This window comes from Ruegeria sp. B1 (assembly GCF_056535885.1).
Genome location: NZ_JBQFJA010000001.1, coordinates 1 through 227998 on the forward strand (window position 1 = coordinate 1; position 227998 = coordinate 227998).

The following is a 227998-nucleotide window of genomic DNA, read 5'->3' on the forward strand; positions in this document are numbered from 1 at the left end:
CCCAGCCTGCCTGGGCGCGGCAAGTCATGGAAACGGCCTCACCCGCTTGATGAAAGCTCTGCGGCATGAGGCGCCGGAATTCGATATCGCCGCCGGTCGGGATGAGGCCGCAGACAATGCCCGCGCCATTGCGGGTTTTGCGGATGTTAAAAGCACATTGGAAAAATCGTTGTTCTGCGGGGTCTCGGCGACGGCGTTAAGGCGCACGAAGCCTTGGGAGGGAAACAGTTGGCAATCTGACAACGCTGGACGCCAAGACACAGATCGGTGCGTTGGAGGCAGGACAGATCGGGCTGGCAGTGAAATCCGATCACCTCAATCCCGGATATCTGTATGACAGCAACTCGGCCACTCCGCTTCCGGAGTGGGCGTCTTCGCACCCGGTGGCTCACCGGCAAGTGGTGTCTCCGTCCCATGAACGCGACGATGTGCGCCTGTCGAACGCCTTGTCACGCATGGCCGAGATCGATCCTGGACTGCATCTGGAACAGGATGAACTCAGCGGGCACGCAGTGCTTGGCTCGCAAGGTCCGCAGCATATGCGGCGCGTGACGGCGAAACTGGCCGAGGATTTTGGGATCGAAATCGAGGCCGAACCTGTTGAAACCGCGTATCGCGAGACCATCAAGTCAACCATCGAACACCGGCACAGGCACCGCAAGCAATCCGGCGGCGCCGGGCAATTTGCGGATGTGGTGATTTCGATAGGGCCAATGCCGCGCGGTGCGGGATTTCAGTTCGAGGAAGTCGTTAAAGGCGGTGCGGTACCCAGAAACTACATTCCATCGGTCGAACACGGCGCCAAAGACGCGCTGATACAGGGGCCCGAAGGGTTTCCTGTCGTCGATGTCAAAGTCACGCTGAGCGATGGCAAACACCACAATGTCGACAGCTCGGACTATGCGTTCCGGACCGCAGGCAAAAACGCCGTGCGCGAGGCGCTCCCGCAGGCCAAACCGGTTGTCCTGCAACCCATCCTGAACGCAGAAATCCACCTGCCTTCAGCTTTTGTGGGCGATCTCGTACCAACGATCAGTTCTCTGCAGGGTCAGGTGCTGGGCTTTGAAGGCAATCCAAACGCATCAGGATGGGAGATATTCAACGCCCTGCTGCCGGCGGTCGCCGAGGACGAGCTGCACCGCACCCTTGCAAGCGCAACGCGCGGCACCGGTTGGGTTAAGCTGAACTTTGATCACTACGAAGAGCTTCGCGGGCCAGTGCCCAAATCGGCTGCACGGGAAACCGCCAACGCCTGAAGTGTTTTAGAGGCAGGCTGCCTTTAGCCCGCCGCAGCGATCAGTTCGCGGGTGTACTCCGTCTGCGCGTTTTCGAACAGATCCTCGGCAGCGCCCATCTCGATCACGTCGCCATTTCGCATGACGATCACTTTGTGCGACATGGCCCGCACAACCTTCAGGTCATGGCTGATGAACAGATAGGCCAGCCCGTATTTTCGTTGAAGATCCCGCAGCAGGTCCACAATCTGCACCTGCACGGTCATGTCCAGCGCGCTTGTTGGTTCGTCCAGCACCAGCAGTTTTGGACGCAAAACCATCGCCCGCGCAATGGCGATGCGCTGACGCTGGCCGCCCGAGAACTCGTGCGGGTACCGATCCATTGACACAGGATCAAGGCCGACCTCGGTCATCACCTCGGCCACCAGATCTCGCGGAGCGCGATGCGGATCGACCTTATGGATTGCCAGGCCTTCGGCGATGATCTGCTGGCAGGTCATGCGCGGGCTGAGGCTACCGAACGGATCCTGAAAAACGATCTGCATATCCTTGCGCAGCCGCCGTAACTCGCGTGTCGACCAGCTTCGGACATCCTGATCACGGTATGTGATTTCACCTTCGGACGCGATCAGCCGCATGATCGCCAAGGCCAGCGTCGTCTTCCCCGAACCGCTTTCACCGACAATGCCCAGCGTCTCCCCCGCGCGCACGCTCAGGGTCGCGTCGTTGACCGCTTTCACATAGCCAACGGTGCGTTTCAACAGCCCGCGTTGAATCGGAAACCAGACCTTCAGGTGTTCAGTTTTGGCAACTTCCTCCGCATCGCCCGCCACCGGATCGGGCGCGCCAGATGGCTCTGCCGCAAGTAATTTGCGCGTATATGGATGTTGCGGGTTGTCGAAAATTTCAAGCGTCGGGCCCGTCTCGACGATCTCGCCATCTTTCATCACACAAACCCGGTCTGCGATCCGCCGCACAATGCCCAGGTCATGGGTGATGAACAGCATCCCCATGTTCTCGGATCGCTGCAATTCTGCAAGCAACTCAAGAATCTGAGCCTGAATGGTCACGTCCAAAGCGGTTGTGGGCTCATCCGCAATCAGGATATCCGGCTTGTTGGCCAAGGCCATGGCAATCATCACACGCTGCCGCTGACCGCCGGACAGCTGATGTGGATAACTGTCCAACCGGTCCTGGGGGTCGCGGATACCGACCTTGACTAACAGTTCGATAATCCTGTCGCGTGCGGTATCACCTGTCACATTCTGGTGCAGCGCCAGAGATTCCGCCATCTGCTTCTGAATCGTGTGCAGAGGGTTCAGCGAGGTCATCGGCTCCTGAAAGATAAAGCTGATGTCGTTACCGCGCACGTCCATCAGATGCTGCTCAGAGGCCCCGATCATCTCTTGCCCGTCGTATTTTGCCGACCCTTCCACAATCGCACTCTCACCCAGCAAAGACACGGTCGACAGGGCTGTGACGGACTTGCCCGACCCGGACTCTCCAACCAACGCAACCGTTTCACCGCGATCAACGCTAAAGGACAAACCTTTCACAGCCGCAGAGACCTGTCCGTCCTGTCGGAAGGAAACCTTGAGGTTCTTTACATCCAACAGGCTCATGAAAAGGTCTTTCTCGGGTCAAAGGCATCACGGACGCCTTCAAAAATGAAGACCAGCAGCGACAGCATAATGGCGAAAGTAAAGAAGGCGGTGAACGCCAGCCACGGCGCCTGCAGGTTCTGTTTGGCCTGAAGGGTCAGCTCTCCCAGAGAGGGGCCGAAGACGGCAGGCCGAACCCAAGAAAATCCAGCGAGGCAAGCCCGCCGATTGTTCCGGTTACGATGAACGGCATGAAGGTCAGTGTGGCGACCATCGCGTTGGGCAGCATGTGGCGGAACATGATGGTCATGTTGCCGACGCCCAGCGCCCTTGCAGCGCGCACATATTCCAGATTTCGAGCCCTCAGAAACTCCGCGCGTACAACGCCGACCAGACCGGTCCAACTGAACAGGATCATCAAGGCCACCAGCAGCCAGAAACTTCGGCCAAGTATGGCGAACATGATGATAATCACATACAGCGATGGCGTCGCCGACCAGATTTCGATGATCCGCTGAAATATCAGGTCCAACCATCCGCCAAAGAACCCCTGAATGGCGCCTGCAAAAATCCCGACTAGGCTGGCCGCGCCGGTGACGATCAAGGTGAACAAAATGGACAAACGGAACCCATAGATCACCCGCGCCAGGACATCCCGTTTGGTGTCATCGGTACCGAGAAGGTTCTGCCCGTTTGGTGGCAGGGGCGCTGCGCCGGGGCGGTCGACGCTGGTGTTATATGAATAGGGGATCAACGGCCATATGGCCCAACCGCGTTCGAAACCCTCGGCCTGAAACGTTCCGGCATCGATCTGCTCAATAATGCCTTCGGGATCGTCAAAACATTGTTCAAGCCCACCGCTGTCGATCAGGCATTGAACTTCGGGATCGCGGTAGATCGCTTCGGTCTGAAAATCGCCGCCAAACTCGGTTTCGGCGTAGAAGTTGAAGATCGGCGTGTAGAAATCGCCGCGATACTTCACCAGGATCGGTTTGTCATTGGCGATGAACTCGGCAAACAATGACAGGCCAAAAAGCACGGAGAAAATGATCAGCGCCCAGAAGGCCCGACCATTACGCCGGAAGTTGCGCCAGCGGCGCTGATTAAGGGGGACAGTGCCATTACCCCTCCCGCTTTTCAAAGTCGATACGCGGGTCGACCAGAACGTACATCAGGTCGCTGATGATGCCGACAACAAGCCCCATCAGACCAAAGATGAACAGCGTACCGAAAATGACCGGGTAGTCTCGCGCCACGGCTGCTTCGAAACCCAGACGCCCCAGACCGTCCAACGAAAAGATGGTTTCGATGATGATCGAGCCACCAAAGAACACGCCTATGAAGACAGCAGGAAAACCCGCGATTACGATCAGCATCGCGTTACGGAAGATGTGACCATACAAAACCTTCCGCTCACTCAGCCCTTTTGCACGCGCCGTCATGACGTATTGCTTTTTGATCTCATCGAGAAAGGAGTTCTTTGTCAGCAGGGTCAGCGTCGCAAAGGCCGAGATTGTCAGCGCTATGATCGGCAAGGCAATGTGCCAGAAATAGTCGACAATCTTGCCAAACAGGCTGAGACTTTCCCAATTGTCTGAGGTCAGACCGCGCAGGGGGAAAATCTGCCAGTACGAACCGCCGGCAAACAGCACAAGCAAAAGGATGGCGAAGAGAAAACCGGGGATCGCATAGGCCACGATAATGGCTCCGCTGGTCCACGTGTCGAACTGAGAGCCGTCCTTGACGGCTTTGCGGATACCCAGCGGGATCGAGACAAGATAGGCAATTAGAGTCGACCAGAGACCCAGTGAGATCGAAACCGGCATTTTTTCCAGCACCAGATCAATCACACTGATCGAGCGAAAGTAGCTCTCGCCGAAGTCCAAAGTCAGATAGTTGCCCATCATCGTCAAAAACCGCTCCAGCGGCGGTTTATCGAACCCGAACTCTTTTTCAAGTTCTTCTATGAACTCCTTGGGCAGACCACGCGCGCCGATATACTCACTGTCCGAGCCAAAGGTTTCTTCGGTCTGCGCCCCTTCGCCACCGGCAAAGCCGGCAAAAACATCCCCTTCGCCTTGCATCTGGGCCAGGATTTGCTCGATCGGGCCGCCTGGAACAAATTGAACCAGAGTGAAGTTCACGACCATGATGCCGATCAGCGTCGGGATCACCAGCAACAGCCGGCGGAGAATGTATGCGCCCAAAACCGGTTACCTCACCGCGCCTGCGGCCTTCAATTCCTGGAATTTCTCCTCGTTGAACCACCAGAAGTCAAACTGACCGACAGCAAGTGGTGGCAGCACTTCGGGATGCTCGAACATGTCGTAATACGCAACCCATGTATCTGCGACATACCCTGTGGGGACCTGAATGCGCAGGTATCGCAATACGCGATCCAGCGACTTCAACGCAGCAATTTCTTCCTCACGGGACTTGGTTTCCAAGGCCGCATCAATGATTGCATCGACCAAAGGTTCCTGAAGGGATTGAGGATTGTAAGACGACACCACCGCCGTTTCTGATCCGTAGGCCTGCTTCAGGCCAGTACCCGCTTCCAGGAAAGGCTGGTTGCGGAAAAAGATCATGTCGAAATCTTTGTCGTAGTAGCGCTGAATCCACTGTGCGCTATCAGTTTTTTCGACTGTGACCGATATGCCAAAGCTTTCCAGGTTCGACGCATATGTCGTCACGATTGCCTCGGCAGTGTCCGAAGAGGACGCGTTGAGCATGATTGTGATTGCCATCGGGTTGCCTTCGGCATCTCTCAGCTTACCGTCGCCGGAGACCGTCCAACCCGCGTCGGAAAACAGTTGCAATGCTGTCCGTTTATTTCGGCGGTCGACTGTTCGGCTTGCGCTGGAGCTATGAGCGCGCACTGCCTCTTGAGTAAAGATCTCTTCGGGAACGATATCACCGAGCGATTCTAGGAACGCTATCTCTTGATCGGTGGGCACCCCATCCGCTGCAACTTCCGAGTTTTCGGCAAACGAATGGCGTTGCTCAGTCAACCCGAACTGGAGCGATTCAGAGGTCCATTCGAAGTTAAACGCCAGTCCGAGTGCTTCCCGGACTTTGATGTCGTCGAATGGCGCGCGCTGCATGTTGAAAATGAAACCCGAAGGCGACGGCGGCGTCATCACGGGAATGCTCTCACGCTTCACATAGCCCTTTTGAACCGCAGGAAAATCGTATCCGGTTGCCCATTTCTTGGTGCTGCCTTCGGCGCGGAAGGTGTATATGCCGGCCTTGAAGGCTTCGAACTCGGCTGCATCGTCTGCAAAGTACTCGACCCGTACGGTTTCAAAATTGTGCCGACCCACGTTGATCGGCAAATGCCAACCCCAGTAGTCGGGATTGCGACGGTAAAGGATATATCGGTTCAACTCAAAATCATCGACCACATACGGGCCGCTGCCCATGGGCGTCACGAGGCTTTGCTTGTCCAACCGCTCTCCGGTTTCTTCATACCAGGCCTTTGAAAAGACAGGCGTACCACCGACTTGAGAAATGAGGGACCGGCGCGAGATCCCATCCACAAAATTGTATTTGATCGTGTGATCGTCGATGATTTCATAACCTTCAATGCGCTGCTTGACCGCCCGCGCATAACTGCGGATGCCCTGTTCCAGGAACAGATCATGGGTAAAGGCGGCATCATGGGCTGTCAGCGGCGTTCCATCGGCAAACCGCGCCTCTGGACGCATATAAAAGATGCACCATTCCTTGGTGTCGGGGTACTCGACGGACTCGGCAAGTAGCCCGTAGGATTCGGTGATCGAGTCGGCAGGCGAGGCTGACCCGAACGGGCTGCCGCCAAACATGCTTTCCGCTATCAGCCCGGAATAAAGACCCGCCTTACCCTGCCAGTTAAAGCGGTTCATGCCATCAAACGTTCCCCGGGTGGAGACGGAAATCTCTCCGCCAATGGGGGCATTTGGGTTCACATAATCGAAATGTGGAAAATCAGGCGGGTAGCTGAGATCTCCGAAATAGGAGTATCCGTGCGCCTTGATTGTGCCACTTCCTTCAACACCAGCGGCAAAGGCGCCTTGCAAGCTCGGCGTCACCGCAGCCAGAGCGCCGCCACCCAAAAGCTGAAGGGCAGTGCGCCGCTTTAGCACCGTCTGCGCTGGCCAAATGCGTTTATTCGTCATACCCGCCTCTCCTGCATAGTCCCGACCGTCTTCATGCGGCTAAACCTAGCTAAAGGTCCAGCACTGACTGTTTCAAGTTTAGAATGCATAAACGCTTTGTGAAGTTTTTCCGGAACAAAAAAGCCGCTGCCTGTCGGCAGCGGCCTGGAATCACCTAGAATTGACCGGATATCAGTTCCCGATGGTTTGCAGATACGCAATCAGATCGGCGCGTTCTTCGGGTTTTCTCAAGCCCGCAAAGCTCATGGATGTGCCCGAAATATACGCGCTTGGGCGTTCAAGGAAGGCGTCTAGGGCCTCAGGTGTCCAGTTTCCGCCATGCGCCTGCATGGCTGCCGAATAACCGGTGAATCCTTTGGCCGTTGCAACGGGCCGGTCAACGATACCATACAGGTACGGACCGGTGCCATTGGCGCCATCTTCCAGTTTGTGGCAAGCCGTACACTTACGGTACACGCGGGCGCCCTTCTCGGGATCGGCAGCCGCCAACATGTCCTCGAACACAATTTCTTCGCCGTCCGCGCTTTCACCCGCGCTTTCGGTTTCGATGATATACGCAAGTTCGCCGTCACCATGGCCACCGGCATAATAAAGAATGTCGGCCCCCCATTTGGCCAACAGCAGCACCAGAAACGTGCCGAACAGGCCTGCTGCGGCCTTGGTAACTGTCATCGTGTCGAACATTGATCGCGAGTCCATTTCAGCTGTCTGCGCAGGTGTCTAAGGCTTCCCCTGACGAGAGGCAAGGTATAGACACCGCGACGAAACGCCCAATTCACGAACTTGTTGCATGGAATCGACCAAATGACCAACCGCATTGCCTTTCAGGGGGAACCCGGCGCCTACAGTCACGAAGCCTGCCGTAATGCGCGCCCGGATATGGAGGCTTTGCCCTGCCGGACCTTTGAGGATGTGATCGAATCGGTCCGCGCGGGCGATGCCGATCTTGCCATGTTGCCGGTTGAAAACACCACATACGGGCGTGTTGCCGACATCCATCGGCTGCTGCCCCATAGCGGCTTGCAGATTATCGACGAGGCCTTTGTGCGGGTTCACATCAACCTGCTTGGTGTCAAAGGGGCAAAGCTTGAGGACATTGCCGAAGCGCATTCACATCTGGTTCTCCTGCCGCAATGCGCAGAGTTTTTGAAAAAGCACGACATTCGCGGCCGTGTCAGCCCGGACAATGCCCGTGCGGCGCGCGAAGTGGCCGAAGTGGGGGATATTCACTCCGCTGCGCTGGCCAGCGCGCTTGCTGCCGAAATCTACGATCTCGACGTTCTCGCCCACCATATCGAAGACCACGACGACAATACGACGCGCTTTCTTTTGATGTCGCGAGAGGCTGACACGTCGCGGCGTGGAGATTATGGGATGATCACAAGTTTCGTATTTCAGGTCCGCAACATTCCCGCCGCGCTGTATAAGGCGATGGGGGGATTTGCGACCAATGGGATCAACATGACCAAGCTGGAAAGCTATATGGTCGACGGGTCGTTCACCGCAACCCAGTTCTACGCTGACATCGTTGGCCACCCCAAAGACCGCAACGTCAAGCTGGCGATGGACGAATTGGAGCACTTTACAACAAATGTGGAGATATTGGGCGTTTACCCGGCCGCACACCCGCGGGGGTAGGCAAATCTACCTATTGGAGCCCGATGCAAATTCGGACTGACGCAAAGCGCCACTCCAGGCATCCAGTATACGCCCGACATTTTCCTCCACTCCGGCCTCGGAGTGGATTTCGAGGTCGTAGAGTCTGCCCTTATGGATTTCAAAATAGTCCTTTTGCGCGCTGCCCGCTTGACGATCTCCGCGTTCTTGCTCGCGGGCGTTCAGAACCGGAAGGGAGCAATGCACAGCCACAAACAGAACGTCATGAGGCTCAAACAAGCTCTTCAGCGTGTCCGCCCATCCGGCTGTATCGAGGATATGTTCGAGAATCAGATTGTTACCGGCATTGGCATAGGCGGCCAGCGACTGGTAAAAACCATCAAACACGGTTGACCTCGACGCCGACCAGTCAAATTCTCCGCTGCGAAAGCGATCCATTGGGAGCGTACCCGCATCCCTAAGGTGGTCTATGGACACATGCCAGAACGGCATAGGCAATCGCCGCTGCAAAGCTTTGGCGATTGTCGATTTGCCGCTGCTTGATGCGCCATGAAGAAAGATGATCTGAGACACAGCTGAGCCTTACCGCACCAATCTAACACCGACGCTGAAAAGGTTCAGGACGGTAGTTGAAAAACCTTTGACACCGCATGTTTTTGCGTCCGGTATTCGCGGAAACCCATTGCCTCATAATATGCCAGCCCTTCACTGTTTTTCGCGCCAATTGTCGCATCAATGCTGGTGAGACCAAACTTACGCGCAGCCTCAAATGTCTTGGCAAACAACCCTCGTCCGATGCCACGGCGGGCAGCTGACGGTCGGATGTGCGTGCCTATGATGCCCCAGCCGACAGCCACATCATAAGGGTTGTCCGCCACAGCATGTTTGAGCGACTGAAAGCCCAGGATGCGCCCGATTTCGTCCGCAGCGACCGTACATCGAATACCATCAGGGTGGTCTATGTAGTGACCCAGAACAAATTCAGAAGTGCATGGTTTTGTTCGCTTTCCAGCCTCAACAAGGTCTTGCAAAACACTTGCGATCCCTTCGGCATCCGTTTCTTGCGCGCTTCGAAAGCTCACATCCTTCAATTGCCCATGCCTTTTCCCAAAACGGATTTCACGATCCATGCAAATGTCGCTGCTCCAGCTCTCTGGCAAAATCATCCAAACGCGTCTGAAACTGCCTGCGAAACCTCGATTGGCCCAGCTTCAGCGACTGCAACAACAGACGCGCAGGTAACGATTTGGCAGCCAGTGACATTTCGACACTCAGCCGGGTTTTGCGCTGAGACAATGCGAGAAAGTCAACCGTTGTAACCCCTGTCATTCCCTTGCTCGTCGATTCGAACCGCATTTGCCCAGGTCGTTCGTAATCCGTCATCACGATAGTCATCTGCCGAGGTTTACCGCGCAGCTTGAACTCGGTTTGCCACTCAGCTCCCGCAGCAACCGGCACTCCAAGGGTCATGCGCCGCACGTCAATTCCGCGCCGCATTGCCATTCGTTCGAATCTTTCAAAATCAGCAACCATGTCAAAGACCGACTGAATCGGAGCTTCGATGTCTTCCCGGGCTAGAAACTGCATATCTGCCTTTGCTGCATGTGCTTTTGCCTAGTGTTTCCTTAGTCCAGCGTATCTGCAAGCCAGTTCTGCAACAGGAAATGTGCGATCGCCCCTTTGCGGGCTGGCAGCAGTTTGGGATGTTCCCCGGCAAACGCCTGCATCACATCGGTCTTACTAACCCACATCGCCTCTTCAATCTCGACGGGGTCGATGTGGATATCCCGCGAAAGCGCTTCACCTGCGCATCCAATCATGAGCGAAGCGGGAAACAGCCAGGGCTGGCTCGAGAGATAAGAGACCGCACCAACCGGAACGCCCGCCTCCTCCATGACTTCGCGTCGGACGGCGGCCTCAAGGGTTTCGCCGGGCTCAACAAAGCCGGCCAACAAAGAGAACATCTTCTCGGGCCATCCCGGGACCGCCCCATCAGAACTAAATCTCCATGCGTGATCAGCATGATAACGACCGGATCGGTTCGAGGAAAATGCAGTGCGCCGCAAGAGGGGCACCGGCGCTGCCACCCGGCTTGCGAAGGCACGCTGGCCGCGCCACACCGCGCGCAAAAACGATGTGTCTCATGCCAGCCTATCACCGCCTTTGCAGTCGCCACCAGTTCTGCATCCCGCGCAATTCAGCAAACACAAACCCGTCAGGTAGATCTGGGTGATGCTGAACCGTCCTGTCGACAAACTCACCCAGACCGGAAAGATCCTGACCCTCGGCAGTCCATTTGGACATATCAATCGCAAAAACCGGAGCCTGATCATCAAGGCAACCCAGGAAAATTGGGCTTTCGACAAAAAGCTCTGCGCGTTCGATGACGAACGTATCGGACATCGGAATCAACCCAACTTGGTCCAGCGCCTCACCACACACCAAGGGTTTTCCGCGCCAAACCAAAAGACACTGTGCCGCCGGATCATCAGTGGCTTGGGACAGTTTATCCGCGTCGATACGAAAATGCGCCGCCCGGTCCAGACCCGCGCCGCCGAAAGTCACCGATTCCGCGTTTTTCATTAATTGTCCTTTAGATCTTGCTCACACGGCTGCCATGGTTGAAGCTGTCTTGCAATGGTGTTTTCTTGATTTCGAGTATGACAGGTGCCGCCGAAAGGTCGCATGGTCGCCCCGGAAATTTCACGTATTGTGCTTTTTAATCAAATTGTTCGAACAACAGCATCCTAAAGTAGAAGATTGAAATTGGACCACAAACCGTCAAGGCCGGTTCAAACGCAGCCGCCCAGTGCGCATGTCCGTATTCTGGCGACAACCGATCTGCATATGAACCTGAGCAGCTTCGACTATTATGCCGACAGACCGGACCCGACCATTGGCTTCACACGAACGGCAAGCCTGATCCGAGAGGCCCAGCGGCAGGCGCAGGACGCCCTCGTTTTGCTGTTCGACAACGGCGATTCCCTTCAGGGCACGCCGTTTGGAGATTGGGCTGTTCAGAATGGTGGCCCACACCCGATGATGCAGGCTTTCAAGTCATTGGGCTATGACGCAATCGGTCTTGGGAACCATGATTTTGGCTTTGGGTTGGAAGCCATCAATCACATGCTCAGCCAATCCTCCTGCCCGGTTGTGTGTAGCAACCTGCGATGTGTCTCCCAAACTCCGGAATGGCAAGACCGCATAATTCTCGACCGTGCAGTGTGCCAAGACGGCACCCACCGAGCGATCCGTATCGGCGTCTTTTCCGTTCTGCCCCCACAAACCGCCCGTTGGGAAAGTCACCTTTTACACGGAGAGGTCGTTGTCGATGACATTTTGACAACGGCACAACACACCGTTGGCAAGCTATTGGCCGATGGCTGCGATGTCATTGTGGCGCTGGCGCATTCCGGCCTCGGCCAAAGCCGACCGCATCCAGGACTGGAAAATGCGGTTGTGCCTCTTGCCGAGATCAACGGGATCGATGCGATCATTGCCGGTCACACACATCTGGCCTTTCCCAACAAGGTCAAAGACGACTGCGAGCATGTCGACCACACGGCTGGGCGAATTCACAACAAACCTGTTGTCTTACCCGGATCTGCCGGATCCCATCTGGGCGTCATTGATTTGCGCGTCGAACCCAAGCCGGGCGGCGGGTGGCGCGTCAGCACCCACCAAACTGATCTGCGACCGATCTTTCCAGCAGAAAGCAGCCGTCCCATAGCGGAAGACCCCGACATGCTGCGTCTTTTTGCATCAGGACATGCGGGCACCAGGACGATGGCAGCCGAGCCGGTTGCCTGGTTTCCGCGCAGCCTGCACAGCTATTTCAGTTTCTGTGCGCCAGATCGCGGGCTGGCATTGGTGGCATCCGCGCAGGCTGCGGCCGTGCGGTCATATCTGCCCGAAACGGCCTGGGCTCACCTGCCGCTGTTATCGGCGGTGTCACCTTGCAAAACGGGCGGGCGCGGGGGCCCCCGGCACTATACGGATGTCCCGGCCGGCGAGATTTGCCAACGCCATGTCGCGGATTTGCACGTCTTCCCGAACGAGTTGAGGGCGGTTCTGATCACCGGGGCACAGTTACACGATTGGCTGGAAATGTCGGCAAGTGTCTTTAACCAATTGGTGCCCGGTTCAGAAACCGATCTGATGGACACCCGCCGGGCCGGGTACAATTTCGACATCATTTTTGGACTCACCTACCAGATTGATCCGTCCCGGCCAGCTTGCTTCGACGCGGCTGGAAATCTGACGGACGCGACCCATGGAAGGGTGCAAAACCTGACATGCCAGGGACGACCCTTTCAACCAGATCACAGGTTTGTCGTGGCCCTGAACAACTACCGCGCCAGCGGTGGCGGGCAGTTTCCCTTTGTCAAAAAAGCCCAACGGATCGAGTTGCCCCCGTTGGACATCAAAAGCGTCGTGCGGGATTATCTGACCGAGCAGTTACCACACGATCCGATAAACTCCATGCCCTACCCGTTTTCACTGACGCCGCAATCCGGGACCCACGCGATCCTCAAAACGGGACCCGGAGCGCTCCGGCATCTTTCGGACATAGAGGTGTATGATCCACAGGTACTGAAACATGATTCCGAGGGGTTTGCGCAGATCCGCCTGACCCTTTGACGGGTTGTGTTTTCCACTGGTGTTGCCTATATCGGCACCTGAGAGGTTGGCGCGGGCGAGCGCCTCGCCAACCTGGTCAGGTCCGGAAGGAAGCAGCCACAACGAGCCCCGCTTGGGTCGATGTCCAACCTCTCACTTAAGGTGCCAATTGGCGCAGTGGAATCACTAGCCGCAGGAGGGCTTTTATGATTGTAGCAAATTCCCTTCGGGCACAGCGGTTCTGAATTTCAAAACCCCTGACTGCCTGAACACATCACCGACAGATGCGCGCGTGGCCATCTGAAGGTTTGTTGTACCTGAACACAGGCAGAACAATGTCCTTTACCTTATCGGACCTGGGATGGTCCTCACACTTTGCCGCGCAGCACGCGGCTAATCCATCATGCAATCCATTTCGTGTCTCGGCGGTTCACCGGGATCGTCTGATCGGTCTTGACCCCGCCGGCGAAATACCTCTGCTGACCCCGCATTGTCCGACAGGCGATTTCGCGGTTGGAGACTGGGTGCTCGCAGACGAAAACAACTGCGTTCAGCATCTGTTGCAGCGGCGCAGCGTGCTGAAACGGCGTGCGGCGGGAACCGGTGCAACATCACAGCTGATCGCCGCCAATGTGGACGTGCTGTTTATCGTCAGTTCCTGCAACGCCGATTTCAACCTGCCCCGGTTAGAGCGTTACCTTGCTCTGGCGCATCAGGCTGGATGCTATCCGGTTGTTGTTCTGACCAAGGCCGATGCCTGTGCCGACCCCCACGATTTCGAAGCGCGCGCGCAATCGCTTGCCCCGTTTCTAACTGTGCTAACGCTCAATGCGCTGGATCGGACCGCCATTCATCAGGTTTTGTCCTGGTGCCCTGCCAGTCAGACCGCAGCGCTGGTTGGATCGTCCGGGGTAGGCAAGACGACCCTGGCAAATGGGATGACCGGGTTGAGCGAGGCCACCGCCAGCATTCGCGAAGACGATGCACATGGCCGACACACTACAACTGTCCGCGCGCTGCGCCTGATGCGCAACGGCGGGTGGCTGATCGACACACCGGGAATGCGCGCCTTGCGGTTGCTGAACGCGCAGGAGGGCGTTGACGAAGTGTTCTCGGACATTCTGGAACTGGCGGATTCCTGCCGGTTCTCGGATTGCCAGCACATCTCAGAGCCCGATTGCGCGGTTCAAGCGGCCATCGAAACAGGCGCGCTTGATTCGGCAAGGTTGGAACGGTGGCGAAAACTGCGGCGCGAGGATCAACGCAATTCGGAAACCGTGGCGCAATCGCGCGCCCGCAACAAAGCCTTTGGCAAGATGGTGCGCTCCGTGATGCAGGACAAAAATGCCCGCAAACGCTACTGACCAAAGGGGCGCCGATTTTTGGCGCCCCTGACTTCAGGCGATCAGCCGGGGCCAGATGTTTGCACTGCGGCGGGCAAACGCCCCGATGTGGCCAATTTTTGACAACCCAAAGTCCTTTGGAACCAACAGGTGTCGCTCACCCTCTGGGCCGTACAGATCGGCCAGACGCCAAACCGCTTCTGGCGGGACCATTTCGTCGTCCTCAAACGTGAACAGATCAACGGGTACACCTGACCCCGACCAATGGGCGTCCGGCAATTCGACACCAATATCTGGCACATAGTTCTCCGGGGCCGTGCACCACTTGCGCCACTCCCAATACACCGAAGCGGGCAGGTCGGACCCAAACCCGAGCGCTTTCCCGGGCAAGTATCCAAATGCACGCACAAACAGTGGCGCATGGCCGTGCCAGAAAAGCCAGGCCAAAGCCCGATACGGCCAGGGATGGTCGGCCAATGTCACAAGGCCCGAGCACACGCAGATCATCCGATCGATCTGATCGATATCCGGCTGCAACGGCCCCAGCATCGCACCTATTGAGTGGCCAATGGTCCACTGTTTTGCGTCAGGAAACCGGTTCCGCATCTCGGTCCGAGCGGCAGGCATGTCGACCAGAGCCCACTCCGCCATTGTGACGCGAGAGTCTCTCAGGTGACCGCTACGGGAATGACCGAAATCTCGATAATCGTAGGTCAGGCAAGCCATCCCTTGTTCTGCGGCCAGCCAATGGGCGAAATGTCGATAATAATCGCGCGGCACACCTGTCGCGCTGTTCAGAACCACGACCGTATCCGGCTCGGCCAATGGTCGGTAGAACCGCGCCGACAGCATTGCCGGCCCAGACGGGAATTGAAATTCTTCGGTCAGTACCGCCTGCTGCGTATCCAACATGGTGCCCTCGGACTCAATCTGAACCAAGCAGTTCACTTTGATGGGCGTAAGTCAACACTGATCCGAGTTGACCAAACGTCCACTTAAGGTCAGCTCCGGCCTTCAAATCGCAGGGCGTCAGATACCAAAGATCAACTTGACTTTGGTCGCCGGTACCCGCTAGCGATTGTGTGATGGTTCTCGCGCCCCACAAGGGCTCGGGATGAAAAGGGAACACGGTGCGGTCCTGCCCGGTGATGACCGGAACGGACCAAGGCCGCGACTGCCCCCGCAACTGTAAGCGGTGAGCAACGCCGAAATACCACTGGCCGAAAGGCTGGGAAGGTCGGCAGAGCGATGATCCGCAAGTCAGGAGACCTGCCATCGAAACTGAAACCGAAACTCGGGCGGGGTGTCCGGGCAGGTCTCGACGGCGTAGATTGCCGTCCCGCCTGGTCCATGCCCTGTCCGCCGCGCGGAGGGCGCAGGATGATCTGGAAGACGGAAACACATGAATTCACCGCAACGGTGTGTCAGCGGACGGGCAAACCCTGCCCTGCGCTTGCGCGCATGGCGCGGGTAATGGCACAGGCCATGGCCCAAGCTGCCAATGTCACCACCGAGGCGTTTGAGATCGAAGGCGACAGCACATTGACCCATTGTCCTGAGGGCTGCATGGCTCGGTTTCGGGCGCAACAGGATCAGATACGGGTCTACTGTGGCGCTGATCCCGAAACCGGGATGAACCTGTTGGATAACTATGCCGATATGATCTTTGGTCTGGAGTTCAGCGCGATGGCGTCCGGCACCATCTGCAAACCACCTTGTGCTCTGCTGGAAGCAACGGTTTTGACGCCCCCAGCCGCGGCGCAAGAACCGCAGCACGTTCCTGCGTGACCTAGTGATCCACCGTTGCTCGGGCCGGTTCAGCGGCCCAGTTCCTCTGCGCCTCTGTCTCGACGGCGCAGGGGCGTAAAGCCCGCAAACGCGCCAGAGCCTGACCCGGCTGTTCACCGCATTCGACCATTAACCGCAAGACGACCATCCCGGACCTGCCGCACCCGCCCTTGCAATGGACCATCACACGCCCACCGCCCGACAAGGCGTGCCGAATCGCACTGCTAACCGAGGGCCATTGATTGATGACGGTTGCGGGCGGTGAATTGAAATCATCCACCGGCAGATGCACCCAGCGACTGGCACGACTCTGAATGTCTTGGCCGAAAGCCTGCGCGCCGTATTGCACCATCTCGGCAGCGGTCGTCATCGAAAGCACAATACCGGGTTTCCAGTCGGAAATCACATCCAGATCACCCGGATAATCCCCACCTCGCCCCGGCAGCGAGGTCAGAGCGAGTGTGCCACCACCCACCTGCAAAGCGTAGATCACCATTTGAGACATGGATCGCGACCTCCCGATACTCCCTAGAACCAAACTGTCGTGTGAAATGCACCTGTCTAATCTACCCGCGGCGTGACACTTTCCAAACCGAAAATCCTGTCATCGCGCTGTGGACGCGGGCGGCGGCGGGCCTTACGCTGCATCGAAGTTCCGAATCCACCAGAGCAGACATGACCGACACTTCCAGCCCCGCCTATCAGGTTCTCGCCCGCAAATACCGCCCAGAGACCTTTGCGGATCTGGTTGGACAGGATGCCATGGTGCGCACGCTTAAGAATGCGTTCGAAGCGGATCGGATCGCACAGGCCTTTGTCATGACCGGGATCCGCGGCACCGGAAAACCACCACCGCACGGATCATCGCAAAGGGCATGAACTGCATTGGCGAGGACGGCAACGGCGGGCCGACAACTGAACCCTGCGGGAAATGCGAGCACTGTGTCGCCATCATGGAAGGACGTCACGTCGATGTTCTGGAAATGGACGCGGCCAGTCGCACCGGCGTCAACGACATTCGCGAAATCATCGACAGCGTCCGATACCGCGCGGCTAGCGCACGCTACAAGATTTACATCATCGACGAGGTTCACATGCTCTCGACCAGCGCCTTCAACGCGCTGCTCAAAACGCTGGAAGAACCCCCGGAACATGTAAAGTTCATCTTTGCAACCACTGAAATCCGCAAGGTTCCGGTCACGGTTCTGTCACGCTGTCAGCGCTTCGATCTGCGCCGGATCGAACCGGAAGACATGATTGGCCTGTTACGCAAGATTGCCGAAAGCGAGAACGCTCTGATCGCCGATGACGCTTTGGCACTGATTACCCGCGCCGCAGAAGGGTCAGCGCGGGATGCAACCTCACTGTTGGACCAGGCTATCTCGCATGGTGCCGGCGAAACAACGGTCGATCAGGTGCGCGCCATGCTGGGTTTGGCAGATCGCGGTAGGGTTCTGGACCTGATGGACATGATCCTGCGCGGCGATGCAGCAGGCGCGTTGACTGAGCTGAGCGGACAATATGCCGAGGGTGCGGATCCGCTGGCCGTTCTGCGCGATCTAGCCGAAATCACGCACTGGGTCTCGGTCGTCAAAATCACACCCGATGCAGCCGAAGATCCAACTGTCGCCCCAGATGAGCGCACACGCGGGCTGCAGATGGCCGAAGCCCTGCCGATGCGTGTGCTGACCCGGATGTGGCAAATGTTGCTGAAGGCTCTGGAAGAAGTGTCCGCCGCGCCAAATGCGATGATGGCTGCGGAAATGTCGATCATCCGCCTGACGCATGTGGCGGACCTGCCCAGCCCGGAAGAACTGGTGAAACGGCTGCAAGATGCCCCGCCACCGCCGAATGGAAGTCCTGGCGGCGGCGTGACACCCCAACGGACCGGTGTGCCGAGCGTTCAGACGAGCGCGACCACATCCCAGACGTACGCCCCCACGCCACAAGGTTCCGGTGGCGCGCCCGTAGCAGCATTGGCCCAAGATGTTCAGGCCGCGTTGGCCCGGTATCCGACTTTCGAACATGTGGTCGAACTGATCCGGGCACATCGGGATGTCAAACTGCTGGTCGAAGTGGAAAACGGCATCCGTCTGATCTCTTACCAACCGGGCCGGATCGAGTTCACACCGGCGGATCAGGCTCCGACAGACCTTGCTGCGCGACTGGGTTCGGCGTTGCAGCGCTGGACGGGCAACCGATGGGCGGTGTCCATCGTGTCAGACGGCGACGCGCCCACGATAAGCGAATTGCGAGACAAGGCAGAACTGACCTTGAAGGCCGAGGCCGAACAACACCCTTTGGTTCAGGCCGTTTTGGCTCAGTTCCCAAAGGCAAAGATCACCCGGATCGAAACCCCCGAACAACGTGCGGCCCAGGTCGAAACCGAGGCGTTGCCCGAAGTCGAAGACGAATGGGACCCGTTCGAAGAGGATTAGTCTGCCCCGCCTCTGAATGCTGGACAGTTCTTGGGCGCACAAACAAAAAAATTCTCGCCACAGACCATAGCGACCGATGGGAATGCCCACGGCCCTTGTGCAGCGCAGGCACCGCCCGTATCTAAGCAGCAAATTGATACACAGGAGAAAACAGATGCTCAAAGGACTCGGCGGTCTGGGCGACATGGCCAAGATGATGAAATCCGCTCAGGACCTTCAGACCAAGATGACCGAGATGCAGGACGAGCTGAACAACATCGTTGTTGTCGGCGAATCCGGTGCCGGGCTGGTCAAAGCCACGGCCACGGCAAAAGGAGAGTTGAAAGGTCTGGATATCGACCCGTCGATCTTCAACGGCGACGACAAGGAAGTGGTCGAAGACCTGATCCTGGCGGCCATCAAAGATGCCCAGTCCAAGGCGTCGGAACGCTCGCAGGAAGAAATGGGCAAGCTGACCGAAAGCATGGGATTGCCGAAAGACATCAAGCTGCCGTTCTGATACACCGTCCTGACGGATCAATGGTCGGGCCACCTTGCGTGGCCGCTCTGCAGGAACACGCGGTGAGTTCGAACAGCGATATCGACAATCTGATCGACCTTATGGCCAAACTGCCGGGTCTCGGGCCGCGCTCGGCGCGGCGCGCCGTGCTGCATCTGATCCGCAAACGCGCTCTGCTGCTGACGCCGCTCTCGGACGCGATGCAACAGGTGGCCATCACCGCCCGCGAGTGTCTGAACTGCGGCAATGTGGGCACGACCGACATCTGCGACATCTGCAATGACGAGGCTCGCGCCACCGGAGAGCTCTGCGTGGTCGAAGACGTCTCTGACCTCTGGGCGATGGAACGCGCGGGCGTGTTCAAAGGCCGCTATCACGTTCTGGGCGGCACCTTGTCCGCACTCGATGGGGTGGGTCCAGAAGAGCTGCGCATTCCCCGGCTCAAGGATCGGATAACCGCAGAAGGCATAACAGAAGTCATTCTTGCCCTGAATGCCACTGTCGATGGTCAGACTACAGCGCATTACATCGCGGACCAATTGGACGGTCAAGTGCGCCTGACCTCACTGGCCCAGGGCGTGCCGATTGGTGGCGAGCTGGACTATCTGGATGATGGCACAATCACGGCAGCGCTGCGCGCGCGGAAAGAACTTTAGCGAAACATAACAGGTGGACACCGGGTGTTGACCCCGAAAAACCATGTATTCGAGTGGGAAAACATGATGCGCGTTATTGCATTAATGTTAATCGTGGCGCTAGCTGCGGCACTTTCTGCCTGCACCACTAAACCGACACCCGGCCCGTCAGACATAGAGGACCTTGCCGCTGAAATTCAGGGGCTTGGGCCGGATGTGGATCCAGAGGAGGCATCGCGCGCGGCGCATATCGCCTATACCTATTCGCAACAACTCGCGCAGGAATACCGGGTCACGGACCCGCCGCTGATTCACAATGCCAAGGTGATGCATGGCTTTCGGGAACGCGGGCTCTGCAACGATTGGGCGCAGGATATCCAGAAGCGTTTGAACCAGGAGAATTTTCGGACGCTGACACTGCACTGGGCCACGTCACCGCCCACGGATTTCAGGATCATCCACCATTCCGCCGTTATCAGCAGACGCGGCGACACTATGTATGATGGCATTATTCTTGATCCTTGGCGCTACGGCGGGGTGCTGTTCTGGTCAAAAACCAAAGCGGATGAGCGCTACAACTGGCGACCCCGGATGGAAGTCCGAGAAGAACTGATAAACGCCAGCCGCGCCCGCCAAGCCAGCTAAGAAGTGTTGAGATCAAACATAATCGCACCCAATGGAACAAATAGGGCTTGGTCGTTTAGTCCATGATTGCTTTTGAATGGCCTTCCGTTAAGACCAATCTGGAATGGAAACTGAAGATCAGATCGGTCGCCAATTCAAAGAGGTCCGCAAGATCAGATCGTTTGTGGTGCCCTGAATCGACCTTTCAAAGTCGCTTGACCTGTAGGCTTAAGAGAACTGGTGCCTTTGATGGCGCGCCGAACTAGGTTAGAGACAAGCAAACTCAAGTATTTGTTTTGGGAGCTTAATTATGACCCGCCTTCTCGCCTTCATCTTCGCAGCCGTCACTGCAACCTCCGCTCTGTCGCAGGAGCTGATCGACAAGGGCTTTGTTGAAGGTTGGAACATCATGATGGACCCTGCGCTTGGAAACGGGTGCCTGATCCAGACGGTGTATCAGGATCTGTCGGTCGTTCGGTTGGGCTATGACGCGCTGGACAATCGGGGGTACTTCGCCGTTTACAACAAGGCCTGGGGCGACATTAAACAAGGTGAAAGCTATCCGATCCGGTTCGAACTGGACGGTAAGAGCTATGACGCTACTGCCATCGGGTTCAATGAACGCGACGTTCCGGGGGCCACCGTGTTTTTCACCGACCGGAGTTTCGTCAACGCGATTGCGCAGAACAAGACGCTGACTGTCTACAACCCGGCGGGTGAGGTGGTGATGGCGATTGATCTGAAAGGCACCGCCAAGGCGCTGGAATATGCCCGCGAGTGCCAGAACCGTGAGCTTTAACGAATCGGATCGAACAGAGCGTCTTTGGCGCTGCAATCCTTTATGGCATCACGACCGCAAGGAACTGGTTCTAGGTCATGGGAGAGGCACAGGCGGACTTCTTCAATATAGCCCTGCCTACACGTCACGGTGATCATATCCCGCTCCAGCACCGGGTTTTCCTTCAGAAAGGCCTCCTCAACAACCGATGCAGGCAGTTGCACCGACGCATCCAGCATGCGAAAGACTTTGGGTCGCTGAACGGCCTCATACGCCCGGCGTGACAGCGCGAGATAGTCGGGCGCGCTCAGTCCCGTGCAGGTGCCGTGCTTTTTCCACTGGTGCCAGGCCAGGCCGGAACTGCCTTGAATATCTTCCATTTCGCGGGTCATGCGCCGAGTCGGTGGTGCCTCGGACGTGGGACAGTAGGCCGGCCAGCCTTGATGGTATTGTGGCCAAAGCCCGTGTAGCACCCATCCATGGTCATACCGTGCATCGCATTGGTCCGATCCCCGGGCATCCCCTTCGCGCGCGCACCAGTTTGGCGACCAGCTGAGCGACAGAACATAATAGTCGAATTCACCGGCCTTCTCACCATCGGCCAGTGCTGCCATTGCGCTCAACACCCACAAAACAACCCAGCGCATTCGCCTCTTCCCTTCTTGCCTTTGCGCGACTATATACGGCCCAAGTTCCCCGACAACGGAAACCTGCCCCAAGATAAAGGGGCCGCCGAATTCCGGCGACGGGACACATGTATTCGAAGGAGACGGGCTGATGGCAAAACCCCTGATGGCCAAAGCGACAGCCGTATGGCTGGTGGACAACACCACGATCAGCTTCAAGCAGATCGCGGATTTCGTAGGCATGCACGAGTTGGAGGTGCAGGGCATCGCGGATGGTGACGTTGCCGCTGGCGTTAAAGGGTTCGACCCAATCGCCAACAACCAACTGACGCAAGAAGAGATCGACACGGCGCAGGATAACCCGCTGCACAAGCTGTCGCTGAAGTTCAATCCGGCGGCAACCGGCGAAGAGAAACGCCGCGGCCCGCGATACACGCCCTTGTCCAAACGACAGGATCGACCGAACTCGATTCTCTGGCTGGTGAAATTCCACCCTGAACTCAGCGACGGGCAGATCGCAAAACTGGTTGGCACGACCAAGCCCACCATCCAGTCAATCCGCGAACGGACCCATTGGAACATCTCGAACATGCAGCCGATCGATCCGGTTGCGCTGGGCCTATGCAAGCAGTCCGAGCTGGACATGATCGTGCAAAAGGCCGCCGCGAAGAAAGCCGCCGAGGGCGGCGTGATGAGCGACGACGAGCGCCGCAAGCTGGTATCGACCGAGCAATCGCTCGAAATGGATGCGGCGCCAAAGATTCCGACCGCCATCGAAGGTCTGGAAACATTTTCACTGTCGGATGAACCGGCGGACGAGAAAGAAGACGAGCCGATGGTGGATGCCGACAGCTTTTTCAACCTGCCCAAGGGCGGCGGTGAAGACGATGGCGAGGATGACCCACGCCCCTAAAGTAATGGTGACCCTGACCTGACCGGGTCGGGTCCTTTCTACGGGACACCCATGCTGAACTTTCTGTCCGCCATTTTTGGCCCCCACCTTGCCGTTTCGATCTACGCCTTCCTGAAAACATGGGGGCTGGGTTTGGCGGGCGGCGCGTTCATGATCGTGATCGTGACCAGCCTGTTCTTGCTGGGCGACGATGGCGAACACGAACATCATTCGTTCATGACCGTGCCGGTCTTGTCTGCGACGGCCATCAACGGAGATCTCAAAAACGGGGTGATCGCATCTGTTCGCTTGCCGGATGGAACCGCCACATCGATCACGTCGACCGAAGCTCCGATTTCACAGACGGTCGGCACCAGTGCCTGTGTTGAAAAGCGGGTGTATGTCGAAAGTGGCGAACCGCGCTACCGGTTCAAACTGCCAAGGTTCTGCGACACCGGTTGAGGTCCAGATTGCTTAGAAAAACCGTCCGACGATGCCACCGGACGGTTTGGTTTTAGATCATCTGGAACAGGATGCCAGTGATGATCGCGCCACCGACGCCAAGCGTCAGGTAGGTTGCAAAGACGCGCGGTTTGACCAAGGACCAGACCGCGGCCATTGCCGGGATTGAGCTGACGGCCCCTGCCACCATGAACGACATGGCAGCCCCCGCGCTCATGCCTTGCTCCATCAGACCGGCCAGCAGGGGCGGTGCAACGTAGGAATTCAGGTATGCGGGCATCCCGACGAGCGCGGCGACAACTATCGGTACGACACCTTCACCCCCGACCGCGCCTGCAATCAGGTCTGCGGGAACGTAGCTGACAAGCAGCGCTTCCAGCACATAGGCCAGGGCCAGCCACTTCAGCAAGAACAGGCCATTTTGCACAAACTCTGCCCGGAAACGCACACGACGCTCAGGTTCCTGCCAGAATTTCCAAACCGGCTTGTCCTCTTGTTTTGGTTCACAGCCGCAGCACCCTGCAGGCTTATACTCGCGCAAAGGTTGGGCAAAGGCTCCCTGCCGCATCAGAAACCGAACGGCGAACCCGCCGAACAGTCCCAACGCAACGGCGGAAATGGCTTTACCAACAGCAAACGGCCAACCCAAGGCCCCAGCCGTAATGAGCAGCGTTGGCGGATCAATCAAGGGCGAACTGAGCCAAAAAGCCATGACGGCAGACAGCGGCGCGCCCAAGGCCAGCAACCCGGCAATAAACGGTATGACCTCGCATGAACAAAACGGGGCCAAACCTCCAAACAACGCGGCCAGCAGAATCATCCGTGTTTCGCGGCCCTCAAACGCCCGGGCCACCATCACCTCGGCACCCGTGGCTTTGAGATAGGACAGCAGGAGAACGGCAAACAGTATGTACTGACCGGTATGGGCCAGCGCCTTGGCCGCAAAAGTGACGACTTCGATCCAGTTGCCGGGGTCCAGAACCGCAACAGCGGCGAGGATCGCTACGATCAAAGCCCACGGTGTTTTGATCACGTCAAGCGCGCCTTTGCTTAAGGGTCTGGGATTTTGTGTCAGCTCAGCCATCGTTCGCAGCCTTTGTAACCTCGTCCGCGCAGCATTCACTCAGAATGAACTGGGCGAGGTTTTCAAGTTCGTCGTAGCAGGCGCGGTTGATCGTGCTGCGCCCGATTTTCTCTTGCTCGACCACACCCCCTGCCGCCAAAAACCGCAGGTGATGAGCCAGTGTTGACGGGGCAATCCCTGTCCGGCTTTGGATCTCGCCAACCGTCAATCCTGCCTCACCAGCACGAACAAGCGTTTTCAGAACTTTCAACCGGGCTTCCGACCCCATAGCTGAAAACCCGGCAGCCGCTGTTTCCCACATCTCTTTAACTCCATTAAACTAGATTTATAGTTATTTAATCCATGTAATCCATTTGGTCAACTCCGGTCCGCATGATTTTTCAGCAGTTTCGTAAGTCCAGATTGCCCATCTTATAAGTCCAACCTATAAGACCCTATGGGAATATCGGTCGACACATTCTTTCTTGAACTGAACGGGCAAGGCACGCTGCAGGCGCGGATCCAACAGATGATCGCCGAGGGCATCCTGTCGGGCCGGTTTCACGTCGGAGAAAAACTGCCCTCTTCGCGCAAACTGGCCGCCCATCTTGGGGTCAGCCGGATCACTGTCACGTTGGCCTACACTGAATTGCTGGCCAACGACTATCTGACCGCAAAGGCCGATCCGGGTATTATGTTTCACAAAACGCGCCGGTCCCTCCGAAGTATTCACCGATGCAACGCGGCACAGAAACAGTGGACTGGGACAAAGCGCTGGCGCGGCGTTTTCTGGATTCGGATGTATTGCCAAAACCCAGCGACTGGCGCGAATACAGGTATCCCTTCATTTACGGACAGGCAGACCGGACTCTATTTGACCACGCCAACTGGCGGCTATGTGCGGTTCGTGCATTGGGGCACAAGGATTTCGACTCGCTGACAGGCGACTACGTGGATCAGGATGACCCGTTGCTGGTAGAGTTCATCGCCCGGCACACCCTGCCCCGCCGTGGCATCGCAGCGCGCCCCGAAGAGATCTTGATCACGCTCGGGGCACAAAACGCGCTTTGGCTGGCCTCGCGTATCTTGCTGACCCACAATCGCACAGCTGTCATCGAAAACCCCTGTTACTATGCGCTGCGGAGTCTTCTAAACCACTGGGATTGCAAGGTAACGCCCTTGAGCGTGGACCGGGATGGATTGCCGCCTGATGCGCTGCGTGACGACACGGACGTCATCTTTACCACACCCAGTCACCAAAGTCCGACAACTGCAACCATGCCGGTCAATCGCCGCAAACAATTGCTCGACCGCGCGCGCGCACTGGACGCCATGGTGGTCGAAGACGACTATGAGTTTGAAATGGCCTTTCTGGGTGCGCCATCGCCCGCGCTCAAATCCATGGATCGTGACGGCCGGGTGATCTATGTGGGCAGTTTCTCGAAATCTCTGTTCCCGGGATTGCGTCTGGGGTACATGGTTGGGTCCGAACCTTTCATACGCGAAGCCCGGGCGTTGCGTTCCCTCGTGCTGCGCCATCCTCCTGGCCATATCCAACGCACGGCGGCGTATTTCCTGTCTCTGGGCCACTACGATGCCCAAATCCGGCGAATGTCCCAAGCCTTAAGAGAACGTCGCGATGCGATGGACGCAGCCATAGATGAAAACGGACTGACTGTGGCCGGGCGCGGTGTGATGGGCGGTTCGTCTTTGTGGATGTCCGCGCCTGAACATGTCGACGCGACTTTACTTGCGCAAAAGCTGCAAAACCAAAGTGTCCATATCGAGCCGGGTGCATCGTTCTTTTCGGGGCCCCATCGGCCCCAGAATTTCTACCGCCTTGGCTACTCGTCCATATCGACCGATCGCATTGCACCCGGCATAAAGCTGATTGCGGATGCTATTCGCGCCGGGTAGCCGGTATCTGGACATAATCCGCATTTCGTTTTGGACCTAACGCGGACCTGCCCCATCGGCGAAAACCATAGTCAAAGGCTGGACTGCCCGTCTGGCTGCAACCCCAATTGCGCGGAGTACACAAAGATGGAGATGACGACCGAAGAGGCCTTTGTAAAGGTATTGCAGAAGCACGGCATTGAGCATGCGTTTGGGATCATCGGGTCTGCGATGATGCCGATTTCGGATTTGTTTCCGACCGCTGGGATCATGTTCTGGGACTGCGCACATGAGGGCAGCGCGGGCATGATGGCGGATGGCTACACGCGTGCCACCGGCAAGATGTCGATGATGATTGCGCAGAACGGCCCCGGCATCACCAACTTCGTGACCGCCGTGAAAACCGCCTACTGGAACCACACGCCGCTGCTGCTGGTCACACCGCAGGCGGCAAACAAAACCATCGGTCAGGGCGGCTTTCAGGAAGTCGAGCAGATGAAGCTGTTCGAGGATATGGTCGCCTATCAGGAAGAGGTCCGCGATCCGACCCGCGTCGCCGAGGTTCTGACCCGCGTGATCGCCCAGGCCAAACGCCTGTCGGGCCCGGCGCAGCTAAACATCCCGCGCGATTTCTGGACCCAGGTCGTCGACATCGAGATCCCCGATCCGATTGAGTTCGAGCGCAGCCCGGGCGGTGAGAATTCGGTGGCCAAAGCCGCCGAGATCCTGTCGACGGCCAAGACCCCCGTCATCCTGAACGGTGCCGGCGTCGTGCTGTCCGAGGGCGGCATCGACGCCTCGATCGCGCTGGCCGAGCGCCTGGATGCGCCGGTCTGCGTGGGCTATCAGCACAATGACGCCTTCCCCGGCAACCACCCGCTGTTTGCCGGCCCGCTGGGCTATAACGGCTCGAAGGCCGGGATGGAGCTGATCAAGGAAGCCGATGTGGTGCTGGCGCTCGGCACCCGGCTGAACCCGTTCTCGACCCTGCCCGGCTATGGCATGAGCTACTGGCCAGAGGATGCCACCATCATCCAGGTCGACATCAACCCCGACCGGATCGGCCTGACCAAAAGGTCACCGTGGGTATTGTCGGCGATGCGGCCAAGGTGGCAAACGGCATCCTGCGCCAGCTGTCCGACGATGCGGGCAATGCCGGACGCGACGCGCGCAAGGCCAATATCGCGCAGAAGAAATCCGCCTGGGCGCAGGAGTTGACCTCGCTGACGCATGAGCAAGACGATCCCGGCACCACCTGGAACCAGCGCGCCCGCGACGCCAAACCGGACTGGATGAGCCCGCGCATGGCGTGGCGCGCGATCCAGCAGGCACTGCCGCGCGAGGCAATCATCTCGTCCGATATCGGCAACAACTGCGCCATCGGGAACGCCTATCCTGACTTTGACGAGGGCCGTAAGTATCTGGCCCCCGGCCTGTTCGGCCCCTGCGGCTATGGCCTGCCGGCCATCGTCGGCGCCAAGATCGGCCAGCCGGACGTGCCGGTTGTCGGCTTTGCCGGCGACGGTGCCTTTGGCATCGCGGTCAACGAACTGACCGCCATCGGCCGTTCGGAATGGCCCGCTATCACCCAGATCGTCTTCCGCAACTACCAGTGGGGCGCGGAAAAGCGTAACTCGACCCTGTGGTTCGACGACAACTTCGTGGGTACCGAGTTGGACACCCAGGTCTCGTATGCAGGGATCGCCCAAGCCTGCGGCCTCAAAGGTGTCGTGGCCCGCACCCAGGACGAGCTGACCGCCGCCCTGAACCAGGCCATCGCGGACCAGAAAAACGGTATCACAACCCTGATCGAAGCCATGATCAACCAGGAACTCGGGGAACCCTTCCGCCGCGACGCCATGAAAAAACCAGTCAAAGTTGCTGGGATCGCAGCGGCCGACATGGCAGCGCAGTAAAACTGAAAATTGCTGCGGGCGTGACGAAACGTCAGGCCCGCACTTATCGTAAATGTCAAACAGGAACGTTATTGGTTACATGCCGTGCTTTATCCCAAAAACGACATGAGCTGACCTATGTTCCCTTTTCTCTCACAAACATCTCCAACCGTTTCCGGACGACTGCTCCGACAAGCGCAAAATCTGCGGACACCGCGTGTGGCGCTGGTCAACGCCAGTTCGGCGACCGCCTTGGCAGGTATTCAGGAAGCGGCCAAAGCGGATCTGGCCGAGCCTGTTTTGATCGGCAATCCGGCAAAAATCACCCAAGCCGCCGAATCCATCGAATTTGATCTGACAGGTATTCAGGTCATCGACGCCCCGCACGACGCCGCAGCGCCCGAAGCGGCACGCCTGGCGCGCGACGGCCACGTCGATGCCATTATGAAGGGGCAGATTCATTCCTCCACCTTTCTGAAGGGCTTGCTGCCGACTGCCGCCGGACTTCGCGCGCCCGGCGTGCGGTGTGCGCATGTGTTCCATATGACGGCGCCGGGATCTGATCGTCCGATCCTGTTGACGGACGCCGCGTTAAACGTCGATCCGAGTGTCGAGACACGCCAAGCCAGCCTCGCCCACGCAGTTCATATGGCGCATCTATTAGAGATCGAGCGTCCCAAGGCCGCTATCCTGGCACCCAGCGAAGATCCAACACCCACTATCCAAAACACCATGGAAGCTGCGGAAATCGCGGCATGGGCCAAAACCGGTCTGCCCAGTGCAGATGTGGCCGGTCCGCTCGCCATGGACCTCATCCTGTCGCGTCAGGCCGCCGATATCAAAGGGGTTGAAACACCTGTGGCCGGAGACGCAGACATTATTCTGACGCCCAACATCACAACCGGAAACGCGGTGGTCAAACTGATGGTGCTGGGGATGGGCTGTTGCGCGGGTGGTCTGATCATGGGCACAAAAGTGCCTCTGCTGCTGACATCACGGTCTCAGGGGTCAGCCGCGCGGCTGGCCTCGGCGGCATTGGGCGCGATTGTTGCGAATGGGGGGTCGGCATGATCCTCGTTCTGAATGCAGGATCGTCGTCGATCAAAATCAAGCTTTTCACGCTTGATCTGGCCCCAATCCTGTCCGGCTCGGTCAGCGAAATCGGTGGCGACGCGCAGATCAAACTGGGTGCCGAAAAATCGCAGATCACCGCAGAAAATCACGGCGCCGCGCTAGATGCCCTGTTGGCGGGACTGGTCCGACAAGGATACAACCTGTCGGACCTGTCCGCTGCCGGCCATCGGATCGTGCATGGCGGCGCCGACCTGACGGCGCCCAGCGCATTGACCCCGGACATCCTGCGACGGATTGAGGATTGCGTGACGCTTGCGCCTTTGCACAATCCACACAACCTGTCAGCCATCCGCGTTCTGGCGGACCGTTTGCCGGATCTGCCTCAGTTCGGCTCGTTCGACACCGCGTTTCATGCCGACAATTCCGCTGTATCTGTCGCCTATGCCATTCCGATCGAAGAACGCAATAAAGGGCTTCGCCGCTACGGGTTTCACGGGCTCAGCTATGCGTCCATGGTCGAGTATCTGGGCGATGACCTGCCCGAGCGGTTGCTAGGCCTGCATCTTGGGAACGGATCCAGCCTCTGCGCTATTCGAAACGGGAAGAGTGTTGCCAGCAGCATGGGGTATTCCCCTCTGGACGGGTTAACAATGGGGACCCGCAGCGGGGCGATTGACGGGATGGTCGTGTTGCGGCTGGCGCGTGAGCACGGGCTGGACGATGCAAACCATTTACTGAACTTTTCCAGCGGTCTGACCGGATTGGCTGGAACCAACAATATGGCCGATCTGCTGCAGCGGGATGATGAAGACGCCCGATTTGCTGTCGATCACTTTTGCTACTGGGCGGCGCGTCACGCAGGCAGCGCAATCGTGGCCCTAGGCGGTCTGGACGCCGTCGCCTTTACCGGGGGTATCGGTGAAAACGCCCCTCAAATCCGCGACAGAATAATGGATTATCTGTCCTTTCTGAGACCAGTTTCCGTGCACATCGTACCGGCTGATGAAGAGGCCCAGATTGCCCGGGATGTACTGCACCTGTTAAATGGGAGGACGGTTCTAAAGTATAGAGCCTAGGGGAGGGATTACGTGAACCAGCAGCCGCAAGTTGACTTATCACCCAAAGTGTCTGACGAGATTCGTCGCACAACGTGCTACATGTGCGCCTGCCGATGCGGCATCAACGTGCACATGAAGGACGGCAAGGTTGCCTATATCGAAGGCAACCGCGATCACCCGGTGAACCAGGGCGTTTTGTGCGCCAAGGGCTCGGCCGGGATCATGCAGGTCAACGCACCGTCGCGGCTGCGTAAACCCCTGCGCCGGGTCGGCCCGCGCGGGTCGGGCGAGTTTCGCGAGATCGAGTGGGAAGAAGCGATCAGTACGGCTGTTGGCTGGCTGAACGAGTTGCACGAAACGGCTCCGCAAAAGCTGGCCTTCTTTACGGGGCGCGATCAGAGCCAGAGTTTCACTTCGTTCTGGGCTCAGAATTTCGGCACGCCAAACTATGCAGCCCATGGTGGGTTTTGCTCGGTCAACATGGCGGCTGGCGGCATCTACACGATGGGCGGTGCATTCTGGGAATTCGGGCAACCCGATTGGGACCATACCAAGCTGTTCATGCTGTTCGGCGTGGCCGAGGATCATGACAGCAACCCGATCAAGATGGGCATTGGCAAGATCAAGGCACGTGGCGCCCGGGTGATTGGGGTGAATCCGATCCGTACAGGCTATAATGCCGTGGCAGATGATTGGGTCGGGATCACACCTGGCACAGACGGGCTGTTCATCCTGTCGCTAATCCACGTGCTAATGAAGGCCGGCAAGATCGACCTTGATTACCTGAGCCGCTACACCAATGCACCTGTTCTGGTAAACGCCGCCGAAGGTCCGGAAAACGGCCTGTTCCTGCGCGACGCAGACGGCAAGCCACTGGTGATCGACCGCGTGACGGGCGAACCCACCGCCTTTGACAAACCCGGCGTGCGCCCGGATCTGGCTGCGACTTACGAGAAGGACGGTGTCACCCACCGCCCGGTCTTTCACCTGATAGCTGAAAAGTATCTTGATGACGCGCACGCGCCCGAGGCCGTGGCAGATCGTTGTGGTATTCCCGCAGAACGCATCCGCGCCATCGCCGCTGAAATCGCTCGCGTCGCTTTTGACGAAGCGTTCGAGATAGATCAGGAATGGACAGATTTCCGGGGTGAAACACACGCAAAGATGATCGGCCGCCCGGTCAGCTTCCACGCGATGCGCGGTATCTCGGCCCATGCCAACGGGTTTCAGACCTGCCGCGCCTTGCACACACTGCAGATCCTGCTGGGAACGGTTGAGGTTCCGGGCGGCTTTCGGTTCAAACCCCCCTATCCCAAACCGGTCGAAGCGCACCCGACCCCACATGGCGACCGGCGTCCCGGACGCCCCTGGAAGGTCCGCACTTGGGCTTCCCACGCGGACCCGAGGATCTCTTGCTCGACGATTGCGGTACGCCGCAGCGGATCGACAAGGCGTTTACCTGGGAAAACCCGATGTCGGCCCACGGGCTGATGCACATGGTGATCTCGAACGCGGCTGCGGGTGACCCCTACAAGATCGACACGCTGTTCATGTACATGGCGAACATGTCGTGGAATTCGACCATGAACACCAAGGGTGTCATGGAGATGCTGACCGCCCGCAACGAAGACGGCAAATACGTCATCCCGCATATCATCTATTCGGACGCCTACTCGTCCGAGATGGTTGCTTATGCCGACCTGATCCTGCCCGACACGACCTATCTGGAACGCCACGATTGCATCTCGCTGCTCGACCGCCCGATTTGCGAGGCCGATGCCGCCGCCGACGCAATTCGTTGGCCCGTGATCGAGCCCGACCGCGATGTGCGCGGCTTTCAATCGGTGCTGATCGAACTGGCCAACCGCATGAGTCTGCCGGGCTTCACCAACGAGGACGGCAGCCCAAAGTGGAAGAATTACGCCGACTATATCGTAAATCATCAGCGCAAACCGGGTATTGGCCCTCTGGCCGGTTTCAGGGGCGAAAACGGCGACAAGGAAGGGCGCGGCGAAGTCAACCCAGACCAGTTGAATCGCTACATCGAAAACGGCGGGTTCTACGTCGCGCACATTCCGGAAGGCGCGAATTACTACAAACCCTGGAATGCCGCCTATCAGGACTGGGCGGTTGGCATGGGCATCTATGACAGTCCGCAACCTTATCTGTTCCAACTCTATTCGGAACCTATGCGGAAATTCCAACTAGCCGCCGAAGGCTATGGCGACCGTCAACCACCCGACCATCTGCGTCAGCGGATCAAGGAAACCATGGACCCGCTGCCGATCTGGTACGAAACCGATCAGCAAGGCAATGAGGGCTTCGCCATCACCGCACTGACCCAGCGCCCGATGGCCATGTATCACAGTTGGGGCACGCAGAACGCATGGCTGCGGCAATTGCATGGTCGCAATCCGCTCTATGTCCCGACAAAGCTGATGCGCGAACACGGGCTGAAGGATGGTGACTGGGCCAAAGTCAGCTCTCCGCACGGAGAAATTACCGTACCGGTCATGGAAATGGCAGCGCTGAACGACAACACCGTTTGGACATGGAACGCCATTGGAAAGCGCAAAGGCGCATGGGCTTTGCAGGATGACGCCCCCGAGGCCACCAAAGGCTTTTTGCTGAACCATCTGATTCATGAGTTGTTGCCGCCGAAAGGTGACGGGATGCGATGGGCCAACTCTGATCCCGTGACGGGTCAGGCCGCTTGGTTCGACCTGAAGGTCAGAATCGAAAAGACCGAGGCGCCGAGTGACGCGGAAAGCCAGCCAGAATTTGGCCCGATTAAATCGCCGGTTGGAACCGGCCCCAAAGATCTGGCGTGGAAGGTAGGTAAATGACCCAACTCCCCCAATCGACCGACCGCAAGCTGGGACTGGTCATCGATCTCGACACCTGTGTCGGCTGCCATGCCTGTGTGATCTCGTGCAAAGGCTGGAACACGGAAAACTATGGCGCGCCGCTGTCGGATCAGGATGCTTACGGTGCCGACCCGTCTGGCACGTTCCTAAACCGCGTGCACTCTTATGAAATTCAGCCTGAACAAGGTCAGGCTCAATTGGTTCATTTCCCCAAATCCTGCCTGCATTGCGAGGATGCGCCCTGCGTTACCGTCTGCCCCACCGGGGCAAGCTACAAGCGGGTTGAAGACGGCATCGTTCTGGTCAACGAAAGCGATTGTATTGGCTGCGGTCTCTGCGCCTGGGCGTGCCCCTATGGCGCGCGAGAGATGGACATGGCCGAAGGCGTAATGAAAAAGTGCACGCTGTGCGTTGACCGCATCTACAACGAAAACCTGCCCGAAGTAGATCGCGTCCCCGCTTGCGTGCGCACCTGTCCTGCCGGCGCGCGCCACTTCGGTGATCTGGGTGATCCAGACAGCGATGTCAGCAAGCTGGTGGCCGAGCGCGAAGGCATGGACCTAATGCCTGAGATGGGGACTAAGCCGGTCAACAAATACCTGCCGCCCCGGCCAAGGGACACGGTTGAGGACCAGATCGACATCCTCGCGCCGCTGTTGACCCCGGTTGCCGACGAAGCCAAGGGTTTTGTTGGATGGCTCGATAAGGCTCTCGACAAACTGCCCGGAGGCGCGACCTGATGCATCCAGCCCCTTCAGTCATCATATTCACCACGTTTTCCGGATTGGGTTTTGGCCTGCTGTTCTTTCTCGGCCTCGGTCAGCCCGCAGTCACCGGGGTGGTTGCCTTTGTATTCTATGCCATTGCCTACGCGCTGGCAGTCGGTGGCCTTCTGGCATCGACCTTTCATCTGGGTCATCCGGAACGTGCCTGGAAGGCTTTCAGCCAGTGGAAATCGAGCTGGCTCAGCCGAGAAGGTATCTGCGCCGTCGCCGCCCTCGTCATCATGGGTCTGTATGCACTTGGCGCGGTCTTCCTGAACAGCCATTGGGCGCTTTTGGGCTGGGTTGGTGCGTTGCTCTGCCTGGCCACCGTATTCACAACCTCGATGATCTACACACAGCTCAAGACCGTGCCGCGCTGGAACATGGGCCTGACGCCGCTTGTCTTTCTATCTTTCAGCCTGGCAGGGGGTGCCCTTCTAGCAGGTGCTGAAAACCTTGCCCCCTGGCTGTTGTTGATCGCTGGGGTGGCGCAATTGGCCTATTGGGCCAAGGGCGACCGGGCGTTGGAGAATTCCGGAACAAATATGGCAACCGCCACCGGATTGGGGGATCGCGGAGCGGTGCGCGCATTCGAACCGCCGCACACCGGAACAAACTACCTGCTTCGTGAGTTCGTACATGTGGTTGGGCGAAAGCACGCACAGAAACTGCGTGTCATCTCATTCGTCCTGGCGTTTGCCCTACCCCTTGTGCTGATCCTGACACCTGTCGAGGGTTTCGTGGTCAAACATGTCTTTGCGTTGCTTGCCGTATTGTCACATCTGGCGGGCGTTCTGGTCTCACGCTGGCTGTTTTTTGCGCAGGCCGAACATGTCGTGGGCCTGTATTACGGAAAACGCTGACGCCTCAAAAATCCGAGTTTTCTCCGGAGTTCTTTTTGGCACCGTGTCACAAACACGGTGGTTCGTGCGTCCTGTTTCTGTACAAATCAAAAACAGGAGTACGCAATGTCCCCTCGGATCAATCACTTTTCCGTCGCCCCCGCGTTGATGCAGCCCATGCTGGATATGGAAGACCTCCTTATGGCGTCAGGGCTGGAGCACAGCCTGATCGAGCTCGTGAAGCTGCGGGTGTCTCAGATCAACGGATGCGCCTACTGCATTCACATGCACACCCACGACGCCCGTGCGAGTGGTGAAACCGAAGACCGGTTACATCTTTTGAACGCGTGGCGTGAATCATCGCTTTACTCGGAACGCGAACAGGCGGCTCTGGCCTGGGCAGAGGATCTCACTCGGATCGAAACCAGCCGCGCTCCCGACGCCACTTATACAAAAGTCGCAGCGCAGTTTTCCGAAGAGGATCAGGTGGCGCTGACACTTGTCGTCACGACCATCAACGCGTGGAACCGTCTGGCCATCGGATTCGACGTGCCGCACCCGGTTTCCAACACGGCATCGGCCGCGTGACCCGGCCCGGATCAAAGCCCGGCGATACCGCCTTCGTCGATATGCAACCGCGTCTTTTTGCGGTTGCATATCGCATGCTCGGATCGGTCAACGATGCCGAAGACATCGTACAGGATGCCTATCTACGCTGGCGACGGGTCGACCCTGCCATCGTACGCGATGAAACCGGGTTTCTGATCCGCGTCGTGACGCGCTTGTGCCTGGATCATTTGCGCGCGGCACGCACCGTTCGAGAAACCTATCCCGGCGAGTGGCTGCCCGAGCCACTTGTCACCGAAGACGCAACCGAGCGACTGGATCGTGACGTCTCGGTGGCTCTTTTGATGGCATTGGAAAGGTTGTCGCCGCTGGAACGCGCCGCATTCCTGTTGCACGATATCTTCGATCAAACCTATGACGACCTGGCAAAAGCCCTGAATCGAAGCCCAACCACGTGCAGACAGCTTGTCAGCCGGGCGCGCAAGCATGTCGAACAGGCCAAGCCGCGTTCGAATGTCGACCCAGCGCTCAGCGATGATCTTGCAAGGGCGTTTTTCCAAGCAGCCAAAAGCGGCGACACCCAAGGCCTTACTGATTTATTGGCACAAGACGTCCGCCTGCATTCCGATGGCGGTGGCAAAGTTTTGGCCACCCTGAATCCGATTTACGGACGGGACAAGGTCATCCGATTCTTCGCCGGATTGGCGCGAAAGGCAGGATCCGAACATGCTGCATCCTGGGCGGTGTGCAGTTTGAACGGACAGCCCGCCATCATCAACCGAGAGCCTGACGGGATCGTGCAAGCCACATCGCTCGGGGTCGAAGACGGCCGGATTGCTACAATCTACGTGGTTCGAAATCCCGACAAGACCCGCCATCTGGAGCATCTTCTGGCTTAGCGGGCCCACGAAATGCAATGGGCCCGAAGGTCTTGGTTCACACCAGCCCGGCGTGGGCCATGGCCGCATCTATGGCCGACTTGGTGCTGTCTTCCAGTGCGGTCAGGGGCGAGCGCACCTCTTCGTCGCATTTGCCCAGCTTGCTGAGGGCGTATTTCGCGCCCACGAGGCCAGGTTCGATAAAGAGCGTCTCATGCAGCGGCATCAGGCGGTCCTGATACTGCAGCGCCGTCTTGTAGTCCCCAGCCAGCGTCGCCTGCTGGAATTCAGCACAGAGCTTTGGGGCGACATTGGCCGTGACCGAGATACACCCAACCCCACCATGCGCGTTAAAGCCAAGCGCCGTGGCATCTTCGCCAGACAACTGGCAAAAGTTCGAACCGCACGCGGCGCGTTGTTGGCTAACGCGCGCCAGATCACCAGTGGCGTCCTTGACACCGACAATGCGCGGCAGTTTGGACAATCCGGCCATCGTCGCAGGCGTCATGTCGATGATCGAACGGCCCGGAATGTTGTAGATGATGATCGGAATTTCGGCACACTCATGCAGGGTTGTGAAATGCTGGGTCAGCCCGCGCTGCGTCGGTTTGTTGTAATAGGGCGTCACGACCAGAGCCGCACTGGCACCAACCTTCTGGGCAAACTGGACAAAGCGCACAGCTTCAACCGTGTTGTTCGAGCCTGCCCCTGCAATGACCGGCACACGACCGGCTGCGGCCTTCACGACCTGTTCCACTACAGTTTCATGCTCTTCGTGGCTCAGGGTCGGGCTTTCGCCCGTTGTCCCCACCGGGACCAGACCGGTTGAGCCTTCCTGTATCTGCCATTCTACCAGATGTTTGAGCGTGTCCAGGTCCAACTCGCCGTTGCGGAACGGGGTGACGAGAGCTGGCATCGAGCCTGTGAACATGGAGCGCTCCTTAAGGTGCAGTATGCTGTTTTTTGCGCACCAGTCCGTCACGATATTGGGTTTGTGAGTTGATCCCGGCGGCGCAAGGTTTATCCTCACAGGCTCTATCCTTGGTTGGTCAGGAATTGCAAGGGATGACACGCGTTCTAGCCTTAATGATGACACTGATTCTGTGCGCAGCGTTTCAGCCGCAAGCTGTAAAAGCGGATGCTGCGGCGGATTTGCGTTCTGGTCTGAACGAGATGCGCAAAGGTGATTGGAACGAGGCGTTGCGGGTCTCGGGCGCACGCGGATCCGTGTCGCGCGACATTATTGTCTGGCACTGGCTGCGCGAAGGTTTCGGAAGCTCGGGCGATGTTCTGGTGTTTCTGGAACGCCGTCCGGATTGGCCCGGACTGGCCTGGCTGCGCCGCAAAAGCGAGCCGTCTTTCACTGGCGCTGATCCCGATCGCGCATTGAAATTTTTTGGTGAATTGCCGCCGCAAACGGCCGAAGGGGCGCTGAACTATGCCGTTGCGTTGATGTCCAAAGGCCAACAGGGCGAAGCGCAGGCGGACATCGTCACCGCATGGCGCACGATGCCGATGGGCTCGGGGCTGCAAAAAGACTATCTGGAAAACTTCGGAAACCTGCTCAAGCCGCATCATGCCGCCCGGCTGGACCGGATGCTATGGGACGGTCATCTGATCAGTGCGGGTCGCATGTTGCCTTTGGTCAGCACTGATGAACGAAAGCTTGCCGAGGCGCGCATTGCTTTGCAAAAGCGCGAACCCGGCGTGGATGGCAAGGTTGCCGCTGTGCCAAAATCTCAGGCCGATGCACCGGGGCTGGCCTTCGACCGTTTCGTCTGGCGCGACAGGAAAGAACTGGACGACAGTGCGATCGATCTGATGCTGGCGCGGTCAACCGGACCGGATGCGTTGGGCGAGCCCGACAAATGGGCCGAAGGACGGCGCAGGTTGGCGCGGCTCGAAATGCGCAATGGTAGCGCGTCTCGCGCCTACGACATTGCAGCGAACCATCATATGACGCCTGAAATGGGGTATGGCTATGCTGATCTGGAATGGCTGGCCGGGTTTTTGGCGTTGCGCAGGTTGGATGATCCGGCAACCGCCGCACGGCATTTCAAAAACTTCTCCGCCGCCGTTCGATCGCCCATCTCGCAAGGCCGCGGAGGCTATTGGCTGGGCCGCGCCTACGCTGCGCAGGGCGAAGCAGAAAAAGCCTACGAAGCCTATGCCAAGGGGGCCGACCACCAAACCTCTTTCTACGGTTTGCTGGCAGCCGAGCAAATCGGGCGACCCTTTGACACCGAATTGGCCAATCCCCGTCGAGCGCCGCATTGGAAACAGGCTGCGTTTGCCAATTCCAGCGTGTTAGAAGCCGGTCTGCTGTTGTTGAAAGCGGACGAAGACAATCTGGCGGAACGATTTTTAACGCACCTGGTGGAAGGCCTTGACCCGGTGCAGGCCAACCAACTGGGCGATCTGGCAATTGAGCTGAAAGAACCGCATCTTGCCGTGATGATCGCCAAACGTGCTGCAACCAAGGGAACCGTTTTACCGGCAGCTTACTACCCGGTGCATCCCGTGGCCGATATGGGCCTGCCAATGGCCAAGGAAATGACGCTGGCCATCGCACGCCGCGAAAGCGAGTTTGACCCAGTGGTGATCAGCGGCGCAGGCGCGCGAGGGCTAATGCAGGTCATGCCCGCAACGGCCAAGCTGGTCGCGCAGGAATTGGGGATTCTCAGCCGCCATCAGACAGGGCGGCTGACGACCGATTGGCAATACAACGCGAAACTCGGGGCCAGCTATCTCTCGGGACTGGCGGCAGATTTCAACGGCAACATTGTTATGATGGCCGCAGGATACAACGCGGGACCAAGACGCCCGATTTCGTGGATGGAGCGGTACGGAGACCCGCGCGCAGGAGAAGTCGATGTGGTGGACTGGATCGAGACCATCCCATTCAGCGAAACGCGCAATTACGTGATGCGGGTCGCTGAGAGCCTGCCTGTATATCGCTCCCGTCTGGGACAGCCGGCGTTGCCGGTTCCGTTCTCGCAGGAACTGACCGGGTCAACTCTGGCTGCGTTCGCGCCATAAGGTGAACAATCCGGCCGCGACAACCAGAGCGGCCCCCAGCACGACTTCTGGCCGCAGGGATTCGCCAAAGATCGAGATGCCCAGAATGGCGCTCCAAACGAGGTGAAAATAGGCAAACGGCTGCACGGCACTGGCCTCGGCCATTTCATAGCATTTGATCAGTAACCAGTGGCCCAAAACGCCAAACACAGAAAGAACCGCCATCCAACCCCAGTCGCGGCTGGCCATCGGCTCCCAAAACCACATCCCGACCAGGGTCATCGCAACAGCACCGGCGATCCCCGTCCAGAAAAAACTTGTGGCCGCACTATCGCGGCGCGCGGCATATCGGGTCAGCAATCCATAAAGCGCGAACATCAGCGCCGATATCAGGGGAACGATGGCCCATGGGTTAAAGACGCCCACACCCGGCTGGAGAATGATCAGGACACCAATGCACCCGACGCCAATTGCGGACCATCGCCGCCAGCCGACTCTTTCCCTCAGAACCGGCCCACTGAGCGCGGCCACCAGTAGCGGGTAGCAGATAAAAACGGCCATCGTGTCTATCAGCCCAAGGATCGTAAACGCAAAGACCGCGACACAGATTTCAGCGGCCAAAAGTACGCCACGAAAAATCTGCAGGCCCGGTTGGCTGGTTTGGGCAGCGGCCTTCACACCCCCGGGTGCCCGCGCAGCCAGAGCGATGACAAAGGCAGCGAAGAACCAGTACCGGATCATCACAACCATGTAGGTGTTGTAGGTCGCCGCCAGATGCCGCGAGATGCCATCCTGCAATGCAAAAACAACCGTTGCAGCGATCATCAGCGCAATGCCGGCGCGTATATTGTTCTGCTGCGTCATGTCCTGATCGCCTTGGTCATGTGACGCTTGCGCCCGTAACCAGCCACTCGGCTGACTGTAAAACCGGCTTGCTCCAAACCCCGCCTTACAAACCCCGCAGCTGTATAAGTGGCGGCCGATCCACCGGGCACTGTGTGATCTGCCACCTGTAGCATCAGTTCAACGCCCCAAAGCTCAGGGTTCTTGGCCGGTGAAAAGCCGTCAAGGAACCAGGCATCGACCGCGCCACTCCAGCTTGGAAGTGTCTGGCGCGCGTCCCCCTCGATAACGTTCAAATCTAGGGTTTCAAGAGTGCAACGGCCCCTGGTCCAGTGTGTCAGAAACCGGTCTCTCCACGGCGCGAGTTGGGGAAAAGCGGCCAGCGCCCGGTCCATGTCGCCGTGAGACATTGGAAAAGCCTCAAAGCTGGTAAAACGCAGCGGTCCAGACTGGCCGGACTTTTCCCATTCGGACCAGACGGTCAGCATATTCAGCCCGGTACCGAACCCAAGTTCAGCGATATGAAATCCCGGAGCAAACCGCTTGGGAAGATCGTTACCGGCCAGAAAAACGTGCCGGGTTTCGTCCAACCCATTCTGCAGCGAATAATACGGATCATCGAAGCGGTCTGAGACCGGTATCTCATCATCCGTCCACGTCAAACGGGCATGCTGGTCTGCCATCGGGGAATCCTGTAGCTAAGCGGCGCGACACTGAACAAGGATAAGGGGATTGGCAATGGTCGATGTGACGGTGCGCGGTGCGGGGATTTTTGGCCTGTCCATTGCGTGGGCCTGTGCGCGGCGCGGCGCAAAGGTTGCTGTCGTCGATCCCAATGGTCCCGGTAAAGGCTCCAGCGGGGGTCTTGTTGGCGCGTTGGCGCCACATGTGCCAGAAAACTGGAATGCAAAGAAAGCGTTCCAGTTCGAGAGCCTGATCATGGCCGAGCCATTCTGGGCTCAGGTCGAGGCGACCGGTGGTGTCTCTTCAGGGTATGGACGGCTGGGCCGCATTCAGCCGGTCCCGGATCAACACAGTCTAGACATGGCACGGCAGCGTCAAATCTCGGCGCAGGAGCTGTGGCAGGGTCGGGCCGACTGGCGCGTGATCCAAGAGGCCGAGGCAGGCGCATGGCATCCGCCCAGCCCGACGGGGTATCTGATCCACGATACCTTGACCGCTCGGATGCATCCACGTCGTGCCTGTCAAGCGCTGGTCGCGGCTCTGTCCGTGATGGGCGTTGATGTCGTCGCAGACGCGCCGGAGACAGGCCGCGTCGTTCATGCTACCGGTCTTGCCGGGTTGGATGAACTGAACAGGGCTTTGGGCAAGACCGTTGGCAACGGCGTCAAAGGACAGGCGGCCTTGCTGCGTTTTGACGCGGGCGACGTCCCGCAACTCTTCACCGATGCAATCCATATCGTGCCTCACGCCGATGGAACCTTGGCCATCGGGTCGACATCTGAGCGGGACTACGACGATCCAGCCAGTACCGACAGCGCTCTGGATGACGTTATCGACAAAGCGATGCGCGCCGTGCCGGTGCTGCACGGCGCCGAGGTGATTGAACGCTGGGCCGGTGTTCGTCCGCGCAGCAAAAGCCGCGCACCGATGTTGGGTGCGCACCCGCTGCATCCGGATCAGTTTATCGCCAATGGTGGCTTCAAGATCGGGTTTGGCATGGCACCGAAAGTGGCCGATGTCATGGCCGATCTTGTTCTGGAAGACCGCGACATGATTCCGGAAGAGTTCAAGCCCGAGGCGTCCTTGTGACAGGCACCGACACGACCCCTATCCGGTTAGCACCGGATAGCCCTGTAATCCCCGGGGTCCTGACGCTGATCCGCGATAGCTTTGCCTTTATGGAGGGTCGGATCAATCCGCCCTCGTCCATGCATCGTTTGTCCACGTCGGACGTGCGCCAACAGGCTCGGCAAGGTGAAATCTGGGTCATTGGAGACCGGCCTGATGCCGTGGTGTTTCTGACGCCGAAACCCGGCTGCATGTATCTGAGCAAACTCGCTGTGGACAAAGACCGCCGCGGGCTGGGGCTGGCCAGACGCTTAGTGGACCTGGCCGAAATGCGGGCCGCAGCCATGGGTCTGCAGGTTCTGGAACTGCAGACGCGGGTCGAGCTTGTAGAAAACCACTCGGCTTTTGGCCGTATGGGTTTTCGAAAATCCGGTGAGACCGCGCATCCCGGCTATGATCGGACAACCTCGATCACGATGCAGAAACACCTAGGCTAGGTTGGCGCGTGGGTCCACATCCTGCGCGGCAAACCCATGTCGAGGCTCAGAGTTCCGCCGACCTTTGGATATTTATCCCGCTCCAACGCGTCAGGTGCGTGTGGGGCCCAGAAGTACAGCTGGTGAAAAAAAGGCGGCAAAGGCGCCCCACGGGTGATCGTCGGGCGATGACCGAGGGCCACCTGAAACGCGATGGCCAGTGCGGGATCCATAGTGTCGGCCTGTGTTTCGTGCGTCATGCCAACAGCTTAGGTCTAGAAACCGGCCTCAGCCCGAAGTTTTTGCATCAATGTCTGCAGAGACTTCTCGTACCGTTCGTTGATCAGCTTGCCGTGCTCGTCAAACTCGTCAGAGCTGCTTGCAATATGAATCTCCGGCCCTTGCAGAATGCGCGGCTGAAACGGCACCATGCAGGATCTCAGGATCATCTGAGCGCGTTCGCCACCGGCGCGGCCGGCGGCAGCGGACATGACCGCAAGGGGTTTGTCCGCCCACGGATTGCCCTTGGTCCGGCTGACCCAGTCCAGCGCGTTTTTCAGAACGCCTGACGGGCCCTTGTTGTACTCCGGAGTCGAGATGATCACCGCATCGGCCTGTGCGATCTGGTCCGCCAGTGTGTGAACAGCGGCGGGGATGCCTTCGCCCTCTTCAACGTCACCATCATACAGGGGTATGTTCAGATCCGCCTCGACAAAGCTGGCGGGGCCAAACAGCCGAGCCGCCTCGCGCACGAGTTTGCGGTTGGTGGCATTTTGGCGCAAAGACCCGGACAGGCCAAGAAGGGTCGGTTCGGACATCAGGGGAAACTCCGTTTTTCAGTCTCCCAATAACTAGACCGACATCTTCCCAATCCAAACCCTGTTTATCGTACAGACATTGCGCGAGATTGGGACCGTCTTTCGACGGTTCCAATATGGTAAGTCTGTTGGGATCAGGCGTTGCCGCTTGGCACGACTACGATTTCAACGCGGCGATTCTGGGCCTTGCCCTCGGGTGTCAGGTTCGTTGCCACCGGATTGTTTTCACCCTGACCGATCGTGGTGATGCGGTTAAAGCTCACACCATTTGCCTGAAGGATGTCGGCCACCGCATTGGCGCGGCGCTCCGAGAGGCCCAGATTGTAGCCCGCATCGCCATCACTGTCGGTGTGCCCGATAATCTGAACGTTTGAATTGGGATAATTGACGAGGTTCTGGCCGACTTTGACCAGATCGGCCCGCAACGCCGGGCGGACGGTCGCGCTGTCGGTATCAAAAGTGATGTCATTCGGCACCGTGACAATCAGGCGGTCGCCCGCATTCACGATAGTAATCCCGTCATTGGCCAGTTGCTGCCGCAGTTCGGCCGCCTGCCGGTCCAGCTGGTTGCCGATGAGACCGCCGCCTGCCGCGCCAATGGCGCCCCCTGCCAGTGCGCCCAGAAGCGGGTCAGAATCGTTGGCGACCGCGCCAACCCCCGCCCCGATCAGACCACCCAGCAGTGCGCCCTGTTTGGCGTTCTGGTTGGGATCGTTCTGAACGCTCAGCGTGCCGGGGTCCGTACAGGCCGCCAGCGTCACGACCGAACACAGTCCAGCCGCCAGAATAAACTTTGAAATCGTCATGATGTTACCTTCTGCTCTAGGACCTGTTGTGCAGGTATGCCTCTTGTGGCCTAGTATATCACGGCTCGCATAGGTGGGCTCAAGCAACAAAACGGTGAAATCGGCAAATACCTGCCATTCAGGCGGCACCTGCAGACTGGGGCGTCCCGTTTTGCTCTTGCCAAAGGTCCCGCAGTGCCTCGCCCTGGCCGCGAAAGTCTTCGTCGGTTGGTTCGCTGGCCCAGATTCTGTCCGTGCGGAAGTGGCGGAAGCCGTTGCGCAATTCACACCACCCGGCCAGCATCGTGCATTCGATATGGTATGTCAGTGCGACCGGCCGCACGATCCGTTCGGTGCGCTGATCATTCGAATCTACATAGGTGATCCGGATCTTCTGCTCTGCGCGGATTGCCTGCCTGAAATGTGCAACCGGGACGCATCCTTTCGCCGGATCGTCCGGCGGCGAACCCCAAGGCGCGACCTGCAACCAATCGGCTGGGCAATGGAGCGCGTCAATTTTTTGGCAAATGCGTTTCGCAGCGCGCTGCAGGTGACTGTCCCCGGTCCGCGCCAGCATCGACAGCCCGACCCACAAAGCCTCGACCTCTTCGGCATCGAAATTCAGCGGCGGAAGGTCATAGCCGCGTCGCATCAGATATCCGACACCCGCCTCTCCTTCGATCGGTGTCCGTTGCGCCTGTAGTTCAGCGATGTCCCGATACACGGTCCGCACAGACACCTCGAGCTTTTCCGCCAACGCCTCGGCCGTCACCGGGGCGCCTGAAGCCCGCAGAATCTGGATGATTTCAAACAATCGGGTCGAACGGCGCATGTCAGTCTCCTGTCGATCTGCTGACACCCTAGCACACCCCACTGACAGGGTGGTGTCAGGAGTGATGCGCAAGACTTGGCCAAACCTGGAGAAAGGAGCGCACAATGCCAAGCCGCGACAACCACGTCCTGATGACACTAAAACTGGATCGCTGGTCGCAAGACCACACCCTGCGTGCGTTCGAGATCGAACGCGAGATCATGACCGCCCGACAATGCAGTCAGTTCAAACCCAGAAAACGGGCACGGTGGTTTTCACTGGGCAATCTAAAAGCGCTGTGGAGCAGCACCGCCTGACGTCAGAACGACGGGGCCGCCCGGAATGTCATAGAAATCCCGCCTTCGGGGTGTTTCAGCCGAAGTTCTTCGGAATGCAACATCAGGCGGGAGAAGTCCCGGGCCGCACCCTCGGCATAAAACGGATCACCCAGAATAGGGTGACCGAGCGCTTGCATATGGACCCGCAATTGATGTGAGCGGCCTGTTTTCGGGAAGAGCCGCATTCGGGTCGTATCCCCTTCGCGCTTCACCACACGCCAGTCTGTCGTGGCGGGCTTGCCAGTGTCGTGGCACACGATCTGACGCGGACGATTAGGCCAGTCAACAATCAGTGGCAGATCGACAGTTCCGGATTTCGGCTCAACCCGCCCCCAGACGCGCGCCACATAGGTTTTGCGCGTCTGGCGCTTTTCAAACTGCAGGCCGAGATGGCGCTGCGCATGTGGTGTCTGGGCAAACACCATGATGCCGGACGTATCACGATCCAGCCGATGCACCAGTAAAGCCTGCGGAAACGCCAACTGAACGCGCGCCAACAGACAGTCGGCTAAATGAGACCCCTTCCCCGGAACCGACAGCAATCCCGGCGGCTTGTTCACCACGATCAGTTGCGAGTCTTCATGCAGCACGTCCAGTGGCGTTTGGGGGGATCATAGGTCTCGCTCATAGCCGCCTGCCTATCGCAGCCCACAACCTCCCGCAACGTCGTCCTTGCGTGCAGTACCGCCTTCGGAGACGCTCGCATTAAACCGGAGGAGTGGACATGCACCCGACAATCGAGAGACTGAAAGACGTGGTCGCCAAAGGCGACGATACGCTGATTGCGGACCTTCTGGCCGAAGATGTGCAGTTCATGCCGCCCACCTATTACGCCACCTGGACCGGACGTGCGCCCGTGGCTGCGGTGCTGGGTCATGTCGGGCAGGTCTTTTCGGACTTCTGCTATCGTCGGTTCATGGGCGACGGCAAGGACTGGGCGCTGGAATTTCAATGCAAAGTTGGGGATCTGGACGCTGTTGGTGTCGATCTGATCACCCTGAATGACGAGGGTCTGATTCAAACCTTCGAAGTGGCTATGCGACCTTGTAAGACTGTCGGCGCACTGCGCGAGGCCATGATGGCCAGGGTGATGAAGGACGCCCGGTTCCTGGAATTCCAAAACGCGCTGAGTTGATTATGCCGCGCCCGATAGCGACCGATCAGATTTTGCGGGTGCCGTTGTTGCCGGTTCTAGCGGTGCAAGGGTTGTCCGTCCGCCGCAAGGCACAACTGTTGCCGGAGCCAACCGGTCCGAGACAAGGGCGCGACGGGCGGGGGCCACGCTTACGTCTTCTGATCACGGGTGACAGTTCCGCAGCCGGGGTGGGCGCGGGAACACAGGCGCAGGCTTTGTCAGGGCATTTAGTTAGCCGATTGGCGAGACACTACTCGGTCGAATGGCGATTGGAGGCGACGACAGGACATACCACGCAGGATACCATCGACAGGTTGAAGGACCTCGAGGGTCCATTCGATGCGGTTGTCACCGCGCTTGGCGTGAACGATGTGACCCGCGCCGTTACGCGAAAGGCATTTGCCGAGCGGCAAGCACAGTTGCTGGATCTTCTCACAAATGGGCTTGGCGCTCGGACGGTCGTTGCAACCGCCGTACCGCAGATGAACCGCTTTCCGGCCCTGCCGCAACCGTTGGCGTGGGTTCTGGGTCGTCAGGCCGCCCGGTTGGATGACGGGCTACAGCAGGTTGTCGCCGCTTATTCTCAGGCCCGGCATTTGACACTGGACTTACCGGATGACCCGGCGCTTGCCGCGCCTGACGGGTATCATCCCAGCCCAAGAACTTATGCGCTGTGGGCCGACGAAGCGGCCGGTATTCTGCTTCAGGCCTGAGCCCGCGCCTGCCGGATCATAGGGATCGAATACACCACCAGGGCGGCCCAGATCAGCGGGAACGCAATCATACGACCACGATCCACTTGCTCTCCGAAAACCGCTATCGCCGTGATGAAGATCATGGTCGGCGCAATATACTGTAGAATGCCCATCGTAGACAATCGCACCAGCTTTGCGCCGTTGGCGTACACAAGCAACGGAACGGCCGTCACGATGCCTGCTCCGGCCAACAACATTGTGTCGGTCGCCACCGCCCCGAAATGCCCGGTCCCCTTAGTGCCCAACCAGGTCACATGGGCGAGTGCGGGGATCAACAGGATCAGAACCTCAAGCAGGAACCCTTGATTTGGACCAATGGGAAGTGAGCGCTTGAAGAAGGCATAAAACCCCCAGCTCACCATCAGCCCCAAAGCCGCCCAGGGCAGCCTGCCCGCCTCGAGTACCAGCACCAGAACACCCAAGGCCGCCAGCCCAACCGCCACCAACTGAGTCCGGTTCAACGGCTCGCGCAAAAGGATCGCGCCCAGCGCTATGCTGAACAGCGGATTGATATAGTACCCAAGCGCCGCATCCAGAGCATGCCCTGACGTAATGGCCCAGACGTAGATGCCCCAGTTCACGGAGATTAGCGCGGCGGTCAGAGCCGCCATACCCAACATCTTGGGATTCCTGATCGCCGCTTTGATATCGCGGGTGCGCCCCAGTGCGACCAACAGCAGGCCAGCCACAGGAACCGACCAAATGATGCGATGAGACACAACCTCGACCGGCCCCATGTGCTCCATCGCTTTCATGTAAAGCGGCAGGAAGCCCCACAGCACATACGCCGTGACTGCCAACGCAAGACCTTTTGGCGTATCGGCATCTTGGGCTGGCGAAGGGGTGTCTGCCACGGCGGCTCTCCGGTTGATACCGGATTCCTTTACGGCAGATCAGGGCCTGTTGGGAACTGGGAAAACCGTGAAGTCGGGTATCAAGAATTGTGATGGGTCACTGGTTCAATGTCGCAAAATCGAGGCTGGGCGCTTATTGGCCCAGCCCCGATCACTATCCGTCAAACCTTTACGCGCTCGGATTTCGGATCATACATCGGCTTCAAAGACGCCTCGGCTTTGACTTTGACGCCACACACGTCGATCTCATATGTCGATCCAAGCACATCCGCAGCTTTTTCCCCTTCGCACGGAACATAGCCCATGCCGATCGCGGCACCCAAAGTGTGCCCGTAGTTGCCTGAACTGAGATAGCCTACATACGCGCCATCTCGGACAATCGGCTCATTGTGGAACAGCAGCGGCTCGGCGTCTGTCAGCTTGAACTGAACCAATCTGTTCTTTGGCCCCGACCCCTTGCGCTCAATCACAGCCTCACGCCCAATGAAATCGCACCCCTTGTCCGCTTTCACCGCAAAGCCAAGCCCTGCGTCAACAACGTGGTCTTCGCAGGTAATATCATGACCAAAATGGCGGAACCCTTTTTCAATGCGGCAACTGTCCATCATATGCATACCGCAGAGCTTCAGACCCATGTCCTGCCCAGCTTCATGCAGTGTTTCAAACACGTGACCGGCCATATCCGACGAGACATAGATTTCCCAACCGAGCTCACCAACGTAAGTCACGCGATGCGCCCGCGCGAGACCCATGCCAATCTCGATCTCTTGCGCCGTACCAAAGGGGTTTGATGCATTCGAGAAATCCGCTGGCGACACCTTTTCCAGTAGGACCCGCGCGTTCGGTCCCATGACTGCCAATACACCCTCACCTGCCGTCACGTCGGTGATCACCACGTTAAAGCCACCAGAGTTGCGCATCATCCATGTCTGATCTGCCAGTCGAGTGGCGGCAGGGGTGACAACCAGGTAAGAGGTCTGGTTCAGGCGCGTGACTGTGACGTCAGCCTCGATCCCGCCCGCGCTGTTGAGGAATTGCGTATAGACGATCTTGCCGTTGGGCACCGAGTAATCGCCACCGCCGATATAGTTCATGAATTTCTCGGCATCAGGACCTTCGACGCGGATCTTGCCGAACGAGGACATGTCATACATGCCGACATTCTCACGCACGGCACGGTGTTCTGCGGCTGAATTCTCAAACCAGTTCTGGCGTTTCCAGCTATACTGATACTCGCGTTCCTGACCCTCATTGGCAAACCAGTTGGCGCGTTCCCAACCAGCCAATTCGCCAAAAACAGCACCCTGCTCCTTCAGGTGATGGTGGAACGGTGTCCGGCGCACACCGCGCGCAGTAGCCTTCTGACGATACGGGTAGTGGTCGGCGTAAAGCAGGCCCAATGTCTCTTTCGAGCGTTCGAACAGGTATTGTTTGTTGCCCTGAAACGGCTGCATACGGCTGATGTCCACATCTCCGAGATCGAACGGTTTCTCGCCACTGTCCATCCATTCAGCCAGCGCCATGCCCGCACCGCCGGCGGACTGGATTCCGATCGAGTTGAACCCGGCAGCCACCCAGACGTTGTCCATCTCAGGTGCGAGTCCGAGATGATAGGCATCGTCCGGCGTAAAGCTCTCGGGACCGTTGAAGAAAGTGTGAATCCCCGCCTCCGCCAGCATCGGCATACGTTCACAGGCGGCTTCGAGGATCGGCTCAAAATGGTCGAAATCCTCGGGCAGTTGGTCGAACTCAAAGCTGTCGGGGATGCCGTCCATGGCCCAGGGTTTGGCGTTTGGCTCAAACGCGCCCAGCATCATCTTGCCTGCATCTTCCTTGTAGTAGGCGCATTCATCCGGCACGCGCAAAACCGGCAGAGGGGTCAGACCTTCGATGGGTTCCGAGACGATGTAGAAATGCTCACACGCATGCAGCGGTACATTCACGCCTGCCATACGGCCAACCTCGTGCCCCCACATGCCCGCGCAGTTCACCACCATGTCACATTCGATATGACCCGAGGCGCTGCCGTCATCGGAAACCCAGTCGACGCCGGTGACCTTGCGGCCCTGTTTGACGATATCTGTGACCTTCACCCGTTCCTTAACGATGCCGCCCCGCTGCCGCGCGCCCTTGGCAAGCGCCAGCGCGATGTTTGCCGGATCGCCCTGCCCGTCCAGCGGCAGGTAAACAGCGCCTGTGACACCATCGAGATTTAGATGCGGATACATCTCTTGCACCCGTTCGTTCGAGATCTCTTCGACCTCGACGCCAAAGGCGCGCGCCATGGCGGCCTGGCGGTAAATCTCTTCCTTACGCTCTTCGGTCAGCGCCACAGTGATCGACCCGACCCGCTTGAACCCGGTCGCGACGCCGGTTTCTGCCTCCAACGCGCCGTAAAGCTCTTGGCTATACTTCGCCAGTTTGGTCATGTTCGCGGTTGCCCGCAGCTGTGCGATCAGACCCGCTGCATGCCAGGTCGTTCCGCTGGTCAGTTGCTTGCGTTCCAGCAGAACAACATCCTTCCAGCCCTTTTTGGTCAGGTGATAGGCAACCGAACATCCGATCACACCGCCGCCGATAATGACCACACGGGCCTTGGTGGGAAGATCAACCATCCTGATGTCTCCGCTTTGTCAGGTTTTCCCCTACCTGACACGAAAGATCGACAGGAAACCCACCAAAAGCGTCAGCGTGTCGGCAAAAATCACCTTTGCGACATCTGCCTTCTTTCCCGCCGCATGACAAAGGGCGTGACGCCAAAAACGCTTTTGTAGACCGAGGAAAACCCGTTGGGAAAACCGCAAGCCAGTCCGATTTCCCGTACGCTCATCGTGGTGTTGAGCAGCAGGTTATTGGCTTTGGCCAGTCGCATCTCGCGATAAAACCCGTTCGGGGTCGTCCCAAAGAAGGATTTGAACTTACGCTCCAGCGAGCGGTTCGACAGGTGCAGTTCGTTGACGATCTCTTGAATCGGCAACGGGTCTTCGATATGTGCCTGCATCAGCTTGAGACACTGATCCAACTTAGCGTCGCCCGTAGCGCTTGTCTTGGCGCCGGAAAACGGCTGCATGGACGAGAAGTCCCGAATATTCTCGTGCAGCATGATGTCGGCGACCGTCATCTTGGCGGGTCCGGAAACATGCCGCCCGATCACGGCCAGGGAAACATCAGTTGTCGCGCCCATCCCGGCGCAGGTCACGACGCCGCCCTGTTCGGTTGCGATTGACAGCTTGGCCTCAAACCGCGCACCGCGCTCTCTCAGAAAGGATGCATTTTCCCAATGGGTTGCCAGGTTGTCGGTGCCTTGTTCATCGATGTAGCGACTGGCGGCTTCTGCTAGCAAAAAGACCTGTGCGCCACGATAGGTGTAATCCGAGACGATCCGTCCCAACGAAAGGTCCGGGTGATCGGGATCCGAATTGCCGATAACAAACAGATAGTCAGCCTTGGGATGCGGAAGGATGCGTTCGGTCGTCACGGTCGCCGCGCTGCTGCTGGGTACCGGGCCACCGCGCAAAGAACGATACGCATAGGTGAACGGAGGTCGTGAGCAAACCCTGTTGGCCAAACGCAATACATCCACCAATGACGCGAGCTCCAACAACACAAACCCTGGCGCGACCAGAACGTCAAAGTGCCAGGTTTCTTTGTCTAGCTGGGCTTTGTCAGGGTGCGTCTTGACCGTCATGCGAACTCCTCAGACGATCCGGTGACCGGCCGCTCGAATGCGCTTCGCAAGGGTTTCAATGTGATCGGGGCCGATCTCGCAACAGCCGCCGACAATTGTCGCGCCCTGATCGATCCAGTGCATGACATGCGCGGCATAGGCGTCCGGTCCGAGATCGTGACGCCGGTCCAGACTGTCGACCGTCGGTGCGTCTTCCAAAAAGCCGTCGGAAATATGTGTAAATCCGTTGGCATAGGCACCATAAGGCAGGCCCATTCCGGCAAGAATTTCAAGAGCTGCCGGAATCGCTTCGGGTCGGGAACAGTTGATCAGCACAGCCTGAGGTGCATATTGCGCGACAAGCGGACCAATGTCGCCGAGCGCTTCGCCGGACCGCAAACGGGAACCATCGCCGCCCATGACTGTCAGAGCCAGCCAAACCGGTTTTCCGGAGTTAGTAGTGCCGCGCAATGCGCCATCGGCTTCCAGCACCGACGAGACTGTTTCGATCAGGAAGAGGTCCACCCGGTCGCGCATCAGTTCGGCCAGTTCCGTGAACTTGGCACCAGCCTCCTCAGGATCGGGGTTCAAGTCGGGTCGATAAGAGGCCAGCAGAGGGCCAAGAGCCCCGGCAATGCGGGCCGAAGGGTCGCGCCGCGCCGCCTCAGCCTGCGACACTGCTGTTGCAATAAGCATTTCCAGTTGGTCTTCCAGACCCTCGCGCACCAGACGCGAGCGGTGGATCGCATAGGTGTTTGTCGTCGCGATAGTGGCACCCCGGCGGAAGTATTCAGCATGAACCGCGCCCACCAGATCGGGATGATCGATCATGACCCGGGTCGACCACAAGGGTGTCGGATTGTCACCGCTGCGCTTGACCAGCTCTTGTCCGACCGAGCCATCCAAAAGAGTGATATCTGCCATAATTTGTCTTTCTCAGGGGATCAGAACCAGCTTGCCCGGCAAGGATTTGGATTGGAAATCCTCCTGTGCCCGGGCTATCTCTTGCAACGGATAGATTCGTGATATCAATGGCTTGATCCGTCCGCCGTTCATCAACCCAACGAGACGGCCGAAGATGTCCGGTGATTGGTAGGTACATCCGTGAATCGTGATGTCGCGCAGATATATGTCACGCAAATCCGCTTCGACAATCGGGCCTGCGATTGCACCTGACACAGCGTAATGCCCGCCGGGTCTCAGCGCCTCGATAAGGGTGGGCCAAGCCGGGCCACCGACCACATCAATCACAACGTCAAACCTGTCGGCTGGCAAGATGGCATCGCGGTCGAAGGTTTCCGCTGCGCCCTGGGCTTTGACCACTTCGGCTTTGGAGGGTGAGGTCACACCCCAGACAGACGCGCCCCGAAGGGTCGCCAGTTGCACCGCAGCCAGACCGACGCCACCGGACGCCCCGGTGATCAGAACCTTGTGACCTGCCGTTACGCCAGCGCGGGTCAGCAGGTTTTCGGCGGTGCCAAACGCACAGGGGATGGCGGCAACTTCAACGTCGGACAAAGGCGAAGACGAAACATCATAAAGATCATCCGCCTCGACCAGACAAAACTCCGCAAAGGCCCCATCAATTTCCGATCCCAACGCAATGAAGCCATGTGGATGCCCTGGTCGCGGGCGCGGCAGATTGATCGGGCAGGTCACGCGCTGTCCTGGTTCGAAATTGGTTCGAGGTCCTACGAGTTCGACAATACCGCACAGATCGCCGCCCTGAATGCGCGGGAAATGCAGCGCACCACCCCAGCCACCGGCCTCGACGACCTGGTCGACAGCGTTTGTGGCACCGGTCACGTCTGACGAATACCAGCCGACGCGCGTGTTGATATCGGTGTTGTTCACGCCGGCAGCCGCAACCCGCACCAGAACCTGCCCCGGGCCGGGGGCGGGAACAGGAATGTCCTTGCGCCACTCCAGCACTTCCGGACCACCGTGACCGGTAAGGTAGACGCCGGACATGGTATTTGGCGCAACCACTTATCAGGCCCTACCGTCGGGATAAGGCGGAACCGGGCCCATCGGAACAATGTCGTAGCGGGCGTTCAACTCTGCCATTTTGGTCTGGTCCGCAAAATCGGCGTCACCCATAGTTGCCAACTCGGCGAGAAAGCCATCGAAGCCTGATGGCTGAAAGATCATAAGCATCTTCGCCGGGGCACCACCCGCCACGCGACACGCATGCGGAATGCCCGCCGGTACGTGCATCGTCGTGCCCGGCGAACAACGATGCCAATCCCCATCGACATAGAAATCCACCTCGCCTTCCAGAAAATAGAACGTCTCGGCGTGGCTGTCATGACGATGGAGGCCAAGCGCGAAGCTGGCCTTCAGATTGTCTTCCATAAGCGTATACGCCCCGTCTGTGTCCTGACCTGACACCTTTACAAAGGTGTGGTCATTCTCCCAGCCATAGTTGGGACCCTCTCCGGGCCCCAGCTTTGCGTATCGTTTGCTCATGGCTGTCTCCGCGAGAGTTTAAGCGCGCAACCGCTCGTTCTCGGGATCCCAGAGCGGTTGGTCCTGCTCTACCACAGCGCGGCATTTTTGGCCGTAGATTTCGACCTCAAGTTCGGTACCGGGATTGGCAAGCTCGGCCTTGATCATGCCCAGCGCGATGGATTTGCCGACGCGATAGCCCCACGCGCCCGAGGTCGTCTCGCCCACGATCTGATCCCCCTGCCAGATGCAGGACATGTAAGGCGCGTCACAGGCACCGGCCTCGACAGTCAGCGTGACAAAGGATTTCTTCACGCCTTGCTGCTTTTCGTTCAGGATCGCAGCCTTGCCGGGGAAGTCCTGCGGCTTGTCCAGTTTGACAAAGCGTTCCAGACCGCCTTCCAGCAGCGAGTAATCGGTGCTCAGATCGCCTTTCCATGCGCGGTATCCCTTTTCGATACGCAGAGAGTTCAGGGCGTACATCCCAAATGGCTTGGCACCGGCGTCGATAATCGCGTCGTAGATCGCAGGCATGTGTTCGTTTAGGGCGTGCACCTCCCAACCCAGCTCTCCCGCAAAGGAGACGCGGATCAGATATGCGGGCTGACCCGCAACAGTCGCGGATTGGTGGGTCAACCATCCCGACGTCAGATCCGCATCGGTCATGGTGGACAGGATCTCACGCGATTTCGGACCAGTGACGATCAGCGTGTCGCGCGTGGTGGTCACATCTTCGATCGACACACTGGCAGGCATCGCGGTCATGAGGATATCCCGATCATGCCATTGCGCGGTTGCCGCCGTGATCATCATAAACTCATCCTCACCCAAACGGATGCAGGACATTTCAGTCAGAATTCGACCGCGGCTATCCGAGATATAGATCAGGTTCATCCGGCCGACCTTTGGCAACCCGCCAGTGGCTAAACCACGCAGCGCTTCGGCGGCGCCCTCTCCCCTGAGCATGAAACGTGAGAAGCCCGGCAAATCCAGCACGCCACAATGATCTCGCACCGCTTCGCATTCTTCTCGGATGCGCTGCTCCCATGGGCCGGAGCGGCCCCAGGTGTGGGTCGCCTCGAGCGACGCGTCATCGCCTGGCTGCGCGAACCAGTTGGCGCGCTCCCATCCGTTATAAGCACCCATCACGCCGCCCAGCGCTTTGACCTTGTCATGTACCGGAGACAGCTTCTTGTCGCGTGCGGCAGGCCATTCGTGATGCGGGAAGTGCATGGCGTATTCGTTGCCGTAGACCTCCATGCCTTTCTGGTTGCAGTAATCCTGATCGGTGTAATCGGTGTAACGGCGCGGATCGACCGCCCACATGTCCCATTCGGTCGCGCCATCGACGATCCATTCCGCCAGAACCTTTCCGGCGCCCCCGCCCTGCGCGATGCCAAAGGTGAATGTGTGCGCCTCAAACGCGTTTCTCACACCCGGCATCGGACCGATCAGCGGCAGTCCGTCCGGCGCGTAAGGGATCGGGCCGTTAATCACGCGGCCAACGCCCGAGCTTGCCATCAGCGGCACACGCTCCATAGCGTCGGTCATGATATCTTCGATCCGGTCCAGATCGTCGTTCCAAAGCTGAAAGCTGAAATCTTCGGGCATCGGGTCATCCTCGGTCATCCAGTGGCCCTTGCAGTTGGGCTCGTAGGGTCCAAGGTTGAAGCCGTTCTTTTCCTGACGCAGGTAGTACGAGATATCCACGTCGCGCAGCAGAGGCAGCTTGCCGCCATTTTCCTTTGACCATGCTTCGATTTCGGGAATCTCATCTGTCAACAGGTACTGGTGGCTCATAACCATGGCGGGAACCGTTCGACCACCGAAGGGCTTGAACCACTCACCGACTCGCTGTGCGTAGTAGCCAGCCGCATTGACCACGTGGTCGCAGGCGATATCACCCTTGTCAGTGTGAACAGCCCATGTGCCATCATCATGCTGGGTCACACCGGTCGCGGGGGTGAAGCGGAGAATCTTCTGGCCCATATCCCGCGCGCCCTTGGCCAAAGCTTGCGTCAGCTGCGCCGGATCAATGTCACCGTCACTAGGGTCATACAGCACGCCTTCCAGATCGTGCGTTTCAAGGAATGGATACTTTTCCTTGGCCTGTTCGGGCGTCCACATCTCCATCTCGATGCCCTGATAGCGGCCCATCGCCATGGCGCGTTCGAACTCCTGTACCCGCTCTTTCGAATGCGCCAGTCGGATCGAGCCGGACTGGTGATAGTTCATCGGGTAATCGACCTCTTCACCCAGACGCGCATACAGCTCGGTCGAATAGCGCTGCATGTTCATGATCGCCCACGATGTTGAAAAGGTCGGTACGTTGCCCGCAGCATGCCACGTCGAGCCTGCGGTCAGTTCATTCTTTTCCAGCAGAACACAGTCGGTCCAGCCCTTCTTGGCCAGATGATACAGCGAGGAGGCCCCCACCACACCGCCGCCGATAATGACCACGCGGGCTTTTGTCGGAAAGTCGCTCATATTTCTTGATCCCTGTTACTGTGCCTCTTGAGGCAGGTCGTCCGTGATGTCGTAGTAGTCGCCCTTGTCGGCCACAAAGATGTGCCGGGAAAGCCGTAGCCCGGTGGGTTCGCTGAGCGCCCCCATAGAAATCGAAATGGTGTCCTCGTCATTATACTGCCAAAACAGAAAGGCGCCGCAGTCGCGGCAGAACCCGCGTCGCGCAATGTCAGAGGCCCGGAACCAGGTTAGGGTTTCGTCAGCATCGATGTTCAGATTGTCCTGATGGGTCGACGTCGAGGCCCAGACATGGCCGGATTGCTTGCGGCACTGACCGCAATGGCACGCTGAGGGCGGCGACAACGTACCCTCAATTGTGAACGTAACTGCGCCGCACAGGCAGGACCCGGTTTGCATCGCACTACCCCCTTGTTGCCGGCGCGGTACTGGTACCCAGCAACACGCCATACACGACGAAACAGGTGGCCATCACGCGGCGCACCCAGATGTTGAAAACCGCCCCAAGTGCAGCCTTGCCCATCAGCGCCCCAAGCAGGGTGAACCCCGTATAGCTCAGCGTTGTGATGATCAGGGCGGTGGGCATAATGACAAACATCTGCTGCCATATCGGAACATCCGGCTGCACAAATTGCGAAAAGGCTGCCAGATATCCCGCCACGCTCTTGGGATTGATGGTCGCAATGGCCAGCGCATGCAGATACACATGTTGCGCCGGGCGTTCCGTTGAAGGGGCAGGTTTTGTGGCGTTCATCCAGCCGCGAACACCAAGCCAAATCAGAAACCCCGCACCGATCAGTTTCGCGACAAAAAACCCGGAAGGTGAAGCCGCTATCAAAGCGGTTACGCCCAGCGCAGACAGGATCAGAAAAGTACTGGCCTGTGTCAGAATTGCCAGAACGCCCAACATGGCCTTGGGGAACGTCAAGCTCATCCCGTTGGATATGCAATTGACCGCATTCGGGCCGGGCGTAGTGACAAACACCACCCAGAACAGCGCGAATATGGTCCAGGCTTCCAGGCTCATCAGTACACCGGCGGGGCAATGACCCAGACGGCCACGGCAGGCTCATCATATGGGTTGGCCCAGTGATAGGTTTCGTGCTTGATCCGAAAGCTGTCCCCCGGGCCGACCGAAAAGCGACGCGACCCGATCGTCAGATCCAGCTGTCCTGAGACCAGATATCCGACTTCTTGCGTGGGTCGATCTGCTGGGGTTTGCATCCGGGAATTGGGTTCAAAGGTCGAATGAACGACTTCGAAATCATCCGTCAGGTCCGGCGACAGCAGCTCTTCGATCAACCCTTCCTCGCGCGAGCCCATGGGGCGCCGCGATCCCGCTCGCACAACGTAACCTTGTTCTTCGACCGGCGCGGCGGAATGGGCAAACAACATCGACATTGGCACACCCAGACACTCGGCAATCAAACGCAGATCCGAGATCGAAGGTTCTGACAGGTCACGCTCCACCTGACTGAGCCAGCCGACAGAGCGGTCCAAACGTGCCGCGATCTCGGTCAGAGTCAGTCCACGCGCCTTGCGCAAGGCACGAATATCGGCACCGAGTGTCGCACGTTGGGGGGCTTGGCTGTTCAATTGCCACTCCGATATCTCGTGAAATTTCTTCCCTGATTTTCATCTTGATGCGAATCGGTGAAAAATCCAAGCAGTTTTTCATTTGCGGTCTGGTGACGGCTTAGGTAAGTCGCACGCATGTGGATTGCGGTCACCTACCTATGGACAATCAATGGATTAACCTTACTGGTTTTCGGGTGGGACAAACTGCGGGCTCGGCGCCGAAAACGACGCGTGCCCGAGCGCAAGCTGTTATGGCTTGCCGCGTTGGGGGGCAGCCCGTGTGCCCTGCTGGGTCGATGGATTTTTCGCCACAAAAGCCGTAAGCGCGGTTTCACTGCAATTCTTTTCGGCTTGTTGGGCGTGCAGGCGCTTGCATTTTACTTTCTGGTATCAACCAAGGCCCTGGAAACAATATGAAAATCGGTCTTCGCTTCCACCGTCGATACTGAACACCGGAATGACAAGCTCAGCGTTGCAAGCCCCAAGGTTCGGCGTGTCGATTAGGTTTGGATACCTTTTGAACGCCGTTATCCTCTTGCAAAGACCTGCGTCAGGATTGCATCCAGATTCCGGGCGTCATCTTCGTCAAACGCATCAGGCTGGTCGCTGTCGATGTCGAACACTGCCATGACGTCGCCGGCAGTATTACGCACTGGCAACACCAGCTCTGACCTTGTGGATGTGGCGCAGGCGATATGACCCGGGAAGGCATCAACGTCTGCCACCAACTGAACTTCACCCGTGCGCGCCGCCGCACCACACACGCCGCGCTCGAACGGGATCACAAGACAGCCATGCCCACCCTGATAAGGACCGATTTTCAACAGGCCCGGTTCGGTCACCCGGTAGAACCCGGTCCAGTCGAAACGGGCGTCCGCATGATGCACTTCGCAGGCCACAGTCGCCATGAGGGCGACGAGATCGGTTTCCCCTTCGGTCAGGGCCGATATGGTTTTGGCAAGCGTATCGTAATCAAGGCTCATGACGGTGCTATTGGCGGCAAGTTTTAACAAAACCTGACCCTTGTTATCGCCAAGGGTCCAAGCTGTTTCGGAGTATTGGAAAATGGGTGAACCGTCAAACGCGTTCGATTGCGATGGCTGTGCCCTCTCCGCCTCCGATACAAATGGCGGCCACGCCGCGTTTGAGATCTCGTTTTTCCAGCGCATTCAGCAGCGTCACCATGATCCGCGCACCGGATGCGCCAATCGGGTGCCCAAGGGCACAGGCACCGCCGTTCACGTTCACTTTGTCACGCGGCAAACCCATCTCGTGCATGAAGGCCATGGGAACGACGGCAAAGGCTTCGTTGACCTCCCACAAATCGACATCGTCCTTGGACCATCCGATTTTGGACAGCAGTTTTTGCGCCGCCGGAACCGGGGCTGTTGTGAAAAGACCAGGTGCCTGTGCGTGGCTGGCATGCCCCAGAATGCGGGCGCGGACGGTCAACCCCTGCGTTTCGGCCGCATCTGCAGACGCAAGCACCAGCGCGGCGGCGCCGTCTGAAATGGAGGATGAATTGGCCGCCGTCACGGTCCCGTCCTTGCGAAACGCAGGTTTCAGTGTGGGGATCTTTTCGGGCCGAGCAGATTTTGGCTGCTCATCCGTTTCCTGTGTGATCTCACCTTTTCGGGTTCGCACAGTGACGGGCGTGATTTCACCGTCAAAGGCGCCATTGTCCTGAGCCGCCAGCGCGTTAGAGAGCGATTGCAGCGCATATTCATCCTGCGCCTCGCGTGTGAACTGGTATGCTTCGGCACAGTCTTCGGCAAATGTACCCATCAAGCGACCCTTGTCATAAGCGTCTTCCAACCCGTCCAGAAACATGTGATCGACGACCTGACCATGGCCAATACGGGCCCCGCCGCGCATCTTGGGCAACAGGTATGGCGCGTTTGTCATGCTCTCCATTCCGCCAGCAACCATTGTATCGGCATGCCCCAATGCGATCTGGTCATAGGCCATCATAGCCGCTTTCATCCCCGACCCGCACATCTTGTTGAGCGTTGTCGCAGGTACCGACTCGTCCAGCCCTGCCGCAAACCCGGACTGGCGGGCGGGCGCCTGGCCCTGCCCCGCAGGAAGGACACAACCCATCAGAACCTCATCAACCGTCTGCGCGCCGGCTTGGGCCAGCGCCGCCTTGATTGCGTGCCCGCCAAGGTCCGCAGCAGCAACACCGTCGAACATTCCCTGAAATCCACCCATAGGCGTGCGCGCGGCCCCTACAATCACGACGTCTTTCATCCGGGTTGTCCTCCTGTTTCCCGCCTTCTGAATACCGAATGGTAAGAATTGCCGTCTAGCGTATTTCTACGACGTATCATCAAATTCGGAGGACGGTCGAACATGGCACTCACCAGCACAACGACCGACACAACTCAGGTCATCACGGTTCATGCGAAACGCATCGACGCCGCAATGGCCATTGAGTTCAAGGAAGATATGCGCACTGAAACTGAAGGCGGCGCGAGTCGTGTTGTACTTGATCTGTCCAATGTAGAGTTCATCGATTCCAGCGGGCTAGGCGCAATTGTCGCGTCGATGAAACAACTGGGCGAAGACCGACGGCTGGACCTCGCCGGTCTGCAGCCGGTGGTCGAAAAAGTCTTTCGGTTGACCCGTATGGACACGGTTTTCAAGCTTTTCGCCAGTCTTGACGACGCTTTGTCAGTCGCTATGGAATGACCCTTCAGCAGGAGTGGACCGGCGTGAAGCCTCTTTCTGACGAACCCTGCCTGGAGCTGAGCTTCCCCGCGATTGAGACCGAAGCCAGTGTCGGAATCGCCGAGCTTAGCAGCGGCCTAGAGAAGCGGGGGCTTCCCCCGCACAAAGCAGATGACGTGAAGATTGCCCTGGCCGAGGCAATCAATAACGTCGTGGAACACGCCTACGCCGGAATTGCGCCCGCCAAAGTCCGCGTCACCTGCCGACTGGATCAGGACAGACTGGACATCTTGATTTCGGACACGGGCAATCCCTTGCCAGGACTTCACCCACCTGATGGGACACCCGCGCCGCTTGGGACGTCTGTTCAGGAGCTGCCCGAGGGCGGGTTTGGCTGGTTTCTGATCCACCAGCTGACCAACGATATCCGCTATGAGTACAGTCGCGGTTGCAACCGGCTGTCGCTGCGGTTTGACTTTGCAAGACAGGATTGATTGGGCATGAATGGCCACAATAAGGCCTTTTTCGAACCATTGTAGCGCCTCAAACAGGCGACATAACATATCCCGTAGCTCAGATAGCTTCCCTCGGCGCCATGTGTCACAGCCCCCACCCAGTGAACGGCGCCGAGGAACTTCTCCCTTGAAATGGCTGGACAATCCTGGATTGCGTAATACCTTCGCCCCGTTAAGCGGGAGGGTTTGCGGAATGCGCGATTTGCAACAACCGGGTCGGTCCGAAGTACTGGCGACAGAGGGGATGTGCGCAACCTCGCACCCGCTTGCGGCAAAGGTGGCAATCGACATTCTGACACAGGGCGGCAACGCGATGGATGCCGCGATTGCTGGGGCGGTTGTGCTTGGCATTTGCGAACCGCAGATGACCGGCTTGGGCGGGGATTGCTTTGTTCTCTACAACCGGGCCGGCGAAAACATCATTCGCGGGCTCAATGGCTCTGGCCGCGCCGCGGCGGCGACGCGGGCTGAAGAGTTGCGGATCAACGGCTTGTCGACTGTGCCCTTAAACACGCCGGACGCAATCACGATACCCGGCGCGGTCGACGCGTTTTGTCACCTCGCAGAAACCGAAGGGCGCTTGGGTTTGGACGTGATCTTGCAACCCGCAATTCAATACGCTGATCGCGGTGTTCCGGTTGCGGAACGCGTCGCCTTTGACTGGCAAACCGGAGAAACCGTGCTTCAGGGCGCGGCGCGAGAGCATTATCTGATCGAGGGGCAGATCCCTCAGGTTGGACAGATTTTTCGCGCGCCAGGTCAGGCCGAGGTGTTGCGCCGGATTGCCCGCGACGGGCGTGACGCCTTCTATTCGGGCGACATCGCCCACGACATGATCGCAACGCTGTCATTGATGGGGGGCGTTCACACCGCTGAGGATTTTGAAGCCACGAGATGCACCGTGTCAGAGCCTATAAGTGGTGACTATAACGGAACCGAACTGGTGGAGCATCCGCCCAATGGGCAAGGCGCCACCGCGATTCTGCTGCTCAACATTCTCAAGCATTTCGATCTGTCAAAGATGGATCCATTCGGGGCCGAACGGGTGCATATCGAGGCCGAGGCTACGAAACTGGCCTATGATGCCCGCAACCGTTTTATTGCCGATCCGGATCACACAGCCCGGGCCGAGCGTTTCTTGGACCCTGAAACTGCGGCTAGGCTTGCCGCGTTGATCGACCCCAAACGTGCAATGCCGGCAGCCGCACCCCTAACCGAAGCCGTTCATAAGGACACCGTGTATATCACCGTTGTGGATCGTGATCGCATGGCCGTTTCGCTGATCTATTCGATCTTTCATAGCTTCGGGTCGGGGATCGCGTCCGAGAAGTACGGTATTCTGCTGCAAAACCGAGGGGCTGGGTTCTCTCTGGAGCCCGGCCATCCTAATGAACTGAGCGGTGGCAAACGCCCGATGCACACAATCATTCCCGGACTGCTGCGACAGAACGGCCGCGTCGAGATGCCCTTTGGCGTGATGGGCGGTGCCTATCAGCCCACCGGGCACGCGCGCTTCTTGTCCAACCTCACGGATTTTGGACTTGGGCTGCAGGCCAGTATAGACGCGCCGCGTGCATTTGCCGACGGCCCTGCCCTCAAACTGGAACAGGGGTATTCTACCGAGATTTCGAAATAGTTATCTGAAATGGGGCACAATATCCACATTTCAGAAACACCTATCGGCGGCGCCCAAGCCATCCGAATCCGCAGTGATGGTGTTTTGCAAGGGGCCAGTGACCCTCGCAAAGATGGATGTGCACTGGGGTATTGAGAACGCGGGTCCGTGCCGAGTTTCGGATCGGTCAGTTCAGATGAAAGTGCAGCGGGTAGACCCCATCCTCGAACGGTCCGAACATGTTGGGAATATCGGGATGTTCAACCGGTTCGCCGGATTGGTCAGCAATCAGATTTTGTTCTGAAACATAAGCCACATAGAAGGACTGATCATTTTCGGCCAGCAAATGATAAAACGGCTGATCCTTGATCGGGCGGCTGTCCTCGGGGATTGCCTCGTACCATTCTTCGGTGTTGGAAAACTCGGGGTCAACGTCAAAAATCACCCCTCGAAAGGGATGTTTTTTGTGGCGAACCACCTGACCCAGGCGGTACTTAGCTTGTGTCTTCAGCATCTCTTCTGCCCCCACCGCACTTACTAGCGTGTTCCGGGCCGGAATGCCAATCATTGATCTGAAATTTAAGGAAACAGTCTGTGAACCTCTTACTGACAGTGTTCGAAATCGTTGCGCCGGTTTTCCTGTTGGGCGGCGTCGGATTTGCGTGGGTCCGGCTGGGTTTCGAGTACCGTCTGCAATTTGTAACCCGCTTTGCCATGACCCTTGCGGTGCCCAGCCTGATCTTTGTGGCGCTGATGCAAACGGATATTCCGGGCGGCGATCTTTCGCGATTTACCGTGGCGGCGATCTTGGCAAACCTCGCCCTTGCAAGCGTGTTCTGGCTGGTCGTTCGCGTGCTGAACCTGGACCAACGCACGTACCTGTCTCCGCTGATTTTTGGCAATACTGGTAACTTGGGATTGCCGCTGTGCATCTTTGCCTTCGGCCAGGTCGGGCTTGGCTATGCTGTGATCTTCTTTTCGATTTCCGCTCTGTTTTCATTTACTTACGGTATCTACCTTGTTGCAGGGAAAGGGTCGTTCGGAAAGGTGCTGCGCGAGCCGATGGTTTGGGCCACGCTTCTGGGCGCGTTGTTTTTGTGGCGCGGATGGGAAACACCGCTGTTTCTGACAAATACGCTGGGCTTGCTGGGTCAAATGGCCGTGCCGATGATGCTGATTACGCTGGGTGTCGCCATTGCCAGATTGGCCCCGCAGAGGTTGGGTCAGGCCGCATGGCTTGCGGTCCTGAAGTTGGGTGTTTGCTTTGCCCTCGGCTGGACGGTGGCCCTGTCCTTCGGTCTTGAGACGGTGGCCTTTGGCGTTCTGGTTTTACAGATGTGCACGCCCGTCGCGGTCACGTCCTATTTGCTTGCCGAGCGGTTTAACGCCGATTCCGACGCGGTGGCCGGTATGGTCATGGTTTCCACACTGTTGTCGGTGGGTGCCTTGCCAGTTGTGCTGGCTATGGTTTTGTAACGAAAGTGATTTCCTCTGCCTGCAATCTGCGCTAGAATGCAGAAAAAAGGCACGAGGCACATGAGCAGAATTCTTTTCGTACTCCTTGGGGTGCTGCTTTTGGCATCCTGTGGTGGTGGGTCCCAGCGCCCGCCCAGCAAACTCAATGACGCGTGCAGCATTGCGCGCGAACGTCCAGACTTTATCAAAGCGTTCAAGAGCACCGAGCGAAAATGGGGCGTCCCGGTTCACGTTCAGATGGCAACAATCTATCAGGAAAGCCGGTATCGTCACGACGCGCGCACACCGCATAGGTATGTTCTGGGCGTCATTCCGATGGGCCGTCAAAGCAGCGCCTATGGCTTTAGCCAAGCGCTGGACGGGACCTGGGAAGAATACCAGAAAGAAACCGGGAAACGCCGCGCCAAACGGGACCGTATCCGTGACGCGTCGGATTTCATCGGCTGGTACATGAACAAGACGTACGAGCGGAACGGCATCCACCCGACCGACACGCGCAATCAGTATCTCGCGTATCACGAGGGGCACACAGGGTTTGCCCGCGGCAGCTACAACAGCAAATCCTGGTTGGTGAACGTAGCCAATGACGTGGATTCCCGCGCTCAGATGTATCAGGCCCAATTGGCCAGCTGCAGATACTAACGCATCCGACAGCGGGTCAGCGATTGCCTGATCCGCTGCGGGTTCTGCTGGAAAACAGGTCCTGATCGACAGGGCCACCTTCGGTCAGCTGTCCCAGCAAGACTGTTGTCTGGGTCCCCGCACTGTCGTGAATCACCCATTTTCGGAGTTCAACCGGATCGCCAGTGAACATCAGTTCGATGCGACCGGAGTCGGGATTTTTGGGATCCTGCGCTGTCACAACCGTGGCAGTTCCGTCAAAGTCGTGCCCGACGACCATATTGGCCTGACTCAGGTTCACATTGCGCGCCAGTACCAGCGACAGAGGCGTGCGGTTCAGCGGGTACTGCTCGGGCGGTTGATTTGACTTCGGATCAAAGATCTTGACGCTGCCAGAACGCGCCACAACCACTGCGCTGTTGGGTGGGTCGTATTCGAACCGCATCTTTCCGGGTCGCTCCAACCACAGCTTTCCCGTGCTGAGCGACCCGTTATCATTGACCTGCGTGAACGTGGTTTGAACCGTTTTCAACCCGTTCAGATAGTTGGAGATTTGTGACAGCGGCAGTTTATCTGCCGCCCACACAGCAGGCGCGGAGAGTGTCAACGCGAGGGCTAAGGCAATCTGTTTCATGCCCCACAGATATGCGCTCAGCCCGTGTTATTAAATATCCTATTGCTCGGGGACCAGGATTTCCCGCTTTCCGACGTGATTTGCCGTCGAAACAACGCCTTCCTCCTCCATTTGCTCAACAAGCCGCGCAGCTTTGTTGTAGCCAATGGCGAGTTTTCGCTGAATGTATGAGGTCGAGCACTTGCGATCCTTGATCACAATTGCGACCGCCTGATCATAGAGCGCATCCTCACCATTCGTGTTGCCACCAACACCCAGGCCCAAGACAGCATCGATATTGTCGGCTTTGTCTTCGGCCGGGCCATCCAACACAGTGCTTACATAATCCGGCGGTCCGAACTGTTTCAGGTGGTTAACGATTTCTTCGACCTCTTCGTCCGAAACAAATGGACCGTGGCAACGGGTGATCTTTGCGCCACCTGCCATGTAAAGCATGTCGCCCTGCCCCAGCAGTTGCTCGGCCCCCATTTCACCCAGAATGGTCCGGCTATCGACTTTCGACGTCACCTGGAACGAGATCCGGGTCGGGAAGTTTGCCTTGATCGTTCCGGTGATCACGTCGACCGAGGGGCGTTGGGTCGCCATTATCAGGTGAATGCCCGAGGCGCGCGCCATCTGCGCCAGACGCTGGATGCAGGCCTCGATCTCTTTACCCGCGACCATCATCAGGTCGGCCATCTCGTCGACGATCACGACGATATAGGGCATCGCTTCGGGTGCGAATTCCTCGGTCTCGAACATCGGTTCGCCGGTTTCGTCGTCAAACCCGGTCTGGACCGTGCGACTGAACAGTTCTCCCTTGGATAGGGCATCTTTTACGCGGCCATTGTAGCCTGCGATGTTGCGGACGCCCATTTTGGACATCTTGCGATAACGATCCTCCATCTCACCCACGACCCATTTCAGGGCGACAACCGCCTTTTTTGGATCGGTCACAACGGGCGACAGTAGGTGCGGAATGCCGTCATAGACGGACAGCTCCAGCATCTTGGGGTCGATCATGATCAGGCGGCATTCATCCGGCGTCAGCTTATAGAGCAACGACAGAATCATTGTGTTGATCGCTACCGATTTACCGGAACCGGTGGTCCCGGCGATCAGCAGGTGAGGCATTTTTGCCAGATTTGCCACAACGGACTCGCCACCAATATCCTTGCCCAGCGCAAGAGGTAACGCATGGTTGCCGTCTCCGAAATCACGGCTGGCGAGGATTTCGCGCAATACCACCATCTCGCGGTTTTCATTCGGCAGTTCGATACCGATGACAGAGCGGCCGGGCAGGGTCGAGACGCGCGCAGACAAGGCCGACATTGAGCGGGCAATGTCATCAGCCAGACCGATCACGCGGCTGGCTTTCAAACCTGGAGCGGGCTCCAGTTCGTACATGGTGACGACAGGACCGGGGCGAACGCTAACGATTTCGCCCTTCACACCATAGTCGTCCAACACGTTTTCCAGCATCCGCGCGTTTTCCTCCAGGGCTTCATCGCTCAGATGATGGCGCTGGATTTTGGACGGGTTGGACAGCAGGCCAAGCGGCGGAAGTTCGAAATCGGCGTGTTTTTCCTCAAAAGACAAAGTGGGTTGCGCCTCGGCCTGCGCGCGGCGCGACGGGGGTGGGGCACGCCGGACAGGCTGCGCGACAACGGGTTTGCGCGGTTCGGCCACAGGAATCTTCATCGCGGGACGTGATTGGGCACCATCCACCAGCACAGCCTCATCGTCGAAATCCGGTTGCGGCAGATAATCCTGCGCCGGATCGAATCCGTCGTCTGTCTGCGGAGCAAACTCATCTTCCACAGGTTCCTGCCAATCCGGGAGACCGGATGCCGTAAGGGGTGGTTCGGGCGGCAAACCGGTCGAGGTAACCGGAGGTTCTGGTGGCAGACCACCCGCCTGGTGCGTATTGAGGATCAACGGATCCGGCCCGCGTCCCCGTCCCTTGGTCAATGGCAGGTTCGGGTCCGGTTCAGCTGTCATCTCACCCGTTGCCACTTTGCGGCTGCGCACGGCGGCGGAAATTTTCGACCGAATGCGGTCTTCGCCGGGCATCTCATCATACCCGGTGACAGGTTCCGGATCGATCAGCTCGGGTTCCGGCATTGGGTCTGGGCGCCGGATCAAGGCCGGCATTCGGGCTAGTAACCCTGTTTTGGTCGCAGGCGCCGGAGCTTGTAACTCTGCGTCTTCAAAAACCGGATCTCCAAAGACGATTTCGTCCTCGAATTCGGCTTCGGCAGCTTCAGCCCGCGCCGCCCTGCGGTCATCCCAGTGTGCGCGCCGGTCGCGGGCCGCCTTTGCCGTCGCAGATGCACCGCGGCCCATCAGGTTCATCAGAGCATCGTAGGACACGACAAGACCCAGCAGGAACGCGCGGGTTCCGCGCACAACATCCGTTTTGGTGAACCCTGTTACAAAGACACCCATAGACAGCATTCCAACCGCCATGGCGAGTGACATCAGCTTGACCATGAAATGCGATGAGATTGGCAGCAGCGTCAGCAACGCACCCATGACCGTATCGCCAAACAAACCACCCAGCCCATAGCTGTGCGTGGCACGCCATTCCGCGCCGGGCACCAGGGTTGCGGCATAAACGGATACAACTGCAATCCAGATCGGGGCAAAGATCAGCCGCGCCACAGCGCGCTCTTCGCCATAATGCCCGGCAAAACGCACACCCCACGCGATCAGGACCAACGCGATGCCCCAACTGCCCCAGCCGACGATCATGAACAAAGGCGCTGCGATTGAGGCGCCAGTCCGCCCCATCCAGTTCTGCACCGGCGCATCTGTGGACACCATCCAGTTCGGATCATCCGGCGTGTAAGACCAGATCATTGCCGCAGCCGCGAACCCCAACAGGATCAGGGCGATCCCGATCAATTCCTTGCTGCGCCGTTCAATGGCGGCCTGCGTCGTGCTGTCCAACAATGGATCGCGATTGCGCGCGTTCAATGATGCCATTTTGCCCTCGTACCTCACGAATAGAGGCAGTCGCGAAGCAATTTCAGCCCGCGCTGCATCTCTGTTTTTGGGGCCACCATGGCGGCCCTGATAAATGCCTCACCCGGGTTGCTGCCCGGATCACCTTGAGAAAGAAATGCGCCTGGCAGAACCCGGACGCCGGTTTGCTGCCAAAGCTTCAGTGCCGCGTCTTCGCCATTTTCGACGGGCAGCCACAGGAAAAACCCGGCCTCAGGCGGCATGTAGCCCTGTACGCCAGCAAAGACCTCATCTGCGATGCTATATTTTTCCTGATATAGCGCGCGGTTTTCGACAACGTGATCCTCGTCCGACCAGACTTTGGCCGCCGCCGCTTGTAACGGGGCCGACAAGGGTGCGCCTGCGTAGCTGCGCAATAGTGTAACCCGCTTGATCGTCTCGGGCCCGCCCGCAATCAAACCGGATCGCAGACCGGCCAGGTTCGACCGTTTCGACAATGAGTTGAACAGGGTCACACGCTCGGGATCTGCGCCCAGTTCCTGTGCGACCGTCAGAACGCCCACGGGCACGGTGTCGCGGTAGATCTCAGAGTAACACTCGTCGGCAAAGATGCGAAAATCGTACTTCTCTGCCAGTTTTATCAGTTCAACCCAATAGGCGTGTGAGGCAACGGCGCCCTGCGGATTAGCCGGGGAACAAATGTAAGCAATGGCTGTCCGGTTCAGGATGTCGTCGGGCAAGCTGGCATAGTCAGGCAGATGACCTGTTGCCGCCGTTGCAGGCACGAATATTGGTTCCGCCCCAACCGAGAGCGAGGCAACCATGTAGACCTGATAGAACGGGTTCGGGCACAGGATAGCTGGTTGCTGGCCATTCTTTTGTTCCGGACACAGCGCCATAGCCGCGTTGTACAGCCCCTCGCGCGTTCCGTTCAGGGCCATCACGTTGGTTTCCAGGTCCATCGCCACGCCATAGCGGCGTTTGATCCAGCCCGTGATCGCCGCGCGCAGATCCGGCGACCCTTCATTCGGCGGATAGGACTGAAACCCCGCGGCATTCTCCAGAATTACGTCGGTCACCCAGTCCGGAAAATCGTGCTTAGGTTCGCCGATCGTCATGTGAATGACATCACCGCCCGGTTGATGATGATCCAACAGGGCGCGAAGACGCGGGAATGCATATGCCGGTAGGTTCGAAAACCGCTCGGGGAAATTCATAACTACTGCCTCAATGTCGGGATCATTCACGCCCCGATTTTTTGGCAGATTACAGGCCGATCCGGGCTTCGTCCAGACAAAGAGGTGCCGAATCAGGGGATTGTGGCATTCAGGCCAATGCCGATTCCACCGCCGATCCCAGCCGCAACAGGGCTTCTTCGGACCCCGGATAACCCAGCATCATCAACCCGCAACTGGGCGTTCCGGTCGGCAAAGTCAGCGCCGCCAGACCCATCAGATTGCCGATGCGGGTATTGCGCAGAGCCAGAAGGTTTTCGGTCACGTAGTATTCGTGATCGGTCATCAACCGGTCCAGACTTGGAGGCAGAATCGGAGCCGTTGGAGCAAGTACCGCATCAAAACCGGCCGTTGCCGCATCCCAGGCGCTGCGGCAGGCCTTGAGCTTTGACCATGCAGCCACGTAATCCGGACCGGAAAAGACCTTTCCGGCCCGAAAGCGCTCCAGTATCTCAGGATACATAGCCTCGGGGTTTGCTTCGATCACATCCCGCCACAGGCCATAAGCCTCGGTCGTATACAGCACCCCCGACAAAGCCATTGCTTCGTTCAGTTCCGGAACCTCCAGCGGCGCAATTTCGGCCCCCGCGTCTTTTAAGCGCTGCAAGGCTGATTCATACGCCGCGCGCGGTACGTCGCGCAGATCGTCCTTGGCAATGTTCTGAAGATCGGCAAACCGGCGACCCTTTAAAGTTGCGCCGCGCAAATCTGCGGGCGCACTGCCTTCCAAAACCGCCAGCATCTGCGCTGCGTCTTCGACGGATCGTGCAAGCGGCCCGACCGTATCGAATCGCAAGCACAAGGGCACAGCGCCTTCCAGACTGATCCGGCCAGCGGTTGTTTTTAGTCCGACAAGGTTGTTCCAGGCCGCCGGAATACGCACGGACCCGCCCGTGTCGGATCCGATTCCACAAGCGGCAAGACCCCACGCAACCGATGCTGCGGCACCGGACGAAGACCCGCCGGGAACCGCCTCTTCATCCTCAATACAGGGCGGTGTGTTGGTGACCGGGTTCAGACCCAGGCCGGAAAAGGCCAGCTCGCTCATATGCGTCTTACCTAGGCAGACCGTGCCCATCGCCGTTGCATTCCGCACAACCACCCCGTCTGTTTCCGGAATGCGTCCCTGCAAAAGCGCCGATCCGGCCTCGGTTCCGATGCCGGCCGTGTCGAATAGATCTTTCCAACTGATCGGAACGCCATCCAAAAGAGAGCGGCGCAACCCCAACCGAGCCCTTTCTTTGGCGGCTTTGGCCTCAGCCCGCGCGCGGTCATGGGTGACACGGGCATATATGCGATCCCGATGGGGGTGTTCGTCGATGGCCGTCAGATAGGTTTCAGCCAGTTCAACCGGATCGATCTGTCCCATGCCGATGCCACGGCCCAAATCACACGCCGTCATGGTCAACCAATCCTGCATCCTGCCCCCTCCAAATTATGGCTTACGGGACGGTAGCGACAGGACTGCGCATGGACAATCCCGAAAGGGCGCGCATAGTGCGGGGTATGACAAAGGCATCGGATATCCTGATCGTTGGCGGCGGCCTGAACGGCCCGGCCCTGGCATTGGCACTGGCGCAAACGGGGCATACGGTGACCGTAATCGACGCCCTGGCGGAAAAAGTCCGCAAAAATACCGCCTTTGATGGGCGCGCTTATGCGCTGGCCCTAGCCTCCAAACGCCTTTTGGACGCGACAGGCGTTTGGGAACGAGTCGCCGATCACGCACAGCCAATGCGGGAGATTAAGGTGACCGATGGGCATGCTGGTGCTGGCCCGTCGCCGTTTTTCATGCATTTCGATCATGCGGAGATCGAAGAAGGCCCCATGGGCTATATGGTCGAAGATCGCCATCTGCGCCGCGCGTTTCTGGACGCAATGAACGCAGAAAAACGCATCACAGAAATCAGCGGTAAAAGCGTTGTGGCCCAGGAAACAGGCGCAACGGGCATTACACTGACGTTGGATGACGGGTCTACCGTCGCCGGACAGTTGCTCGTCGGCTGTGACGGGCGCCGCAGCGGCACTGCCGAACGGGCGGGCATCAAACGCACCGGGTGGGACTATGGTCAGACGGCTCTGGTCTGCGCTATCGAACATGACCTGCCGCATCACGGTGTCGCTCATCAATTCTTTATGCCCCCCGGTCCTTTGGCCATCCTGCCGTTGACCGGAAACCGCAGCTCGATTGTCTGGAGCGAGCGCACGGAGACCGCAGTGCGTATCAACGCCATGTCCGAGGCCGAGTACCTTCAGGTTCTGCGCCCGCGGTTTGGCGACTTTTTAGGCGATATCCGATTGCAGGGCGACCGGTTCACCTATCCACTGAACCTGACGATTGCCAATTCCTTTGTCGCGGATCGCCTGGCACTGGTTGGCGATGCGGCGCACGGCATGCATCCTATTGCCGGGCAAGGATTGAACGCCGGGCTGCGGGATGTCGGCGCATTGGCCGAAGTTCTGACGCTGGCCGGGCGGCGCGGCGAAGACATCGGGTCCCCGCTGGTTCTGGAGCGTTACCAGGAATGGCGCCGGTTCGACACAGCCTCTCTGGCGATGGCGACCGACCTGTTCAACAAGCTGTTTTCGAACGACAATCCGCTTCTCAGGGTAGGCCGCGATATTGGCATGGGGATTGTCGATTCATTGCCAGGACTGCGCCGTGGTTTTGTCCGCGAAGCGGCGGGGCTGACTGGGGACCTGCCAAAGCTGCTGCAAGGCCGCACAATTTAATCCAACTGGCGCGCCTCATCGACCAGTATCACCGGAATCCCGTTTCGGATCGGAAAGGCCAAGCCTGCGGCTTTTGAAACCAACTCCTGCTTTTCTGCGTCGTAGTGCAGGGTCGTATGTGTTTGCGGGCAGATCAGAGCCTCAAGCATGTGGCGGTCAAACGCGTGTTCGGTTTCGCTCATTGCAATGTTTCCTCGTTTGACCCGCCGCGCAGGGCAAATTCTATCAATGTCACCAGTGTTTCACGGCGGGTGCGCAAGCACGGTGCCTCAAGTAGGGCCTGTTTATCCTCTGGCTCAAAATCCAGCAGCATCGAGAGCGAGTTGACCAGTAATTCGTCATCCGCGTCCTTCAAAGAATCCCAGTCGGTCAAGAGCTGCTGGGACGAAAAGAACCGCTCCAACAGCTTCAGAAACTTTGCTCGGCTGAAGTCGTCATCTTTTTCAGCTTTCCCGAGATCGCGATCAAATCCGTCCCATGATACGTCGCAGCGGCGATACGGTGTAAAAGCATCGACCTCTGTAGTGATCCGGAACCGGGAAATACCTGTCAGCGTAATGAGATAGCGCCCATCCTCGGTTTCAGAAAACTGCGTGATATGCCCTGCACACCCAATCCGATGCAACCTGTCGTCATTGCTCAGAGACGGATTGGGTTGCACCATGCCAATCAGACGTTCTTTAGTCTTCAAAGCATCATCCAGCATCTGGAGATAGCGCGGCTCGAAGATATGCAGCGGCAAGCGTGATCGGGGCAGCAACAGCGCCCCGGGCAATGGAAACACGGATACGATATCCGGCAGGTCGGCGGGATGCATCATGTATCCGAGTGTAGCTCTGAACCCGAATTAGGCAAATATCATGGAACTGAGCTTGCGACGCCCGTTCAGCACAATCGGATTATTTGGTTTGAGGGCGTCAAAAACCGTAAAAAGCTGCGTTTTTGCCGCCCCTTCGTTCCACTCGCGATCCCGGCGAAACAGCTCAAGAAGCTGTGTCACGGCTTCTTCCACATTGCCATTGGCATGCAAGGCCTGCGCCAGGTCGAACCGGGCCTGATGATTGTCCGGCTCGGCCTCTACCGTTGCTGTCAGTTCGGCCACAGGGCCCGCATCGGCGGCCTGTTTGGCCAGTTCCAATTGCGCATGCGCCGCCTCAAGTTCGGGCGCATTAGAAATCTCGGCCGGTGCGCCGTTCAGAATTGCTTCGGCCTGTTCCAGATCACCTGACGCTATATGGGCGCGAACCAGTCCGCCATAGGCAGCAGCGTGATTGGGGTCTTCGCCCAAGATGGCGGCAAAGGTTTGGGCGGCATCAACAGCCGCGCCTTCGGCCAGCATGTCCTCTGCGGCCTGTACCGCATCCTCCAGTTGTCCGCCCGGGCTTTCGCCACCCGCCGCCTCGATCACGCGGTCAACAAAGGCTTTGATCTCCGACCCCGGCACAGCGCCCTGAAACCCATCCACCGGCTGCCCCTTGAAAAACGCATAGACGGTCGGAATCGACTGTATGCGCAGTTGCGCCGCGATTGCCTGGGCCTCGTCCACGTTGATCTTGACCATCTTCACCGCCCCTTTGGCGGCGGTCACCGCCTCTTCCAGCAGCGGCCCAAGCGTCTTGCACGGGCCACACCACGGCGCCCAGAAATCAACGATAACGGGAATGTCCTGCGACGTTTCGACGACATCGGCCATGAATGTGGCCTCGGTCCCGTCCTTGATCAGATCGGTGGCGGCAGGGCCATTGGCGGCGTTCAGAAGGTCCATGGTGTTCACTCTTTGGTTCGATCTTGCGCCCTATATGCAACCACATGGTGCGGAAACCAAGGGTTGTCTTGGACGTTTCGCACGGGTCAAAGGTCGAAGGTCGCAAAAACCGGTGCATGATCGCTTGGCTTCTCCCAGCCGCGTGCATCGCGGAGCACACGGCTGGAATGCCCCGCGTTGGAGATATCGGGCGTGGCCCATACGTGGTCCAAACGACGGCCCTTGTCTGCCGCATCCCAGTCCCGCGCCCGGTAGGACCACCAAGTATATAGCTGCCCGTCGGGGATATCCTGTCGGGTTACGTCGACCCAGCCACCCGCATCTTGCGTTTCGGCCAATTGCTCGACCTCGATGGGTGTATGTGAAACGACCTTGAGCAACTGTTTGTGCGACCAGACATCGTCTTCGCGCGGTGCAATGTTGAGATCTCCAACGAGAATGGAGTTCTGAGGTTTTTCCGCGTGAAACCAGTCGCGCATATCGGTCAGATAATCCAGCTTTTGGCCAAATTTCTCGTTCACATCGCGGTCCGGCACATCGCCACCCGCAGGAACATAGAAATTGTGGATCGTCACCCCGTTTTCGAGTTGCCCCGCTATGTGACGCGCATGTCCCAAATTGGCGAAATCCTTGTCGCCGACTTCTTTCATTGGAAGGCGCGACAGGATGGCGACGCCGTTATACCCTTTTTGTCCGCGCGCGATCATGTGTGAATAGCCGAGGGCCGAAAATCCCTCCATTGGGATCTTTTCGACAGGGGATTTACACTCCTGCAAACACAGGACATCCGGAGCCTCTTCCTGCAGCAATTTCAGAACGATAGGCTCGCGCAACCGGACTGAGTTGATGTTCCATGTGGCTAGGGTGAAGGGCATAGGAGATTCCTCTGTCGCAATTGGGCGGAGGTTAGCGTGGTGGGGAGTGTTGTGCCACGGGGAAAAATTACCTGGTAGTATGAATTGAACACTAATAGCTGCAGACAACTACTTTGTTCTGTGTAGGAAACACCCGTACTACTTAATTATACATGGCAGACCTGAAACCACTCGAATACGAAACGGCACTCGAATTTGTCGAGCGTGCGAATACCTTGGAAGCACCAGATGGCGCGATAGATATCGCGTTGAAAGAGCATTTCAACATAGCCGATCGTGATGTGAAGCAACTGAAGTTAAAGTCTTCGGTTTTTTGGCAAGAATTCTTCTACAATCACGTTTTGGAACTTCATCAACGTGGTGGTAGCCGATATGCAGCTATCAAATTCATTCACAAAAAGAATGGTGTTGCAGGCCAGAAAGAGCTTTCCGAACAACAAATTGAAGAATTAGTGGATTTAGTAGGCGAATGGAAACGTTGAAGCTCGGCAAAACTGCCAATGAAAAAAAGCCGGGCCCAAAGGCCCGGCAGTCCAACAGGGAGGTGCATGTCATTACCCGGACATGCACGGGTTGGGATTAACCTAAAGATGACTGCAGAGTATCACTTTGATCCAAGTCAATCTACAGGCGATCAAGATACCAGTCGATATCCACCGGATTCTGTGACCAAAAGGCGCGCATTGGAGGGATCCGGTTCGATTTTCTGGCGCAGTCGATAGATATGCGTCTCCAGCGTATGCGTGGTCACACCGGCATTGTAACCCCAAACCTCGTGCAACAGGACATCCCGTGCAACAACACCATCTGTCGACCGGTACAGGAACTTGAGAATATTGGTTTCTTTCTCAGTCAGCCGAATTTTTCGGTCGTCTTCGGTGATCAGCATCTTCATAGCTGGCTTGAAGGTGTAGGGGCCAAGCACAAATACCGCGTCTTCGGATTGCTCGTGCTGGCGCAGCTGTGCGCGGATACGTGCCAACAGAACCGGGAATTTGAAGGGTTTGGACACGTAATCGTTGGCACCGGCATCGAGACCCAGGATGGTATCGGCATCACTATCATGACCGGTCAACATCAGGATCGGGCTTTTCACACCCTGTTTGCGCATCAGGCGGCACAACTCGCGGCCATCGGTGTCGGGCAGGCCTACATCCAGAATCACCAGATCATAAATTGCTTCGCGGGCCCGCTCCATCGCGGATTGACCATCGGATGCTTCGAACACGTCAAAGTCTTCGGTCATCACGAGCTGCTCGCTGAGCGCTTCGCGCAGATCTTCGTCGTCGTCCACCAGCAGGATTTTCTTGAGCTGAGCCATTTCCCGGTCCTCCAAAGCCTTTTCCATCACTTGCGCGTGGAATAAGCAATCAACAAGCTTTGCTGCAACGGTCTCACGCCCTCGTGTCCGACGCAGCGGAAATGTTTCACATTTCCCGCCGAAAGCGCTAGGAGAAGGTCCGGACGTTATAGGAACGCGAATGAGTATCATCCCTGATATCACCGAGTTGCTCGCACGGGCCCGCGCAGACCTTCGCATGGGCGTGCCGGTGGTTTTGACGGATGACAGCGGACAGTCTGTGCTGGCGGTGTCGGCTGAAACACTCAGCGCGCAACGTCTGGCCGATCTGAGAGCGTTCGGCGACACCCCTGTTGTTGCCATCACCGGGCGGCGGGCGGAGACGCTTAAAGCACGCGCTTATGACGGCGATCTGGCCCGCGTCCTGATTCCTGCGGATGTGGATATCGGCTGGATCCAAGCCGTTGCGGATCCGTCAGATGATCTGAACGCGCCGATGAAAGGCCCGTTGATGACGGAGCGGAAGGGCAATGCCGGCTTGCATCGGATTGCCATCGCGCTGGCCAAGTCCGCGCGTCTTTTGCCGGCTGTTGTCGTTGTGCCCCTCGAGAGAGGCCGGGACTTCGCAGCAACCCACAGTCTGACATGTATCGACCACGCCCGCGCCGCACCACACCTCGCAAACCGCAGCCCCCTACATTCGGTTGTCGCTGCACGCCTTCCAATGGAAGTGTCCGAAGCCGGACGATTGCATGTCTTCCGCCCCGAAGACGGCGGAGAGGAGCATTATGCGGTCGAAATCGGTCGGCCGGACCGGAGCAAGCCCGTTTTGGCCCGGCTGCATTCAGCCTGTTTCACCGGCGATTTGATGGGCAGTCTGAAATGTGATTGCGGCCCGCAACTACGTGGTGCGCTGGCGCAAATGGGAGCCGAAGGTGCCGGAGTTCTTCTGTATATGAACCAGGAGGGACGCGGCATCGGCCTCGCCAACAAGATGCGCGCCTATTTCCTGCAGGATCAGGGCTTCGATACCGTCGAAGCCAACCACCGGCTGGGGTTCGAGGACGATGAGAGGGACTTCAGATTGGGTTCGGACATCCTGAAATCACTGGGTTTTAGCTCTGTCCGTCTGCTGACCAATAACCCGGCCAAAATCGCCATGATGGAACGCACAGGCATCGCAGTAACCGAGCGGGTGCCCCTGAAGGTCGGCGAAACCGCTCATAACCGCGAGTACCTGGCAACCAAAGCCGCAAAATCAGGTCACTTGTTGTGAGCCCGGACGATCTGGTGCTGACCCCAAACGGGGTTCGGTTTCAGGGTCGAATTTTTCCATGTTCCATCGGCAAAGGCGGTCTCAGCAATTCCAAGTATGAAGGCGATGGAGCAACGCCGACCGGGCTGCATCACATCGTTGGCATGTTGTATCGGCGCGATCGGATCAAGGCGCCCGCCTCTTGGGCGGTCCCTATCGGGCCGCAAGACCTCTGGTCGGATGACGTGTGTGACACGATGTACAATCATCTCGTTGCGGCACCTCACGATTTCAGTCACGAAAGACTGCACCGCGCAGATCCCTTGTATGACCTGGTGCTGATCAGCGACTGGAACTGGCCAAATGCGGTGCCGGGCAAGGGGTCTGCGATTTTCTTACACCAATGGCGCAGGCCGGGTTATCCAACCGAGGGGTGCCTTGCGTTTCGTCGGGATCATCTGCATTGGATTGCGAGACACTTGGCTCCGGGCACGCGTCTTATCATCCCTGCGGTTTGACCCTTTCACCAAAGATTGCCGATCCGACGCGGACATGAGTCGCCCCCAGCGCGATCGCCTGCTCAAAGTCACTGCTCATCCCCATCGACAAGCCGTCTAGCCCGTTTCGCGCAGCAATCTTTGCCAGTAATGCAAAATGCAAGGATGGTTCTTCTTCGATGGGCGGGATGCACATCAATCCGTGGATAGGTAGGTCCAGACTCTTGCACTCGGCAATGAAACCATCCGCATCTGCGGGCAGAACACCGGCTTTTTGATCCTCTTCCCCCGTATTCACCTGAATGAAAAGCTCAGGGCAGGATCCAATTTCCTGTGCCAACCGGGCCAGTGTCCTGGCGAGTTTGGGGCGGTCGACCGAATGGATTGCGTCGCACAACTCCATGGCTTGTCGCGCTTTGTTTGTTTGTAACGGACCAATCAGGTGTAGGTCTATATCATCGAACTGCGCGTTGAAGGCAGGCCATTTACCGGCGGCCTCCTGAACCCGGTTTTCACCAAAGCAGCGGTGACCCTGTTCGAGAACGGCCTGAATACGTTCGTTCGGTTGGACCTTGGACACAGCAATTAGTGTGACTGATCCTGCGGAACAGCCGGCTTTGGCCTCTGCCTTGGCAATGCGGGCGGTGATGTCTTGCAGCGACATGAAAGTCCTCGATCTGACCGTACCGCAGACAAACACCATGTCGGCGCAAAAGAAAAGGGCGGGTCCAAAGACCCGCCCTAATACTGTGGAGATCAGATCAACTTAGAAGTTGAACTGGGCACCGAAGTCAGCACGGATCTGACCATCGGCGTCACCGTCTTTGATCTCACCGATACCACCGCGCAGCGATGCACCGCCGCCCAGGTCGTAGATGGCGCCGACACCGATGTTGCGGGTATCACCGTCGCCCGAACCGTCACCATAGACGAACTGCAGTGTGGTCGCGGCGCCCAGGTTGTAGGCGGCCGACAGACCGTAGGCAGTACCGTTTTCTGCATCATCGGACACGTCGTCGTCCGCGACGAACAGAGTACCCGAGAAATCACCGAATTCTGCACCCAGGGTCAGAACGGTCAGCGTCTCTTTCTCTGCACCGCCAACGCCGTCAGTTTGACCATAGGCCAGTGCTGCGGTGATGTTGTTGAAGGTGTAGGTTGCGCTGATGTCCCAACGGTCGGCATCAGAAGTGGTCGAGCCAGCAACTGCTGTATCAGCAAATGTACGCTGGTCGTACGATGCACCGAATGCAAAATCATTTATTGCATACTGGAAGAACACGGCGTTTGAACCAGTACCAGTGGAATCATAGCTCAAGAAGCTATAGTCAACACCGGAATACTGACCCAAGAAGCTTTCCAGACCCGGCTCGTTACCGTAGTAGTTCGCCAAGTTGTCAAACGAACCCGCAACGTTGCCCGCGTCAACACGCAGACCGCCGAAAATGACCGAGAAGAGTGCACCGTTCAGGCCAGCCTCACCTTGTTCACCGTTGCCGGCGTCTTCATCAGCCTGAATACGAACACGGCCTTCGAAGCGCACACCACCATCGGTTTCAACGATGCCGTCGATGTTCAAACGGAAGCGCGAAACCAGAATGGTGTCGTCTGTATCAACATCAGCGACCGAAGTACCACCAGTGGTACTTACGGTGCCTGTACGGTCTTCCAGGTAGCCCAGACCGAACCGGCCGTAACCGCTGAATTTTACTTCAGCTGCTGCAACGCCTGCGGTCGCTACCAGCGCCGTCGTTGCGAAGAGAACTTTTTTCATCTTGTTTCCCTCGGTTTCAAAAGAGTTATCTACTCGACATATGCCTCGGCACATGTCTCAGCACGGACATCGTTTCGCTCTTTTTGCCCCCATTGCGCAAGCTTGGCATAATTTACTTGGCCTCATTGGCCTCAAATTGGTGCAAGGATGCCACAGTCATTTAGCGGCCCCTGACCATATGGAACGCTGACATTTGAGAAGAATAGGGTTGTTGCGCAGTTGGACCTTGTCTAGGAGTATCAATCAAACAACGCACAAACAGCGAAATAGGACCAACTGACAATGCGTTTGCCGACGATTTTGGGTTTGATCACGCTAACAGCCGCTCTCTCGGCATGCGGTCGACCGCCGCCAGGTGATGCAAGCGTTCTTACGGCTGATGGCAGTTCGACTGAAGAGCGCGAGTTGAACGATCCGAACCGATCAACCATCTGGGACGTTTTCGGACCCAACAACTCGGAACAGGTAACCCAGGTCAATCGCTACCTTTGGTCTGCGTCGCTGGACATCCTGAATTTCCTGCCGGTGCAGGAGGTCGATCCATTTACGGGTGTGATTGTAACGGGTTATGGCACGCCACCCGGAGGTGGACGGTCTTATCGCGCTACCGTGCACATCAGCGATCCTGCTCTGGCGGCTCGATCCCTCTCGGTTTCCCTGCAAACTAGCGGGGGCGCCCCTGTCAGCGCGGCAACGACCCGCGCGGTGGAAGATGCCATCCTGTCTCGTGCCCGCCAATTGCGCATTGCGGACAACAAGTTCTAGCAACCCGATGAAATTCGCACTAAGACCACGCCGGGTTCATACCCGGCGTTTTCATTCACGAAGGACCGCATGATGTCGCGTTACTCGGCCGCTGAGATCGAAGCGAAATGGCAAAAGGCCTGGGACAAGGCCAGGATCTTCACCGCTGAGCGCAAGGCGGGCAAGCCAAAATACTATGTGCTTGAGATGTTTCCCTATCCGTCCGGCCGAATCCATATTGGACACACACGCAACTACACCATGGGCGACGTTGTAGCGCGCCACAAAATCGCGTGTGGTTTCAATGTCCTGCATCCGATGGGGTTTGACGCTTTCGGTATGCCTGCCGAAAACGCCGCGATGGCGATTGGTGGCCATCCCAAGGACTGGACCTACGCCAATATCGACGAGATGATCGCCCAGATGAAGCCAATGGGCTTTGCCATTGACTGGTCTCGTATGTTCGCCACCTGCGACCCGGAGTATTACGGCCAGCAACAGGCGCTGTTTTTGGATATGCTCGAAGCCGGTCTGGTGTACCGCAAGAACGCCGTGGTGAATTGGGATCCGGTCGACATGACCGTTCTGGCCAATGAACAGGTGGAAAATGGACGTGGCTGGCGCTCGGGCGCGTTGGTTGAACGGCGAGAGCTGACACAGTGGTTCTTCAAAATCTCGGACTATTCTGAGGAGTTATTGGAAGCTCTGGATACGCTGGACAATTGGCCGGCCAAAGTGCGCCTGATGCAGGAAAACTGGATCGGCAAGTCGCGCGGCTTGCAATTTGCGTTCGACCGCACGGACGGCGGCGCGCCGATCACAGTTTATACAACCCGCCCCGATACGCTGTTGGGCGCGTCTTTTGTGGGTATTTCGCCGGATCATCCGATTGCAAAGCAGCTTGAGGCTGAAAATTCGGAAGTCGCTGAATTTGTTGCAGAATGCCGAAAGGGCGGCACGACCGAGGAGGCCGTCGAGACCGCTGAAAAACTGGGTTACAACACCGGCATTAAGGTAAAGCACCCGCTTGACCCGAACTGGGAGTTGCCGGTCTGGATCGCCAACTTCATTTTGATGGATTACGGCACTGGCGCGATTTTCGCTTGCCCGGCTCATGATCAGCGGGATCTCGATTTCTGCCGGAAATACGACTTGCCCGTGATCGACACGTTCTTTGCACTCGACGACAACACCCCGGTCGACAAAGTTGCCTTTGTCCCGCCAAAGACTGAAAAAGTCCGCTGGGTGACCCATTTTGCCGGACTCACCGAAGCCACCGGCGATGACGCGATCAACGCAACCATCGACTTTGCCGAAAAGGCGGGCTGGGGCGAAGGTGTCACAAAATACCGACTGCGCGACTGGGGTCTCAGCCGTCAGCGCTATTGGGGGTGCCCGATTCCCGTGGTGCACTGCGAGAAATGCGGCACGGTGCCTGAAAAGAAAGAAAACCTGCCGATCGAGTTGCCCTACGATGATGGCAACGGCAAACCCATCGATTTCTCGATCCCCGGCAACCCGCTGGACCGCCATCCGAACTGGCGGGACACCCCCTGCCCGGCCTGCGGCGCACCGGCCAAGCGCGAAACCGACACGATGGATACGTTTGTCGATTCGTCCTGGTACTATGCCCGTTTCACCGCCCCGCGCGCCGAAACGCCGACCGATCTGGCCGAGGCCGAATACTGGATGAATGTCGACCAGTATATCGGCGGTATCGAGCATGCGATTCTGCACCTGCTCTATTCCCGCTTCTTCGCGCGTGCGATGCACATCACCGGACATCTACCAAAAAAGGCCATCGAACCCTTTGACGCGCTGTTCACACAGGGCATGGTGACACATGCCATCTATGAGTTCGTTCAGGGCTTAGATGCCCCCGGAGTTCAAGGTTCTGGTCCCGCAGCAGACGCCGAACTTTCTGAAGTTATGAAAGCCAATCCGACCCGAGCCAAGTACCTTTATCCAGAAGAAGTTATTGAATTTACTGATCCGGTGGGCGAAAAACGCGCTGTTCGACGCACAGTAGCTAGAGAACAAGGGATTAATGAATCTGACTCAGCTGCTTTGAATGATCTTTGGCTTAGAGAAGACGCCGATGGGCGGATGGTGAAAATCATACCGTCTGCAAAGATGTCCAAGTCCAAAAATAACGTGGTCGACCCGATCAATATCATCTCGGCCTTTGGTGCGGATACTGCCCGGTGGTTCGTTCTGTCCGATTCGCCGCCTGAGCGCGACGTCGAATGGACAGCCGCCGGCGCGGAGGCTGCGTTCAAACATCTCAGCCGTGTACATCGAATCGCGTCGGAAATCGCCGATTCAGATGAACCCGCCAATGCGGAAGACGAAATCCTGCTGCGCGAAATGCACAAGGCGATTCACGATGTTTCGGGCGGTATCGAATCGTTTGGGTTCAACGCGTCTATTGCCAAGCTGTATGCCTTTACCAACACGCTTGCGAAATCCAAGGCTGGCGCGGCCGCCAAGCGTCAGGCGGTTATGACGCTGGCACAGCTCATGTCTCCCATGACCCCGCACCTGTCCGAAGAGGTGTGGCAGATGCTCGGCGGCGAGGGGCTGGTGGCAACAGCCGCGTGGCCGGTCGCGGATGAAGCCATGCTGGTCGATGATACCGTAACTTTGCCGATCCAGATCAATGGTAAACGCCGTGCGGAAATCAGCGTGCCAAAGGACATGGACAAGCTCGAGGTTGAAAAAGTCGCGCTGAGCACCGAAGCTGTGCAAAAGGCGTTGGACGGGTCCGCGCCGAAGAAAGTGATCGTGGTGCCGGGTCGGATCGTCAATGTCGTCGTTTGATCGCAGAAGCTTGCTGTTTCTCCCGCTGGCGCTGGCCGCCTGCGGATTTCAGCCGGTGTATGCGCCGGGCGGGGCGGGTTCGGAACTTTACGGAAAAGTCGCTGTCTCTGCGCCCAATACGGTTGAAAGCTATTTGCTGGTTCAAAACCTGGAACAGGAACTTGGCCGCAGCGCCAGTTCAGGCAGCGACTACAGCCTCGACGTAACTGTCTCGACGGTGACGCAGGCCGCAGCGATCACCACCACCAATGAAACCAACCGGTTTTCGATCGACGGCCAGGCAGATTATGCGCTTAGATCCAACGCGACGGGCGAGGTTTTGGCGTCTGGCACAGTCACCGACTTTGTGGGCTATTCAGCTGCGGGATCAACCGTATCCACCTTGGCCGACGAACGGGATGCGAAAGAACGGCTTATGGTGATTCTGTCCGGGCAGATCATGAACCGCCTTTATGCAACCCCGGACCTGTCCGCATGAAACTGAGCCCGCGTGAGGCTGACGGGTATTTTTCCAAACCGGACCCAGACAAAACCGGGCTTCTGATCTATGGCGCAGACGCAATGCGGGTCGCGCTCAAGCGTCAGCAAGTGTTGACCGCTTTGCTCGGGCCCAATGCCGAAGAGGAAATGCGCCTGACCCGAATGCCCGGCGGCGATCTGCGCGGCGATCCTGCCCTGTTGCTGGACGCGATCAAGGCCGTTGGTTTTTTCCCGGGGCTCGCGCCGTATTTGTCGAAGACACCACCGACGCCGCCGCACCTGCGATTGCTGCAGCATTGGATGACTGGGCACCCGGCGATGCGCAGATCATCGTAACCGCCGGTCCGTTGAAACCCAGTTCGAAAATCCGCAAAGCGTTCGAGGCACACCCGTCAGCTTTTGCGGTCGGCATCTACGACGACCCACCTTCTCGGGCCGAGGTGGAACGCGTTCTCGCCGAGGCGGGATTACGGTCAATTCCACGAGAAGCCATGTCGGCAATAAGCGATCTGGCTGTTGACCTCAGCCCCGGCGACTTTGCACAAACCGTTGAAAAATTGTCTCTTTATAAGCGCGGCGACAGCTCTGAGTTGACAGTTGAGGATATTGAGGCTTGTGCGCCACGATCCACAGAAGCTGCATTGGATGATGTGCTGAACGTCGTGGCCGAGGGTCGAGCAGGCGAGATTGGCCCTCTGATCCGGCGCCTGCAGGCGCAGGGGACCAACGGCGTCGCGCTGTGTATCGGAGCGACCCGTCACTTTCGGACGCTTTATGCCTGTGCCGCCGACCCGGGCGGCACGGCGCAGGGGGTCGGAAAACTGCGCCCGCCGGTCTATGGAAAACGCCGCGACCGTATTCTCCGACAGGCCCAAGGTTGGGGCACGCCCAAACTCCAGACGGCGCTGACCGTTCTGACCGATACCGATCTGTCGCTGCGGTCCGCCGGTCAAACCGCCCCAGCCATGGCCTTGGTCGAACGGGCCATGATCCGTCTGGCCATGCTGGCGCGGTCCCGTTGAGCAATACTGACCAAGCGTTTCGCTTGACCCACTGCAAAATGGCTTCAAATTCAGGGCCATCTCAAATGGCAGGAGCCTCGCATGTACAAGGTCTACGGACGCATCCCAAGCCGCGCATCCCGCGTGATCTGGCTGTTGGAAGAAATTGGTCAGCCCTATGAACACATCGACGCGGGGCCGCGTGATCCACAGGTCGTGGCCTTGAACCTGTCTGGCAAGATCCCTGTTCTGATGGACGGCGATGCGGTGATCAGCGACAGCTCGGCGATCATGACTTACCTTGCCGACAAGCACGGGGCGTTGACCTATGCGGCCGGAAGTCCTGAAAGGGCGGAGCAGGATTCGGTCTTTCACGCCATCCTGGACGAATTGGATGCCACCTTGTGGGTTTCGGCACGCCACACGTTCATCCTGCCAGAAGATAAGCGTGTCCCGCAGGTCAGCGAGACCGCGAAATGGGAATTCGACCAAAGCCTGCAGCGCATCGAAAAACGCTTCAAAGGCCCGTTTGTGATGGGTGACCAGATGACCATTGCGGACATCCTGTTGTCCCACTGCCTCAGTTGGGCCAAAGGTGTAAAATTTCCGATCAACTCAGAGACTCTGAACGCTTACAACAAGCAGATGCGAGACCGGTCTGCCTATCGGAAACTGGCCGAACTAAAGCCGAGCACTTAGCCGGCGCGACGTGCGTCCAGCCAACCTGCCGCCGATTGCCCGGCCCAACGACCTGTGGCCAAGCAGGCGGTCAACAGGTAGCCGCCGGTTGGCGCCTCCCAAGCCAGCATCTCCCCGGCACAGAAAACACCCGGCATGGTCTTTAGCATCAGGCCATCGTTCAATGCGTCTCGCGGCACCCCTCCGGCGGTGGAAATGGCCTCGTCCATTGGTCTTAAGCCGGTGTGACGAACAGGAAGTGCTTTGATTAATTGTGCTAATGCCTCGCTGGTGTCCGGAATGGGGCGACCAAATTCCATAAGCAGCGCCAGCCGGACGGGTCCGAGGTTCAGTGTTTTTCTGAGATGGTTGGACAGGCTGGTCTTGCCACGAGACTTGCTCAGCCGCGCGGTGATCGCTTCGTAAGGCACGTCTGGCATCAAGTCCATCGTAACAGGTGCCCCCTCGCGCACCGCTTTGCAGACGGCGTAGATGCCACCGCCTTCCAGTCCGTGTGTCGAAATCACCGCTTCACCGCGGGTGCGCAACGTTCCGGCTTGCAGCGCGACACCTTTGATTGGCCTGCCAAAGCTTGGTCGCATGTGGTCCGACCATTGTACCAAGAGACCTGCATTGGCCGGAGCGAAGGGGGCAAGCAGAACACCTTTGGCCGATAAAATTCTCGCCCACGCACCATCCGAGCCCAATCGCGCCCAACTGGCCCCGCCCAACGCCAGAACCGTCGCATCAGCGGCCAGTGTCCGCTGTCCCTGCGGTGTGTCAAACCGGACTACGTCGCCGTCCCATCCGGTCCAGCGCCATCGGGTTCTGATCTCGACACCCGCTTTGCCCAGCCGCGCAAGCCACGCCCGCAAGAGCGGCGAGGCTTTCATCACCGTCGGAAAAACACGCCCCGTCGAGCCTGTGAACAGGTCCTGTCCCAGCTCCTTTGCCCAAGCCTGCACCTCTTGCGCGTCCCACGCCGTGATCATCGGCTGCAGCCAATCCGCGCTGTCCTCGTAAGACTGCAGAAGCGCATCAAGCGGCTCATCCTTGGTCAGATTCAGCCCTGATTTTCCCGCCATCAGAAACTTGCGTGCGACCGAAGGCTTGGCCTCGACCACCACAACTGCATGGCCAGCGGCGGCAAGCTGCTCGGCGGCCATCAACTCGGCAGGCCCTGCCCCGATCACAACTGCCTGCCCCATTGTCGCCCTCTTGCCTTAATCGCCCTTTGGCGCAAATTTCGTACCATCATGACGAACAGCGATCCGATCTGCCCGCTTTGCGACCGCCCTATCCCCGAAGGGTCGGGCAGCCTGCACCATCTGATCCCAAAACTCAAAGGTGGCAAGGGCGGACCCACTGTCTTTCTGCACCAGATTTGCCACAAAGAGGTTCATGCGACCCTGACCGAGGCGGAACTTGCCCGCAATTTCAATACGGTCGCTTCTCTGCGCACCCATCCCCGGCTTGAGAAATTCCTGTCCTGGGTGCGCAAACGCCCGCCCGGTTTTCGATCAAAAGTGCCGGGCAAGCGGCGCGGACGATGATCAACCCGGCAGGATCGGGCTGCCAAACGCATCCTCTAATGGTTCGGCCAAACCTGCCACCTCGATCCCTCTGTAGTCTGGTACCGGCGCAAGCTGAACTCCGGGAACATGCTGAAACTCCAGCGTTGTGTAGGGGCGTTTCCACAGCCATTCGCGGTTTTCGACCGACCAGAGATCAGGGTTTGGTGGAGCGTCATCTGTGAACGCGTAGAAATGCAGGTCAAACCCGTAGGGTGCGACGTCCTGCATGGACAGCAACGACATCCCCCGTGCACGCCAGAACGCGTCTTCGGCGGCGATGTCTCCGGTCCGCAGAGTGATCTGGCCAATCCGCGCTTGAGCAAACGGCGCGGCCGGGTCAGCGGCCTGTGCCGGGCGATTCCCTTCGAAATCATGCTGCAGCAATTCGATGACAAATCCTTCGGGATCGCTCAGATGGCATAAGTATCCGATATCCAGAAACTGGTCCGGAGTGCTGACAGCCAGACCCCGCTGCTTTAACGACGCGGCGGCCATGTCGACATCGGGCAGCGTGATCCCAATCTTCCAATAGCGCTGTCCCCGGTCATGTGTGTATCCACCGCCCCCGGGCATCAGCAGCAGGTCTGCATCCTCGCCCAGGTATCCAATCCGACGGTTCGGCCCTTCGCGCACAACCGACATGCCAAGGACTTCCCGATAGAAATCTGCGAGCCGATCAGGATCAGCGACGCGCAATCGCAGGGCTGACAGTCTCAACCGCACAACTCCGCTATTCCTGCAGCGATTGCCGGATCGGCGCGCAGGCTGTCCGCCACCAGGTCATGCGCCGTTGGCATCAAATCCTCGGGCTCTACAATGCGATCCACCAGACCAAAGGAATAGGCCTCCCGCGCAGTGATCTTCTGACCGGACATGAGGATCAGCTTGGTACGCGCTGGTCCGATCAGCGCAGACATCCGTTTTGGATCAGAGGGTTGCGGCAGAAATCCCAGCTTCATCACCGGATAAAAGACCTTGGCCGATGGGACCGCGATCCGCAGATCACAGGCCAAGGCCATTCCGTTTGCCCCACCCGCCATAGTTCCGTTCAGAGCAGCCACGGTCAGACAGGGCAGCGCAGCGATTGCACCGGACAGCCGCTCCCACACATCCGAGGTCGCAAGTCCTGCGCGCGCCTCCTCCAGATCGGCACCTGCGCTGAAAACCTTGCCAGCACCTGTCAGGATCAGGGCCCTCGCATCAGTGGCCGCCTCGGCGATCTGGGCCAGCTCCGTCAGCATGGCACCGGTCAGCGCATTCGCCTTTTCGGGATTGTTGATCGTCGCAGTCCACAGACCGTCGGACTTGGTTAGCTCAATCACGTCAGGCCAATCCTTTTGCGAATCTCGTCATGCCTGAGGGAGATTTCGGTCCCCAAAAACTCATCCGCGTCCCCGGAACACATCCACAACAGCGCCCGCGCGGGCCAATCGGCCGGGATGTGGACGTCCCAATCCAGCTGACTGACCGGGTTGATTCCGCTGGATTTGATGACCCGCTGCATGTCTGTTGCCACGGTCCCCGGCGACAAACCCATGGCGCGGATGCCGTGCTGGGCCTCTTCGAGATGCAGGCATTCTGTCAGCATCTTCGCCCCGGCCTTGGACGCGCAATAGTGGCTCCAGGCTTCCACGGGGTTGGACGCCGCGCCGGAGGAGACGGTCAACACGGTCCCGCCGCCCGCCGCCCGCATAACGGGCAGCGCGGCGCGCATGCCGTAAAAGACACCTTTGAGGTTGATATCGATTGCCTGGCTCCAGGCCGTGGTGTCCGCGTTAGACAGGTGAAAAATCGGCTCGATCACCCCGGCATTGCCCATCAAAACGTCCAGCCCGCCAAAACGGTCAACGCAATCCGCGACCGCCTGCTCGACCTGCTTAAAGTTACTGACATCGCAGGTCAGCGCGATGGCGTTGTCGCCCAGTGCGGCCGCCAGTGCGTCGATTTGGTCGCGACTGCGCGCAACCAACGCGACATTGGCTCCCGCTGCGGCAAAAACGCGCCCCGCCTCGGCACCGATCCCGCGGCTGGCCCCTGTGATAAGTACTGTTTTGCCCTGCATCTCGTGATCCTCATCTCTTAGTCAGCGGTCGAATGAAGCCGTAACGCGGAAACGGGGAATTCGTCCACCCCTTGCCCCCTTGACGATGACCGCAACAGCGCCGACCATGCGCGACAAATTGATCAAGAAGGGTTTCCTTATGTCTGTTCTTCTTCGCCGAGGTTGCGGCGCAGCCTTTGTTTATGCCGTTGCCACCCAGGGGGCATTTGCAGACCTGACCGCAAATGATGTCTGGTCTGACTGGCAGTCCTATTTGGGGTCCATGGGTTACACCATTTCTGGCGAGGAAAGCGCGTCCGGGAACGTGACCACGATTTCCAACATGATGGTTTCGATGGAACTCCCCGAAGATGAAGGTCAGTTTCAGATGGTCATGCCGGAGATGACGCTGACCGAAAACGGCGACGGTACTGTCAGCATCGGCCTGCCGGAAAGCTTTCCGATGACGATTTCCGGTGAGGCCGAAGGTGAAGAATTCTCGGCCAATATCGTGTATTCGCACAGCCAGCTTGAAATGACCGTCTCTGGGTCACCCGAAGAAATGACCTATGACTATACTGCGGACAAGCTGGGTATTCTGGTGGATACGCTGGAAGTCGACGGTGAAACGCTGCCCAGCGATACATTGGGCGTAAACGTCGAGATGAGTGATTTGGACGGCAGCTCACAGATGCGCATCGGTGAAAACCGAAATATAGCTCAGACCTTCAATGCCGCTGAAATGACCTACAATGTCATGTTCACGGACCCCGAAGGTGGCGATTCCGGTCTGATCAACGGCAAGCTCGATCAACTCGCGTTCGAAGGTGACAACGTCATCCCCAGCAATTTCGACTTGTCTGATCCGCAAGCCTTTTATCAGGCGGGCTTCGCCTTTTCGGGCAATTTCACTTACGCCTCTGGGGCAACCAACATCAGCGGCAACAGCGAAGGCGAAGAGTTCTCGATGAGCAGTTCGTCCGACGGCGGGCGCTTTGCAGCCAGCATCGACGCCCAGCGCATTGCCTATGACATCGAACAGAACAGCACCAAACTGGCCGTGACCAGCGCTGATCTGCCATTCCCGATCGAGATCGCAATGGCCGATGCGGGTCTGAAGTTCGAGTTCCCAATCCAGCCATCCGAAGAAATCCAACCCTTTGGTTTCGCACTGAACCTGACGGACTTCACAATGTCCGATGTTCTGTGGAGCATGTTCGACCCGGCAGGCACTTTGCCACGTGACCCGGCAACTATCGCGCTGAACACCACCGGCACGGCCAAGGTCCTCATGAACATCTTCGATCCGGAATCTGCCGCCGCGATGGAGGCAGCAGACGCGGTTCCCGGTGAGCTTCATTCGCTTCAGATCAGCGAGCTTCTGGTGTCGCTTGTTGGCGCGAAGCTGACGGGCGATGGCGACTTTACCTTCGACAATTCGAACACGGAAGAGTTCGATGGCATGCCGGCGCCGACAGGTCAGGCGAATCTGCAACTGGTGGGTGCAAATGCCCTGATCGATAAACTCATAAGTATGGGCATGATGTCAGAGGATGACGCGCTGGGCGCTCGCATGATGATGGGCATGATGGCCGTACCGGGCGAAGAGCCGGACACGCTGAATTCGACTATCGAATTCACAGAAGACGGCCAGATCGTCGCCAACGGCCAGCGGATCAAGTAAACGACACTGGGGAAGGCTGCACCGATGCGGCCTTCCCCGCCCTATCGACTCGGGTCCTGACAGCGACCACGCACTCGGATTGACTGAGCGATCTGTCGACCCCCAATCCACATGAACTCTTCGTTGTTTTGTAACGGGTCCGCCGATGTGCTGGATCAATCCTTGCCTCTTAGGCAAACGCCCGAATTCTTAGCTTTTTTGGCTACTTCCTGACAGACACAATCCTGCTGCAGGGCTTGCGAGACACGCAATCCAAGGCTAGGTCCAATGCAATCACCACGGAGGCGTTATGACCCGAACACTGGAAGACATCAGCCAGCATCTGCTGGACGCCGCCAAAGTCGCCGGAGCCGAAGCAGCGGACGCTATCGTGGTCGAAGGGTCTTCGGTTTCGGTTGAAGTGCGGGGCGGAGCGCTGGAACATGCCGAGCGGTCGGAAGGCACGGACCTGGGGTTGCGCGTGTTTCTGGGCAAACGGCAAGCGATTGTTTCGAGTTCGGACAGCCGGCCCGAGACTATCGCTGCAATGGCCGAACGCGCCGTCGCGATGGCTGGCGAAGCACCCGAAGATCCCTTTGCGGGATTGGCCGACAGTAATCAGTTGGCTGCGGGATGGGATGTTCAGGCATTGGAATTGTTTGATTCTACGGGCGAACCCTCGGCCGAGGCTCTGATGCAGGACGCCTTGACCGCCGAAGCCGCCGCGCTGGCCGTGAAAGGCGTCTCGCAAGTGTCCGACGCGGCAGCCAGCTATGGCGTTCACCGTGTTCATCTGGCCGCCACCAATGGGTTTTCCGGCGGCTATGCACGCAGCAGCCGGTCGACCTCCTGCGTTGCAATTTCAGGCCAAGGCACCGGGATGGAGCGGGATTACGATGGCGACAGCCGCACCTATCAAACCGACCTGCGCAGCCCAGATGATATCGGGCACACGGCAGGCGAACGCGCGGTCGAACAGGTTGGCGCGCGTCAACCGGAGACCGGCAGTTTTCCTGTATTATTCGACGAGCGTATCTCGTCGTCGCTGATCGGCCACCTGATGGCTGCCAGCAACGGCGCGGCCATTGCCCGTGGCGCGTCCTGGCTCAAAGGCTGTCTGGGTGAACAGGTTCTGCCTGAGCACCTGTCGCTTATCGAGGATCCGCACCGGCCGCGCATTTCGGGCTCTCGCCCTTTTGACGCCGAAGGTCTGCCCACCAAAAGCCGTGCTATCGTCGAGAATGGGATTCTGACCGGATGGACCCTGGATTTGTCCAGCGCGCGTAAACTGGACATGAAACCAACCGGAAACGCGGCGCGTGGCGTTTCGGGTCCACCATCGCCAAGTAACTGGAACCTCAGCCTGACATCAGGCGCGCGCAGCCGCGCGGACCTTATGCGGGATATGGGAACCGGTTTGCTGGTAACGTCGATGATCGGATCGACAATCAATCCAAACACCGGCGACTATTCCCGGGGCGCGTCGGGGTTCTGGGTGGAGAATGGTAAGATCACCCATCCGGTCAACGAATGTACAATCGCAGGCAACCTGCGTGATATGCTGCGCCGGATCATTCCGGCCAATGATGCCCGCCCTTACCTGTCGCGCGTTGTCCCCTCGTTGCTGATCGAAGGAATGACACTTGCCGGCAACTGATCTGCCTCTGTTAGTCGACGCCGCGTTGGAAGCTGGAAAGATCGCAACCCGCTACTCCGGTGCGCAAGCACAACGGTGGGACAAGCCCGACGGGACCGGTCCGGTTACCGAGGCCGATCTGGCCGTCAATGCGATGCTGGAACAGTTTCTGCCGTCTGCGCGCCCCGGCTATGGCTGGCTCAGCGAGGAAACCGAGGATTCACCGCACAGACTGTCACGCAAGAACGCGTTCATCATCGACCCCATTGACGGCACCCGCAGCTTTGCGGACGGCGCGCGCACTTGGGCACACTCGTTTGCCGTGGCAGATCAAGGCGAAGTCACGGCAGCGGTGATCTATCTGCCCATGCGCGATTTGCTGTACGCAGCAGCCAAGGGTCAGGGCGCGACCCTGAATGGTGATCCGATACAGGCATCGCCAGTGCCCAACCTGCGCGGGGCCGAGATATTGGCCGCCCGACCCAACATGGATACACGCCACTGGCGACGCGGAGCAGTGCCGGAGTTTGAACGGGCCTACCGGCCATCGCTCGCCTATCGCATGGCATTGGTCGCACAGGGTCGTTTCGATGGCATGCTGACACTGCGACCGAGTTGGGAATGGGACATCGCCGCCGGAGACCTGATCATTCGCGAAGCTGGCGGCATCTGCTCGGACCGTCTGGGGCGGCCCTTGCGCTTTAATAATCCCCATCCACAACTGAACGGCGTGATTGCGGCAGGGACCAACATCCATGAGCAGATTTCCATTCAACTCGACCCGAATGGACCCGGAATCGTATCATGAGCAGGCCGCGCTCTCTAAGTCTGGTGGCCTACAGGGTTCTGTCCTGGGGTGTGCCCAAAAATGTCGTGTACCCAGATCTACCCCGCCCGAAAGGCGAGCTTTTGTGGGTTCACATCGCTAATAGGCATCGCATGCGCGCCGTGAACGATTTCTGTCTCAGGATACAGCAGGCCCGCCCGGGGTTGTCGTTATTGCTGACGGTTCCGCCGGACGCTGATCTGCACCACTGGACGGGCTGTTCATTTACCTTGCGCAGACTGCCAGCCGAACAAGCTGGCGCTGCGCGTGGGTTTTTAGACCATTGGCATCCGGATATGGGTCTGTGGGTCGGCGGCGGACTGATGCCCAACGTCATTACCCGCGCCGGAGAACGTGGGATCCCGCTGGTGCTGATCGAGGCGCAACCGGACATCTCTGCGGCCCGCATCGCGCGTTGGCTGCCGGACATCAGCAGATACACATTGGACTGTTTCCAAAGGATTCTTACGACAACCAACGAAACGGCACGCCAAATTCGCCGCCTTGGCATCGGATCCTCGAAGGTCACCGAAGCTCCGCCGCTGCAAATCAGCCCCAATCCCAAACCGTGGCCCGAGGACGAGCTTATCGAGATCAACCAGACGCTCGCAGGGCGACCTGTCTGGCTTGCCGGTTGGGTCCAGGATAAGGAATTCATATCGATCCTGAGCGCCCACCGCCAAGCATTGCGCATGCTTCCAAGACTGGCTTTGGTGCTGCATGTCGCCGATACCAACGAGGCGGCACCGCTGCACCGAAGGCTGGAGTCGATGGATCTGCGCTGTGCCAACTGGGATGAAGGTGGTGTAATCGAAGATACCACACAGGTCATCCTGTCATCGGAGACCGAAGATCTGGGATTGTGGCACCGCGTGTCTGCGGTGACATTCCTGGGCAGTTCTCTGGAACGTGGCGCGGGCGGACGGAATCCGTTGGAGTCGATCGCTCTGGGATCCGCGATCATTCACGGACCTTTTGTCCATCGCTATCAAGACTTGTATGATCGGTTGGAACAGACCGGCGCAGGGCGCATGGTCAAAACGGCAACCGAGCTGGGCGATGCGGTTGTGGAACTTCTGGCGCCGGATCGCGCGGCGGATATGGCGTTGGCGGGGTGGCAAATGATAACCGAAGGCGCGCCACAGGCAGACCAGCTTATAGACATGGTTCAGGAAACATTGGACCTGCGGAGTGCGGATCATGCGCGCCCCTGAATTCTGGAACACCGATCCGAACCGGCTGGACCCACGAGCGCGATTGCTGGCGCCGTTGGGACGTCTTTATGCTCTGGCCACCGCGCGCCGCGTAGCGTCGGACACGGGTGTCCGGCCCGGCATTCCGGTGATCTGCGTCGGCAACCTGAACGCAGGCGGAACGGGAAAAACCCCGACTGTGATCTGGGTCGTCGAACAGCTGGGCAACGCCTGGCACAAACCGCATATTGTCACGCGTGGACACGGCGGGTCATTGGATGGCCCTGTTCAGGTTGATCCCGCCAGACACACGGCCGCGCAAGTCGGGGACGAACCGCTGCTGTTGGCGATGTTTGCCAAAGTCTGGGTCGCCAAGGATCGCGCTGCTGGTGTTCAGGCCGCAGCGGAAGACGGGGCATCTGTAATTGTGCTTGATGACGGGTTCCAAAATCCCTCGGTCGCCAAGGATTTCTCCATCATCGTTGTGGACGCGCAGCGGGGGTTTGGAAACGGGCTGTGCCTGCCCGCTGGCCCGTTGCGCGAACCTGTTGAGGCAGGCCTGAAACGCGCGAACCTTGTGCTGTCGCTTGGCGATGAAGTCGCACAGGCCCAGTTTTCAGGTCAATGGGGTCCAAGTCTGACCGTGCCGCACGCAACCGGAACCATCGAACCCCTGCAAACCGGAATGGATTGGAGCGGCACTCGGGCTTTGGCCTTTGCCGGCATCGGGTACCCTGAGAAATTTTTTCAAACTCTTCGGCACCTGGGGGTCGAGCTTGCACGGGCCGAAGCATTGGATGATCACCAGCCGCTGACACAAGCGCTGATGACGCGTTTGGAAAACGAGGCGCGTCTGCTGAACGCGCAATTGGTCACAACCGAAAAGGATGCGGTGCGCCTGCCACAGACGTTTAGAAGCAAGGTCATCACCCTTCCGGTTCGACTGCGGGTCAATGACCCTGAGCAAGCCAGAGAGATGCTTCTAGAGACCGCGCCGTCGCCTTAATAAAAGAATATACCGGCCGATGCCATTCGGATCGGCCGGCTACAGCATCAGCTGCCCAGTTCTTCGTCGATCAGCTTTTTGAAGTCGTCGTAGGACTGGTTGGACACCTTGTGCCCATTGATGACAAAAGACGGTGTCGCGGTGATATCGTCCCGCTCGGCGTTTTCCTGATACCAAGCGACCAGTGTTTGTGCACGCGTTCCGTCCTGAAGGCAGGCTTCAAGCTGGTCATTGTCGATCCCGGCCAGTCGCCCAATCTTGCGCAGCTCATCAACGATCTCTGCGGGGCCTCCGGCCCGGGTCCATTCCGACTGACCGTCATAGATTAGGTCGGTGATGCCAAAGAACTTCTCGGGGCCGCCACAACGTGCCACCATGGAGGCCCACAAGCCGTAGCGATCAAAATACACCTCGCGGTAGATAAATTTGACCTTGCCGGTATCGATGTAGTCCTTCTTCAGCTTTTTGAACGTACCCGAGTGAAATGTCGCGCAGTGCGGGCAGGTATAGGACGCATACTCTATGATCTCGACCGGAGCGTCTTTGGAGCCCTGAACCATTTCAACAACGGTCGACGTGTCCAGATCAGCCTCCTGCGCCTTGGCGCTGCTGACCAGCGGATAGGCGGGTGTAGTATTCGACTGCGACAGCCAATAGCCGCCAGCGGCGACAGCGACAGCCGCGCAGATTACGGTTGCAATACGGCTCATGACTTGGCCCTTTCTCAGCGTTTCTGACTTGATAAAACGTTGCGGCCAAGGCGTTCAAGGGCCGCACGCAGATCACCATCGTGAACAGCGCGCGACACTTTGTCGGCCTCGGCAGCAGTTTCGGGGTCTATTTCGGGTTTCGGCCGTTTCGGCTTGTGTTCGAAACTGACTTGCCCCTCGGCAAATCCGGTCGGAGCGGTCTGGGTGATGCGAATTCGGCTGATCGCGTTGTACCCGTAGACGGCGTTGACTTTACCGCGCAGTTGCTCCTTCTGCATTTCCAGCATCGGCGCTTGCGGCCCGGTGGTCAGAACGGTCAGTGTCGCACCGATACCGCCTTTGCCATAACCCACGTTCACGGGACGTGCGATCGCAGCAGTGTCTTGTCCGACAATTTCCGCCCAATGGGTCAGCAGGCGCGACACGGCAAATCCGCGGCTTTCCCCGGCGCGCCTGATCTGATCGTTCAGTAGCGTCGCGGTGCGCTTAAACCCGCGGGTGGACGAACGTCTGCGTTGCATCTGGTTTCCAACTCCTGTCCCGCTATTGTAATGGGCACGCAACCCGGCGCCAGCGAAACCCGACAGGGAGTTAGATAAAACTTGCGTGACATCCATGAATTCGACGTGAGCGGGGCGCTGCTCGATTGGTATGACAGCCACGCGCGGGAAATGCCGTGGCGTGTGAGCCCTTCGGATCGTGCTGCTGGGGTACGGCCCGATCCCTATCGCGTCTGGCTGTCGGAAGTCATGCTGCAGCAAACCACTGTTGCTGCGGTGCGCGCCTATTTTCTCCGCTTCACGACGCGTTGGCCCGATGTCAGAGCATTGGCCAGCGCAAAAGATGGAGATGTCATGGGGGAATGGGCCGGTTTGGGGTATTATGCCAGGGCGCGAAACCTGTTGAAATGCGCCCGGGTCGTGGCAAATGAGTTCGACGGCCAGTTTCCCGACACCTACAACGCATTGATGGGTTTGCCGGGCATTGGGCCGTACACCGCCGCCGCCATTTCCGCGATTGCTTTTGACCGGGCCGAGACCGTTCTGGACGGCAACGTCGAACGCGTGATGGCGCGTCTCCACGACATTCACGATCCGCTGCCCGCATCGAAGCCTTTGCTAAAGGGCTTTGCGGGCGACGTGACACCGAGTGTTCGACCGGGTGATTACGCTCAGGCCATTATGGATCTCGGTGCCACAATCTGCACACCCAAGTCCCCCGCCTGCGGTATCTGTCCATTGCGCGATCCCTGTCTTGCTCGCGCAAATGGAACGCAGGCCGATTTGCCCAAAAAGACACCCAAAAAGCCCAAGCCAACCCGGTTCGGCCATGTCTACGTAGCTCAACATCAAAACGGCGCGATGCTGTTGGAGCGCCGGCCTAACAAAGGGCTGCTGGGTGGAATGCTGGGATGGCCCGGATCGGAATGGTCAGACAACCCGCCGGAGGCACCACCTTTTTCGGCGGATTGGCGTCTGCTTCCAGGCGAGGTGCGCCACACATTCACGCATTTTCATCTTGTTTTACGCCTTTGGACGGCCGAATTGCCCAGCAGATCAGTCCCGGATGGGCTGGTCCTTCTCGACAAACACGTCTTCAAACCAAGTGATTTGCCAACGGTGATGCGCAAGGCTCATGATCTGTGGCGTGGACAACAGACCACTGGGCAAGCCCAGTCTGCGAAGCTAGTTTAGCCCTAACAGATCGGAGCACCACTATGATCGCACCAGAAACGCTTTCCCGCTGGCAGTCGGCCCTGCCCTTCTGGATATCGTTCCTGTTGATACCGCTGATCTGGGCAACCGCCATTGTCGGAGGATGGTGGGTTCTGCTGGTTCCTTTGTCGACCTGGTGGGCCTTTGCGGTCCTTGACCGCCTCACCGGGCTGAACGTGCAAAATGCGGACCCCGGCACCGCCGATGATGGCTTAAAATGGTACATCCTTCTGACAAAACTGTGGGCCCCGGTTCAGTTCACCACGCTGTATGGCCTGATCTGGTATTCAACCCGGGCGGATCATTTGTCCGTCATTGAAAAGATCGGCCTGTTCTTCGGAATGGGCGTCATTTCGGGAACCATCGGTATCAACTACAGTCACGAGCTGATGCACCAAAAAGGGCGTTTTGAACGTTGGTTGGGTGACATCCTGTTGGCCATGGTCTTGTACTCTCATTTCCGGTCCGAACACCTTCTGGTGCATCACCGGTTTGTCGGCACCCCGCGCGATCCTGTCACGGCCCGCTACAACGAAGGATTTCACCGGTTTTACCCGCGCGTGCTGTGGCAATGCCTCGCCTCTGCATTCGGTGCCGAACGGGACAAACTGGCGCGCAAGGATCGTCACTGGACCGATCCCGCGAACCCTTTCTGGCGTTATTGGGCACTGCAGGGTGGGATGCTGATGCTCGCCTTTGTAATCGGCGGGTGGGCCGGCCTAGGCCTGTTTCTGCTACAGGCCGGCGTTGCGATCTGGCAGTTGGAACTGGTCAACTATGTCGAGCATTATGGGCTGACCCGCAAGCACATGGGCAACGGCAAATATGAGCATGTCCTGCCGCGACACTCATGGAACGCTTCGCAAAAGGCTTCCAACTGGTTGTTGATCAACCTGCAGCGTCATTCGGATCACCATTACAAACCCAACCGGCGCTTTCCGCTGTTGCAGCATCATACTGAGGACGCTGCGCCGCAACTACCTTATGGGTATCCGGTCATGACCGTGGCGGCGATGATCCCGCCCCTATGGCGTCGGGTGATGAACCCGCGGGTTCGGGCTTGGCGTAAGCGATATTATCCTGAGATCACAGACTGGCACCCTTACAATAAGGCTTTGAATCCGTCGCCTGGCGCGTGACCGAAGCGGGCGTGCGGTTCTAACACTGAACTGGCCATCAACAGGTACAGGGATCGGCAAGCGGCGCGTTTTTCAGAGCATCCAAACATCCATACGGTTCTCCACGCCGCGCACAGCCTGATCGGGAAGGGGCGTAAACTCCTCCATCAGGCTTTGACCCGGGGGGCCTTCGGCCAATGCCTGTGTCCGCAACGTGTCGCTGACCAGGACGCGCGCGCCCGCTACACGCGTCATGGCCTCCAGCTTGGCCGCTACATTCACTGCATCTCCGATGACCGCAAACTCGAGCCGGTTGGCGCCGATATCTCCCAAAACGACTGACCCGAAATGTACGCCAATTCCCGCTTGAATCTCAGGCTCTCCAGCCCGACGCCGCTCCAAATTCCAACGCTCGATCACATCCACCATGGATCGTGCACACGACAGCGCATTGGTGGCATCCAGAGGCGTCGGAACCGGCGTTCCAAAAGTTGCCATCAGCCCGTCCCCCAGATACTTGTCCAGCGTGCCGTGATGCCTGAATACCTCGGTTTCCATCCGTGCATGAAAACCGCGAAGCACTTTTATCACATCATAAGGGTCCCGCCCGGCCGCAAACTTGGTGAACCCCACGATGTCGATAAACAACACGGCGATGTTTTCCTTGCGCACCTGTTTCAGCGGTTCGTCGTTCTGGCTTAGTTCATCAACGACATTGGGCGAGAAGTACCGGGACAGGTTTGCACGCTCCCGCTCCAACCCTGCATTGGTCATCAGCAGATGGTTCAGCCGTCGCATCGACACACCTAGCGTCACAGCGACCATGACGAACACTGTGACCTCCTGAATGCGCAAAGACACAAGGAAGTTGTTGGGATCCAGCAATCCCTGCAGATCGGGATACCCTTGCAACGCGACAAAGACTCTTTCACCCAGTTCAGGAAACGGTGTCGCAACCCACCAGGCTGTGACCCAGCCAACGGTCCAAATCATCGCCGTCCAGGATCCGATGGCAATAACTGTGCGCCACGAATAGGCAAGCGTTCCTGCAGCAAGAATAATGAAGAAGTACTGGAAATTATCGAACCGCAATTGCGTCGCCAGGGGGCGCACATCGTCGCTGAAGGGGTTTGGAACGATCATGCCAAGCGTCATGATCAGCAGATCGACAAAGATCAAAAGCAGTTCGACCCTGGATTGTCCAACCCGCCCGGCACGCTGGATCAACCAGCCGTTTGCACAGATCAGCAACAGGATGAAGTGATAATACAGAACCTCCCAATTCGGGTTCAGGTAAATCAGCAAGACCCCGGTCAAACCCATGGCGACCCAACGCGCCCTGACAGCCAGTTCCAGCCCCTCGCGCTTATGCCGTTCCAGCGCCTCTTCTGCGTATTTGTGGTCCAGATTAAAATCGTCCGGCTGGGTTATGAAAAAACGGCTAAAGCGGGACGGGCTGGGGGCGATATCGGTCAAAGTCAGCGCTCCTATACGGTCTGACGGGTTTGCCTATGCAATCATTCCTTGGCCCAAAACAAAAGACCCCGCCGTAACATCGGCGGGGCAAGGCTGAGTGCCTTGTGTCAGGCCACAGGCACCGGCGGTATTCTTGAGATCAGTTATGCATCTCAGACCGGATCTGCTGACGCAGCACGTCGATGGGCACTGTTTTGCCATCGCGTTTGAAGCACCAGTAAGTCCAGCCGTTGCAGGAGGGAGCGTTTTCCAGGTGCGCACCAACCTGATGGATCGAACCTTTGACGTTGTCGCCCACCAGCGTTCCATCGGCACGAACCTTGGCCTTGTGGCGCTGGTTCATGGAGTATAGCTCTTCTCCGGGCCGCAGCATGCCACGTTCGACCAACTGGCCAAATGGCACGCGCGGCTCCGCACGTTTGCTGGCGCTGACCTCCAGCGCCTCGCGGTCAAACTTGCGGACCTTTGAGATGCGCTTTTCAGCCACCTTGCGATAGCTTTCTTCGCGTTCAATACCGATAAACTCGCGCCCCAGCATCTTGGCCACTGCCCCTGTTGTGCCGGTTCCAAAAAACGGGTCCAACACCACATCGCCGGGGTTGGTCGAACCGACCAGGACCCGGTGCAGCAGCGATTCTGGCTTCTGAGTTGGGTGTGCCTTGTCACCTTTTTCATCCTTCAGACGTTCATGCCCGGTGCAGATCGGCAGCACCCAATCACTGCGCATTTGAACGCCTTCGTTCAACGCCTTTAGGGCTTCGTAGTTGAACGTATATTTCGCGCCTTCCTGCTTGGAGGCCCAGATCATCGTTTCATGTGCATTTGTGAACCGTTTGCCGCGAAAATTCGGCATCGGGTTCGACTTGCGCCAAACGACGTCGTTCAGAATCCAATAGCCGGCATCCTGCAAGGCCGACCCGACGCGGAAGATGTTGTGATAGGACCCAATCACCCAGATCGCGCCATTGGGTTTCAGCAGCCGATGCGCGGCTTTCAACCAGTCTCGTGTGAACTGATCATAAGCGCCAAAGCTAGAGAACTGATCCCAGTGATCATCGACCGCATCGACCTGAGAATTGTCAGGCCGGTGCAACTGGCCTTTGAGCTGTAGGTTGTAGGGCGGGTCCGCAAAGACCAAGTCAACCGACGCCTCCGGCAGACTGTTCATCACCTCGATGCAGTCACCGGATAGAATCGTGTTTACAGGGAGCGCAGCTGCGCCCTTTGTCTTGATTGTGGTCATATCACTGCCTCAGTTCCGCGGCGCTTTTGCGCTCATTTGGTTGAGACAAGGATGAGTCAAAGACGATTCGGCGTCAAATTCTTTTTTGAATCAGCAACTTACGATTTACTCTTGATACAAGATATTGTGGACCGGTTTGAACGAACGTCTATGATGTGGGGTCACGCCCAGATTTTGCAGCGCTTCCTTGTGTTGTTTTGACGGATAGCCCGCGTTTGCCTCCCACCCATAGCCCGGATGCTGTTGCGCCAAATCCACCATCAGTTGATCTCGCCAGTTTTTTGCGATGACCGAAGCCGCCGCGATTGAAACGGATCGTCCATCTCCCTTGACCACAGCTTCAGACGGGATCAGCAATCCGCGCGGGATCATGTTTCCATCGATCAGTAGGAAATCGGGCGCCGGGTCCAACGCCGCAACAGCACGTTCCATTGCCAGATGCGACGCGCGCAGAATGTTGATTTGGTCAATTTCGGCAACCGACGCTTCACCGACTGCGCATTCTGCTTGATCACGTATAGCCGTCTCCAACTCCGAACGCCGCCGGGCGCTCAGCTTTTTGGAATCATTCAGGCCGCTGGGAATATTGTCCGTGTTCAGAATAACGGCAGCAGCCACAACCGGTCCGGCCAAGGGGCCGCGCCCGACCTCGTCTACGCCGGCAATACGGACATATCCCTGAGTCAGAAGTGATCTTTCAAGATCGTAGTTCGGTGTTTTCATGACCTCGAAAGATCGCGTTTGGCGCGTGTCCGCAAGAAAAAAAGGAGGGGGCAGCTGTCGCCACCCCCTCCCGGCGCGGTGCTTCTGTGGCACCACTCCTGCTCGAAAACGCTTACTGGTAAACCACGCGGTATCCTTTCTGACGCAGGCAGGCGGGTTCATAGGCTTGCCTTACTTTGTTGCCATCCCAGAAACCGACCTTGCACTGTTGCGGCAGGCTATTGGCGTGTCTGTAATGTTTGTTCAGGCATTTTGGTCTGAGCAAGGGGCGCTGTGCATAGCCATCATAGGTGCGCAGGCAGCGTTGAGGCAGATCATAGCGCGCTACCCGATTGGGCAAGGGCCGCACCTTGTGCTTTTTCACTTGGCGATCAATTGGAACCGGATTGTACTGACGCGCCACTTCGTCCCGTCGCTTTTCCTTGTTGTAGTGGTTGACCGCCGCGCCAATGATCGCGATTGCGGCCAGACCGCCCAGAATGTCCTTGGCGTCGGCGGCGCGTGCCTGAGACGCGGACACCCCGGTGATAACGACTGCGGTGGCGACGATCAGAGCGATGAATTTCTTGTGCATGATGCGTGTCCTTTTGGATGCTATTGGCGACCCGCAGCGGACCGCAACCTTGATGCCCCAACACTGCGGGCGTCACAGTCGGACAGGCAATAACGGCAAAGTGCTATCCAATATCAGGGCCCGCAAACCCCTTGAGTTATTGAATATCATGCCAACCCATGCGCAGGATGCGGCCTATGAAACACATCCTCTCTTCTCTGGCCTGCGCGGCCCTGATATCGCTTGGATCTGCGGCGTCGGCTGCGGATTGTTATGCAGACTACAAGGCCAAGCAGGACAATCCCCTGCGTCTGCACTACGGCGTGATGCAGGTCTCGGCCTGCGACAAAGGGCAGGCCCGCCAGGAGGTTGCCCAACGCCTGCAGGCATCGGGCTGGACATTGCTCAACGTCCAATCTGTGTTTGGACCGGAAGGGTTGGATCAAAGGAAGGCCAATGCCGGAAAATTCTATCTCCGTTTCTGACGCGCGGCGATCCGGTGTTCGTTTGGTTGGCTTGGGCATTGCGGCCATAGTGGCGATCCTGGCAACCGCCGCGATTTTCCTGTTCTGGTCGCTGCCAGATGCCAACGCGTTTAATGCACGCGTGGAGCGTCTGTTTGTAGAAAGCGATCTGACCTCTCAGACCGAGATTCGTTTGCTAGAAATCCTGGCGCAGTCCGGCACCGCTTTTGCCGATACCCTGGCCAGCTATAGAATGGTGATCTACGTCCTACTGGTATTCGCCTGCGCAATGCTGATCTCGGCTTTGGTCTTTCTGGTCATGCTGGTATTGCTGAACCGTCGAATGGCGCAAATCGAGCGCACCGGCATTCAAGTCACGTCCCTGTTGATCAGCCGCGAAGAAAACACAGTCTATCTCAACAACATGGATTTCAAGCTGACGCCGGCGGCCATGGAAACCCTGTCGGTTTTGGCCGAATCCCGGTTAGATGACGAGGTCCTCTCGGGCGCCCAGATCGAAGGCATGATTTCAGGGCGCGACGCCGCCGATTGTGACGAGGCCGCCGGGGCGACACGGATCAAGCGGCTGCGGGACGCGCTGGGAAATCAGATGGTCAGCGAATTGCTGGTCAAGAACATCGCAAAAAAAGGCTACATGCTTTCCATCGAAAAAGACGTCATTCAAATGGTCTGATTTCAAGCGTTCTTGTGGGATAGCTTGGTTTAATTCCTCCTTGCCTCTTGGAATAGCTCCCGCAAAGGCCCATTCTATGGAGACTTCGGGCAAGGGAGGTCGATCATGAACGTCCACGCCGCACCAAAAATCAAAGGTTACGGAATCTCGGTTGAGCGGTTGAAAGGCAGAGTTGCCATCTACCGTGACGACGTTTTGTTGGCCGAAAGTCACAACGCCAAAGTCATGTACGAGACGCGGCTGCCGCCGGCCATCTATTTTCCGCGCGAAGATGTTTGCGTGGACCTTGGCGAAGAAACCGATTTGCAGACCTTTTGCCCTTTCAAAGGCACGGCCACCTATCACAACGTTTTTCTCTCCGAAGAACACTTGCCGAATTCCGTTTGGGCCTATGAAGACGCCCTTCCCGAAAGCAAGGCGATCCAGGGACATATCGGGTTCATGCCGGGCGCTTACACGCATGTCGATCTAGGCAACAATCGCTTGCGCGAACCTGACGATGGAAACATCAGCGGTCCCTTGATTGACTGGTTGATGCGGGGGGCGTCGCAGGCCGAAACGCCAGAGGCCTTTACCAGAGACCTGGCAGAGAAGATGCTGGAGCACGGTATCGCTATTCAACGTCTCAGTATCCTGGCGTGGTCCCTGCACCCGTTGATCGCCGGCAAACACTATATCTGGGAGAAGGGCCAGACAGAAATCCTGACCCACGCCCCAACATATGAAATCCACGATCACCCTTCGTTCATCAACAGCCCGTTGCGCCATGTATCGAACGGCCTGGGCGGCATACGTCAAAGACTGAATGACAAGGATCCGCAGTACAACTTTCCGATCATCGAGGATCTGCGGGCCAAAGGTGCGACGGACTATGTCGCCATGCCGCTGCCGTTTTCGGACGGCCGGACGAATGTTCTGACCCTGACCTGCGACCACCCGGATGGGTTCACGACGGAAAACCTCGGCCTGGTTTTCGAATGCTCGACTGTGATTGCGCGGTATTACGAGGTGTTCATGCAGCGCGAAAACGCGCAGGTGCTGTTAGAGACATATGTCGGCAAGCGCTCAGGGGCCCGCGTGCTGGGGGGCGAGATCAGACGCGGCGACGGCGACGAAATCGACGCAGCCATCATGTTCTGTGATCTGCGCAACTCGACCAGCTTGGAGGAAAAGCTTGGCCGAACGGCCTACATCAACCTGCTCAACGACTTCTTTGAAACGGTATCCGTCATCGCGCATGACAATGGTGGTGAGGTTTTGAAGTTCATTGGCGACGCTGTACTCGCGGTTTTTCCGGTGGTTGACGAAGATGCCGCGACGGCGCGCAAAAATGCACAGAACACAGCAATAGAAATCGTCCAGCAGTTGGCCGACTTGCGCAAGTCCGGGGCGGATGTGCACTGCGACTGTTCGATTGGTGTAGCTTTCGGGCGCGTGACCTATGGCAATGTTGGATCGCGGGAGCGGCTGGATTTTACGGTGATCGGACAGGCCGCAAATGTTGCCGCCCGGCTGGGTGAATACGGCAAGACCACCGGTCATCGTATTGTTGTGTCAAAAGACATTGAACCTGCATGCGTCGATGCTCTGCCACTTGGTGCGGTGAACCTTCACAACGTGTCGCAGCCCGTGACATGTTATGCGCTGCGCACCGCAGCGGATGCCGTTCTGAACGCATGAACCAAAAAAGGGCATAGCTGTGTCTGATGGGGAACCCAACTGAGCCTACGGGTTTGCCTGACCGTTGCGCGCGGTGATCCATGGTGGTTTGTGCCATTTCGCCCGCCATCCTGTTTCGGCGCGGGGCAAGCTCTGCCCACTGGTCAAACCTATGCCGTTCAGCTGGCAGCACCTAACAAGATCAGGGCCGTCTGAGCAGGAGATATCGTGCTTTGCAATTGTGCGATCTGGTTGCGGGCCAAGTAGGTATCAGTCAGTTTCTCCACTGCGTCCTGATCCGAAAACTGCGCCAGATCGTCCGAGCCTGTCATCTGAAACAGCCGGTCCTTAAACTCCCGCAGCTGCGTGTCGATGTCCAGTTGCGCAAATGTCGAAGGCAAACCAAGCGCTGTTTCCATCATGCTGCGCAGCGGGGGCAACCCCATCATATCGAACCACTTTGCATCCGAGCTGACATCCTTTTCAGCCAGTTCTTGCAAGGCGTGCTGTGCATAGAGAGAAATGCGCATTGTGTCGTCAGTTTCCCCGACCGCAACTTCGAACCGGGATTTCAAATTGTCCTGGGCGACCTTCTCCATATCCGTCACCAAGACAGTCTTGCGCACCTCACCGGGACCCAAGCCAAAGGCGTCTGAAAAAGCGCGGTATCTTTTGTCGCTCAGGCGGTTGGCCAAGGCATCTTCCGCCTTTGTACCGTCTTCGAGGATTTTCTGGATGAAGTAGCGGTTGTTCAGGTCTGCCTCGAGCCCGAAAGCACCCAGTGCCACCTGCAGCAGACGCCGGTCCGAGACAAGCTCCTCTGCCGTGCTGACGTTGCCTATGTTCTCCAAAAAATATTGTGTTTCCCGCTCGTTCACATTTGACGTCGAAAAACTCTGGAACTGGGCTTCATAGGTCCGCTGGAGAAACCGCCATCCGACCACTCCACCTGTAGGTATGACAGGCTGAAACGTCATTGCTGATAGGCCTATTCTGTTGAAAAACTCTGTCTTGATCGAAGGCCATCTGGCTGATTCAATTCTCTTATTGAATGGGAGTTTGGATGATGATGGGACCAAAACAGGAAACTCAGGCTGAGCTGTTCTATGAGTTCTCCCTGGAGGAACATGTCCCGGACAATCATCTGCTGCGGTCGATTGATCGATTTGTTGACCTGAGTAGTATCCGCAATCATTTGGCGGATTTTTACAGTCATACTGGTCGCCCTTCCGTCGATCCCGAGTTGCTGATCCGCATGCTGCTGGTGGGCTATTGCTTTGGCATCCGGTCGGAACGGCGGTTGTGCGAAGAAGTGCACCTGAACCTTGCGTATCGCTGGTTCTGTCGCCTCGATCTGACTGATCGAGTGCCGGATCACTCTACCTTTTCCAAGAACCGCCATGGTCGGTTCCGCGAGAGTGAACTCTTGCGGCACGTGTTCGAAACGACAGTGGCGCGGTGCATCGCAGAAGGTTTGGTCAGCGGCCAGCGTATGGCGATTGATGCCAGCTTGATTGAGGCAGAAGCGACCAAGCAGTATTCAGCGTCACAAGAAGAATGGGATGCTGCACAGATCGATGCCAAGACCGCACCGCGCGCTGTTCGGGAATATCTGGAAACCCTGGATGAGGCCGCGTTTGGTGCTGCCTCGCCAGTCAAGCCTAAGTTCATTTCATATTCGGACCCTGCCAGCCAATGGACAGCGGCGCACAAGGCACCAGCCTTCTTTGCTTACTCTGATAACTACCTCGTTGATACAGATCACAGCGTGATTGTGGATGTGGAAGCGACCAGATCCATCCGGCAAGCCGAAGTGGGGTCGACAAAGACGATGCTGGACCGGGTGAAGGACAAGTTCGACCTCGTCCCCGACTGGATGATCGCCGATACCGCCTACGGCTCAGGCCCGATGCTCGGCTGGCTCGTGGATCGCAAGATCGATCCTTACATCCCGGTCATCGACAAGGCCGGACGCCCCGACGGCACCTGGACACGCACAGACTTCGAATGGGACGCTGAGCATGATCAATATATCTGCCCAGAGGGTCACGCGCTTAAACAGTTCCGCCGGAATTACTCTGATCCAAACCGGGGGCCGTCGGGCAAGGGCACAGCCCGCTATCGCGCCTTGAAAGAAGTCTGCCAGGTATGTCCGTCCAAACAAAGATGCTGCCCCAACGCTGATGCACGCAAAATCACCCGCGAAGAGCACGAAGATGCGCGCCAGGTCGCCAGAGATCTGGCCAAAACTGAAGAGTACCAGATTGCGATGAAGCTCAGAAAGAAAGTTGAGATGCTCTTCGCCCACCTCAAGCGCATCCTAGGCCTTGGACGGCTCCGATTACGTGGACCGTGCGGCGCAAATGACGAATTCCTCCTCGCCGCCACCGCCCAGAACCTCCGCAAACTGGCCAAGATCTTTCCCGCACCGCAGCAAACACGTAAAGCCTGATCAGAAAGGCACTCGCGCTCGGTTCAGCACACCACTTTCTGCGTCCGCAACACGTTGTTTTTCCACAGAATCGGCGTATTTCGTTGAAAAACTCTTGGTTGATTGAGTGGTAAGTCGCTGATTCAATTCGTCCTGTAGGGAGGAATTGGCGATGATGGGACCGAGGCAGGAAGCGCAGGCGGCGTTGTTCTACGAGTTCTCGCTGGAAGATCATGTCCCGCAAGATCACCTGCTGCGCTCGATTGATCGGTTCGTCGATCTTGGCAGCATCCGGTCGCATCTGGCGGAGTTCTACAGCCATACTGGACGCCCTCGGTTGACCCCGAGTTGCTTATCCGAATGCTACTCGTGGGCTACTGCTTCGGGATCCGGTCCGAGCGGCGGCTTTGTGAAGAGGTTCATCTGAACCTAGCCTATCGGTGGTTCTGTCGGCTCGATCTGAACGACCGTGTGCCGGATCATTCCACATTCTCGAAGAACCGGCATGGGCGGTTCCGCGAAAGCGAACTGCTGCGCTACCTGTTCGAGATGACCGTGGCACACAGCATTGAGGAAGGCCTCGTCAGCGGTCAGCGTATGGCCATCGATGCAAGCTTGATCGAAGCCGATGCCAACAAGCAGAACTCAACGCCGAAGGAAGAGTGGGACGCCTCAACCGTTGATCCGACCGACGCGCCCCGCGCCGTCCGCGAGTATCTCGACACGCTGGACGAGGCTGCGTTCGGCGCTGCCAGCGAGGTTCAGCCCAAGTTCACATCGCATTCCGATCCGGCGAGCCAATGGACCGCAGCCCGCAAAGGCCCTGCATTCTTTAGCTATTCCGACAACTACCTGATCGATACAGATCACGGAGTTATCATCGACGTCGAAGCCACCAGATCAATCCGTCAGGCTGAGGTCGGATCGACCAAGACCATGTTGAACCGAGTAAAGGAACGGTTCGATCTGCATCCGGAGAGACTAATCGCGGACACCGCCTATGGCACCGGCCCACTTCTGGGCTGGCTGGTTGATCGCAAGATTGCGCCGCATATCCCGGTGTTCGACAAGTCCGGTCGCAATGACGGCACCTGGACCCGCGCCGACTTCGAATGGGATGCTGAGAATGACCAATACATCTGTCCCGAAGGTCACGCCCTCAAGCAGTTCCGCCGCAACTACTCAGACCCCAACCGCGGTCCGACGGGCAAGGGCACCGCTCGCTATCGCGCTCTGAAAGAGGTCTGTCAGGTCTGCCCATCGAAAACCAAGTGCTGCCCCAACGCGGATGCCCGCAAGATCAGCCGCGAAGAAACAGAAGACGCCCGCCAGGTGGCTCGAGACATTGCCAAGACCCGCCAGTACGACATCTCAATGAAGCTCAGAAAGAAGGTGGAAATGCTCTTCGCCCACCTCAAACGCATTCTCGGCCTGGGTCGGCTCCGATTACGTGGCCCATGCGGCGCAAACGACGAATTCCTCCTCGCCGCCACCGCCCAGAACCTCCGCAAACTGGCCAAGATCTTTCCCGCACCGCAGCAAACACGTAAAGCCTGATCAGAAAGGCACTCGCGCTCGGTTCAGCACACCACTTTCTGCGTCCGCAACACGTTGTTTTTCCACAGAATCGGCCATCAACCGCTCTTCGCGTGGCAGCAGCGATCTCAGCGACTTCAGACATTTATAGTATTGTTCCGCAACCAAGGCGTCAGTCGCCTCGGCGAGGACCCGGCGGCTGTCCGCATCGGTAAATACCTGACTTAACTCTTCTACCCGACGCAACAGTTGCTGACGCGCCTGGTCCGGTGCCATATCCCCGGACAGAATAAGCTGCGCCGCGTAACACACACGCCGAACCGGTGTGGTCACCTCATCCGGGTGGATCGCATCCCTCAGGCGCAACACGTTTGCCTCCGGCGTCATGATCGAGAACCGACCACGGCGATCACCATTTTCGATGACCACACCATTGATCAGGACCCGTTCCTTGGGGGCAAGCTTTAAAACCAGCCCGCTCATCATGCGGCTCCGATCTGACGAAGCCCGCGCAGAACGGCCATGTTGATCTCAAGCAGAGGTTCAACGGTTGCGTTGTTTCCCAGCACCTGGCTGCTGTGCTGTTCCGTGAACTCCGCCAGGTAAAAAATTCGGGCGCGCAGCTCGTTGGGTAAGCCATTGTCGGAATCCGCCACACCTGTCGCCAAGACTGTCCAAAGCCGCCTGTTTTCATGCAAGGCATGCACGAACCCACCAAAATCGGTTTTTCTGCGGGTCGCCGCCGCCTTCAGGCGATGCGTGATTTTGGAAATCGCCTCATACTCCGTATCCCGCGGCGTGCGTGTCGGAGCGGCAGTCTGCGCATAGGCGCGATGAGCGAGCGTTTGAGGTGTCACGTTTAGTCCTTCCAATGGGTCTCGTCTTCAGACGGTCAAGATCGGGGCGCGAGAAATTGCGCCCCGATCAGGTTCCAGAGCTTAACGGAACAGCGACAGGATCGACTGCGGAGCCTGATTGGCGATCGACAGCGATTGGGTCGCCAGCTGCTGCTGGACCTGCAATGCCTGCAAGCGGGCCGATGTCTCTTCCATATCGGCGTCAACCAGCGATCCGATGCCGGATTTAAACGAATCAGACAGGTTCGACATGAACTCTCTCTGCGTCTCAATCCGTCCTTGTGCAGAGCCGAAAGCCGCCGAGGCGTCAATCGACGTATCGATCAATCCTTCGATCGTTCCCAGCGCCGCAGCCGCACCTGCATCCGTGGTTACATCAATGGATGCCAATGCGCCAAGACCGCCAGAACCGGCATTTGTAAACTGCGCCGAAACAGACACGTCCCGATCAGCAGCGTCAGCACCGGTACCCGTAACGAACGACAACGTGCCTTCGTTGGTGGGGTCGTAATCGATCGACAAACCCTGAACCCCAAGCGCATCAATCTGATTCTTCAGGCCAACTGCGACAACCGCATCTGTATAGGCTGCGTCATAGGTGCCGGAAGGATCAAGGTCGGAGTCCTGCACTGTGTATGAGACAGTCTGATCACCAACACTGATCGATACTTTGTCACCAACCTCAAAGTTGTCGGTTGAACTGTCGATGACAATTGTTCCGGTGCCAGTGTCCTTGTCCATGGTGAAGCCTGCGGCGTCGTTGTCAGTCGCCGTGTTGTCAGAGCCAGCCAGAACCGCCTTGCTGACATATCCACCGGTAGACAGATCCTGACCGGAAACCGATATCGAGGACGCGGTTACGCTGCCCCCAGCTCCCCGATCCAACGAGGCAAGGATCGACGCTGTACCGGTCGTTCCGTTCACAAGATTCAGGCCATTGAACTGGGCGGCGCCAACAACCGAAGCGATCTGATCGCGCAGAGCAGAGACGTCGTCGTTAATCTTGTCGCGATCAACGTTATCCTCCTGTGCGGCAACGATCTTTTCTTTCATCTTCGTTAGCAGGTCGGTCACAGTCTCTGCCGCGTTACGAGCCACCGCAACGGTGGATTCACCCAAGGCGAGGCTGTCCTTGATGGCGTTGAAGCCTTTGACGTCCGACTCCATCACTTTGGAAATCGCCCAGACCGCCGAGTTGTCTTTGGCGGTTGCGATGTCCTTACCGGTCGAGATCGCATTCTGCGTCTGCGCCAGGTTCTTGTTGACCGATTTGAGGGTTTGCAGCGCGACCATCGCGCCGTTGTTTGTCAGAATACTGGACATAGATGTCATCCTTTTCCGTTTGGGCCTTTTGTGCCCATGATCACCCCGTCTGGGACGCGGGCATTGATGTCTTTCTGACCTATGCGATGAACCATACGGCTGGTCGCGCCACCTGCTGTTTCAGGTGCAGAACCACTTTGAGGCCGATCCCCTAATGGATTACTAAAACACGGGGATCGGGAAACATTGGATTTGATTCAAACGTGCCTCAGGCCCGTTTTTCCAGCTTTGTGCGACTACGAACCGCAAATCCGTTGCGCTGGCCATCCGCACCGTAAGTGGTGAACTCCTGACGAACCTTTCTCAACTCGGCCATCCGACTGGCCACGGCGCGAATCCCATCCGCGGCGTTGTTCAGCAAAACCTGATTACGCTCGACCTTTTTCTGAACGCGAATCAGATCCGAGCTGTCCAAAACGCCCAGATCGTTGATCGCACCGATCAGTTTTTCCTTTTCGGGCACCATCGTGTTCAAACGATCAAGGTCCCCTTCGACAAGCGCGGTGCGTTCCCGGTCCAGGATATCTTCGAGCGTCTTGATCAATGCTGCGTTGGGTTCAGCCGTCATTGGGTTTCTCCATCATTGACTTGAGCAAAATTTCGGACAGGCCAATACCGCCGGATTGCGCCAATTGCCGGGCCTGATGTTGCACCAGAAACGAAGAGAACTGATCCTCGCCTGCGCCGCCGCCAAAGGACTGCCGCGTCTTGCCCAGTCCGGCGGATTTCAACATTTCGCTGAGAAATGCAGCCTCAAGCTCAACGGCTGCCTCCCGTAGTCTTGACGCCTGCGATGGTGCGGGAGGTATATTGGGCATCGACGAAATCTTCATAACATGCTCCGAATTTGCTTCGAACTGTCTTGATCAAAATGGATTGCGGTTAAAAAAAACGTAACTTCCTGCAGGCATCTTGCGATTAGACACGACGGAGCCGGAGCAAAATGCCCAACCCGCTTATGCTGGCAACATCAACGCCGAACAGGGCGGCCAATCCCGATGCAAACCAACGGGATCAGCAAGAACCCAAAGGATCGACAACCTTTCAGGAGGTTCTGAATCAGGACGTTGAGGCACAGGCTAATAACACGCAAACTCTGGAAATCGAGGTCGATGGTGACCCGGACACCCTGCCCGGCGAAACCCAGGCAGTCGAACCGCACCATGCACCGGTCGAGCTGCAACCCGCTAACCCGCTTCGGACGGACGAGGGCGCTATTGCAAAACCCGGCGAGCCCGATGGCAGCGCGCCCAATGGTACACAGGCCGCGCAGGTGCCAATCGGTGTAACAGCAGGCCCGTCGCGCGAAGCACAAGCCATGAATCAACCAGCGCGTTCAACAACAGCGGGCGACATCAGCGCAGCCAATCCAGGGATTCTGCCTCAGACGGGTCCCAAGGACGGCAAAGCACAACACCCAACACCCCCCAACACGCACCCGGTTGCCAGCCAACCCGCGCCACCCCCCGCCGGTCAAAAGACACGGGCTGATGGGCCGGTGGAGGAAAACAGGCTCGGCAGACAAGGAACAAACGAAGCGACAACAGACCCGCGTTCGACGCACTCGATCGCGTCCGAACCGCACACCAGACCAGCGCCCCCGAGTCGCGGCACGAATCCGGTGCAAATGCAGTTACAGGCAACCCCTCAAGCTGCCGAAGCGGAAAAGGTTGCACCGACCCGCGAGGGCGACAGTCTTTTTGCCCTTGGCGACGAGCCAACGTTTCAGAGCGCGCGGGACACAACATCCCAGCTGACTTCGCCGCACGCGGCCGCACGCGCCGAAGTGGCACGGGCAATTGCCGGTCAGATGGCGGCCATGATCCAGATACGTCCTGGAACCGGGGCAGTAGAAATCGCCCTGCACCCGGAAGAGTTGGGGCGCGTCTCTATCGTACTCACCGGTCGCGAGGACGGGCTGCACATGACCATCGCGGCGGACCGGCCCGAAACCTTGGACCTGATGCGTCGGCATATTGCCGTGTTGACGGCGGAGTTTCAGAAATTGGGCTATGGCGGGATGTCGTTTGATCTTGGAACGTCCTCGAACGCAAATCGCGAAGGCCCGGGTTCCCAAGCGGCGGTCTCCTTTGATTCTGAGACCGAAGAACCCGCCGCACAGGATGCTCCGGTTGCTTCTCGCACGCTGCCGGGCCGCGGTATCGATATGAGGATTTGATTCATGATAACGCCCACCCAATCCACACAACCTGCGGCGCAGACACAATCTGCCGGGGTCTCGCAAGCGTCGAACGTGACCTCGGATTTTGAGACATTTCTGTTGATGCTGACAGCGCAGGCCAGAAATCAGGATCCATTGGATCCAATGGACTCAGCTCAGTACGCGTCGCAGCTTGCGCAGTTTTCGATGGTGGAACAACAGGTACAGACCAATGACCTGTTGTCTGTTCTTGCAGCAACGATGAGCAGCGTCAATCTGGACGAACTGGCCAGTTGGGTTGGCATGGATGTCCGCACAGACTCGGCGTTTTACTTCGATGGCGCGCCTGTGACCCTGTTTACCGAGCCCGACCCGGCGGCGGACGAGGCTGTTCTGGTCCTCCGCGATGCCGACGACAACGTCATTGATCGCATCGCGATACCCGAGCCGGAGGCAGAGTTTGTTTGGGCGGGTATGGATGAGGCGGGCACCCCCCTGGATGCGGGACACTACTCTGCGACGCTTGAAAGCTATAAGGACGGCAAGTTGCTGTCCGAGACACCGGTGTCGGTGTTTAATCGCGTGATCGAGGCGCAGGTTGGAAGCAATTCGGTCCTGCTGACACTGGAAGGTGGCGAAGTCATCAGCGCGGGCCAGGTCATGGCGATCAGAACCGGCGCTTGATCTGCCTGGCGCAACGGGCCAAAGCTTGGCAAATTCCGATTCGTCCTCTGAACTGGTAAAGCAACTGTCCAACTGTCCGCCCTCTGACCTTGTGCAACATCTCTACGCGCAGAGGCTGGTTGCACACGGGGCGCAATTCGAAACGCTGTATGGCGGCCGCACCAATCGGGTATGGAAAGTACTGGGTGATGACCGTCACAAGGTGCTTAAACTCTACCGCGCAACCCTGCGTAACCCCATGTTCCGAAACAGTGCCGGGCTTGAGGCCGAATGCCTACAGGCGCTCGATACCACCGGATTCGTTCCGCGCCTGCGTGCGGTTGGCCGTCATGAGACCGACCATTGGGTTCTTTATGACCACGCACCGGGATCGCCGTGGGCGACTGATCCTGAACCTGTGGGCAGGCTCCTACGCAGGCTGCATGCGCTTGAAGTTTCGATACCGATCCCGAATGGCCGCAACGGCAGCGCCGGACTGGCGTCACATGGGCAGGATATACTGGACCTGTGCGAGTCGGACACGCGCAATACTCTGACCGCACTACGCCCATCCAGATCTGTCCCACCGACCCATCGGAGATGCCTGATCCACGGCGACCCGGTAGCAGGAAACATCTTGGTGGCCAAAAGCGGTCTGACATTAATTGACTGGCAGTGCCCGGCGATTGGTGACCCGTGCGAAGATCTGGCTTTGTTCACATCCCCGGCCATGCAGACCCTATATCGCGGCCACCCTTTGAGCGAAGCAGAGGAGGATCGGTTTCTCTCGGCCTACGGGCACAGCGAAACCGTCAGCCGTTTCCGCACGCTGCGCCCCTGGTATTCCTGGCGCATGGCGGCGTATTGTCTATGGCGGATTGAAAACGGCTCGCCTGATTATGCCGCAGGTCTGAGGCTGGAAATGGACAGGCTGTAGACCGGCCAGACTAAGTGTTCGTAACCCCAGCCTGAGGCTATGCTGGAAACATGAGTGAAGTTGCTTTGCACACTACGGCAAACCTCAACTTCGGCATCGGGTGACGCTCGCAAGTCTCCATCTCATCTAAAGCAAGTGCGAAAGCCGGAAGCCAGCCAGGAACACCGCAGTCATTGGCAGCATTTTTTGTCATATTCGTCTCTCTGCAAGGATGTAGGATTCTTCTCGGCGCTTGGATTTGATCAAGTTTTGCGTTTTCCTTATATCCAGAATATGGTCACCTGAGGCTGACACTTGGCGAGCCAGGGCATTACAGATTGAAATGAACCAGTTGGACTCGATCAAAGAAAAGACATACGGACCCGAAAGTGCAGGACAAAAACGCCCGGCACATGAGCAAGTTTATCAGGCCCTGCGATTACAGATACTGTATGGCGATCTGGTCCCCGGACAGTCGGTCACCATTCAGGGACTGACCGCTTCACTGGGTGTTGGCATGACACCGGTGCGCGAGGCGATCCGCCGGTTGATCTCGGACGGGGCGCTTGTTTCCAGGACAACCGGCGGGTCAATGTGCCGTTATTGTCCGATGTCGATATTGAGGAGATAACATACGTAAGAAAGGCATTAGAATCAGAGCTTTCCAGACGCGCAACCTCAGGCGTGGCCGCCCGAGACATCGATCATCTGGAGTGTCTGAATCGACAGCTTGATCGCACGATCGTGGATGGGGATGTCGGCGGGTACCTACGACTTAACTACGCGTTTCATGAAGCGCTCTACTCCTATGCGAGCGCTCCGATCCTGAGTGATCTGGCAGATCGACTGTGGTTGAGGGTTGGACCATCGCTCAGGGTTGTCTGCGGTCGGTTCGGAACGCAAAGCCTGCCAGACCGGCATAAGGATATTGTAGTGGCATTACGCACCCAGGACGCAGAAAGAGTTGCTTTGGCGACCGAACAGGATATTGAGCAGGTAATGGAACTTATGGCCACCGCGCTGATCCCTGACTGATCCGGTACCATTCGATTGAAGCGAACAATTTGATCATATCTCAATCCACAACCCCTGTTGCAGGAGAGGCTCAGATGTCCACCATCACCAACTATATGCCAACCGCTGAATTGCAGGCGCTGGATGCAGCGCATCACCTTCACCCGTTTTCGGCAAACGGGTCACTTGGAAAAGAAGGGGCCCGTGTCATCACCCGCGCCAAGGGTGTTTATCTGACTGACAGCGAGGGCGAGAAAATCCTGGACGCCATGGCCGGGCTGTGGTGCGTCAATATCGGCTACGGCCGCGATGAGTTGGCCGATGTCGCCGCGCGGCAGATGCGCGAGCTTCCCTATTACAACACCTTTTTCAAGACGACCCATGTTCCGGTTATCGCGCTGGCCGCTAAGATTGCGGAAATCGCGCCCGGAGATCTGAACCACGTCTTTTTCGCGGCAGGTGGATCCGAGGCAAACGACACCAATATTCGTCTGGTGCGGACCTACTGGGCTCAAAAAGGTCAACCGGACAAGAACATCATCATCAGCCGCAAGAATGCCTACCACGGTTCATCCGTGGGCTCGGCGTCCTTGGGCGGAATGGCACGTATGCACGCTCAGGGTGGCATTCCGATCCCGAACATCCATCACATCAACCAGCCAAATTGGTGGGCCGAAGGCGGCGACATGACGCCCGAAGAGTTCGGGCTGGCCCGCGCGCGCGAATTGGAAGAGGCCATTCTGGAGTTGGGCGAGGACCGCGTCGCAGCCTTTATCGCCGAACCCGTCCAGGGTGCAGGCGGCGTGATCGTCGCGCCAGACACGTATTGGCCCGAGATCCAGCGTATTTGCGACAAGTACGACATTCTGCTGATCGCGGATGAGGTGATCTGCGGCTTCGGTCGCACCGGGAACTGGTTCGGATCGCAAACCGTCGGAATCAGGCCGCATATCATGACTATCGCCAAAGGCCTCAGCTCGGGCTACGCACCAATCGGCGGCTCAATCGTCAATGATGAAATCGCCGAAGTGATCGGCGGCACCGAATTCAACCACGGATACACCTATTCCGGCCATCCGGTCGCAGCAGCCGTTGCACTTGAAAACCTGCGCATCCTCGAAGAAGAGAAGATCGTCGAACACGTCCGGGACGTGGCGGCCCCATACCTGAAGCAGAAATGGGAAGCGCTGACCGACCACCCCTTGGTGGGCGAGGCGAAAATTGTTGGCATGATGGCCTCGGTCGCATTGACACCTGACAAGGCCAGCCGCGCCAAATTTGCGTCTGAACCGGGCGTCGTCGGCTACGTCTGTCGTGATCGCTGCTTTGCTAACAACCTGATCATGCGGCATGTGGGCGACCGCATGGTCATCTCGCCACCGCTGGTCCTGACACCTGCCGATATTGACGAGATGTTTGTGCGAATCCACAAATCTCTGGACGAAGCACAGGCCGACATCATCGCACAAGGGTTGATGAAGGCGGCATCCTGATCAAACGTCAAACGCGTCGATTGGAATAAGAGGCGGGCAGACTTGCCAGCCTCTTGTTTTTCTTGGTCAGGTGGTCTTTCAACCGGTGCCCGGCATCAAACAGCCAGCCCCGGCTATTCTGCCAATTGATCAGAAAGCCAGTTAAGAAGGTGTTCTGCGTTTGGGTGTTGACCCCCTGCCGTGCCACGAAAAACCGACAACTCTGTTGGTCTCCTCACCTGCTCTCTACAGGGTCGCATCAGCTTACCTTCGGCAATCATCCCTTCGGTTGTTCTCCGCCACCCAAGGGCAATCCCTTGTCCTGCCACCGCTGCCTGCAGCGCTACAGGATAGCTGTCGAATGGAACAATGCGATGGCGACTCGGCAGAGATGACCCGACGTTTTCAAACCAGCCTTGCCAATCTATCCAGTCCTGCGGAATCACGGAATGCGACAACAGGGTGAAAGACACAAGATCCCGAGGGGAGAGAGGCAGGTTTGAGTTTCGCACAAGCGATGGCGCACATACCGGAAAAACATCGTCAGCCGCCGTGAAGGCCAAACGCGCCGAGCCAGACGTCCGACCCGATGTCTGGATAGCGACATCGAACGCCTCGGAAGAGTCGGTAAGTGGTTTTAGGGCACTGACGACCCGCAACTCCACACCTGGGTGCTGCTCGTGGAAGCCAGAGAGCCGTGGCATCAGCCAATAGAAGGCCTCGCAAAGCTGGCAATGCAGCACCAACTCGCCCGCGCGCCTGCGACCGCGCAACAAGGCAATTTCACCCGCAATGTCAGACAGTGAGGCCCCGACCACACGCCCCAGGCGCCGACCAGCATCCGTCAAAAAGACTGCTCTGTTACGCCGCTCGAACAGTTTGGTACCGAGGTCCTGTTCCAGCAACGCTATCTGCTTGCTGATCGCGGTTTGGGTCAGTCCAAGTTCGGCCGCTGCCAAAGAAAAGCTTTCATGTCGTGCGGCGGCCTCAAAAGGTGTCAGACGTGACAGCGGCGGCAATCTGCGGGCAAGTCTATCCATAACTCAAGCTCATGCAAAATTCCGAATTACTCATTTTTTCTTGGCCAGGATACATGATTTCTAGGTTCAGACCATACGAGCCCGAAAGCTATGTTCTATGTCACGCACCCAACTTGGACTCTTCTTCTGCTTTGCTTTTGTGATCCTCGAAGCGTTTCAAGCAGTTTACCTCGGATCCGTTTTTCAAAACGCGGACTCATTCCTTACGGGCGCATGGGTGTTTGGAATTTCCGTTGTCGGGTGCACGATTGCGACCGCGATCTTCAGACCGAACGAACTCCGCCTGTCGCTTCAATCCTGGAGAATCGTCCTGACCCTCAACCTGTTCGCGTCCCTGACTTGGACGACCTACTTCATCGCGGTTCAGATCATAGAACCTGCTGTTGTCTTCACGATCTTCTCGGGAATGCTGCCGCTTGGCACAGTGGTCGGCGCATGGATCGGACTGCCAGAGGCACGTGTTCCGAAACGCTTGATGGTACGTATCGGCACTGCAACGATTCTGGTTTCGATCCTGGTGCTCGGTGTTGTCACGATTCTTGGGCTTTCGGGATTTACGCGCGGCGGTGGCGTTGCGACGGCCTTGACGGGTGTAGCCCTGTCGGCCTTCTCGGGTGGCTGCACAGCGTTCGTGATCCTCTACTCGGTTCGCCTGAATCAAAAGGGCGTCGGCCCGCTCGCCCAGTTCGGGCTGCGCTTTATTCTCTACACCGCACTGGCATTTGCGGCCTTTCGCGCAGGTTTAGATGACAAGGGCATCCCCTTGGCACCAGAAGATATGACAGTGATTGTCCTCATCGGTCTGGCCGTCATCGCCTTCCCACTGTACCTCGTGCAAAAGGCGATCCCACTTGTTCCGGCATCAACAATCGCAGCCGTCGCCGCCCTTGGCCCGGCCTTCGTTTTCATAATGCAGCTATTCGATGGTCGCATCAATTACTCAACCGCGACCCTTGCGGGCCTGATGATCTACATGGTCGGGGCCCTGTTGACGGCATATGGCGAGACTGCGCGTTTCAAACCCCGAAGCCAAGTATGAAAAGCCGTCGCTAAGGAGTCCAAGGCGACTTTGTATGTCACGGCTGGCAGATGTCATGCGCAAACATCGCGGAGCAGCTCAGCGCATGCGTTCAAGTAGTCTCAAACTCGCATATCCGTCGGGCAGCAGGCCTTCTGCCAGCTGATATGCGCGCACGGCGTTGGTTGTGTTCGGGCCAATACGGCCATCTATGCTCTGCGTATCAAATCCGGCCTGGGTAAGGCGCGTTTGCAACTCTTTGCGTTCCGTGAAACTCAGAACCCGGTCTCCACGTGGCCAGTCAGACTTGAACGGGCTCCGACCCGCAAGCCTGTCAGACAAATGACCGATGCCAATCACATAGGCATCCGCGCCGTTGTACTTTTCGATGACCCCAAAGTTGTCAAAGATCATCAAAGCCACGCCCTGCCCGCCCGCTGGCAGCAGAATTGCCGCCTGCTCATGATCCGGAACCGGATTGCCATCCTTGGCCAGCACACCGCGCTGCGCCCATTCCGAGGGCATCAATGTAAAGGTCCGCTTGGCAGTCGCGTAGTCAAAACCCTGCGGCAGGCGCACCTCTACCCCCCAGGGCTGTCCTTTGATCCAACCGTGCCGCTTCAGATACGCCGCCGCAGACGCCAGCGCATCTGTTGGGTCTTCTGACCAGATGTCGCGCCGCCCGTCACCGTCAAAATCCACTGCGTGTTCCAGATAGGAGGTTGGCATGAACTGCGTATGCCCCATCGCACCAGCCCAGCTGCCGATCATGTTGCCGGCACTGACATCCCCGGCCTGAATGATCTGCAAGGCCGCGATCAACTGGGTTTCAAAAAACTGTGCTCTACGCGCGTCAAAAGCTAACGTCGCCAGCGAGCGGATGGTTTGATTGCTGCCCCGGTACGAGCCAAATGAGGTTTCAAGCCCCCAGATGGCGGTGACGACCTCTTTCTCGACACCGTACTCGGCCTCGATCTGATCCAACACCCGCAGGTTCTGATTCAGCACCGCACGACCATTGGACAAACGTGTGTCTGAGACCGCCGAATCCAAGTATTCCCAGATCGGTTTCGAGAATTCGGCCTGATTGCGGTCTCGATTTATGACTTTCTTGTCATAGGTTACGCCGGTCAGGGCCTTTGCCAGCGTTGATTGCGAGATGCCGTGTTCAAGGGCCCGCCTTTGAAACGCCCCAAGCCAGACCTGAAACCGCGCGTTTCCAGCCGCCGACACCCGCAGCACTTCTGCCGAGGGGCGCGGCACCGGACGCACCGAAACGGTCACATCCGCTGACGCCAGCTGGAGTGTGTTGTCAAGTGGCCGGCTATCCGACCTCAAGGAGTTGCCTGTAGTATCCGCCTGTCCGATGGATGCCCACAATGCGACGGTCATAACGCCGCCTACGCATATACGCATTCCGATTTTTTCCTGATTACTGCTCAACCAGAGGATAGCGCAAAATCAGAGTTTCACAAAGCACTCAACGCGCGGTCCCGTACTCTTGCGCCTCGCGTTCCGCCCGGATGCGGGCCAAGGCATCGCGCAGCATCGGCACCCGGTTTGGCCGAAAGCTTTGATCTGTCACAGACATATCTTGCATCCGGTCCAGACGGAACACGCGATAATCCTGTCTCAGGTGGCACCAGCTCAGCAGCACATTCGAGCGATCCATGTAAACGATGCTCAGCGGGTTCACCCGTCTACGCGTGGCATCCCCTTTTGCATCCGTGTACGAGAATTCAACCGTGCGCTCGTCCCACGTGGCTTGCCGCAAGTCAGCAACCTCAATGGTAGGGGTGGCCGGTCGGTTAAACCGCGTAGCCGCAAGCACCGCATGGCTCAGCCGATGTGACTGGCGCTGCGGCAACCGACCCTGCAATTTTCGCAAGGCTGCGCTGGCCGCATCCGCCAACGCCGGATCGCCGATCACCTGAACTTCGCGCAGGCCGAGAACCAGGGCCTCAAGCTCATCATCAGTGAAACCCAAAGGCGGCAGTGTGGCGTCTTCGATCAGCGTAAATCCAAACCCCGCCTCGCCATCAATCACCGCCCCAAGGCCGCGCAGGGCATCGATATCGCGATGGACCGTACGGGCAGACACACCCAGATCCTGCGCTAGTTGCACCGATGTCTTGGGCGACGGGCCAGAGCGCAGGGCTTGCATCAGTTGGAACAGTCGGGCGGTACGGGACATAGTGCAAACTACTCTATCTCTAATGACAGAAAGTGTCATTAGGTCAGCGTAGCAATCACGCACCCCTCTTGCGATGGAGCAAATGATGCTGACCCTGATTACCTACCCCTCTGCCTTCGGCCAGTTCAGCGCCAGTCCGTTCTGTGTAAAGACCGCGTGCATGCTTCAGCAGTCCGGTTACGCGTGGCAGCGCTCTGACTTGCTGGATCCACGTAAGATGCCACACCAGAAGCTACCGGTCTTGCGCACGCCCGAACGGCTGGTGCCGGACAGTGACCAAATCCGAGAGTGGCTGGAGCGCCAAGGCGCCAACTTTGATCAGGGTCTGACGGATGTGCAAAAGGCGCAATCCCGCGCCTTGATCCGGATGGTTGAAGAACACCTTTATTTTCATATCGTTCTTGATCGTTGGGGCAATGATGACGTCTGGCCGATCCTGCGCGACACATACTTCGCCGGAATACCGGTCTTGATCCGAAAGCCGATTTCAAATTCGATCCGGAAAGCTGTCCTGAAAGGGCTCAACATGCAGGGTATTGGCCGGTTCTCGCAGGCGGACCGTCTTGAACGGATCGAGCGCGATCTAGAGGCAATCTCCGCCTATCTGTGGCAATCCCCCTTTCTGCTGGGAGAGCGACCAACCTCAGCGGATATGAGCGTTGGGCCGATGCTGGCCGCGATGCGCGCCACCCCGGCCGATACACCGCTGACCCGACGCATCAAACAGGATAACCTGCTCAGCAGTTATCTGGATCGAATGCAAGAGGCCGTTCCCCTAACATGAAACCGTTTGAAGACCCAGCCGTTGCGGCAGCCTTTGAGGCTTTTCCAGCAGACACCCGCTCGGGCGTTCTGGCGCTGCGCGATCTGATCCTGGAAACGGCTGAGACGTTGCCCATGGCGCATCCCTTGGAAGAGGCCTTGCGGTGGGGTCAGCCGGCATATCTTGCCCCCAAAGGATCTACGATCCGGCTGGGAGGGCACAAATCCGCCCGGTTTGCCTTGTTCGTACATTGCCAAAGTCGCCTGATGGGGGATTTCACATCCACCTTTCCGGGCGAGGATCGGATCGAAGGCAATCGCGCCATCCTATTTGATGCCCCGGACCAGATTGATAAAACCCGCCACGGCTGGATCATCGCCCGGGCCCTGACCTATCACCTCTGACGGCGCTTGCGCTCGATCTTGCGTTTGATCTTGTCCTTCTTGCGCTTGGTGCTGACGGCCTTGCGCCGTGTGGGGCGACCTGCAGGCCCGCGTCCGCGTGGCAGGGCCTGATCATCTATCGACAACAGTTCCAGTTCCAGCCCGCCGGTGACAGGCGTCGCCTCGGTTAGGCGCACGGTTACACGCTGACCAATGGCAATGATCAAACCCGTGTCCGACCCCATCAGCGTGCCCGCCTCGCGGTCGAAATGAAAGAACTCTCGCCCCAGCGACCGCACGGGTACCAACCCATCCGCCCCGGTTTCGTCCATCTTCACAAAGGCCCCAAACCGGGCGATCCCGCTGATCCGTCCGGTGAATTCATTGCCGACCCGTTCACTCAGATAGGCGGCCAGGTACCGATCCGTCGTGTCACGTTCCGCCATCATCGAACGCCGTTCGGTATCTGAAATATGCGTGGCGGTTTCCTCAAGCCGGTCTATTTCCTCTTCGGTCAGACCGTCTTTCCCCCAATCGTGTGCCGAGATCAGTGCGCGGTGAACGATCAGGTCTGAATAACGTCGGATCGGCGACGTGAAATGGGCATAGTTTCGCAGCGCCAGCCCAAAGTGGCCGAAATTGTCGGGGTTGTAATAGGCCTGCGCCATAGACCGCAGCGTGCTGAGGTTGATCAACTCGGCATCCTCGGTTCCGGCGGCGGCGTTCAGCAGCGCATTCAGATGTCGTGTCTGCAGCACCTGACCCTTGGCCAGGTTGAGGCCCGCCGCCTGAGCGGTTTCCCGCAGGCTTTCAAGTTTTTCGGGCGCGGGTTCTTCGTGCACACGAAACAACAGAGGTCGCCGTTTTGCGATCAGTGTTTCTGCTGATGCCACATTGGCCAGGATCATGAATTCTTCGATCAGCTTATGCACATCCAATCGATCACGGAAGGCAACGCTTTTTACTTCGCCCGTATCGCTGAGGACAATTTTGCGCTCGGGCAGGTCCAGTTCCAGGGGTTGGCGCAGCGCGCGCGCTTTTTTCAATGCAGCATAGGCAGCATACAGTGGCTTCAACACCGGCTCTAACAATGGCCCCGTTCGGTCGTTCGGGTTGCCGTCGATTGCCTCCTGCACTTCGGTGTAGTTCAGTGACGCGGCTGAGCGCATCAGGCCCCGTACGAAACGATGGCCAAGTTTGTTACCGTCCGCATCGATCTGCATCCGCACAGCGATACAGGCCCGCGGAACGCCTTCGTGCAGGGAACATAGATCGCCCGACAGGCGATCCGGCAGCATCGGCACCACCCGGTCCGGGAAATAGCTGGAATTGCCCCGTTTGCGCGCCTCGCGATCCAAGGCGGTTCCGGGCCGCACATAGGCTGCGACGTCGGCAATAGCGACCCAGATCACATGACCATTCTTGTTCTTGGGGTCGTCATCTTCATGTGCGTAACAAGCATCGTCGTGGTCGCGTGCGTCCGACGGGTCGATAGTCAGCAAGGGCATGTCCCGCAGATCCTCGCGCCCCTTCAGGCCAACCGGTTTGGCTTTGTCGGCCTCTTCGATCACCTTATCGGGAAAATCATCAGGTATCCCATGCTGATGAATGGCAATCAGCGAGACCGCCTTGGGGGCCGACGGATCGCCCAGCCGTTCGACGATGCGCGCGCGGGGCAGGCCCATGCGGTTTTTGGGTCCGGCTTGCTCTGCTTCGACCAGTTCGCCATCCTTGGCCCCCAGAACTGCACCGTCCTGAACCAGCCATTCGGTCTGACCCGCCTTGTCGATAGGCACGATGCGGCCGCCTTCCGCACCCTTGCGGAAAATCCCGACGATGCGGCGCGGGTTCGTTCCGATACGACGGATCAGCCGCGCTTCGTAGTTGTGGTCTTCCTCATGCACAACCGTCAGCCGTGACAGAATCCTGTCACCTTCGCCCAGTGCAGGGTCGCTTGCACGTGACACAATCAGAACAATGGGTTCGACGCCTTCGCCATGCCACTCCAGCGGGCGCGCGAACAGATCCCCGTCCGAATTGGGCGCCTTGACTTGCAACACGCTCACCGGCGGCAAGCGATCTGGGTCACGATAACTGCGTTTGCGTTTTTCCAGATGACCGTCAGCCTCAAGTTCCCGAAGGATACGCTTCAAATCGATCCGATCTGCGCCTTTGATCCCGAAGGCCTTGGCGATATCGCGTTTCGAGGTCAGGGTGGGGTTTGCCGAGATCCAGTCGAGGACCTCCTGCTTGGAGGGAATGCGAGTCATATCTTTCGCCTAGCACGACCATGCGACTGCGTCATGGCCAAAAAGAGCGCACTGCCTCAGCGTTGCAAGTCGTCAAGCGTATCGACATCGCTCAACTGTTCCAAAAAAGCCAAACGATGCTGCGGAACGGTTGCCAGCGTGTCCGACAGGGCATGTTCTGTCGACCAGCGCACGTCGCGGAACAAACCGGCTGGCAGCGCCTTGAACCGCTGCGCCCCCACCAACCAGTATCCTCCATCCGGCGCAGGCCCGAACACCATCTGATCCCGGCCCAGCGCATGAAACGACTGCGCGATGTGTCGGCGTGTGATACCAGGGATATCCGCACCGATCAAACAAACCGGCCCCATTGGCGCTGACCGCAGCAACCGACCCATACGGTCACCCAGATTGCCGCGCCCTTGCCGCACGCGGTGCAGATCAGCAGGCCATGCACGACTGCAAAGCCCCTCACGATCCGGCGACACGGCAAGCGTGATCCGCCACCTTGGGTCCCGCAACCTCCGGATCAAAGATCGGGTCTGATGCCGAAACCACCACGCTGCGTCGACCATGCCGATGTCCTTACCCAGCCGGGTTTTGACCCGGCCCGGGCGCGGTTCCTTGACCATGATAATCAATGTGCGTTGCATCGGTCAGGCAAAGTAGTCCGCCAATATGCGCGTATAAATCGCCTTCAGCTGATGAATCTGGTCAATCTCAACGCATTCATCCACCTGATGCATCGTTCGACCAACCAAACCAAATTCGACCACTGGGCAATGGTTCTTGACGAAACGCGCGTCAGATGTTCCCCCCGTTGTCGATAGTTCTGGAACGATGCCTGTCTCGGCTTTGACGGCATTTGCGACCAGATCGGACAACTGTCCTGGCGGCGTCAGAAAGCTCTCACCCGAAATCTTGATTTGGGTTTCGACCGCGACTTCAAAGTCCTGCGCGACCTGATCCACCTCGGATGCGAGCCACTCGCTCAAGCTTTCACCGGAATGCAGATCGTTGAAACGGATGTTCACCGTGCCGCTGCATTCTGCCGGGATGACATTTGTCGCAGTGTTCCCGGTGTCGACTGCAACGACGGCCAGAGTCGACGCATCAAAGTGCTCTGTCCCCTGATCCAGTTCATGGCTGGCCAGTCGATCCATCAGCCGCACCATTGCCGGCAGCGGATTCTTGGCACGATGCGGATAGGCCGCATGGCCCTGCACACCCGTGACCGTAAACCAGGCTGTCATCGAACCGCGCCGGCCAATCTTGATCATCTCCCCCATTTTATTTGGGCAGGTCGGCTCTCCGACTAGGCAAACCGACATGTGTTCACCGGTCCGGTCCATGAAGTCCAGCAAGGCCGTTGTGCCGTCCACGGCATCCCCTTCCTCATCTCCGGTGATAGCCAGAATGACGGCTCCATCAGGCGGCGTTTCACGCACGAAATCTGAGGCAGCGGCAGCAAAGGCGGCAACGCCAGACTTCATGTCGGTTGTGCCGCGTCCATACATGACGCCATTTTCGATATCGGCCCCAAAAGGCGGTTTGGTCCATGCGCCTTCGTTCCCAATCGGGACCACATCGATGTGGCCGTTGAAACCAAAGCTTTTTGCATGACCTTTTGAACCCCAGCGAGCAAACAGATTGCTTATGCCTCCCCGGTCGACCCTGGTGCACTCAAAACCCGCTCGCGTCAGAAAGGCCTCCAAAAGAACAAGGGCTCCACCTTCCTCAGGTGTGACGGATGGGCAACGGATAAGGTCCGCGGTCAACTGGACTGGGTCAGTCATAGAGTGCCTTTCAAACAGGTACCTCTTGGGGTTCGTGCACAGATTCAACGAATTGGCCGGATTTCCAACCCCATCGTGCAAAAAACTGTTTGCCAACAACGCCGAATATCGGTTTGAGACGCGAAGAAAACGTGGGGCTTGACCCCGCGACCATCTTGCCGCGCCCGTGAAAATTGCGTTACAGGGCGGCGAAACAGGTTACCGACTATGAAGCGCTCACTCTTCGCACTGATCTGCCTGACTTTCACGGTTCTTGCACAGCAAAGCCAGGCGCAGTCCTTATCGGTCACCACCGTGACCCGCCCTCCGTTTTCCTATGTCGAAGACGGGGCACAGGTCGGGTTTTCCATGGATCTGCTCGAGGCCTTGGCCGAGTCGCTGAACTGGGATTACACAGTCAACCGGGTCGATGCGTTCGGCCAAATGCTAAGCTCGGTTCAGGACGGCCGCGCGGATCTCGCGATCGCCAATATCTCGATCACGGCGTCGCGTGAGACCTTAATGGATTTCAGCCAGCCGATTTTTGAGGCCGGTCTGCAAATCATGGTGCCGTCCGACGCCGCGCGACGGCCTTCGTTGCTGCAGGCGTTGCTATCGCGCGAGTTGTTCATCGCAATCGGACTTGCCTTTGCGATCCTTCTGGGGGGCGGCATGCTGATGTGGGGGTTCGAACGTCGGGCCCAGCCTTACTTTGACCGCAAGCTGGACGAGGCCTGGTTCCCATCGTTCTGGTGGGCGTTGAACCTCGTGGTCAATGGCGGCTTCGAAGAGCGGATGCCGCGCACACCGTTTGGACATCTGTTGGGTGTCATACTGGTGGTGTCGTCCCTGTTCATCGTGTCGGTATTCACCGCCCGGATCACCTCGGTCATGACGGTGGATGCGATTACAGGCAACGTGAACTCGGTCAACGATCTGTATGGCAAGAGTGTCGGCACGATTTCCGGATCAACCGCAGCCAGCTTTCTAGACCGCAGAGACATTGAATTCGCCGCTTATCCAGGTCTTGCGGAAGTGTTGGATGCCTTCAAGGCCAAGGAATTGGACGCCGTAGTCTTTGACGCGCCAATCTTGTCGTATTTCGCGGCACATGAAGGTCGCAGGATCGCCACCATGACCGGCGGGATATTCCTGCGTGAAAACTATGGCATCGTTTTTCCCACTGGGTCGCCACTGGTGGAAGAGGTCAATCAAGCCCTTTTGGCCCTGCGCGAAGACGGAACCTATGACGAAATCTATCGAAAGTGGTTTGGGTCCCGGAACTAATCCTCCGCCGTGTCCTCGCCGTAAAACGGCGTCATCTGCGCAACGATGACCGCATTTTCGTCCAGGGCCCGCTGCATCAGGGCGCGTTCGTCGGGCTCAATGTCATGTCCTTGTGCCTCGCGCTCGGCCAGAGTGCCGTAGCCGGTCACATCCAAGGGGGCCGTATCGGCCTGCTTCAGAATAGCCACCGTTTCACGGACCGCTTCTGCTTCGTCAACGCCGCTGGCAAAGCACATAAGGGCAGCGCCGGTTGCGCCTTCAGGCAGGCCATCGCCGTCTTTGCGGCCAATCTGGACCAGAAGCGTATAGACCTGTTGCCGAGACGGTTTCTTTTTCTTTTCCATGGCAGGGCCTTAGCGACGGGGATACCATTGGTCAAGATTTGCACGGGACGTGCGCACATTCTGAAACAGCTGTGTCCACGAAGGATTATCCGGTCACGGTCAGGTCCTGCGCTAGCATGAGAGCGTTTTTGTCCGGATCGTAGAATGTTGCGGTGCTCACCATCCCTTCGATGGTTTCTGTTTCGCCGTCGAACGCCACACCGGCGGCTTCTAATGCCGCGCGAGCGGACCCGATATCGCTGACGCCAAACACAGGCACTGTGTTCCCCGGCGCAGGTTCGGCCTGCTCGCCTAGTCCCAGAGTGACCCCTTGGGTTTTTGTCTGCATTTCGCTCCAGCCAGCTTCATCAATATGGTGAATCAACTCAAATCCGAGTTTGTCGTGATACCATTCGGCGCTGGCGTGTCGGTCGCGGACGGAAATGGCCAACGTGATGGTATTATCCAAAGAAACGAGCGGCATTTATCTTTCCTTTTGACAAAAATTAAAGTAACTATACTTTATGGACATAAGGACTCTTGTCAAGCTCACGTCCCGCTCATGGTCTCTGAGCATCTTGGCATCGCTCCACAACGGCGTGCCCGGTCGGCAAGCATCCCTTTTGTCAGCAACCAACGCCAGCCGTACATCTTTTTCTGCAAGCCTTGAGCATCTCGTCCAGCTTGGGCTGCTGGAACGAAACCCGGGCCACGGCCACCCATTGCGACCGGAGTTCAGACTCACCAAAAATGGAAAGAAGGCCGCAGAGATCGCTGGCCGCATCGTCAATGCGGTCCCGGACGAAACCGAGTTTTCCCTGCTCAGACGCAGCTGGACAGTTCCAATTCTGGCTCTGACACATGCACCGAAACGTTTTTCGGGCATCAAGTCGGGATTGGTCACAATAACGGACCGTGCCCTGTCCAAGTCACTGCATCAGTTAGAGGCGCAGAGGTGGCTGCGCCGCGATATTATCACCTCGGAACGGGTGCCGCACCCAACCTATTGCGCTGTGAATCGGGGGGCGCAAATCAATCAGGCAATTGATCTGGTTGCTTAGAAAGCATGCCATAAGGGAAGGGCAAACACGCCGCAGCGGTCATCCGCAGCCTGTTTGAAAACCGTCCAATCAGTCCCGCAACAACTCGTTGATTCCGGTTTTGGATCGGGTTTTTTCGTCCACTCGCTTCACGATAACCGCACAATACAGGCTGATATCGTTTTTGGAAGGCATGGACCCGGAAACAACGACCGAATAAGGCGGAACCTCACCATAGGTGACCTCGCCGGTTTCGCGATCAACGATCTTGGTCGACTGTCCGATGTATACGCCCATGCCCAGAACCGAGCCTTCGCGGATGATGCACCCCTCGACGACTTCCGAACGCGCGCCGATAAAGCAGTTATCCTCGATGATCGTCGGGCCCGCCTGCATCGGCTCCAGCACACCGCCGATCCCGACGCCGCCCGAGAGGTGCACATTCTTACCAATCTGCGCGCAGGACCCAACGGTGGCCCAGGTGTCGACCATGGTGCCTTCGTCCACATAGGCGCCCAGGTTCACGAAAGACGGCATGAGTACCACGCCCGGCGCAATATAGGCCGACTTGCGAACAACACAGTTCGGCACAGCGCGAAAGCCCGCAGCGCGCCACTGGTTCTCGCCCCAACCGGCAAACTTGCTGTCCACCTTGTCCCACCAGCCGCCATCCTGCGGCCCGCCCGACTGGATTTCCATATCCTTGATGCGGAAGCCCAGCAGAACCGCCTTCTTGGCCCACTGGTTCACATGCCAGCTGCCGTCGCCGCGTTTTTCCGCCACGCGCAGCGATCCGCTGTCGAGCGCGTTCAGAGTATCTTCGATCGCCTCACGCTGTTCTCCCGATGTGGTGGGCGTGATCGTATCACGCGCTTCCCATGCGGCTTCGATAGCGGTTTCCAGTTGCGCGTTGGACATTGGGTGGCTCCCACAAGACTCTGTTCACGTTGGTCTGGCCTATACGCAAGACAGGCCCATGGCGCAATGCGACGCTGATACACCCGATTGCGGCTGATTGGCGCTTTGTCAGGATGCCAGCGGGGCCGGCGCGATATTGCCGCCACAGATCAGAACCGCAACGCGCTCATTCGGTTCGGGGGTGTATGCACCGCTCGTCAAGGCCGCCAGAGCGGTTGCCCCGGCAGGTTCCACCAAAATGCGATGTGCTTGCCAGAGCGTTTTCTGCGCCTCGGAAATCGCACTGTCTGGAACGAGAACCGAGTCGATGCCGCGCGCAAGATCGAAGCAAATCGACCCGATCCGCCGAGCTCCCAAGGCGTTGGCGGCAATCCCGGACACTGACACGTCGACCGGCGACCCCACCTTGAGGGCGGCGTTCAGCGCGCAAGAGGTTTCGGGCTCAACGGCCACAACTTTGCGCGCGCCCTGAAACCAGGCCAGCGCCCCGGCGATCAATCCGCCGCCGCCGACGGCTATGAGGACCGTGTCAGCCTGCAGACCTTGCGTGTCCCATTCTGCAAAACATGTACCTTGGCCTGCGACAGTTGCAGCCGCGTCATAGGCATGGATTTGCATGGCACCGGATTGCTCTTCGTGGGCGCGGGCCAGTGTCAGGGCATTCGCGTATTCCCCGGGCACCACGCTCAGATCGGCACCTATCTGTTCGATCAGGGCGATCTTGGATGGTCCGGCAAGTTCCGGCACAAAGATCTTGGCCGGATACCCAAGCGATCGCGCCGCAAATGCAGCGGCAGCGCCGTGATTGCCGCCAGACGCGGCCACGACGCCCGCCTCGGGCACATTCGAACTCAACAAGGTATTGAACGCCCCGCGCGCCTTGAAGCTGCCGGTATGCTGCATGTGCTCCAGCTTCATCTCTACCGGATAGTCCAGCCCCAGCACGCGGCTTTCCATCACCGGGGTCACCTGCGCGTAACCGTCAATGCGTTTGGCGGCCTCTGAAATCTCTGTGTTCCAATTCATTCTTGTCTTTCCGTGACTGGCACTCTGCCCGCGAACCCTATAGCTGTTTGGGAAACACGCAAGCAGGGAACCCCCGCAATGAGAGAAGACCGCCTCAGCCCTTTCCGCGATGCGCAAACCGACCGCTCGACCGCGAGCGAAGTTCCGGACACGCCGCAGACGCGGTCCCCGACCTATCGCCTTGCTTTTGCGGATGACGACTTCCTGTGCCGGGATGAGCTGCGCCCAGTGCGCCTGCAGTTGGAGTTGCTGAAACCCGAAATGATCATGAGCGAGCGTGAGATCACGTCGACTATCGTGATGTTCGGCGGCGCACGCATTCCCGAGCCATCGCAGAAACACACCGCGCGCACCGACACGCTGGCCGGTCTGTCGCAATATTACGAAGAGGCGCGGGAGTTTGCCCGGCTGATGACTGAGAAATCTAACGAAACCGGTTGCCGCGAGAACGTGATCGTCACTGGCGGCGGGCCGGGCGTTATGGAGGCGGGAAACCGCGGCGCGCAGGATGCGGGCGGATGTTCTATCGGCCTGAATATCGTGTTGCCGCATGAGCAGGCGCCCAACCACTACGTCACGCCTGAACTCAGCTTCAACTTTCACTATTTTGCGGTACGCAAGATGCATTTCCTGATGCGCGCACGGGCGATTACCATCTTTCCCGGTGGGTTCGGTACGATGGACGAACTGTTTGAATCGCTGACTTTGATCCAGACGGGCCGGATGGAGCGCGTGCCTTTCCTGCTGTTTGGCCGTGAATTCTGGGAGCGGGTGATCAACTGGGAGGCACTGGCGGACGCAGGCACGATTTCCGATCAGGACCTGGACCTCTTCCGTTTTGTCGACACCGCGCAAGAGGCGGTCGATATCATCGAGAACTGGGAGCCCGCTCCGCCTCGTGACAAAATCCCGGGGCGCTGACCGATGAAAACGCCAAAGACCGGAGAAATGCTCCACCTGCGCGGCAACGCATTGAACAAGGGCGAACCGGTCGCGCTGCCGCTGACCCAGAGCAGCATGTTTCATCTACCCGGCGCACCCGGGGACCATGCCACTTACGGGCGTGTCGATAACCCGACATGGGTCCAACTGGAACATATGCTCTCCCATCTCGAAGGCGCGCCCTGTCTGAGCTTTCCGTCGGGTATGGGTGCGATTTCGGCAGCGCTTTTTGCAACCGTCCAATCTGGCTCCCGGCTCCTGATCCCGTCGGATGGGTATTATGTCACCCGCCTGCTGGCCGACCGTTTCCTGTCTAACTTGGGTGTTGCCGTCGAAGAACGCCCAACGCTCACCTTTGCAGACGGCGGCTTTGACGGTTTCGATGTGGTGTTTGTCGAAAGCCCCTCGAACCCCGGACTGGACATGATCGATCTGTCAGCGGTGGCGCAGGGCGTGCGCGCCGCAGGGGGCATGACAATCGCCGACAACACCACCATGACACCGTTGGGCCAGCGCCCATTGGACCTCGGGATCGACGTGGTTGTCTCGTCCGACACAAAGGCAATGAGTGGCCATTCCGATCTGCTGATGGGCCACGTGGCCAGCAACGACCCTGACATCATGGGTCGCGTCGAAGACTGGCGGCGGGTCTCCGGCGCGATCCCCGGCCCGCATGAGGCCTGGCTGTTACACCGGGGCTTGAAACTCTGGACGTTCGGTTTGATCGGATGTGCGCCTCCGCTCAGGTTCTGGCCGAACGGCTGGCAGCGCACGATGCGGTAAAGGGAATCCGCTATCCCGGCCTACCGGATGATCCGGCTTATGATTTGGCCAAGGTTCAGTGCATGCGCTTTGGCTTTCTGATGTCTCTGACGCTGGAAAGTGAAGCCAAGGCCGAACAGTTCATCGACACCTGCCTGCTGCTGCGACCTGCCACATCCTTTGGCGGCGTGCACAGTTCGGCAGAACGGCGTGCGCGCTGGGGCGACGATGTCGACCCCGCTTTTATCCGTCTGTCGGTTGGCTGTGAGCCGCTAGATGAGCTTTGGCCAGCGATCGAAGCCAGCCTGAACGCGCTATGATCACCCCTTTGGGTCACGCAACTCCTTGAAGACGTAGATCGGCAGGACGACACTGGCGATCAGGGCACCCAACCAGACCAGTAGCGTTGCGGCCAAGAGGTTCGAAATACCTCCGATTGTCAGCCCGGCAGTGATCCAATCGGTCACCAACAATCCCACAAACGTTACAATCAACGCGATCCCGCCTTTGAGCGCGGGCACGTTCTTTTCACCGATTTTCAGGATCAGTGGTTCGGCCACGACCTGCACCAGAGTAAAGACGATCACTACCACTATGAAAGACAGAGGCCGGATTGCAAACTCGGCCAAAACGAGTGACGCCAACAGCAATCCAATGGCATTTCCGGCCAGCAATGCCAGAACGGACATAATTCTGCGAGACATGGGACAGTCTCCTGCAATCAACTTTTCCAAACAGGGCCAGTTTAGCAAATCCGCAGGAATTTGCGAAGCAATTCAACCGCCTCTTCCTTTTGACCTGTTGAACCCCCATGATAAAACCCATCTAATCAGGTCAGACCTGCAGCGCCCTACATCAGCGAGAGTGAGATGAGCGACGATCCCTATTCGGTTCTTGGCGTTACCAAGGACGCCAGCGCCGCCGATATCAAGAAAGCCTACCGGCGCATCGCCAAGGACTGCCATCCGGACCTCAAACCTGGCGATGCCGAGGCCGAGGCAAAGTTCAAGGCCGCCGCCGCCGCCTACGATCTGCTCAAGGACCCGGAAACGCGGGCGCGCTACGACAATGGCGAAATCGACGCATCGGGTCAGGAACGCCCGCAGCAACAGTATTACCGCGACTATGCCGAAGCCGCAGGCAACCCGTACCGATCAGGCGCCGCCTATGGCGATCCGGATGACATGTCCGACATCTTTGCCGAGTTCATGCGTGGGAGGGGCGGTTTTGGGCAACAGCGTACACCAGAGTTCCATGCCCCCGGGCACAATCTCAACTATTCGCTGCAGATCGGTTTTCTGGATGCGGTGTTCGGTGCCAGCCAGAAGTTGACGCTGCCGGATGGAGACCGCATTGAGGTCAAAATCCCAGCAGGAATCACAAACGGCCAGACCATTCGCCTGCGTGGCAAAGGGGCGCCGGGCTACGGCGAGGGGCCGGCAGGGGACGCCTTGGTGACGGTCTCGGTCTCGGATCACCCAATTTTTGACCGACAGGGCGACGATATCCATATCACGCTGCCAATCACAATTGACGAGGCGGTCCTGGGCGGCAAAGTGGCAGCCCCAACTATCGATGGCGGCGTAAACGTCAGCGTGCCTGCGGGCACCAGCAGCGGCAAGACGCTGCGGCTGCGCGGCAAGGGAGTCAAGAAACGCGGATCGTCAGATCGCGGGGATCAACTGATCGAGTTGACGGTCGCGCTGCCCGATCAGATCGATGATGAGTTAAAGCAATTCATGGAAACCTGGCGTGAAAAAAACCGCTATGATCCGCGGAAAGGAATGCCGTCATGACCCGCACCTTGACAGAAGAGCAGTTGATCAATGCCATCGCGCGCCTGACCTCGGATCGTTTGTCAGAGTATTTGGCGGCAGAAATTGTCGTTCCGCAGCAATCCGAACAGGGCCTTGTATATCAAAGACTGGACGTCGCCCGTCTTGAACTCGCGTGTGAACTGCATGAGCAATACGACATGGAGACAGACGCCCTGTCGATGATGATCTCGCTGATTGATCAGATGCACGGTCTACGCGCCGAGTTGCGCGACGTTCTGAACGCGGTCGAGGCGCAACCGGACCCGGTGCGCGAGAAACTGATCGAGGTGATCGGCACAGCGCGTTTCCGGCGCATGTGACTCGGTCGGGCCGAGCAAACGTCGGGCTTGGGCTGGTCTGACTTCCAATGCGCAGTTAGTCACCCACGCGGTAATCTTCCGGGACATAGAAGGTATAGTCCCGGTCTGCGACCAGTTCATGGCACTCGTGGCAATAGGCCACGGCAGCGGACCGGTCGCCTGACGTATCCCCAAAAACCGACCCGTCTGGTAACACCATGATGTAGCGCCAGTCGGCGGTTGCGGGACTTGCGTCTTCGGACAGCTTCTCCATCACGAACATCGCACCAGGATGTACGTTGCCTTCATCCGTCACGGTCATACTGTCTTTTGCCAGCACTGACCCCATCGGCAGGGTCTCGCCCTCCTGCAAAGTCCCATAGTTATGCGCCATCCTGTTGGCATAGCTGTTGACATAGCGCTGGCCATGGGTGGCCGAAATGTAAGGTGCGTCGTTAAAAAGCGGCCAGCTTTGGTAGTTGCGGATCAGATCCAGTTGAGCGGCGGCATAGCCGCGCGCCATACGCCGCGTCAGGGACTGATAGAACGCCAGCGCCTCTTCCTTGTTCAGCTCTGCCGGGTTTTCGATTGCGATATGCGCATCTTGCTCATCAGCAAGCGCTTCCGTCGCCACAGTAAGCACAAGGACACACGCTACGATCAACTTCGAGAAAAAATATCCAAAAAACAAATTCATAATACTGGCCCACCTGTAAAACAGTTCGCCTGGATACCGCATACCGGTTTGAAATAGGATAGCGGCCTAAGAATGCACTGCCAGAACCCGCTCCGTCATCTCACCGCTTTGTGCACAAAGGTGAGGCCACCCGGAGCCAGAACATTCAAAAGATACCAAGCTTTTCTGGCAATAAACAGCGGCGGAACATTAAGATTGCAGCCGCTGCAAGTCCAGACGAGCGGAACCTACCTGTCCAAACCCGCTTCGACCGCAATCTGCTTTCGCGACTTTCGGGCCCGCTCGGTGGCGGATTTCAACTGACCGCACGCGGCCATGATGTCCTCGCCCCGCGTTTTTCGAATGGGGGAGGCGTATCCCGCCTGATAGATGATATTGGCAAAGGCACGGATACGGTTGTTCGAACTGCGCTTGTAGGGCGCGCCGGGCCATTCGTTGAACGGGATCAGGTTGATCTTGGCGGGAATTTTGTGGCGTTTGATGTGGTCGATCAGGCGATGCGCGTCCTCATCACTGTCGTTCACCCCATCCAGCATCACATACTCAAACGTGATCCGCTCGGAATTCGAGGCATTGGGGTAACTGGCCAGCGCGTGCAGGAGCTCCTCGATATTCCAGCGCTTGTTGATCGGGACCAGCGTGTCGCGTATCTCATCCGTGGTGGCGTGGAACGAGATTGCCAGCAGGCAACCGATTTCCTCGGCCGTCCGCGCAATCTCGGGCACAACACCCGAGGTCGACAGCGTGATGCGGCGACGGGACAGGGAAATGCCCTCGGGGTCCATCGCAATCTTCATGGCATCGCGGACGTTCTCAAAATTGTAAAGTGGCTCGCCCATGCCCATCAGAACAATGTTCGACAGCAGGCGCGTTTCGTCCTTGGGGGCTCCGGGGGTCGGCCATTCCTCAAGATCATCACGCGCCATCATCACCTGACCGACAATCTCGGCAGCTGTCAGGTTGCGCACCAGTTTCTGCGTTCCAGTGTGGCAGAAGGAACAGGTCAGCGTGCACCCAACCTGAGACGAGATGCACAGCGTGCCGCGGTCCTCTTCGGGGATGTAAACAACCTCGACCTCGTGCCCGCCCGCAATGCGGCACAAATACTTTCGGGTACCATCTTCCGAGACCTGTCGGGTTACAACCTCGGGGATCTCGATGACAAAGTCCTCAGCCAGCTGGGCGCGATAGGCTTTAGCCAGATTTGTCATCTCGGCAAAGTCGCGCACGCCCCACTGGTAGATCCACTGCCAGATCTGGCCGGTCCGCATTTTGGCCTGCTTCTCCGGGGTGCCATGTTCGATCAGAACTTCGCGTAACTGGTCCCGGGTCAGGCCGACCAGATTCAACTTCCCTTCCGGCAATTTGCGCGGAATGGTCACAAGGTCCTGGGTGATCGGCGCTTTGGCTGACATAGTCTGGTCTCGAGGCTTCTGGCTTGGGATGCGCCTCTATATAGGACTGCACGCAAAGATCAAAAGAATTCGTGCCGCTCAGTTTGCAAAACTCAGCAACTGGTCCACACGCGTTCTGCCCAGGTCGATCCTGCAGGAAGTAATCGCAATACCGGTGCCGGATCCACCGCCAAACGACGTGCCGACCGCCTCGCAATGTGTGTCCCGAAACGCAACCCAAGCGTTTTGCGCAGCTTCGAGCGCGGGCTGGGCTTCGGTCCGTTCGGTGACGTCGTCCAGTTCTCTGGCGGCCTGCATCGCGAAGCCATAGCTTTCCCCTAATGCAGCATTGACGCGTTCTTCCATTTCAGAAACACAAGATCCGACGTCGACCTGCGAACTTGCATCAGGACATTCCAATGCAGGGTCGGCCAGTACAGTCCCCGGAAGAAACACGGCGAAAAGAGCCCAACGCATGATCCGATACTCCTGATTGCTCGGGAAAACTTTCGGCAGCCTAGCACGGTTTTAGCGACAGCCCAAAATGCCGTCTGGCCGTTCAGGCGATGCCCGAACGGCCAGCACTACATCTACTCATCTACCCGGTTTTCGGGTGGAAGTGCCCGTCAGACTCCCGCAGGCGGAACGTTGCAGTCGGCGGCATCCAAGGTTTGCACCGGATCTTCCGGCCCGCACTGTTCGCCACTCACCGGGTAAGTCTCTGCTGTGTTTTCGCACGCGCTCAACACTGCGGCGGCCATCATCAACAGGACAAGAACAGAATTTCTAAACATCGGACAACTCCTCATTTCGTTTGCACCAATTAGTTCAGAGGCGACGATGCTTCACTTTGACACGGATCAAATTGAGCACCGGACGTAGCGTAAGGATGCAAACTGCGTGCTGAGTACGAAAAAAGCCCCGTCGAAATGACGAGGCTCGGATTCTCTGCCCTTCGATCTCAATTTGTACAGCGCTTCTCGGCGTCTTCGATTGCGGCGGTGAAACCCAAAAGTGAGAACGTGTCTTTTGTCTGGGTTCCGCGTTCGGACCTTGCTGTCAGAACCGCTTCGGTTCCACGCTTCATTGCGGTGACAACTTTCAGGTCCTCACCTTCCGTTGCGGGCCAGGCCCACTCTCCTTCGGTGATGAACTCGAACTCGGAGTCGTCAATGCGGACATTCACGGTGGACCCGGACGCAAAGGGATAGCCGCCGGTAAAGGTCACTTGGCCTTTGACCTCGGAATTGGGCCGATAGAAGACAAACAACAGAATGTCACTGCGCCGCACAGATACGACGCGACCCCCACGGGTGTTCACGGTCTCTTTGGGCGCAGAGACGCTCCAGCATTCGGTGGGATCGTCTTCGACGAAAACGCTCCAGTCGGTCTTTGCCGCAACCCGATTGGTGCTTGTCGCCTGCTGAGCGATTGCAGTTGTGGCCAGCCCCGCCACACACAGGCCCGCGATCACGCGGACGAGCCTTGATCCCATTTGTCCAGCCTCCTAGCTCGACCCATACCTCTTATCCATCGGAAATGGCTGCAAACCCTGCCGGTTCGTCTGTAACGTTGCGCATCCCGATGATTGCCGACATACACACACTAACGCAGGTTTCGCCACAGGCGAAAGGGCGATTGGCAGAATTTTGCGCATAAAACCGGAGGTCCAGATGACGCAGCCCGTAGCAATGACAGAACTCTGGCGCGGACCCTTGTTAGAGAGCCTGCATCTTGGTCACGCAGTGATCTGTGATGATGCGGGTCAAATCGTCCAAAGCTGGGGTAATCCGAAGGAGGTGATATACCCTCGATCTTCTGCCAAGATGATCCAGGCTCTGCCTCTGATCACTTCGGGCGCTGCGGCAAAGTTTGGGTTGAACAGCGAGCACCTGGCGCTGGCCTGCGCCTCACACAACGGCGCGCATATTCATACCGACAGGGTTTCGGCCTGGCTGGACCATCTGGGTCTGGCCGACAGCGATCTGCGGTGCGGGCCGCAAGAACCATCTGATATGGCGGCGCGCGACGGGCTGATCCTGGCCGATGACACGCCCTGCCAGATCCACAACAATTGCTCGGGCAAGCATTGCGGCTTTCTGACGGTGGCGCAGCACATGGGCGCAGGGCCGGAATACCTTGAAATTGATCATCCGGTCCAACAGGCCTGCCTGTCTGCCGTCGAGGAGACAACTGGAGAGACCAGCCCGGCCTATGGGATTGACGGTTGCTCGGCCCCGAACTTCGCCACTTCACTGGTAGGCTTGGCACGATCAATGGCGTGGTTCGCGTCAGCAGGTGATCGATCCGACCGGGCGAGTGACGCCGCCCGGCAACTCACGGCAGCGATGATCCGACATCCCGAACTGGTCGCAGGGGAAACACGGGCCTGTACCGAATTGATGCGCGCCATGGAAGGGCGCGCCGCGATCAAAACTGGCGCCGAGGCCGTTTTTGTCGCCATCATCCCGGAAAAGCGTATGGGCGTCGCGTTGAAGATTACCGATGGCACAACGCGTGCCAGCGAATGCGCGATTGCATCCATTCTTGTCAGCCTTGGGGTGCTGGAGGCCGACCACCCGGCCACCCGCAAATTCATGAACGCCACGCAATACAGTCGCCGTGGACTGGAGTGCGGCGTGATCAGGCCAGCACCGGGCTTTCCCGGTTAAGCCTGTTACATCTCGATTTCGTGCACCTCGGCCACTTCGACCGACCCCGAGCCGTTGACGACCATGGGACAGCCTTTTGCCATTTCGGTGGCCGCATCCATGCTGTCAGCCTTGATGACGGTGAAACCCGAAGCCGGATTGGCGCCACCATTGTCGGCAACGCCACTGTGGCTGACGGTATGGGATTGACCAACCGGGTTACCGGGGATGTCCAGCGCGTCCCCCATACCCTGAAACCATGCGCCCCAGGCTGCCATGGTTGCTTCGACTTCGGCAGGATCGCTTGGCGTTGTTCCGCCATGATAGACAAACAAATATTGAGGCATTTCAGTTCTCCTTGTTAAAAAACTAGTTCAAGAACGCTTCGAGTTTGCGCAGCGACGAGGTCCAGCCCTGTTCATGGTTGGCGGCAGCGTCGGCATCCGCCAATTCACGATGATCCACGACCAGACGCGCACCCTCGCCCGAGGCCGCGACAGACAGGGTGACGTGGCTTTCATTGCCGCGTTCGTCCTGATCGTCATGCCAGGCCCAGGTAAATCCAACAGATTTTGGTGCGTCGACATGGGTAACGTGACCAGAGACTTTGAAGCGCTGACCATCGTTGTTCATCATGACCGAGTACCAGGGCCCCAACCGCGAAAAATCCAGGTTGTGCTCAGGGACGTGCACGCCCTCAGGACCCCACCATTGCAACAGCTTTGAACCATCGCTGATCCACGCAAACAGCGTCTCGGCGCTGACGGGAAACTCCCGCTCCAGTCTCAGGTCGGCCATGAGTTCTCCCCTTCCAGAATGTTGCCCAAACGATCAAGGCTGCTTTCCCAAAACTGGCGTTTTGAGATCGTCCACTCGGCAATCGCACGCAGACCGTCCGGCTGAATAGAATACATCCGTTGCGTACCTTGCACGCGCTGCTGAATCAGCCCGGCCTCGCGCAGAACTTTCAGGTGGCGCGAGACAGCCGCGCCGGACATGCCCTTTCCGTCAATCAGGTCTCCGGCGGCCAGTTCTCCGTTTTCCATCAATTGCTCGACAATCGCGAACCGGGTGGAATCGGACAGGGCAGAAAATGTGGTCAAAAGTGTATTCATGACCACTAATTAACATAAATGTTAAATAAAAGAAAGCCCGCTTCTTTTGCGCATCAGACGGTCACAAATTCCCGACGCGAATAGCCCTGCAAGTAAAGCAACGCTGTCAGATCGCCATGATTTACGCGCACCTCGCACTGGGCGGCAACCGAGGGTTTGGCATGCAACGCAACACCCGTGCCCGCGAGGCCCAGCATGCCCAGATCGTTCGCACCATCGCCAACAGCTATCACATCGGTCTTGGGCAAACCCAGCCGCGCACTTATGCGTTCCAACGACTCGACTTTGGCCTGCCGTCCCAGGATCGGGCGCTGCACATCACCGGTCAGTTTGCCGTCCTCAGCCAGCAGGGTATTGGCCCGGTTTTCGTCAAAGCCCAAAAGCTCGGCCACCCGCGCGGTAAAGGCCGTGAACCCGCCTGAAACCAACGCGGCGTAGCCACCGGCTGCACGCATGGTCGCCACCAGCTCCCGCCCCCCCGGCATCAAGGTGATGCGCGTGTTCAGAACCTTGTCGATCACGGTCTCATCCAGACCTTTCAGCAGGCCGACCCGTTCGATCAAGGCGCCTTCGAAATCGAGCTCTCCGTTCATTGCACGGGCCGTGATATCCTTGACACGTTCGCCTACACCGGCCTCATCCGCCAGTTCGTCGATACACTCCTGCTGGATCATCGTGCTGTCCATGTCTGCCAAGAGCATCTTTTTGCGGCGCCCGTCTGCCGGCTGGACGATCAGGTCCACACCCATCTTCTGCAAATCCGCCCAGATCTCCCAGCGATTGTCCGGAAGGTCCGACAAGAAGAACTCCGCCGCTTCGTCCGGGTTGAGCCAAACGATTTTATCACCACCCCAAGCGTTTCGCAGAGACTCGACCAGAGGACGCTCCAGCGACGGCGTAGCTGGATTGGTCAGCAGGGTGGCAACGTACATCTTCGATCTCCGGCAAGCTTAACCGCGCATATCGCAGGCGCAGCATTTTCGCCAGAGGTGGATTGCCCCGACCGCGCGCAACCCGTAAGAATTTCTTAGGTGTCAGGTCTTTGGGTCTGCGCTTGTGCAAGAAAATCATGACGCTCGAAGACAAAAAGGGGAACGGGATGGGTAACCCGCTGTATGACCGCCTGTTCGGCATCCACTCCGGCAAGACCACAACGTTTCTACATTTGCCCGATGGCCAGACCCTGAGTCACGCAGCATTTCTGGATAAGGCTGCCCGCCTCGCAAATGCCCTGACGGGATTGGGATTGGAACCTGGCGACCGCGTGGCTGTGCGGGTGGAAAAAACACCCGAAGCTCTGGCCCTCTATGCGGCCTGCGCACAGGCAGGGCTGATTTTCCTGCCGTTGAACACGGCTTACACAACGCATGAGCTGACCTATTTCATCGAAAACAGCGGCGCGTCATTGGTCGTCTGCGATTCAAAAGACGCCGAGGACCTGAATTTGGTTGCCAAGGCGCAGAATGCGCGTCTGGAAACGCTGGACGCTGACGGGTCCGGCAGCCTGATGCGCCGCGCACTCGGGATGCTGCCCGCCTTTGCCCCGGTCAGCCGGTCCGAAGATGATCTGGCGGCCCTCCTTTATACGTCGGGCACCACGGGGCGATCCAAAGGGGCGATGCTGACGCAGGCCAACCTATTGTCAAACGCGCTGACGCTGGTGCACGAATGGCGGTTCACGGATAAGGACGTGCTCCTGCACGCATTGCCGACCTTTCATACGCATGGTCTTTTCGTGGCGACGAACGTTGTTCTGGCCTCGGGCGGGTCGATGATTTTTTTGCCAAAGTTTGATCTGGACGACATGGTGCGCCTGCTGCCCGCCGCGACGTCGATGATGGGTGTTCCGACGTTCTACACCCGCCTTCTGGGGGACGAGCGGTTCACCAGAGATCTGGCGCAGGACATGCGGTTGTTCATCTCGGGCTCGGCCCCTCTGCTGGCCGAAACACATGAGCGCTTTGAACGGCGCACCGGTCATCGCATTCTCGAACGCTACGGCATGACCGAGACCAACATGAACACGTCAAACCCCTATGATGGCGAACGTCGCGCGGGAACGGTAGGGTTCCCTCTGCCAGATGTAGAACTGAAAGTGACCGACCCGGAAACGGGTGAGGTCGTGCCGGATGGTGAGACCGGCATCATCGAGGTGCGCGGCCCGAACGTCTTTAGCGGCTATTGGCAGATGCCCGAAAAAACCGCCGAAGAGTTGCGCGAGGACGGGTTCTTTATCACCGGCGATCTGGGGCGCATCGACCAGGATGGATATGTCCACATCGTCGGTCGGGGCAAGGATCTGATCATCTCCGGGGGCTACAACATCTACCCTAAGGAAATCGAACTCTTGCTGGACGAACAACCTGGTGTCTTGGAAAGCGCCGTGATTGGTGTGCCGCACCCGGATTTTGGAGAGGCCGTTTTGGGCATCCTTGTGGCTCGGTCCGGTCAAGATCCCGATGTCCAAGCGATCATGGCTGCAGTGAACGGTCAGCTTGCACGGTTCAAACATCCCCGCCGCCTGATTATTGCCGATGAATTGCCGCGCAACACCATGGGTAAAGTGCAAAAGAACCTGCTGCGCGACACCTACAAAGACAGTTTCAGCGACAGTTAATGCTCAGGCCTCCAATGGGACACGTCCGTTTTTGGCCAGCAGCCAGCAAGACCGACCTTCGAACACCGCAGGGATCAGCGGACGCCCAACCCCGGCACCGCCATCCAGATTCACCCGGTTGCCAAAATGTTTGGCCTGGGAAACCGGAGTATGACCGTGCACGACCAGCCAGGGATGCGGGCTCGGGTCGTCAAGAAATTCGCCGCGTATCCAGATAAGATCTTCCTCTATCTGCTCTGACAAGGGTGTCCCTGGGCGAATACCGGCATGTACGAACAGCAAATCACCGTCCTCGTGGTATGGAACAAGCCTGTTCAGAAAGGAAACGTGCAATTCAGGCACCGCTGTGCGTGCTCGGTTCAGGATGTGGAAAACACGTTCGTCAGGTTCGAACCCTACGCCATATGAGGCCAGCGTTTCTGCCCCGCCCAGACGCTCGTGCAACCAGTGTTCTCCAATCCGCAACCGGGCCTCTGCCACAGATCCATCCCGCATGAATCTGGCAAACATCCGGTCGTGATTTCCCAGCAGAAAAATCCAGTTGCGCCCTGCTTGCTGTGCCTTGGCCAACAGATCGATCACATCCTTGCAATTCGGGCCCCGGTCCACGTAGTCGCCCAGGAAAACCACCCGCGCGTCTGGACCACCATCCGCTTCGATCCGATGCAATGCGGTTCTGAGCATGTCCAGTTGCCCGTGAATATCCCCGATGGCATAAACAGGTGTCGTCATGACCACTCGATTCCCTTCTCGGTTGATTTGAAGCAAAATCGCTGCGGAGAAAAGACAATGCCCGCTCTGTCTCCAGTACGGGCATCAAGCTGTTTCAGAATCTCAACACAGTACCTTAAGCGACATCGAACTCCAGCGGTTTGATCTGCTTGAACAGACCTGTTTCCGCCAGCTTTGCACGCGCTTCGGCCGGAACCGGCTCATCGACGTAGAGCAACGCGATTGCTTCACCTCCGGCCTCGGACCGGCCGAGTGTAAAGTTGGCAATGTTGACATCGTTTTCGCCCATGGTGTTGCCCAACGCTCCGATAATACCCGGTACATCCTCATTGGTGGTGTACAGCATATGCGCCCCAACCTCGGCATCGATATTGATGCCCTTGATCTGGATGAAGCGCGGCTTGCCATCGCTGAATACCGTGCCCCCGATTGAGCGTTCGCGCTTGCTGGTGACGACGGTCACTTTGATATACCCCTCGAAGGCGCCCGACTTATCCTGATTGGTGGTCGAAATCTGGATGCCGCGCTCTTTCGCCACCACGGGTGCCGAGACCATGTTCACCTCGGGGTTGAACTTTTTCATGATCCCGGCAACGACTGAACAGTTGAGCGCCGCGAGGTTCATCTCAGCGGCGACACCATCATAGAGGATGTTGATCGCCTTAACCGGCTCATCGGTCATCTGGCCGATGAAGCTGCCCAAATGACCCGCCAGCTTGATCCACGGACCCATGACCTTGGCCTCTTCGGCCGTGACGCTGGGCATATTCAGGGCGTTCTCGACCGCGCCGGTCAGCAGATAGTTCGAGATCTGTTCGGCCACCTGCAGGGCCACGTTTTCCTGAGCTTCTGTAGTCGCCGCACCCAAATGCGGTGTGCAGACAACGTTTGGCAGGTTGAACAGGGGATTGTCCTTGGCCGGTTCCACGCTGAACACGTCAAACGCAGCGCCTGCGATATGGCCGGACTGCAACATCTCGGCCAGCGCTTCCTCGTCGACCAGACCACCCCGTGCGCAGTTGACGATACGAACACCCGGTTTGGTCTTGGCGAGGTTTTCGCGGCTCAGAACGTTACGGGTCTGATCCGTCAACGGAACATGCAGAGTGATGAAGTCGGCACGCGCCAGCAACTCGTCCAGTTCCACCTTTTCAACACCCATCTGCGCGGCTTTTTCTTCGCCCAGATAGGGATCATAGGCGATGACCTTCATCTTCAGCCCGAGTGCGCGTTCGCAGACGATCCCGCCGATGTTCCCCGCGCCGATCACGCCCAGCGTTTTGTTGGTCAGCTCGATCCCCATGAATTTGGACTTTTCCCATTTACCCGCATGGGTCGAGGTGCTGGCCTCGGGGATCTGCCGCGCGACGGCAAACATCATCGCAATCGCATGCTCAGCGGTTGTGATCATGTTGCCGAAGGGCGTGTTCATCACGATCACACCCTTTTTCGAGGCCGCATCCTTGTCGATATTATCGGTCCCGATCCCGGCACGACCGATCACTTTCAGTTTGTCGGCCTTCTCCAGAATGGTCGGCGTGACCTTGGTGGCCGAACGAATAGCAAGGCCGTCATACTGACCGATCACCTCGGCCAGTTTGTCTTTGTCCTTACCCAGATCGGGCATGAAATCCACGTCGATGCCGCGATCCCGGAAAATCTGCACGGCGGTTTCGCTGAGCTTGTCAGATACGAGTACTTTGGGGGCCATTTTCTCTGGTCCTTGAATTGTATGGAAGGTCCGGGCCTTGTGTGGCCCGGCAAAAAGTCAGGCAGCCTCAGACTGCGCCGCGATTTCGGCCTCGAAGGCCCATGCCAGCCAAGGCAGCATCGCCTCGATATCCGAGGTCTCAACCGTGCCACCGCACCAGATGCGCAGGCCCGCAGGCGCGTCGCGATAGGCACCGATGTCCAAGGCGATATTCTCTGCTTCAAGCCGTTTGGCCACGGCCTTGGCGAATGCTGCACCGTCCTGAATGCGCCCATCTGTGAATTTCAGGCAGACCGAGGTGTTCGATTGCGTCGCCGCATCTTCGGCCAGATTGGCGATCCAATCGTTTTGGTCGCAGAAGGCGTGAACCGCTCCGGCATTGGCATCGGCACGGGCGATCAACCCCTGCAACCCGCCGACCGAACGCGCCCAATCCAGCGCAAACAAGTAATCTTCAACCGCGAGCATCGACGGCGTGTTGATCGTCGCGCCGGTGAAAATCCCCTCGATCAGTTTGCCGCCCTTGGTCAGGCGGAAAATCTTGGGCAGCGGCCAAGCGGGGATGTAGCTTTCCAGCCGTTCTACCGCGCGGGGGCTCAGGATCAGCATTCCATGAGCCGCTTCACCGCCCAGCACCTTCTGCCAGCTGAAAGTGGTCACATCCAGTTTGTCCCAGGGCAAGTCCATCGCAAAGGCCGCCGAGGTCGCATCGCAGATCGTCAAGCCGTGACGGTCATCGGCGATCCAGTCGCCGTCGGGTACCCGAACGCCCGAGGTCGTGCCGTTCCATGTAAACACCACGTCGTTGGCGAAATCGACCGAAGCAAGATCAACGATCTGCCCGTAATCTGCGGTCTTCACCTCGGCGTCGATCTTCAACTGCTTGACCACGTCAGTCACCCAGCCCGCGCCGAAGCTCTCCCACGCCAGCATCTCAACCTTGCGCTCACCCAACAGCGACCAAAGCGCCATCTCAACCGCACCGGTGTCTGAGGCGGGAACGATGCCGATCTTGTAGTTTGCCGGAATGCCCAGAATCTCACGCGTGCCTTCGATAGCCGCTTTCAGCTTGTCCTTGCCAACAGCCGCACGGTGCGACCGGCCCAGCGCGGCATCGGCCAGTTTGGACAGCTCAAATGTAGGGGGTTTGGCGCAAGGGCCCGAGGAAAAACGCGGATTCGCCGGCCGCGTCGCCGGTTGTTGAGTGCTCATCTGTATTACCCTTCCAGATACACGCCCCTCGTTGGGGAGGGGTGTCCCACGGACAGAGCTATGGTGCGCAAAACCCAACGACAAGCGAAAAAGACGCTTTAGGCGAAGAAAACGACAGGAATCCGCGCCTGAATTCGGAACACGTGTTTCCGATCGGCATCACGTGTCGAAATGTACGCTTTCGCCGGTTGTCGACGCCTGTTGCGCCGCCAACCCCATGCGAACTGCCCAGAACCCATCTTGAAGCGAGACATCCGGGGCAGAACGTTGACCGCGCAAAAGTTCCAGAAACCCCTGATGCTGATAGAAGGTCGAGCCATTGTGGTCCCCAGCCGCCAGCAACTTGGGGTCAACCGGGATGTCTTTTGACACAGGTCCTTTGGGATCACGCGGGCTAACAATCAGCTGTGGCACCGGCGGCTCGCCCAAATGATCGAGCCAGAACCGACCTGGGCCAGGCACCAACGCCTCGATCTTGGCCCTAGGGCCGACGGCGGAGACCTCTTCCTGATACCGCGATCCTTCGGCGAACATGCAAAGTTCCAACATCGCCCGCGCCCCGTTGGCGAAATCGACCAATACATAACCGTGATCCAGGATATCCGGTGTCTCGCCATCATAACTTTCATCCAAATGGTTTATTGCCTGCCCGCCACTGGCGGTGATCCGCACCGGGTCGGAATGCAGGATCAAACGCATCAGGTCGAAGAAGTGGCAGCATTTCTCAACAAAGGTCCCGCCGGTGTTACGGTTGAACCGGTTCCAGTCACCAACCTTGCTCAGAAACGGAAAACGATGTTCACGGATCGACAGCATCTGGACGCCGCCCGTCACACCCGCCTGATCAATCAAGGCGGCGATGGGCGGCATATAGCGATACTCCATCGCCACCCAGATCGGGTGGGGGTAGTCCCGCTGCACCTGCTCAAGCCGCGCGGCATCCGCTGGATCGGTGAACAGGGGTTTCTCAACCAGCAATGGCAAAGGGCGCACCTCTGCGATCTCGCAAATCTGATCCACATGTAAATGGTTGGGGCTTGCGATGACAATGCAATCGAGATCCTTGACCGCCAGCAACTCCTGCATGGACCCCACTATGACCGCATCCGGCGCGATGGCTTGCCCCGCTTGGGCCATGCCTGGATCGGGTTCAAAGATTGCCGCAACGCACGTCCCCTCCAGCAAAGCGATATTGTGCAGGTGCTCCTGCCCCATCATGCCGCATCCGATCAGCCCGTAGTGGATGGTCCGGGTCATGCGTTTTCCTTTTACTTCAAACGTTGTACATAGGTGGTCCGATCCGGATCGAACCACGTTTTTGAAAACTCGACGGGCTCTGCCCGTTCGGACCAGCTAAACCGCTCGATATATCCAACCGTTTCTCCGGCGGGTTTGGTGAAACCTGGGGGTGTCCACCCAGGCAGAGAGCCGACCGAAACCCGATCTTCGGCCCGCGTGATCCAGAACCCCAACTGTTGCTGGTAATAGCGATAGAGCGAGTCCGACAGCAGCGTCTGGTCGATCAGTCCAACTGATTCGTCCAGCCAGATTTCCTCGACGGCGATAATTGTGTCATTCAGATATCGCATTCGACGCACGCGGGATCCTGTATCGGAGGCACCGAATTCCGGCAGAGCGTCAGGCTTACTCAGATGGTCGACAGACAGAATATCCGCGCGTGGCAAACCGCCCCCCTGAGGCAGTTCAAGCCGGAACATCGCATAGACACTGTTCTGTGTTCCGGTCTCCCGCACGTAGTTGCCGGATCCCTGGATACGCTCCAGCATCCCTTTTTTCTCAAGCTCAGCGAGCGATTTTCTCAAGGTTCCCACCGACACCTGCAACCCTGCCGCCATCTCGCGCTCGGGCGGCAGCCTCTCACCATCTATCAGCCGACCCGCAGCGATGTCGCGGATCAGCAGTTCCGCGATCTGCACATAGATCGGCAAGGCATTCGGGTTTCGGCTGTTCGGAGACACTGGGCGTGCTTCACTCCGTCGCAGGAGAAATTGATACACTATTGATCTACATCAATGTGATTGCTACGCAAGAGAAAAAGCAAATTCAACGCGGAGCGTGACTCAGATGACAATCGTCCCCATCACATCCCCGGATCTGGATGCGGCTGAGGTCTCGTGGTTCGCGGCGCTGTGCTCGGACGATTACCAGTTTCTTGGGGTGCCGGATGGGGATCTGCGGTCCAGTTGGGACCATTGTTCGGGCATCGTCAAAGAAGCCGAGGCACAGGGGTTCCGCAACATCCTATGTCCGTCATCCTATCAGGTTGGGCAGGACACTCTGAGCTTTGTCGCCGGGTGCGCGCCCATCACGGACAAGATCAACCTGCTGGCCGCTGTGCGTTGCGGTGAGATGCAGCCGATCATGCTGGCCCGAACCATCGCGACGCTGGATCACATGCTCAAAGGCCGGCTGACGGTCAACATTATCTCGTCCGACTTCCCGGGCGAAAAAGCCGACAGCGCCTATCGCTATCAACGTTCGCGCGAGGTGGTCGAGATCCTGAAACAGGCTTGGACCCAGGATGAGATCAACCATGCAGGTGAAGTATACAATTTCTCGGGCCTGACCACTGATCCGGCCCGACCCTATCAGACCGGCGGCCCGCTTCTGTATTTCGGGGGCTATTCTCCCTCCGCTCTGGACCTGTGCGGTGAACACTGCGACGTCTACCTGATGTGGCCCGAAACCAGGGACCAACTGGCTGAACGGATGAAGGCCGTTCACGCAGTTGCCGAGAATTACAATCGCACGCTGGATTACGGCCTGCGCGTTCACATGATCGTTCGCGACACCGAGGCCGAGGCGCAGGAATATGCCGACTATATCGTTTCAAAGCTGGATGACGAGTATGGCCGCGCGATTCGGGAACGCGCGTTGGATGCGACGTCTCTGGGTGTGGCGCACCAAGCCAAGAACCGCGATCTGGCGGATGAATACGGGTATGTCGAGCCCGGCTTGTGGACCGGCGTTGGACGGGCCCGGTCAGGTTGCGGTGCGGCGCTGGTGGGATCAACCGATCAGGTCATGTCCAAGATCGAAGACTACCAGAAAATGGGTATCCGGGCCTTTGTTTTCTCGGGCTATCCACACATGGACGAGGCCCGGCACTTTGGTACGCGGGTGATGCCCAACCTGAAAACATGTTCTCTTCCTGAAGCTTATGGAAGGGTCCCCGCAAACATCCCGGCCACGCCGCTGGGCAACGGAGTCCGTCGGTGATGCAACGTGTGAAACTATCTGAGACATTGAAAATGAGTCGCCTTGTCTATGGCATGTGGCGGCTCGGCGACGACGAAGACACCTCGGCCCAACATGTCGAGGCCAAGATACAGGCTTGTCTGGATCAGGGCATCACGACATTTGACCAGGCAGATATCTATGGTGAGTACGGGGCCGAAGCGGTTCTGGGCAATGCCCTGCGCGCCAATCCCGGCTTGCGCAAGCAGATGGAGATTGTCACCAAATGTGACATCGTCGCGCCATGCGGCCGCTACGCGGGCGCAAAGGTCAAATACTACGACACCTCGCGCGCGCATATTCTGAAATCCGTCGACACCTCGCTGCGGGAAATGGCAATCGACCACATCGACCTGCTGTTGATCCACCGCCCCGATCCGTTCATGGATCACCACGAAACCGGGGCAGCCTTGGATGAAGTGATCGCCAGCGGCAAGGTCGGCGCAATTGGCGTGTCCAATTTCCGTCCCTGGGATTGGCAATTGCTGCAATCCGCGATGACGGCTCAGCTGGTGACCAACCAGATCGAGGTTTCCCTTGGCGAAATCAGCCCGTTCACCAACGGCGACCTCGCCTTTCACCAGCAACATGGGCAGCCCGTTATGGCCTGGTCGCCTCTAGGGGGCGGTTTGCTGATGGCAGGCAACCCTCCGGTCGGCATAGTCGCAGACGAAATCGCGGCAGAGTTCAATGTTGATCGCGCTGCCGTCGCGGTTGCGTTCCTGTTGGCCCATCCTGCGGGGATTTTGCCCGTCCTCGGCACCAACAATCTGAACCGCATCAAGCGGATTTCCGACGCCCTGAAAGTCAATCTGGATCGCGAAACCTGGTTCCGTCTCTACGAGGCGGCACTGGGTCATGAGGTGCCATGATGAACGCAATCTCAAAGGACTTAGCCAGAACCTTCATTCCCCACAAGGACGACACCCGCACGTTACGGGATGCTTTTGGCCGCTTTGCCACCGGAGTGACAATTGTCACCTGCGACAGCAACGACGGACCGATTTGCATAACCGCCAACAGTTTTTCGTCGCTCTCGCTCGACCCACCGCTTGTGATGTGGGCCGGCGACCGGAACTCGCGGCGGTTTCCATACTTCCACAAAGTCCGCCACTTCAGCGTTCATGTGCTGTCAGCCGAACAGGCCGAACTGTGTTTTGGCTGCTCCAAGAACGCGCACGCTTTGCGGGACATCGAACACGAGCGCTGTGTGAACGGCACGCCGCTGCTGCCGGACTGCCTGGCGCGGTTCGAGTGTGAACAACATGCGTATCACGATGCAGGAGATCACGTTATTGTGGTAGGTAAGGTACTACGGGTCAGCATGGCGGAGGGAGACGCCTTGACCTTTTACGCCGGGAAACTCGGCCAATTCGCGCACCAATAAGCGTGGGAAAACCGCTGCGGGGAAAACCCGCGGCCGAAATGGGAGGATCCGCATGGGCGGACTGGCATCGGTGCTTGCGCCGATTGCATTCGTGAACGAAACCGTGCTGCGATTGGGCCGCGCGGTTGGCATCGTTGCAATCGCGTTGATGGTTGTGGCCATCCTGATTCAGGTGTTTTTCCGCTACATATTGGACAACGCGCTGCCATGGCCAGACGAAGCTGCCCGGTTCTGTATGTTGTGGATGACCGGTCTGATGGCACCCACCGCTTTCCGACGCGGCGGGTTTGTCGCCATCGACATGCTGCAGCGGTTCTTGCCGCGTGGTGTCGGACAAACGCTCAACATCTTTCTGCTTTTGATTTCGCTGGCGGTTTTGCTGGTGGCTGTCACAATCGGCTGGTCCGAGGTCACCGGCTTTGGCGGCAAATTCGCCACGGCCGCACTATACCTACCGACCTCCTTCAATTTTGACGAATGGTTCCGCATCCCGCGTAGTTGGATGATGGCCTCTCTTCTGGTCGGCATTGTCCTGCTGATATCGGTCAATATCGAACTGATCCTGCGCTCGTTCATAACCATGCTGGGCGGCGGTCACTTGCTGCCGGAAATTCCCGATGCTGCGGTTGGGGCTGAATAAATGCTGATTTGGTTTCTTCCGACATTCCTGATCTTCCTGCTGATCGGCTTGCCTGTATTCTTCGCGCTGCTCGCTGCACCCGGCATTCTGCTCTGGCTGAATGGTCAGACCAATGACATCACACTGCTGTATCGCAATGTCTATAACGGCATGGACAGCTTTCCGCTGATGGCCATCCCCTTCTTCATGCTGGCCGGAGAACTGATGAACCGGGGCGGTATCACCATCCGTCTGGTCGAATTTTCGCAAGCCCTTATGGGCCATCTGCGCGGCGGCCTTGCGCATGTGAATGTGCTGAGTTCCATCCTCTTCGCAGGACTGTCAGGGTCTGCCGTTGCGGATACTTCAGCACTTGGATCGATGCTGATCCCGGCGATGGAGAAACAAGGCTATACCCGCAAATTCGCCGCCGCCATTACGGCGGCCAGTTCAGTGATCGGGCCGATCATCCCGCCCTCGGGCATCATGATCATCTATGCCTATGTCATGGGTGAAAGCGTCGCCGCCCTGTTCCTAGCAGGCATTGTTCCGGGCGTCATGGTCGGCGTCGGGTTGATGCTGATGATCAAGCTGATGGCAGATCGGTACGACTTTCCCGTGGCCAGCCGCAAATACACATGGGGCGAACGCAGACAGGCCAGCCTCAAGGCCTTCTTTCCGCTCATGACTCCTGTCATCATTCTGGGCGGTATTCTGGGCGGCATCTTCACACCTACCGAAGCGGCAGCGGTCGCCGTTGGCTATGCGTTCATCATCGGGTTCTTCGTCTTGCGGACGCTGTCCTGGAAAGAGGTCCCAGATGTTCTGAGCAATGCAGGAATGACCTCCGCTGTCGTGCTACTGCTGGTTGGTGCTGCGATGGCATTCAAGACCGTCGTCAGCCTTAGCCACGCGCCGGAACAGCTGGCATCATTGATCCTCAGCCTGTCGGAGAACCCGCTGATCCTGCTGTTTCTGATCAACTTGCTGCTGTTCATCGTGGGCATGTTTCTCGATGCAGGCCCGGCGATCATCATTCTTGGCCCGATCCTGGGCCCGATCTTCACTAGCCTTGGCGTCGACCCGATCCACTTTGCGATCATCATGAGCGTCAACCTGACCGTAGGTCTGGCGACGCCACCTATGGGATTGGTCCTGTTTGTCGCTGCCGCCGTCTCGCGCGAGCGGGTCGAGACCATCGCCAAGGCGATCCTGCCATTCCTGGCGGTTGAAATCATAGTGATCTTTTTGATCACCTATATCCCGGCACTATCCATGACGATCCCGAGGATAACGGGATTTGCAAACTAACTGAGTACCACAGGGAGGAAACGCATGCTCAGACAATTCATCAAAACCGCAGCGGTGGCCACATCGCTTGTGGCCGCATCCGCTATGGCCGCCACGGCCGCCGACTATACTCTGCGCGCAACCGCCAACTCGAATGAAAATGATGAGGACTATGACGGCCTGATCGTCTTCAAGAACTATGTCGAAGCCGCCTCGAACGGCGCCATCGAAGTGGAGCTGTTCATCGGCACCCAGCTCTGCTCGAACGGGGCCGAATGTCTGCAGGGCGTCGCTGACGGCACCATCGACATCTACATTTCCACCTCAGGTGGGGCCTCCGGCATCTTTCCCTATGTGCAGGTTCTTGATCTACCCTATCTGATGGCCGACGACCGCATTGCCGAACACGTTCTGTCCGGCGACTTCACCCGCACCATGCGTGACATGGCGCTGGAGGATTCCGGCGGCGCGATCCGTCTGATGACCATCGGCAACACCGGCGGCTGGCGCAACTTTGCGAACACACAACGGCGCATCGCTGAACCTGCCGATATGGACGGTCTGAAAATCCGCACCGTGGTCGCCGACCTGCCGCAGGAACTGGTCAAGGCGCTGGGTGCATCACCCACCCCGATCCCGTGGCCTGAACTGTTCACCAGCTTCCAGACTGGCGTTGTTGAGGGTTCCAAAAATGGCATCACAGACATCATGGGCATGAAATTCCCGGATGCGGGCCTGCAATATGTCACGCTGGACGGCCACGCCTATATGGGCGCCCTCTGGTGGATGAACAATGCGAAGTTCCAGGAGATGCCCGAGGACATGCGCCGCGTCGTGGTCGACGGTTTCTATGCGTTGCAACAGGCCACTTTTGCATCGCCTAAACGCAAGTCGATTCAGGCCTATGAAGACTTCGTCGCCGGTGGCGGTGACCTCTATGTTCTGACACCCGATCAGAAGGCCGCGTTCAAAGAAGCCGCTACTCCGGTTTATGACTGGTTCCAGTCCAACGTTGCCCGCGGTGATGAGATCTTTGTTGCGCTGACCGATGCCGTTGCAGCGGCTGAGGCCGACGTAAATGCCTCACGCGACGCTGACCTGAACTAAGACAATGGGTCGGGCCTGATTGGCCCGGCCCTCACCGAAACGGGTACATCCAACCCTTGTAGTCATTCACCAGAACATGCGCCCTTTCGATTTGCTCCGGCGACATTTTCTTAACCACTTCCTCAAGGCTGATCGCGGCATCGGGATCGCCGCCAATGGCGCTGAGCGTGTACCACATATAGGCCCGCACCAGATCGGGCGCGGGCATGCCCAGACCAAGCTCATAATACCAGCCAACACCCGATTGCGCCCCCGGATGCCCCTTCATCGAGGCGCGCAGATACCATTCGAACGCGCGTTCATAGTCTTGTTCGACACCCAGCCCCAGCCCGTACATCACACCGATCAATTCCTCGGCCTCGGCATTGCCGGACCGCGCCGCTGGCAACAGCTCCTCACGCGCGGCCTCAAATTCCCCAGCTTCCATCATGTCGCGCGCCTGTTCCAACTCGGCCAGCGCCGGGGATGCGAACAGGCAAAGGGCATATACAAACTGACGCACGGGGCTGCTTTCCTTCTGGCCGGGGCTGCAGCGGCACAAGATTTGCCGCGTCCGCTGACGGATGCTGATTTCATCCCCTTTGATATGGAACAGGCCGCTATTGGTCATCAACTGTTTTATGATCCGATTCTGTCGGGCAACCAGAACATCTCTTGCGCCCATTGCCATCACCCGGATTTCGGCACCTCGGATGGGCTGTCTTTAGGCATAGGCGAAGGTGGTGAGGGTCTGGGCCCGGATCGCACACCCGGCACCGGGATCGATAGAATCCGCAAACGCATTCCCCGCAATTCACCTGGGCTGTGGAACCTCGGCGCAAAGGACATCCACACAGTGTTTCACGATGGCCGCCTGAGCAAATCGGATGTCTACGGCAACGGCTTCAATTCACCAGCACAGGAATGGTTGCCCGAAGGGTTGAACTCATTGCTCGCTGCGCAGGCGCTGTTTCCCTTGACGTCGCAATTCGAGATGGCCGGGAATGTCGGCGAAAATCAGGTGACCGGAGCGGTTGCCGACCGGATCGATCTGGGCTGGCCCATTCTGGCCAAACGCGTCCGCACCGATCCGCGTTACGGACCGGCAATGATAAAGGCATTCGACGAAGTCGATACCACTGAAGACATCACAATCACACAGATTGCAAATGCTCTGGCCGCGTTCATGGCCATCGAATGGCGCAGCGCTGACAGCCCGTTTGATCAGTACCTGGCGGGTGATGCCACGGCGCTCACGGACGCTCAGATAGACGGTATGAGCCTGTTCTATGGCAAGGCCAATTGCGCGACCTGCCATTCCGGCCCTTTCATGACGGATCAGCAATTTCACGCTTTGGGCCTGCCTCCCTTTGGCCCTGGACGAACTCGCCAATGGGACCCATACGCCCGCGACGTGGGCCGCATGGGCGAAAGCAATCGGATCGAGGACGCCTATCGCTTCCGCACCCCTATGCTGCGTAACGTCGCGCTGACCGCACCCTATGGCCATAACGGGGCTTTTCCAGATCTGGACACGATGATCCGCCACCATTTGAACCCGCAGGTCAGCCTTTCCGACTGGACGCCGGACTCGGCGGCCCTGCCCGAGGTTCCTTGGCTACAAAAAGCGGATTTTGTCGTCTGGCAAGACCGGTTCGAAATGCAGCGTGTGCGCAACACAATCGACATTTCCCCGGTGGTTCTTACCGACACGGAAATCAACACCCTCATCGCGTTTCTGAACGCCCTGACAGGCACGAGCGTGGACACACCGCCTTTTGGTGTGCCCGAAGATTTCAAGCCGTAAAGTGGACCCCCCCCTTTGTTGGGGGGTGTTTTATTCAGCGGCTTCGATGTATTCGGTCATGGTTGGGCATGTGCAAATGAGGTTTCGGTCGCCGTATGCGTTATCGACGCGGTTGACGGGGGACCAGTATTTGTCGACGCCCATCGAGCCCGGCGGGAAGCAGGCCTGTTCACGGGTGTAGGGGCGGTCCCAGTTGCCGACCAGATCGCGCACCGTGTGGGGGGCGTTTTTCAGCGGGTTGTTTTCCGCGTCGATCTTGCCGTCGATGATGTCCTGCGCCTCGGCGCGGATCGAGAGCATGGCGTCGCAGAAGCGGTCGAGTTCCGCCATGGGTTCCGATTCCGTAGGTTCCACCATCAGGGTGCCCGCCACTGGCCAGCTCATCGTGGGCGCGTGGAAACCTGAATCGATCAGGCGCTTGGCCACATCGTCGACGGAAACATGCGCCGCCTCGTCCAGCGGTCTTGTGTCGAGGATACATTCATGCGCCACCCGACCGGATTCGGAGGTGTAGAGGATCGGATAAGCATCCTTCAGGCGCGCGGCGATGTAGTTGGCGTTCAGGATCGCCACTTTCGTTGCCTGCGTCAGACCTGCGCCGCCCATCAGCAGCACATAGGCCCAGCTGACCGGCAGAATGGACGGCGAGCCAAAGGGCGCTGCCGAGACCGGACCCACGGCGGTGCCGTATTCCGGGTGGCCGGGCAGATGCTCGGTCAGGTGTGCCTTGACACCGATCGGACCCATGCCGGGGCCACCGCCGCCATGCGGGATGCAGAAGGTCTTGTGCAGGTTCAGGTGGCTGACGTCGCCGCCAATGTCTCCGGGGCGCGACAGGCCCACCATGGCGTTCATATTGGCGCCGTCGATATAAACCTGACCGCCGTGATCATGGGTGATCTGGCAGACCTCCTGCACGGTGGTCTCGAACACGCCATGGGTCGAGGGGTAGGTGATCATGCAGCCAGCCAGATGATCGGAATGCTTCTCGGCCTTGGCGCGGAAATCGGCGACATCAATGTTGCCATTCTCATCCGCCTGCACCGGCACAACCTGCCAGCCCACCATCTGGGCCGAAGCCGGGTTGGTGCCATGGGCCGAGGTCGGGATCAGGCAGACATTGCGCTGCCCTTCGCCACGGGCGAAGTGATAGTTGCGGATGGTCAAGAGACCCGCATATTCGCCCTGCGCGCCCGAGTTGGGCTGCTGGCTGATCGCGTCATAGCCGGTGATCTGGCACAGCTTGTCGTTCAGATCGGCGATCATCTCGTGATAGCCCTGCGCCTGATCTTCCGGGCAGAACGGGTGCAGGTTGCCGAACTCGGGCCAGGTGACCGGGATCATCTCGATCGTCGCGTTCAGCTTCATGGTGCAGGACCCCAGCGGGATCATCGCCCGGTCCAGCGCCAGATCGCGGTCAGCCAGACGGCGCATATAGCGCGTGATCTCGGCCTCGGCCCGGTTCTGGTGGAAGATCGGGTGGGTCAGGTATTCGCTTTCCCGCAGCGCGTAATCGGGCAGGCGGTAAGCCACGTTCGAACTGTCATCGGTGCGGTCGATGCCAAAGGCGCCCCAGACGGCCTCGATGGTCTCGGGCCGGGTCTGTTCATCCAGGCTGATACCAACCTTGGTCTCGCCGACCTTGCGCAGGTTCACACCACGCGCGACGGCGGCCTCCATCACTGTTGTCTGCAGGGGACCGACCTCAACCGTGATGGTGTCAAAGAACACTTCCGGTTCCACGGCAAAGCCCGCCTCTTCCAGACCGGCCGCCAGGCGCGAGGTCTTGCGATGCACCGATTGCGCAATCGCCTTGATGCCGTCGGGGCCGTGATAGACCGCATACATCGAGGCAATCACCGCCAGCAGCGCCTGCGCGGTGCAGACATTCGAGTTCGCCTTCTCGCGGCGGATATGCTGCTCGCGGGTTTGCAGCGACAAGCGGTAGGCCTTGTTGCCCCGGCTGTCGATGCTGACGCCGATGATCCGGCCCGGCATCGAGCGTTTCAGCTTGTCGGTGGTCGCCATATAGGCCGCGTGCGGGCCACCATAGCCCATCGGCACACCAAAGCGCTGGGTCGAGCCGATGGCGATATCCGCGCCCATCTCACCCGGTGACTTCAGCAGGGCCAGCGACAGGATGTCGGCAGCGACAATGGCAATCGCCTTGTGTTCGTGCAGCGCGGCGATTTCCGATGTGAAGTCGCGCACATGGCCGTGGGTGCCCGGGTACTGGAAGATCGCGCCAAAAACGGCACCTGCATCCAGCGTATCGGGATCGGCGACCTGCACGTCGATGCCCAGAGGTTCGGCGCGGGTTTTGATCACCGCGATGGTCTGCGGGTGGCAGTTCTTGTCGACAAAGAAGGCCGCGTTGTTGGCTTTCGAACGCCCGCCGCGCTTGGCCATCGCCATGGCTTCGGCCGCCGCTGTGGCTTCGTCCAGCAAGGAGGCATTGGCCACGTCCAGCCCGGTCAGGTCGCTGACCATGGTCTGGAAGTTCAGCAGCGCCTCAAGACGGCCCTGGCTGATCTCGGGCTGATAAGGCGTGTAGGCGGTGTACCAGGCCGGGTTTTCCAGGATGTTGCGCAGGATCGGCGCAGGCGTCGTGGTGCCGTAATAGCCCTGACCGATCAGCGAGGTCAGAACGGTGTTCTTGCTCGCCACCTCTTTCATGTAGAACAGCGCATCGCGTTCCGTCATCGCCGGACCCCAGTCCAGCGGCTCTTTCTGGCGGATCGCTGGTGGGACGGTGGCGTCGATCAGCTGGTCCAGCGTCTTGAAGCCGATCACCTTGAGCATGTCGCGCATCTCGGTCGGGCTGGGCCCGATATGGCGGCGGTTGGCGAAGTCATAGGCTTCGTAATCGGTCAGTTTGAAGGCCATCTGTGCGCTCCTATGAATAAGTCAGGTCGGGCGGAGACCACGCAGGCCCCCGATACATCATCACGAGCCAGTCCGGCCCGAACGGGCGGAGCCCTGTGCAGGGCTCCGGTCTGGATCAGCCGATGAAGGCTTTGTAGCCAGCTTCGTCCATCAGATCTTCAAGCTGCGACGCGTCCGTGATCTTGATCTTGTAAATCCAGGCCTCGCCCTCGGGGTCTTCGTTCAGCGCGCCGGGATTGTCGGCCAGCGCCTCGTTGACCTCGGTGATCTCGCCATCGACCGGTGCATAGAGCTCGGACGCCGCTTTGACAGATTCGATCACGCCAATCTCGCCATCCTTCTCGAACTCATCGCCCACTTCCTGCTGCTCGACAAAGACCACTTCGCCCAGCTGTTCAGCCGCGTGTTTGGTGATGCCCAACGTGGCGGTGTCGCCCTCGACCATCAGCCATTCATGCTCTTCGGAATAATAGGTTGCCATGTCTCTCTCTCCTGGCTTCAACGCTTGTAATTCTGTGTGACAAAGGGCAGCGCCACAATCTGCGCCGGTTGCGCCTTGCCCCGGATGATCAGATTGACCTTTTCACCCGGCTCACCGTGACCGACGGACACGTAGCCCATCGCCACCGGGCCACCCACCGTGGGGCCAAAGCTGCCCGAGGTGATCTGACCGATGGTGTTGCCATTGCTGCACTGGATCTCAACGCCCTGACGCGCAGGCGCACGGCCATCGGGCTTGATGCCCACCAGCTTGCGGGCGGCACCCTCGGCCAGTTCGCGTTGCACGCGATCCGCGCCCGGGAAGCCGCCCTCTTCCTTGCGGCGCTTCTGGATCGCCCAGCCAAGGCTGGCCTCAATCGGCGAGGTACTCTGGTCAATGTCATTGCCATAAAGGCACAGACCGGCCTCCAGCCGCAGGCTGTCGCGCGCGCCCAGACCGGCCGCTTCGCAATCCTCATGTGCCAGGAACGCCTTGGTGATCTCAATGGCCTTATCTTCGGGGATCGAGATCTCATACCCGTCCTCACCGGTATAGCCCAGGCGTGAGATACGGCATTCGACGCCGTTGATATCGGCCGCGGTGGTTTCCATGAACTTCAGGTCGCGGGCGGCGGGGCAAAGCTCACCCACAACGTTCTCCGCTGCGGGGCCTTGCACGGCGACCAGCGCGCGGTCGAAGATCTCGGTCACTTCAACGCCTTCGAGGTGTTCGCGCATATGCGGAATGTCCTGATGCCGCAGCGCCGCGTTCACCACCACAAAATAGTGATCACCCGCGTTCGACACGATCAGGTCATCCATGATCCCACCGTCTTCGTTGGTAAAGAACCCGTACCGCGCCTTGCCTTCCTTCAGCGTCGCATAAGCCTGCGGGCACAAAGCTTCCAGCTTCTCCCCCACATTCTCACCCCGAAGGATAACCTGACCCATGTGGCTCACATCAAAAACAGCGGCCTTCTCGCGGCACTGTTTATGCTCGCCCATTATCCCCATTGGGTACTGAACAGGCATCTCCCACCCCGCGAAATCTACCATCTTGCCGCCGAGCTCAACGTGCAAGTCGTACAAGGGCGTGCGTTTTGGAGCGTCTGTCATGGCGTGTACCTCTTCGTTCCAAGTTATCAGCACGAATGCCCGTCAGTCTGAATCAAGTCGAGCAATTTGCAACGACCGATTGCGCCATTTTGGATGGCGAATGAGCACATGCGTCACAGTTCCAAATTTCCTATAGGAAACTTTTTTCCGTTACGCAACACACAAGATTTTGCATTCAGCTTTCGTGTACCTCTACCGCATGTTCCAACGCGCGAAGCCCTGCAACAAGATCGTCTTCTGCGGTGTCTTCAGCAAAGTCGTGACTGATGCCCCGGATCGACGGCACAAACAGCATGGCAACCGGCATCAGCCGCGCGACATTTGTTGCGTCGTGCAAAGCGCCGGACGGCATGCGGCGCCACCTGTCCGGGGCGACCTGCTGAGCACCTTTTTCAAGCGATGCCCGCAACGTCTTGTCCATCGCAACCGGCTCAAGCCCAAGCAATGGGCCAAAGTTCAGCGACAGACCTGTACGGTCCGCAATCTCCTGCGCCGTCGTACGGATAATCTCCTCCATTCGCCGAAGCCGATCCGAGTCGCGATCCCGCCACTGCATCGAGAACCGGACACGCCCCGGAACAATCGAGGACGCGTTTGGATGAAGATCAACATGCCCGATTGTCCACACGGTCTGGGGGGCCACAACGTTCCGGAACCGTGCGATGATTTCCGTGTTGAAGTCGGACAAGGCCTGAAACGCATCGCGGCGCAGATGCATCGGCGTGGTGCCGGCGTGGTTCTGCTGGCCCTCGAAACTGATCACCATATCGCGGATGCCCACGATATCGGTCACCACGCCGATTTGATCCCCGTCCTGATCCAGTGATGGGCCTTGCTCGATATGCATCTCGATAAAACCTGTGAACTGAGCCGGATCGACAAACCCCTGTGCTAGGTCCCGCATGGACGCCCGCGCATCCGAAAAGGGTGTGCCGACGTGATCTGTCAGACTGTCTGCCTCGGCCAATGACACCTCCCCGGACCAGATCGCGGACCCTGTGGTGACACCGAAACGACCTTCCTCATCCTGGAAACTAACGACCGATATGGGGCGGTTACTGGCGCGCGCGACTTCAAGAGCAGCGATAACCCCCAAGGCCCCGTCCAACCAGCCGCCTTCGGGCTGGCTGTCTGAATGAGACCCCATCAACAGCGAGGGTGACGGCGCAAGGCCAAACAGGTTGCCGACCGGATCAAACTGCGGGGTCAGACCAGCGTCTTGCATGCGCGACGCCAGCCAGTGGCGTGCGGCAATATCCGCCTCGGAATACGCCGGGCGCACGACACCTTTGCCGACACCCGACGCGCCGAATTCGCGCAGCTTGTGCAAATCGGCCAGAAACCGTTTTTCATCAACCGCCATATTCCGCCCCCTCCAGAAATGCCGCAACAGTACGCGGCGCGGATCGTCGTGCAAGCGGAGGGCAGCTATCAGCCAAAAATTTTGGAACTGGCCTGAGAAACCCCTCTGGTCCTGGCCCGGAACCTGTCCTAAGAGTTCGCCCAAGAGGGACCGTCATGTCACACATCACATTGGTTCGTCATGGTCAGGCAAACACCACTGCACGCGACGAAGAGAATTATGACAAGCTGAGTGCGCTTGGCCATCAGCAGGCGCACTGGTTGGGCGCGCATCTGCGGGAAACCCGCGCGCACCACCCACGAGTATACTGCGGCACGCTCATGCGCCACATCGAAACCGCATCCAGCATGGGTCTGTCCGATCCGATACAAGATCCGCGATTGAACGAGATCGAGTATTTTAACATCGCCAAACTGTTCGAGGAACAACATGGCGAGACTGTTCCGACCGACCGAGAGGGGTTTGTTGAGCACCTGCCCAAGACATTTACCGCATGGGCCAACGGCGACATCAGCAACACGCCCGAGACTTTTTCGGACTTCGAACAGCGTGTATCCGATGCGTTGCACGATATCGGCACGGACGGCGGCCCGGCAATCGTCGTGACGTCAGGCGGTCTGATATCAATGGTCGTACGACAGGCGATGGGTCTGGACATATCGTCAATGGCGCGCGTGGCTCTTGCCATCATGAACACGTCGATGCATCGTCTCCACCCGATAGGAACCCAACTCAGCCCGGTCCTGTTTAACGCTGTCCCGCATCTGGAAGCACCGGACCGGCAGTTCGCCCAGACGCATCTTTGACGGGCCCCAACGAAGAAGCCTCGATGCAACTATACTATGCCCCACGCACCATTTCGGTTGCCGTCGCCATCGCGCTGGAAGAGTCTGGACTGGACTATGAGTTGATCCAGCTCGATTTCGCCGGTGGTGAGCAAACGAAACCAGCCTATCATCAGATCAATCCCAAGGGACGCGTTCCGGCGCTGGCGGTCGAGGGCGGTATCCTGACCGAAACGGGCGCGCTGCTGGAATACATCGCAGCCAAAGCGCCACAGGCGAACCTGATCCCGGCCGATCCGGTTCTGGCCGCCCGGATGCGCGAGATGATGTATTATCTGGCCTCCACCATGCATGTGAACCACGCGCACAAGAAACGCGGCCATCGCTGGGCTGACGCACAATCCAGCCGGGGCGATATGACCGCCAAGGTGGCCGAATCCATGACCGCGTGCTGCGACTACATCGTATCCAATGGGCTGCGTGGTCCGTTCGTTTTGGGCGAGCACTTCAGCCTTGCCGACGCCTATCTTTATGTTGTGTGCAGTTGGCTGGAAGGGGACGGTGTGGATGTTGCGGCCTTTCCAAAGATCGTGGCGTTCCGCGACGCGATGGAAGCCCGCGCTTCGGTTCAGGCCATTAACGCCGCCGGAATGCTCTGATCAAAGGAACTTTGATGACACATCTCTGGGTCAGGGCTGAACAGCGCCCCAACGAGGAACGGGTGGGCCTGACGCCCGAGGGCGCAGAAGCGCTTGTAGCCGCTGGCCTGCGCGTGACGGTCGAGGAGAGCTCGGTTCGAGCAATACCGATTGATAACTACAAAGACGCCGGATGCGAGATCGCAGCGGAAAACTCCTGGCCCGAGGCTCCGCGCGATGCGATCATTTTCGGCCTCAAGGAACTGCCTGAGGACGGCACACCTCTGCCCAATCGCCACATCATGTTTGGCCATGCCTATAAGGGTCAGCACTCGGGCCGAGCGCTGCTGGAGCGGTTCAAAGCCGGGGGCGGCACGCTTTATGATCTGGAGTATCTCGTTGACGAGGATGGCCGCCGCGTCGCCGCCTTTGGCTATTGGGCCGGTTACGCCGGGGCCGCGGTCACGCTAAAGACATGGGCCGCGCAGCAACGGAGGGAAGAATGCCCACCCGTCGGAGTCTATCCTAGCAAAGACGCGCTGAACGCAGAACTGCTGGCCGAGTTGGATGCGACCGGGCACCCGCGACCGCGCGCCATTGTGATCGGCGCTTTGGGCCGCGTTGGAACAGGTGCTGCAGACCTATGCGAAGCGATGGGCATGCAGGTCACCAAATGGGATATGCCTGAAACCGCCGGCGGTGGGCCATTCCCCGAAATCCTGGACCATGATCTGTTTCTGAACTGCATCTTCGCACGCCCCGGAACACCGGTCTTTGTGCCACGCGCAGCTTTGACAGCGCCACGCAGCCTGACCGCCATCGGTGACGTGGCGTGTGACCCCGACAGCGACTACAACCCGGTTCCGGTCTACGACCGGGCCACCACGTGGGATCATCCCGCATTGCGCGTTGCGACCGACCCGTTGATGGATGTCATGGCCATCGACAACCTGCCATCGATGTTGCCTGTTGAAAGCTCCGAGGATTATGCGGCGCAATTGCTGCCCTCGCTTCTGACCCTGACCGATCTGGATGACGGTGTCTGGGGCCGCGCAGCGGCGACCTACAAAACGCATATCGAAAGGATCTGAGCGATGACAATTCACTGGTGCGGTACCGGCCTGTCGGCCATCCCCGGTTTGCGCCGCCTGATCGAGACCGGTCACAAAGTCGCCGTCTGGAACCGGACCGTGGACAAGGCAAAGGCCGAGGTCGGCGATCTGACCGATGACATCCGCGCCTTTGACATCGAGGCGCTGGGCAATGTTGTCGAACCCGGTGATGTGATTGTTTCGATGCTGCCCGGCGACTGGCACGTGCCGCTGGCAGAACTGGCAATCGAAAAGGGCGCCAACTTTGTCTCGTCCTCATACATCGCAGCAGAGATGCGCGATCTGGACGAAAGAGCCCGAGACGCCGGGGTTGCGCTGGTAAACGAGGTCGGGTTGGACCCCGGAATTGACCATCTGATGGCGCATGCCCTGATTGACGATTACCGCGCATCTGACGCCTTCGACCCGCAGAACCATCTGAGTTTCATTTCCTATTGCGGCGGCATTCCCAAAAATCCCAACCCGTTCCGGTACAAATTCAGTTGGTCGCCGCTTGGCGTACTCAAAGCGCTGCGTTCACCGTCCCGGTCTATTCGCGACTACGCTCCGCTGGATGTAAAACGACCGTGGGATGCGATCACCAGCTATATCGCTCCCCTGCCAACGCCTGAAAGCTTTGAGGTCTATCCCAACCGGGACTCGCTCCCGTTCATGCAGCAATATCATTTCGAGAAGCATTGGCCGGTTAAGGAGTTCGTGCGCGGGACCCTGCGTCTGAATGGCTGGGCCGATGCCTGGGCAGATGTGTTCCGCGAAATTGAAACCCTGTCCGGCCCCGAAGGCGACGCACGTCTGAAAGAGATGTCTGATCAATTCTGGGCCGAAAACGCATATGCCGAAGGTGAGCCGGACCGCGTTGTGCTGTGCGTTGGTCTGAAAGCCGAGAAAGAGGGCCGTGCAGTCTGGCACAAGACCTATGTTATGGATGCCTGGGGCGACGCACGCGGTTCCGCCATGGCACGGCTGGTTTCTATCCCCGTATCCCTGGCCGTCGAAGCCGTTCAAAACCGCGCAATCCCGGCTGGCGTGCACGCCGCACCAAGCGACCCGAAACTCGTTACGACGTGGATGGCTGAGATCGACAGGCTGGCCCAGCATTTGCAAGTCGTGGACCAACGCACCTGAGCGTTCATACTCGGGTGGTCTTAGAACGCCATGGGGCACCTGTGGTATGCCCAACAGGCACTATTTGGTCGCGACTGCGACCGCAAAATCGAAGTTGCGTGCAATAGCTCGGCAAAGACCCGATACCAACCCCCTTGGACCCGCTGAACGGGGTCACTGCCCGATGCCGGGGCGGGCGTGGCTGGTTCCGCAAAAACACCTGAAACACGCGCCTTTTGAAGATTTTGGTCGCCTTCATACAGACATTCGACGCCAAAAGTCGTAGCTGCACTCTATCATTCTCAAGTGATCCGCAGGAGGGCTGTATGGACAATTGGCATCAGGAACTGACCGCCCTCAGGCGCACCTTTCATCGCGACCCCGAACTGGGATTTCAGGAGCACCGCACAAAAGCCCGGATTGCGGCGCGTCTGCGCGAATTGGGGATCGAGGTCATCGAGGGTGTTGGCGTCGTCGGTGTGCTCAAGGCCGGGACCGGCAACCGCGCCATCGGGCTCCGGGCCGATATGGATGCGCTGCCGATCACCGAGACAAGCGCACATGATTACGTCTCGGCCAACCCCGGTGTGATGCATGCCTGCGGCCATGACGGGCACATGACCATGCTTTTAGGGGCCGCCGAAACGCTGGCCCGCGATAAAGACTTCGACGGTACGGTCGTCTTTCTTTTCCAGCCAAACGAGGAACACGGGCTGGGCGCGCGGGCCATGATCGACGAGGGTGTGCTGGAACGCTTTCCGGTCGAAGAGGTCTATGCAATCCACAACCTGCCCGGCGCGCCGGTGGGGCAGGTCTCGACCCGGGTAGGACAGATTTGCGCATCCGAAAGTCTCTTTGAGATCGCGATCACAGGTCGGGGCGGCCATGCGTCGATGCCGCAGGTCGGCGTGGACGCGATCACCGTCGGAGCCGAGATGGTGCTGGCGCTCCAGACCATCGTATCGCGCAAGCTCGCCCCCGGAGCGGGGGCCGTTGTGTCAGTGACAGAGTTTGTGACCGACGGGCAGCGCAACGTTCTGCCGGGCCACGCGACCCTTAAGGGCGATGTCCGGGCGCGGCTGCCCGAAGATCGCAAGTCGGTGGAACGCTTCATGCGCCAGATCGTCGACGGCGTTGCCGCAACCCACGGCATCACAGCAACGATGGATTTCAACACCGAGTTCATCGAGACCATTAACGCCCCCGGTCCGGTCGACGCCGTTATGCGCGCCGCGCAAGCCGCAGGGCTCGAGGTTGACGGCCACCGCCCGCCGATGAGCTTTTCCGAGGATTTCGCCCATTTTTCCGCCGCCGTACCGGGCTGTTTTCTACTACTTGGCAACGGCACCGAAGGCGCGCATGGCCAGCCGCTGCATGCCGCCGATTATGATTTCAACGACGCGCTTCTGCCCATCGGTGCTGCCTTTTGGGCGACTCTGGTGCGCGACCGCCTTGCACCCAGAAAGGATTGATCCATGACCGACCTTCTCCCTCAAGTCCGCCTCGGCCATGTTGGTGTGACCCCAAAAACCGGCGATGCCGCACACCGGGTTCTGACGCCCGAGAATTTTGCGACCGCCCGGGCCGAGATTACGGCATGGGACGGCTATGCCCCCACGCCGCTCGTGTCTCTGAAAACGCTGGCGGAACGGATCAACGTGAGCGAGGTGCGGTATAAGCACGAAGGCCCACGCTTTGGTCTCGGCAGTTTCAAGGCGCTTGGCGGGGCTTATGCAGCCTTGCGCGTTTTGCAGCGGGTGCTGTCCGAGCGTTTGTGCCACGATGTCACCTTGGCCGATATCCGCGAAGGAAAGCATAGCGCGGCGGTGGCGCGGATCACGCTGGTCTCAGCCACCGACGGCAACCACGGCCGCTCGCTCGCCTGGGGGTGTCAGAAATTTGGGGCAGCGTGCCGCATCTATATCCATGCCGAGGTCAGCGAAGGCCGCGCCGAGGTCATGCGCGGTTTTGGCGCCGAGGTGATCCGTATCGAAGGCGACTATGACGCCTCAGTCAGACTGGCCAAGGACGAGGCTGAGGCACATGGCTGGTATGTTGTCTCTGACACATCCTGGCCCGGCTACTCCGAGCCGCCCCGCGATGTGATGGCCGGATACGGTGTTATGACGCGCGAGATCTGTGACGCGATGGAGACCGCCCCCACCCATGTCTTCCTGCAAGGCGGTGTGGGAGGCATGGCCGCCGGGATCGCCGCCGCGCTGCGACAGTATTGGGGCGCAGCGTCTCCCCGCGTTGTGGTGGTTGAGCCAGAGCTTGCGCCTTGCCTTTTTGAAAGCGCCAAAGCAGGTAAAATGACTGCCGTGACCATCCAAGAAGAAACGATCATGGCCGGCCTTTCCTGCGGTGAGCCGTCCCCCATCGCGTGGGAGATCCTGTCCGAGGAAGCATCGGATTACCTCACCATTCCGGACAGTCTGATTGGACCCACCGTACGCCTGCTGGCCCGCCCCTTGGCTGGAGACACGCCGCTGGAGGCAGGCGAAAGCGCGGTTGCGGGCCTTTCGGCGTTGATCGTCGCGCGGGGTGATGAGGCACTCTCGGAAAAGCTTGGTCTTGACGCTGGCTCCCGCGTGCTTCTTATCGGCTCCGAAGGGGTCACAGACCCCGAGATTTACCAAATGATCATGGAGGGCCGCGATGCCGCGTAACACCCCCGAACGCGGGTTTCCTCAGGCGGAATTCGAAGCCCGCACGGCAAAGGCCCAGGCCAAAATGGCTCACGCGGGATTGGCCGGTCTTCTGCTGATGACCGAGCCCGATCTGCGCTATTTCTCGGGGTTTCAGACCTTGTTCTGGCAGAGCCCGACCCGACCCTGGTTCCTGTTTGTCCCCGCGTCGGGCAAACCGATTGCCGTAATCCCCGAAATCGGTGCGGCCCTGATGCGGAAATCATGGCTCGAAGATATCCGCACCTGGTCAGCCCCCTGCCCCGACGACGATGGAATCAGCCTGCTGTCCGACCTCCTAGCCCCCCTGGCGAAAGAGGGTGCCACGATTGGAGTGATGAAGGGGCATGAGACCCAGCTCAGGATGCCACTCGGGGATTGGGAGCGGCTGATCGCGGCCCTGCCTGGACTGCGTGTCGCCGATGCGACCGGCCTGATGCAGCATCTGCGCATGGTAAAATCCCCGGCCGAGATCGAAAAGCTAGCCCATATCTGCGCCATTGGCTCGGCCACATTTGCCCGCGTGCCCGATATCGTAGCCGACGGCATGCCGCTGGATGACGTGTTCCGCACCTTTCGCCACGAGGCGCTGGCGCAGGGTGCGGATGATGCGCCGTATGTCGTCGGCGCGTCGGAACCTGGTGGTTATGCCGATGTCATCTCGCCCCCCTCAACGCGACCGCTTCGGGCGGGCGATGTAGTGATGCTGGACACTGGATGCACCTGGGATGGCTATTTCTGCGACTTCGATCGCAACTGGGCCATAGGCCGGGCAGATGACATGGCACGTCGCGCCTATGATGTCTTGTGGCGCGCGACCGAGGCGGGCCTGGCGGCCGCCAAGCCAGGCAACACCTGCCGCGACCTGTTCCATGCGATGTCCTCGGTGATCGCCGAAATCGACGCCTCGGGCGGCGATGTCGGACGTCTTGGGCACGGGCTGGGGATGCAACTGACCGAACAGCCCTCGCATGCCGCGTTCGACACGACGGTGCTGGAAGAGGGAATGGTCCTGACGCTGGAGCCGTCGCTGTCGTACGGGGACGGCCTGATGATGGTGCACGAGGAAGACATCGTGATCCGGGCAGAGGGGGCAGAACTGCTCACCACCCGCGCGGCGCGGGATCTGCCGGTGATCTGACAGCCGGGGCATCCCCAAAAGACCCATGGAGCCTTATGGCCCGAGGCGCAGGTATTTTAAAGAATGTCGAGCGACGCCTTAACCCGGTCCATCACAATCGAAGACGTGAAGCGGCCGACATTCGACTCATCAAAGAAATACTCCTGCGTGAACGCTTCATACTCCTGAATGTCCTTTACGACGACGATCATGATAAAATCGGCCTCGCCCGTCGTGTAGTAGCATTGCTGCACCGCCGACGCCCCGCGCATCTTTCGCTTGAAGGCATCAAGATGCAACCGGCTTTCCCGTTCCAGCACGACCTCGACGATGACCGTCATTTCACGCCCCAGCTTGGTGGGGGAGAGGACGGCAACCTCCTTTTCGATCACACCGGTCTCGCGCAGTCGCTTGAGGCGTTTCTGAACAGCAGGTCCCGAAAGCCCGATCGACGCACCCAATGCGTCGGCGGTCAGACGGGCGTCGGACTGCACCAGTGCAAGTATCTCATAATCCTTGTCATCCATGGCTGTATTTCGATCATTTCGTTGGGAGCGCACAACCCTTTTTGTAAAAAATCGGGGCTGTAGGCTTTCATTGCGAGTGGCCGTATGAGAGCTGTGAAGACGCTTCGTCTGTGAGAGGTCGCGGAGCGTTTGAGAGACGGCGGTCATCAATTGCCGTAAGACTGGTCGCAAAAACCGATTGCGGCTTACGGACGGCAGTACGGACCGGTTGGCTGTGACGTTTAGGGAAGAGACCAAACGCACGCGTTCTGATCAAAGAACTTCAGCTTAAGTGTTGTTGAGGTACACGCTTGTCCCTGTTCGCAGGCGTTACTCAGTTCGGCACGATTGGGGGTTTGCTTCTGGACACCGCAAGAATTGAACTTGGTTACCCGGAGGCAACAAAAGCGCGCTACGGCTCAAAAAAAACTGGATGATTACCCCTCAACCGGGGGAACGGCCCTCTGGTAAAGATGCCAGGTTGTGTGACCAAGTATTGGCAGGGTAAAAATCAGGCCCAGAAATGCCGGAAGCATCGACACCAGCATGGTTGAAACTATAACCGCCGCCCAGACGAGCATGACCACGGGGTTTTCCCGAACGACGCGAAGAGACGTCAACACGGCAGAAATGAAATCAATGTCCCGGTCGAGCAACATGGGCATGGCTACGACGGTCACCGAAAACAATACCGCCGACAGAAACGCACCCGCGCAGGCGCCGATGGCAAGAAACGTCCAGCCCTCAGGTGTGAAGAATACAGTGTTCAAAAACCCGTCTAAATCCGAAAAAGATGAATCCTGCAGGATGATCACCAGCAAAGTCCGAAACTGGTAAAACCACACCCAGAGAATGAACAGGGTGACAAAGGCCATCCAGCCCATCTCGCGCTTGCGCTGATGGGCCATGACAGTGAGGATTTCGATCCAACCGAAACTCTCGTGCTTCTGCAAACGGCGCGACATTTCATAAAGCCCGGCGGCGGCAAAAGGCGCGACCAGCGGAAAACCAATAGCGGCGGGAATGACCATCCAGACCTTGCCAATCCACACCAGACACCAAACAAACAGGATGCCGAAAACCGCATAAAACAGTCCAAAAAACCGCTCATGACGGGGCGGGCCAGAAAATCCGAAACCCCGGCTTTCAATGACCCAATGATGTCATGTACCGTCACCGTGTTGACTGCGGGAGTGCCCGGCTGTTGCGGCGTCAGCTTGTTCGGTGGTGTGGAACCTGCAGTCTCGGATGTCATGACTTACGCCTCCCAAAACACATTGCCGCGCTGGTCTTTTGGCAGCAATTTCCGCATTGCAAATTAACGTCCTCCCTTGAGCACAAGTTTGCATGAGGTAGGGAATTGCGGCAAGGGCGTATAGTCAAGTCTCACTCCTTTGCCATTCACCTAACCTCACTGATGTGCCGAGTATTAGTGCCCGCTGAGCGGAAGCTCAGGGCTCCTTGATGGACGGAGCAAACACAGCTGCTTCAAGTGGTAGGTTATTCGTCAAGGATAAAGTGGTAGGAAAATCCCAAAACATTGAATAGAAAACGAAAAAACGCCCAGCTTTCGCTCGGCGTTTCGCTTTTGAACAACTCGCCCTCTCACATGCGAGAGCCTTGCTAGCTTGCCGTTTGCCGCCTAGAAATCATCGTCGCTCCATTCTTCATCCAGCGCGTCAGGCGGCGGCAGGTGGCCATAGAAAGCCTGCCTGTGAAGGTGAATATTGATCCTCGCAGCATACATCTTGGGCATGGTGTCGATAGCGAATGCCTGCCCGTCTGCGGTGCCATCTATTTGCTGTTCTCCCCAAGTCCCAAGGTTCCCCGACCAATAGCCGCTGTCCCGTATTCGCTGTGCCGCGACTTGAAACGAGACTTCACCTTGTTGGTCGCGAGCGATGATCCACGAAGTGTCCGCTGGGTAGTCGATACGGTTCTTAGGCTGGCTGGCATGGCCATAGCTCCGGGGTCTGGTCGTGCCCCAATCTCCGTAGATGATTCTTGGGTGGTTGGTCGCCTGTTGCACTTGGGCCAAGAGGTCACGGTTCGTGAAACCGCAAACATCTGTCCCGTCAAAAACCGTGAAGTCTTTCGGAAACGAAGTGCAGGAAACGGCAATCGGAACCTCAGGCGGTATCGTTCCGAAGAAGCTGTTGGTATAACCGCTGGCAAGGGCTGCCACTAGGAGAGGGTCCGGCACCCAGCCAAACTCGAATACTACGGCATAGTCGTTCGCCCCATCTGCGGCCAGTTCTGCCACTAAAGCAGGCATCCATTGCGGGATACCCGACCCAATACCCTCGGCAAGGTTCATCCGAAGGCAGAAAGTCCGGTTGTTTTCACGTGCCCATGCAATCTGGTCCCGCGCGCTCTCAATCGTTCGCTCTGCCATCAACAGGCAAGGGTTTGCATTCGGATAGTCCGATAGGAGCGCCCACCACGCGTCAAGGTCTGCCGGTTTCGCGGCCAGCCGTGCCCATTGCTCTTTTGCCTCGTTAGGCTTGTCGTTCACCTGGTAGTAAGTGTCCACGTCGATGAAGTAAGGGCGTGATGGGTATGACTCTTCAAACTTGCCCAATGCCCGAGAAAGGGGCGAGGTCGCCAGCCAAGGAGCCAACAGTATGAGTGGCGTAAGTCGATCTTTGGTTGTCCCCGGCAGCTCTTTGAGACCGCTGAGCTCGGCGGGGCGGATGCCCAACGTCACCAGATACTCCTGAACATCCATTGCCCGTTGCGCCTCCTCACACCATCTGTAGCTTGATTTCCATCGCAGCCGTAGAGACACCAAAGCGACGGGCGAGGTCCTCAATCACCTCAGGCGTCATCGGCCCCGAGTATTCCGCCGTAGCCTCCGCAAGCTGCGCTGACGGGATGACGAAATCGGATGCAAGCCGGTTCGCCTCGTATTCAATCTGCATCGGCTGATTTGGAGCCCGCAGCAGCACGTTCTCAGACCATCCATTTGCCGCCTCAACTCGTTCTCGATGGAGCAAGAAATGAGCAAGTTCGTGTGCAAGCGTGAAGCGCTGGCGGTGCTTGGCCTCGTGTCGGTTGATGCGGATCACGAAGTCGCCATTTTCCTGGCTGATCTGGCCGGAGGTGCCGCGAGGCAAAGTAGACAAAAGGACCTTCACGCCAAGGCGCTTGGCGATGGCACCCAGTTTTACCGGATACTCCGCCAGATATTCGTCAATTTCCGCCCGCACCTCCGGCGCAAGGTTCAGGTATTCCATGGAAGGCGACTTGACCTCCCAACCGTTTGAAGCTGCTATTCGATGCATACTTCCGTCCATTTGTTCTCCCTCCTGTTTTGCTTTAATCTTGGTCACCACCTTCAACTACGTCTTGAGGGTCCATCACTGGCCCACCCGAGTTTATCCGGTCGATAACCCTTCCAACTGCGTCATCCAGAGCGCCCGTTCGCACGAGCGCCTTGAGGATTTCGTCTCTGTGTTCATCGTCAGCAAGCACCACCTGCAATCCCAAAGGCAAAATCTCGCGAACCTTTTTGTCCACCTTTGGGTCAAGGTCCGCTTCCATGGTCTCGGTGATCTTTGTGGCAGCCGCTGACTTTGCCTCGCTCGCTGCCTCATCCTTTATCTCGCGCAGGGTCTTTAGGGCGACCAGACCAATGACGAGTGCTCCGACCGTCACCGCAAGGCCAACAGCACCAAGGAATATCGTCGCCACGGTCAGCAGCAGATCAACGTAGTCCGCCCTCGTCGGGTCGATGTGGGTAGCCTGACCTTTGCCCGGGAGCCCCCAGCCAAACCAGAATACAATTGCAGCGGTAGCGGCGAACCCCCCGATGATTGCCGCGAGTATCGCCACGCCTAGCTTTCCCAATGCCGACCTCCTGCCCACCCAAATAAGAACATTAAGAGAACAAATCAATATCTATTCTAGTCGACCCATGTGCCTGGGTCGACAGAAAACCTTGAATCTCAAGGGCCTTTGCGGTAAAATTACCTCTGCGAAACAAAAGGAAATGGCGATCCCGGAAGGACTCGAACCCTCAACCTGCTGATTAGAAGTCAGCTGCTCTATCCAGTTGAGCTACGGGACCGCTGCGCCCTTCTTGAGGCTTTTACCGAGCGGGTTCAAGGGGCAAGCGCATGAAGGCGCTGTTGGGGTCGGGATCGTAACCGAAGATCGGGCCGCAATAGGAATAGCCCAGCGCTTCATACAGCCTGCGCGCCGCGTCGTACTCGGTCAGATGGGCGGCACCGGTTTCAAGCACCAGCGCTGAAACGCCCTCGGTCCGCGCCAGATCGGCCAGATGGGCCATCACCACGCGTGCTAGGCCGCGTCCGCGCGCTTCGGCGAGAATATGAACCGATTTCACTTCTGCGGTTCCATCCGGCAGGAATTTGAGTGCACCGCATCCTAATGCCCGGCCTGCTTCGTAAAGAGCCCAGAAGCGGATGCCCGGTTCCCTTAAGGCATCTACATCCAGCGTATGGTTCGACGTCTGCGGCGTTGCGTCCCAGCTATGGGCCAGATGTGCCTCAATTATAGGCCGCAGGTCCTCAGCGCCTGGATCCGCCTCGCGGATATCGATCATTTGGAACTCTCGGTTAGTGTGTCCATGGACCGCGACGGTCGGTGGCGAAATTTTCGCCGTACCCGCGGGCGCGCAGGTTGGGCTTGCGCTTGTGCGGTTCAATGACCTGCGCGTCGATACCATTGTCCTTGGCGTAATCCAGCGCCTCTTCCTTGGTGTCGAATTTCAGCCGCACCTGGGTCTGCGTGTCGCTGGACGAGGTCCAGCCCATCAAGGGGTCCACTTCGCGCGCAGAGGCTGGGGCGTATTCCAGAACCCATTTGCGTGTCTCAGCCATCCCCGATGTCATCGCGTTCCGCGAAGGCTGGTAAATCCGTGCGCGCATGTCGCCTCTCCGTACTCGCTTGGCTGCGCACGTTTATGCGCCAGAGCGCGCTCTGGGACAAGACGACAATTGTCGCGCTGTCCATGCCGCGGCCTGATGACAGTAATTGTCATCAGATCCGGCTACACTTTGGGACCTTCAAGCAAGGAATTAATCAGATGATCACCCATCAAAGACGCCTGGAAATCGACGCACGGCCCGAAGCCGTCTGGGCGATACTAAGCCGGTTCATGCACATTGACGAGATTGCGCCTCAGGTCACATACGTGGACGCGCTGACGCGTGGCGCAAATGGGGTTGGATCAAAACGGCGCTGCTATTTCCAGAACGGAAGTTCTCTGATCGAAGAGGTTACGAACTGGGAACCCTACCGGGGCTACAGTGTCCGCTTGTCCGACATGTCTGCTCTGCCACTAACCGAGGCGCATGCCGCAATTGAAATCGAGCCACTCGCCGGACATCGTGCGCAAGTGATATGGAGTATGGACTATACGGTAAAATACGGCGTCCTCGGATGGATCATGGGGCAAACCCTCATGAAAATAATGATGACCCGCATTCTGGACAGTAACTTGAAAACCCTCTCTGACAAAGTTTGTGCGGATCAAATTCCAGACTGTCTGCCTGCCTATTATTGAGTCTGCCGATTTCAATCCGGATCAGGCCTTGCAGTTGGACAAAATAAGAACAAGTGTAGGGGCCTGACCCGGAGTTTTCTGATGCCGTACGCCAATTCCGACACTACACAACTGACGCAGGATGACGTTCGCGACCGCCTCAAGCTTGAGGGCGGTAAGGCATTTGTCATGCATACCGAATTCGCCCCCGCCGGGGACCAGCCAACCGCGATCACGAAACTGGCCGGAGGTGTGAATGACGGCGAACGCGATCAGGTTCTACTGGGCGCGACCGGAACCGGTAAGACATTCACCATGGCGAAGGTGATCGAAGAGACCCAACGCCCCGCCATCATTCTGGCCCCCAACAAGACGCTGGCGGCGCAGCTCTATGGCGAATTCAAAGGCTTCTTCCCCGAAAACTCGGTGGAGTATTTCGTGTCCTACTACGACTACTACCAGCCCGAGGCCTATGTGCCGCGCAGCGATACGTACATCGAAAAAGAATCGCAGATCAACGAACAGATCGACCGGATGCGCCACTCAGCCACCCGCGCGCTGTTAGAGCGGGACGACGTAATCATCGTCGCCTCGGTCTCGTGCATCTATGGTATCGGCTCGGTCGAGACCTACGGGGCGATGACGCAGGACCTGAAGGTAGGCAATGAGTACGACCAGCGGCAAGTGATGGCCGATCTAGTCGCCCAGCAATACCGCCGCAACGATCAGGCATTTCAGCGCGGTTCGTTCCGGGTGCGCGGCGACTCACTGGAGATCTGGCCTGCCCACCTGGAGGATCGCGCCTGGAAGTTCTCGTTCTTTGGCGAGGAACTGGAAACCATCACCGAATTCGATCCCTTAACCGGAGAACGCGCGGCCACGATGGAGCAGGTGCGAGTCTACGCGAATTCGCACTACGTGACGCCCAAGCCGACCATGCAGCAGGCGATCATCGGCATCAAAAAGGAACTGCGTATCCGGCTGGATCAGCTGGTCGGCGAGGGCAAACTGCTGGAGGCGCAGCGTCTGGAACAGCGCACAAATTTCGATCTGGAAATGCTTGAGGCCACCGGCGTCTGCAACGGGATCGAGAACTATTCGCGCTATCTGACCGGCCGTGCGCCGGGCGAACCGCCCCCAACCCTGTTCGAGTTCATTCCCGACAACGCCATTGTGTTCGCCGACGAATCCCATGTCAGCGTCCCCCAGATCGGCGGCATGTACCGGGGCGACTATCGGCGCAAGTTCACGCTGGCCGAACACGGGTTCCGCCTGCCGTCCTGCATGGACAACCGGCCCCTCAAGTTCGAGGAATGGGACGCCATGCGCCCGCAATCCGTCTTTGTCTCGGCCACCCCGGCGAAATGGGAGATCGAGCAGACCGGCGGCGTCTTCACCGAACAAGTGATCCGCCCCACTGGCCTGCTGGACCCCGAGGTCGAAATCCGCCCTGTCAGCATGCAGGTGGACGATCTGCTGGACGAGGTGCGCAAGGTCGCCGCCGATGGCTACCGCACGCTGGTCACGACACTGACCAAACGCATGGCCGAGGACCTGACCGAATACCTGCACGAACAGGGTATCAAAGTTCGCTACATGCACTCGGATATCGACACGCTGGAACGGATCGAAATCCTGCGCGACCTGCGGCTTGGCGCCTTCGACGTGCTGGTCGGCATCAACCTGCTGCGCGAAGGGCTCGACATCCCCGAATGTGGGCTGGTCGCCATTCTGGACGCCGACAAAGAAGGCTTCCTGCGCTCGGAAACCTCGCTGATCCAGACCATAGGTCGCGCCGCGCGCAACGCCGATGGCCGGGTGATCATGTATGCCGACAAGATCACCGGCTCGATGGAGCGCGCCTTGGGCGAAACCAACCGCCGCCGCGCCAAACAGCTTGCCTATAACGAGGAACACGGCATCACCCCTGAGACGGTGAAGAAAAATGTCGAGGACGTTCTGGCCGGTCTCTACGAAGGCGACGTCGACATGAACCGCGTCACCGCCACCATCGACAAACCGATGCACGGCGCCAACCTCGAGGCCCATCTGGAAGGCCTGCGCGACCAGATGCGCAAAGCCGCCGAGAACCTGGAATTCGAAGAGGCCGCCAACATCCGGGATGAGATCAAACGTCTGGAAGCGGTCGACCTGGCCGTCGCCGACGACCCCATGGCGCGCCAATGGGCGGTCGAGAAAGCCTCTGAAGACGCGGTGAAATCGCGCGGGCGTTCAACAGCTGGCAGGCCAGGGCAGCGGGGTGGGAATGTGAAGCGGAGGAAGAGGTAGTCCGCAGCGACATTTTAGTATTGAGGCCAAGTCACTCAACTACTTATAAATGTTTATGCATCAATACAGTTTTAGTGAATCTAAAAGGCTTAAAATGCGACTTTTTCTGTCTTTCTGCGCGGCCATGCTCGCGACGATCAATTTCGCTTACGCTGACCTAGCTGAGTTGAATTATTCTGGTCGAAACGTGATTTATCATTCCGACGTCAAGCTGAGCGGGTCTCAGAAAAGAGATGTTAGAGATGCGCGCAAGGCCGACTTCTTTGGAGCCGTCGCGATAAACACTGTAAACAAGAAGTATGAAGCAAGTGGTGCTGCTTGGGGCTACCACACTTTAGAAACGGCACAGAGCGTTGCGTTGCGGTCGTGCCAGTTCAAGGCCGATAATCCCGAAGACTGTGTCTTATACCTTTCGGTTGTTCCAAAAGGATTCAGCACAAGTACGGAGGCGCAAACACTGTCCAAAACTGGCGTAGATGCCTATAATTTTGTCATCAAATGGGCGCGGGTAAACTTCGATGAATATCGTTCTTTCGCCACGAACGGAATTCACACGTGGTCATATTCCGCGCCCGCCAACTCCCAACAGGTCGCCGAGCAAGACGCGTTGGAAATCTGCGAACGTACTTTTGCTAAATCCCAAGCCAGAAAAGACCCCGCGTGGGCAAACGCCGTCTACAACAAAGCCCAGATGAAGTGTCGAATCTTAACTACGTTTTCACCAAAATAGGTCATACATTGAATAGCTTAACTGAAACCTATCTGATTGCGAAGTCGCCTGTTGCTAACATGTTCTAAGTGCGTTCGGCAAAGCAACGAGCCTAGGATGACTGGCCTCATTCATCCTAGCCAGCAAGCGCACGATAGATGCTCTTACCCATGTTGTCTAGCAGCCCCGAAAGGATGGGTTAAATCGCCCATCCTATTCTAGTTTTTCGACCCAGAGTTGCAATCCAGCGCAAAGCGATGAATGATCCACTCCGAAGAAATTGCCGGAGACCATTGATTTTCCAACTATTATTCTTGTCCTCACCGCTATTGGCGGTGCGATCTGGTGGTGGGTGCGCAGCAACCCGAGCGAAGCGCTCGACACCGCTCATGACGTTGCAACGACCCTGAAGAACGCGCCGAGAAGACTGGCCTTTCGAAGCGTCGCCAACGCCCATCCTGTCGAAGGAATTGACGACCCACGCATTGCGATCTGCGCAATCGCTCAGGCTTTTATCGAATTGGATGACCTGCCAACCTCCGAGCAACGTCAACAACTGCACGTCCTTTTGCGCACAAAACTGCGCTGTTCCGAGGAAGAAGCGCAGGAAATGGAGGTGCTCGGCCGCTGGCTGATGACCCAATGCAAGGGCCCCAGCGATGCGATGCCCCGCTTGGGCCGACGCTTGAAAAAGATTGACACAGGACAGGCATGGGATCGCTTGCAAGAGATGTTGATGCCATTGGCCGGTGATCAGCTTTCGCGGTCACAAGTCGGAGCAATCGGAGACCTTAAGGTCGCGCTCAAAATAAAGTAACGTGCGGGTTCGACCCGCTCCAACCGATTTAAATTTCCGAAAAAATCAAGCGGATTCAGCTAGATACCCAGCTCCGGTGCGCTTTGGGCTGACGGGTCGCTGGTCTTGGGTTCACCGGTGCTAACCGTGAAGTGCCGCAACCGTCTTGACCTGAGAAAACCCGTACAGCGCCTCAAAGCCTTTTTCGCGACCATGGCCGGATTTCCCAACGCCCCCAAAGGGCAGTTCAACGCCGCCACCGGCCCCGTAGTTGTTGATGAAAACCTGACCTGAGCGCAGACGTTTCGCCAGCCGCATCTGGCGTGCGCCATCGCGTGTCCAGATGCTCGCAACCAGACCGTAGTCGGTGCTGTTCGCTATGGTTAGAGCCTCATCTTCGGTCTCGAACGGGATCAGCACCTGAACCGGGCCGAAAATCTCGTCACGTGCCAGGGTATGATCAGGCGGGACGTCCGAAAACAGCGTGGGTCTGACATACGCCCCAGTCTGCGGCGCATCACCGACAATCACGCCCTGCGCCGCAATCGTCAGATCGGCCCCTTTGTCGAGGAACCCCGCCACGATGTCCTTCTGCCGGTTCGAGATCAGCGGCCCCACCCTCAAATCCGCCGTTGCCGGTCCTACTGTCAGATCCGTGTAGGCGTCTGCCATACGCGACCTGACCTGATCATATACCCCTCGCTGTACCAGAATGCGTGAGGATGCAGAGCAGGTTTGCCCCGCGTTCTGGATGCCCGCATTGACCAGAAACGGCAGTGCAGCATCGAGATCGGCGTCATCGAAGACCAGTTGCGGGGACTTCCCGCCCAGTTCCAGCGTCACCGGCACGACGTTCCGCCCCGCCGCCTGCTGAACCAGCGCGCCTGTCGCGACCGAACCTGTGAACGAGATGTGATCAACATCCGGGTGCCCCGCCAGCGCAGCCCCTGCCTCGGCCCCAAGCCCCGGGACCACATTCAACGCGCCCGGCGGAAAGCCTGCTTCGATCGCAAGGTGGGCAAACGCAAGCGCGGTCAGGCATGCCTCTTCCGCCGGCTTTAGGACGCAAGCGTTGCCCATGGCCAGAGCGGCGCCGACGGATCGGCCGATGATCTGCATCGGGTAGTTCCAAGGTACGATATGGCCGGTCACGCCGTGCGGTTCGCGCAGTGTGTAGACGGTGTAGCCCTCAAGATAGGGGATGGTATTGCCCATTACCTTGTCAGCCGCCCCACCGTAAAACTCGCAATACCGCGCAAGGGCCACCGCATCCGCGCGGGCCTGTGTCAGAGGTTTGCCGACATCCATCGCCTCAAGCAGAGCAAGATCATCGATCCGATTCTGCACGAGCTGCCCAAGTCGACTGAGGATGCGACCCCGGTCAACCGCAGTCATGCGGCCCCACCCCCCATCGCGCGCCGACCGGGCCGCTGAAACGGCGGCATCGACATCGGCATGCTCTCCCCGGGCAATATGGCACACTTCGGATCCGTCGGAGGGATTGATCATTGGCAGGGTTCGACCGGATGCGGGCGGTATCCACGCGCCTCCGATCAAACACAGCCCGGGATCAAACCAGAGGGGATTGGTCATTAGTCACTCCTTAGAATCAGGCTCTCACAAAGGGTTTTTGGCGTTTTCATGCGACGCTCTTCCCGAATTCGGGCAATCGAGGCGCTGCAGCGATCAGCGTTTGCGTATAAGGGTGTTGCGGCTCTGCAAACACCTGCTCGGTCTCACCCTGTTCGACGATCTGACCGGCGCGCATCACCAGAACACGGTCGGTTATGGTGCGGACAACACTCAGATCATGGCTGATGAACAGGTATGTGAGATCATAAGCCGCGCAAAGCTCTGCCAACAGGTCTAGAATCTGCGCCCGGACCGAAACATCCAGGGCCGAAACAGCCTCGTCAAACAGGATAAGATCGGGCCGGATGATCAGCGCCCGGGCAATCGCAATCCGTTGACGCTGCCCACCTGAAAACTCGTGAATGTATTTGGTTGCGTCATCGGGGCGCAAACCAACGGCGGTCAACATCTCGGCAATACGCTCCTGCCGCTCGGACCCGGAGGGTGGCTTGTCCAGCAAGTGAAACGGCTCGGTGATCAGACGCGCGACGCGGTGCCGCGGGTTGAAGCTGCCGAACGGGTCCTGAAACACCACCTGCATCTTGCGGCGCACTGCCAGGTTGGGTGACTGGCCTGAGAAGACCGGCTGCCCATCCAGCAGAATTTCACCGCTCTGCACCTCTTCCAAGCCAAGAATAGCCCGTGTTAGTGTCGATTTTCCACATCCAGACTCACCGACCAACCCCAGTCTTTCACCCTTGCTCAGCGTAAAGCTCACCTGATCGACGGCACGGTTGTGTGCGGGCGGCTCAAACAGGTTTTTGCGGGGCAAGCGGTAATCGCGAACGACGTTCGAAACCTGCAAAAGCGGATGAGGATGCGTGGGCGTGGGTAACGTCACCTGATGCCCCGACGCTTCGAACAACATCCGAGTATATGGATGCTGCATATGGGACAGCAAATGAACTGTCGCACCGGCCTCGACCACCTTGCCTTTTCGCATCACGACGATCTCATCTGCCATATCAGCAACGACGGCCAGATCATGCGTGATCATCAGCAGGCCCATACCAAATTCGGCCACCAGACCCTTAAGCAGATCCAGTATCCTGGCCTGTGTGGTGACATCCAGTGCCGTGGTCGGCTCATCCGCGATCAGCAGTCTGGGGCGCAGCGCGATGGCCATCGCAATCACAACCCTTTGGCGTTGGCCCCCGGACAATTCGTGCGGGTAGCGAGACAAAGGGAAACGGTCCGGCGGCAAACCAACGCGGGTCAGCACCTCTTGCGCGCGATCTCGCGCCTTGTCGCGGGGCATTGCCTTGTGGATCAGGATCGTTTCCATCACCTGATCACCAATTGTGCGGACCGGGTTCAGCGCCGTCATCGGCTCCTGAAACACCATCCCGATCGCCGCGCCACGCTGAAGACACATGTCAGCCTCGGAAAGGTGCAGCAGGTCCTGACCGTCCAGCAGGATCGATCCGTCACAATCCGCCCCGTTTGGCAACAACTGCATGACGGACAGGGCGGTCATCGACTTGCCTGATCCGCTCTCACCGGTCACAGCCACGATCTGACCAGGCGCCACGGAAAAGTCCACACTATCCAGTATCGGGATGCCGTGGATTCTCACGGAGAGGTTTTTGATCTCCAGCAGGCTCATGCACGCGCCACCCTAATGCGTGGATCCAGCCAATCGCGCAACCCGTCGCCCAACAGGTTCAGACCCAACACCGTCACGATGATGGCCATGCCAGGAATCAGAGCCAAATGCGGGGCAAAACTGACCATTGTCTGCGCATCGGCCAGCATGCGACCCCAGCTGGGCGTGGGCGGCTGCGCCCCCAGCCCGACATAAGACAGGCCCGCCTCGGCCAGAATGCCCAGCGAGAACTGGATCGTCCCTTGTACGATCAACAGGTTGGCTACGTTGGGCAAAATGTGCTCGGCAGAAATCCGGGCGGCCCCTTTGCCAGAGACCCGAGCGGCAAGAATAAATTCGCGCTCCCACAAGGACAGCGCAGCACCGCGTGTGATGCGGGCAAAGACAGGGATGTTGAAGATACCAATGGCGATGATCGCGTTGATCGCCCCTGCACCGAACACGGCGGTGATCAGGATCGCAATCACCAACGAGGGGAAGGCAAAGACCAGATCGTTGCCGCGCATGATCACCTCGTCCAGCCACGATCCTTTGCGCGCCGCAGCCGCCAGCCCAAGCGGCACGCCCAGGACCATGCCAATCCCCACGGCCACCAGCGCGACCGCAATTGACGTGCGCGCGCCGACCATGATCAGCGAGAACATATCCCGGCCGAAATGATCCGTTCCGAACCAGTGCTGCGCGTCAGGCGGTTGAAGCTTGTCGGGGATATCTAGCGCCGCGTAGTCATACGGTGTCCAGATAAACGAGACCAATGCCGCAAGCACAACCAGCGAGGACAGAGCGGCGCCGAGGATCATGTTTCGGTTCATGATCTGCTCCTAAGTCTCGGATCGACAGCGGCATACGCCAGATCAACCAGGAAATTCACGGTGATCACGGCAAAGACCAGCAACATGACCACGGATTCGACCACGATCAGATCGCGGGCCGAGATCGCCTGAAATACCAGCCGACCGAGGCCCGGCAGGTAAAACACCTGCTCGATGATGATAGCGCCGGCCAGCAGGAACGAAAATTGCAACCCGATGATGGTCAGCACAGGGATCAGGGCGTTGCGTACCCCATGACGCCACAGCGCCTGGCGGCGGCTCAGGCCCTTGGCCCTGGCCGTGCGCATGAAATCCTCACCCAGAATATCCAGCAGCGCGGATCGCATGACACGGGCCAGAATGGCGGCCTGTGGTAGGGCAAGTGCAATTGCGGGCAGGGTTAGAGAGTGAAGGCCGGTCCAGACCCCTTTGTCCCAGCCCGCAAATCCACCTGCATTGAACCAGCGCAGGTTGATGGCAAAGATCAGCACCAACATCATGGCGAACCAGAAATTCGGAACCGCGATGCCCAACTGCGTCGCACCCATCACTGTCAGATCACCGGGTTGCCCACGCCGCGCGACCGCGTAGATCCCCGCTGGGAATGCGATCAGGGTCGATAGGGTCAGGGCGTACAGGGCCAGAGGCAGCGACACCCACAGGCGATCCGCAATCATTTGCGATACCGGCGTCCGATACGTGTAAGACGTGCCGAAATCGCCCACCAACATGCCGCCAACCCAGTCGAAATACCGCTCGACTTTCGAGACATCCAACCCAAGCTCTGCGCGCAAGGCCGCCAGCGTATCGGGCTGGGCGTTCACCCCCAGCATGAACGAGGCTGGATCCCCGGGCGCAATCTCGATCACCGCGAAGATCACCACCGAGGCGACCGCGAGGCTGAGGATCAGAGACAGCAAACGTTTGAGGGTGTAGCGCAACATCATCAACACGTTACGGACCCGCGCTGCCCGGGTCCAGCATCTAGCGGTACTTGCGTCGTTCTTGTCGTATCAGGTCAAGGGCGCACATGGAGAACTCTGCCCCATCCGCCGTATCTGACAGCCAATTCAGGTTCGTCTCTGTCCGGGCCAGAGCCGCGCGGCGCAATACCATCAGTCGCGCGCGAGGGCTGTTCAGAAACCGGGCCTGTGGAATGACCGCCTCAAGCGGGCTATCAATTCGGATCGCTTCGAAATAGCCGCCCGATAGCGCCAGAAAGGCAAAGGCGCAATCGGCAACCCCCTCAGCGCATTGCGCTGTACACAGGTCTGCGATCGGTTGGGTAGATGTGGCCGACATGAGCCACTGCTCCACCGCAGGTCGCCATGGATTGTCCGGCGATGTATCTCCATATCCCAGCCCCAGCGCCAGAACACCAGCCATGCCCAATGCTCCCGGCTGTGCTGCATTGACGGCGTCGGGCTGAATGTGGCGCAGGGCAGCCAACCCATCACCGCGCGGTTCAGGCTTGTCGGTCAAATAGGCAAGATAAGGCCGCAAATCCTGCATGACGTCGGGGTTCGCAGCCAGTGCCTTGCGCATAGCCTGATCGCCATACAGAGCCACGATCCGGGTTGGCCGATCCGTGGCCTGATGCTCACCCAGCCGGTTCAGAGTGGCAATCAGATCGGGATCCGGGTCGGCGAATTTTGCCTTCAGCAATGCCTGTGCCCGCTCATTTCCAGCATCCGCCTCAACCACCAGCCAGGATTTGCTAAAGGGGCTTCCGTCAGCATACCGAAACAGGTCTCGCGCCTGATCCGGTCGAAGCGACTGACGATATGGGGACGGGCCCAGATCAGTTGTCTCGATCTGGGCCAGCAATACCCGCGCCTCTACATGCCCATCCGCCGCCATCTCTGCCAGCATTGGCAAGCTGTGCGCATCGTCGCCGTTCAGCCAAAGTTCAACGGCCGTTTCCAAGCGAGACTCCGCCATAGCGGGCGCACCGCCCAACAAACTGCATGCGAAGGCCAGTGCAACTAGCGCGCCTCGGAACATCGACGCCTCCGGTGTACTGACTTGCGCCTATTCGCTCCACCTGATGGCAGTTAGATCAATGGCTGCCGTGGGCGCATTTTCCCAAAGCCCCTGAACACCGGCCTTGGCCACGCCCAGCTTGGCAAGCTGGAACAGGTACCCGTTAACGTAGTCATCTGCGATCAGGCGCTGAGCCTCACCCATCAGCCGTGCCCGTTCTTCAGGGTCGGTGGTCGAGTTCAGCATGTCCATAAGCGCCTGAAAATCGGTGCTGTCATACTGGAAGTAATAGTCGGGTCGCGCGTAGATGCCGATATCCATCGGTTCGGTGTGGCTGACAATTGTTAAGCCAAAATCCTTACCTTTGAACACGGATTCCAACCACTGGGCCCACTCGACATTGATGATCTCCGCCGTGATCCCTACTTCGGCCAGCTGCGCTGCGATGATCTCTCCGCCTCGGCGGGCGTAAGACGGCGGCGGCAGGTGCAGCGTGGTCTCGAACCCATCGGCAAACCCGGCTTTGGCCAGCAACGCCTTGGCCTTTTCCGGATCATAGGCGGAATTGCCTGTCAGATCGACATAGGCGGGATTGTGGGGGGCGAAATGAGTGCCAATCGGCGTTCCATAGCCAAACATCGCCCCGTCAATGATGGCCTGACGGTCAATCGCATGGGCCAGCGCCTGACGCACGCGAATGTCATCAAACGGTGCCTGCTTGTTGTTGGTCGACAGGATCGTTTCCCCTTCGGTAGAGCCCACCAGCACCTGAAAGCGGGGATCTGCTTCAAACTGAGGCAGGTTTTCCGGCGCCGGGAAGTTGTCGAATGCATCGACATCCTCGGCCATCATTGCGGAAAACGCAGCTGTCGGGTCAGAGATGAATTTGAATGTCGCCGTCTCTAACGCAGGCGCGTCGCCCCAATAGTTGGGGTTGCGGTTTAGCGTGACACTGTCGCCCTGAACCCATTCGCCAAAGGTGAACGCCCCTGTGCCGACCGGGTTGGTTTTGATGTTTTCGATGCTTTCGGGCGCAACGATGACAGCGTCGCCCCAAGCCAGGTTGAACAGAAAGTTCCCATTTGGCTCGGACAATGTAACCGTGACGGTCAGCGGGTCGACAACCTCAACGCTCTGGATTCCGTCAAACAGGGCTTTCTGCGCGTTGGCGCTGTCTTCGGCCATGGCGCGATCAAGGCTGAACTTGACGTCCTCGGCATCCATGGTCGTGCCGTCGTGAAAGGTGACACCATCCCGCAGCGCAAATGTATACACCATTCCATCATCCGAGATTTCCCAGCTCTCCGCCAGACCAGGCACCACCGATCCGTCACCCATGAACCGGGTAAGTCCTTCGAAGATATTGGTGTAAACCACCGAATCGATGGCCTGCGCTGCCGCGCTGGTCGGGTCCAGATGCGGCGGTTCGAGCTGCATCGCGATGGTGATGTCTGACTTGGCAAGGGCCTGACTGGCCAGAAGGCTAGCGCCCAGCGCCAGCGCTGAGGCAAAGCCGCGAAACGTCTGCTGTGTCATGAAGTTCTCTCCCCGCTGAGGTTGTATGGCCTCGTGATTGACGGACCTGTCTGTGTGTAATGTCCCTATAAACCTTGGGTCATTCAAGGAAATGTTCGCGCAACCGGGGTTTCTTCGCCCCTGTCCGATCTGCTATGCCGCGCTGCAACATGAATCCCGCAGGAGCGAGCATGAGCGCCACCGCCCGCAAAAAAGCACCGAATGCCGAAGATATTCGCGCCAGAAAAGGCGGCGATCCTCTGGTATCCCTGACCGCCTACACGACACCAATGGCCCGCCTGATGGACGACCATTGCGACTTTGTTCTGGTCGGCGACAGTGTCGGCATGGTGCTGCACGGGCTGCCCTCGACCCTTGCGGTGACCATGGAGATGATGATCCTGCATGGGCAGGCCGTCGCACGAGGGCTGGACAAGGCGATGATGGTTATCGACATGCCCTTTGCCAGTTATGAGCACGACCCCGCGCAGGCCTTCCGCAATGCCGCCCGGCTCATGTCGGAAACCGGTGCGGGCGCAGTCAAGCTGGAGGGCGGGGTGGAAATGGCCGACACCATTCGCTTTCTTGTGAAACGCGGCATACCCGTGATGGCGCATATCGGTCTGACGCCTCAGTCGATCAACACGCTGGGTGGCTACAAGGTTCAGGGACGTGACGAGCAGGCCGACGCAGTTCTGGCAGACGCTAGCGCCGTTACAAAGGCAGGCGCGTTTTCGGTTGTGTTAGAGAAGGTTCCGCAAGGTCTGGCTGACCGGATCACAGCCGACATTGCAATCCCAACAATTGGCATCGGCGCCTCCCCTGGCTGCGACGGGCAGATTTTGGTGGTGGACGACATGCTGGGCTTTTTCACCGCGTTCAAACCGAAATTCGTCAAGCGTTACGCCGATCTGGGTCCGTTGGCAGAAGCCGCCATTGCAGATTACGCCGCCGAAGTGCGCGCCCGCAGTTTTCCGGCAGATGAGCATGTGTTTTCGGATCAGGCTCCGGCCAAGGGACCCAAAACATGATCGCACCCATCCTGCGGCGCCTAGAGGATTTGCGGGCCCTGACGGCCGCGTGGCACCAACAGGGCGAGGTGATCGGTGTCGTTCCGACGATGGGCGCGCTGCATGCCGGGCACCTGTCCCTTGTTGCCGCCGCAAAGGCCAACTGTGATCGGGTGATCGTCACGATCTTTGTCAATCCAAAGCAGTTCAACAACCCGGACGATCTTAAGAACTATCCGCGCACCGAGAATGAAGACGCGCAGAAACTGTCTCCACACACCGTCGATGCAATTTATGTACCGGACCCGGATCAAATCTACCCGGACGGATTTTCCACGACGGTCGCTGTATCCGGTTTGACGGATGTGATGGAAGGGCCATTTCGCCCCGGTCATTTTGACGGGGTCGCCACTGTAGTGGCCAAACTCTTCCTCCAGACGCAAGCGGATCGAGCCTATTTCGGAGAAAAAGACTATCAACAGCTTCTCGTGGTCCGCCGCATGACCCGCGATCTGGACATCCCGATCGAGGTGATCGGCTGTCCAACGGTGCGTGAGCCATCCGGGCTGGCGATGTCGTCCCGAAACCTTTTGCTCTCTGCCCAAGGATTGGAGATTGCAGCGACGAAAAACCGGGTTATGCGCGAGATTGCAGATCGGCTGACGGCGGGTGACGCCTTTGCCCCATTGGCGCAAAAAGCAGAGGCAGATCTGTTGGCCGCAGGGTTCACCGATGTCGAGTACATTGATCTGCGCTGTGCCGAAACACTCGAAGAACTGTCCCGCGCATCGCGCCCTGCGCGGTTGTTTATCACCGCCTGGGCCGACAGTGTGCGTTTGATTGACAATATCCCTGTCGAACCGGCCTGATTTCTGCTCTGGCAGGATCACGACTGTTTGCGCTAAAGTCCCGCAAAACGAAACGGGGGAGATACGCAGGCATGACCTTTATTCTCGCAATCGATCAGGGCACGACATCCTCACGCGCAATTCTGTTCGACGCACAGATGCAGCGGGCGGGGACAGCGCAACGCGAGTTTCCCCAGCATTTCCCGCAAGAAGGCTGGGTCGAGCATGATGTCGAGGATATCTGGGACAGCGTTCTGACCGTTTGCCGGGAGGTCATGGAAACAACCGGCGTTGCTGCTGAACAGATCGCCGGGATCGGCATCACCAACCAGCGCGAAACCACCGTTGTCTGGGATCGCGCAACCGGCAAGGCCATCCACAACGCAATCGTCTGGCAGGATCGCCGCACCGCCGATATCTGCGCGCGCTACCGTCAGGCGGGGTGCGAAGACGATGTCACCGCGCAGACCGGTCTGCTCTTGGACCCGTACTTCTCGGGCACCAAGGTCAAATGGCTGTTGGATACCGTTCCGGGTGCGCGCGTGCGCGCTGAGGCCGGGGATTTGCTGTTCGGCACCATCGACAGTTTCCTAATCTGGCGGCTGACCGAGGGCCGCAGCCATGTCACAGACGCCACCAACGCAGCGCGCACCTTGCTGTTTGACATCCACAAGGGCGAATGGAGTGCTGAAATCTGCGACCTGTTGGATGTGCCTTTGAACATGCTGCCGGAGGTCCGGGACTGTGCAACAGAATTTGGCACCACATCTTTGTTCGGGGGGAACATCCCGATCCTCGGTGTGGCCGGTGACCAGCAGGCGGCCACAATCGGCCAGGCCTGCTTTCAGCCCGGCATGATGAAATCCACCTACGGCACCGGGTGCTTTGCCTTGCTGAATACCGGCGCACAGCCAGTCGCGTCCAAAAATCGTCTGCTGACGACAATCGGCTATCAACTGAACGGGCAGCGGACCTATGCGCTGGAAGGCTCGATCTTTATCGCGGGCGCGGCCGTTCAGTGGCTGCGCGACGCGCTGCAGATCATCGACTCGGCCCCTCAAAGCGGAGAACTGGCGGCGCAGGCTGACCCGACTCAGCATGTGGTTCTGGTCCCTGCGTTCACCGGTCTTGGTGCGCCCTATTGGAAACCGGAGTGCCGTGGCGCCATGTTCGGGCTGACCCGAAACTCAGGCCGGGCCGAGATCGCCCGCGCCACGCTGGAAAGCAATGCCTATCAGACCCGGGACCTATGGCATGCCATGCAGGGCGACTGGGGCGCGGATGCCGATGTGATTCTGCGCGTTGACGGCGGGATGAGCGCGTCCGACTGGGCGATGCAGGGATTGTCGGACTGTCTGGGTGCCCCGGTTGATCGCCCCGTGATGCAGGAAACCACCGCTTTGGGGGCGGCTTGGCTGGCGGGCATGAAAGCCGGGGTGTATCCCGATCAGGACGGATTTGCCGAGACATGGCAACTGGATCGGCGCTTTGAGCCCGCCCTGCCCGAGGCTGAGCGTGACGCAGCCTACGCACGCTGGCAACGCGCGGTCGAGGCGACGATGGCGTTCTAGCTGTGATCTTTCAGCAGTCGCTGCTTCTGCCTCGACCAATCCCGCTTTGCCTGAGTCTCGCGTTTGTCATGGGTCTTTTTGCCCTTCGCAATCCCGATCTTCACCTTGGCCAGGCCCTTGTGATTGAAATACAGAACCAGCGGCACCAGTGTCATGCCTTTGCGCTGGGTTGCGTTCCACAGGTTTGACAGCTCCTTGCGCGATACAAGCAGCTTACGGCGACGGCGTTCCTCGTGTTTGAACGACTTGGCCTGCTCGTACGGCGCAACATAGCTGTTCACCAGCCACAGTTCTCCGTCATCGACCGTGGCATAGCTTTCGGCGATGTTTGACCCGCCCGCGCGCAGGGATTTGACCTCGGACCCTTCCAGCACGATACCGCACTCGATATCCTCTTCGATCGCATAGTCGAAGCGAGCACGCCGGTTCTCGGCGATCACTTTGTAGTTCGGGTCTGTCTTCTGCTTGGCCATGACGCGTTGATTTAGGTGGCTTGCGCGACCCATGCAAGATAGGGATTCGCCGCCATCTTCAGGTTTTCGATGAAATGATCAGGTCGGGACCAAATATCGTGTCGGCATGACTGTGCAAATAGATCTTGAGCCATGGGGTGAAACGGTCCGGGTGGCGCTGCACCTCGGCCAGAAGATCGTGGTAGTCAATCCAGCGGATATCCATGACTTCGTCCGGGTTCGGCTCGATTTTCAACGGGCCGCGAACGTGGGCTAAAAACACATCGACCACCTCATTTTCAACCAAGCCGTTGCCGACATCGGCATGATACTCCAAACGGTGGCGGTATTCCGGGTAGAGGCCGGTGATCCCCAACTCCTCGCGCAAACGGCGCACGGCGCAGCCCGACGGGCTTTCGTTCCAGTCGGGATGAGTGCAGCATGAATTCGCCCACAGGCCAGGCGTGTGATACTTCCCCAGTGCACGGCGCTGTATCAGAATCTCGGTTCCGCGCACGACAAAAACGGACACGGCCTTGTGTCTCAGCCCTTTTTCATGCGCCTCCAGCTTGTCAACGGGGCAAAGCTCGCCGTCAACCCAGGCCGGAATCATGATACCCATCTGTCGTCTCCTGCTGCCGGTCCGCGAATCCATCGGGCGTTATGATTTGGCTGCAGCCGGATCAGCTTGGCGTTTGAGTGCAAAACAACAGGTGATATGCACCTATTGGTCCCAGAGTGTCCACAAAATAAAGTTCGATCAATCGTACCAAAGGCCGCAGGGGCTGCGGCCTTTGGTCTTTTTCACAACGGATTGAGGTTTAATCGCTATTCGCCGGACACGCTGACGATATAGGCATAAACATCTTCGCCGCCCTTTTTGAGCTTAAAGGTCATCTTGGATTTGGCGGACGTCTCGTCGAGGTAGTCTTTCAGGAAGGCCTTGGGATCCTGCGAATACTCGACAAAAGTCACTTCATCCCAAACCAGCCCATTTTCGCCCGCTGCGACGATGCTATCGCCATATTTGAACCCTTCGACAGTCCCTGCAGTCCGGCCTGCGATGCCATACAGGTTCGGACCGGTCTTGCCGCCTTTTACAATCACCTCACCGTCCGGGTCGGCGATCATGTGGCAGGACTTGCACTTGTTGAAGGTCTTTTTGCCCGCCTCGGCGTCACCTTCTGCATAGGCAGGGACAGCCAGCAGACCGACGATTGCGGCACAGAGGATGCGATTCATAGTTTTTTGCTCCGATACTATTTGGCTGACCCGAATGGAACGCTGACACGGCAGAGAGTCAACGCGCAGATTGCCGCGCGCGGGTACTGTGTCAGGACGGTTGGATCGCGTCCTTAACCAAAGTCATTTAACTCGGACCAGCACGGCAACAGGTCCCCCGGGGCAGGCGATGCAAGGTACACCGCGCGTGCAATCGCCCGCGACAGACACAGCGATGCGGCATGCCCGATCAGGTCCAGCTCTGTCCCGGTCTCCAGTGGAAATGCGCCCGTGCTGATACTAAAAACGAGGTCGCCATCACCCGGTGTGTGCGCAGGCAGGATAGCCCGCGCAATTCCGTCATGCGCGGCAACGGCGACTCGGTGGCATTGCGGCTTTGTCAGAGTCGCGTCGGTCGCGACAATCGCAATTGTCGTATTGGCATTCTCAGGTCCGGCAAGGCGCATCGCCTCAGCCTTACGGCTCGCAGGTCGCCGACCCAGACCCGAGGACGGATCGGGGCCGAGACCGCCATACTCATCATCCACTTCGAAAGGTGCGGCCCAGAAATGTCGGTCCCCCGGGGTGGTAACACTGCCCATCGGATTGGCGGCGACCAGGGCTCCGACGGTGATCCCATCCTCAAGCACAAGAGAGGCTGAGCCGAGGCCCCCCTTTTGCATTGCCGCCAGCGCGCCGGTGCCAGCACCGGCAGTACCCAACCCAAACTCCTGCGCGGCACTTTCGAAGGCCGCGCGTCCCAACTCACGATATGGGTTTTGGTCCCAGCCCTTGTCGCCGCCGTTCAAAAGATCAAAGAGGATTGCGCCCGGGACAATCGGCACAACCGTGCTGCCGACGGGAAAACCCTTGCCGCGTGCCCGCAATGCATCCGAGACGCCCGAGCAGGCGTCCAGCCCAAAGGCCGACCCGCCGGACAAAGCAATTGCATCGACATGCGTCACCGACTTGTCCGGGTTCAGCAGATCGGTTTCCCGTGTGCCCGGCGCCCCACCCATCACGTGGACCGATGCTGTAAATGGCTCGTCCGCAGCCAGAACGGTCGTCCCGGATTTCAGGTCATCATCCTGAGCATTGCCCACCTTGAGGCCAGAGACGTCGGTGATCAGATTTCTGGGTCCTGGGATCATCGCTTTGTCACCCATAAGGTCAGATACACCGACCGCCATCGACTTCCAGCGCCGCACCGGTAATCATGCTGGCCTCGTCCGAGCACAAGAAACAAGCGGCGTTGGCCATGTCTTCCGGTGTCGAAAACCGCCCCAACGGGATGGTGGACAGGAACTTGGCGCGGATTTCAGGCGTATCTTCCCCCATAAAAGACTTGAGCAGGGGTGTTTCGCCCGCCACAGGGCAAATCGCGTTAACGCGCACACCGGACGGGGCCAATTCCACGGCCATCGTCTTGGTTGCGGTGATCATCCAGCCCTTGGAGGCGTTGTACCAGTTAAGGCTCGGGCGCGGTGACAGGCCGGCTGTTGAGGCAACATTCAGAATCGCTCCGCTCGCCTGGGACTTCATATGCGGCACGACGGAACGGGCGGTCAGGTAGACCGACTTCATGTTCACGGCAAAAACGCGGTCAAAATCCGCTTCGCTCACCTCCTCCAAGGGGGTTGGCAAATGGGTAACACCTGCATTGTTCACCAGAACATCCAGAACCCCAAACCTGTCAAACGCCGCATCCGACATGGCCTGAACAGAGCCACCGTCCGACACATCGACTTCTTGGGCGCAGGCATTCTCTCCAAGCTGCTGTGCCAGATCACTTGCCGCTGTACCATTGATATCGGCGATCATGACACGTGCGCCCTCGGTCAGGAGTTTTTGCACGATCCCCGCCCCAAAGCCGGACGCACCGCCTGTCACAATCGCGGTTTTTCCATCCAACCTCATGACCTTGCCTCCCTGCACTCGTTTAAAGGCAGAGTAACAAGGCCTTGCAAAGTTACCAGATCAATCTTCGGACACCTTGCCGCGCAACGCTTTGACGTCCGAGCGCGCCTTTTTCGCGGCCAACCGACGTTTGACCGAGCCATAGGTCGGCTTCGTCGCAATGCGACGTTTGGGTTTGACGAGGGCCCGGGTGATCAGTTCAGTCAGCCGGTTGCGGGCAATGTCTCGGTTTCGGGACTGTGATCGGGTTTCTTCGCACTGAATGATAATCGCGCCATCCTTGGTCCAACGCCGCCCGGCCAGACGTTTTAAGCGCGTCTTGACCGGATCCGGTAGTGAGGGTGAACGTGCAGCCTCAAACCGGAGTTCAACAGCCGTCGACACTTTGTTGACGTTTTGCCCGCCGGGACCGGACGAGCGAACAAAGCTCTCGGTCAACTCCCAGTCTTGCAGGATGATATCGTCGGTGATGCGCAGCATGAGCGCGACCTTACAAGCGGTGCGCGAAAACAAAAAGGGCCGCCCCGGCGGGACGGCCCTTCGAAAGTTCAGGAGGTCGGGTCGGTTAGATCAATCGACCAGCCGGAGCGCGCGCTCCGCCAAGGGCTGCCTTAACAGGCGATCCCCCCGGTTGTTCCGACACCTCTCTCCAATCTCTTTCTCGACACTGGATCACCTCCTTTTCTATCTGTTGCGGTTAGCATTGAGCGTGGCACAAGTTGTGCCAATCTCAAAGCACTTTTTACGACGGTTGCACCGTAAGGCGTGCAACGATCACCTTGAACGGTATCAGGGCGACCATGGCTATTGACAGTTTCACCAGCCAGTCTGCGAAAGCCAGCGTCACCCACAGCGGTGCCATAGGTTCGGTCAACATGAACGGAACCGGTTCCCACGCCCAGCTGATCGCGGCATCGGCATTGGCACCGAAAATCGCAACCGAGGCGGAAAACGCGATGGTAAAGAACAGCGCGGTATCCAGCGCCGAGCCAACCAGTGTCGAGACAAGCGGCGCGCGCCACCACCGACCCCCGCGCAGAGAATTGAACACGGTGACATCTACGAGCTGTGCAATCAGAAACGCAGTACCCGACGCAACGGCAATGCGCAGCGGTACGGCGGCATAGGTGAACCCATCACCCTGCAGCATGATCTGGCTGCCGATCAGCGAGCAGACTATTCCGGTGATGAACCCGGCGAATACAACCTTACGGGCCGTTGCCACGCCATAGACACGGTTCATGATGTCGGTGACCAAAAAGGCCAGCGGATAGGTGAAAGCACCCCAGGTCAGCAGCCCGTCAAAGATCAGGAACTGAACCAGAATGTTCGAGGCCACAACAATGGAGGCCATGGCAATAATGCCGGGGATATAGGCGCGTTGCATATTTTGATGCCCGTTTTGACAAGGTAGCGGCGACTTGGCCCCGGGTTCATCCCAGGGCAGGCCGTGCGTTTAGACCTTTGCCGCAGCCCTGTCAATCGGGCAGCAGGTATTCCACCAGTTCCGTCCGCTGCAACGCCAGAAAGTTGTCATCCGAGATCATGGTCGCCCGCAAGCGACCCAGATCGTCGCGCCAGATCGACAGACCTTCGAGGTTGTCATGAGCGCCGGTGCCGGTCTCGAACAGGATCTCTTCGGCCACTGGATCATCCCCGTCGATCCGCCACCGCCGCAAGCGCGAGCGGAACCCCGTCAGGGAGACACTACGCTCCAACACATAGAACCGTCCTTCCGGCCCGAAATCGGCGGCCACCGGCAGGAATCCGTCCCGTTGCGGCAGAACAAACGGCGTGGACCATGAACGGCCATTCCAGCGATAGACTGGGATGTCGCCGTGTGCAGTTCGGCTTTTCTCGGTAAGAGTATAAAGCCAACCCTGATCATCGATTGCCAGTGCCTCGAACGACCCGTTGCGGTCGAGCTCGTCAAACGCGGCTGGACGCGGCAACACACGCGCCTTGGTGCCGGGGGCAGGGTAATACGCCACGCGATGGACACCTTCGAAAGAGATGAAAAAGTCGCCCTCCGGAGTGACAGCGAGCCCCTCGGAATCTCCGGCATGGCCCGGCATGATGCGGCCGGTGCTCGACAGCAAAGGCCAATGGCCGACGATCCGGATATCCGTTATCCGATCCCCGTCCCGATCGATGCGCGCGGTCACCAGAACGGACCGGTCGCTTACCGCGATCATATGGCGCCCGTTCTCCGAGACATGAAGGGCCGAGAACCCGCCGAACCATTCCGCATTGTGCCGCCAGACAAAACTGTCCAGTTGGCTCGCCGTTTTAACAACGACCGCCCAGACCGACCCGGCCAGCAGCAGCGCCGCAATCAGTTGGATTGCAAAACCGCGGCGCATTGCTGGGGCAAATCCGCCAAAACATATTCCCGGCGCTTCTTGGGTGGCGGTGCATTCGGGTCGGGCGGCGGTGGGTTCAGAATGTTCTGCACCCATTGCTGCGCCTCGGCGCAGCCGTCACCCTTCGGCGGTGGGTCCTGATTGATGCATCCGCGCGATCCGCGCGGACAGTTCAGCCGCACATGGAAGTGATAGTGGTGCCCCCACCAGGGTCTGATCTTGCGCAGATAGGCCCGGTTGCCGGTCTCATCATTGCACATCTGCACTTTGGCACCCGGAAACACAAAGATGCGCGCCACGCGTTTGTCCTTGGCCGCCTCGCGCAGAACAGCGTGGTGCTGCTTGGTCCAGTTACTGTTCACAAAGGCCCCGTTGGACCGGCGCAGGGAAATCGACGAGAGATTCTCGCGCGCCTTGCGGGACAGGCGCATGTTGTCGCCCGGCAGCATCCAGATGTCGATATCCAGGCCCAACTGGTGGCTGCGATGCCCGGATGTCATCGGCCCGCCGCGCGGTTGGCTGATGTCTCCGACATAAAGACCATTCCAGCCGGGTTGTTTGGCCGCGAATTTGCTGAGGTCCTGCACGTAGTCGATGGCGACGGGGTGTCCCCAATTGCGGTTGCGCGACAGGCGCATCGCCTGCCAGGTCGGCCCGGTTTCAGGCAACTGCACCGACCCCGCGGCACAGCCGCGCGAATAGCTGCCGAAAGCTGCCGGCTTTTGCTGTGAGCTTTGCTTTTGCGCCCCGAACAATTGCTTGGCCAGGGGTTGTGCCCCTGCTGCGCTTGCAAGTGTCATTGCCGCAAATAGTGCCAAAAATCGTAGTAAAATCATCTGCTCTGATCCCCTTCCGGTCTGACCCAGCGCATCAGGACTAGACCCAGAATAAACAACAGAATGATGGGTGACACCCCCAGACGTGCACTGCCGGTCGCAGTTGTTGCAATCCCGATCAACAACGGGGCGGCAAAGGCGGTGGCGCGGCCCGACAACCCGTAGAGTCCAAAGCTCTCAACCGGGGTTGCAGGATCGGTATGGCGCACCATCAAGGATCGGCTGCAGGACTGCAGAATGCCGCCCATGCCGCCGATCAGAACACCGCAGCCAAAAAACACCAGATCCGGCAGCCCGGATCCTTCGGGTAGCGATATACCGTATATCTGCGTCCGATCCATCGAAACGACGGTCAGACAGACAAAGATCAGCACCCAGATGGCCACCAGAATGACCGGTTTGGGGCCGTATCTTTTGTCCATTTTGCCGCCGATCCACGCAAAGATTGCCGAGGCCAGCACACTGACGATTCCGAAAACACCGATCTTGATCAGATCCCATTCCAGGACCAGTCGCGCGTAAACACCCCCGAAACTATAAAGCCCGTTCAAGGCGTCTCGGTAGAACATCGATGATCCAAGGTAAGTGGCCAGGCTGATCCGATGACGCAAGTCGGACACCGACTTGCCCAACAGGCGCAACGCCTCGCCAACGCTGCCGTGCTTTGCGGTATTTGGATCGTCACGCACCCAGAGGAAATAAGGGACCATGAAGAGAATGAACCAAACGGCCGTGAAGGGGCCAACAAAGCGCGTCCCCTGCTGTTGCGACGCATCCAGACCAAAGATCGGGTCGATCCCGATTAAGGTTTTCCCGCTGGGTTGTTCAACAAAAAGGGTCAGCATGATCGCAAGCGAGATCAGGCCGCCTGAATAGCCAAAGGCAAATCCCGACCCGGATATCTCGCCGACCTCGTCGTCATCTCCCAGATCCGGCAGTTGCGAATTGATAAAGATCAGCGCGTATTCCGCGCCCACAAATCCAAGGCCAAATGCCGAAAGCATCAGCCACATGTTCGAGCCATCCGGAAGCGTGAACCACAACGCGGCAGAGCCCACCGCGTACATCACAGAAAACGCAAAAATCCAAGGAATGCGGCGGCCGGACACATCCGCCATGGCCCCCAGCAACGGCGCCCCAAAGGCGATGATCAGGCCGGTGATGGTCAAGCAATTTGCCCAGACCGTCTGTGCCTGCGCGGCGGCGGCCTCGGCGTCCAACCCGGTGTTTGCGTAGTATCCGGCGGCCACGCCGGCGAAATAGGGGCCAAAGACAAATGTGACCAGCAGGGTATGCAGAGGCTGGCTGGCCCAGTCGAAAAACCACCATCCCCAGATGCGCTTGCGCTTGGAAATCTCTGCCATGCCTGCCCCTTGACGTCTTTGCCTCATAAGACGGACCTTTGGTGCGTTTCGCAAGCTTTCAATTGGCCCAGACTTGCTCTTTCACGCGGGGGCGCTTAGGTCTCGGAAGATGTGAAAACGGAGTTCCCATGCTGTCGCTGATCCAAATCCTGCTGCTGATCCTGGACATAGTCTGGTTCATCATCCTCGTTCATGTGATCATGAGCTGGCTGATCAACTTTCAGGTGCTCAACCTGCATCAACAGCTGGTCGCGCAAATCTGGTATGGGCTGAACCGTCTGCTGGAACCGATCTACGGCCCGATCCGCCGCATCCTGCCCGCCATGGGCGGGATCGACCTGACCCCGCTGGTGGTGCTGATCGGCGTGTACGCCTTGCGGATTATTCTGGTCAACAACATGGTCTATTTCGTCTGACCTCTTGTTCACTGAATCTTAGTATGTGATGGTCCTGTCTTGAGAGCAGCTAAACCATAAAACAGGGCCACCCCGCACATGTTCGACGCCGCACCTTTGCTGCGAGATGTTTTTGGATTCGACGATTTCCGCCCCGGGCAGGAAGAGGTGGTCGATGCCGTGACGGCGGGTGAAAACGTTCTGGCCATTATGCCGACCGGTGGCGGCAAATCGCTATGCTATCAACTGCCCGCCCTGCTGCGGGAGGGTGTGACTGTGGTGATTTCGCCGCTGATTGCCCTGATGCGTGATCAGGTCCGTGCCTTGCAAGAGGCCGGTGTCGAGGCTGGCGCATTGACCTCTGGTAATACGCCCGAAGAAACCGACGCCGTATGGGAGGCGCTGGAGGCCGGACGGCTCAAGCTGCTGTACATGGCCCCCGAGCGTCTCGCTGCCGGATCTGCGCTGGGGATGTTGCGCCGGATCAACGTCAGCCTGATTGCCGTGGACGAGGCGCATTGCGTCAGCCAATGGGGCCACGATTTCCGCCCCGACTACCTGCGGATCGGAGAATTGCGGCGCGCGCTGAACGTGCCCTTGGCCGCCTTTACCGCGACGGCGGATGCCGAAACACAAGATGAAATTGTCGAGAAGCTGTTCGACGGCATCGAACCGCGCAAATTTCTGCGCGGCTTCGACCGGCCGAACATACATCTGGCTTTCGCCGCCAAGGACGGACCACGCAAGCAAATCCTCGACTTCGCCGCAGCCCGCAAGGGGCAGTCGGGCATTGTCTTTTGCGGCACCCGAAGCAAGACCGAGGCGCTGGCCCAGGCCTTGCGCGCCGATGGCCATACCGCCTGCCATTATCACGGCGGGATGGAGGCCGAGGATCGCCGCATCGTCGAGACCCGCTTTGCCCGCGAGGATGGCCTGATCGTGGTCGCCACTGTGGCCTTTGGCATGGGCATCGACAAGCCCGACATCCGCTGGGTTGCCCATGCCGATCTGCCCAAGTCAATCGAGGCCTATTATCAGGAAATCGGAAGGGCCGGGCGCGATGGAGCGCCCGCCGAAACCCTGACGTTGTTTGGACCGGATGACATACGTCTGCGACGTTCGCAAATCGACGAAGGGCTGGCCCCGCCGGAACGCCGTATGGCCGATCATGCGCGCCTGAACGCGCTGCTCGGCCTGGCCGAGGCATTGCACTGCCGCCGTCAGACCCTGCTGGGATACTTTGGCGAGCAGGCACAGCCCTGCGGCAAGTGCGACCTGTGCGATACCCCGCCCGAGGTATTCGATGGCACAACACCGGTCCGCATGGCCTTGTCCGCAATTCTGCGCACCGAGGAATGGTTCGGCGCCGGGCACCTGATCGATATCCTACTGGGGAACGAAACCGACAAAATCCGCGCGCGGCGTCATGATGCCCTGCCCACTTACGGCATCGGGAAAGAGTGGTCGCGTCCGCAGTGGCAGTCGATTTTCCGGCAAATGATGGGCCACGATCTGGTGCGCCCCGATCCCGAACGCCATGGTGCACTGCGCATGACAGAGGCCGCCAAACCGATACTGAAAGGTGAGGAACAAATCACTCTGCGCAAGGACACGATCCGCGAAGCCACGCGCAGACCAGCCGTCAGGGCCATGGTGGCCGAAGAGGACGCCCCGCTGCTGTCAGCACTCAAAGCCAAACGCCGCGCACTGGCCGAGGCCGCCCGAGTCCCGGCCTATGTGATCTTTCCGGATCGCACCCTGATCGAAATGGCCGAAACCCGTCCGGCCACGCTGGACGAAATGGCGCGTATCGGCGGCGTGGGCGCAAAAAAGCTGGAACGTTACGGCGACGCGTTTCTCGAGGTGGTTGCCGGCCCGGTCACTGCGGTTCATCCGGTTCGACGTAAGCTCGCCGGGCGAGAACAGGGCGCGATTTACGATCAGTTGCTGGCAGTTCAAAATCAGCTCTCGCGTGGTTCGGATGGGATCGACAAACCGCTGACATGTTCCGCGTCACAGCTGGCAAAGGTTGCCGAGTTGCGGAATGGCGATGTGCAGGCCCTGGAACGTCTGTTGGGGGAACGCCGCGCGGAAAGATTTGGCGCAGCGTTTCTGGACGTGCTGCAGGGCGCAGACTAGATACGGGTCTGACAGGCAAGGAACGAGGGGCGGATATGCTGGTTGTGATTTCCCCGGCCAAGAGGCTGGACTGGGCAGAACGGGACATCGCGGTCACGCAACCCGATTTTCAAGACGACGCGATCCGGTTGTCCAAAACGGCCCGCAATCTGACGCTTGGCGATCTGAAGAAACTGATGAGCCTCAGCGACGATCTGGCCCGTCTGAACCGGGATCGATACAGTGTGTTTTCCGACACACCGGACCCCAACATGACCCGTCCGGCCGCCCTTGCCTTTGCGGGCGATACCTATCAGGGGCTCGAGGCTTCGTCACTGGATGCAGAAGAGATGGCTTGGGCGCAGAATCGCCTGCGCATTCTGTCCGGTCTCTATGGTGTTCTACGCCCGCTCGACGCCATTCAGGCCTACCGGCTTGAGATGGGCAGCAGGTTGAAAACTCGCCGCGGCAAAAACCTGTATGAGTACTGGCGCGATCAGCTGAGCAAGGCGCTGAACACACAGGCCGAAGAAGTCAAAAGCGATGTTTTGGTGAATTGTGCCAGCCAGGAATACTTTGGCGCAGTCGACCTCAAAGCCTTGAAGCTGCGCGTGATCACGCCGGTCTTCATGGAAGACAAAGGTAGCGCACCCAAGATCGTCAGCTTTTTTGCCAAAAGGGCGCGGGGTGCGATGGCAAGGTACATCATTCAGCGCCGGCTGACCAATCCCAAAGGTCTGTTGGAGTTTGACAGCGGCGGTTACGCCTATCGGTCAGACCTGTCGGACGAAGACAAACCGGTCTTCGTGCGGCCCAATCAGGCCTGATCCAGCATCGAGCGGTCATACGCGACCAGTTCGACGGTGTTCCCCTCAGGGTCTGGGGTGAAAATCCCGCGCCATCCGATCCATCCGAATTCCTCAACCCGGTAAGGTTGCCCGATCTTTTCATACCAGCGCATCACCGCGCCCTGTTCGCTGAACGGCAGGGACAGCGCGATATGGTGCAATGCCGACCCACCGCCTGTCACCGGTCGGTCCGCACCCGTCGGGTGTAAACCCGGTCGTGCGGAGGCGTTGTGATGGAACAGCGCGAGCACTTGCGTGTGCCCGCCAAATCCTTCTGCAATGCGAAAGAAGGTGATGGCACTGTTATGGTGGCCACTGAGTCGTTCCAACCCGATCACGCGTTCATAGAAGTCCACCATTGCGCCCATGTCCGCGCATCGAATTGCAATTTCACCCAACGCACGGGGACGAAAACCTCGATCATGTGTCATGAGCGAATCCTAGTCACCTTGGGCAGGTTCAGCAATCACAGGCAGGGCCTGCTCGGGGTGGTAGCTCAAAACCATCTGATGAATATGTTTCTTGTGCAGGGGCTTGGTCAGATAATGGTCCAGCCCTGCCGACAGAACGCCCTGATCATCACCATCCATGGCATGGGCGGTCAGAGCAACAATTGGCACGTGCCGTTTGGTTTCGATCTCGCGCCGCCGGATTTCTGCGGTTGCCTGCTTTCCATCCATTTTTGGCATAGAAATATCCATGAAGATCAGGTCCGGATCAAATTCAAGATAGGCCTCGACTGCCTCGAGTCCATTGGCCGCAAAGCGCAGATCGATGTTCAGATCCTTGACCATCTTCTTCAGGATCAGCTGATTAGTTTTGTTGTCTTCCGCCGCAAGTATCCGCATCCGTCTTTGATCCTGGGTCGGACGCGCGGGCTGAGCCGATTTTGCACCGGAGTTGCCGACTGCGCCCCGGGTTTCCGTGACACTAAGGAGCGTCATCAGCCGCGCAAACAGTTCCGACCGGGGGACGGGTTTTTGCAAAACGCCCTTGATCAGATGTCGGTTGGGGTTGGCATGAATGACTGCGGGGTTGGCGGACATCGCGACAACGGGCAGGTCGCCCCAACCCTCGTCATTGAGAGCCGCCGCCAGCTCAAATGCGTCCATATCCGGCAAGTCGTGTTCGCATAACAGCAGGTCCACCGTATCTTTCAGCGCCGACAGCACCTCGGCACCCGAGGCACATACCGTCACCTCCACCCCGAGGAGGTCCAACTGCTTGGCCAGAATGGCACGGTTCACTGCGACGTGCTCGGCCACCATCACATGTTTGTGGTGCCCAGCCAGATCGGGTGCAGCGGGTTGCTGGCCTTCGACGGTCGGCAGGGAAAAGCGAAACCCGAAACACGATCCCTGCCCCAGCTCGCTTTCGACCCAAACCGCACCTCCCATCATGTTGATCAGACGTTTTGTAATCGCCAATCCCAGACCGGTGCCTTCGAACTGCCGATTGCGCTCATCCTCAACCTGATTGAATTCCCCAAAGATGTGTCCGATCTTATCGGCTTCGATGCCAATACCGGTGTCTTCGATCGCTACGTGAATATCGCAGCTTTGGGTTTCGGCATGCGGCACCCCGGTAACCCGGATCAGAACATGGCCTGAATCCGTGAACTTCACGGCATTGCCGACAAGGTTGGTGAGAACCTGCCGCACCCGACCGGGATCGCCGACAAACAGCGTGGGCAGGAACAGATCGTAATCAACCAGCAGGGACAGCCCCTTGTCGCGTACGCTGGGTTGAAGCAGCATCGCCACCTCAAGGATACAGCGTTCCAGATCGAATTGCTCAGGATGCAGGATCAGCTTGTCCGCCTCGATCTTGGAGTAGTCCAGAACGTCGTTGATGATGACAAGCAGCGCCTCACCGGAATTGCGGATCGTGTTGACGTAGAGCCTTTGGTCTTCGTCGAGAGATGTTTCGGTCAATAACTCGGTCATGCCGACAATACCGTTCATCGGCGTGCGAATCTCGTGGCTCATATTGGCCAGAAATGCGGACTTGGCCCGGTTCGCCGCCTCAGCCCGATCCCGGGCGGCCTGTAATTCGGCCTCGTGCCGGACAGATGCCGTGATGTTGAGCGCCAGGCTCACCATGTCCCCACCGTGCCCGCGCTGATCGACCAGTCTGATGTAATGGCCATTCCAGAGTTGGATCACCACCGGCGGAGGATTGACGCGCCGCCATCTGGCCTGCATTTTGGCGATCCACTCTCCTGCGGGCTCGGATCCGATGTCTACAATCCCTTCGGTCGTCAGCAATTCGAGAATACGCCGATAGGAAACTCCCGTTACAACTTCATCCAATCCTTCAAAAACACTCAAATATGCCGTGTTGGCACTGATCAGGCGGCTGTCACCGTCGAAGAAGGCAAAACCGTCCTGAATGGTCTGGATCGAATGCCAAAGTCGGCGTTCGGCAACTTCGATCTTGGCATTGGCGACGGTCAGGTCGGATTTGACCTTTTCATTCTCATCCCGAACCGTCTCGACCTCGGCCTGGGTTTCGCCAATCTGCTTGGTCAGCGCCATCGCGTGGCGGCCCAGTTTACGGTTCGCCTCCGACAATTCAGCCTGTTTCAGCGCAAGCAACCGTTCAGCCGCCAGACGCGCGCGTCGTTCCTGAGCCAGTTTGTTTGTAACACTCATTCAGAGATCCTGACACAACCCGCACCCAGCATCCCGACAGACCGTGAAAAAGTGTTTAAGCCGTTGCAAACTGCACAAATGGCATGCGAGGCTTGCGACAAAGAGGAGGCCGTTATGCACCGCTTTGTTTCATTTATTCTTACACTTCTTTTGCCGCTTATTGTTCAGCCTGCCGCTGGCTTTGCCCAAGCTCCCGCCCCAGAGTTTCGCTATGTGACGACCCGGGACGCGGATTTTTACGGGTCGGATCTGGATGCGCTGTTTGACACGGACCTGAAGTCCTGCATTCAGGCATGCTCGGCCAACAACCGGTGTACTGCATTTACGTATAACACCCGGTCAAACGCCTGTTTCCCCAAAAGCGGTGTGAACAGGCAGGATGTGTACGAAGGCGCCCTGTCGGCGGAGAAGAGTCCGACGCCAGAACAGACCTTGAATCTGGCCGAAACGCGCGCGAAGGCACTGCCGGTCCTGCGGTCAACCGATCTAGAGAGCGCGGCGCAACAGGCCCGCGATCTGGGATTTGTCCACAACGCGGGCGGGCTGGACCTCGACGCAGTTCTGACTGCGGCCCGCAATGCGACCAACGTGACCCAGGCGATGCAGTGGACCGGTGTCGCCGTGTCGCTCAGCGACGCGCCCGACCTCTGGACGGAATACGCCCGGCTACTGCTGACCCTCAACCCGTCCGGTTGGAACGAAAAACGGGACCTGCGCAATCGCGCAGTGAACGCCGCCATCAATGGTTATCTGCGCGCCGACACGCCTGGTGTTCAGATTGCGGCCCTCATGACCCTCGCCGACGCATTGAAAGAGGTGGAACGCGGGCGCGACATGATCCCGGTCCTCAGACTGGCGGAACAAGTGCAGCCGCGCGAAGATGTCTTGGCCAAGCTGGATGACGCAATTGGCAAATACGGCTTCCGTGTCACAGACAGCACGGTCGAAAGCGACACGGCCCTGCCCCGCATCTGCGTCGCGTTTTCTGAACCACTGGTCAAAGCCGGAGTGGACTATGATCCGTTTGTGCAGCGCAGCGTTGACGGGTTAGTGGTGCAGGTCGAGGATGCGCAACTCTGTGTCGACGGGGTCGCACATGGTCAACGGTATCGCCTGACCCTGCGCGAAGGATTGCCCGCCGCCTCTGGCGAAGTTCTGAACCGCAGTGTCGAACTCATCCACTATGTGCGGGATCGCGCGCCTTCGGTCCGGTTTCCGGGACGCAGCTACATCCTTCCCAAATCCGCTGATGCGGCCCTGCCATCCGAGACGGTCAATGTCGCCGAGTTGGACCTGACGCTGCGGCGGGTCAGTGACCGAAACCTCCTTCGCGCCGTGCAGCAGGACTTTTTTGGCCGACCGCTCAGCGAGTGGCAGGAGCGCGAGTTTTCTGACGAAATCGCCGAAGAGATCTGGACCGGCAAGGCCGAAGTTCCCAATCAGTTGAATCAGACGATGACAACCCGCCTGCCCATGGCCAACGCCATCGCGGATCAGCCTGCGGGCATCTACACACTGACCGCGCGTGTTCCAGGGGCGGACCCCTATGACGATCCGGGGGCGACGCAATGGTTTGTACTCACCGATCTGGGACTGAGCGCGGCCCTTGGCACAGACGGGCTGCACGTCACCGTGCGCGGATTGCATGATGCTGCCCCGCGCGCGGGAATCGAGGTGTCGCTCATCTCCCAGGCCAACGCCGTGATTGCAAAAACCCAGACCGGCGCAGACGGATATGCGCAGTTTGAACCGGGCCTGACGCGCGGCACCGGAGCCAGCGCACCTGCATTGGTAACCGCGTCTGCGGCTGACGGTGACTTCAGCTTTCTGTCGCTGACCGATCCGGCCTTTGATCTCTCCGACCGCGGTGTCGAAGGACGTGCGCCCGCCGGGCCGATCGACGTTTTCCTGACCAGTGACCGGGGCGCGTACCGCGCCGGTGAGGTGATCCACCTTACTGCGTTGTCCAGAGATGGCGAGGCTCAAGCGATTGAAGGACTGCCGCTGACCGCCATTCTGTACCGGCCTGACGGCGTGGAATACCGCCGATCCGTCTCGGACGGAGGTGTCGCGGGAGGGCGTGTGTTCGCACTGCCGGTCGCAGTAGACGCGCCGCGCGGCGCATGGAAGATCGAGGTCAAATCAGACCCCAAAGGGGACGCGCTGGCCCGCCAGACTGTTCTGGTCGAGGACTTCCTGCCGGAACGGATCGATTTCGAGCTCTCTCTGCCCGATGCACCCCTGCGTCCGGGCGACAGCCCGCCTCTGAGCATCGACGCGCGGTATCTGTTTGGCGCGCCCGGCGCCGACTTGACCATCGAAGGGCAGGTCAGCTTGGCTCCGACCGAGACACTGGCCGGGTTCGACGGATACCGCTTTGGTCGCTATGACGCCGAGTTAGTCACCAAAAGCACCTATTTCGGAGACGCACGCACGGATGCAAACGGGCAGGCGTCAATTGCCATCGAAGTCCCTTTGCTGGAGACCGAAGGACGGCCTGCGGAGGCGGCGGTAACCGCGCGGTTGTCCGATGGATCCGGCCGCCCTGTCGAGCGTCGCCTGACCGTCCCCGTTGAACCGGCCCAAACTTTGATCGGCATCAAACCGATGTTCGATGAGGTGATCCCGGAAGGCACCGAGGCCGCATTCCAAATCGTGGGTCTGACCCGCGATCTGACCCCCGGCCCCATGCGCCTGCGCTGGACGCTGAACCGGGTCGAAACGCAGTATAAATGGTATCAGCTCTATGGAAACTGGAATTGGGAGCCGACAACGCGGCGCACCCGGGTTGCGACAGGCGAGGTTGATTTTGTATCCGACCCGCTGACGCTGACTCAGCCTGTCGGCTGGGGCCGGTATGAACTGGTGGTGCAAAGGGTGGATGGCCCGTACGCCGAAACAGCGGTCGATTTCTATGCAGGCTGGTACCAGTCCGCAGATACGTCGACGACTCCTGACAGGCTGGAGATGTCACTAGACCGCGACAGGTATCGCTTGGGCGATACCGCGCAGCTTCGGATTGTTCCGCGCATGGCGGGCGTGGCGCAGATTGACGTGTTGTCGAACCGGCTTATCCACCGGCAGATGATTGAGGTGCCGAAAGGCGAGACCGTGATCCCTATCGACGTCACACAAGAGTGGGGAACTGGGGCCTATGTGACCGCCACCGACACAGGACTTGATGGCCGTGTTCAGCGGACCCGTGCAAGTGGGTCCCAATGGCGAGGTCGAGATCGACATCCCCCTGCCCGCCTTCAACGGAACCGTGCGTCTGATGGCCGTGGCCTGGTCCCGTGCGGCGGTCGGTCAGGACGAAGCTGAGATGATCGTCCGCGATCCGGTCGTTGTAACTGCCAGCCTTCCGCGTTTTCTCTCGCCCGGCGATCAAAGTCGGATGTTACTGGAAATCGTGCACGCGGATGGCCCCGCCGGGGATATGGCGCTGGGGCTGGCAACCTCGTCTGAATTGGAACTCGGCGCAGTTCCCACAAGTTTTACACTCGAAGAAAACGGCAAAGCCGTGTTCGAGGTTCCGATCCGCGCCAATTTGGTCGGCGACCCGGAGATCGCCGTTTCCATCACAACGCCGGATGGCCGCGACCTGTCGCAGACCGTGCGGATGCCCGTGCGTGCGAATGATCCCGTTGTCGCTATGACACGGCGGTTTGCGCTGGGTGCGGGCGACAGTTTCCTGTTCTCGCAGGATGTGTTCGACGGCTATCGGCCCGGCACGGCCAAGGCGATCCTGTCCGCAGGTCCTCTGGCAAAGTTCGACACGCCGGGCCTGCTGGATCAGCTGAACCGATATCCCTATGGCTGCACCGAACAGATCACCAGCCAGGCTTTGCCGCTGTTGTATCTTTCCTCGGTCGCGCAGGCGACGGGGCTCGGGGATGGCCCCGCCGTGGATCAACGCATAAGCGTTTCCATCCGGAGTGTGCTGACACGCCAGTCGTCAAACGGGAGTTTTGGTCTCTGGCGTGCGGGCAACGGTGACTTTTGGCTGGACGCCTATGTCACCGATTTCCTGTCCCGCGCCCGCGCGCAGGGCTATACCGTACCGGATCGCGCCTTTGCTCAGGCGATGGACAACCTGCGCAACCGCATCAACTATGCCCCGGATTTCGACGCGGGCGGGCAGGACATCGCCTACGCCCTGATGGTTCTGGCGCGCGAAGGCGCGGCCTCGATGGGGGACTTGCGGTACTATGCGGACGTCAAAGGCGATGCATTTGACACGCCGCTGGCCGCAGCCCAGCTTGGGGCGGCCCTGACCGCATATGGCGATCAGAGACGCGCAGATGCGATGTTCGCCCGCGCGGCGCAATTGCTGGCCCAGCGCCCCGCCCAGAACCAGACCTACTGGCGGGCCGATTACGGCACTGACCTGCGGGACGCGGCTGGTTTGCTGACGCTGGCCGTGGATGCGGGTAGCGAGGTGATCAACCGGGACGCTCTTGTCCAAAGGGTCAGCTCCGGGCGATCCCATCTCTCCACACAAGAGGCGGCATGGTCCTTGCTCGCGGCGCATGCGCTGGTCTCAAACCCGACGCAAAGCGGACTTAAGGTGAACGGCGCGGCGGTTGATGGTCCCTTCGTGCAGGTTCTGGAAACCGGGCAAAACCAGGACCTGAATATCACCGCTACGGATGGCGGCCCGACCGATATCACGCTGACCGTCACAGGCATCCCCGAGGTCGCACCGGAAGCCGGTGGCACCGGATACGCGATTGAACGCCGCTACTACTCGCTGGAGGGGGACCCTCTGGACCTGCCCGATTTCGCGGTTGGTGACCGGTTTGTGACCGTTCTGACGGTTCGACCCTTCGAAAATGGCGGGGCGCGGCTGATGGTGGACGATCCGCTGGCAGCGGGGATCGAGATCGACAATCCCAGCCTGCTGCGTTCGGGCGACGTTCGGGCACTCGACTGGCTGGACCTGTCCGAGGCGACCCATACCGAGTTTCGCGCGGACCGGTTCCTGGCGGCGGTTGACCTGTCGGGTCGGCAGACTGTCACGCTGGCCTATGTGGCCCGCGCGGTCACACCCGGAGAGTTCCACCTGCCTGCGGCCTCGGTTGAGGACATGTACCGGCCTCAGAACCGGGCGCGCGCAAGTACTGGTCGCATAGTTGTCCGGTGATCGGCCTCCTGCCATATCTCGTTGCGGGGTACGACCATGCCTAGGAGCACGCGACTACTGTTGGCTTTGTCCGCGTTCCTGTACCTTGCAGCATTAGCACGGGATCGCGCGGAACTCTGGGTAGAAAACACGGAACTGCCACCACTGCTGACGGAGACCTCGGTCGAGATGCGGGACCGCACCGGGGCCTTGCTGCGCGCTGTCCCGGTTGAGGACGGCATTTGGCGCCTGCGGCCCGGCCCGGTCGATCCGGCCTTTATCAACATGCTGATCCGGTACGAGGACAAACGCTTCTGGTCCCATGGCGGCGTCGACCCTGTGGCGATGGTACGGGCAACGGCGCAAAGCCTGTGGAATGGGCGTGTTGTGTCGGGCGGATCCACACTCACCATGCAGGTCGCGCGCCTGATCGAGGATGGCCCAACCGGGCGCTGGAACGGGAAATTGCGCCAGATCGGGGTCGCATTGGCGCTGGAACACCGTCTGACCAAACAGCAGATTCTCGACCTGTACTTCATACACGCGCCTTATGGCGGAAATCTGGAAGGCATCCGCGCCGGAACCCGTGCCTGGTTTGGCAAGGACCCGGGACGACTGACACCGGCGCAGGCCGCACTTTTGGTTGCCCTGCCCCAGTCACCCGAGGCGCGGCGACCAGATCGCAGCCCTGATGCGGCGCGCAAAGCCCGCGACCGGGTTTTGTCGCGAATGCAACGGCACGGGGTACTGCCCGAACAGGAAACCCGCAGCGCACAGACCGAACCCGTGCCTGCGCGGATGCGATCGTTTCCACGACTGGCCCCACATCTGACGGACCGCGCGCAGGCCATGTACCCCGAGACCCGCACGCATGACCTGACGCTGGATGCCTCGCTACAGTCCCGGCTGGAACCTTTAGTTGCGCAGGCGGCAACCCGGATTGGCTCGCGCGTTTCGGGTGCACTGATCGTGGCCGACCATCACACAGGTGAAATTCTGGCCTCGGTCGGGTCCGCGGGATATCGCGACGCCAGACAAGGATTCGTGGACATGACCCGAGCGCTGCGATCACCGGGTTCGACACTGAAACCGCTGATCTATGGCCTCGCCTTTGATCAGGGGCTTGCGCACCCGGAAACGCTGATCAACGACAGCCCGGTGATGTTTGGCCGCTATGCCCCGCAAAACTTCGATGGTGCATTCAGGGGCGACGTCAGGGTGCGTGATGCATTGCAATTGTCGCTGAACATCCCCGTTGTGCGATTGACCCATGAACTGGGACCCGCCCGTGTGATGGCCGCCCTGCGTAGCGCAGGAACCGATCCGCGCCTATCGGGCGGCTCTCCCGGGCTTGCGATTTCATTGGGTGGAGTGGGTCTGAGCCTGCATGATCTGGTGCAACTCTACGCAACGCTGGCTGCTGGCGGACAAGGCCCGATCCTGTGGGACAGAGTTCTGGAGCCATCAGAGCAAACCGAGCGGATCCTGTCAGATGTCTCCGCATGGCAGGTCGCGGACATTCTCGCCGGAATTGTGCCGCCCTCTGGTGCACCCGCGCGAGGAATGGCCTACAAAACCGGCACCTCTTACGGGCACAGGGACGCCTGGGCCATTGGCTTTGACGGACAGCATGTCATCGGCATCTGGCTGGGCCGCGCGGATGGAACACCCGTACCGGGGGCTTTTGGCGGCGACATCGCCGCCCCGCTATTGTTCGAAGCGTTCGGCCATCTGAAACCCGATTTCACACCGCTCAGCGCACCACCACCCGCGACCCTGATTGTCGGTGCCGCGCAATTGCCCCCGCCACTGCAACGCTTCCGCCCGCGTGCTGCCGCATTCGAGGATGAAGACGAAGCACCTGACGTGCTGTTTCCGCCGGAAAACGCTGTCTTAGAGACGTTTGGGACGCCTTTGACGCTTAAACTGCGTGGCGGGGTTGGCCCCTTCTCGGTATTGGCAAATGGGACACCTGTCGTCACCGGTCAGCGCTACCGGGAATTCGAGATCCCCAATCCGGGACCCGGCTATACAGCGCTGGTTGTTGTGGATGCACATGGGCATTCAGATCAGGTGACTGTGCGGATTGACTGACCGGCGTCAGCGCCGACCCTCCCGCAACCAGCCGCCCAGCAAGAACCCACCGGCCAACAGCAGGACAAGCCAGGGCGGCAACAGACCCGCCTGGGTAACATCGCGTGTTTCATAGGCGTTGCGAGGTGTCAGACCAATCCACCCCCGGCCCGCTGCTGGCCGACCGGCGCGCACGTTGCGGATGGAGGGCAAACCATCTTCCAAACGCACCACACCGCCGCGCAATCCTGCAAGGACAGGCTCCAGTATGTCGCCGGTCGCTATGGTACGCTCAAACTCCCGAGGTGCCGCCGGGCCAAGGCCAATCACCGCAGTATGGTCGCCTTCCTGCAAGCGGTAGAGGCCGATTTCCGGCCCGAAATACCGCGCTTCAAACCGCCCCGGCGTCACTTCTTCCAGGGGGATATCCAGTGTTTCGCCATTCGGGCGTGTGACTGTCACCGGCCCGACGGTGTCTTCCAGTGTCTGGCGGATGATCCGCATGGATTGGCCGTTTGCTTCGGCCCAAAGGGTCTCTTCTTCAAGCTCGGGCTCTTTCATCATCCAGTGGGCCAGCCTGCGCAACAACTCCAGCTGCGGTCCGCCCCCTTCAAATCCCCGGCTCCAAAGCCATGCATGGTCCGAGGCAAGCATCGCCACCCGTCCTTCGCCCACCCGGTCGAGCACCAGCAGAGGACGTTCGTCCAGGCCGGTCATCAACACTTCGCCAGAACGGTGGTTTACATCGATCTGCCGCAGCCACGCGCCCCAGTCTTCGGAATCTCCGAGATTGGTGGTTACGGGATGTCTATGGCCCAGATCGCTAACCATCGGCACATAGCGTTCTTCCAGCACCCGTGCAGTGGGCTGTGCAGGCAGGATCGGTGCCAGAGGCGAGCGGAAAATGCTATCGGCCGAGGCAAAATCAGGACCCGCCGCAATCAGTACCGCACCGCCATCGTTGATGTAGCTGGTCACATTGTCCAGATAGATCGCTGGCAGAATGCCGCGTCGCTTGTAACGGTCAAAGATGATCAGGTCGAAATCGTTGATCTTTTCCAGAAACAACTCGCGGGTCGGGAAGGCGATCAGCGACAGTTCATCCACCGGCACGCCGTCCTGCTTTTCTGGCGGGCGCAGAATGGTGAAATGCACCAGATCAACGGAGCTGTCGGATTTCAGCAGGTTACGCCAGGTGCGCCCACCGGGATGCGGTTCGCCCGAAACCAGCAGCACGCGCAACCGATCGCGCACGCCGTTCATCTGGATCAGGGCGGTGTTGTTGCGATCGGTTAACTCACCCTCGGCCTGAGGGATGGTGAATTGAATGACGTTGCGCCCGCCATGCGGAAGTGTGACGGGAAGTTCGACGTCGATGCCGATGGGAATGCTAAAGCGTTCGGCTTCGCCACCATCAACCGAGATTTCTAAAGGCGCGGTTGTCGCGCCAGCGGTGGCGGCCCCGCTGTCCTCGACCCGCAGGGTCAGAGTGACCGGCTCATCAATAATGGCGAATGCCGGGGCATTGCGGACGATAAGTCTGCGGTCCCAGTCACTGTCGCGACCGGTCTGCAGCAGATGCATCGGCGCCGGCAGATCGGGAGCCTGATCGACGTCGTGGACGATGCCATCCGACACAACGAGAATGCCAGCGATGCGCGCACGGGGTTCTTCGGCCAGCGCGGCGTTCAGTGCCCCCATGACCTGTGTGCCTTCGTCCCCGTCGCTGTCGCCTACACGAATGCGCCGCAGATCGGTATTGTCGCGGGATTCGATCTCAACCGCCAGGTCTTCGGCCGCTTGCGCCGTTTGCTCTGCCCGGTCAGAGAGGGCCTGGCTGGCGCTTTCATCCTCGATCATCAGCACAATATCGGTCAACGGTGATCTATCCTCGACCTGATACACCGGGCCGGACAGGGCTGCGATGACCACCAGTGCCGCCAAACCGCGCAGTGCCCATCCCGACAGGCCGCGCCACAGTGCTAAAACAATGCCAGCCACGGCAACGGATGCCACGCCGACTAGAACCGGCCAGGGGATCAATGGATCAAAGATGACGGTTCCTGTCATTGTCCCAACCTGTCCAAAAGGGCGGGCACGTGGACCTGATCGGATTTGTAGTTCCCGGTCAGCACATGCATCACCAGATTGACGCCAAAGCGGTTGGCCAGCTCGCGTTGCCGCTCACCGGCATAGCCACGACCAACCGGCAGCAGCGCCTGACCGTTGCGATCAACCGCCCAGGCCCCGGCCCAGTCATTGCCACCGATCACCACCGGCGTCACATTGTCGTTGAGGTTGCGAAACGGCATCCCCTCGATCTGTTCTGCGTCCAACGGCGCGGATTCGACCCAGACCTCTGCCCCGCCGTAACGCCCCGGGAAATCCTGCAGCAGATAGAATGTGCGGGTCAGGACATGATCGCGGGGTATCGGCTCTAACGCGGGGATATTCAGCGGATCCGCCAGTTGCTGCAACTTGCGCCCATTGGGGCTGGACGCACCGAACCCGGCAATATCGGCATCGCGTGTGTCAAACAGGATCATACCGCCCGACCTCAGGTAGGCATTCAGTTTGGCGTAAGCCTCCGTCGAAGGTCGCGGCTGGCTCGGCGTTATCGGCCAATAGAGCAGCGGGAAGAACGCGAGCTCGTCCCGCTCCAAATCGACACCGATGGGTTCCGCAGGTTCGACCGACGTGCGATAGAACAGCGTCTGGGCCAGCCCGCGTAGCCCGGCCAGCGCAATATCGTCGACTTGTTGGTCGCCCGTAAGGACATGCGCCAGGACAAGCTCTTGCGTGGCTTCAAGCGCAAAAGCAGTGTCTTCGGGCGTTTGCGCCTGCGCGTGAGGAACAAGCAAGAAAGCACCCAATGCCATGGCTGCGGTGCGGGCCAGTCCCAATCGCCCCGACAAGGCCAGCGATGCGATCACGTCAACCGTCAAAAGGATCAGCGCCAGGCTCAACAGAATGCCGCCAAGCGGCGTTTCGGTGGTGACTTCCTGCCCCCTGATCGGAACATCGGAAGGCCAGTCAGCCGGGCTAAGAACCGCGTCCTCTGACAACACGTTCAGCGCCAATTTCTGTTTACCACTTTCGTATAGGCCCGGGCGCAGGTCCGGTCCGATCTGGCCGGAGATCAACTGCACGCCATCAACGCCCGCCAGGGTGCCTGCATCCGACAGTGTCCCGAACCCGTCCATCATCTGAACCGGCTCCCAGGTCGTGCCCTGCAATTGAGCTTCCTGTCGGGATTTTGCCGCCGACGCAACCGCGAGACGGTCCAACATCTCAACAAACAGACCGGACAGAGGCAGGCTGGACCATTCCGCGTCCGCAGTGACATGGAACAACACAACCTGCCCCAAGCCCAGCGCCTTGCGGGTGACCAAGGGCGTGCCATCCGATAGCGACGCAATGACCCGATCCGCCAGGTTAGGGTCCGGTTGTGCCATGACCTGGGTTGAAACCACCACATCATCGGGAATCTGCAAACCAAAGAACGGTGAGTCCTCGGGGAATGGAGCAAGTGTTTTTGCCTCGCCCCAACTCATTGCGCCGCCCACGGTGCGTCCGCCGCTGCGCAGACGCGCGGGCAAAAGCGTATCTTCTTCGTCCCGACCCAGATCGCTGGCCGCCATCCGTGGACCGGCAAAGCGTAACAAAAGGCCACCCTGTTCGACCCATTCGATCAGCCCGGCCTCTTCGGTATCCGACATCTGCGCCACGTCAGACAGGACAATCACGTCGGGGTTCGCAGGCAGAACGTCCAACAAGCCCCCATCCACGAAATCCGCGGTGGGGATCAGGACCTGTGTTAGGTAATGCAGGGGCGATAACAGCTCCAAGCCCTCGCGATTGACCGTTCCCGCAATCAGGGCAACCTCGCGTCGGCGCAGGCTGTCATCGGTCAGCGTGACGGCGCCAGCAGACCGCTGGCCCTGAATCTCAAACCGGGTGATCCGGGCGCGCAACTCGGACGGCAAGGCCAGTTCGATCTGCGCGTCCGTAGCACCGGCCTCAAAATTCAGTTCGGCAGATTGCAGAACACGCGCCGTGCCCGCCGGATCGCGGCCCTGCGCCAGAATTGTCACCGTATCCGCCGGTCCGGGTTCAGCCCGCAGGACGGTTAGCTGGATAACACCGTCATGATATGCAGCGGGCAATACTGCCATGGCTGGCGCCGGTGATTGGTACACCGTCACAGACCCACTGGATCGCAGAGTTGCAAGCAATTGATCATGGCCGGCATAGGCTAGCCGGTCGCTGAACCAATGGGTGTCAAATCCGCCGTCTACATCGTCTAGCGCGGTCATGACTTGTTCGATCTGCGCCTCGGTCGGTTGCCAGGGATTGGGCGTCAGGCCCGGCAAACGGCTGCGCCATGCCTCAGCTGCTTGAAACACCGGCGGTTCCGGCTCGCTGAGACGCAGGATCGACACAGGCCGCCCGGCACGCCCGGCCTCGGTCAACTGCGCATCGATCTGATCCAGTGTCGAAGACCAGCGCGTTGCTCCGGCCCAACTGGCATCCAGAACCAGCAGTAACGGCCCGGTCCCGGTCTGATCCCGTGACGGGTTCAGGACCGGCCCCGCCAATCCGATGATGATTGCGGCCGCTGCCAGCATCCGCAGCAACAGAAGCCACCAGGGTGTTCGGTCCGAGACGCTTTCGTCATCCTTGAGCCCCAGCAGCAAAGTGACCGCAGGGAACAACCTGCGGATCGGAGCTGGCGGCACGGCGCGCAGGATCAACCACAAGATCGGCAGGGTCAGAAGACCCAGCAGCACCCACGGCGCGGTAAAACCGATGCCCGCCAGAACCGTCATCGCATGCCCCCATCCAGCGCCCGATAGAGCCACAACAGAGCCGCCTGCGCGCTATCACCCGTGTGATGCAACCCCAGTTGCCATCCGGTCGCGCGGCAGAGTTGGGTCAGCGCATCCTTGCGCTGCGCCAGTCGCTCCAGATACCGGTCGCGCAGGTCCCCAGCCTTGAGCGTTTCGTGACGCAGCGACCCGCTGACGCTTTCGAAAATCGTGCGCCCGCGATAGGGAAAGGTCTCTTCTTTCGGGTCCAGCACCTGCAACACAACGCCTCGGACACCCCGGTCAGCCGCCTTGGTCAGAGCCAATTCAACCTCGTCCATGGGGCCCAAAAGTCCGAGATGAAAACGGCGCGTGCGTGTGGGATCATGGCGCGGTGTTCCGGCGGCGCATAGTCCGCCTGTTCATCCTCGGACCAGGCCTCGGCCAGCCGGATGATCTGGGCATTGCCGCGCCGGGGCGGCAATCGTGTACCCGTCAGGCCAACCCTTTCCCCGCCACGTACCAGCAGGATGGCAGTGGCAAGCCCCAACAGGCGTGCCCGATCCGCCTTGGTGGGCAAGGTCGTTTCAGACGCAAAGCGCATCGAGGCGCCCTGATCGACCCAAAGCATGATGGATTGCGCGATCTGCCATTCCCGTTCACGGACAAATTGCTGATCCCCCCGGGCAGAACGGCGATGATCGATCATGCGGCGGCTGTCACCGATCTGGGCCGGGCGATATTGCCAGAAATCGTCACCCATACCGGATCGTCGCCGACCGTGATCTCCCAACAAAACGGTCCCTGCCAGATGCTCGGCACGCGCCAAAAGCGGCGGTAACCGGGACGCCTCGGCTTCGGATCTTTCGCGAAGGGTCAGCGCCGCATTCACGCCGCGGCCTCGGTCCGGATCAGCCCGGCAGCGGTCGAATCGATAAGGTCGGCAAGACTGTCACCCCGCGCCCGCGCCGCGAAATTCAAGGCCATTCGATGGCTCAGCACAGGGCGCGCCATGTCCAGCACATCCTCGGCATTCGGTGCCAGCCGGCCTTGCAGCATTGCCCGAGCCCGTACAGTCATCATCAGGGCCTGCGCCGCCCTTGGACCGGGGCCCCAGGCGACCGTCTCTGCCACCCGGTCTGCCACACCCTGTTCCTCGGGGCGGAAGGCGCGGACCAGATCAAGGATCAACTCGACCACCGACTCTCCGACAGGCATCCGCCGCAGCAGAACCTGTGCCGCCAGCAACTCCTCCTTGGTAAAGATCTGGCTGGCCTCTTCTTCCTCAACCCCGGTTGTGGCAAGCAGAATGTCCCGTTCGGTCTGGCGGTCGGGGTAGTCCACATCGATCTGCACCAGGAACCGGTCCAATTGTGCCTCGGGCAACGGATAGGTACCTTCCTGTTCAATCGGGTTCTGCGTCGCCAGTACGTGAAACGGCACGCCCAGAGACCGGTCTTCGCCTGCCACCGTCACCGTGCGTTCCTGCATCGCCTGCAGCAGCGCCGACTGGGTCCGCGGGCTGGCGCGGTTGATCTCGTCCGCCATCAGCAACTGGCAGAATATCGGGCCGGGAATGAACCGGAAATGACGACTGCCATCATCCGCTGTATCCAGAACCTCTGATCCAAGAATATCCGCCGGCATCAGGTCGGGTGTGAACTGGATGCGGTTGCCATGCAGGCCCATCACCGTCGACAACGTTTCGACCAATCGCGTCTTGCCCAGACCCGGTAGACCGATCAGCAAGGCGTGTCCCCCGCACAGCAATGCGGTCAGCGTCAGGTCCACGACCCGTTCCTGTCCGATGAAGCGGCGGGTGATCGAGGATTTCGCCTCTTGCAGCTTGTTTTCCAGCGCTTCGATCTCGACAACGAGGTCGGTAGGTTCGGACATGACTTTCCCTTCCGTGGACTAATATGATTGAAGTGTATCGCGCTAAGAGGAAATGGCAAAAGCAATGAGCGGACAAAAACCTGTGAAACCGTCGCCCGACCGGCTGGCAGCGTCGGTCAAAGTGGCCCAAACCAAGGGTTTACCGCCCGTTCACCTCTGGAATCCTCCGTTTTGCGGCGATCTGGACATCCATATCGCAAAAGATGGCTCTTGGTCTTATATGGGTTCACCGATCACCCGGTTCGAGCTTGTGAAGCTTTTTTCCTCAATTCTTAAGAAAGAAGGCGACAAATATTATCTCGTCACTCCTGTCGAGAAAGTGGGAATCACTGTCGAGGACGCGCCGTTCCTCGCTGTGGATTTCGACCAAGCGGGTAAGGATGAGACGCAGACGCTGACTTTCACGACCCAGGTCGGCGATCAAGCCGCCGCAGGTCCGGACCACCCGATCCGAATTGTCATTGATCCGGAAACGGATGAACCCAGCCCATATGTATTGGTTCGCTCAAACCTTGAAGCGCGCATCGATCGGAAGAGTTTCTATCGGCTGATCGATATCGGCGTCGATCACGATGGGTGGTTCGGCGTCTGGTCCGGGGGTGAGTTCTTTCCGATCACGCCATCGGATGCTCTGACCCACATCTAGGCCGGGCGTGCCGCCTGACGATCCTGCGCCAGAACCACAGCAAAGGCGACGATGCCAGCCCCCAGCGCGCGGGTCCAATTCCACTCTTCGCCTAAAACCAGCATGATCAGCATCACATAAAACGGTGCAATGTTGATGTGGAACGAAGCCAGCGCAACGCCCAGCTTTTCAACAGACCCAATAAACAGAACCTGGCTCACGGCCATCGAGATCAGGGCATAAATCGCCAGCATCCCAAGTTGCTCGGCATCAATCGCTGATGTGGGCATGACATCCATCCCCAGTTGATGCGTCCCAAACACCAGAAGCGATGCCATGATCAGCCCCCCGATAAAGGTAATGGTGGTACGTCCGGTTCGGCTGAGCTCGGGGAAATCCCGCGCGGTCGCAAGGCTGGCCCAGCAGAACAGGCCCGTCGAGAGTGCGGCGCACAGCGCACCCAGGCCCAGCTGAGCCGGGGCCACGGCGCTGGTGGCAATCAGCCCGCCGACAATCGAGACCACGACGCCCAGAACAAAGTTCCATCGCAATCGCCTGGTGCCGGTCGCAAGCTCTAACAGAGTCGCGATCAGGGGTGCGCAGGATGCTATGATCACCACGGTCACGGGGTCGGTCAGTTTCTGCGCCAGAATGATCAGAAACATGCCCGACCCCATGCCAAGGCCGCCGACCAGCATCGCATGCCCCCATCGCGCGTTCAGAACACGCCGGGGCCCGTCGCACAGAACCCAGATCGGCACCATAAAAACAACGGCCAGCCCGAGCCGCGCCGCCAACAGCGCAACAGGCGGCCAGCTTTGCAGCAGAACCTCGGCCGCCGGAAATCCAGCCGCCCATGTCAGCATGGACGCCACCGCCAAACCGTTGCCGGACGCCGCAGGGTTGCGGCCCGCAGCCGTACCCAAGCCGTTCCCGCGCACGGGGTCAGGGCTCATGGCCATTGTCATCAAACCTTTTGTTGGCGCGGCGCCACTGAAATGATTCGCCGCATTGCCCTGACCCTCTCTGATCTGAGCGGACTGATCTGGTCGATTTTCGACAATCTGTCGTTTTCAGTCCCTTTCCCGAAAATCGACCCGCCGCTATGGTCCGGGCACCACTGTCCGAGACCATTCATGCCCAGATTTGCCGCAAACATTTCGCTGCTATTTGCCGAACTTCCGTATCTCGACCGGTTCGAGGCCGCCGCCACCGCCGGGTTCGAAGCGGTAGAGATTTTGTTTCCCTACGATATCGCCGCCAAAGAAACGCGGCGGGCTTTGGTGGCAAATGGGCTAGAGCTGGTCCTGATGAATGCGCCACCGCCGAACTATACCGGGGGTCAGCCGGGATACGCTGCCGACCCGGATGGCGTCGCACGTTTTCAGTCCGACATCCGTCGCGTGTTGCGCTATGCGGAGATTTTGCAACCGCGCGTTATTCACATAATGGCCGGACACGCCGCAGGATCGGATGCCCTGAGGTGTTTTGTACAAAATCTGCAGTGGGCCGCTGGTGTCGCGCCGTCGCAGCGATTCACGATTGAACCGCTGAACCCGGTCTCACAGCCGGGGTACTTTCTCGACAGTTACGGTCTGGCGGCAGATGTTCTGGACCGGGTCAACCGCCCCAATGTGGGATTGCAATATGACAGCTTTCACGCCCAGATGATTCACGGCTACGCCCTGGATGTCTGGAACCGGTTCAGGGACCGTGTCTTTCACGCGCAGATCGGGGCCGCGCCGAACCGCACCGAACCCGGCCTGGGACCAACCGATTTTCCCGCCCTGTTCGACGCCATGGACGCCAGCGGCTATACCGGCTGGGTCAGCGCGGAATACACGCCCTCCACCACTCGAACATCCGAGTCGCTGACCTGGATGCGGCGATGGCAATAAGCCGGGACCACCTCTGACATTTTACGCCGGAATGCCGCAGATCGGGGCGGCATGAACAAAGGATACCCCACATGATTCCTGCCCGCTTTGCCCAGGCCGTTTTTGGTCTGATCATGTCCGGCCTGATGTCCTGCATCGTGACCGGAATTGCCACGGTCAAGGCGATTGGATTTGGCGGCGATACCCTTGGCAACTGGATGGCGTCCTGGGCGTTTTGCTGGCCCATCGCATTTACGGTCATTCTGCTGCTGAGCCCATCCGTGAAACGGTTGGTTGCGCGCATGGTCAGGCCCGAGGCCTGACCCGCCGCAAAGAGGGCCCGCCGGGCCTGATGAGCGGCGCGCACCGGATCAGTGTGCCTCAGCCCAGTTGTCACCTTGCCCGGCATCGACCACCAGTTTCACATCCAGTTTCACGGCCGGATCGGTTGCGCCTTCCATAATGTCCCGCGCGACCGAGACCGTCTGATCAACCGCGTCCTCGGACACTTCGAACAGTAGTTCGTCATGCACCTGCAACAGCATCTTGGCCGGCAGCCCGTTTATGGCATCTGGCATGCGGACCATGGCGCGTCGGATGACGTCGGCTGCCGTGCCCTGGATCGGGGCGTTGATTGCCGCGCGGCGGGCGAACCCCGCGTGCGGCCCTTTTGCGTTGATCTCGGGCGTGTGGATTTTTCGACCGAACAGCGTCTGGACATACCCATGCTCCTTCGCGAAGGCGATGGTGTCATCCATATACCGGCGGATGCCCGGGAACCGTTCAAAGTAACGGTCTATAAACCCCTGCGCCTCGACCCGTGGGATACGCAGGTTGCGCGCCAGACCAAAGCCTGAAATCCCATAGATCACACCAAAGTTGATCGCTTTGGCCTGCCGCCGGACATCCGGTGTCATCTCATCCAAAGGCACATCGAACATCTCGGAGGCTGTCATGGCATGAATATCCAACCCGTCCGCAAAGGCCTGCTTGAGGGCATCAATACCGGCAATATGCGCCAGAATCCGCAGTTCGATCTGGCTGTAGTCGAGGCTGACCAGAACGTTCCCCGGTTCAGCAATAAACGCCTCACGAATACGCCGCCCCTCCTCGGTGCGCACCGGAATGTTCTGCAAGTTGGGATCGGTCGACGCCAAACGCCCCGTATTCGCCCCTGTGATCGAGTAAGACGTGTGCACACGGCCCGTATCGGGATTGATATGGGTCTGCAACGCGTCGGTATAGGTCGATTTCAGCTTGCTGAGCTGCCGCCAATCCAACACGCGACGGGGCAATTCATGCTCTGTCGCCAGATCCTCAAGTACATCCGCCCCGGTTGAATACTTACCGGTCTTGCCTTTCTTACCGCCTTCCAGACCCATCTTGTCGAACAGAATTTCACCCAGTTGCGCGGGCGAACCCACATTAAAGTTTTCCCCGGCCAGTTCGTGGATTTCAGCCTCTAATCCGGCCATTTTTTGCGCAAAGGCGTTGGACATACGGCTCAGCACATCACGGTCGACCTTGATGCCGTGCATCTCCATCTCGGCCAGAACGGGCACAAGTGGGCGTTCAAGCGTCTCATAGACGGTCGTTACCTGCACCTGATGCAGCTGCGGTTTGAACAGTTTCCACAGGCGCAGGGTAATATCCGCATCTTCGGCCGCATAGGCCGTCGCCTCATCAATCGGAACCTTGTCAAAGGTGATCGCGGACTTGCCGGACCCCAGCAGCGGTTTGATCGGAATGGGCGTGTGGCTCAGATATCGTTCGGACAGGGTGTCCATGCCATGCCCATGCTCGCCCCCATGCATCGCGTAGGACATCAGCATCGTATCATCGATGGGTGCCACGTTGATGCCATGGCGGGCAAAGATCTTGGCGTCGTATTTCATATTCTGCCCGATCTTCAGGATCGACGGGTCCTCGAACACGGGCTTGAGCAGTGTCAGAGCCTCTTCCAGCGCCATTTGCCCTTCGGCCAGAGCATCGGTGCCGAACAGATCATCGGTGGCGCTCTCGCGGTGAATCAGCGGGATGTAACAGGCCTCGCCCGCCTCTATGCACAGAGAAATGCCAACCAGATCGGCGATCATTTCGTTCAGGCCGGTGGTTTCCGTATCCACCGCGACCCAGCCACGCTCGTAGGTCTGATCGATCCATTTCTGCAAGGCCACCACGTCCCGCACACACTCGTATTTCGACGCATCGAATGGAATGACCTCGGCCTCTGCATCTTCGACAACCGGAGCCGGTGCATCGGCGATCACAGGTGCCTCAACACCCAGTTTGTCGGCGATCCGCTTGGTGAGCGTCCGAAACTCCATCTCGGCCAGAAAGCTCATCAACGCGTTCGGCTCGGGGTCTTTCACCTCCAGATCGTCCAGCGTGAAATCCAGTGGCGTTTGCTCGTCCAGTTGCACCAGCTTCTTTGACAACTCGATCTGATCGCGCTTGTCGATCAACGTCTGGCGCCGCTTGGGCTGTTTGATTTCTTCAGCGCGGTCCAGCAGCGATTCCAGATTGCCGAATTCATTGATCAGCAGGGCCGCGGTTTTAACCCCAATCCCGGGAGCACCCGGCACATTATCGACACTGTCCCCGGCTAGCGCCTGCACATCGACAACCCGTTCCGGCCCGACGCCGAATTTCTCGATCACGCCATCGCGGTCGATGCGCTTGTTCTTCATCGCATCCAGCATTTCCACGCCATCGCCGACCAACTGCATCAAATCCTTGTCAGAGCTGACAATCGTGACGCGCCCGCCGGCATCTCGGGCCTGAACGGCCAAGGTCGCGATGATGTCGTCGGCCTCGTAACCCTCCAATTCCTTGCAGGCGATGTTGAAGGCTTGAGTTGCCTGCCGGGTCAGGGGCATCTGCGGGCGCAAATCCTCGGGCATGGCCTCGCGATTGGCCTTGTACTGGTCGTAGAGGTCGTTGCGGAACGTGTGTGATCCCTTGTCAAAGATCACAGCCACATGGGTCGGGGCATCCGGTCCGGTATTTCCGTCCACATATTTCTGCAGCATGTTGCAGAAACCGGAGACTGCCCCAATCGGCAGGCCGTCAGACTTGCGCGTGAGCGGCGGCAAAGCGTGATAGGCGCGAAAAATAAAGGCCGATCCGTCGATCAGATGCAGATGACACCCTTTTCCGAATTCACTCATGCGCCTTCTCCCTGTCGGTCAGAAACGGTTCTGCCACAGGGCCGCGCGGGTGGCCAGTCAAGAACGCAGGCTAACCGCCAAACAGGCCGGTGAAGACATCCGAGAAACTGTTGAGCAACGCCATGATGACCAGCACGCCCAAAAACGCAAAGAACGCCCAGGCAAAGAACTGAAACAGGATCGCACCTGCGCCAATCACGATTCCGGCTATGGCGGGACGCATCCTCTCGTGCCGCAAAAGGCCAACAGAGGACAGAACAATTGCAATGCCGCCCAGCATCGCGACGCCAATGCGCAGGAAGTCATCCATGTCCCGTACTCGCGCCACCGGTTCAGGCTGGTCCAATCCGGCCGCAGCGCGCAGTGTGGATTTACCCAGTTCCGCCGCAAGTTCTCCCAACGAAACACCTGTCGACTGTTGCGCTGCAAATGGTCCTGCCCAGAAAACGAACAAAGCCGCCAGCAGCGCTATTGCCGCTAGAAGAAACCCAATCCAGCCAAAAACAGGCTTGTGGTGATCGGTCGCAGAAAGGTCGGTCATAGTTGCTACTCTTTCATGTGCGCGGCGTGGGTATCATCGAAACAGGGCAAGACTTGGGCACCCCAGCCGCTACTGCGATTGAAAAAGCCAGTGGGACAGGGTGACCGAATAGGGAAGCGGAACCCACAACCCGAAACGCACTTCGGCGGCGCGCAGTATTTGCCCGATCCATACGTTGCAGGTTTGAAACAGGTTGAATGTCCCGCGCGCCGCAAAGAACCGGTCGGTTGCCGAAAATCCCGTTGCATTCAGAGGCACCAGTCGACCTTGGTCCGATCTGGCAAAACTGGCCTCAATGGCATTCAGAAACCGGGCGAACTGTTCCGGGTTCATCCGGATTCCAGGCAAGTCCAGGTCGGTTGGCAACCGCCCAACCACATCCGTTCTGAGAACGGATCGGTCGCCCGCCAGCCCCTTGAACACCGCGCCCAAGGCGACATCAGAATAGGTCCCGGTTGTTGTGTAAAACTCCTGCGCGCCCCAACCAATCAGCAGCCCCTGCGCCCTTGGCCCATCCAGCGGGACACCCGCATCGTTCAGATCACCTAGTCTTTCGCGGGTCTCGGCGGTCAAAGGAATCAGAAAGTCATAATGGATGGGTCCGCGGATCAGGTGAACTTCCACCACGTCCTCGCCACTTGCCCGGAAGCCAGACCCGGGAATGACCGCCCCGATCAAAGCAGCCAGAAAGTAGAGTGCAAGAACGGAAAATATACCAACTGCGGTGCCAGGAACCGCCTTTCGCATTCAGCCGGCCTCGCGCCCTTTCAACACGTATTTGCAATCGCAATACGGGCATTCGACCCAACCGGTATTCTCGGGAATTTGCAGCCAGACGCGCGGATGGCCCAATGCGCCTTCGCCACCATCGCAGGCGACGCGGGTTTGCTCAACGATCTTGGTTTCCGGCGCTTCGATTGTCACGGCTGGCGATCCTTCACTGGTTGTCGGCCTCGCGGGCATGCATTAGGTGCGTTTATGGGCGATGAGCAAACCGGGGGCAAGGGCCACAAATGACCGAGGCAGCGATCAAAATCGAAGGATTGCGCAAAACATACCGCGGCGGCAAGGGGCAACCGGAAAAGCAGGCTTTGAAGGGCGTTGATCTGGCCGTTCCACGCGGGTCCGTTTTTGGTTTGCTGGGCCCCAACGGGGCCGGTAAGTCGACCCTGATGAACATTTTGGCGGGCTTGGTCGTTAAATCCGCCGGTCACGTGTCGATCTGGGGTTTCGATCAGGATCAGAACTCGCGCCAGTCTCGCGCGGCCATTGGCGTGATGCCGCAGGAGTTGAACCTCGATCCGTTCTTCACCCCGCGCGGCGCACTGGAAGTGCAGGCCGGCCTGTACGGTGTACCGAAATCCGACCGGCGCAGTGACGAGATTCTGCAGCTTGTGGGCCTCAGCGACAAAGCCGAAGCCTACGCGCGAACTCTGTCCGGAGGCATGCGACGGCGGCTTTTGCTCGCCAAGGCTCTGGTACACCACCCAAAAATCCTTGTGCTGGACGAACCTACCGCTGGCGTTGATATCGAGTTGCGACAGATGCTCTGGGCCAATGTGCGGAAACTGAACGAACAGGGCATGACGATCATCCTCACGACGCATTACCTAGAAGAAGCGCAAGAGATGTGCGACGAAATCGCCATCATTAACCATGGCGAGAAGATCGCGCAGGACAGCACGGCCAATTTGCTGGATCGGATGGACAGCCGGACCATGGTGATCGTCCCCGATGGGCCGATGGCTGACTTGCCCGCAGCCGCGGGCGTCGCCGCGTCATTGCGCGGCGATGGCAGCCTCGTCCTGCAGTATCACAGCAAGTCCACAAGCGCCGAACAGGTTTTGGAATCCGTCCGGCAGGCTGGCATCCGTATCCGGGACGTGCGCACCGAAGAGGCCGATCTTGAGGATGTGTTCCTCGCCCTCACGTCTGCACGCACAGACG

At 58.6% G+C, this 227998-nt stretch carries 213 protein-coding genes, 1 tRNA gene, 1 other RNA gene, 13 pseudogenes and 1 riboswitch (1 of these 229 cut by a window edge); of the genes and pseudogenes, 102 read left to right on the forward strand and 126 right to left on the reverse strand.

What is annotated here, in order from left to right; all coding sequences use genetic code 11:
- The first annotated feature begins 272 nt into the window (after positions 1-272).
- On the forward strand, positions 273-1256 hold the full coding sequence (locus ACR3ES_RS00005) for a hypothetical protein (protein WP_480634673.1): 984 nt from the start codon (positions 273-275) through the stop codon (positions 1254-1256).
- A gap of 23 nt (positions 1257-1279) precedes the next feature.
- Here the strand turns inward: ACR3ES_RS00005 and ACR3ES_RS00010 are convergent, their stop codons facing one another.
- From ACR3ES_RS00010 to ACR3ES_RS00030, 5 genes and pseudogenes are all read right to left on the reverse strand, one after another.
- Positions 1280-2857, reverse strand: coding sequence for an ABC transporter ATP-binding protein (locus ACR3ES_RS00010; protein ID WP_170431151.1), 1578 nt, complete (start codon positions 2855-2857; stop codon positions 1280-1282).
- Positions 2854-3977, reverse strand: a pseudogene (locus ACR3ES_RS00015) (ABC transporter permease). Before ACR3ES_RS00015 ends, ACR3ES_RS00010 begins: the two are co-directional and overlap by 4 nt.
- The gene (locus tag ACR3ES_RS00020) at positions 3958-5043 is read right to left on the reverse strand and encodes a microcin C ABC transporter permease YejB (RefSeq protein WP_170431148.1); all 1086 of its coding nucleotides are present in this window, start codon (positions 5041-5043) and stop codon (positions 3958-3960) included. Before ACR3ES_RS00020 ends, ACR3ES_RS00015 begins: the two are co-directional and overlap by 20 nt.
- Positions 5044-5049: 6 nt before the next feature.
- The gene (locus ACR3ES_RS00025) at positions 5050-6993 is read right to left on the reverse strand and encodes an extracellular solute-binding protein (RefSeq protein ID WP_170431146.1); all 1944 of its coding nucleotides are present in this window, start codon (positions 6991-6993) and stop codon (positions 5050-5052) included.
- Between the two features lie 171 nt (positions 6994-7164).
- On the reverse strand, positions 7165-7677 hold the full coding sequence (locus ACR3ES_RS00030) for a c-type cytochrome (RefSeq protein ID WP_170431247.1): 513 nt from the start codon (positions 7675-7677) through the stop codon (positions 7165-7167).
- A gap of 120 nt (positions 7678-7797) precedes the next feature.
- Between ACR3ES_RS00030 and ACR3ES_RS00035 the strand changes: the two genes are divergently transcribed.
- The gene (locus ACR3ES_RS00035) at positions 7798-8631 is read left to right on the forward strand and encodes a prephenate dehydratase (protein WP_170431144.1); all 834 of its coding nucleotides are present in this window, start codon (positions 7798-7800) and stop codon (positions 8629-8631) included.
- Between the two features lie 6 nt (positions 8632-8637).
- Here the strand turns inward: ACR3ES_RS00035 and ACR3ES_RS00040 are convergent, their stop codons facing one another.
- From ACR3ES_RS00040 to nudC, 4 genes and pseudogenes are all read right to left on the reverse strand, one after another.
- Positions 8638-9183: a chloramphenicol phosphotransferase CPT family protein gene (locus ACR3ES_RS00040; protein ID WP_480424551.1), complete on the reverse strand. Its 546-nt coding sequence runs from the start codon at positions 9181-9183 to the stop codon at positions 8638-8640.
- Between the two features lie 44 nt (positions 9184-9227).
- Positions 9228-9740: a GNAT family N-acetyltransferase gene (locus ACR3ES_RS00045; RefSeq protein ID WP_170431140.1), complete on the reverse strand. Its 513-nt coding sequence runs from the start codon at positions 9738-9740 to the stop codon at positions 9228-9230.
- Positions 9730-10197, reverse strand: a complete 468-nt coding sequence (locus tag ACR3ES_RS00050; RefSeq protein ID WP_170431138.1) for an SRPBCC family protein — start codon at positions 10195-10197, stop codon at positions 9730-9732. The genes ACR3ES_RS00045 and ACR3ES_RS00050 overlap by 11 nt, the downstream gene beginning before the upstream one ends.
- A 38-nt stretch (positions 10198-10235) precedes the next feature.
- Positions 10236-11193, reverse strand: a pseudogene (gene nudC, locus ACR3ES_RS00055) (NAD(+) diphosphatase).
- 183 nt (positions 11194-11376) lie between these two features.
- Between nudC and ACR3ES_RS00060 the strand changes: the two are divergent.
- From ACR3ES_RS00060 to rsgA, 3 genes are all read left to right on the forward strand, one after another.
- Positions 11377-13251, forward strand: coding sequence for a bifunctional 2',3'-cyclic-nucleotide 2'-phosphodiesterase/3'-nucleotidase (locus tag ACR3ES_RS00060; RefSeq protein ID WP_480424553.1), 1875 nt, complete (start codon positions 11377-11379; stop codon positions 13249-13251).
- A 39-nt stretch (positions 13252-13290) separates the two neighbouring features.
- Positions 13291-13389: signal recognition particle sRNA small type (gene ffs / locus ACR3ES_RS00065), an RNA gene on the forward strand.
- Positions 13390-13565: 176 nt separating this feature from the next.
- The gene (gene rsgA / locus ACR3ES_RS00070; RefSeq protein WP_170431134.1) at positions 13566-14594 is read left to right on the forward strand and encodes a ribosome small subunit-dependent GTPase A; all 1029 of its coding nucleotides are present in this window, start codon (positions 13566-13568) and stop codon (positions 14592-14594) included.
- Between the two features lie 33 nt (positions 14595-14627).
- On the opposite strand, the gene ACR3ES_RS00075 is transcribed toward rsgA, so the two are convergent.
- Positions 14628-15512 (reverse strand): alpha/beta hydrolase family protein, encoded by an 885-nt coding sequence (locus ACR3ES_RS00075; protein ID WP_480424555.1) that lies wholly within the window; start codon positions 15510-15512, stop codon positions 14628-14630.
- Between the two features lie 131 nt (positions 15513-15643).
- Positions 15644-15864: riboswitch (cobalamin riboswitch) on the forward strand.
- An 89-nt stretch (positions 15865-15953) separates the two neighbouring features.
- On the opposite strand from ACR3ES_RS00075, the gene ACR3ES_RS00080 reads away from it, so the two are divergent.
- Positions 15954-16361: a hypothetical protein gene (locus ACR3ES_RS00080; protein ID WP_170431243.1), complete on the forward strand. Its 408-nt coding sequence runs from the start codon at positions 15954-15956 to the stop codon at positions 16359-16361.
- Position 16362: 1 nt separating this feature from the next.
- Here the strand turns inward: ACR3ES_RS00080 and ACR3ES_RS00085 are convergent, their stop codons facing one another.
- Complete coding sequence (locus ACR3ES_RS00085) at positions 16363-16866, reverse strand: phosphatase domain-containing putative toxin (RefSeq protein ID WP_170431130.1); 504 nt, start codon at positions 16864-16866, stop codon at positions 16363-16365.
- A 170-nt stretch (positions 16867-17036) separates the two neighbouring features.
- Between ACR3ES_RS00085 and ACR3ES_RS00090 the strand changes: the two are divergent.
- The 5 genes and pseudogenes from ACR3ES_RS00090 to ACR3ES_RS00110 all read left to right on the forward strand — a co-directional run bounded on the left by ACR3ES_RS00090 (position 17037) and on the right by ACR3ES_RS00110 (position 21356).
- Positions 17037-18799 (forward strand): annotated as a pseudogene (locus ACR3ES_RS00090) (DNA polymerase III subunit gamma/tau).
- Between the two features lie 154 nt (positions 18800-18953).
- On the forward strand, positions 18954-19298 hold the full coding sequence (locus ACR3ES_RS00095; protein ID WP_170431126.1) for a YbaB/EbfC family nucleoid-associated protein: 345 nt from the start codon (positions 18954-18956) through the stop codon (positions 19296-19298).
- A gap of 62 nt (positions 19299-19360) precedes the next feature.
- Complete coding sequence (recR, locus tag ACR3ES_RS00100; protein WP_170431125.1) at positions 19361-19954, forward strand: recombination mediator RecR; 594 nt, start codon at positions 19361-19363, stop codon at positions 19952-19954.
- A gap of 27 nt (positions 19955-19981) precedes the next feature.
- The gene (locus tag ACR3ES_RS00105; RefSeq protein WP_480424559.1) at positions 19982-20578 is read left to right on the forward strand and encodes a hypothetical protein; all 597 of its coding nucleotides are present in this window, start codon (positions 19982-19984) and stop codon (positions 20576-20578) included.
- A gap of 289 nt (positions 20579-20867) precedes the next feature.
- Entirely contained in the window at positions 20868-21356 is a 489-nt protein-coding gene (locus tag ACR3ES_RS00110; protein ID WP_170431123.1) for a hypothetical protein, read from the forward strand.
- Here ACR3ES_RS00110 and ACR3ES_RS00115 read toward each other — a convergent pair.
- Positions 21353-21982 carry a ribonuclease T2 gene (locus ACR3ES_RS00115; protein ID WP_170431121.1) on the reverse strand — a complete coding sequence of 210 codons (630 nt, stop codon included), beginning with the start codon at positions 21980-21982 and terminating at the stop codon, positions 21353-21355. The two genes, ACR3ES_RS00110 and ACR3ES_RS00115, sit on opposite strands and share 4 nt — an antisense overlap.
- Before the next feature lie 130 nt (positions 21983-22112).
- Here ACR3ES_RS00115 and ACR3ES_RS00120 point away from each other — a divergent pair, with 130 nt between their 5' ends.
- Together ACR3ES_RS00120 and ACR3ES_RS00125 are read left to right on the forward strand one after the other, a co-directional pair.
- Entirely contained in the window at positions 22113-22874 is a 762-nt protein-coding gene (locus ACR3ES_RS00120) for a cell cycle transcriptional regulator TrcR (RefSeq protein WP_170431119.1), read from the forward strand.
- Between the two features lie 51 nt (positions 22875-22925).
- Positions 22926-23315 (forward strand): hypothetical protein, encoded by a 390-nt coding sequence (locus ACR3ES_RS00125; RefSeq protein ID WP_170431117.1) that lies wholly within the window; start codon positions 22926-22928, stop codon positions 23313-23315.
- 52 nt (positions 23316-23367) lie between these two features.
- Here ACR3ES_RS00125 and ACR3ES_RS00130 read toward each other — a convergent pair whose 3' ends face one another.
- The gene (locus ACR3ES_RS00130) at positions 23368-24399 is read right to left on the reverse strand and encodes a permease (RefSeq protein ID WP_170431115.1); all 1032 of its coding nucleotides are present in this window, start codon (positions 24397-24399) and stop codon (positions 23368-23370) included.
- Positions 24392-24700 carry a winged helix-turn-helix domain-containing protein gene (locus ACR3ES_RS00135; RefSeq protein ID WP_170431113.1) on the reverse strand — a complete coding sequence of 103 codons (309 nt, stop codon included), beginning with the start codon at positions 24698-24700 and terminating at the stop codon, positions 24392-24394. Before ACR3ES_RS00135 ends, ACR3ES_RS00130 begins: the two co-directional genes overlap by 8 nt.
- Before the next feature lie 135 nt (positions 24701-24835).
- Here ACR3ES_RS00135 and pdxR point away from each other — a divergent pair.
- From pdxR to ACR3ES_RS00180, 9 genes and pseudogenes are all read left to right on the forward strand, one after another.
- Positions 24836-26295: pseudogene (pdxR, locus tag ACR3ES_RS00140) on the forward strand (MocR-like pyridoxine biosynthesis transcription factor PdxR).
- Positions 26296-26421: 126 nt separating this feature from the next.
- Positions 26422-28190: pseudogene (xsc, locus tag ACR3ES_RS00145) on the forward strand (sulfoacetaldehyde acetyltransferase).
- 117 nt (positions 28191-28307) lie between these two features.
- Positions 28308-29240 (forward strand): phosphate acyltransferase, encoded by a 933-nt coding sequence (locus tag ACR3ES_RS00150; RefSeq protein ID WP_170431106.1) that lies wholly within the window; start codon positions 28308-28310, stop codon positions 29238-29240.
- The gene (locus tag ACR3ES_RS00155) at positions 29237-30319 is read left to right on the forward strand and encodes an acetate and sugar kinases/Hsc70/actin family protein (protein WP_170431104.1); all 1083 of its coding nucleotides are present in this window, start codon (positions 29237-29239) and stop codon (positions 30317-30319) included. The genes ACR3ES_RS00150 and ACR3ES_RS00155 overlap by 4 nt, the downstream gene beginning before the upstream one ends.
- Before the next feature lie 81 nt (positions 30320-30400).
- Positions 30401-33147: pseudogene (locus tag ACR3ES_RS00160) on the forward strand (molybdopterin oxidoreductase family protein).
- Positions 33144-33908, forward strand: coding sequence for a 4Fe-4S dicluster domain-containing protein (locus ACR3ES_RS00165; RefSeq protein WP_170431100.1), 765 nt, complete (start codon positions 33144-33146; stop codon positions 33906-33908). The pseudogene ACR3ES_RS00160 and the gene ACR3ES_RS00165 overlap by 4 nt, the downstream one beginning before the upstream one ends.
- A complete protein-coding gene (locus tag ACR3ES_RS00170) occupies positions 33908-34795 on the forward strand; it encodes a DmsC/YnfH family molybdoenzyme membrane anchor subunit (protein WP_170431098.1) in 888 nt (295 codons plus the stop codon). The genes ACR3ES_RS00165 and ACR3ES_RS00170 overlap by 1 nt, the downstream gene beginning before the upstream one ends.
- 105 nt (positions 34796-34900) lie before the next feature.
- Entirely contained in the window at positions 34901-35362 is a 462-nt protein-coding gene (locus tag ACR3ES_RS00175) for a carboxymuconolactone decarboxylase family protein (protein ID WP_170431096.1), read from the forward strand.
- Positions 35359-36240: a sigma-70 family RNA polymerase sigma factor gene (locus ACR3ES_RS00180; protein WP_480424563.1), complete on the forward strand. Its 882-nt coding sequence runs from the start codon at positions 35359-35361 to the stop codon at positions 36238-36240. Before ACR3ES_RS00175 ends, ACR3ES_RS00180 begins: the two co-directional genes overlap by 4 nt.
- A gap of 37 nt (positions 36241-36277) precedes the next feature.
- On the opposite strand, the gene dapA is transcribed toward ACR3ES_RS00180, so the two are convergent.
- A complete protein-coding gene (dapA, locus tag ACR3ES_RS00185) occupies positions 36278-37150 on the reverse strand; it encodes a 4-hydroxy-tetrahydrodipicolinate synthase (protein WP_170431094.1) in 873 nt (290 codons plus the stop codon).
- A gap of 134 nt (positions 37151-37284) precedes the next feature.
- Here dapA and ACR3ES_RS00190 point away from each other — a divergent pair, with 134 nt between their 5' ends.
- The gene (locus tag ACR3ES_RS00190; RefSeq protein WP_170431092.1) at positions 37285-39258 is read left to right on the forward strand and encodes a lytic transglycosylase domain-containing protein; all 1974 of its coding nucleotides are present in this window, start codon (positions 37285-37287) and stop codon (positions 39256-39258) included.
- Here the strand turns inward: ACR3ES_RS00190 and ACR3ES_RS00195 are convergent.
- Both ACR3ES_RS00195 and mnmC2 read right to left on the reverse strand, forming a co-directional pair.
- On the reverse strand, positions 39232-40101 hold the full coding sequence (locus ACR3ES_RS00195) for a DMT family transporter (RefSeq protein ID WP_170431090.1): 870 nt from the start codon (positions 40099-40101) through the stop codon (positions 39232-39234). The genes ACR3ES_RS00190 and ACR3ES_RS00195 overlap by 27 nt on opposite strands.
- A complete protein-coding gene (gene mnmC2, locus ACR3ES_RS00200; RefSeq protein WP_170431088.1) occupies positions 40098-40763 on the reverse strand; it encodes a tRNA (5-methylaminomethyl-2-thiouridine)(34)-methyltransferase MnmC2 in 666 nt (221 codons plus the stop codon). The genes ACR3ES_RS00195 and mnmC2 overlap by 4 nt, the downstream gene beginning before the upstream one ends.
- 55 nt (positions 40764-40818) lie before the next feature.
- Here mnmC2 and ACR3ES_RS00205 point away from each other — a divergent pair, with 55 nt between their 5' ends.
- Both ACR3ES_RS00205 and ACR3ES_RS00210 read left to right on the forward strand, forming a co-directional pair.
- Complete coding sequence (locus ACR3ES_RS00205; protein WP_170431086.1) at positions 40819-41853, forward strand: NAD(P)/FAD-dependent oxidoreductase; 1035 nt, start codon at positions 40819-40821, stop codon at positions 41851-41853.
- Entirely contained in the window at positions 41850-42329 is a 480-nt protein-coding gene (locus ACR3ES_RS00210; protein ID WP_480424564.1) for a GNAT family N-acetyltransferase, read from the forward strand. The genes ACR3ES_RS00205 and ACR3ES_RS00210 overlap by 4 nt, the downstream gene beginning before the upstream one ends.
- Here the strand turns inward: ACR3ES_RS00210 and ACR3ES_RS00215 are convergent.
- From ACR3ES_RS00215 to ACR3ES_RS00230, 4 genes are all read right to left on the reverse strand, one after another.
- Positions 42326-42568 carry a hypothetical protein gene (locus ACR3ES_RS00215; RefSeq protein ID WP_170431084.1) on the reverse strand — a complete coding sequence of 81 codons (243 nt, stop codon included), beginning with the start codon at positions 42566-42568 and terminating at the stop codon, positions 42326-42328. The genes ACR3ES_RS00210 and ACR3ES_RS00215 overlap by 4 nt on opposite strands.
- A 15-nt stretch (positions 42569-42583) precedes the next feature.
- Positions 42584-43126 carry an NAD(P)H-dependent oxidoreductase gene (locus tag ACR3ES_RS00220; protein ID WP_170431083.1) on the reverse strand — a complete coding sequence of 181 codons (543 nt, stop codon included), beginning with the start codon at positions 43124-43126 and terminating at the stop codon, positions 42584-42586.
- 134 nt (positions 43127-43260) lie between these two features.
- Positions 43261-43932 carry a YiaD family glycine zipper/OmpA-like lipoprotein gene (locus tag ACR3ES_RS00225; protein ID WP_170431081.1) on the reverse strand — a complete coding sequence of 224 codons (672 nt, stop codon included), beginning with the start codon at positions 43930-43932 and terminating at the stop codon, positions 43261-43263.
- Positions 43933-44050: 118 nt separating this feature from the next.
- Positions 44051-44743 carry a helix-turn-helix transcriptional regulator gene (locus ACR3ES_RS00230; protein WP_170431079.1) on the reverse strand — a complete coding sequence of 231 codons (693 nt, stop codon included), beginning with the start codon at positions 44741-44743 and terminating at the stop codon, positions 44051-44053.
- Positions 44744-44847: 104 nt separating this feature from the next.
- On the opposite strand from ACR3ES_RS00230, the gene ACR3ES_RS00235 reads away from it, so the two are divergent.
- A complete protein-coding gene (locus ACR3ES_RS00235) occupies positions 44848-45039 on the forward strand; it encodes a hypothetical protein (protein ID WP_170431077.1) in 192 nt (63 codons plus the stop codon).
- A 2-nt stretch (positions 45040-45041) separates the two neighbouring features.
- Here the strand turns inward: ACR3ES_RS00235 and ACR3ES_RS00240 are convergent, their stop codons facing one another.
- Positions 45042-45650, reverse strand: a complete 609-nt coding sequence (locus ACR3ES_RS00240; protein WP_480634334.1) for an RluA family pseudouridine synthase — start codon at positions 45648-45650, stop codon at positions 45042-45044.
- Between the two features lie 134 nt (positions 45651-45784).
- Between ACR3ES_RS00240 and ACR3ES_RS00245 the strand changes: the two genes are divergently transcribed.
- Together ACR3ES_RS00245 and ACR3ES_RS00250 are read left to right on the forward strand one after the other, a co-directional pair.
- Positions 45785-46195 (forward strand): nuclear transport factor 2 family protein, encoded by a 411-nt coding sequence (locus ACR3ES_RS00245; RefSeq protein WP_170431073.1) that lies wholly within the window; start codon positions 45785-45787, stop codon positions 46193-46195.
- 2 nt (positions 46196-46197) lie between these two features.
- On the forward strand, positions 46198-46908 hold the full coding sequence (locus ACR3ES_RS00250) for an SGNH/GDSL hydrolase family protein (RefSeq protein WP_170431071.1): 711 nt from the start codon (positions 46198-46200) through the stop codon (positions 46906-46908).
- Here ACR3ES_RS00250 and rarD read toward each other — a convergent pair.
- From rarD to ACR3ES_RS00300, 10 genes are all read right to left on the reverse strand, one after another.
- Positions 46899-47804: an EamA family transporter RarD gene (gene rarD, locus ACR3ES_RS00255; protein ID WP_170431069.1), complete on the reverse strand. Its 906-nt coding sequence runs from the start codon at positions 47802-47804 to the stop codon at positions 46899-46901. The genes ACR3ES_RS00250 and rarD overlap by 10 nt on opposite strands.
- A 161-nt stretch (positions 47805-47965) precedes the next feature.
- Entirely contained in the window at positions 47966-50419 is a 2454-nt protein-coding gene (locus ACR3ES_RS00260; RefSeq protein WP_170431067.1) for a GcvT family protein, read from the reverse strand.
- Positions 50420-50508: 89 nt separating this feature from the next.
- On the reverse strand, positions 50509-51492 hold the full coding sequence (locus ACR3ES_RS00265; RefSeq protein WP_170431065.1) for a helix-turn-helix domain-containing protein: 984 nt from the start codon (positions 51490-51492) through the stop codon (positions 50509-50511).
- 9 nt (positions 51493-51501) lie between these two features.
- On the reverse strand, positions 51502-52395 hold the full coding sequence (locus ACR3ES_RS00270; RefSeq protein ID WP_480424566.1) for a homocysteine S-methyltransferase family protein: 894 nt from the start codon (positions 52393-52395) through the stop codon (positions 51502-51504).
- A 12-nt stretch (positions 52396-52407) separates the two neighbouring features.
- Positions 52408-53442 (reverse strand): alcohol dehydrogenase family protein, encoded by a 1035-nt coding sequence (locus ACR3ES_RS00275; RefSeq protein ID WP_170431236.1) that lies wholly within the window; start codon positions 53440-53442, stop codon positions 52408-52410.
- 21 nt (positions 53443-53463) lie between these two features.
- Positions 53464-53940: a cupin domain-containing protein gene (locus ACR3ES_RS00280; RefSeq protein ID WP_170431061.1), complete on the reverse strand. Its 477-nt coding sequence runs from the start codon at positions 53938-53940 to the stop codon at positions 53464-53466.
- 18 nt (positions 53941-53958) lie between these two features.
- Complete coding sequence (locus ACR3ES_RS00285; RefSeq protein ID WP_170431059.1) at positions 53959-56406, reverse strand: GcvT family protein; 2448 nt, start codon at positions 56404-56406, stop codon at positions 53959-53961.
- Positions 56407-56421: 15 nt separating this feature from the next.
- On the reverse strand, positions 56422-56802 hold the full coding sequence (locus ACR3ES_RS00290; RefSeq protein ID WP_480424568.1) for a GFA family protein: 381 nt from the start codon (positions 56800-56802) through the stop codon (positions 56422-56424).
- Positions 56803-56806: 4 nt separating this feature from the next.
- Positions 56807-57430 carry a LysE family translocator gene (locus ACR3ES_RS00295; RefSeq protein WP_170431055.1) on the reverse strand — a complete coding sequence of 208 codons (624 nt, stop codon included), beginning with the start codon at positions 57428-57430 and terminating at the stop codon, positions 56807-56809.
- Positions 57430-57999: an XRE family transcriptional regulator gene (locus ACR3ES_RS00300; RefSeq protein ID WP_170431052.1), complete on the reverse strand. Its 570-nt coding sequence runs from the start codon at positions 57997-57999 to the stop codon at positions 57430-57432. Before ACR3ES_RS00300 ends, ACR3ES_RS00295 begins: the two co-directional genes overlap by 1 nt.
- A gap of 117 nt (positions 58000-58116) precedes the next feature.
- On the opposite strand from ACR3ES_RS00300, the gene ACR3ES_RS00305 reads away from it, so the two are divergent.
- On the forward strand, positions 58117-58398 hold the full coding sequence (locus tag ACR3ES_RS00305; RefSeq protein ID WP_170431050.1) for a DUF1294 domain-containing protein: 282 nt from the start codon (positions 58117-58119) through the stop codon (positions 58396-58398).
- A 110-nt stretch (positions 58399-58508) separates the two neighbouring features.
- On the opposite strand, the gene ACR3ES_RS00310 is transcribed toward ACR3ES_RS00305, so the two are convergent.
- Complete coding sequence (locus ACR3ES_RS00310; protein ID WP_170431048.1) at positions 58509-58964, reverse strand: GAF domain-containing protein; 456 nt, start codon at positions 58962-58964, stop codon at positions 58509-58511.
- Positions 58965-59058: 94 nt separating this feature from the next.
- Positions 59059-60231, reverse strand: a complete 1173-nt coding sequence (locus ACR3ES_RS00315; protein ID WP_170431046.1) for an acetyl-CoA C-acyltransferase — start codon at positions 60229-60231, stop codon at positions 59059-59061.
- A 102-nt stretch (positions 60232-60333) separates the two neighbouring features.
- On the opposite strand from ACR3ES_RS00315, the gene ACR3ES_RS00320 reads away from it, so the two are divergent.
- The 3 genes and pseudogenes from ACR3ES_RS00320 (at position 60334) to ACR3ES_RS00330 (ending at position 62937) form a co-directional block, all read left to right on the forward strand.
- Positions 60334-60672, forward strand: a complete 339-nt coding sequence (locus tag ACR3ES_RS00320; RefSeq protein ID WP_170431045.1) for an STAS domain-containing protein — start codon at positions 60334-60336, stop codon at positions 60670-60672.
- Between the two features lie 23 nt (positions 60673-60695).
- Entirely contained in the window at positions 60696-61145 is a 450-nt protein-coding gene (locus tag ACR3ES_RS00325) for an ATP-binding protein (RefSeq protein ID WP_480424571.1), read from the forward strand.
- A 214-nt stretch (positions 61146-61359) separates the two neighbouring features.
- Positions 61360-62937, forward strand: a pseudogene (locus ACR3ES_RS00330) (gamma-glutamyltransferase family protein).
- A gap of 31 nt (positions 62938-62968) precedes the next feature.
- On the opposite strand, the gene hspQ reads toward ACR3ES_RS00330, so the two are convergent.
- Positions 62969-63295, reverse strand: a complete 327-nt coding sequence (hspQ, locus tag ACR3ES_RS00335) for a heat shock protein HspQ (protein WP_170431039.1) — start codon at positions 63293-63295, stop codon at positions 62969-62971.
- 80 nt (positions 63296-63375) lie between these two features.
- On the opposite strand from hspQ, the gene ACR3ES_RS00340 reads away from it, so the two are divergent.
- Together ACR3ES_RS00340 and ACR3ES_RS00345 are read left to right on the forward strand one after the other, a co-directional pair.
- A complete protein-coding gene (locus ACR3ES_RS00340; protein WP_480424574.1) occupies positions 63376-64257 on the forward strand; it encodes an AEC family transporter in 882 nt (293 codons plus the stop codon).
- 60 nt (positions 64258-64317) lie between these two features.
- On the forward strand, positions 64318-64899 hold the full coding sequence (locus ACR3ES_RS00345) for a transglycosylase SLT domain-containing protein (RefSeq protein ID WP_170431034.1): 582 nt from the start codon (positions 64318-64320) through the stop codon (positions 64897-64899).
- Positions 64900-64915: 16 nt separating this feature from the next.
- On the opposite strand, the gene ACR3ES_RS00350 is transcribed toward ACR3ES_RS00345, so the two are convergent.
- From ACR3ES_RS00350 to ACR3ES_RS00365, 4 genes are all read right to left on the reverse strand, one after another.
- Entirely contained in the window at positions 64916-65512 is a 597-nt protein-coding gene (locus ACR3ES_RS00350) for an outer membrane lipoprotein carrier protein LolA (protein WP_170431032.1), read from the reverse strand.
- Positions 65513-65551: 39 nt separating this feature from the next.
- On the reverse strand, positions 65552-68479 hold the full coding sequence (locus ACR3ES_RS00355) for a DNA translocase FtsK (protein ID WP_170431030.1): 2928 nt from the start codon (positions 68477-68479) through the stop codon (positions 65552-65554).
- Positions 68480-68493: 14 nt separating this feature from the next.
- Positions 68494-69675 (reverse strand): aminotransferase class I/II-fold pyridoxal phosphate-dependent enzyme, encoded by a 1182-nt coding sequence (locus ACR3ES_RS00360; RefSeq protein ID WP_170431029.1) that lies wholly within the window; start codon positions 69673-69675, stop codon positions 68494-68496.
- Positions 69676-69784: 109 nt separating this feature from the next.
- Positions 69785-71113 carry an amidase family protein gene (locus ACR3ES_RS00365; protein ID WP_170431027.1) on the reverse strand — a complete coding sequence of 443 codons (1329 nt, stop codon included), beginning with the start codon at positions 71111-71113 and terminating at the stop codon, positions 69785-69787.
- 86 nt (positions 71114-71199) lie between these two features.
- Between ACR3ES_RS00365 and ACR3ES_RS00370 the strand changes: the two genes are divergently transcribed.
- Positions 71200-72426, forward strand: coding sequence for an FAD-dependent monooxygenase (locus ACR3ES_RS00370; protein WP_170431234.1), 1227 nt, complete (start codon positions 71200-71202; stop codon positions 72424-72426).
- Here ACR3ES_RS00370 and ACR3ES_RS00375 read toward each other — a convergent pair.
- The 4 genes from ACR3ES_RS00375 to ACR3ES_RS00390 form a co-directional block, all read right to left on the reverse strand.
- Positions 72423-72608: a Trm112 family protein gene (locus ACR3ES_RS00375; protein ID WP_480424579.1), complete on the reverse strand. Its 186-nt coding sequence runs from the start codon at positions 72606-72608 to the stop codon at positions 72423-72425. The genes ACR3ES_RS00370 and ACR3ES_RS00375 overlap by 4 nt on opposite strands.
- On the reverse strand, positions 72605-73246 hold the full coding sequence (locus ACR3ES_RS00380; RefSeq protein WP_480424580.1) for an LON peptidase substrate-binding domain-containing protein: 642 nt from the start codon (positions 73244-73246) through the stop codon (positions 72605-72607). The genes ACR3ES_RS00375 and ACR3ES_RS00380 overlap by 4 nt, the downstream gene beginning before the upstream one ends.
- Before the next feature lie 27 nt (positions 73247-73273).
- Positions 73274-74191, reverse strand: a complete 918-nt coding sequence (gene trxA, locus ACR3ES_RS00385) for a thioredoxin (protein WP_480424582.1) — start codon at positions 74189-74191, stop codon at positions 73274-73276.
- 86 nt (positions 74192-74277) lie between these two features.
- Positions 74278-75066 carry an exodeoxyribonuclease III gene (locus ACR3ES_RS00390; RefSeq protein WP_170431018.1) on the reverse strand — a complete coding sequence of 263 codons (789 nt, stop codon included), beginning with the start codon at positions 75064-75066 and terminating at the stop codon, positions 74278-74280.
- Positions 75067-75218: 152 nt separating this feature from the next.
- On the opposite strand from ACR3ES_RS00390, the gene ACR3ES_RS00395 reads away from it, so the two are divergent.
- Positions 75219-75548, forward strand: a complete 330-nt coding sequence (locus tag ACR3ES_RS00395; protein WP_170431017.1) for a hypothetical protein — start codon at positions 75219-75221, stop codon at positions 75546-75548.
- A gap of 152 nt (positions 75549-75700) precedes the next feature.
- Here the strand turns inward: ACR3ES_RS00395 and ACR3ES_RS00400 are convergent, their stop codons facing one another.
- Positions 75701-76387, reverse strand: coding sequence for a response regulator transcription factor (locus ACR3ES_RS00400; RefSeq protein WP_093964262.1), 687 nt, complete (start codon positions 76385-76387; stop codon positions 75701-75703).
- Positions 76388-76547: 160 nt separating this feature from the next.
- Here ACR3ES_RS00400 and ribA point away from each other — a divergent pair, with 160 nt between their 5' ends.
- Together ribA and ACR3ES_RS00410 are read left to right on the forward strand one after the other, a co-directional pair.
- Positions 76548-77642: a GTP cyclohydrolase II gene (gene ribA, locus ACR3ES_RS00405; protein WP_480424585.1), complete on the forward strand. Its 1095-nt coding sequence runs from the start codon at positions 76548-76550 to the stop codon at positions 77640-77642.
- Positions 77639-78139 carry a L,D-transpeptidase family protein gene (locus ACR3ES_RS00410; RefSeq protein WP_170431013.1) on the forward strand — a complete coding sequence of 167 codons (501 nt, stop codon included), beginning with the start codon at positions 77639-77641 and terminating at the stop codon, positions 78137-78139. Before ribA ends, ACR3ES_RS00410 begins: the two co-directional genes overlap by 4 nt.
- Here ACR3ES_RS00410 and ACR3ES_RS00415 read toward each other — a convergent pair.
- Entirely contained in the window at positions 78123-78782 is a 660-nt protein-coding gene (locus ACR3ES_RS00415; RefSeq protein WP_170431011.1) for a YggS family pyridoxal phosphate-dependent enzyme, read from the reverse strand. The two genes, ACR3ES_RS00410 and ACR3ES_RS00415, sit on opposite strands and share 17 nt — an antisense overlap.
- Before the next feature lie 102 nt (positions 78783-78884).
- On the reverse strand, positions 78885-79892 hold the full coding sequence (locus tag ACR3ES_RS00420; protein ID WP_170431009.1) for a porin: 1008 nt from the start codon (positions 79890-79892) through the stop codon (positions 78885-78887).
- A gap of 282 nt (positions 79893-80174) precedes the next feature.
- Between ACR3ES_RS00420 and ACR3ES_RS00425 the strand changes: the two genes are divergently transcribed.
- The 5 genes and pseudogenes from ACR3ES_RS00425 (at position 80175) to ACR3ES_RS00445 (ending at position 85636) form a co-directional block, all read left to right on the forward strand.
- Complete coding sequence (locus tag ACR3ES_RS00425; RefSeq protein ID WP_170431006.1) at positions 80175-80657, forward strand: DUF3576 domain-containing protein; 483 nt, start codon at positions 80175-80177, stop codon at positions 80655-80657.
- A 72-nt stretch (positions 80658-80729) separates the two neighbouring features.
- Positions 80730-83456: a leucine--tRNA ligase gene (gene leuS, locus ACR3ES_RS00430; RefSeq protein ID WP_170431003.1), complete on the forward strand. Its 2727-nt coding sequence runs from the start codon at positions 80730-80732 to the stop codon at positions 83454-83456.
- Positions 83443-83934, forward strand: coding sequence for an LPS-assembly lipoprotein LptE (locus tag ACR3ES_RS00435; protein ID WP_170431002.1), 492 nt, complete (start codon positions 83443-83445; stop codon positions 83932-83934). Before leuS ends, ACR3ES_RS00435 begins: the two co-directional genes overlap by 14 nt.
- Positions 83931-84958 (forward strand): annotated as a pseudogene (gene holA, locus ACR3ES_RS00440) (DNA polymerase III subunit delta). Before ACR3ES_RS00435 ends, holA begins: the two are co-directional and overlap by 4 nt.
- Positions 84959-85039: 81 nt before the next feature.
- Positions 85040-85636 carry a glutathione S-transferase family protein gene (locus ACR3ES_RS00445; RefSeq protein WP_170430998.1) on the forward strand — a complete coding sequence of 199 codons (597 nt, stop codon included), beginning with the start codon at positions 85040-85042 and terminating at the stop codon, positions 85634-85636.
- On the opposite strand, the gene ACR3ES_RS00450 is transcribed toward ACR3ES_RS00445, so the two are convergent.
- Complete coding sequence (locus ACR3ES_RS00450; RefSeq protein ID WP_480424589.1) at positions 85633-86823, reverse strand: TIGR03862 family flavoprotein; 1191 nt, start codon at positions 86821-86823, stop codon at positions 85633-85635. The two genes, ACR3ES_RS00445 and ACR3ES_RS00450, sit on opposite strands and share 4 nt — an antisense overlap.
- Positions 86824-86871: 48 nt before the next feature.
- Here ACR3ES_RS00450 and ACR3ES_RS00455 point away from each other — a divergent pair, with 48 nt between their 5' ends.
- The gene (locus ACR3ES_RS00455) at positions 86872-87168 is read left to right on the forward strand and encodes an HNH endonuclease (RefSeq protein ID WP_170430994.1); all 297 of its coding nucleotides are present in this window, start codon (positions 86872-86874) and stop codon (positions 87166-87168) included.
- Here the strand turns inward: ACR3ES_RS00455 and ACR3ES_RS00460 are convergent, their stop codons facing one another.
- Genes ACR3ES_RS00460 through ACR3ES_RS00470 form a run of 3 tightly spaced genes read right to left on the reverse strand, consistent with a single transcriptional unit; the run spans position 87169 to position 89251 of the window.
- Entirely contained in the window at positions 87169-87912 is a 744-nt protein-coding gene (locus ACR3ES_RS00460) for a VOC family protein (protein WP_480424591.1), read from the reverse strand.
- A complete protein-coding gene (locus tag ACR3ES_RS00465) occupies positions 87903-88511 on the reverse strand; it encodes an enoyl-CoA hydratase/isomerase family protein (protein ID WP_170430991.1) in 609 nt (202 codons plus the stop codon). Before ACR3ES_RS00465 ends, ACR3ES_RS00460 begins: the two co-directional genes overlap by 10 nt.
- A complete protein-coding gene (locus tag ACR3ES_RS00470) occupies positions 88508-89251 on the reverse strand; it encodes an SDR family oxidoreductase (protein ID WP_170430989.1) in 744 nt (247 codons plus the stop codon). The genes ACR3ES_RS00465 and ACR3ES_RS00470 overlap by 4 nt, the downstream gene beginning before the upstream one ends.
- Positions 89252-89390: 139 nt before the next feature.
- Between ACR3ES_RS00470 and ACR3ES_RS00475 the strand changes: the two genes are divergently transcribed.
- The 5 genes from ACR3ES_RS00475 to lpxK all read left to right on the forward strand — a co-directional run bounded on the left by ACR3ES_RS00475 (position 89391) and on the right by lpxK (position 95554).
- Entirely contained in the window at positions 89391-90914 is a 1524-nt protein-coding gene (locus ACR3ES_RS00475; RefSeq protein WP_170430987.1) for a DUF2125 domain-containing protein, read from the forward strand.
- Positions 90915-91203: 289 nt separating this feature from the next.
- Positions 91204-92550, forward strand: a complete 1347-nt coding sequence (locus tag ACR3ES_RS00480) for a TldD/PmbA family protein (RefSeq protein WP_170430985.1) — start codon at positions 91204-91206, stop codon at positions 92548-92550.
- Positions 92537-93337 carry a 3'(2'),5'-bisphosphate nucleotidase CysQ gene (locus ACR3ES_RS00485; RefSeq protein WP_170430983.1) on the forward strand — a complete coding sequence of 267 codons (801 nt, stop codon included), beginning with the start codon at positions 92537-92539 and terminating at the stop codon, positions 93335-93337. The genes ACR3ES_RS00480 and ACR3ES_RS00485 overlap by 14 nt, the downstream gene beginning before the upstream one ends.
- On the forward strand, positions 93334-94569 hold the full coding sequence (locus tag ACR3ES_RS00490) for a glycosyltransferase N-terminal domain-containing protein (protein WP_170430982.1): 1236 nt from the start codon (positions 93334-93336) through the stop codon (positions 94567-94569). Before ACR3ES_RS00485 ends, ACR3ES_RS00490 begins: the two co-directional genes overlap by 4 nt.
- Positions 94556-95554, forward strand: a complete 999-nt coding sequence (gene lpxK, locus ACR3ES_RS00495; RefSeq protein ID WP_170430980.1) for a tetraacyldisaccharide 4'-kinase — start codon at positions 94556-94558, stop codon at positions 95552-95554. The genes ACR3ES_RS00490 and lpxK overlap by 14 nt, the downstream gene beginning before the upstream one ends.
- A gap of 47 nt (positions 95555-95601) precedes the next feature.
- Here lpxK and ACR3ES_RS00500 read toward each other — a convergent pair whose 3' ends face one another.
- On the reverse strand, positions 95602-96264 hold the full coding sequence (locus ACR3ES_RS00500) for a DsbA family protein (protein ID WP_170430978.1): 663 nt from the start codon (positions 96262-96264) through the stop codon (positions 95602-95604).
- A 14-nt stretch (positions 96265-96278) separates the two neighbouring features.
- Positions 96279-96785, reverse strand: a complete 507-nt coding sequence (locus ACR3ES_RS00505; RefSeq protein WP_170430976.1) for a DciA family protein — start codon at positions 96783-96785, stop codon at positions 96279-96281.
- An 81-nt stretch (positions 96786-96866) separates the two neighbouring features.
- Between ACR3ES_RS00505 and mutY the strand changes: the two genes are divergently transcribed.
- Positions 96867-97958, forward strand: coding sequence for an A/G-specific adenine glycosylase (gene mutY / locus ACR3ES_RS00510; RefSeq protein WP_170430974.1), 1092 nt, complete (start codon positions 96867-96869; stop codon positions 97956-97958).
- A gap of 23 nt (positions 97959-97981) precedes the next feature.
- Positions 97982-99118: an alkane 1-monooxygenase gene (locus tag ACR3ES_RS00515; protein ID WP_170430972.1), complete on the forward strand. Its 1137-nt coding sequence runs from the start codon at positions 97982-97984 to the stop codon at positions 99116-99118.
- A 72-nt stretch (positions 99119-99190) separates the two neighbouring features.
- Here ACR3ES_RS00515 and ACR3ES_RS00520 read toward each other — a convergent pair whose 3' ends face one another.
- The 4 genes from ACR3ES_RS00520 to ACR3ES_RS00535 all read right to left on the reverse strand — a co-directional run bounded on the left by ACR3ES_RS00520 (position 99191) and on the right by ACR3ES_RS00535 (position 103113).
- Complete coding sequence (locus tag ACR3ES_RS00520; protein ID WP_170430970.1) at positions 99191-100573, reverse strand: adenylate/guanylate cyclase domain-containing protein; 1383 nt, start codon at positions 100571-100573, stop codon at positions 99191-99193.
- A 139-nt stretch (positions 100574-100712) separates the two neighbouring features.
- Entirely contained in the window at positions 100713-101816 is a 1104-nt protein-coding gene (locus ACR3ES_RS00525) for a site-specific DNA-methyltransferase (protein ID WP_170430968.1), read from the reverse strand.
- A gap of 105 nt (positions 101817-101921) precedes the next feature.
- Positions 101922-102539: a ribonuclease HII gene (locus ACR3ES_RS00530; RefSeq protein WP_170430966.1), complete on the reverse strand. Its 618-nt coding sequence runs from the start codon at positions 102537-102539 to the stop codon at positions 101922-101924.
- A gap of 112 nt (positions 102540-102651) precedes the next feature.
- Positions 102652-103113 carry a hypothetical protein gene (locus ACR3ES_RS00535; protein WP_170430964.1) on the reverse strand — a complete coding sequence of 154 codons (462 nt, stop codon included), beginning with the start codon at positions 103111-103113 and terminating at the stop codon, positions 102652-102654.
- A 176-nt stretch (positions 103114-103289) separates the two neighbouring features.
- Between ACR3ES_RS00535 and ACR3ES_RS00540 the strand changes: the two genes are divergently transcribed.
- The 3 genes from ACR3ES_RS00540 to ACR3ES_RS00550 all read left to right on the forward strand — a co-directional run bounded on the left by ACR3ES_RS00540 (position 103290) and on the right by ACR3ES_RS00550 (position 105930).
- Positions 103290-103577: a hypothetical protein gene (locus ACR3ES_RS00540; protein ID WP_170430962.1), complete on the forward strand. Its 288-nt coding sequence runs from the start codon at positions 103290-103292 to the stop codon at positions 103575-103577.
- Positions 103549-104250 carry a helix-turn-helix domain-containing protein gene (locus ACR3ES_RS00545; RefSeq protein WP_170430960.1) on the forward strand — a complete coding sequence of 234 codons (702 nt, stop codon included), beginning with the start codon at positions 103549-103551 and terminating at the stop codon, positions 104248-104250. The genes ACR3ES_RS00540 and ACR3ES_RS00545 overlap by 29 nt, the downstream gene beginning before the upstream one ends.
- 105 nt (positions 104251-104355) lie before the next feature.
- The gene (locus tag ACR3ES_RS00550; protein WP_170430958.1) at positions 104356-105930 is read left to right on the forward strand and encodes a DUF427 domain-containing protein; all 1575 of its coding nucleotides are present in this window, start codon (positions 104356-104358) and stop codon (positions 105928-105930) included.
- Positions 105931-106088: 158 nt separating this feature from the next.
- On the opposite strand, the gene ACR3ES_RS00555 is transcribed toward ACR3ES_RS00550, so the two are convergent.
- Complete coding sequence (locus tag ACR3ES_RS00555) at positions 106089-106886, reverse strand: DUF1217 domain-containing protein (RefSeq protein WP_170430956.1); 798 nt, start codon at positions 106884-106886, stop codon at positions 106089-106091.
- A gap of 89 nt (positions 106887-106975) precedes the next feature.
- Between ACR3ES_RS00555 and ACR3ES_RS00560 the strand changes: the two genes are divergently transcribed.
- Together ACR3ES_RS00560 and ACR3ES_RS00565 are read left to right on the forward strand one after the other, a co-directional pair.
- The gene (locus ACR3ES_RS00560) at positions 106976-108361 is read left to right on the forward strand and encodes an IS1182 family transposase (RefSeq protein ID WP_480425708.1); all 1386 of its coding nucleotides are present in this window, start codon (positions 106976-106978) and stop codon (positions 108359-108361) included.
- A gap of 151 nt (positions 108362-108512) precedes the next feature.
- Positions 108513-109897 (forward strand): annotated as a pseudogene (locus tag ACR3ES_RS00565) (IS1182 family transposase).
- On the opposite strand, the gene flbT reads toward ACR3ES_RS00565, so the two are convergent.
- From flbT to ACR3ES_RS00590, 5 genes are all read right to left on the reverse strand, one after another.
- Complete coding sequence (gene flbT / locus ACR3ES_RS00570; RefSeq protein ID WP_480424598.1) at positions 109898-110359, reverse strand: flagellar biosynthesis repressor FlbT; 462 nt, start codon at positions 110357-110359, stop codon at positions 109898-109900.
- Entirely contained in the window at positions 110359-110733 is a 375-nt protein-coding gene (flaF, locus tag ACR3ES_RS00575; protein ID WP_170430952.1) for a flagellar biosynthesis regulator FlaF, read from the reverse strand. Before flaF ends, flbT begins: the two co-directional genes overlap by 1 nt.
- A gap of 81 nt (positions 110734-110814) precedes the next feature.
- On the reverse strand, positions 110815-112056 hold the full coding sequence (locus tag ACR3ES_RS00580; RefSeq protein WP_170430950.1) for a flagellin: 1242 nt from the start codon (positions 112054-112056) through the stop codon (positions 110815-110817).
- Positions 112057-112264: 208 nt separating this feature from the next.
- Positions 112265-112624, reverse strand: coding sequence for a flagellar biosynthesis protein FlgN (locus tag ACR3ES_RS00585; RefSeq protein WP_170430948.1), 360 nt, complete (start codon positions 112622-112624; stop codon positions 112265-112267).
- Positions 112614-112874 (reverse strand): rod-binding protein, encoded by a 261-nt coding sequence (locus tag ACR3ES_RS00590; protein ID WP_480424602.1) that lies wholly within the window; start codon positions 112872-112874, stop codon positions 112614-112616. The genes ACR3ES_RS00585 and ACR3ES_RS00590 overlap by 11 nt, the downstream gene beginning before the upstream one ends.
- 125 nt (positions 112875-112999) lie before the next feature.
- Between ACR3ES_RS00590 and ACR3ES_RS00595 the strand changes: the two genes are divergently transcribed.
- The 5 genes and pseudogenes from ACR3ES_RS00595 (at position 113000) to ACR3ES_RS00615 (ending at position 118303) form a co-directional block, all read left to right on the forward strand.
- Positions 113000-114235 (forward strand): flagellar hook-length control protein FliK, encoded by a 1236-nt coding sequence (locus tag ACR3ES_RS00595; RefSeq protein ID WP_170430944.1) that lies wholly within the window; start codon positions 113000-113002, stop codon positions 114233-114235.
- Between the two features lie 3 nt (positions 114236-114238).
- Positions 114239-114901 (forward strand): flagellar hook capping FlgD N-terminal domain-containing protein, encoded by a 663-nt coding sequence (locus tag ACR3ES_RS00600; RefSeq protein WP_170430942.1) that lies wholly within the window; start codon positions 114239-114241, stop codon positions 114899-114901.
- Between the two features lie 25 nt (positions 114902-114926).
- Complete coding sequence (locus ACR3ES_RS00605; RefSeq protein ID WP_480424604.1) at positions 114927-115817, forward strand: phosphotransferase family protein; 891 nt, start codon at positions 114927-114929, stop codon at positions 115815-115817.
- A 322-nt stretch (positions 115818-116139) separates the two neighbouring features.
- Positions 116140-116831: pseudogene (locus ACR3ES_RS00610) on the forward strand (GntR family transcriptional regulator).
- Positions 116832-116905: 74 nt separating this feature from the next.
- Entirely contained in the window at positions 116906-118303 is a 1398-nt protein-coding gene (locus ACR3ES_RS00615) for an aspartate aminotransferase family protein (protein ID WP_170430938.1), read from the forward strand.
- A 113-nt stretch (positions 118304-118416) separates the two neighbouring features.
- On the opposite strand, the gene ACR3ES_RS00620 is transcribed toward ACR3ES_RS00615, so the two are convergent.
- Positions 118417-119322, reverse strand: a complete 906-nt coding sequence (locus ACR3ES_RS00620) for a LysR substrate-binding domain-containing protein (protein WP_170430936.1) — start codon at positions 119320-119322, stop codon at positions 118417-118419.
- 217 nt (positions 119323-119539) lie between these two features.
- On the opposite strand from ACR3ES_RS00620, the gene ACR3ES_RS00625 reads away from it, so the two are divergent.
- Positions 119540-120361, forward strand: coding sequence for a hypothetical protein (locus ACR3ES_RS00625; RefSeq protein WP_480493510.1), 822 nt, complete (start codon positions 119540-119542; stop codon positions 120359-120361).
- 78 nt (positions 120362-120439) lie between these two features.
- Here the strand turns inward: ACR3ES_RS00625 and ACR3ES_RS00630 are convergent, their stop codons facing one another.
- Positions 120440-121732, reverse strand: coding sequence for a lytic murein transglycosylase (locus ACR3ES_RS00630; protein WP_480424607.1), 1293 nt, complete (start codon positions 121730-121732; stop codon positions 120440-120442).
- Positions 121733-121820: 88 nt separating this feature from the next.
- The gene (locus ACR3ES_RS00635; RefSeq protein ID WP_170430930.1) at positions 121821-122534 is read right to left on the reverse strand and encodes a helix-turn-helix transcriptional regulator; all 714 of its coding nucleotides are present in this window, start codon (positions 122532-122534) and stop codon (positions 121821-121823) included.
- 85 nt (positions 122535-122619) lie between these two features.
- Between ACR3ES_RS00635 and ACR3ES_RS00640 the strand changes: the two genes are divergently transcribed.
- Both ACR3ES_RS00640 and ACR3ES_RS00645 read left to right on the forward strand, forming a co-directional pair.
- The gene (locus tag ACR3ES_RS00640) at positions 122620-123318 is read left to right on the forward strand and encodes a glutathione S-transferase family protein (protein ID WP_170430928.1); all 699 of its coding nucleotides are present in this window, start codon (positions 122620-122622) and stop codon (positions 123316-123318) included.
- The gene (locus ACR3ES_RS00645) at positions 123315-123701 is read left to right on the forward strand and encodes a DUF1801 domain-containing protein (protein ID WP_170430926.1); all 387 of its coding nucleotides are present in this window, start codon (positions 123315-123317) and stop codon (positions 123699-123701) included. Before ACR3ES_RS00640 ends, ACR3ES_RS00645 begins: the two co-directional genes overlap by 4 nt.
- Here the strand turns inward: ACR3ES_RS00645 and rnr are convergent.
- Genes rnr through dapE form a run of 3 tightly spaced genes read right to left on the reverse strand, consistent with a single transcriptional unit; the run spans position 123692 to position 127725 of the window.
- A complete protein-coding gene (gene rnr, locus ACR3ES_RS00650; RefSeq protein WP_170430924.1) occupies positions 123692-125950 on the reverse strand; it encodes a ribonuclease R in 2259 nt (752 codons plus the stop codon). The genes ACR3ES_RS00645 and rnr overlap by 10 nt on opposite strands.
- Before the next feature lie 56 nt (positions 125951-126006).
- A complete protein-coding gene (locus ACR3ES_RS00655) occupies positions 126007-126582 on the reverse strand; it encodes a TIGR04282 family arsenosugar biosynthesis glycosyltransferase (protein ID WP_170430922.1) in 576 nt (191 codons plus the stop codon).
- 3 nt (positions 126583-126585) lie between these two features.
- On the reverse strand, positions 126586-127725 hold the full coding sequence (dapE, locus tag ACR3ES_RS00660; RefSeq protein ID WP_170430920.1) for a succinyl-diaminopimelate desuccinylase: 1140 nt from the start codon (positions 127723-127725) through the stop codon (positions 126586-126588).
- Positions 127726-127932: 207 nt separating this feature from the next.
- Between dapE and ACR3ES_RS00665 the strand changes: the two genes are divergently transcribed.
- Positions 127933-128991, forward strand: coding sequence for a transporter substrate-binding domain-containing protein (locus ACR3ES_RS00665; protein ID WP_480424610.1), 1059 nt, complete (start codon positions 127933-127935; stop codon positions 128989-128991).
- Here ACR3ES_RS00665 and ACR3ES_RS00670 read toward each other — a convergent pair.
- Positions 128988-129335: a hypothetical protein gene (locus tag ACR3ES_RS00670; RefSeq protein ID WP_170430916.1), complete on the reverse strand. Its 348-nt coding sequence runs from the start codon at positions 129333-129335 to the stop codon at positions 128988-128990. The genes ACR3ES_RS00665 and ACR3ES_RS00670 overlap by 4 nt on opposite strands.
- An 85-nt stretch (positions 129336-129420) precedes the next feature.
- On the reverse strand, positions 129421-129798 hold the full coding sequence (locus ACR3ES_RS00675; RefSeq protein WP_170430913.1) for a VOC family protein: 378 nt from the start codon (positions 129796-129798) through the stop codon (positions 129421-129423).
- Positions 129799-129838: 40 nt separating this feature from the next.
- Here ACR3ES_RS00675 and ACR3ES_RS00680 point away from each other — a divergent pair, with 40 nt between their 5' ends.
- The gene (locus ACR3ES_RS00680; RefSeq protein ID WP_170430911.1) at positions 129839-130375 is read left to right on the forward strand and encodes a winged helix-turn-helix transcriptional regulator; all 537 of its coding nucleotides are present in this window, start codon (positions 129839-129841) and stop codon (positions 130373-130375) included.
- 69 nt (positions 130376-130444) lie between these two features.
- Here ACR3ES_RS00680 and dapD read toward each other — a convergent pair whose 3' ends face one another.
- Together dapD and ACR3ES_RS00690 are read right to left on the reverse strand one after the other, a co-directional pair.
- The gene (dapD, locus tag ACR3ES_RS00685; protein WP_170430909.1) at positions 130445-131272 is read right to left on the reverse strand and encodes a 2,3,4,5-tetrahydropyridine-2,6-dicarboxylate N-succinyltransferase; all 828 of its coding nucleotides are present in this window, start codon (positions 131270-131272) and stop codon (positions 130445-130447) included.
- Positions 131273-131380: 108 nt separating this feature from the next.
- Entirely contained in the window at positions 131381-132298 is a 918-nt protein-coding gene (locus ACR3ES_RS00690; RefSeq protein WP_170430907.1) for a threonine/serine dehydratase, read from the reverse strand.
- A 78-nt stretch (positions 132299-132376) separates the two neighbouring features.
- On the opposite strand from ACR3ES_RS00690, the gene ACR3ES_RS00695 reads away from it, so the two are divergent.
- Positions 132377-133219: an LOG family protein gene (locus ACR3ES_RS00695; RefSeq protein WP_480424613.1), complete on the forward strand. Its 843-nt coding sequence runs from the start codon at positions 132377-132379 to the stop codon at positions 133217-133219.
- A gap of 3 nt (positions 133220-133222) precedes the next feature.
- Positions 133223-134322 (forward strand): annotated as a pseudogene (locus ACR3ES_RS00700) (cystathionine gamma-lyase).
- Here the strand turns inward: ACR3ES_RS00700 and ACR3ES_RS00705 are convergent.
- Complete coding sequence (locus tag ACR3ES_RS00705; RefSeq protein ID WP_170430901.1) at positions 134323-134706, reverse strand: hypothetical protein; 384 nt, start codon at positions 134704-134706, stop codon at positions 134323-134325. It abuts the pseudogene before it with no gap.
- A gap of 165 nt (positions 134707-134871) precedes the next feature.
- On the opposite strand from ACR3ES_RS00705, the gene ACR3ES_RS00710 reads away from it, so the two are divergent.
- On the forward strand, positions 134872-135798 hold the full coding sequence (locus ACR3ES_RS00710; protein WP_170430899.1) for a J domain-containing protein: 927 nt from the start codon (positions 134872-134874) through the stop codon (positions 135796-135798).
- Complete coding sequence (locus ACR3ES_RS00715; RefSeq protein ID WP_170430897.1) at positions 135795-136139, forward strand: hypothetical protein; 345 nt, start codon at positions 135795-135797, stop codon at positions 136137-136139. The genes ACR3ES_RS00710 and ACR3ES_RS00715 overlap by 4 nt, the downstream gene beginning before the upstream one ends.
- Positions 136140-136194: 55 nt before the next feature.
- Here the strand turns inward: ACR3ES_RS00715 and ACR3ES_RS00720 are convergent, their stop codons facing one another.
- The 4 genes from ACR3ES_RS00720 to ACR3ES_RS00735 all read right to left on the reverse strand — a co-directional run bounded on the left by ACR3ES_RS00720 (position 136195) and on the right by ACR3ES_RS00735 (position 139704).
- Positions 136195-136752 (reverse strand): cytochrome P460 family protein, encoded by a 558-nt coding sequence (locus ACR3ES_RS00720; protein ID WP_480424616.1) that lies wholly within the window; start codon positions 136750-136752, stop codon positions 136195-136197.
- A gap of 290 nt (positions 136753-137042) precedes the next feature.
- Positions 137043-138230 carry a dual-specificity RNA methyltransferase RlmN gene (gene rlmN / locus ACR3ES_RS00725; RefSeq protein ID WP_170430893.1) on the reverse strand — a complete coding sequence of 396 codons (1188 nt, stop codon included), beginning with the start codon at positions 138228-138230 and terminating at the stop codon, positions 137043-137045.
- Positions 138231-138308: 78 nt separating this feature from the next.
- The gene (locus tag ACR3ES_RS00730) at positions 138309-138686 is read right to left on the reverse strand and encodes a lysozyme inhibitor LprI family protein (protein ID WP_170430892.1); all 378 of its coding nucleotides are present in this window, start codon (positions 138684-138686) and stop codon (positions 138309-138311) included.
- A 484-nt stretch (positions 138687-139170) separates the two neighbouring features.
- The gene (locus ACR3ES_RS00735; RefSeq protein ID WP_170430888.1) at positions 139171-139704 is read right to left on the reverse strand and encodes an invasion associated locus B family protein; all 534 of its coding nucleotides are present in this window, start codon (positions 139702-139704) and stop codon (positions 139171-139173) included.
- Positions 139705-139882: 178 nt separating this feature from the next.
- Between ACR3ES_RS00735 and ACR3ES_RS00740 the strand changes: the two genes are divergently transcribed.
- A complete protein-coding gene (locus ACR3ES_RS00740) occupies positions 139883-140881 on the forward strand; it encodes an asparaginase (protein ID WP_170430885.1) in 999 nt (332 codons plus the stop codon).
- A gap of 5 nt (positions 140882-140886) precedes the next feature.
- Here ACR3ES_RS00740 and ACR3ES_RS00745 read toward each other — a convergent pair whose 3' ends face one another.
- Genes ACR3ES_RS00745 through serB form a run of 4 tightly spaced genes read right to left on the reverse strand, consistent with a single transcriptional unit; the run spans position 140887 to position 142907 of the window.
- On the reverse strand, positions 140887-141207 hold the full coding sequence (locus ACR3ES_RS00745; RefSeq protein ID WP_170430884.1) for a YciI family protein: 321 nt from the start codon (positions 141205-141207) through the stop codon (positions 140887-140889).
- 22 nt (positions 141208-141229) lie between these two features.
- On the reverse strand, positions 141230-141658 hold the full coding sequence (locus ACR3ES_RS00750) for an SRPBCC family protein (RefSeq protein ID WP_170430882.1): 429 nt from the start codon (positions 141656-141658) through the stop codon (positions 141230-141232).
- A complete protein-coding gene (locus tag ACR3ES_RS00755) occupies positions 141646-141975 on the reverse strand; it encodes a metalloregulator ArsR/SmtB family transcription factor (protein ID WP_170430879.1) in 330 nt (109 codons plus the stop codon). The genes ACR3ES_RS00750 and ACR3ES_RS00755 overlap by 13 nt, the downstream gene beginning before the upstream one ends.
- 53 nt (positions 141976-142028) lie before the next feature.
- Entirely contained in the window at positions 142029-142907 is an 879-nt protein-coding gene (gene serB / locus ACR3ES_RS00760; RefSeq protein ID WP_170430878.1) for a phosphoserine phosphatase SerB, read from the reverse strand.
- Positions 142908-143074: 167 nt separating this feature from the next.
- Here serB and ACR3ES_RS00765 point away from each other — a divergent pair, with 167 nt between their 5' ends.
- Positions 143075-144592, forward strand: a complete 1518-nt coding sequence (locus ACR3ES_RS00765) for a malonate--CoA ligase (RefSeq protein WP_480425531.1) — start codon at positions 143075-143077, stop codon at positions 144590-144592.
- A 3-nt stretch (positions 144593-144595) separates the two neighbouring features.
- Here ACR3ES_RS00765 and ACR3ES_RS00770 read toward each other — a convergent pair whose 3' ends face one another.
- The 5 genes from ACR3ES_RS00770 to ACR3ES_RS00790 all read right to left on the reverse strand — a co-directional run bounded on the left by ACR3ES_RS00770 (position 144596) and on the right by ACR3ES_RS00790 (position 150226).
- Positions 144596-145324 carry a metallophosphoesterase family protein gene (locus ACR3ES_RS00770; protein WP_480424621.1) on the reverse strand — a complete coding sequence of 243 codons (729 nt, stop codon included), beginning with the start codon at positions 145322-145324 and terminating at the stop codon, positions 144596-144598.
- Between the two features lie 115 nt (positions 145325-145439).
- The gene (gene serA / locus ACR3ES_RS00775) at positions 145440-147035 is read right to left on the reverse strand and encodes a phosphoglycerate dehydrogenase (protein WP_170430874.1); all 1596 of its coding nucleotides are present in this window, start codon (positions 147033-147035) and stop codon (positions 145440-145442) included.
- A 57-nt stretch (positions 147036-147092) separates the two neighbouring features.
- The gene (locus ACR3ES_RS00780; RefSeq protein ID WP_170430872.1) at positions 147093-148247 is read right to left on the reverse strand and encodes a phosphoserine transaminase; all 1155 of its coding nucleotides are present in this window, start codon (positions 148245-148247) and stop codon (positions 147093-147095) included.
- A 159-nt stretch (positions 148248-148406) separates the two neighbouring features.
- Positions 148407-149504, reverse strand: coding sequence for a Gfo/Idh/MocA family protein (locus ACR3ES_RS00785; protein WP_170430870.1), 1098 nt, complete (start codon positions 149502-149504; stop codon positions 148407-148409).
- Positions 149505-149515: 11 nt separating this feature from the next.
- Positions 149516-150226, reverse strand: a complete 711-nt coding sequence (locus ACR3ES_RS00790) for a GntR family transcriptional regulator (protein WP_170430868.1) — start codon at positions 150224-150226, stop codon at positions 149516-149518.
- A 106-nt stretch (positions 150227-150332) separates the two neighbouring features.
- Here ACR3ES_RS00790 and ACR3ES_RS00795 point away from each other — a divergent pair, with 106 nt between their 5' ends.
- From ACR3ES_RS00795 to ACR3ES_RS00820, 6 genes are read left to right on the forward strand one after another with little or no spacing between them, the layout of a single operon-like run.
- Positions 150333-151487, forward strand: a complete 1155-nt coding sequence (locus ACR3ES_RS00795; RefSeq protein WP_170430866.1) for an LLM class flavin-dependent oxidoreductase — start codon at positions 150333-150335, stop codon at positions 151485-151487.
- Positions 151487-152377: an aldo/keto reductase gene (locus tag ACR3ES_RS00800; RefSeq protein ID WP_170430864.1), complete on the forward strand. Its 891-nt coding sequence runs from the start codon at positions 151487-151489 to the stop codon at positions 152375-152377. The genes ACR3ES_RS00795 and ACR3ES_RS00800 overlap by 1 nt, the downstream gene beginning before the upstream one ends.
- On the forward strand, positions 152377-152892 hold the full coding sequence (locus ACR3ES_RS00805) for a flavin reductase family protein (RefSeq protein WP_480425532.1): 516 nt from the start codon (positions 152377-152379) through the stop codon (positions 152890-152892). Before ACR3ES_RS00800 ends, ACR3ES_RS00805 begins: the two co-directional genes overlap by 1 nt.
- 52 nt (positions 152893-152944) lie before the next feature.
- Positions 152945-153532, forward strand: coding sequence for a TRAP transporter small permease subunit (locus ACR3ES_RS00810; RefSeq protein ID WP_170430860.1), 588 nt, complete (start codon positions 152945-152947; stop codon positions 153530-153532).
- On the forward strand, positions 153533-154822 hold the full coding sequence (locus ACR3ES_RS00815; protein WP_170430858.1) for a TRAP transporter large permease: 1290 nt from the start codon (positions 153533-153535) through the stop codon (positions 154820-154822).
- Positions 154823-154846: 24 nt separating this feature from the next.
- The gene (locus ACR3ES_RS00820; protein ID WP_170430856.1) at positions 154847-155908 is read left to right on the forward strand and encodes a TRAP transporter substrate-binding protein; all 1062 of its coding nucleotides are present in this window, start codon (positions 154847-154849) and stop codon (positions 155906-155908) included.
- A gap of 31 nt (positions 155909-155939) precedes the next feature.
- Here ACR3ES_RS00820 and ACR3ES_RS00825 read toward each other — a convergent pair whose 3' ends face one another.
- Entirely contained in the window at positions 155940-156410 is a 471-nt protein-coding gene (locus tag ACR3ES_RS00825; protein ID WP_170430854.1) for a tetratricopeptide repeat protein, read from the reverse strand.
- Between the two features lie 42 nt (positions 156411-156452).
- On the opposite strand from ACR3ES_RS00825, the gene ACR3ES_RS00830 reads away from it, so the two are divergent.
- Entirely contained in the window at positions 156453-157694 is a 1242-nt protein-coding gene (locus ACR3ES_RS00830) for a cytochrome-c peroxidase (protein ID WP_480424626.1), read from the forward strand.
- Between the two features lie 30 nt (positions 157695-157724).
- Here ACR3ES_RS00830 and gcvP read toward each other — a convergent pair whose 3' ends face one another.
- The 4 genes from gcvP to ACR3ES_RS00850 all read right to left on the reverse strand — a co-directional run bounded on the left by gcvP (position 157725) and on the right by ACR3ES_RS00850 (position 163539).
- Positions 157725-160580: an aminomethyl-transferring glycine dehydrogenase gene (gene gcvP / locus ACR3ES_RS00835; protein WP_480424629.1), complete on the reverse strand. Its 2856-nt coding sequence runs from the start codon at positions 160578-160580 to the stop codon at positions 157725-157727.
- 115 nt (positions 160581-160695) lie between these two features.
- The gene (gene gcvH / locus ACR3ES_RS00840; RefSeq protein WP_170430849.1) at positions 160696-161061 is read right to left on the reverse strand and encodes a glycine cleavage system protein GcvH; all 366 of its coding nucleotides are present in this window, start codon (positions 161059-161061) and stop codon (positions 160696-160698) included.
- Between the two features lie 17 nt (positions 161062-161078).
- The gene (gene gcvT / locus ACR3ES_RS00845) at positions 161079-162176 is read right to left on the reverse strand and encodes a glycine cleavage system aminomethyltransferase GcvT (protein WP_170430847.1); all 1098 of its coding nucleotides are present in this window, start codon (positions 162174-162176) and stop codon (positions 161079-161081) included.
- Positions 162177-162351: 175 nt separating this feature from the next.
- On the reverse strand, positions 162352-163539 hold the full coding sequence (locus ACR3ES_RS00850) for a Zn-dependent hydrolase (RefSeq protein WP_170430845.1): 1188 nt from the start codon (positions 163537-163539) through the stop codon (positions 162352-162354).
- Between the two features lie 155 nt (positions 163540-163694).
- Between ACR3ES_RS00850 and ACR3ES_RS00855 the strand changes: the two genes are divergently transcribed.
- The 7 genes from ACR3ES_RS00855 (at position 163695) to ACR3ES_RS00885 (ending at position 171006) form a co-directional block, all read left to right on the forward strand.
- Entirely contained in the window at positions 163695-164345 is a 651-nt protein-coding gene (locus tag ACR3ES_RS00855) for a histidine phosphatase family protein (RefSeq protein ID WP_170430843.1), read from the forward strand.
- Positions 164346-164368: 23 nt separating this feature from the next.
- Entirely contained in the window at positions 164369-164983 is a 615-nt protein-coding gene (locus tag ACR3ES_RS00860; protein WP_170430842.1) for a glutathione S-transferase family protein, read from the forward strand.
- Between the two features lie 14 nt (positions 164984-164997).
- Positions 164998-166053 carry a saccharopine dehydrogenase gene (locus ACR3ES_RS00865; RefSeq protein WP_170430840.1) on the forward strand — a complete coding sequence of 352 codons (1056 nt, stop codon included), beginning with the start codon at positions 164998-165000 and terminating at the stop codon, positions 166051-166053.
- Between the two features lie 3 nt (positions 166054-166056).
- The gene (locus ACR3ES_RS00870) at positions 166057-167199 is read left to right on the forward strand and encodes a saccharopine dehydrogenase C-terminal domain-containing protein (RefSeq protein WP_170430838.1); all 1143 of its coding nucleotides are present in this window, start codon (positions 166057-166059) and stop codon (positions 167197-167199) included.
- A 305-nt stretch (positions 167200-167504) separates the two neighbouring features.
- Complete coding sequence (locus ACR3ES_RS00875; RefSeq protein ID WP_170430836.1) at positions 167505-168650, forward strand: amidohydrolase; 1146 nt, start codon at positions 167505-167507, stop codon at positions 168648-168650.
- 3 nt (positions 168651-168653) lie between these two features.
- Positions 168654-169847 carry a diaminopropionate ammonia-lyase gene (locus ACR3ES_RS00880; RefSeq protein WP_170430834.1) on the forward strand — a complete coding sequence of 398 codons (1194 nt, stop codon included), beginning with the start codon at positions 168654-168656 and terminating at the stop codon, positions 169845-169847.
- A complete protein-coding gene (locus ACR3ES_RS00885) occupies positions 169837-171006 on the forward strand; it encodes a M24 family metallopeptidase (RefSeq protein ID WP_170430832.1) in 1170 nt (389 codons plus the stop codon). The genes ACR3ES_RS00880 and ACR3ES_RS00885 overlap by 11 nt, the downstream gene beginning before the upstream one ends.
- A gap of 56 nt (positions 171007-171062) precedes the next feature.
- Here the strand turns inward: ACR3ES_RS00885 and ACR3ES_RS00890 are convergent, their stop codons facing one another.
- The 8 genes from ACR3ES_RS00890 to ACR3ES_RS00925 form a co-directional block, all read right to left on the reverse strand.
- Positions 171063-171512 (reverse strand): Lrp/AsnC family transcriptional regulator, encoded by a 450-nt coding sequence (locus ACR3ES_RS00890; RefSeq protein WP_170430830.1) that lies wholly within the window; start codon positions 171510-171512, stop codon positions 171063-171065.
- A gap of 416 nt (positions 171513-171928) precedes the next feature.
- On the reverse strand, positions 171929-172522 hold the full coding sequence (locus ACR3ES_RS00895; RefSeq protein WP_480634674.1) for a DUF2189 domain-containing protein: 594 nt from the start codon (positions 172520-172522) through the stop codon (positions 171929-171931).
- Positions 172523-173133: 611 nt separating this feature from the next.
- Entirely contained in the window at positions 173134-174219 is a 1086-nt protein-coding gene (locus ACR3ES_RS00900; protein WP_170430826.1) for a beta family protein, read from the reverse strand.
- 16 nt (positions 174220-174235) lie between these two features.
- A complete protein-coding gene (locus ACR3ES_RS00905) occupies positions 174236-174823 on the reverse strand; it encodes an ImmA/IrrE family metallo-endopeptidase (protein WP_480424634.1) in 588 nt (195 codons plus the stop codon).
- Positions 174810-175340 (reverse strand): hypothetical protein, encoded by a 531-nt coding sequence (locus tag ACR3ES_RS00910; RefSeq protein ID WP_170430824.1) that lies wholly within the window; start codon positions 175338-175340, stop codon positions 174810-174812. The genes ACR3ES_RS00905 and ACR3ES_RS00910 overlap by 14 nt, the downstream gene beginning before the upstream one ends.
- Before the next feature lie 143 nt (positions 175341-175483).
- A tRNA-Arg gene (locus tag ACR3ES_RS00915) sits at positions 175484-175560 on the reverse strand.
- A 21-nt stretch (positions 175561-175581) separates the two neighbouring features.
- Positions 175582-176058, reverse strand: a complete 477-nt coding sequence (locus tag ACR3ES_RS00920) for a GNAT family N-acetyltransferase (RefSeq protein WP_170430822.1) — start codon at positions 176056-176058, stop codon at positions 175582-175584.
- Between the two features lie 13 nt (positions 176059-176071).
- Positions 176072-176383, reverse strand: coding sequence for an ETC complex I subunit (locus ACR3ES_RS00925; protein ID WP_170430820.1), 312 nt, complete (start codon positions 176381-176383; stop codon positions 176072-176074).
- A 158-nt stretch (positions 176384-176541) separates the two neighbouring features.
- Here ACR3ES_RS00925 and ACR3ES_RS00930 point away from each other — a divergent pair, with 158 nt between their 5' ends.
- The 4 genes from ACR3ES_RS00930 (at position 176542) to ACR3ES_RS00945 (ending at position 180815) form a co-directional block, all read left to right on the forward strand.
- The gene (locus ACR3ES_RS00930) at positions 176542-177021 is read left to right on the forward strand and encodes an SRPBCC family protein (protein ID WP_480424637.1); all 480 of its coding nucleotides are present in this window, start codon (positions 176542-176544) and stop codon (positions 177019-177021) included.
- Between the two features lie 81 nt (positions 177022-177102).
- Positions 177103-179289: an excinuclease ABC subunit UvrB gene (gene uvrB, locus ACR3ES_RS00935; protein WP_170430818.1), complete on the forward strand. Its 2187-nt coding sequence runs from the start codon at positions 177103-177105 to the stop codon at positions 179287-179289.
- Positions 179290-179383: 94 nt separating this feature from the next.
- Positions 179384-180019, forward strand: a complete 636-nt coding sequence (locus ACR3ES_RS00940; RefSeq protein ID WP_170430816.1) for a hypothetical protein — start codon at positions 179384-179386, stop codon at positions 180017-180019.
- Positions 180020-180278: 259 nt separating this feature from the next.
- Positions 180279-180815 (forward strand): hypothetical protein, encoded by a 537-nt coding sequence (locus tag ACR3ES_RS00945; protein WP_170430814.1) that lies wholly within the window; start codon positions 180279-180281, stop codon positions 180813-180815.
- Positions 180816-180935: 120 nt separating this feature from the next.
- On the opposite strand, the gene ACR3ES_RS00950 is transcribed toward ACR3ES_RS00945, so the two are convergent.
- The 6 genes from ACR3ES_RS00950 to ACR3ES_RS00975 form a co-directional block, all read right to left on the reverse strand.
- Entirely contained in the window at positions 180936-182387 is a 1452-nt protein-coding gene (locus tag ACR3ES_RS00950; RefSeq protein WP_170430812.1) for an aldehyde dehydrogenase family protein, read from the reverse strand.
- A gap of 46 nt (positions 182388-182433) precedes the next feature.
- Entirely contained in the window at positions 182434-184032 is a 1599-nt protein-coding gene (locus ACR3ES_RS00955; protein WP_480424639.1) for an ABC transporter ATP-binding protein, read from the reverse strand.
- Positions 184029-184844, reverse strand: coding sequence for an ABC transporter permease (locus ACR3ES_RS00960; RefSeq protein ID WP_480424642.1), 816 nt, complete (start codon positions 184842-184844; stop codon positions 184029-184031). Before ACR3ES_RS00960 ends, ACR3ES_RS00955 begins: the two co-directional genes overlap by 4 nt.
- Positions 184841-185788 (reverse strand): ABC transporter permease, encoded by a 948-nt coding sequence (locus ACR3ES_RS00965; protein ID WP_170430807.1) that lies wholly within the window; start codon positions 185786-185788, stop codon positions 184841-184843. The genes ACR3ES_RS00960 and ACR3ES_RS00965 overlap by 4 nt, the downstream gene beginning before the upstream one ends.
- Before the next feature lie 40 nt (positions 185789-185828).
- Complete coding sequence (locus ACR3ES_RS00970) at positions 185829-186770, reverse strand: hypothetical protein (RefSeq protein WP_480424645.1); 942 nt, start codon at positions 186768-186770, stop codon at positions 185829-185831.
- Positions 186771-186875: 105 nt separating this feature from the next.
- Complete coding sequence (locus ACR3ES_RS00975; RefSeq protein ID WP_170430803.1) at positions 186876-188363, reverse strand: ABC transporter substrate-binding protein; 1488 nt, start codon at positions 188361-188363, stop codon at positions 186876-186878.
- A gap of 170 nt (positions 188364-188533) precedes the next feature.
- Between ACR3ES_RS00975 and panB the strand changes: the two genes are divergently transcribed.
- From panB to glpK, 3 genes are all read left to right on the forward strand, one after another.
- Positions 188534-189373 (forward strand): 3-methyl-2-oxobutanoate hydroxymethyltransferase, encoded by an 840-nt coding sequence (gene panB / locus ACR3ES_RS00980; protein ID WP_170430801.1) that lies wholly within the window; start codon positions 188534-188536, stop codon positions 189371-189373.
- Complete coding sequence (gene panC / locus ACR3ES_RS00985) at positions 189370-190221, forward strand: pantoate--beta-alanine ligase (RefSeq protein ID WP_170430799.1); 852 nt, start codon at positions 189370-189372, stop codon at positions 190219-190221. The genes panB and panC overlap by 4 nt, the downstream gene beginning before the upstream one ends.
- Before the next feature lie 71 nt (positions 190222-190292).
- Positions 190293-191771 carry a glycerol kinase GlpK gene (glpK, locus tag ACR3ES_RS00990; protein ID WP_170430796.1) on the forward strand — a complete coding sequence of 493 codons (1479 nt, stop codon included), beginning with the start codon at positions 190293-190295 and terminating at the stop codon, positions 191769-191771.
- Here the strand turns inward: glpK and smpB are convergent.
- The 10 genes from smpB to ACR3ES_RS01040 all read right to left on the reverse strand — a co-directional run bounded on the left by smpB (position 191768) and on the right by ACR3ES_RS01040 (position 199924).
- Positions 191768-192244: an SsrA-binding protein SmpB gene (smpB, locus tag ACR3ES_RS00995; RefSeq protein WP_170430794.1), complete on the reverse strand. Its 477-nt coding sequence runs from the start codon at positions 192242-192244 to the stop codon at positions 191768-191770. The genes glpK and smpB overlap by 4 nt on opposite strands.
- Positions 192245-192302: 58 nt before the next feature.
- The gene (gene idi / locus ACR3ES_RS01000) at positions 192303-192845 is read right to left on the reverse strand and encodes an isopentenyl-diphosphate Delta-isomerase (protein WP_170430792.1); all 543 of its coding nucleotides are present in this window, start codon (positions 192843-192845) and stop codon (positions 192303-192305) included.
- Between the two features lie 206 nt (positions 192846-193051).
- On the reverse strand, positions 193052-193465 hold the full coding sequence (locus ACR3ES_RS01005; protein WP_170430791.1) for a cytochrome c family protein: 414 nt from the start codon (positions 193463-193465) through the stop codon (positions 193052-193054).
- A 113-nt stretch (positions 193466-193578) separates the two neighbouring features.
- On the reverse strand, positions 193579-194595 hold the full coding sequence (locus tag ACR3ES_RS01010) for a P1 family peptidase (protein WP_170431224.1): 1017 nt from the start codon (positions 194593-194595) through the stop codon (positions 193579-193581).
- Between the two features lie 19 nt (positions 194596-194614).
- Positions 194615-195361 carry an SDR family oxidoreductase gene (locus ACR3ES_RS01015; protein ID WP_170430789.1) on the reverse strand — a complete coding sequence of 249 codons (747 nt, stop codon included), beginning with the start codon at positions 195359-195361 and terminating at the stop codon, positions 194615-194617.
- Positions 195362-195421: 60 nt separating this feature from the next.
- Positions 195422-195841, reverse strand: coding sequence for an alternative ribosome rescue aminoacyl-tRNA hydrolase ArfB (gene arfB / locus ACR3ES_RS01020; RefSeq protein ID WP_170430787.1), 420 nt, complete (start codon positions 195839-195841; stop codon positions 195422-195424).
- 262 nt (positions 195842-196103) lie between these two features.
- On the reverse strand, positions 196104-196748 hold the full coding sequence (locus ACR3ES_RS01025; protein ID WP_170430785.1) for a queuosine precursor transporter: 645 nt from the start codon (positions 196746-196748) through the stop codon (positions 196104-196106).
- 91 nt (positions 196749-196839) lie between these two features.
- Positions 196840-197724 (reverse strand): esterase-like activity of phytase family protein, encoded by an 885-nt coding sequence (locus ACR3ES_RS01030; protein ID WP_170430783.1) that lies wholly within the window; start codon positions 197722-197724, stop codon positions 196840-196842.
- A complete protein-coding gene (gene mepA / locus ACR3ES_RS01035; protein WP_480493507.1) occupies positions 197697-198524 on the reverse strand; it encodes a penicillin-insensitive murein endopeptidase in 828 nt (275 codons plus the stop codon). Before mepA ends, ACR3ES_RS01030 begins: the two co-directional genes overlap by 28 nt.
- Before the next feature lie 32 nt (positions 198525-198556).
- Positions 198557-199924, reverse strand: a complete 1368-nt coding sequence (locus ACR3ES_RS01040) for an MFS transporter (protein ID WP_170430779.1) — start codon at positions 199922-199924, stop codon at positions 198557-198559.
- A 128-nt stretch (positions 199925-200052) separates the two neighbouring features.
- Here ACR3ES_RS01040 and ACR3ES_RS01045 point away from each other — a divergent pair, with 128 nt between their 5' ends.
- From ACR3ES_RS01045 to yaaA, 3 genes are all read left to right on the forward strand, one after another.
- On the forward strand, positions 200053-200340 hold the full coding sequence (locus ACR3ES_RS01045; protein ID WP_170430777.1) for a YggT family protein: 288 nt from the start codon (positions 200053-200055) through the stop codon (positions 200338-200340).
- Positions 200341-200418: 78 nt separating this feature from the next.
- A complete protein-coding gene (recQ, locus tag ACR3ES_RS01050; RefSeq protein ID WP_170430775.1) occupies positions 200419-202458 on the forward strand; it encodes a DNA helicase RecQ in 2040 nt (679 codons plus the stop codon).
- A 35-nt stretch (positions 202459-202493) separates the two neighbouring features.
- A complete protein-coding gene (gene yaaA / locus ACR3ES_RS01055) occupies positions 202494-203264 on the forward strand; it encodes a peroxide stress protein YaaA (protein ID WP_170430773.1) in 771 nt (256 codons plus the stop codon).
- Here the strand turns inward: yaaA and ACR3ES_RS01060 are convergent.
- Together ACR3ES_RS01060 and ACR3ES_RS01065 are read right to left on the reverse strand one after the other, a co-directional pair.
- Entirely contained in the window at positions 203255-203716 is a 462-nt protein-coding gene (locus ACR3ES_RS01060) for a VOC family protein (RefSeq protein ID WP_170430771.1), read from the reverse strand. The genes yaaA and ACR3ES_RS01060 overlap by 10 nt on opposite strands.
- A 9-nt stretch (positions 203717-203725) precedes the next feature.
- Positions 203726-205939 carry a response regulator gene (locus ACR3ES_RS01065; RefSeq protein ID WP_170430769.1) on the reverse strand — a complete coding sequence of 738 codons (2214 nt, stop codon included), beginning with the start codon at positions 205937-205939 and terminating at the stop codon, positions 203726-203728.
- Between the two features lie 114 nt (positions 205940-206053).
- On the opposite strand from ACR3ES_RS01065, the pseudogene ACR3ES_RS01070 reads away from it, so the two are divergent.
- Positions 206054-211082, forward strand: a pseudogene (locus ACR3ES_RS01070) (alpha-2-macroglobulin family protein).
- Between the two features lie 36 nt (positions 211083-211118).
- Positions 211119-213155 (forward strand): penicillin-binding protein 1C, encoded by a 2037-nt coding sequence (pbpC, locus tag ACR3ES_RS01075; protein WP_170430765.1) that lies wholly within the window; start codon positions 211119-211121, stop codon positions 213153-213155.
- A gap of 6 nt (positions 213156-213161) precedes the next feature.
- On the opposite strand, the gene ACR3ES_RS01080 is transcribed toward pbpC, so the two are convergent.
- From ACR3ES_RS01080 to ACR3ES_RS01095, 4 genes and pseudogenes are all read right to left on the reverse strand, one after another.
- Positions 213162-215204 (reverse strand): hypothetical protein, encoded by a 2043-nt coding sequence (locus ACR3ES_RS01080; RefSeq protein ID WP_480424650.1) that lies wholly within the window; start codon positions 215202-215204, stop codon positions 213162-213164.
- A complete protein-coding gene (locus ACR3ES_RS01085; RefSeq protein WP_170430761.1) occupies positions 215201-217963 on the reverse strand; it encodes a DUF4159 domain-containing protein in 2763 nt (920 codons plus the stop codon). The genes ACR3ES_RS01080 and ACR3ES_RS01085 overlap by 4 nt, the downstream gene beginning before the upstream one ends.
- A pseudogene (locus ACR3ES_RS01090) lies at positions 217960-218834 on the reverse strand (DUF58 domain-containing protein). Before ACR3ES_RS01090 ends, ACR3ES_RS01085 begins: the two are co-directional and overlap by 4 nt.
- Positions 218831-219838 (reverse strand): AAA family ATPase, encoded by a 1008-nt coding sequence (locus ACR3ES_RS01095; RefSeq protein WP_170430757.1) that lies wholly within the window; start codon positions 219836-219838, stop codon positions 218831-218833. The pseudogene ACR3ES_RS01090 and the gene ACR3ES_RS01095 overlap by 4 nt, the downstream one beginning before the upstream one ends.
- 64 nt (positions 219839-219902) lie before the next feature.
- Between ACR3ES_RS01095 and ACR3ES_RS01100 the strand changes: the two genes are divergently transcribed.
- Positions 219903-220484, forward strand: coding sequence for a DUF1285 domain-containing protein (locus ACR3ES_RS01100; protein WP_480424652.1), 582 nt, complete (start codon positions 219903-219905; stop codon positions 220482-220484).
- Here ACR3ES_RS01100 and ACR3ES_RS01105 read toward each other — a convergent pair.
- The gene (locus ACR3ES_RS01105; RefSeq protein ID WP_480424653.1) at positions 220481-221419 is read right to left on the reverse strand and encodes a DMT family transporter; all 939 of its coding nucleotides are present in this window, start codon (positions 221417-221419) and stop codon (positions 220481-220483) included. The two genes, ACR3ES_RS01100 and ACR3ES_RS01105, sit on opposite strands and share 4 nt — an antisense overlap.
- A 180-nt stretch (positions 221420-221599) precedes the next feature.
- Between ACR3ES_RS01105 and ACR3ES_RS01110 the strand changes: the two genes are divergently transcribed.
- Positions 221600-222361 carry a TIM barrel protein gene (locus tag ACR3ES_RS01110; RefSeq protein WP_170431220.1) on the forward strand — a complete coding sequence of 254 codons (762 nt, stop codon included), beginning with the start codon at positions 221600-221602 and terminating at the stop codon, positions 222359-222361.
- A gap of 71 nt (positions 222362-222432) precedes the next feature.
- Entirely contained in the window at positions 222433-222663 is a 231-nt protein-coding gene (locus ACR3ES_RS01115; protein ID WP_170430753.1) for a DUF2798 domain-containing protein, read from the forward strand.
- 48 nt (positions 222664-222711) lie between these two features.
- Here the strand turns inward: ACR3ES_RS01115 and polA are convergent, their stop codons facing one another.
- The 4 genes from polA to ACR3ES_RS01135 form a co-directional block, all read right to left on the reverse strand.
- Positions 222712-225510 carry a DNA polymerase I gene (gene polA, locus ACR3ES_RS01120; protein ID WP_170430751.1) on the reverse strand — a complete coding sequence of 933 codons (2799 nt, stop codon included), beginning with the start codon at positions 225508-225510 and terminating at the stop codon, positions 222712-222714.
- Between the two features lie 70 nt (positions 225511-225580).
- A complete protein-coding gene (locus tag ACR3ES_RS01125; protein ID WP_170430749.1) occupies positions 225581-226051 on the reverse strand; it encodes a hypothetical protein in 471 nt (156 codons plus the stop codon).
- A gap of 69 nt (positions 226052-226120) precedes the next feature.
- Entirely contained in the window at positions 226121-226798 is a 678-nt protein-coding gene (locus ACR3ES_RS01130; RefSeq protein WP_170430747.1) for a TIGR02117 family protein, read from the reverse strand.
- Entirely contained in the window at positions 226799-226975 is a 177-nt protein-coding gene (locus tag ACR3ES_RS01135; protein ID WP_170430745.1) for a zinc-finger domain-containing protein, read from the reverse strand.
- Between the two features lie 89 nt (positions 226976-227064).
- Between ACR3ES_RS01135 and ACR3ES_RS01140 the strand changes: the two genes are divergently transcribed.
- Positions 227065-227998, forward strand: the 5' portion of a protein-coding gene (locus tag ACR3ES_RS01140; RefSeq protein WP_170430743.1) for an ABC transporter ATP-binding protein. Its footprint extends 59 nt past the window's final position; 934 of the gene's 993 nt are visible here — the first part of the coding sequence; its start codon is at positions 227065-227067; its stop codon lies off the right edge, out of view.

Bases quoted from the DNA above. Each gene is read 5' to 3' on its own strand.
- ACR3ES_RS00615 (WP_170430938.1), top strand. From the start codon at position 116,906: ATGTCCACCATCACCAACTATATGCCAACCGCTGAATTGCAGGCGCTG.
- ACR3ES_RS00735 (WP_170430888.1), bottom strand. From the start codon at position 139,704: ATGGGATCAAGGCTCGTCCGCGTGATCGCGGGCCTGTGTGTGGCGGGG.
- ACR3ES_RS00765 (WP_480425531.1), top strand. From the start codon at position 143,075: ATGGGTAACCCGCTGTATGACCGCCTGTTCGGCATCCACTCCGGCAAG.
- mepA (WP_480493507.1), bottom strand. From the start codon at position 198,524: ATGACACTTGCAAGCGCAGCAGGGGCACAACCCCTGGCCAAGCAATTG.
- ACR3ES_RS00205 (WP_170431086.1), top strand. From the start codon at position 40,819: ATGGTCGATGTGACGGTGCGCGGTGCGGGGATTTTTGGCCTGTCCATT.
- ACR3ES_RS00635 (WP_170430930.1), bottom strand. From the start codon at position 122,534: ATGTCCCGTACCGCCCGACTGTTCCAACTGATGCAAGCCCTGCGCTCT.
- ACR3ES_RS00880 (WP_170430834.1), top strand. From the start codon at position 168,654: ATGACCGACCTTCTCCCTCAAGTCCGCCTCGGCCATGTTGGTGTGACC.
- ACR3ES_RS01085 (WP_170430761.1), bottom strand. From the start codon at position 217,963: ATGACGGTTCTGGCGGGCATCGGTTTTACCGCGCCGTGGGTGCTGCTG.
- ACR3ES_RS00305 (WP_170431050.1), top strand. From the start codon at position 58,117: ATGTGGATTGCGGTCACCTACCTATGGACAATCAATGGATTAACCTTA.
- gcvH (WP_170430849.1), bottom strand. From the start codon at position 161,061: ATGGCAACCTATTATTCCGAAGAGCATGAATGGCTGATGGTCGAGGGC.
- ACR3ES_RS00855 (WP_170430843.1), top strand. From the start codon at position 163,695: ATGTCACACATCACATTGGTTCGTCATGGTCAGGCAAACACCACTGCA.
- lpxK (WP_170430980.1), top strand. From the start codon at position 94,556: ATGCGCGCCCCTGAATTCTGGAACACCGATCCGAACCGGCTGGACCCA.
- ACR3ES_RS01015 (WP_170430789.1), bottom strand. From the start codon at position 195,361: ATGAGGTTGGATGGAAAAACCGCGATTGTGACAGGCGGTGCGTCCGGC.
- glpK (WP_170430796.1), top strand. From the start codon at position 190,293: ATGACCTTTATTCTCGCAATCGATCAGGGCACGACATCCTCACGCGCA.
- ACR3ES_RS00270 (WP_480424566.1), bottom strand. From the start codon at position 52,395: ATGGCAGATATCACTCTTTTGGATGGCTCGGTCGGACAAGAGCTGGTC.
- ACR3ES_RS00135 (WP_170431113.1), bottom strand. From the start codon at position 24,700: ATGTGGGAAACAGCGGCTGCCGGGTTTTCAGCTATGGGGTCGGAAGCC.
- gcvT (WP_170430847.1), bottom strand. From the start codon at position 162,176: ATGACAGACGCTCCAAAACGCACGCCCTTGTACGACTTGCACGTTGAG.
- ACR3ES_RS00260 (WP_170431067.1), bottom strand. From the start codon at position 50,419: ATGGTTGATCTTCCCACCAAGGCCCGTGTGGTCATTATCGGCGGCGGT.
- flbT (WP_480424598.1), bottom strand. From the start codon at position 110,359: ATGAGCGGGCTGGTTTTAAAGCTTGCCCCCAAGGAACGGGTCCTGATC.
- dapA (WP_170431094.1), bottom strand. From the start codon at position 37,150: ATGTTCACAGGCTCGATGCCAGCTCTCGTCACCCCGTTCCGCAACGGC.
- ACR3ES_RS00130 (WP_170431115.1), bottom strand. From the start codon at position 24,399: ATGGCTGAGCTGACACAAAATCCCAGACCCTTAAGCAAAGGCGCGCTT.
- ACR3ES_RS00715 (WP_170430897.1), top strand. From the start codon at position 135,795: ATGACCCGCACCTTGACAGAAGAGCAGTTGATCAATGCCATCGCGCGC.
- ACR3ES_RS00800 (WP_170430864.1), top strand. From the start codon at position 151,487: ATGCAACGTGTGAAACTATCTGAGACATTGAAAATGAGTCGCCTTGTC.
- ACR3ES_RS00975 (WP_170430803.1), bottom strand. From the start codon at position 188,363: ATGACACAGCAGACGTTTCGCGGCTTTGCCTCAGCGCTGGCGCTGGGC.
- ACR3ES_RS00690 (WP_170430907.1), bottom strand. From the start codon at position 132,298: ATGAATTGGAACACAGAGATTTCAGAGGCCGCCAAACGCATTGACGGT.
- ACR3ES_RS00600 (WP_170430942.1), top strand. From the start codon at position 114,239: ATGATAACGCCCACCCAATCCACACAACCTGCGGCGCAGACACAATCT.
- ACR3ES_RS00490 (WP_170430982.1), top strand. From the start codon at position 93,334: ATGAGCAGGCCGCGCTCTCTAAGTCTGGTGGCCTACAGGGTTCTGTCC.
- ACR3ES_RS00190 (WP_170431092.1), top strand. From the start codon at position 37,285: ATGACACGCGTTCTAGCCTTAATGATGACACTGATTCTGTGCGCAGCG.
- ACR3ES_RS01100 (WP_480424652.1), top strand. From the start codon at position 219,903: ATGAGCGGACAAAAACCTGTGAAACCGTCGCCCGACCGGCTGGCAGCG.
- ACR3ES_RS00865 (WP_170430840.1), top strand. From the start codon at position 164,998: ATGACACATCTCTGGGTCAGGGCTGAACAGCGCCCCAACGAGGAACGG.
- ACR3ES_RS00095 (WP_170431126.1), top strand. From the start codon at position 18,954: ATGCTCAAAGGACTCGGCGGTCTGGGCGACATGGCCAAGATGATGAAA.
- ACR3ES_RS00275 (WP_170431236.1), bottom strand. From the start codon at position 53,442: ATGTCCGGCGTCTACCTTACCGGTCACGGTGGTCCGGAAGTGCTGGAG.
- ACR3ES_RS00645 (WP_170430926.1), top strand. From the start codon at position 123,315: ATGAAACCGTTTGAAGACCCAGCCGTTGCGGCAGCCTTTGAGGCTTTT.
- ACR3ES_RS00435 (WP_170431002.1), top strand. From the start codon at position 83,443: ATGTCGTCGTTTGATCGCAGAAGCTTGCTGTTTCTCCCGCTGGCGCTG.
- idi (WP_170430792.1), bottom strand. From the start codon at position 192,845: ATGGGTATCATGATTCCGGCCTGGGTTGACGGCGAGCTTTGCCCCGTT.
- ACR3ES_RS00885 (WP_170430832.1), top strand. From the start codon at position 169,837: ATGCCGCGTAACACCCCCGAACGCGGGTTTCCTCAGGCGGAATTCGAA.
- ACR3ES_RS01005 (WP_170430791.1), bottom strand. From the start codon at position 193,465: ATGAATCGCATCCTCTGTGCCGCAATCGTCGGTCTGCTGGCTGTCCCT.
- ACR3ES_RS00770 (WP_480424621.1), bottom strand. From the start codon at position 145,324: ATGACGACACCTGTTTATGCCATCGGGGATATTCACGGGCAACTGGAC.
- ACR3ES_RS00370 (WP_170431234.1), top strand. From the start codon at position 71,200: ATGACAAAGGCATCGGATATCCTGATCGTTGGCGGCGGCCTGAACGGC.
- ribA (WP_480424585.1), top strand. From the start codon at position 76,548: ATGAGTATCATCCCTGATATCACCGAGTTGCTCGCACGGGCCCGCGCA.
- ACR3ES_RS00710 (WP_170430899.1), top strand. From the start codon at position 134,872: ATGAGCGACGATCCCTATTCGGTTCTTGGCGTTACCAAGGACGCCAGC.
- rsgA (WP_170431134.1), top strand. From the start codon at position 13,566: ATGTCCTTTACCTTATCGGACCTGGGATGGTCCTCACACTTTGCCGCG.
- ACR3ES_RS00045 (WP_170431140.1), bottom strand. From the start codon at position 9,740: ATGGATCGTGAAATCCGTTTTGGGAAAAGGCATGGGCAATTGAAGGAT.
- ACR3ES_RS00470 (WP_170430989.1), bottom strand. From the start codon at position 89,251: ATGCAGGGCAAAACAGTACTTATCACAGGGGCCAGCCGCGGGATCGGT.
- ACR3ES_RS00870 (WP_170430838.1), top strand. From the start codon at position 166,057: ATGACAATTCACTGGTGCGGTACCGGCCTGTCGGCCATCCCCGGTTTG.
- ACR3ES_RS00860 (WP_170430842.1), top strand. From the start codon at position 164,369: ATGCAACTATACTATGCCCCACGCACCATTTCGGTTGCCGTCGCCATC.
- ACR3ES_RS00595 (WP_170430944.1), top strand. From the start codon at position 113,000: ATGCCCAACCCGCTTATGCTGGCAACATCAACGCCGAACAGGGCGGCC.
- ACR3ES_RS00285 (WP_170431059.1), bottom strand. From the start codon at position 56,406: ATGAGCGACTTTCCGACAAAAGCCCGCGTGGTCATTATCGGCGGCGGT.
- ACR3ES_RS00900 (WP_170430826.1), bottom strand. From the start codon at position 174,219: ATGGATGTTCAGGAGTATCTGGTGACGTTGGGCATCCGCCCCGCCGAG.
- ACR3ES_RS00525 (WP_170430968.1), bottom strand. From the start codon at position 101,816: ATGACCACAATCAAGACAAAGGGCGCAGCTGCGCTCCCTGTAAACACG.
- recQ (WP_170430775.1), top strand. From the start codon at position 200,419: ATGTTCGACGCCGCACCTTTGCTGCGAGATGTTTTTGGATTCGACGAT.
- ACR3ES_RS01010 (WP_170431224.1), bottom strand. From the start codon at position 194,595: ATGATCCCAGGACCCAGAAATCTGATCACCGACGTCTCTGGCCTCAAG.
- ACR3ES_RS01130 (WP_170430747.1), bottom strand. From the start codon at position 226,798: ATGCGAAAGGCGGTTCCTGGCACCGCAGTTGGTATATTTTCCGTTCTT.
- panC (WP_170430799.1), top strand. From the start codon at position 189,370: ATGATCGCACCCATCCTGCGGCGCCTAGAGGATTTGCGGGCCCTGACG.
- ACR3ES_RS00235 (WP_170431077.1), top strand. From the start codon at position 44,848: ATGCCAAGCCGCGACAACCACGTCCTGATGACACTAAAACTGGATCGC.
- ACR3ES_RS00925 (WP_170430820.1), bottom strand. From the start codon at position 176,383: ATGCGCGCACGGATTTACCAGCCTTCGCGGAACGCGATGACATCGGGG.
- ACR3ES_RS00425 (WP_170431006.1), top strand. From the start codon at position 80,175: ATGCGTTTGCCGACGATTTTGGGTTTGATCACGCTAACAGCCGCTCTC.
- ACR3ES_RS00965 (WP_170430807.1), bottom strand. From the start codon at position 185,788: ATGTTGCGCTACACCCTCAAACGTTTGCTGTCTCTGATCCTCAGCCTC.
- ACR3ES_RS00555 (WP_170430956.1), bottom strand. From the start codon at position 106,886: ATGACGTTTCAGCCTGTCATACCTACAGGTGGAGTGGTCGGATGGCGG.
- ACR3ES_RS00590 (WP_480424602.1), bottom strand. From the start codon at position 112,874: ATGCCCAATATACCTCCCGCACCATCGCAGGCGTCAAGACTACGGGAG.
- ACR3ES_RS00125 (WP_170431117.1), top strand. From the start codon at position 22,926: ATGCTGAACTTTCTGTCCGCCATTTTTGGCCCCCACCTTGCCGTTTCG.
- ACR3ES_RS00730 (WP_170430892.1), bottom strand. From the start codon at position 138,686: ATGCGTTGGGCTCTTTTCGCCGTGTTTCTTCCGGGGACTGTACTGGCC.
- ACR3ES_RS00315 (WP_170431046.1), bottom strand. From the start codon at position 60,231: ATGAAAGACGTCGTGATTGTAGGGGCCGCGCGCACGCCTATGGGTGGA.
- ACR3ES_RS00310 (WP_170431048.1), bottom strand. From the start codon at position 58,964: ATGAGCCTTGATTACGATACGCTTGCCAAAACCATATCGGCCCTGACC.
- leuS (WP_170431003.1), top strand. From the start codon at position 80,730: ATGTCGCGTTACTCGGCCGCTGAGATCGAAGCGAAATGGCAAAAGGCC.
- dapD (WP_170430909.1), bottom strand. From the start codon at position 131,272: ATGTCCAACGCGCAACTGGAAACCGCTATCGAAGCCGCATGGGAAGCG.
- ACR3ES_RS00225 (WP_170431081.1), bottom strand. From the start codon at position 43,932: ATGACGATTTCAAAGTTTATTCTGGCGGCTGGACTGTGTTCGGTCGTG.
- ACR3ES_RS00400 (WP_093964262.1), bottom strand. From the start codon at position 76,387: ATGGCTCAGCTCAAGAAAATCCTGCTGGTGGACGACGACGAAGATCTG.
- ACR3ES_RS00215 (WP_170431084.1), bottom strand. From the start codon at position 42,568: ATGACGCACGAAACACAGGCCGACACTATGGATCCCGCACTGGCCATC.
- ACR3ES_RS00630 (WP_480424607.1), bottom strand. From the start codon at position 121,732: ATGACCGTCGCATTGTGGGCATCCATCGGACAGGCGGATACTACAGGC.
- ACR3ES_RS00500 (WP_170430978.1), bottom strand. From the start codon at position 96,264: ATGAGCCGTATTGCAACCGTAATCTGCGCGGCTGTCGCTGTCGCCGCT.
- ACR3ES_RS00705 (WP_170430901.1), bottom strand. From the start codon at position 134,706: ATGTCTCGCAGAATTATGTCCGTTCTGGCATTGCTGGCCGGAAATGCC.
- ACR3ES_RS00050 (WP_170431138.1), bottom strand. From the start codon at position 10,197: ATGCAGTTTCTAGCCCGGGAAGACATCGAAGCTCCGATTCAGTCGGTC.
- rnr (WP_170430924.1), bottom strand. From the start codon at position 125,950: ATGACTCGCATTCCCTCCAAGCAGGAGGTCCTCGACTGGATCTCGGCA.
- ACR3ES_RS00175 (WP_170431096.1), top strand. From the start codon at position 34,901: ATGTCCCCTCGGATCAATCACTTTTCCGTCGCCCCCGCGTTGATGCAG.
- ACR3ES_RS00375 (WP_480424579.1), bottom strand. From the start codon at position 72,608: ATGAGCGAAACCGAACACGCGTTTGACCGCCACATGCTTGAGGCTCTG.
- ACR3ES_RS00030 (WP_170431247.1), bottom strand. From the start codon at position 7,677: ATGTTCGACACGATGACAGTTACCAAGGCCGCAGCAGGCCTGTTCGGC.
- ACR3ES_RS00195 (WP_170431090.1), bottom strand. From the start codon at position 40,101: ATGACGCAGCAGAACAATATACGCGCCGGCATTGCGCTGATGATCGCT.
- ACR3ES_RS00390 (WP_170431018.1), bottom strand. From the start codon at position 75,066: ATGCCCTTCACCCTAGCCACATGGAACATCAACTCAGTCCGGTTGCGC.
- ACR3ES_RS00120 (WP_170431119.1), top strand. From the start codon at position 22,113: ATGGCAAAACCCCTGATGGCCAAAGCGACAGCCGTATGGCTGGTGGAC.
- ACR3ES_RS00165 (WP_170431100.1), top strand. From the start codon at position 33,144: ATGACCCAACTCCCCCAATCGACCGACCGCAAGCTGGGACTGGTCATC.
- ACR3ES_RS01125 (WP_170430749.1), bottom strand. From the start codon at position 226,051: ATGACCGACCTTTCTGCGACCGATCACCACAAGCCTGTTTTTGGCTGG.
- ACR3ES_RS00805 (WP_480425532.1), top strand. From the start codon at position 152,377: ATGAACGCAATCTCAAAGGACTTAGCCAGAACCTTCATTCCCCACAAG.
- ACR3ES_RS00455 (WP_170430994.1), top strand. From the start codon at position 86,872: ATGACGAACAGCGATCCGATCTGCCCGCTTTGCGACCGCCCTATCCCC.
- ACR3ES_RS00740 (WP_170430885.1), top strand. From the start codon at position 139,883: ATGACGCAGCCCGTAGCAATGACAGAACTCTGGCGCGGACCCTTGTTA.
- trxA (WP_480424582.1), bottom strand. From the start codon at position 74,191: ATGGACCTTCTGAACGCCGCCAATGGCCCTGCCGCCACCGATCTGATC.
- ACR3ES_RS00420 (WP_170431009.1), bottom strand. From the start codon at position 79,892: ATGAAAAAAGTTCTCTTCGCAACGACGGCGCTGGTAGCGACCGCAGGC.
- yaaA (WP_170430773.1), top strand. From the start codon at position 202,494: ATGCTGGTTGTGATTTCCCCGGCCAAGAGGCTGGACTGGGCAGAACGG.
- ACR3ES_RS00940 (WP_170430816.1), top strand. From the start codon at position 179,384: ATGCGACTTTTTCTGTCTTTCTGCGCGGCCATGCTCGCGACGATCAAT.
- ACR3ES_RS00755 (WP_170430879.1), bottom strand. From the start codon at position 141,975: ATGAATACACTTTTGACCACATTTTCTGCCCTGTCCGATTCCACCCGG.
- ACR3ES_RS00560 (WP_480425708.1), top strand. From the start codon at position 106,976: ATGATGGGACCAAAACAGGAAACTCAGGCTGAGCTGTTCTATGAGTTC.
- uvrB (WP_170430818.1), top strand. From the start codon at position 177,103: ATGCCGTACGCCAATTCCGACACTACACAACTGACGCAGGATGACGTT.
- ACR3ES_RS00960 (WP_480424642.1), bottom strand. From the start codon at position 184,844: ATGAACCGAAACATGATCCTCGGCGCCGCTCTGTCCTCGCTGGTTGTG.
- ACR3ES_RS00155 (WP_170431104.1), top strand. From the start codon at position 29,237: ATGATCCTCGTTCTGAATGCAGGATCGTCGTCGATCAAAATCAAGCTT.
- ACR3ES_RS00850 (WP_170430845.1), bottom strand. From the start codon at position 163,539: ATGGCGGTTGATGAAAAACGGTTTCTGGCCGATTTGCACAAGCTGCGC.
- ACR3ES_RS00110 (WP_170431123.1), top strand. From the start codon at position 20,868: ATGACCCGCCTTCTCGCCTTCATCTTCGCAGCCGTCACTGCAACCTCC.
- ACR3ES_RS00450 (WP_480424589.1), bottom strand. From the start codon at position 86,823: ATGGGGCAGGCAGTTGTGATCGGGGCAGGGCCTGCCGAGTTGATGGCC.
- serB (WP_170430878.1), bottom strand. From the start codon at position 142,907: ATGTACGTTGCCACCCTGCTGACCAATCCAGCTACGCCGTCGCTGGAG.
- dapE (WP_170430920.1), bottom strand. From the start codon at position 127,725: ATGACTGACCCAGTCCAGTTGACCGCGGACCTTATCCGTTGCCCATCC.
- ACR3ES_RS00170 (WP_170431098.1), top strand. From the start codon at position 33,908: ATGCATCCAGCCCCTTCAGTCATCATATTCACCACGTTTTCCGGATTG.
- ACR3ES_RS00665 (WP_480424610.1), top strand. From the start codon at position 127,933: ATGAAGCGCTCACTCTTCGCACTGATCTGCCTGACTTTCACGGTTCTT.
- ACR3ES_RS00505 (WP_170430976.1), bottom strand. From the start codon at position 96,785: ATGCAACGCAGACGTTCGTCCACCCGCGGGTTTAAGCGCACCGCGACG.
- gcvP (WP_480424629.1), bottom strand. From the start codon at position 160,580: ATGGCCTTCAAACTGACCGATTACGAAGCCTATGACTTCGCCAACCGC.
- ACR3ES_RS00750 (WP_170430882.1), bottom strand. From the start codon at position 141,658: ATGGCCGACCTGAGACTGGAGCGGGAGTTTCCCGTCAGCGCCGAGACG.
- ACR3ES_RS00445 (WP_170430998.1), top strand. From the start codon at position 85,040: ATGTACAAGGTCTACGGACGCATCCCAAGCCGCGCATCCCGCGTGATC.
- ACR3ES_RS01040 (WP_170430779.1), bottom strand. From the start codon at position 199,924: ATGGCAGAGATTTCCAAGCGCAAGCGCATCTGGGGATGGTGGTTTTTC.
- ACR3ES_RS00550 (WP_170430958.1), top strand. From the start codon at position 104,356: ATGAACGTCCACGCCGCACCAAAAATCAAAGGTTACGGAATCTCGGTT.
- ACR3ES_RS01060 (WP_170430771.1), bottom strand. From the start codon at position 203,716: ATGACACATGATCGAGGTTTTCGTCCCCGTGCGTTGGGTGAAATTGCA.
- ACR3ES_RS00280 (WP_170431061.1), bottom strand. From the start codon at position 53,940: ATGAGCAAACGATACGCAAAGCTGGGGCCCGGAGAGGGTCCCAACTAT.
- ACR3ES_RS00530 (WP_170430966.1), bottom strand. From the start codon at position 102,539: ATGAAAACACCGAACTACGATCTTGAAAGATCACTTCTGACTCAGGGA.
- ACR3ES_RS00785 (WP_170430870.1), bottom strand. From the start codon at position 149,504: ATGACCCGGACCATCCACTACGGGCTGATCGGATGCGGCATGATGGGG.
- ACR3ES_RS00415 (WP_170431011.1), bottom strand. From the start codon at position 78,782: ATGTCGCTGCAAGACATCACCGCCCGCATTGCCAAGGCAGAGGCCAAA.
- ACR3ES_RS00655 (WP_170430922.1), bottom strand. From the start codon at position 126,582: ATGCAACGCACATTGATTATCATGGTCAAGGAACCGCGCCCGGGCCGG.
- ACR3ES_RS00585 (WP_170430948.1), bottom strand. From the start codon at position 112,624: ATGACGGCTGAACCCAACGCAGCATTGATCAAGACGCTCGAAGATATC.
- ACR3ES_RS00290 (WP_480424568.1), bottom strand. From the start codon at position 56,802: ATGCAAACCGGGTCCTGCCTGTGCGGCGCAGTTACGTTCACAATTGAG.
- ACR3ES_RS00345 (WP_170431034.1), top strand. From the start codon at position 64,318: ATGAGCAGAATTCTTTTCGTACTCCTTGGGGTGCTGCTTTTGGCATCC.
- ACR3ES_RS01045 (WP_170430777.1), top strand. From the start codon at position 200,053: ATGCTGTCGCTGATCCAAATCCTGCTGCTGATCCTGGACATAGTCTGG.
- ACR3ES_RS00025 (WP_170431146.1), bottom strand. From the start codon at position 6,993: ATGACGAATAAACGCATTTGGCCAGCGCAGACGGTGCTAAAGCGGCGC.
- ACR3ES_RS00355 (WP_170431030.1), bottom strand. From the start codon at position 68,479: ATGGCATCATTGAACGCGCGCAATCGCGATCCATTGTTGGACAGCACG.
- ACR3ES_RS00245 (WP_170431073.1), top strand. From the start codon at position 45,785: ATGCACCCGACAATCGAGAGACTGAAAGACGTGGTCGCCAAAGGCGAC.
- ACR3ES_RS00540 (WP_170430962.1), top strand. From the start codon at position 103,290: ATGAAACACATCCTCTCTTCTCTGGCCTGCGCGGCCCTGATATCGCTT.
- ACR3ES_RS00360 (WP_170431029.1), bottom strand. From the start codon at position 69,675: ATGAATTTCCCCGAGCGGTTTTCGAACCTACCGGCATATGCATTCCCG.
- ACR3ES_RS00265 (WP_170431065.1), bottom strand. From the start codon at position 51,492: ATGACGGTCAAGACGCACCCTGACAAAGCCCAGCTAGACAAAGAAACC.
- ACR3ES_RS00035 (WP_170431144.1), top strand. From the start codon at position 7,798: ATGACCAACCGCATTGCCTTTCAGGGGGAACCCGGCGCCTACAGTCAC.
- ACR3ES_RS00955 (WP_480424639.1), bottom strand. From the start codon at position 184,032: ATGAGCCTGCTGGAGATCAAAAACCTCTCCGTGAGAATCCACGGCATC.
- ACR3ES_RS00780 (WP_170430872.1), bottom strand. From the start codon at position 148,247: ATGAGCACTCAACAACCGGCGACGCGGCCGGCGAATCCGCGTTTTTCC.
- ACR3ES_RS00895 (WP_480634674.1), bottom strand. From the start codon at position 172,522: ATGGTCATTCCCGCCGCTATTGGTTTTCCGCTGGTCGCGCCTTTTGCC.
- ACR3ES_RS00395 (WP_170431017.1), top strand. From the start codon at position 75,219: ATGGCAGACCTGAAACCACTCGAATACGAAACGGCACTCGAATTTGTC.
- panB (WP_170430801.1), top strand. From the start codon at position 188,534: ATGAGCGCCACCGCCCGCAAAAAAGCACCGAATGCCGAAGATATTCGC.
- ACR3ES_RS01030 (WP_170430783.1), bottom strand. From the start codon at position 197,724: ATGCGCCGCGGTTTTGCAATCCAACTGATTGCGGCGCTGCTGCTGGCC.
- ACR3ES_RS00670 (WP_170430916.1), bottom strand. From the start codon at position 129,335: ATGGAAAAGAAAAAGAAACCGTCTCGGCAACAGGTCTATACGCTTCTG.
- ACR3ES_RS00675 (WP_170430913.1), bottom strand. From the start codon at position 129,798: ATGCCGCTCGTTTCTTTGGATAATACCATCACGTTGGCCATTTCCGTC.
- ACR3ES_RS00230 (WP_170431079.1), bottom strand. From the start codon at position 44,743: ATGCGCCGTTCGACCCGATTGTTTGAAATCATCCAGATTCTGCGGGCT.
- ACR3ES_RS00875 (WP_170430836.1), top strand. From the start codon at position 167,505: ATGGACAATTGGCATCAGGAACTGACCGCCCTCAGGCGCACCTTTCAT.
- ACR3ES_RS00475 (WP_170430987.1), top strand. From the start codon at position 89,391: ATGTCTGTTCTTCTTCGCCGAGGTTGCGGCGCAGCCTTTGTTTATGCC.
- ACR3ES_RS01065 (WP_170430769.1), bottom strand. From the start codon at position 205,939: ATGAGTGTTACAAACAAACTGGCTCAGGAACGACGCGCGCGTCTGGCG.
- ACR3ES_RS00320 (WP_170431045.1), top strand. From the start codon at position 60,334: ATGGCACTCACCAGCACAACGACCGACACAACTCAGGTCATCACGGTT.
- pbpC (WP_170430765.1), top strand. From the start codon at position 211,119: ATGCCTAGGAGCACGCGACTACTGTTGGCTTTGTCCGCGTTCCTGTAC.
- ACR3ES_RS00810 (WP_170430860.1), top strand. From the start codon at position 152,945: ATGGGCGGACTGGCATCGGTGCTTGCGCCGATTGCATTCGTGAACGAA.
- ACR3ES_RS00820 (WP_170430856.1), top strand. From the start codon at position 154,847: ATGCTCAGACAATTCATCAAAACCGCAGCGGTGGCCACATCGCTTGTG.
- ACR3ES_RS00795 (WP_170430866.1), top strand. From the start codon at position 150,333: ATGACAATCGTCCCCATCACATCCCCGGATCTGGATGCGGCTGAGGTC.
- ACR3ES_RS00010 (WP_170431151.1), bottom strand. From the start codon at position 2,857: ATGAGCCTGTTGGATGTAAAGAACCTCAAGGTTTCCTTCCGACAGGAC.
- ACR3ES_RS00815 (WP_170430858.1), top strand. From the start codon at position 153,533: ATGCTGATTTGGTTTCTTCCGACATTCCTGATCTTCCTGCTGATCGGC.
- ACR3ES_RS00535 (WP_170430964.1), bottom strand. From the start codon at position 103,113: ATGCACAAGAAATTCATCGCTCTGATCGTCGCCACCGCAGTCGTTATC.
- ACR3ES_RS00220 (WP_170431083.1), bottom strand. From the start codon at position 43,126: ATGTCCGAACCGACCCTTCTTGGCCTGTCCGGGTCTTTGCGCCAAAAT.
- ACR3ES_RS00115 (WP_170431121.1), bottom strand. From the start codon at position 21,982: ATGCGCTGGGTTGTTTTGTGGGTGTTGAGCGCAATGGCAGCACTGGCC.
- hspQ (WP_170431039.1), bottom strand. From the start codon at position 63,295: ATGCTGAAGACACAAGCTAAGTACCGCCTGGGTCAGGTGGTTCGCCAC.
- ACR3ES_RS00580 (WP_170430950.1), bottom strand. From the start codon at position 112,056: ATGTCCAGTATTCTGACAAACAACGGCGCGATGGTCGCGCTGCAAACC.
- ACR3ES_RS01025 (WP_170430785.1), bottom strand. From the start codon at position 196,748: ATGCAACGCGCCTATATCCCCGGCATTATTGCCATGGCCTCCATTGTT.
- ACR3ES_RS00365 (WP_170431027.1), bottom strand. From the start codon at position 71,113: ATGCAGGATTGGTTGACCATGACGGCGTGTGATTTGGGCCGTGGCATC.
- ACR3ES_RS00150 (WP_170431106.1), top strand. From the start codon at position 28,308: ATGTTCCCTTTTCTCTCACAAACATCTCCAACCGTTTCCGGACGACTG.
- ACR3ES_RS00480 (WP_170430985.1), top strand. From the start codon at position 91,204: ATGACCCGAACACTGGAAGACATCAGCCAGCATCTGCTGGACGCCGCC.
- ACR3ES_RS00515 (WP_170430972.1), top strand. From the start codon at position 97,982: ATGATCGCACCAGAAACGCTTTCCCGCTGGCAGTCGGCCCTGCCCTTC.
- ACR3ES_RS00930 (WP_480424637.1), top strand. From the start codon at position 176,542: ATGATCACCCATCAAAGACGCCTGGAAATCGACGCACGGCCCGAAGCC.
- ACR3ES_RS01080 (WP_480424650.1), bottom strand. From the start codon at position 215,204: ATGACAGGAACCGTCATCTTTGATCCATTGATCCCCTGGCCGGTTCTA.
- ACR3ES_RS00350 (WP_170431032.1), bottom strand. From the start codon at position 65,512: ATGAAACAGATTGCCTTAGCCCTCGCGTTGACACTCTCCGCGCCTGCT.
- serA (WP_170430874.1), bottom strand. From the start codon at position 147,035: ATGGCCCCCAAAGTACTCGTATCTGACAAGCTCAGCGAAACCGCCGTG.
- ACR3ES_RS00295 (WP_170431055.1), bottom strand. From the start codon at position 57,430: ATGAGCCTGGAAGCCTGGACCATATTCGCGCTGTTCTGGGTGGTGTTT.
- ACR3ES_RS00085 (WP_170431130.1), bottom strand. From the start codon at position 16,866: ATGTCTCAAATGGTGATCTACGCTTTGCAGGTGGGTGGTGGCACACTC.
- ACR3ES_RS00545 (WP_170430960.1), top strand. From the start codon at position 103,549: ATGCCGGAAAATTCTATCTCCGTTTCTGACGCGCGGCGATCCGGTGTT.
- ACR3ES_RS00680 (WP_170430911.1), top strand. From the start codon at position 129,839: ATGGACATAAGGACTCTTGTCAAGCTCACGTCCCGCTCATGGTCTCTG.
- ACR3ES_RS01095 (WP_170430757.1), bottom strand. From the start codon at position 219,838: ATGTCCGAACCTACCGACCTCGTTGTCGAGATCGAAGCGCTGGAAAAC.
- ACR3ES_RS00380 (WP_480424580.1), bottom strand. From the start codon at position 73,246: ATGATGCATCCCGCCGACCTGCCGGATATCGTATCCGTGTTTCCATTG.
- polA (WP_170430751.1), bottom strand. From the start codon at position 225,510: ATGAGTGAATTCGGAAAAGGGTGTCATCTGCATCTGATCGACGGATCG.
- ACR3ES_RS00890 (WP_170430830.1), bottom strand. From the start codon at position 171,512: ATGGATGACAAGGATTATGAGATACTTGCACTGGTGCAGTCCGACGCC.
- ACR3ES_RS00950 (WP_170430812.1), bottom strand. From the start codon at position 182,387: ATGACCAATCCCCTCTGGTTTGATCCCGGGCTGTGTTTGATCGGAGGC.
- ACR3ES_RS00695 (WP_480424613.1), top strand. From the start codon at position 132,377: ATGAGAGAAGACCGCCTCAGCCCTTTCCGCGATGCGCAAACCGACCGC.
- mnmC2 (WP_170431088.1), bottom strand. From the start codon at position 40,763: ATGGCAGACCAGCATGCCCGTTTGACGTGGACGGATGATGAGATACCG.
- ACR3ES_RS01105 (WP_480424653.1), bottom strand. From the start codon at position 221,419: ATGAGCCCTGACCCCGTGCGCGGGAACGGCTTGGGTACGGCTGCGGGC.
- smpB (WP_170430794.1), bottom strand. From the start codon at position 192,244: ATGGCCAAGCAGAAGACAGACCCGAACTACAAAGTGATCGCCGAGAAC.
- ACR3ES_RS00640 (WP_170430928.1), top strand. From the start codon at position 122,620: ATGCTGACCCTGATTACCTACCCCTCTGCCTTCGGCCAGTTCAGCGCC.
- ACR3ES_RS00250 (WP_170431071.1), top strand. From the start codon at position 46,198: ATGCCGCGCCCGATAGCGACCGATCAGATTTTGCGGGTGCCGTTGTTG.
- ACR3ES_RS00080 (WP_170431243.1), top strand. From the start codon at position 15,954: ATGATCTGGAAGACGGAAACACATGAATTCACCGCAACGGTGTGTCAG.
- ACR3ES_RS00745 (WP_170430884.1), bottom strand. From the start codon at position 141,207: ATGCCTCAATATTTGTTTGTCTATCATGGCGGAACAACGCCAAGCGAT.
- ACR3ES_RS01115 (WP_170430753.1), top strand. From the start codon at position 222,433: ATGATTCCTGCCCGCTTTGCCCAGGCCGTTTTTGGTCTGATCATGTCC.
- ACR3ES_RS01110 (WP_170431220.1), top strand. From the start codon at position 221,600: ATGCCCAGATTTGCCGCAAACATTTCGCTGCTATTTGCCGAACTTCCG.
- arfB (WP_170430787.1), bottom strand. From the start codon at position 195,841: ATGCTGCGCATCACCGACGATATCATCCTGCAAGACTGGGAGTTGACC.
- rlmN (WP_170430893.1), bottom strand. From the start codon at position 138,230: ATGTCAGCCAAAGCGCCGATCACCCAGGACCTTGTGACCATTCCGCGC.
- ACR3ES_RS00620 (WP_170430936.1), bottom strand. From the start codon at position 119,322: ATGGATAGACTTGCCCGCAGATTGCCGCCGCTGTCACGTCTGACACCT.
- ACR3ES_RS00920 (WP_170430822.1), bottom strand. From the start codon at position 176,058: ATGATCGATATCCGCGAGGCGGATCCAGGCGCTGAGGACCTGCGGCCT.